General features: G+C 43.6%; 203 protein-coding genes, 8 tRNA genes, 1 rRNA gene, 1 other RNA gene, 1 pseudogene, 1 riboswitch and 1 other annotated feature (2 of these 216 running past the window's edge). Of the genes and pseudogenes, 42 read left to right on the top strand and 172 right to left on the bottom strand.

Features of this window, described 5'->3' with window-relative positions; all coding sequences use genetic code 11:
- Together FXV78_RS09960 and FXV78_RS09955 are read right to left on the bottom strand one after the other, a co-directional pair.
- Positions 1–108: the 5' portion of a SpoVA/SpoVAEb family sporulation membrane protein gene (locus tag FXV78_RS09960; RefSeq protein ID WP_004841666.1), read on the bottom strand. The gene continues 249 nt to the left of window position 1, outside the view; 108 of the gene's 357 nt are visible here — the first part of the coding sequence; its start codon is at positions 106–108; its stop codon lies beyond the left edge, outside the window.
- Between the two features lie 18 nt (positions 109–126).
- On the bottom strand, positions 127–1,137 hold the full coding sequence (locus FXV78_RS09955) for a stage V sporulation protein AD (protein ID WP_004841665.1): 1,011 nt from the start codon (positions 1,135–1,137) through the stop codon (positions 127–129).
- Positions 1,138–1,294: 157 nt separating this feature from the next.
- On the opposite strand from FXV78_RS09955, the gene FXV78_RS09950 reads away from it, so the two are divergent.
- Positions 1,295–1,753 (top strand): SpoVA/SpoVAEb family sporulation membrane protein, encoded by a 459-nt coding sequence (locus tag FXV78_RS09950; protein WP_004841663.1) that lies wholly within the window; start codon positions 1,295–1,297, stop codon positions 1,751–1,753.
- Between the two features lie 42 nt (positions 1,754–1,795).
- Here the strand turns inward: FXV78_RS09950 and FXV78_RS09945 are convergent, their stop codons facing one another.
- The 17 genes from FXV78_RS09945 to FXV78_RS09875 all read right to left on the bottom strand — a co-directional run bounded on the left by FXV78_RS09945 (position 1,796) and on the right by FXV78_RS09875 (position 19,712).
- Positions 1,796–2,743, bottom strand: a complete 948-nt coding sequence (locus FXV78_RS09945; protein ID WP_004841662.1) for a GTP-binding protein — start codon at positions 2,741–2,743, stop codon at positions 1,796–1,798.
- A gap of 17 nt (positions 2,744–2,760) precedes the next feature.
- Entirely contained in the window at positions 2,761–3,822 is a 1,062-nt protein-coding gene (locus tag FXV78_RS09940; protein WP_004841659.1) for an NAD(P)-dependent alcohol dehydrogenase, read from the bottom strand.
- Between the two features lie 107 nt (positions 3,823–3,929).
- On the bottom strand, positions 3,930–4,340 hold the full coding sequence (locus FXV78_RS09935) for a stage V sporulation protein AB (protein ID WP_004841658.1): 411 nt from the start codon (positions 4,338–4,340) through the stop codon (positions 3,930–3,932).
- A complete protein-coding gene (locus tag FXV78_RS09930; protein WP_004841657.1) occupies positions 4,300–4,965 on the bottom strand; it encodes a stage V sporulation protein AA in 666 nt (221 codons plus the stop codon). The genes FXV78_RS09935 and FXV78_RS09930 overlap by 41 nt, the downstream gene beginning before the upstream one ends.
- Positions 4,955–5,125, bottom strand: coding sequence for a hypothetical protein (locus FXV78_RS17920; protein WP_004841654.1), 171 nt, complete (start codon positions 5,123–5,125; stop codon positions 4,955–4,957). The genes FXV78_RS09930 and FXV78_RS17920 overlap by 11 nt, the downstream gene beginning before the upstream one ends.
- Before the next feature lie 69 nt (positions 5,126–5,194).
- On the bottom strand, positions 5,195–5,911 hold the full coding sequence (gene sigF / locus FXV78_RS09925; protein WP_004841653.1) for an RNA polymerase sporulation sigma factor SigF: 717 nt from the start codon (positions 5,909–5,911) through the stop codon (positions 5,195–5,197).
- Positions 5,890–6,345, bottom strand: a complete 456-nt coding sequence (spoIIAB, locus tag FXV78_RS09920; protein ID WP_004841651.1) for an anti-sigma F factor — start codon at positions 6,343–6,345, stop codon at positions 5,890–5,892. The genes sigF and spoIIAB overlap by 22 nt, the downstream gene beginning before the upstream one ends.
- Positions 6,342–6,656: an STAS domain-containing protein gene (locus FXV78_RS09915; RefSeq protein ID WP_024853075.1), complete on the bottom strand. Its 315-nt coding sequence runs from the start codon at positions 6,654–6,656 to the stop codon at positions 6,342–6,344. Before FXV78_RS09915 ends, spoIIAB begins: the two co-directional genes overlap by 4 nt.
- A 110-nt stretch (positions 6,657–6,766) precedes the next feature.
- Positions 6,767–8,122 (bottom strand): tetratricopeptide repeat protein, encoded by a 1,356-nt coding sequence (locus FXV78_RS09910; RefSeq protein ID WP_004841646.1) that lies wholly within the window; start codon positions 8,120–8,122, stop codon positions 6,767–6,769.
- An 18-nt stretch (positions 8,123–8,140) separates the two neighbouring features.
- The gene (locus tag FXV78_RS17915; protein WP_004841644.1) at positions 8,141–8,278 is read right to left on the bottom strand and encodes a hypothetical protein; all 138 of its coding nucleotides are present in this window, start codon (positions 8,276–8,278) and stop codon (positions 8,141–8,143) included.
- Complete coding sequence (locus FXV78_RS09905) at positions 8,278–9,570, bottom strand: bifunctional folylpolyglutamate synthase/dihydrofolate synthase (RefSeq protein ID WP_004841642.1); 1,293 nt, start codon at positions 9,568–9,570, stop codon at positions 8,278–8,280. Before FXV78_RS09905 ends, FXV78_RS17915 begins: the two co-directional genes overlap by 1 nt.
- Entirely contained in the window at positions 9,563–11,797 is a 2,235-nt protein-coding gene (locus tag FXV78_RS09900; protein ID WP_004841640.1) for an LTA synthase family protein, read from the bottom strand. The genes FXV78_RS09905 and FXV78_RS09900 overlap by 8 nt, the downstream gene beginning before the upstream one ends.
- 12 nt (positions 11,798–11,809) lie before the next feature.
- The gene (locus FXV78_RS09895) at positions 11,810–14,458 is read right to left on the bottom strand and encodes a valine--tRNA ligase (protein ID WP_004841638.1); all 2,649 of its coding nucleotides are present in this window, start codon (positions 14,456–14,458) and stop codon (positions 11,810–11,812) included.
- Positions 14,459–14,543: 85 nt separating this feature from the next.
- Positions 14,544–14,761: a binding site (T-box leader), on the bottom strand.
- A gap of 129 nt (positions 14,762–14,890) precedes the next feature.
- Complete coding sequence (locus FXV78_RS09890) at positions 14,891–15,679, bottom strand: glucosaminidase domain-containing protein (protein WP_004841636.1); 789 nt, start codon at positions 15,677–15,679, stop codon at positions 14,891–14,893.
- Positions 15,680–15,899: 220 nt separating this feature from the next.
- On the bottom strand, positions 15,900–16,346 hold the full coding sequence (locus FXV78_RS09885; RefSeq protein ID WP_009244975.1) for an RbsD/FucU family protein: 447 nt from the start codon (positions 16,344–16,346) through the stop codon (positions 15,900–15,902).
- A gap of 75 nt (positions 16,347–16,421) precedes the next feature.
- Positions 16,422–18,215: an L-fucose isomerase gene (locus FXV78_RS09880; RefSeq protein WP_004841633.1), complete on the bottom strand. Its 1,794-nt coding sequence runs from the start codon at positions 18,213–18,215 to the stop codon at positions 16,422–16,424.
- A 21-nt stretch (positions 18,216–18,236) separates the two neighbouring features.
- Positions 18,237–19,712: a rhamnulokinase gene (locus tag FXV78_RS09875; RefSeq protein WP_004841631.1), complete on the bottom strand. Its 1,476-nt coding sequence runs from the start codon at positions 19,710–19,712 to the stop codon at positions 18,237–18,239.
- 118 nt (positions 19,713–19,830) lie between these two features.
- Here FXV78_RS09875 and FXV78_RS09870 point away from each other — a divergent pair, with 118 nt between their 5' ends.
- Positions 19,831–20,679 (top strand): helix-turn-helix transcriptional regulator, encoded by an 849-nt coding sequence (locus FXV78_RS09870; RefSeq protein WP_004841628.1) that lies wholly within the window; start codon positions 19,831–19,833, stop codon positions 20,677–20,679.
- A 167-nt stretch (positions 20,680–20,846) separates the two neighbouring features.
- Here FXV78_RS09870 and FXV78_RS09865 read toward each other — a convergent pair whose 3' ends face one another.
- The 19 genes from FXV78_RS09865 to eda all read right to left on the bottom strand — a co-directional run bounded on the left by FXV78_RS09865 (position 20,847) and on the right by eda (position 44,611).
- On the bottom strand, positions 20,847–21,287 hold the full coding sequence (locus FXV78_RS09865; protein ID WP_009244976.1) for a hypothetical protein: 441 nt from the start codon (positions 21,285–21,287) through the stop codon (positions 20,847–20,849).
- A gap of 100 nt (positions 21,288–21,387) precedes the next feature.
- Positions 21,388–22,503: a substrate-binding domain-containing protein gene (locus FXV78_RS09860; protein WP_004841625.1), complete on the bottom strand. Its 1,116-nt coding sequence runs from the start codon at positions 22,501–22,503 to the stop codon at positions 21,388–21,390.
- A 133-nt stretch (positions 22,504–22,636) separates the two neighbouring features.
- Positions 22,637–23,641 carry an ABC transporter permease gene (locus FXV78_RS09855; protein ID WP_004841623.1) on the bottom strand — a complete coding sequence of 335 codons (1,005 nt, stop codon included), beginning with the start codon at positions 23,639–23,641 and terminating at the stop codon, positions 22,637–22,639.
- Between the two features lie 12 nt (positions 23,642–23,653).
- Positions 23,654–25,150, bottom strand: a complete 1,497-nt coding sequence (locus tag FXV78_RS09850) for a sugar ABC transporter ATP-binding protein (RefSeq protein ID WP_004841622.1) — start codon at positions 25,148–25,150, stop codon at positions 23,654–23,656.
- A gap of 55 nt (positions 25,151–25,205) precedes the next feature.
- Positions 25,206–26,180, bottom strand: coding sequence for an ABC transporter permease (locus FXV78_RS09845; RefSeq protein WP_023924251.1), 975 nt, complete (start codon positions 26,178–26,180; stop codon positions 25,206–25,208).
- Between the two features lie 326 nt (positions 26,181–26,506).
- Positions 26,507–27,505 (bottom strand): substrate-binding domain-containing protein, encoded by a 999-nt coding sequence (locus FXV78_RS09840; RefSeq protein ID WP_009244978.1) that lies wholly within the window; start codon positions 27,503–27,505, stop codon positions 26,507–26,509.
- Complete coding sequence (locus FXV78_RS09835) at positions 27,486–29,291, bottom strand: sensor histidine kinase (RefSeq protein WP_023924249.1); 1,806 nt, start codon at positions 29,289–29,291, stop codon at positions 27,486–27,488. Before FXV78_RS09835 ends, FXV78_RS09840 begins: the two co-directional genes overlap by 20 nt.
- Positions 29,292–29,294: 3 nt before the next feature.
- On the bottom strand, positions 29,295–30,899 hold the full coding sequence (locus tag FXV78_RS09830) for a response regulator (protein ID WP_009244981.1): 1,605 nt from the start codon (positions 30,897–30,899) through the stop codon (positions 29,295–29,297).
- 174 nt (positions 30,900–31,073) lie between these two features.
- Complete coding sequence (locus FXV78_RS09825) at positions 31,074–32,504, bottom strand: PTS transporter subunit EIIC (protein WP_022038560.1); 1,431 nt, start codon at positions 32,502–32,504, stop codon at positions 31,074–31,076.
- 16 nt (positions 32,505–32,520) lie between these two features.
- A complete protein-coding gene (locus FXV78_RS09820) occupies positions 32,521–34,827 on the bottom strand; it encodes a glycoside hydrolase family 95 protein (protein WP_009244984.1) in 2,307 nt (768 codons plus the stop codon).
- Between the two features lie 121 nt (positions 34,828–34,948).
- Positions 34,949–35,770, bottom strand: a complete 822-nt coding sequence (locus FXV78_RS09815; RefSeq protein ID WP_004841606.1) for a MurR/RpiR family transcriptional regulator — start codon at positions 35,768–35,770, stop codon at positions 34,949–34,951.
- 124 nt (positions 35,771–35,894) lie between these two features.
- Complete coding sequence (locus FXV78_RS09810) at positions 35,895–36,905, bottom strand: aldo/keto reductase (RefSeq protein ID WP_004841604.1); 1,011 nt, start codon at positions 36,903–36,905, stop codon at positions 35,895–35,897.
- Between the two features lie 19 nt (positions 36,906–36,924).
- On the bottom strand, positions 36,925–37,857 hold the full coding sequence (pfkB, locus tag FXV78_RS09805) for a 1-phosphofructokinase (protein ID WP_004841601.1): 933 nt from the start codon (positions 37,855–37,857) through the stop codon (positions 36,925–36,927).
- Between the two features lie 23 nt (positions 37,858–37,880).
- Positions 37,881–38,930, bottom strand: coding sequence for a galactitol-1-phosphate 5-dehydrogenase (locus FXV78_RS09800; RefSeq protein WP_004841599.1), 1,050 nt, complete (start codon positions 38,928–38,930; stop codon positions 37,881–37,883).
- Positions 38,927–40,453 (bottom strand): xylulokinase, encoded by a 1,527-nt coding sequence (gene xylB, locus FXV78_RS09795; RefSeq protein ID WP_009244986.1) that lies wholly within the window; start codon positions 40,451–40,453, stop codon positions 38,927–38,929. The genes FXV78_RS09800 and xylB (FXV78_RS09795) overlap by 4 nt, the downstream gene beginning before the upstream one ends.
- A gap of 61 nt (positions 40,454–40,514) precedes the next feature.
- Positions 40,515–41,525, bottom strand: coding sequence for a LacI family DNA-binding transcriptional regulator (locus FXV78_RS09790; RefSeq protein WP_004841596.1), 1,011 nt, complete (start codon positions 41,523–41,525; stop codon positions 40,515–40,517).
- A gap of 37 nt (positions 41,526–41,562) precedes the next feature.
- On the bottom strand, positions 41,563–42,414 hold the full coding sequence (locus FXV78_RS09785) for a class II fructose-bisphosphate aldolase (protein WP_009244987.1): 852 nt from the start codon (positions 42,412–42,414) through the stop codon (positions 41,563–41,565).
- Between the two features lie 188 nt (positions 42,415–42,602).
- Positions 42,603–43,628 (bottom strand): sugar kinase, encoded by a 1,026-nt coding sequence (locus FXV78_RS09780; protein WP_004841592.1) that lies wholly within the window; start codon positions 43,626–43,628, stop codon positions 42,603–42,605.
- Positions 43,629–43,651: 23 nt separating this feature from the next.
- Positions 43,652–44,611: a bifunctional 4-hydroxy-2-oxoglutarate aldolase/2-dehydro-3-deoxy-phosphogluconate aldolase gene (gene eda, locus FXV78_RS09775; RefSeq protein WP_009244988.1), complete on the bottom strand. Its 960-nt coding sequence runs from the start codon at positions 44,609–44,611 to the stop codon at positions 43,652–43,654.
- A 233-nt stretch (positions 44,612–44,844) separates the two neighbouring features.
- Here eda and FXV78_RS09770 point away from each other — a divergent pair, with 233 nt between their 5' ends.
- Positions 44,845–45,606 carry an IclR family transcriptional regulator gene (locus tag FXV78_RS09770; RefSeq protein WP_009244989.1) on the top strand — a complete coding sequence of 254 codons (762 nt, stop codon included), beginning with the start codon at positions 44,845–44,847 and terminating at the stop codon, positions 45,604–45,606.
- Positions 45,607–45,660: 54 nt separating this feature from the next.
- On the opposite strand, the gene uxaC is transcribed toward FXV78_RS09770, so the two are convergent.
- From uxaC to uxuA, 3 genes are read right to left on the bottom strand one after another with little or no spacing between them, the layout of a single operon-like run.
- On the bottom strand, positions 45,661–47,067 hold the full coding sequence (gene uxaC, locus FXV78_RS09765) for a glucuronate isomerase (protein WP_004841587.1): 1,407 nt from the start codon (positions 47,065–47,067) through the stop codon (positions 45,661–45,663).
- An 11-nt stretch (positions 47,068–47,078) separates the two neighbouring features.
- Positions 47,079–48,689, bottom strand: a complete 1,611-nt coding sequence (locus FXV78_RS09760) for a mannitol dehydrogenase family protein (protein ID WP_004841585.1) — start codon at positions 48,687–48,689, stop codon at positions 47,079–47,081.
- Positions 48,690–48,691: 2 nt separating this feature from the next.
- On the bottom strand, positions 48,692–49,759 hold the full coding sequence (gene uxuA, locus FXV78_RS09755) for a mannonate dehydratase (protein ID WP_009244990.1): 1,068 nt from the start codon (positions 49,757–49,759) through the stop codon (positions 48,692–48,694).
- Between the two features lie 175 nt (positions 49,760–49,934).
- Here uxuA and FXV78_RS09750 point away from each other — a divergent pair, with 175 nt between their 5' ends.
- Complete coding sequence (locus tag FXV78_RS09750; protein ID WP_022038547.1) at positions 49,935–50,810, top strand: AraC family transcriptional regulator; 876 nt, start codon at positions 49,935–49,937, stop codon at positions 50,808–50,810.
- Here FXV78_RS09750 and rhaM read toward each other — a convergent pair whose 3' ends face one another.
- From rhaM to FXV78_RS09720, 6 genes are all read right to left on the bottom strand, one after another.
- Positions 50,811–51,125: an L-rhamnose mutarotase gene (rhaM, locus tag FXV78_RS09745; protein ID WP_004841578.1), complete on the bottom strand. Its 315-nt coding sequence runs from the start codon at positions 51,123–51,125 to the stop codon at positions 50,811–50,813.
- Between the two features lie 119 nt (positions 51,126–51,244).
- Positions 51,245–52,759, bottom strand: coding sequence for an FGGY-family carbohydrate kinase (locus FXV78_RS09740; protein ID WP_009244992.1), 1,515 nt, complete (start codon positions 52,757–52,759; stop codon positions 51,245–51,247).
- Positions 52,760–52,846: 87 nt separating this feature from the next.
- The gene (locus FXV78_RS09735) at positions 52,847–54,034 is read right to left on the bottom strand and encodes a substrate-binding domain-containing protein (protein ID WP_004841574.1); all 1,188 of its coding nucleotides are present in this window, start codon (positions 54,032–54,034) and stop codon (positions 52,847–52,849) included.
- A gap of 53 nt (positions 54,035–54,087) precedes the next feature.
- Positions 54,088–55,362 (bottom strand): ABC transporter permease subunit, encoded by a 1,275-nt coding sequence (locus FXV78_RS09730; protein WP_004841573.1) that lies wholly within the window; start codon positions 55,360–55,362, stop codon positions 54,088–54,090.
- Positions 55,362–56,369 carry an ABC transporter permease gene (locus FXV78_RS09725; protein WP_004841571.1) on the bottom strand — a complete coding sequence of 336 codons (1,008 nt, stop codon included), beginning with the start codon at positions 56,367–56,369 and terminating at the stop codon, positions 55,362–55,364. The genes FXV78_RS09730 and FXV78_RS09725 overlap by 1 nt, the downstream gene beginning before the upstream one ends.
- Positions 56,369–57,877: a sugar ABC transporter ATP-binding protein gene (locus tag FXV78_RS09720; protein ID WP_009244993.1), complete on the bottom strand. Its 1,509-nt coding sequence runs from the start codon at positions 57,875–57,877 to the stop codon at positions 56,369–56,371. The genes FXV78_RS09725 and FXV78_RS09720 overlap by 1 nt, the downstream gene beginning before the upstream one ends.
- 220 nt (positions 57,878–58,097) lie before the next feature.
- On the opposite strand from FXV78_RS09720, the gene FXV78_RS09715 reads away from it, so the two are divergent.
- Positions 58,098–58,967 (top strand): helix-turn-helix transcriptional regulator, encoded by an 870-nt coding sequence (locus FXV78_RS09715; protein ID WP_004841567.1) that lies wholly within the window; start codon positions 58,098–58,100, stop codon positions 58,965–58,967.
- Positions 58,968–59,194: 227 nt separating this feature from the next.
- Here FXV78_RS09715 and FXV78_RS09710 read toward each other — a convergent pair whose 3' ends face one another.
- The 17 genes from FXV78_RS09710 to FXV78_RS09630 form a co-directional block, all read right to left on the bottom strand.
- Positions 59,195–60,088, bottom strand: a complete 894-nt coding sequence (locus FXV78_RS09710; RefSeq protein ID WP_081448181.1) for a transposase — start codon at positions 60,086–60,088, stop codon at positions 59,195–59,197.
- A gap of 334 nt (positions 60,089–60,422) precedes the next feature.
- Positions 60,423–61,568, bottom strand: coding sequence for a 1-propanol dehydrogenase PduQ (locus FXV78_RS09705; RefSeq protein WP_004841562.1), 1,146 nt, complete (start codon positions 61,566–61,568; stop codon positions 60,423–60,425).
- Between the two features lie 12 nt (positions 61,569–61,580).
- Positions 61,581–62,345, bottom strand: coding sequence for a DeoR/GlpR family DNA-binding transcription regulator (locus FXV78_RS09700; protein ID WP_004841561.1), 765 nt, complete (start codon positions 62,343–62,345; stop codon positions 61,581–61,583).
- Positions 62,346–62,470: 125 nt separating this feature from the next.
- Positions 62,471–63,019, bottom strand: coding sequence for a BMC domain-containing protein (locus tag FXV78_RS09695; RefSeq protein ID WP_004841559.1), 549 nt, complete (start codon positions 63,017–63,019; stop codon positions 62,471–62,473).
- Entirely contained in the window at positions 63,012–64,358 is a 1,347-nt protein-coding gene (locus FXV78_RS09690; RefSeq protein ID WP_009244995.1) for a 4Fe-4S dicluster domain-containing protein, read from the bottom strand. The genes FXV78_RS09695 and FXV78_RS09690 overlap by 8 nt, the downstream gene beginning before the upstream one ends.
- 7 nt (positions 64,359–64,365) lie before the next feature.
- Positions 64,366–64,632 carry a EutN/CcmL family microcompartment protein gene (locus FXV78_RS09685; protein WP_004841556.1) on the bottom strand — a complete coding sequence of 89 codons (267 nt, stop codon included), beginning with the start codon at positions 64,630–64,632 and terminating at the stop codon, positions 64,366–64,368.
- 40 nt (positions 64,633–64,672) lie between these two features.
- Entirely contained in the window at positions 64,673–65,323 is a 651-nt protein-coding gene (pduL, locus tag FXV78_RS09680; RefSeq protein WP_009244996.1) for a phosphate propanoyltransferase, read from the bottom strand.
- A gap of 144 nt (positions 65,324–65,467) precedes the next feature.
- Entirely contained in the window at positions 65,468–65,746 is a 279-nt protein-coding gene (locus FXV78_RS09675; protein ID WP_024853107.1) for a BMC domain-containing protein, read from the bottom strand.
- 189 nt (positions 65,747–65,935) lie between these two features.
- Complete coding sequence (locus tag FXV78_RS09670; protein WP_004841551.1) at positions 65,936–66,220, bottom strand: BMC domain-containing protein; 285 nt, start codon at positions 66,218–66,220, stop codon at positions 65,936–65,938.
- A 32-nt stretch (positions 66,221–66,252) separates the two neighbouring features.
- Entirely contained in the window at positions 66,253–66,528 is a 276-nt protein-coding gene (locus FXV78_RS09665; RefSeq protein WP_024853108.1) for a BMC domain-containing protein, read from the bottom strand.
- An 18-nt stretch (positions 66,529–66,546) separates the two neighbouring features.
- Positions 66,547–66,900 (bottom strand): BMC domain-containing protein, encoded by a 354-nt coding sequence (locus FXV78_RS09660; protein WP_009244998.1) that lies wholly within the window; start codon positions 66,898–66,900, stop codon positions 66,547–66,549.
- A gap of 30 nt (positions 66,901–66,930) precedes the next feature.
- A complete protein-coding gene (locus FXV78_RS09655) occupies positions 66,931–68,151 on the bottom strand; it encodes a zinc-dependent alcohol dehydrogenase (RefSeq protein WP_004841546.1) in 1,221 nt (406 codons plus the stop codon).
- Positions 68,152–68,199: 48 nt separating this feature from the next.
- Positions 68,200–69,588, bottom strand: coding sequence for an aldehyde dehydrogenase family protein (locus FXV78_RS09650; RefSeq protein ID WP_004841545.1), 1,389 nt, complete (start codon positions 69,586–69,588; stop codon positions 68,200–68,202).
- Positions 69,579–70,100 (bottom strand): GlcG/HbpS family heme-binding protein, encoded by a 522-nt coding sequence (locus FXV78_RS09645; RefSeq protein ID WP_004841543.1) that lies wholly within the window; start codon positions 70,098–70,100, stop codon positions 69,579–69,581. Before FXV78_RS09645 ends, FXV78_RS09650 begins: the two co-directional genes overlap by 10 nt.
- Before the next feature lie 19 nt (positions 70,101–70,119).
- Complete coding sequence (locus FXV78_RS09640; protein WP_004841541.1) at positions 70,120–70,929, bottom strand: class II aldolase/adducin family protein; 810 nt, start codon at positions 70,927–70,929, stop codon at positions 70,120–70,122.
- Positions 70,930–71,050: 121 nt separating this feature from the next.
- A complete protein-coding gene (locus FXV78_RS09635; protein ID WP_009245001.1) occupies positions 71,051–71,845 on the bottom strand; it encodes a glycyl-radical enzyme activating protein in 795 nt (264 codons plus the stop codon).
- Positions 71,846–71,869: 24 nt separating this feature from the next.
- Positions 71,870–74,401 (bottom strand): glycyl radical protein, encoded by a 2,532-nt coding sequence (locus FXV78_RS09630; RefSeq protein WP_004841537.1) that lies wholly within the window; start codon positions 74,399–74,401, stop codon positions 71,870–71,872.
- A 267-nt stretch (positions 74,402–74,668) separates the two neighbouring features.
- Between FXV78_RS09630 and FXV78_RS09625 the strand changes: the two genes are divergently transcribed.
- Together FXV78_RS09625 and FXV78_RS09620 are read left to right on the top strand one after the other, a co-directional pair.
- Positions 74,669–75,406 carry a phosphatase gene (locus tag FXV78_RS09625; protein ID WP_004841535.1) on the top strand — a complete coding sequence of 246 codons (738 nt, stop codon included), beginning with the start codon at positions 74,669–74,671 and terminating at the stop codon, positions 75,404–75,406.
- A 17-nt stretch (positions 75,407–75,423) separates the two neighbouring features.
- Positions 75,424–75,684, top strand: a complete 261-nt coding sequence (locus FXV78_RS09620) for a hypothetical protein (protein ID WP_009245002.1) — start codon at positions 75,424–75,426, stop codon at positions 75,682–75,684.
- Between the two features lie 125 nt (positions 75,685–75,809).
- Here FXV78_RS09620 and FXV78_RS09615 read toward each other — a convergent pair whose 3' ends face one another.
- The 5 genes from FXV78_RS09615 to FXV78_RS09595 all read right to left on the bottom strand — a co-directional run bounded on the left by FXV78_RS09615 (position 75,810) and on the right by FXV78_RS09595 (position 83,750).
- Positions 75,810–78,326 carry a glycoside hydrolase family 31 protein gene (locus FXV78_RS09615; protein WP_039959453.1) on the bottom strand — a complete coding sequence of 839 codons (2,517 nt, stop codon included), beginning with the start codon at positions 78,324–78,326 and terminating at the stop codon, positions 75,810–75,812.
- 62 nt (positions 78,327–78,388) lie between these two features.
- Positions 78,389–79,690: a TRAP transporter large permease gene (locus FXV78_RS09610; RefSeq protein WP_004841529.1), complete on the bottom strand. Its 1,302-nt coding sequence runs from the start codon at positions 79,688–79,690 to the stop codon at positions 78,389–78,391.
- Positions 79,690–80,193: a TRAP transporter small permease gene (locus FXV78_RS09605; RefSeq protein ID WP_004841528.1), complete on the bottom strand. Its 504-nt coding sequence runs from the start codon at positions 80,191–80,193 to the stop codon at positions 79,690–79,692. Before FXV78_RS09605 ends, FXV78_RS09610 begins: the two co-directional genes overlap by 1 nt.
- A 12-nt stretch (positions 80,194–80,205) precedes the next feature.
- Positions 80,206–81,228, bottom strand: a complete 1,023-nt coding sequence (locus FXV78_RS09600) for a TRAP transporter substrate-binding protein (RefSeq protein WP_004841526.1) — start codon at positions 81,226–81,228, stop codon at positions 80,206–80,208.
- A 20-nt stretch (positions 81,229–81,248) separates the two neighbouring features.
- Complete coding sequence (locus FXV78_RS09595; RefSeq protein WP_004841524.1) at positions 81,249–83,750, bottom strand: glycoside hydrolase family 31 protein; 2,502 nt, start codon at positions 83,748–83,750, stop codon at positions 81,249–81,251.
- Between the two features lie 256 nt (positions 83,751–84,006).
- On the opposite strand from FXV78_RS09595, the gene FXV78_RS09590 reads away from it, so the two are divergent.
- A complete protein-coding gene (locus tag FXV78_RS09590; RefSeq protein WP_004841523.1) occupies positions 84,007–84,819 on the top strand; it encodes a helix-turn-helix transcriptional regulator in 813 nt (270 codons plus the stop codon).
- A gap of 62 nt (positions 84,820–84,881) precedes the next feature.
- Here FXV78_RS09590 and FXV78_RS09585 read toward each other — a convergent pair whose 3' ends face one another.
- From FXV78_RS09585 to FXV78_RS09575, 3 genes are all read right to left on the bottom strand, one after another.
- A complete protein-coding gene (locus tag FXV78_RS09585) occupies positions 84,882–86,135 on the bottom strand; it encodes an L-rhamnose isomerase (protein ID WP_009245008.1) in 1,254 nt (417 codons plus the stop codon).
- Positions 86,136–86,139: 4 nt separating this feature from the next.
- Complete coding sequence (rhaB, locus tag FXV78_RS09580) at positions 86,140–87,564, bottom strand: rhamnulokinase (RefSeq protein ID WP_004841518.1); 1,425 nt, start codon at positions 87,562–87,564, stop codon at positions 86,140–86,142.
- 100 nt (positions 87,565–87,664) lie between these two features.
- Positions 87,665–88,804: a glycoside hydrolase family 88/105 protein gene (locus tag FXV78_RS09575; protein ID WP_004841517.1), complete on the bottom strand. Its 1,140-nt coding sequence runs from the start codon at positions 88,802–88,804 to the stop codon at positions 87,665–87,667.
- A gap of 93 nt (positions 88,805–88,897) precedes the next feature.
- On the opposite strand from FXV78_RS09575, the gene FXV78_RS09570 reads away from it, so the two are divergent.
- Positions 88,898–89,803, top strand: coding sequence for an AraC family transcriptional regulator (locus FXV78_RS09570; RefSeq protein WP_004841514.1), 906 nt, complete (start codon positions 88,898–88,900; stop codon positions 89,801–89,803).
- On the opposite strand, the gene FXV78_RS09565 is transcribed toward FXV78_RS09570, so the two are convergent.
- From FXV78_RS09565 to kduI, 6 genes are all read right to left on the bottom strand, one after another.
- Positions 89,778–91,085 (bottom strand): TRAP transporter large permease, encoded by a 1,308-nt coding sequence (locus FXV78_RS09565; RefSeq protein ID WP_004841513.1) that lies wholly within the window; start codon positions 91,083–91,085, stop codon positions 89,778–89,780. The genes FXV78_RS09570 and FXV78_RS09565 overlap by 26 nt on opposite strands.
- Positions 91,086–91,553 carry a TRAP transporter small permease gene (locus FXV78_RS09560; protein WP_004841511.1) on the bottom strand — a complete coding sequence of 156 codons (468 nt, stop codon included), beginning with the start codon at positions 91,551–91,553 and terminating at the stop codon, positions 91,086–91,088.
- Positions 91,553–92,593, bottom strand: coding sequence for a TRAP transporter substrate-binding protein DctP (dctP, locus tag FXV78_RS09555; RefSeq protein WP_039959449.1), 1,041 nt, complete (start codon positions 92,591–92,593; stop codon positions 91,553–91,555). Before dctP ends, FXV78_RS09560 begins: the two co-directional genes overlap by 1 nt.
- 436 nt (positions 92,594–93,029) lie before the next feature.
- Positions 93,030–93,851, bottom strand: coding sequence for a sugar phosphate isomerase/epimerase family protein (locus FXV78_RS09550; RefSeq protein ID WP_004841505.1), 822 nt, complete (start codon positions 93,849–93,851; stop codon positions 93,030–93,032).
- 35 nt (positions 93,852–93,886) lie between these two features.
- Positions 93,887–94,678: a gluconate 5-dehydrogenase gene (locus FXV78_RS09545; RefSeq protein WP_004841503.1), complete on the bottom strand. Its 792-nt coding sequence runs from the start codon at positions 94,676–94,678 to the stop codon at positions 93,887–93,889.
- Positions 94,679–94,714: 36 nt separating this feature from the next.
- Positions 94,715–95,578, bottom strand: coding sequence for a 5-dehydro-4-deoxy-D-glucuronate isomerase (gene kduI, locus FXV78_RS09540; protein ID WP_004841502.1), 864 nt, complete (start codon positions 95,576–95,578; stop codon positions 94,715–94,717).
- A 191-nt stretch (positions 95,579–95,769) separates the two neighbouring features.
- Between kduI and FXV78_RS09535 the strand changes: the two genes are divergently transcribed.
- The 5 genes from FXV78_RS09535 (at position 95,770) to FXV78_RS09520 (ending at position 97,917) form a co-directional block, all read left to right on the top strand.
- The gene (locus tag FXV78_RS09535) at positions 95,770–96,633 is read left to right on the top strand and encodes an AraC family transcriptional regulator (RefSeq protein WP_009245011.1); all 864 of its coding nucleotides are present in this window, start codon (positions 95,770–95,772) and stop codon (positions 96,631–96,633) included.
- 20 nt (positions 96,634–96,653) lie between these two features.
- The gene (locus FXV78_RS09530; RefSeq protein ID WP_004841497.1) at positions 96,654–96,854 is read left to right on the top strand and encodes a PDDEXK family nuclease; all 201 of its coding nucleotides are present in this window, start codon (positions 96,654–96,656) and stop codon (positions 96,852–96,854) included.
- 18 nt (positions 96,855–96,872) lie between these two features.
- Positions 96,873–97,046 carry a hypothetical protein gene (locus FXV78_RS18845; protein WP_004841496.1) on the top strand — a complete coding sequence of 58 codons (174 nt, stop codon included), beginning with the start codon at positions 96,873–96,875 and terminating at the stop codon, positions 97,044–97,046.
- Between the two features lie 186 nt (positions 97,047–97,232).
- On the top strand, positions 97,233–97,697 hold the full coding sequence (locus tag FXV78_RS09525) for a helix-turn-helix domain-containing protein (RefSeq protein ID WP_004841495.1): 465 nt from the start codon (positions 97,233–97,235) through the stop codon (positions 97,695–97,697).
- The gene (locus FXV78_RS09520) at positions 97,687–97,917 is read left to right on the top strand and encodes a hypothetical protein (RefSeq protein WP_004841493.1); all 231 of its coding nucleotides are present in this window, start codon (positions 97,687–97,689) and stop codon (positions 97,915–97,917) included. Before FXV78_RS09525 ends, FXV78_RS09520 begins: the two co-directional genes overlap by 11 nt.
- 59 nt (positions 97,918–97,976) lie before the next feature.
- Here the strand turns inward: FXV78_RS09520 and FXV78_RS09515 are convergent, their stop codons facing one another.
- The 3 genes from FXV78_RS09515 to FXV78_RS09505 are packed head-to-tail and all read right to left on the bottom strand — an operon-like array spanning position 97,977 to position 100,294.
- Complete coding sequence (locus FXV78_RS09515) at positions 97,977–98,936, bottom strand: AraC family transcriptional regulator (protein WP_004841490.1); 960 nt, start codon at positions 98,934–98,936, stop codon at positions 97,977–97,979.
- A gap of 7 nt (positions 98,937–98,943) precedes the next feature.
- Positions 98,944–99,729 (bottom strand): ParA family protein, encoded by a 786-nt coding sequence (locus FXV78_RS09510; protein WP_004841489.1) that lies wholly within the window; start codon positions 99,727–99,729, stop codon positions 98,944–98,946.
- Positions 99,695–100,294 (bottom strand): HD domain-containing protein, encoded by a 600-nt coding sequence (locus tag FXV78_RS09505; protein WP_004841486.1) that lies wholly within the window; start codon positions 100,292–100,294, stop codon positions 99,695–99,697. The genes FXV78_RS09510 and FXV78_RS09505 overlap by 35 nt, the downstream gene beginning before the upstream one ends.
- Before the next feature lie 210 nt (positions 100,295–100,504).
- On the opposite strand from FXV78_RS09505, the gene ymfI reads away from it, so the two are divergent.
- The 3 genes from ymfI to FXV78_RS09490 all read left to right on the top strand — a co-directional run bounded on the left by ymfI (position 100,505) and on the right by FXV78_RS09490 (position 103,251).
- On the top strand, positions 100,505–101,236 hold the full coding sequence (gene ymfI, locus FXV78_RS09500; RefSeq protein WP_009245014.1) for an elongation factor P 5-aminopentanone reductase: 732 nt from the start codon (positions 100,505–100,507) through the stop codon (positions 101,234–101,236).
- A gap of 31 nt (positions 101,237–101,267) precedes the next feature.
- Positions 101,268–101,993, top strand: a complete 726-nt coding sequence (gene pduB, locus FXV78_RS09495; protein WP_004841482.1) for a microcompartment protein PduB — start codon at positions 101,268–101,270, stop codon at positions 101,991–101,993.
- 142 nt (positions 101,994–102,135) lie between these two features.
- Positions 102,136–103,251: a 5-methyltetrahydropteroyltriglutamate--homocysteine S-methyltransferase gene (locus FXV78_RS09490; protein WP_004841480.1), complete on the top strand. Its 1,116-nt coding sequence runs from the start codon at positions 102,136–102,138 to the stop codon at positions 103,249–103,251.
- Positions 103,252–103,435: 184 nt separating this feature from the next.
- On the opposite strand, the gene FXV78_RS09485 is transcribed toward FXV78_RS09490, so the two are convergent.
- Complete coding sequence (locus FXV78_RS09485) at positions 103,436–103,660, bottom strand: hypothetical protein (protein ID WP_009245017.1); 225 nt, start codon at positions 103,658–103,660, stop codon at positions 103,436–103,438.
- An 87-nt stretch (positions 103,661–103,747) separates the two neighbouring features.
- On the opposite strand from FXV78_RS09485, the gene FXV78_RS09480 reads away from it, so the two are divergent.
- On the top strand, positions 103,748–104,068 hold the full coding sequence (locus tag FXV78_RS09480) for a winged helix-turn-helix transcriptional regulator (RefSeq protein WP_004841477.1): 321 nt from the start codon (positions 103,748–103,750) through the stop codon (positions 104,066–104,068).
- A 57-nt stretch (positions 104,069–104,125) separates the two neighbouring features.
- Here FXV78_RS09480 and hflX read toward each other — a convergent pair whose 3' ends face one another.
- The 11 genes from hflX to FXV78_RS09425 form a co-directional block, all read right to left on the bottom strand.
- The gene (hflX, locus tag FXV78_RS09475) at positions 104,126–105,367 is read right to left on the bottom strand and encodes a GTPase HflX (protein WP_004841474.1); all 1,242 of its coding nucleotides are present in this window, start codon (positions 105,365–105,367) and stop codon (positions 104,126–104,128) included.
- Between the two features lie 10 nt (positions 105,368–105,377).
- Positions 105,378–106,604 (bottom strand): cytochrome c biogenesis protein/redoxin, encoded by a 1,227-nt coding sequence (locus FXV78_RS09470; protein ID WP_004841473.1) that lies wholly within the window; start codon positions 106,602–106,604, stop codon positions 105,378–105,380.
- The gene (gene mnmM, locus FXV78_RS09465; RefSeq protein ID WP_009245019.1) at positions 106,605–107,183 is read right to left on the bottom strand and encodes a tRNA 5-(aminomethyl)-2-thiouridylate-methyltransferase MnmM; all 579 of its coding nucleotides are present in this window, start codon (positions 107,181–107,183) and stop codon (positions 106,605–106,607) included.
- Positions 107,184–107,272: 89 nt separating this feature from the next.
- Entirely contained in the window at positions 107,273–107,821 is a 549-nt protein-coding gene (locus FXV78_RS09460) for a tetratricopeptide repeat protein (RefSeq protein WP_004841469.1), read from the bottom strand.
- 12 nt (positions 107,822–107,833) lie between these two features.
- Complete coding sequence (locus tag FXV78_RS09455; RefSeq protein WP_004841467.1) at positions 107,834–109,693, bottom strand: heavy metal translocating P-type ATPase; 1,860 nt, start codon at positions 109,691–109,693, stop codon at positions 107,834–107,836.
- Positions 109,694–109,695: 2 nt separating this feature from the next.
- Positions 109,696–110,055 carry an ArsR/SmtB family transcription factor gene (locus tag FXV78_RS09450; RefSeq protein ID WP_004841464.1) on the bottom strand — a complete coding sequence of 120 codons (360 nt, stop codon included), beginning with the start codon at positions 110,053–110,055 and terminating at the stop codon, positions 109,696–109,698.
- A 182-nt stretch (positions 110,056–110,237) separates the two neighbouring features.
- Positions 110,238–112,538, bottom strand: a complete 2,301-nt coding sequence (locus FXV78_RS09445) for a heavy metal translocating P-type ATPase (RefSeq protein ID WP_050785326.1) — start codon at positions 112,536–112,538, stop codon at positions 110,238–110,240.
- A 430-nt stretch (positions 112,539–112,968) separates the two neighbouring features.
- The gene (locus FXV78_RS09440) at positions 112,969–114,243 is read right to left on the bottom strand and encodes a sensor histidine kinase (RefSeq protein ID WP_004841456.1); all 1,275 of its coding nucleotides are present in this window, start codon (positions 114,241–114,243) and stop codon (positions 112,969–112,971) included.
- Entirely contained in the window at positions 114,215–114,922 is a 708-nt protein-coding gene (locus tag FXV78_RS09435; protein WP_004841454.1) for a response regulator transcription factor, read from the bottom strand. The genes FXV78_RS09440 and FXV78_RS09435 overlap by 29 nt, the downstream gene beginning before the upstream one ends.
- 187 nt (positions 114,923–115,109) lie before the next feature.
- Complete coding sequence (locus tag FXV78_RS09430; RefSeq protein WP_004841453.1) at positions 115,110–116,504, bottom strand: MFS transporter; 1,395 nt, start codon at positions 116,502–116,504, stop codon at positions 115,110–115,112.
- A 23-nt stretch (positions 116,505–116,527) separates the two neighbouring features.
- Positions 116,528–118,795 carry a glycoside hydrolase family 2 protein gene (locus tag FXV78_RS09425; protein WP_023924208.1) on the bottom strand — a complete coding sequence of 756 codons (2,268 nt, stop codon included), beginning with the start codon at positions 118,793–118,795 and terminating at the stop codon, positions 116,528–116,530.
- Between the two features lie 140 nt (positions 118,796–118,935).
- On the opposite strand from FXV78_RS09425, the gene FXV78_RS09420 reads away from it, so the two are divergent.
- The gene (locus FXV78_RS09420) at positions 118,936–120,177 is read left to right on the top strand and encodes an AraC family transcriptional regulator (protein WP_004841449.1); all 1,242 of its coding nucleotides are present in this window, start codon (positions 118,936–118,938) and stop codon (positions 120,175–120,177) included.
- Between the two features lie 57 nt (positions 120,178–120,234).
- On the opposite strand, the gene FXV78_RS09415 is transcribed toward FXV78_RS09420, so the two are convergent.
- The 10 genes from FXV78_RS09415 to FXV78_RS09370 form a co-directional block, all read right to left on the bottom strand.
- Entirely contained in the window at positions 120,235–120,681 is a 447-nt protein-coding gene (locus FXV78_RS09415; RefSeq protein ID WP_023924205.1) for a GNAT family N-acetyltransferase, read from the bottom strand.
- A 16-nt stretch (positions 120,682–120,697) separates the two neighbouring features.
- Positions 120,698–121,480, bottom strand: coding sequence for a DUF7402 domain-containing protein (locus tag FXV78_RS09410; protein WP_004841444.1), 783 nt, complete (start codon positions 121,478–121,480; stop codon positions 120,698–120,700).
- A gap of 17 nt (positions 121,481–121,497) precedes the next feature.
- Positions 121,498–122,505, bottom strand: coding sequence for a LacI family DNA-binding transcriptional regulator (locus tag FXV78_RS09405; RefSeq protein ID WP_004841443.1), 1,008 nt, complete (start codon positions 122,503–122,505; stop codon positions 121,498–121,500).
- Between the two features lie 24 nt (positions 122,506–122,529).
- Positions 122,530–124,518, bottom strand: coding sequence for a heparinase II/III family protein (locus FXV78_RS09400; RefSeq protein ID WP_004841442.1), 1,989 nt, complete (start codon positions 124,516–124,518; stop codon positions 122,530–122,532).
- Positions 124,519–124,600: 82 nt separating this feature from the next.
- Positions 124,601–125,407, bottom strand: a complete 807-nt coding sequence (locus FXV78_RS09395) for a PTS system mannose/fructose/sorbose family transporter subunit IID (RefSeq protein WP_004841440.1) — start codon at positions 125,405–125,407, stop codon at positions 124,601–124,603.
- Positions 125,397–126,191, bottom strand: a complete 795-nt coding sequence (locus FXV78_RS09390; protein ID WP_004841436.1) for a PTS mannose/fructose/sorbose/N-acetylgalactosamine transporter subunit IIC — start codon at positions 126,189–126,191, stop codon at positions 125,397–125,399. The genes FXV78_RS09395 and FXV78_RS09390 overlap by 11 nt, the downstream gene beginning before the upstream one ends.
- Positions 126,192–126,219: 28 nt before the next feature.
- Positions 126,220–126,714, bottom strand: coding sequence for a PTS sugar transporter subunit IIB (locus tag FXV78_RS09385; protein ID WP_004841433.1), 495 nt, complete (start codon positions 126,712–126,714; stop codon positions 126,220–126,222).
- Positions 126,715–126,748: 34 nt separating this feature from the next.
- Positions 126,749–127,966: a glycoside hydrolase family 88 protein gene (locus FXV78_RS09380; protein ID WP_004841431.1), complete on the bottom strand. Its 1,218-nt coding sequence runs from the start codon at positions 127,964–127,966 to the stop codon at positions 126,749–126,751.
- Positions 127,967–127,983: 17 nt separating this feature from the next.
- Positions 127,984–128,412 (bottom strand): PTS sugar transporter subunit IIA, encoded by a 429-nt coding sequence (locus FXV78_RS09375; protein ID WP_004841429.1) that lies wholly within the window; start codon positions 128,410–128,412, stop codon positions 127,984–127,986.
- A gap of 284 nt (positions 128,413–128,696) precedes the next feature.
- On the bottom strand, positions 128,697–129,593 hold the full coding sequence (locus tag FXV78_RS09370) for an AraC family transcriptional regulator (RefSeq protein WP_004841427.1): 897 nt from the start codon (positions 129,591–129,593) through the stop codon (positions 128,697–128,699).
- 117 nt (positions 129,594–129,710) lie between these two features.
- On the opposite strand from FXV78_RS09370, the gene FXV78_RS09365 reads away from it, so the two are divergent.
- Positions 129,711–130,892: an MFS transporter gene (locus tag FXV78_RS09365; RefSeq protein ID WP_023924202.1), complete on the top strand. Its 1,182-nt coding sequence runs from the start codon at positions 129,711–129,713 to the stop codon at positions 130,890–130,892.
- Between the two features lie 36 nt (positions 130,893–130,928).
- Here FXV78_RS09365 and FXV78_RS09360 read toward each other — a convergent pair whose 3' ends face one another.
- The 10 genes from FXV78_RS09360 to FXV78_RS09315 all read right to left on the bottom strand — a co-directional run bounded on the left by FXV78_RS09360 (position 130,929) and on the right by FXV78_RS09315 (position 146,032).
- Complete coding sequence (locus tag FXV78_RS09360; protein WP_004841423.1) at positions 130,929–131,660, bottom strand: GTP pyrophosphokinase; 732 nt, start codon at positions 131,658–131,660, stop codon at positions 130,929–130,931.
- Positions 131,661–131,802: 142 nt separating this feature from the next.
- Positions 131,803–133,008, bottom strand: coding sequence for an LL-diaminopimelate aminotransferase (locus FXV78_RS09355; protein WP_004841421.1), 1,206 nt, complete (start codon positions 133,006–133,008; stop codon positions 131,803–131,805).
- Between the two features lie 24 nt (positions 133,009–133,032).
- Positions 133,033–133,584, bottom strand: a complete 552-nt coding sequence (locus FXV78_RS09350; RefSeq protein ID WP_004841420.1) for an ANTAR domain-containing response regulator — start codon at positions 133,582–133,584, stop codon at positions 133,033–133,035.
- Between the two features lie 21 nt (positions 133,585–133,605).
- Positions 133,606–134,931, bottom strand: coding sequence for a glutamine synthetase family protein (locus FXV78_RS09345; RefSeq protein WP_004841418.1), 1,326 nt, complete (start codon positions 134,929–134,931; stop codon positions 133,606–133,608).
- Positions 134,932–134,977: 46 nt separating this feature from the next.
- Complete coding sequence (locus FXV78_RS09340) at positions 134,978–136,462, bottom strand: glutamate synthase subunit beta (protein ID WP_004841416.1); 1,485 nt, start codon at positions 136,460–136,462, stop codon at positions 134,978–134,980.
- A gap of 5 nt (positions 136,463–136,467) precedes the next feature.
- A complete protein-coding gene (gene gltB / locus FXV78_RS09335) occupies positions 136,468–141,018 on the bottom strand; it encodes a glutamate synthase large subunit (RefSeq protein ID WP_004841413.1) in 4,551 nt (1,516 codons plus the stop codon).
- Between the two features lie 41 nt (positions 141,019–141,059).
- Positions 141,060–142,640: an asparagine synthase B gene (asnB, locus tag FXV78_RS09330; RefSeq protein ID WP_004841411.1), complete on the bottom strand. Its 1,581-nt coding sequence runs from the start codon at positions 142,638–142,640 to the stop codon at positions 141,060–141,062.
- A 194-nt stretch (positions 142,641–142,834) separates the two neighbouring features.
- Complete coding sequence (locus FXV78_RS09325) at positions 142,835–143,980, bottom strand: ABC transporter permease (protein ID WP_004841410.1); 1,146 nt, start codon at positions 143,978–143,980, stop codon at positions 142,835–142,837.
- Complete coding sequence (locus FXV78_RS09320) at positions 143,967–145,088, bottom strand: ABC transporter permease (protein WP_004841409.1); 1,122 nt, start codon at positions 145,086–145,088, stop codon at positions 143,967–143,969. Before FXV78_RS09320 ends, FXV78_RS09325 begins: the two co-directional genes overlap by 14 nt.
- A 14-nt stretch (positions 145,089–145,102) precedes the next feature.
- Complete coding sequence (locus FXV78_RS09315) at positions 145,103–146,032, bottom strand: ABC transporter ATP-binding protein (RefSeq protein ID WP_039959465.1); 930 nt, start codon at positions 146,030–146,032, stop codon at positions 145,103–145,105.
- A gap of 662 nt (positions 146,033–146,694) precedes the next feature.
- Here FXV78_RS09315 and FXV78_RS09310 point away from each other — a divergent pair.
- Both FXV78_RS09310 and FXV78_RS09305 read left to right on the top strand, forming a co-directional pair.
- Positions 146,695–147,399, top strand: coding sequence for a sensor histidine kinase (locus FXV78_RS09310; protein WP_105084847.1), 705 nt, complete (start codon positions 146,695–146,697; stop codon positions 147,397–147,399).
- Between the two features lie 4 nt (positions 147,400–147,403).
- Positions 147,404–148,024, top strand: a complete 621-nt coding sequence (locus FXV78_RS09305; protein WP_004841403.1) for a response regulator transcription factor — start codon at positions 147,404–147,406, stop codon at positions 148,022–148,024.
- 15 nt (positions 148,025–148,039) lie between these two features.
- Here FXV78_RS09305 and FXV78_RS09300 read toward each other — a convergent pair whose 3' ends face one another.
- The 5 genes from FXV78_RS09300 to FXV78_RS09280 form a co-directional block, all read right to left on the bottom strand.
- Positions 148,040–149,089 (bottom strand): acyltransferase family protein, encoded by a 1,050-nt coding sequence (locus FXV78_RS09300; RefSeq protein WP_004841401.1) that lies wholly within the window; start codon positions 149,087–149,089, stop codon positions 148,040–148,042.
- A 3-nt stretch (positions 149,090–149,092) separates the two neighbouring features.
- On the bottom strand, positions 149,093–149,356 hold the full coding sequence (locus tag FXV78_RS09295) for a hypothetical protein (RefSeq protein WP_009245041.1): 264 nt from the start codon (positions 149,354–149,356) through the stop codon (positions 149,093–149,095).
- Positions 149,357–149,559: 203 nt separating this feature from the next.
- The gene (locus tag FXV78_RS09290; protein WP_039959442.1) at positions 149,560–150,978 is read right to left on the bottom strand and encodes an ABC transporter permease; all 1,419 of its coding nucleotides are present in this window, start codon (positions 150,976–150,978) and stop codon (positions 149,560–149,562) included.
- Positions 150,947–152,464, bottom strand: a complete 1,518-nt coding sequence (locus tag FXV78_RS09285) for a COG1361 S-layer family protein (RefSeq protein WP_004841396.1) — start codon at positions 152,462–152,464, stop codon at positions 150,947–150,949. Before FXV78_RS09285 ends, FXV78_RS09290 begins: the two co-directional genes overlap by 32 nt.
- The gene (locus FXV78_RS09280; protein ID WP_004841393.1) at positions 152,461–153,192 is read right to left on the bottom strand and encodes an ABC transporter ATP-binding protein; all 732 of its coding nucleotides are present in this window, start codon (positions 153,190–153,192) and stop codon (positions 152,461–152,463) included. Before FXV78_RS09280 ends, FXV78_RS09285 begins: the two co-directional genes overlap by 4 nt.
- Before the next feature lie 116 nt (positions 153,193–153,308).
- Here FXV78_RS09280 and FXV78_RS18970 point away from each other — a divergent pair, with 116 nt between their 5' ends.
- Entirely contained in the window at positions 153,309–153,380 is a 72-nt protein-coding gene (locus tag FXV78_RS18970) for a hypothetical protein (RefSeq protein ID WP_114149219.1), read from the top strand.
- A gap of 5 nt (positions 153,381–153,385) precedes the next feature.
- On the opposite strand, the gene FXV78_RS09270 is transcribed toward FXV78_RS18970, so the two are convergent.
- From FXV78_RS09270 to FXV78_RS09230, 9 genes are all read right to left on the bottom strand, one after another.
- Positions 153,386–154,054, bottom strand: a complete 669-nt coding sequence (locus FXV78_RS09270) for a uracil-DNA glycosylase (RefSeq protein ID WP_004841392.1) — start codon at positions 154,052–154,054, stop codon at positions 153,386–153,388.
- 24 nt (positions 154,055–154,078) lie between these two features.
- Positions 154,079–154,843, bottom strand: a complete 765-nt coding sequence (hisF, locus tag FXV78_RS09265) for an imidazole glycerol phosphate synthase subunit HisF (RefSeq protein WP_004841390.1) — start codon at positions 154,841–154,843, stop codon at positions 154,079–154,081.
- A 13-nt stretch (positions 154,844–154,856) separates the two neighbouring features.
- On the bottom strand, positions 154,857–155,462 hold the full coding sequence (gene hisH, locus FXV78_RS09260) for an imidazole glycerol phosphate synthase subunit HisH (protein WP_004841388.1): 606 nt from the start codon (positions 155,460–155,462) through the stop codon (positions 154,857–154,859).
- A gap of 98 nt (positions 155,463–155,560) precedes the next feature.
- Positions 155,561–157,045 carry a sensor histidine kinase gene (locus FXV78_RS09255; RefSeq protein ID WP_004841387.1) on the bottom strand — a complete coding sequence of 495 codons (1,485 nt, stop codon included), beginning with the start codon at positions 157,043–157,045 and terminating at the stop codon, positions 155,561–155,563.
- Positions 157,045–157,722: a response regulator transcription factor gene (locus tag FXV78_RS09250; protein WP_009245046.1), complete on the bottom strand. Its 678-nt coding sequence runs from the start codon at positions 157,720–157,722 to the stop codon at positions 157,045–157,047. The genes FXV78_RS09255 and FXV78_RS09250 overlap by 1 nt, the downstream gene beginning before the upstream one ends.
- 105 nt (positions 157,723–157,827) lie before the next feature.
- Positions 157,828–160,395, bottom strand: a complete 2,568-nt coding sequence (locus tag FXV78_RS09245; protein WP_004841384.1) for an ABC transporter permease — start codon at positions 160,393–160,395, stop codon at positions 157,828–157,830.
- A 9-nt stretch (positions 160,396–160,404) separates the two neighbouring features.
- Positions 160,405–161,109 (bottom strand): ABC transporter ATP-binding protein, encoded by a 705-nt coding sequence (locus FXV78_RS09240; protein WP_004841382.1) that lies wholly within the window; start codon positions 161,107–161,109, stop codon positions 160,405–160,407.
- Positions 161,110–161,190: 81 nt separating this feature from the next.
- Positions 161,191–162,507 carry a hypothetical protein gene (locus FXV78_RS09235; RefSeq protein WP_004841381.1) on the bottom strand — a complete coding sequence of 439 codons (1,317 nt, stop codon included), beginning with the start codon at positions 162,505–162,507 and terminating at the stop codon, positions 161,191–161,193.
- On the bottom strand, positions 162,504–163,325 hold the full coding sequence (locus FXV78_RS09230) for a zinc dependent phospholipase C family protein (protein WP_039959464.1): 822 nt from the start codon (positions 163,323–163,325) through the stop codon (positions 162,504–162,506). Before FXV78_RS09230 ends, FXV78_RS09235 begins: the two co-directional genes overlap by 4 nt.
- A gap of 181 nt (positions 163,326–163,506) precedes the next feature.
- Between FXV78_RS09230 and ssrA the strand changes: the two genes are divergently transcribed.
- Positions 163,507–163,849, top strand: a transfer-messenger RNA (tmRNA) gene (gene ssrA, locus FXV78_RS09225).
- A gap of 73 nt (positions 163,850–163,922) precedes the next feature.
- Here ssrA and FXV78_RS09220 read toward each other — a convergent pair.
- Together FXV78_RS09220 and FXV78_RS09215 are read right to left on the bottom strand one after the other, a co-directional pair.
- Positions 163,923–164,639 carry an ATP-binding cassette domain-containing protein gene (locus tag FXV78_RS09220; RefSeq protein ID WP_004841377.1) on the bottom strand — a complete coding sequence of 239 codons (717 nt, stop codon included), beginning with the start codon at positions 164,637–164,639 and terminating at the stop codon, positions 163,923–163,925.
- Between the two features lie 26 nt (positions 164,640–164,665).
- Positions 164,666–165,568: a glycine betaine ABC transporter substrate-binding protein gene (locus FXV78_RS09215; protein WP_004841374.1), complete on the bottom strand. Its 903-nt coding sequence runs from the start codon at positions 165,566–165,568 to the stop codon at positions 164,666–164,668.
- 382 nt (positions 165,569–165,950) lie between these two features.
- Here FXV78_RS09215 and FXV78_RS09205 point away from each other — a divergent pair, with 382 nt between their 5' ends.
- Together FXV78_RS09205 and FXV78_RS09200 are read left to right on the top strand one after the other, a co-directional pair.
- Positions 165,951–166,802 (top strand): tyrosine-type recombinase/integrase, encoded by an 852-nt coding sequence (locus FXV78_RS09205; protein ID WP_039959762.1) that lies wholly within the window; start codon positions 165,951–165,953, stop codon positions 166,800–166,802.
- Positions 166,795–167,946: an IS91 family transposase gene (locus FXV78_RS09200; RefSeq protein ID WP_004843169.1), complete on the top strand. Its 1,152-nt coding sequence runs from the start codon at positions 166,795–166,797 to the stop codon at positions 167,944–167,946. The genes FXV78_RS09205 and FXV78_RS09200 overlap by 8 nt, the downstream gene beginning before the upstream one ends.
- Positions 167,947–168,354: 408 nt before the next feature.
- Here the strand turns inward: FXV78_RS09200 and FXV78_RS09195 are convergent, their stop codons facing one another.
- Together FXV78_RS09195 and FXV78_RS09190 are read right to left on the bottom strand one after the other, a co-directional pair.
- The gene (locus FXV78_RS09195) at positions 168,355–169,650 is read right to left on the bottom strand and encodes a tyrosine-type recombinase/integrase (protein ID WP_004841158.1); all 1,296 of its coding nucleotides are present in this window, start codon (positions 169,648–169,650) and stop codon (positions 168,355–168,357) included.
- An 86-nt stretch (positions 169,651–169,736) separates the two neighbouring features.
- On the bottom strand, positions 169,737–170,366 hold the full coding sequence (locus tag FXV78_RS09190) for a helix-turn-helix domain-containing protein (RefSeq protein WP_004841162.1): 630 nt from the start codon (positions 170,364–170,366) through the stop codon (positions 169,737–169,739).
- Between the two features lie 175 nt (positions 170,367–170,541).
- On the opposite strand from FXV78_RS09190, the gene FXV78_RS09185 reads away from it, so the two are divergent.
- The 6 genes and pseudogenes from FXV78_RS09185 (at position 170,542) to FXV78_RS09170 (ending at position 173,958) form a co-directional block, all read left to right on the top strand.
- On the top strand, positions 170,542–170,772 hold the full coding sequence (locus FXV78_RS09185) for a helix-turn-helix domain-containing protein (protein WP_002578307.1): 231 nt from the start codon (positions 170,542–170,544) through the stop codon (positions 170,770–170,772).
- 146 nt (positions 170,773–170,918) lie between these two features.
- On the top strand, positions 170,919–171,233 hold the full coding sequence (locus FXV78_RS09180) for a hypothetical protein (protein WP_009243674.1): 315 nt from the start codon (positions 170,919–170,921) through the stop codon (positions 171,231–171,233).
- 164 nt (positions 171,234–171,397) lie between these two features.
- Positions 171,398–172,207, top strand: a complete 810-nt coding sequence (locus FXV78_RS19045) for a MobA/MobL family protein (RefSeq protein ID WP_004841172.1) — start codon at positions 171,398–171,400, stop codon at positions 172,205–172,207.
- A pseudogene (locus FXV78_RS19040) lies at positions 172,170–172,430 on the top strand (MobA/MobL family protein); the annotation flags it as partial. The gene FXV78_RS19045 and the pseudogene FXV78_RS19040, both read left to right, overlap by 38 nt.
- Positions 172,431–172,632: 202 nt before the next feature.
- Complete coding sequence (locus FXV78_RS19035) at positions 172,633–172,971, top strand: hypothetical protein (protein WP_165480282.1); 339 nt, start codon at positions 172,633–172,635, stop codon at positions 172,969–172,971.
- Between the two features lie 18 nt (positions 172,972–172,989).
- Entirely contained in the window at positions 172,990–173,958 is a 969-nt protein-coding gene (locus tag FXV78_RS09170; RefSeq protein ID WP_456299312.1) for a DUF6040 family protein, read from the top strand.
- A 957-nt stretch (positions 173,959–174,915) separates the two neighbouring features.
- Here the strand turns inward: FXV78_RS09170 and FXV78_RS09165 are convergent.
- The 7 genes from FXV78_RS09165 to FXV78_RS09130 all read right to left on the bottom strand — a co-directional run bounded on the left by FXV78_RS09165 (position 174,916) and on the right by FXV78_RS09130 (position 183,329).
- The gene (locus FXV78_RS09165) at positions 174,916–175,152 is read right to left on the bottom strand and encodes a DUF6061 family protein (protein ID WP_004841179.1); all 237 of its coding nucleotides are present in this window, start codon (positions 175,150–175,152) and stop codon (positions 174,916–174,918) included.
- A 234-nt stretch (positions 175,153–175,386) separates the two neighbouring features.
- Positions 175,387–175,968: an ABC transporter permease gene (locus FXV78_RS09155; RefSeq protein WP_004841181.1), complete on the bottom strand. Its 582-nt coding sequence runs from the start codon at positions 175,966–175,968 to the stop codon at positions 175,387–175,389.
- Positions 175,969–176,227: 259 nt separating this feature from the next.
- Positions 176,228–177,001 (bottom strand): Cof-type HAD-IIB family hydrolase, encoded by a 774-nt coding sequence (locus FXV78_RS09150; protein ID WP_004841183.1) that lies wholly within the window; start codon positions 176,999–177,001, stop codon positions 176,228–176,230.
- Between the two features lie 5 nt (positions 177,002–177,006).
- Positions 177,007–178,401 (bottom strand): BglG family transcription antiterminator, encoded by a 1,395-nt coding sequence (locus FXV78_RS09145; RefSeq protein WP_159308435.1) that lies wholly within the window; start codon positions 178,399–178,401, stop codon positions 177,007–177,009.
- Between the two features lie 86 nt (positions 178,402–178,487).
- Positions 178,488–180,629 (bottom strand): glycoside hydrolase family 3 N-terminal domain-containing protein, encoded by a 2,142-nt coding sequence (locus FXV78_RS09140; protein ID WP_039959391.1) that lies wholly within the window; start codon positions 180,627–180,629, stop codon positions 178,488–178,490.
- Between the two features lies 1 nt (position 180,630).
- Complete coding sequence (locus FXV78_RS09135; protein ID WP_039959395.1) at positions 180,631–182,025, bottom strand: sucrose-specific PTS transporter subunit IIBC; 1,395 nt, start codon at positions 182,023–182,025, stop codon at positions 180,631–180,633.
- Positions 182,026–182,027: 2 nt separating this feature from the next.
- The gene (locus tag FXV78_RS09130; protein WP_004841190.1) at positions 182,028–183,329 is read right to left on the bottom strand and encodes a glycoside hydrolase family 32 protein; all 1,302 of its coding nucleotides are present in this window, start codon (positions 183,327–183,329) and stop codon (positions 182,028–182,030) included.
- 193 nt (positions 183,330–183,522) lie between these two features.
- Between FXV78_RS09130 and FXV78_RS09125 the strand changes: the two genes are divergently transcribed.
- Positions 183,523–185,553, top strand: coding sequence for a beta-galactosidase (locus tag FXV78_RS09125; RefSeq protein WP_004841192.1), 2,031 nt, complete (start codon positions 183,523–183,525; stop codon positions 185,551–185,553).
- Positions 185,554–185,723: 170 nt separating this feature from the next.
- Here FXV78_RS09125 and xylB (FXV78_RS09120) read toward each other — a convergent pair whose 3' ends face one another.
- The 5 genes from xylB (FXV78_RS09120) to FXV78_RS09100 form a co-directional block, all read right to left on the bottom strand.
- Positions 185,724–187,181 carry a xylulokinase gene (gene xylB, locus FXV78_RS09120; RefSeq protein WP_004841193.1) on the bottom strand — a complete coding sequence of 486 codons (1,458 nt, stop codon included), beginning with the start codon at positions 187,179–187,181 and terminating at the stop codon, positions 185,724–185,726.
- Positions 187,182–187,196: 15 nt separating this feature from the next.
- Complete coding sequence (locus FXV78_RS09115) at positions 187,197–188,684, bottom strand: L-fucose/L-arabinose isomerase family protein (RefSeq protein ID WP_004841195.1); 1,488 nt, start codon at positions 188,682–188,684, stop codon at positions 187,197–187,199.
- 33 nt (positions 188,685–188,717) lie between these two features.
- Positions 188,718–189,332: a DUF4867 family protein gene (locus FXV78_RS09110; RefSeq protein ID WP_004841196.1), complete on the bottom strand. Its 615-nt coding sequence runs from the start codon at positions 189,330–189,332 to the stop codon at positions 188,718–188,720.
- A gap of 132 nt (positions 189,333–189,464) precedes the next feature.
- The gene (locus FXV78_RS09105) at positions 189,465–190,286 is read right to left on the bottom strand and encodes an AraC family transcriptional regulator (protein WP_004841199.1); all 822 of its coding nucleotides are present in this window, start codon (positions 190,284–190,286) and stop codon (positions 189,465–189,467) included.
- A gap of 11 nt (positions 190,287–190,297) precedes the next feature.
- On the bottom strand, positions 190,298–191,173 hold the full coding sequence (locus tag FXV78_RS09100; RefSeq protein ID WP_004841202.1) for a hypothetical protein: 876 nt from the start codon (positions 191,171–191,173) through the stop codon (positions 190,298–190,300).
- A gap of 299 nt (positions 191,174–191,472) precedes the next feature.
- Here FXV78_RS09100 and FXV78_RS09095 point away from each other — a divergent pair, with 299 nt between their 5' ends.
- Entirely contained in the window at positions 191,473–192,069 is a 597-nt protein-coding gene (locus FXV78_RS09095; RefSeq protein ID WP_009245065.1) for an HAD family hydrolase, read from the top strand.
- A 22-nt stretch (positions 192,070–192,091) separates the two neighbouring features.
- On the opposite strand, the gene smpB is transcribed toward FXV78_RS09095, so the two are convergent.
- The 11 genes from smpB to eno form a co-directional block, all read right to left on the bottom strand.
- Positions 192,092–192,556, bottom strand: a complete 465-nt coding sequence (gene smpB, locus FXV78_RS09090) for an SsrA-binding protein SmpB (RefSeq protein ID WP_004841206.1) — start codon at positions 192,554–192,556, stop codon at positions 192,092–192,094.
- Positions 192,557–192,586: 30 nt separating this feature from the next.
- Entirely contained in the window at positions 192,587–194,710 is a 2,124-nt protein-coding gene (gene rnr, locus FXV78_RS09085; RefSeq protein WP_172624262.1) for a ribonuclease R, read from the bottom strand.
- A 117-nt stretch (positions 194,711–194,827) separates the two neighbouring features.
- The gene (gene secG, locus FXV78_RS09080; RefSeq protein ID WP_004841211.1) at positions 194,828–195,070 is read right to left on the bottom strand and encodes a preprotein translocase subunit SecG; all 243 of its coding nucleotides are present in this window, start codon (positions 195,068–195,070) and stop codon (positions 194,828–194,830) included.
- A gap of 140 nt (positions 195,071–195,210) precedes the next feature.
- Complete coding sequence (locus FXV78_RS09075; RefSeq protein WP_004841212.1) at positions 195,211–201,717, bottom strand: glycosyl hydrolase family 95 catalytic domain-containing protein; 6,507 nt, start codon at positions 201,715–201,717, stop codon at positions 195,211–195,213.
- 231 nt (positions 201,718–201,948) lie between these two features.
- Positions 201,949–203,418, bottom strand: coding sequence for a glycoside hydrolase family 1 protein (locus tag FXV78_RS09070; protein ID WP_004841214.1), 1,470 nt, complete (start codon positions 203,416–203,418; stop codon positions 201,949–201,951).
- A 16-nt stretch (positions 203,419–203,434) separates the two neighbouring features.
- A complete protein-coding gene (locus FXV78_RS09065) occupies positions 203,435–205,324 on the bottom strand; it encodes a glucose PTS transporter subunit IIA (protein ID WP_022038469.1) in 1,890 nt (629 codons plus the stop codon).
- 109 nt (positions 205,325–205,433) lie between these two features.
- On the bottom strand, positions 205,434–206,279 hold the full coding sequence (gene licT, locus FXV78_RS09060; protein ID WP_004841218.1) for a BglG family transcription antiterminator LicT: 846 nt from the start codon (positions 206,277–206,279) through the stop codon (positions 205,434–205,436).
- 155 nt (positions 206,280–206,434) lie between these two features.
- Entirely contained in the window at positions 206,435–207,091 is a 657-nt protein-coding gene (locus tag FXV78_RS09055; protein WP_004841220.1) for an ABC-2 transporter permease, read from the bottom strand.
- The gene (locus FXV78_RS09050; RefSeq protein ID WP_004841222.1) at positions 207,088–207,951 is read right to left on the bottom strand and encodes an ABC transporter ATP-binding protein; all 864 of its coding nucleotides are present in this window, start codon (positions 207,949–207,951) and stop codon (positions 207,088–207,090) included. Before FXV78_RS09050 ends, FXV78_RS09055 begins: the two co-directional genes overlap by 4 nt.
- Positions 207,951–208,331, bottom strand: coding sequence for a GntR family transcriptional regulator (locus FXV78_RS09045; RefSeq protein ID WP_004841224.1), 381 nt, complete (start codon positions 208,329–208,331; stop codon positions 207,951–207,953). The genes FXV78_RS09050 and FXV78_RS09045 overlap by 1 nt, the downstream gene beginning before the upstream one ends.
- A gap of 151 nt (positions 208,332–208,482) precedes the next feature.
- Entirely contained in the window at positions 208,483–209,760 is a 1,278-nt protein-coding gene (eno, locus tag FXV78_RS09040; protein WP_004841228.1) for a phosphopyruvate hydratase, read from the bottom strand.
- Positions 209,761–209,873: 113 nt separating this feature from the next.
- Between eno and FXV78_RS09035 the strand changes: the two genes are divergently transcribed.
- Together FXV78_RS09035 and FXV78_RS09030 are read left to right on the top strand one after the other, a co-directional pair.
- Positions 209,874–210,716 (top strand): YitT family protein, encoded by an 843-nt coding sequence (locus FXV78_RS09035; RefSeq protein ID WP_023924194.1) that lies wholly within the window; start codon positions 209,874–209,876, stop codon positions 210,714–210,716.
- A 29-nt stretch (positions 210,717–210,745) separates the two neighbouring features.
- Positions 210,746–212,938: a DNA topoisomerase III gene (locus FXV78_RS09030; RefSeq protein ID WP_004841232.1), complete on the top strand. Its 2,193-nt coding sequence runs from the start codon at positions 210,746–210,748 to the stop codon at positions 212,936–212,938.
- Positions 212,939–213,060: 122 nt separating this feature from the next.
- Here FXV78_RS09030 and FXV78_RS09025 read toward each other — a convergent pair whose 3' ends face one another.
- Positions 213,061–213,705, bottom strand: a complete 645-nt coding sequence (locus FXV78_RS09025) for a cell wall hydrolase (RefSeq protein ID WP_004841233.1) — start codon at positions 213,703–213,705, stop codon at positions 213,061–213,063.
- A 279-nt stretch (positions 213,706–213,984) separates the two neighbouring features.
- On the opposite strand from FXV78_RS09025, the gene FXV78_RS09020 reads away from it, so the two are divergent.
- Together FXV78_RS09020 and FXV78_RS09015 are read left to right on the top strand one after the other, a co-directional pair.
- On the top strand, positions 213,985–214,380 hold the full coding sequence (locus FXV78_RS09020; protein WP_004841235.1) for a DUF4430 domain-containing protein: 396 nt from the start codon (positions 213,985–213,987) through the stop codon (positions 214,378–214,380).
- On the top strand, positions 214,380–214,871 hold the full coding sequence (locus tag FXV78_RS09015) for a hypothetical protein (protein WP_004841239.1): 492 nt from the start codon (positions 214,380–214,382) through the stop codon (positions 214,869–214,871). Before FXV78_RS09020 ends, FXV78_RS09015 begins: the two co-directional genes overlap by 1 nt.
- Positions 214,872–215,074: 203 nt before the next feature.
- On the opposite strand, the gene FXV78_RS09010 is transcribed toward FXV78_RS09015, so the two are convergent.
- Positions 215,075–216,202, bottom strand: a complete 1,128-nt coding sequence (locus tag FXV78_RS09010) for an IS4 family transposase (RefSeq protein WP_233447369.1) — start codon at positions 216,200–216,202, stop codon at positions 215,075–215,077.
- A gap of 9 nt (positions 216,203–216,211) precedes the next feature.
- Positions 216,212–216,379: a hypothetical protein gene (locus tag FXV78_RS18240; protein ID WP_233447368.1), complete on the bottom strand. Its 168-nt coding sequence runs from the start codon at positions 216,377–216,379 to the stop codon at positions 216,212–216,214.
- A 302-nt stretch (positions 216,380–216,681) separates the two neighbouring features.
- Here FXV78_RS18240 and FXV78_RS09005 point away from each other — a divergent pair, with 302 nt between their 5' ends.
- The gene (locus FXV78_RS09005) at positions 216,682–218,025 is read left to right on the top strand and encodes an MATE family efflux transporter (RefSeq protein ID WP_004843966.1); all 1,344 of its coding nucleotides are present in this window, start codon (positions 216,682–216,684) and stop codon (positions 218,023–218,025) included.
- Between the two features lie 5 nt (positions 218,026–218,030).
- Here the strand turns inward: FXV78_RS09005 and FXV78_RS09000 are convergent, their stop codons facing one another.
- From FXV78_RS09000 to FXV78_RS08980, 5 genes are all read right to left on the bottom strand, one after another.
- Entirely contained in the window at positions 218,031–218,657 is a 627-nt protein-coding gene (locus FXV78_RS09000; protein WP_004843967.1) for an ECF transporter S component, read from the bottom strand.
- Positions 218,658–218,782: 125 nt separating this feature from the next.
- Positions 218,783–218,928, bottom strand: a riboswitch (FMN riboswitch).
- Between the two features lie 64 nt (positions 218,929–218,992).
- Complete coding sequence (locus FXV78_RS08995; RefSeq protein WP_004843969.1) at positions 218,993–219,772, bottom strand: type III pantothenate kinase; 780 nt, start codon at positions 219,770–219,772, stop codon at positions 218,993–218,995.
- Complete coding sequence (locus FXV78_RS08990; RefSeq protein ID WP_009245080.1) at positions 219,756–220,448, bottom strand: ECF transporter S component; 693 nt, start codon at positions 220,446–220,448, stop codon at positions 219,756–219,758. Before FXV78_RS08990 ends, FXV78_RS08995 begins: the two co-directional genes overlap by 17 nt.
- 74 nt (positions 220,449–220,522) lie before the next feature.
- The gene (gene coaBC, locus FXV78_RS08985) at positions 220,523–221,716 is read right to left on the bottom strand and encodes a bifunctional phosphopantothenoylcysteine decarboxylase/phosphopantothenate--cysteine ligase CoaBC (RefSeq protein ID WP_022036988.1); all 1,194 of its coding nucleotides are present in this window, start codon (positions 221,714–221,716) and stop codon (positions 220,523–220,525) included.
- 116 nt (positions 221,717–221,832) lie between these two features.
- On the bottom strand, positions 221,833–223,986 hold the full coding sequence (locus FXV78_RS08980; protein WP_004843973.1) for a Tex family protein: 2,154 nt from the start codon (positions 223,984–223,986) through the stop codon (positions 221,833–221,835).
- 162 nt (positions 223,987–224,148) lie between these two features.
- On the opposite strand from FXV78_RS08980, the gene FXV78_RS08975 reads away from it, so the two are divergent.
- Positions 224,149–225,036 carry an RluA family pseudouridine synthase gene (locus FXV78_RS08975; RefSeq protein WP_039959966.1) on the top strand — a complete coding sequence of 296 codons (888 nt, stop codon included), beginning with the start codon at positions 224,149–224,151 and terminating at the stop codon, positions 225,034–225,036.
- A 32-nt stretch (positions 225,037–225,068) separates the two neighbouring features.
- Here FXV78_RS08975 and FXV78_RS08970 read toward each other — a convergent pair whose 3' ends face one another.
- On the bottom strand, positions 225,069–225,674 hold the full coding sequence (locus tag FXV78_RS08970) for a TetR/AcrR family transcriptional regulator (protein WP_009245083.1): 606 nt from the start codon (positions 225,672–225,674) through the stop codon (positions 225,069–225,071).
- Positions 225,675–225,880: 206 nt separating this feature from the next.
- Between FXV78_RS08970 and FXV78_RS08965 the strand changes: the two genes are divergently transcribed.
- On the top strand, positions 225,881–226,633 hold the full coding sequence (locus FXV78_RS08965; protein ID WP_004843975.1) for a hypothetical protein: 753 nt from the start codon (positions 225,881–225,883) through the stop codon (positions 226,631–226,633).
- A 49-nt stretch (positions 226,634–226,682) separates the two neighbouring features.
- Complete coding sequence (locus FXV78_RS08960; protein WP_004843976.1) at positions 226,683–226,868, top strand: hypothetical protein; 186 nt, start codon at positions 226,683–226,685, stop codon at positions 226,866–226,868.
- A 196-nt stretch (positions 226,869–227,064) separates the two neighbouring features.
- Here the strand turns inward: FXV78_RS08960 and FXV78_RS08955 are convergent.
- From FXV78_RS08955 to FXV78_RS08915, 9 genes are all read right to left on the bottom strand, one after another.
- Positions 227,065–227,151: transfer RNA gene (locus tag FXV78_RS08955), tRNA-Leu, on the bottom strand.
- A gap of 19 nt (positions 227,152–227,170) precedes the next feature.
- Positions 227,171–227,243, bottom strand: a tRNA-Val gene (locus FXV78_RS08950).
- Between the two features lie 30 nt (positions 227,244–227,273).
- A tRNA-Asp gene (locus FXV78_RS08945) sits at positions 227,274–227,347 on the bottom strand.
- Between the two features lie 16 nt (positions 227,348–227,363).
- Positions 227,364–227,437, bottom strand: a tRNA-Ile gene (locus FXV78_RS08940).
- Positions 227,438–227,467: 30 nt separating this feature from the next.
- Positions 227,468–227,540 (bottom strand) — tRNA-Thr (locus tag FXV78_RS08935).
- Between the two features lie 39 nt (positions 227,541–227,579).
- A tRNA-Glu gene (locus FXV78_RS08930) sits at positions 227,580–227,651 on the bottom strand.
- Between the two features lie 92 nt (positions 227,652–227,743).
- Positions 227,744–227,817 (bottom strand) — tRNA-Ile (locus FXV78_RS08925).
- 42 nt (positions 227,818–227,859) lie between these two features.
- Positions 227,860–227,931, bottom strand: a tRNA-Asn gene (locus FXV78_RS08920).
- Between the two features lie 66 nt (positions 227,932–227,997).
- Positions 227,998–230,686, bottom strand: a 23S ribosomal RNA gene (locus FXV78_RS08915); it runs 203 nt beyond the window's last position.

The raw sequence follows: 230,686 nt of genomic DNA, 5'->3' as shown, positions 1-230,686 counted from the left end.
TACAAGCAGCACCATGATTCTTCCCGGCATCAACTTGGTCCGGTCCATCAAAATCTGTACCGCCGCACAGATCAGACCTCCCACCCAGAATGCATGTACATATTCCATCTTAATCTCCTCCTTTTCTCAGCAATGTTCCAGCACGATCCCATGTGCAATTCCCGGAACGCTTGCCCCTTCGTTGTAACTGACCGTAGACATCAGAGCACCCGTCGGCACAAAGAGTACCCGTTTCCACTCGCCTTTCTGGATCTTTGGAAGAATGTAAGCGGAAAGCGTCACTGCCGCACAGCCGCAGCCACTTCCTCCCGCATGCGTATCCTGTTTCTCCTGATCAAAGATCTTCATTCCGCAGTCCAGGTGTCTGTCCCGCATCTGATGCCCGTTCTTACTCATAAAATCCAGTAAAATACTCTGTCCGATATACCCGAGATCTCCTGTAATGATCCGGTCATAGCTGGTCGGGCTTCTTCCGAAGTCCTTCAGATTTGTTAAAATGGTATCTGCTGCTGCCGGTGCCATACACGCTCCCATATTCTGGGAATCCTTCAGTCCATAGTCCACAATCTTCCCAACCGTCACGCCTGTGATCCTCACATGGCTTTTCTGTCTGCCTACCAGAAATGCTCCACTTCCCGTCACCGTCCAGCTGGCAGATAACGGACGCTGGGATGCATACCCCAACGGAAACCGAAATTCCTTTTCCGCGCTTCCAAAGTGGCTGGAAGTCACTGCCAGCATATATTCCCCATACCCAGCTGCCACGCTCATAGCAGAAAGAGCAAGTGCTTCTCCGGATGTGGAACAGGCTCCGTACAATCCGAACATGGGAATCTGTAATTCTTCCACTCCCATGGAAGTGGCGATTCCCTGACGCAGAAGGTCTCCGCCATACAGATAGCGCACATGCTTTGCATCCATATGTGCTTTTCCAAGTGCCAGTACACATGCTTCTTTCTGCATGGTACTCTCTGCCTCCTCCCATGTTTTTGCTCCAAAAAGATCATCCTGGTTCACCATATCAAATAGCTTTCCAAGGGGACCTTCCGCCTCTTTGCTTCCCGCTACACAAGCACTGCTGATCAAATAGGGAGCTTCCCCGAAACTGATGCTCTGACTGCCTCTGATCTGATTCATCTTCTCTCCTCTTTTCTTCCTGTTTTTGCAAATTCTTTCTGCTGTTAGTATGCATCTCACCAGATGAAATATACATCCGATTGAAAATCTTTCCGGTGACAGAATATTTTTCCGTTTTTTTCGGATACTATGAAATAAGAAAAAGGAGGCGATAGTTTTGAAGCAGACAGAAAAAGAAAAACGACAGCAGCAGTATGAAGACTATGTAAAAAAGAAAACACCGGTGCACAATGTTTATCTGAATATGGCAAAATCCTTTATCACGGGAGGAATTATCTGTGTGATCGGACAAGGTATTTATAATTATTGTGAAATGATCGGACTGAGCAAAGACCACTGCAGCAACTGGACTTCTCTTTCACTGATCTTACTGAGTATCATCCTCACCGGAGTTGGACTCTATCCAAAGATCGCAAAATGGGGAGGAGCTGGTGCATTGGTTCCCATCACCGGCTTTGCCAACTCGGTGGCAGCTCCGGCGATCGAGTATAAAAAAGAAGGGCAGGTATTCGGGATTGGCTGCAAGATCTTTACCATATCCGGACCTGTCATTCTCTATGGAATCTGCACCAGTTCTCTTCTGGGACTTTTATACTGGATCTGGATGCAGTTTTAAAAGAAGAGGTGAGACTCCTTATCCGGAATCTCACCTCCCCTTTTATACCTCGCTTCGTTTCCGCATCGGACGGATCGCCCGTTTTGATACTTCTACATATAATTCTTTTTGCAGCACTTCACGAAGCCAGTTTCTTTTTAATTGTCTTCCAATAAAAATAGCTTTTGCTTCCGGCATCGTATCAATACCGGTAACGCTGTATGTACGATCTGTCACATCAAAGCGAAGCCATCCATTTCCCGCCGGAAGATACCCTTTTGCTCTGCAGATATCTCCAAACACACCGGAAACTACTCCCTGCAAAAACAGGATCAGCTCCTGCTCCGATTGCAGGCTGGCTTCCGTCAGTCCAAGATTTTCCAGATCTAACTCCCGCTCTTCCTTCATTGGAATCTCTTTGTCAAGATACGATGTCAGCAGTGAAGCCCACCAGTCATCTCCCTGTTCTGTATAATGAGAAACACAGATCTCAGCTTCCGGATTGAGCGCTATCAGCTTCTGTTTCAAACTGCACCGTTCATTCTCTGCAGCATATTCCATCTTGGAAACCAGAATCCTGCCTGCAGACTGTATCTGATCCTCGCAGATCTCTGAAAATTCAAACATACAACGATCATACATCGTACCGTCCAGAATCGTGAGCGGCTCAAGCAGAGTGATCCTCTCATATTCAATCTTCTGGATATTCTCTATGATCTTACTGAGCATCCCCACACCGGTCGGTTCTACGATCAGATATTCCGGATCCACTGTATTTGCAATGGTCAGGATAGACGTGGCAAAGTCGTTCTGCATGGAACAGCAGATACATCCCTCTGTCAGCTCCCAGATATTTAAGTCATTCGTCTGTTCCAGAAGATCTCCGTCCACATTGACCGCCCCGTATTCATTTTCCATCACTGCAAAATCTTTTTTGGTACGTTCTGCAAGTGTCCGGATAAATGTCGTCTTTCCTGCTCCTAAAAATCCGGATACCACTAAAATCTTCATCTCTCATGCCATCCTTATTAGTCTGAAATCTTTACAACCGGTTTGATCAGATCCGCCGGTTTATCACGCATCATAAACAGTGCCTCTTCCAGATGATCCCATCCTTCAAATACATGCGAAGCCAGAGGGTGTACATCCAGTTTGCCAGCTGCTACCAGAGCGCCCAGTTTTTCCATGCGCAGACGTCCGCCAGGCATCAGACCTCCGTTGATCTGCTTGTGACCCATACCAACGCCCCATTCCACACGTGGAACAGTCACATAAGTACCGCTTCCGAGATAGTTGACATTTCCGATCTTTCCGCCCGGTTTCAGACATCTTACCGCTGATTCAAAGGTCTCACATCCGCCGCCTGCGATCACAACTTTGTCTACTCCTTTTCCATCTGTCATGGCAAGCACCTGCTCTTCGATCGTTCCATTCTTATAGCTTACAAAATCAGTTGCCCCGTACAACTTTGCTGCTTCCACGCAGTTTTTGCGGGTTCCGACTGCAATAATTCTGGAAGCACCTCTGAGTGCTGTTCCGGCTACTGACATCAATCCTACCGGGCCGATCCCGATCACAAGAACGGTATCTCCAAACTGTACATCGGCAAGCTCAACTCCGTGAAATCCTGTGGGGACCATATCAGAGAGCATACATGCATCCACTGTGGAAATATTCGATGGAAGCAGTGCCAGATTGCCATCCGCATCATTTACATGGAAGAATTCAGAGAACACACCGTCTTTAAAGTTCGAGAACTTCCATCCTGCCAGCATTCCGCCGGAATGCATCGAATATCCTGCCTGTGCCTCCAGCGAATTCCAATCCGGTGTGATCGCCGGAACAAGTACACGATCTCCCGGTTTAAAATCCTTTACCAACTCTCCGACTTCTACAACCTCTGCACAGCACTCATGTCCCAGGATCATATTGTGACGCTCCCCAATCGCGCCTTCCCAGAGAGTGTGTACATCCGAAGTACAGATTGCGACTGCAAGCGGGCGGCAGATCGCATCCAACGGACCACATACAGGTCTCTCTTTTTCAATCCATCCTGATTCCCCAATTTTCAGCATTGCATAACCTTTCATAAATTAGTAAACTCCTTTCAAATCCGTATTTTTCTCCATGTTACTATAGGATTTGTATATTTTCAACTAATTTATTGTTAATTTTTTATTAATTTTATTAACTTCTATCATTGCAAAAATCCAATACATGCTCCAAAGCCTTTTCCAAGTGCAATCCCGATGATAAACCACTTGATATAGCGTACCAGCTTGACTCTCCTGATAAAAATCGGAAATACATTCAGGATTTCTGCCAATGCCATTGCCCAGCATCCTACAAATATGCCGGACAGCACACCGAAAAAGGGAAGAATAAAGCCTGCACAAGGAATCATGATCTGAAAACAAAACACGGCATTTCCTAAAATCCCGCCAAGGGCGATAGAATCCTCATACAGCAAAAGACTTTCTGCCGTATGTGTCCGGTCAGCCAGGTCTGCCACTACTCCAAGTTCTACGATAAATGCAAATAATCCGCCTGCCACTGCAACTCCGGAGCTAAGTCCTATGAGCCCCAGGACGATTTGCTCTGTCCACATCCAGTTCTTCCTCCTTTCGTGCAGCATCCTCGATCAATGTTGTCTGGATGTCATTTTCATACAGACGCATCTGCACCTCCATCGGCGTCGGATCCACAGAAAACCGCCTCTTTCCAAAATGATTGAAGAATACCAGAATCCCGATCGTAATTCCTACAGAATAGGAGACCTCCAGTATTGTAAAGCCGCTGCTTTGTTTTCCTGTCATCCAGTAATAGATATATCCAAACAGCTTATCCACATCCACATCATTGTTAAATGCCATCATGGAAAACGCCGCTCCAAAAAATGTGATCAGTACTACCAGGATCGTTTTTGCCACATGCACCCATTTCGACGGTGTTTTCTGCATTTCATATGTGACGATCAAATCCGTTTCTCCCAGATTCTGCACTTCCAGTCCCGGATATTTCTCATGGATACACGCAATAATCTTTAAAATGGAGATCACATACCGCTTTTCTCCATTTTCCGGAATTTTCAAGACCTTCATTGTCTTCAAATGCGGCAGGATAACGCGGTTACTGCATTCCATAGAAACCAGATCTCCAAGTGTCACTTCCCGCTTTGTCACTTCTACATTTCTGTCTCCTTTTACATACAGCGTATCCTGATTAACAGCCATGGGATATCTCCTCCACCTTCCGGATCAGGTAGCCTTTTGTCTGCTGTGCCGGCGACATATTTGTCTTCACATAGTAAATTACTCCGATCGCTACTGCTGCCACTACCAGGATTGTCAGACACCACATTATTTTTCGTTTTCCATTTTCCACTTTGATCATCCTCCTACTTTTATTCTGACCTTAGTATCTGACATCCATGAAAAAATATACCCTTTACAATGCGATTTCTCAGTGCGTCATCTCTCTTAAATTTTGAATGATTTTCTTTTCCATTCTGGACACCTGAACCTGGGAAATTCCCATTTCTTTTCCCACTGCCGACTGTGTTTTTTCCGCAAAATACCGCAGATAGATCAAGGTTCTTTCCTGTCCGTCTAATTTTTCCAACAGCTGCCCAAGCAGCATTCGATCCAGAATTTTCTCTTCCCGGTGTTCTTTTTCTTCCAACTTGTCCAGAAGCGAAATCTCACTTCCTTCTTTTTGATGGATCGGACGATACAGAGATTCAACCTCTCCTGAGGCTTCCATTGCCTGCACCAGTTCTTCTTTTTCTACTCCCATCTCCTGTGACAGTTCTTCCAGCGTCGGCTCTCTTCCCAGTCCGTCTGTCATCTTCTCTCTCGTCTGAAAGATCCGATAAGAGAGTTCCTTGAGTGAACGGCTGACTTTGATCATTCCGTCATCTCTTAAAAAGCGCTTGATTTCTCCTGATATCATAGGAACGGCATAGGTTGAAAATTTCACGTCATAGGACAGATCAAATTTGTCGATTGCCTTGATAAGCCCGATACTCCCTATCTGAAAAAGATCTTCTGCCTCGATTCCCCGTCCATAAAACCGTTTTACAACACACCAGATCAGCCCGATATTTTCTTCCACCAGTTGTTCTCTCGCTTCTTTATCTCCATTGTGTGATTTTTCGATCAAAGCGATTGTGTGATCCATGTCTCCCTTTCTTTCCCAATGCTCTTTTTCATGATAACTCTGGTTCCTTCTCCGGGTTCTGAGATTACATGTACGTTATCCATAAACGCTTCCATAAAAGAAAATCCCATCCCGGAACGTTCCAGCTCCGGTTTGCTTGTATACATCGGAGTCATTGCCTGTTTGATATTTTCAATTCCCTTTCCTGTATCTCTGACTTCTACCATCAGTTCTTTTCCTCTGACACTGCATCGGATAGAGACCTTACAAATCTGATTATCATATCCGTGAATGATCGCATTTGTCACAGCTTCTGACACTGCTGTTTTGACATCTGAAACTTCTTCCACCGTCGGATTTAACTGTGTCATAAACGCTGCTACTGCTACTCTTGCAAATCCTTCATTTTCTGAACGGCTGTCAAATAAAATTTCCATTTCATTGGTATCCTTCATACCTGTTCCTCCTCATATATTTGCATGATTTTCGTGACTCCCGACATGGTCAGGATCTTTCTTATCCTGGCATTGGCATGGACTGCCCACACCTCTCCTCCGATCAGACAGATCATTCGGTATCTCCCCATGATCACGCCGATTCCCGAACTATCCATAAAATCTGTCTGTTCAAAGTCAAAAATGACATATTTGATATGCTCTTTTTCTATGATCGCATCTGCACTCTTTTTCACTTCCTCTGCATTGTGATGATCCACCTCTTTTGGAAGAAAAATCGTCAGACAATTTTCCTGTACCTGATATTCCATACTCATTGTCTCAAATCCCCTTTCGCCCGTTCGAACATGCACGTAAAAGCGCACCTAAAAAGGATATGCTTTTTTGCATATCCTTCTCTTTCGTAGCTTTTTCAACCATCTTATTCCTGCGTATCATCTGCCGTTTTGGTATCGTCTGCAGTGGTATCACCCATTGAGTTCAAATTACTTTTGGCTGTCGCCTCATTTTCTGTTCCCGGGAACAGCTCCGCCACACGATTAAAATAAGTCTTTGCATTCTCATTGTCACCGCTTCTCATATAAGCGATCCCGAGATTTAACAGGGCAGCTCCACTGTCATACTGCTCATCCATCCGCACTACTTTTCCCAGTGCATCAATCGCCGTCTCATAATTTGCAACATTGAGTGCTGCCATTCCATTCTGATATTTTGTCTCACAGGCTCCCGGAAAAATCTCTGTTGAGAGCTCATCATAGAGTGCCTGTCCGCTCTGTCCCAGTGCATCCCGGTTCACGTTCAGAAGCGTATCTGCCAGCGTCGCATCTGAATACTCTCCGCTCTCATACTGGCTGGATACCGTCATCAGATTCTCATAACTCTCCGATGTGCTGGCCGCGCTCTGCGCCTGCGCTTCTTTGTCCGAATCCTGTGCCCGGTACTCATCCAATGTCTTTGTCTGTGCACTGACCTGTGCTTCCAGTGCATTGATCCTGTTGCTGTATTCTACAACCTGCTTATTCTGCTTTGCCACCTTCGCTTCATCTACAGAAGGAACGATCAGAAACCAGACGATTGCGGCTCCGATCAGTACCCCGGCAAAAATATTGCCTGCCGTTACTTTCCCTGAAATCTGTCTGACTCTTTTTCCGTGTGCCGGCTGAATGATCGTCTCATTGCCCAGCTTGTACTCCACACTCTCTTCTCTGGATTTTTTCGTTGTCTTCTGCCCGCCGATCAGCGACAATTCATGCATATAGCGCAGCGTAATGTCATTCGTCGTATCCAGTTTTCTTGCCGTTTTTAAAATCTGCCGCGCCTTTGTATACTGTGCAGTATGAAGATACAAAAGTGCAAGAAGCTGATACGCTTTCAAAAATGTCGGGTGTGCTGCGATCACTTTTTTCAGCTGGATGATCGCCAGATCTTCTCCCTGCTGTTCACAATAAATCAGACACTGGTTATACTTCTTGACTGCCTGATTGATCTGCTCCAGTTTTTTTGCTGATTTCTGGACTTCATCAATAAAACGATCCGCCAGGTTGTCCTTAGGCTTTAAATTCTTACTGATGATCCACTCCACAAGCCCCTCTGCTACTTCTCCCCTGCCATAATACACGAGACCCAAAAGATTTCTGGCATCAATATTCGCCCTGTTGTACTGCAGACTTTTCCGAAGAGAGGTAATCGCACCGGACATATCCCTGATCTGCGCCTTCCTCAGCCCATCATTGTACCAGTAGTTTGACTGGTGCAGGATTTTCTCCGTATAGTTCATCTATTTCACCATAATCCTTTACTTTGTCTTCTGGTCCATGACCTGTTTCAAAAGATCTGTCATATCTGATAGATCTTCCTGATAAACCGCGTCTTCGATTTCTTCTACCTCCAGACTCGGTTTGAAATTTTTGAGTTCTTTTTCATAGTCCAGCATCACCCTGCCTCCTCTGTTATCGCTTTTATCATTCCTGTCAGATAAAGAGATCCGAGGCAATACACCGCCTTTCCTGCCTTTCGGGAGAATAGATATGTAAGTGCCTGGTGCAGTTCTTCTTTTACCACAACAGGTTTATCTGTATATTTCTGAAATATCTGCTTTAGTTCTTCTGTCTGTGCAGCCCGCTTATCTTCGATCAGAGTGATCACATATTCGCTGACGCTCTTCTCCTGACAGAGAATCCGGATCATCTCTTCGTAATTTTTCTCTCTGACAGCAGAAAATAACACGACCTTTTCTCGTCTGTCTCTTTGGATACTCTGCACAAACATCCTTACCGCACTCACATTGTGAGCGCCGTCTACATAAAAATCCGGCAGAATCTCTTCCATTCTGCCTTCCCACTTCACTTGCGAAAGTGCCTCTCTCCATCCAGAGACATCTCCCTGCTCTCCGAAGATCATACGCATGGCCTCCATGGCAAGCATGGCATTTTCCGGCTGATACATGGCAGTGTTCTGCAATTTCCATGTAGTATCTCCATAATACGCATTTGACGGAGAAAATGCAAGAGTTCCGTCCTGAATTTTCAGAATTTCGTACGCACTTTTCCCTATTTTTTTACAAGGACAGCCAAGCTCTCCTGCCCGCTCTTCAATAACCCGACTGCTCTCCTGCTGTGTATCTGCAAATATGACAGGAACATGCGGCTTTAAGATTCCTGCCTTTTCTGCCGCAATCTCTTCCAGCGTATTTCCCAGAATCTCGGTATGATCCAGTCCGATCGATGTGAGGATACAGGTAAGCGGACCGCTGATAGAATTTGTCGCATCCAGCCGTCCGCCCAGTCCTGTTTCCAGTATTACATATTCCACGCCTGCTTCCTCAAAGCCTGCCATCGCCATCCCGAACAGAAATTCAAAAAAGCTCGGATGAGGAAGGCCTTCGGCCTCCATTCTCCTTACGCTCTGTTGTGTCCGTAAAAACAGACGGGTAAATGTCTCGTCTGAAACCGGTTCTCCATCCATCCGGATGCGTTCATTCATCCGGATCAGATGCGGAGATGTGAAAAGCCCTGTGTGCTTTCTCTGGGCCCGAAGCATCGCATCCAGATACACGCAGACCGAACCTTTTCCGTTCGTGCCTGCTACATGGATGACCTTTTTTCCATTCTGTGGATTGCCGAGAAAAGAAAGAAACTTCTGCGTGTGCTCCAGTGTATTTTTCTTCGTAAATTTCGGCAATTCCGAAATATACGTTTCTGCTTCCTGATAAGTCACTCTACTCATCTTTACTTTCCTTCTTTACATCTTTGTCCTGATTGACAAATGCATTTCGTCCTGTTTCCACCTTATCCTCCGCATCCGGAAGTTTGGTGAGTTTTTCATCCTTATATTCGTATTGTGCCGATTCCCTGAAAATAGTCTCACTGGAACCAACCTGATTGACCTGGATCACATCACCGTCTTTTAGCTCCACATCTTTTAAATCCAGACGGGTATTGTTCAAAAAGGTGCTGGTTTGTTTCTCTCCGTTGACATAGACCTTACTCTGTTTCGTAAAGTTCTCTCCATACAGACTGTAACTTCCATCCAACTGCTCGATCACACTATCCAGTGTCACATCACTGACTCCCATCACCATATGTCCTTCTTTGATCGGAGAGCCATATTTATCATAGGCGTATTGCTTTCCGTAAAGAAGATCGTACTGAAGCAGTTCCAGATCTGCCTGATAATTTTTCGTCTGACGTCTCTGCTGGTGATAGTTGAATACAGTTCCGGAATGAATATCCAGACGGTCAAACACTTCTGCCATGATCTGATATGCTGCCAGATTCTTATCTTCCTGTTTTAATCCGATATTATCCCAGATCACATAATTTGTATTATACAAATATTTGCTCTTTAAATCCTTTGCCTCCAGTCCCATCGTCGGAAGATGGTCTCCGTAGAATACAAGTACGGTCGGTTCTCCGCGCTCTTCAATCTGACGCACCAGATTTCCTGCAAATTCATCCATCTCATGCACCATATTGACATAGTATTCCCATGCGTTTTTCTTGCCCTCATCCTCCGGTCCGGTTACTACGATCTTCGGATTTTCAATCACTTTCTCCGTCGGATACTCTCCGTGTCCCTGAACACTGACTGTAAAGACAAAATCCTGCCCTTCTGTGGTATTCATAGACTGGTCAAGGTATTTTAAAAGTACGTCATCCGTTGCCCATCCATTTGGCGTAGTCTGCAAAATATTCATAAACTCTTTGCTGGTATAATGGTCAAATCCCATATGGTTATATACCTGTGCACGGCTGTAGAAATTTCCACCGTTATTGTGCAGTGCCTCTGTACCATATCCAAGTGCACTCAGTGCAGATGCTGCACTCTCCACATATTTTGTCTTGGCATACGTCTTATACGGATACTCTCCCGGTCCGAAAAAACGCATACTCATTCCGGTCAGCACTTCAAATTCCGTATTTGCCGTACCTGCTCCTACCGACGGTGCCTTAAAATATCCGCTTGAATAATTTTGAAACATCTTCCGCAGATTCGGAATCGGATCCTCGGAAAACTGCAGCCACTCCACTTCTGTCGGATCAAAAAAGGATTCCAGCTGTACGAACATGATATTCGGCATCTCTCCTTCTTCTAATCCGGTACTGCTCTTGGAAAACTCTCCGCCATCTGTGATCTCATCCATTGTCTCTTTACTGTATCCAGAAGGCTCTGAAATTCCTGTATTAAAGACACTGGCAGCAAAACAGTACGGGAATCCGTAATCTTCATATGCAAATGCAATATTGCCAAAGTAATTGGAAACAACCCTTTTGTCAATCGCAATATTTGTCAGTCCGATATAGGCTCCGATAGAAATCACAACTCCGAAAAGAGCCCACACACGATGCATCTTTCCTGTGTACTGACCGCCTCTTCTCCACATGGAGATCACCCACAGGATCACGGCCACGATACCTACGCCAAGGAGAACAAACTCCATTGCCGAAAAATAATTCTTCGACACTGCCAGACCTTCTGACCATGCTTTCAGATCCTGTGCATTGAACGGCGTAACCCTTTTAAGCAGCATATATCCATTGCAAACTCCAAGCGCCAGCCAGAAAACACTGAGCAGGATCCGTGCAAACACACGTCTCCTGACCAGATATACAATAGAAAATGTGGCAAAGATCAAAAAGGCGTTGAAGAAAAACACCTTCGGTGTCCCTACCAGATAGTCCCATGCCTCAAACAGGGAATGCCTGGATATGATCTCGATGATGAAGTTTAAGACACATGCCAACAGGTAATGAAGTACTAATGAAAGTCGATTCATCATCCTGTACACCGGCTGCATTTTACGTGCGAATTTTCCATTGCGACGCTTTTCCAGAATCTGTCTGCGCCGCTCTTTTCTTTCCTTAAAATGCTCTTTGATATCCTGCATCTTTAAATTTCGTATTTTCTGGAAAAAGCCTTTTATATCAGGTTTCTTCATATGAATATGTTTCATTGATAACCTCACTTATTTTTTCAGTCCGGCCATTCTCTCCTGTACCTGCTGAAGCATCTGTGTATATTTTTCGAGCTTTTCACGCTCTTCCTGCACTTTTGCCTCCGGTGCTTTGCTGATAAAACGCTCATTGGAGAGCATGCCCTCTGCTCGTTTGATTTCTTTTTTCAGTTTCTCCTCTTCTTTTTGCAGGCGTTCCATCTCCTGCTCAAAATCTACCAGGTCTTCCAATGGCAGATATACGACTGCATCCGGTACCACAACAGAAACGGCATTATCTGCGATATTCTCTTTCGTCTGCTGTACCAGAATCTTTTCTGCCATCATCAGCGGCTTGATGGAATTCTCCAGTGTGCTGATTCCGTCACAGATTTCAGTATCCTCACACACGACATATACTTTTGTCTTGCGGTTGTTCGGAACATTCATCTCTGCGCGCATATTGCGGATACCACGTGTGATCTCTTTTACATGTTCCATCACATTTTCTTCTGCCGGAAAATCCCACTCCGCATGAAACTGTGGCCACTCGGACATCATCAGCGATTCTTCTTCCGGTACCAGTACGCTGTAAATCTCCTCTGTGATAAACGGCATAAACGGATGAAGTAATTTCAACGCCTGTTTCAATACTGTTTTCAATACCCAGAGTACACAGTCTGCAGCCGCTTTTTCTTCCTCTTTGTGGTAGATTCTGTATTTTGCAGTCTCTACATACCAGTCACAGAATTCATCCCAGATAAAGTCATATACTTTCTGAACTGCGATTCCAAGTTCGAATTTATCCATGTTCTCTGTCACATCTTTTGCCAGTCTGTTGACTCTGGATAAGATCCACTTATCTGCCTCGTTTAACAAAGACGCATCCGGTTCTGCAACTACATTTTCTTCCATGTTCATCATGATAAATCTGGATGCATTCCATACTTTGTTTGCAAAGTTACGGCTTGACTCTACTCTCTCATGATAAAAACGCATATCATTTCCCGGTGCATTTCCTGTCACAAGAGTCAGACGCAGTGCATCGCATCCATACTGGTCGATGACCTCCAGCGGATCGATTCCATTGCCAAGTGACTTGCTCATCTTGCGTCCCTGAGAATCTCTTACCAGACCGTGGATCAGTACTGTATGGAACGGAGATTTACCTGTATGCTCATATCCTGAGAATACCATACGGATTACCCAGAAGAAGATGATGTCATATCCTGTTACAAGAACATCCGTCGGATAGAAATAATCCAGATCTTCTGTCTTGTCCGGCCATCCAAGTGTGGAGAACGGCCACAGTGCAGAACTGAACCATGTATCCAGTGTATCCTCATCCTGTGTAAAGTGTGTGCAGCCACAGTGCGGACATGTTTCCGGCATCTCTCTTGCCACAACAAAATCTCCACATTCATCACAGTAGTATGCAGGGATTCTGTGTCCCCACCAGATCTGTCTGGAAATACACCAGTCTTTGATATTCTCCAGCCAGTGTAAATAAATCTTGTTAAAACGCTCCGGCACAAATTTCAGTTCTCCCGTCTTAAGTGCCTCGATTGCAGGTTTCGCCAGCTCTTCCATCTTTACAAACCACTGCTGTTTGATCAACGGCTCTACTGTCGTTCCGCAGCGGTCGTGAGTTCCTACATTATGAGAGTGCGGCTCGATTTCTACCAGATATCCCTGCTCTTTTAAATCTTCAACAATGGCTTTTCTCGCTTCGTAGCGATCCATTCCTGCATATTTTCCGCCTTTTTCGTTGATGGTCGCATCATCATTCATAATGTTGATCTCTTCCAGATTGTGACGCTTTCCAACCTCGAAGTCATTCGGGTCATGAGCCGGTGTGATCTTTACTGCACCGGTTCCAAACTCTTTATCTACATAGTAATCCGCCACGACCGGAATCTCTTTATTCACCAGCGGAAGCAATACATTCTTGCCTACGATATCTTTGTATCTCTCATCGTCCGGGTGTACGGCAATGGCTGTATCTCCCAGCATTGTCTCCGGACGTGTTGTTGCGATCTCCAGAAAACGATCTGTTCCTACGATCGGATATTTGATGTGCCAGAAGTTGCCTGCCTGCTCCTCATGCTCTACCTCTGCATCAGAAAGAGAGGTCTTACATTTCGGACACCAGTTGATGATTCTGGAACCTTTGTAAATATACCCTTTTTCGTATAATTTAATAAATACTTCTTCTACTGCCTTGGAACACCCCTCATCCATTGTAAAACGCTCTCTGTCCCAGTCACAGGAAATTCCCAGCTTCTTCAGCTGATTTTCAATCGTTCCCGCATACTCTTCTTTCCACTGCCAGGTTCTCTCAAGGAATCCTTCTCTTCCCAGTTCTTTCTTATCAATTCCTTCTTCCTTCAGCTGATTGGTAACCTTCACCTCTGTGGAGATTGCCGCATGATCAGTTCCCGGAATCCAGAGTGCATTGTATCCCTGCATTCTCTTATAGCGAATCAGAATATCCTGCAATGTATTGTCCAGCGCATGTCCCATATGCAGCTTTCCTGTAATATTCGGAGGAGGCATCACCGTTGTGAACGGTTTTCTGCTTCTGTCCACCTCCGCATGAAAATACTTGTTCTCACACCATCTTTCATACAATTTTTCCTCGATCGCTTTTGGATCATAGGTCTTTGCCAGTTCTTTACTCATAATTTCCTCCTCAAAATGTCCCTGTTCTGTTCCTTCCCGCTCGTCATTCTCTCAATAACAAAAAAACACCCTCCACATCAGAAATGCAAAGGGCGAATGTTCCGCGGTACCACCTTCATTATATGCGTACGCATATATCTTCTTGAGTCCTGTAACGTGAACAACTCCGGGATACCCTACTTCCTGTTCAGATATCCGGTTCAGAAGCTACCTTCCACAGTCCTTTCTTGAAATCGCCTTTCAGCCCCGGACGATTCTCTCTGCCAAGAGTAATTGTGTACTCCTCTCCCTCATAACCTTTTATTTTAACTAATTGTTAACTGTATATTAACTACCAGATAATCATATCTTTCGATATTCCATTTGTCAAGGAATTTCAAAAATCTTAAGATATTTCATAGAATTTACACAGTTTTTGTATCCTGCCCGCTTTTACGAATTTTTACCTTTTAGATGAGAGATCATCTCCACGATCGAATATCCGTAATTTTCTGCGGTCGCCCATCCCGCCCCTTGCGGGTTTTCCTTCTGACCAAGCCACTGCACATACGGAGCCGAGCCTTTCTGCACATATTCATACCGGTCATCCACACATTCCTGTGCCAGAGGATCTGCTGTCGCATAGGCCTTCAAATGCTGGATCTGCGCCCGCACCCCGGTCCGCACATCGGGATAAGAATTGCCCGGCACACCACCGCCTGTTGTCCCAAGTCCCGCAAAATTAAACTGTTCGATCGAAGCATCCCCTCCATACTGGAGAAATCCAGTCTCTTTCATAGTCTGTACAAATGCGACCTCCGGTCTCACACCCTCTGCCTGCGCTTCCTCTACATAAATCCTGCAAAATGTTTCGATACTGTCCGCCCCGCCCTTAGCCAGGCTTTCCGCCGGATATGCTTTTCCACTGGATTGAAAATAAGAAACCATCTGCTCTGTAGTCACACTGCTTTGTCCCATGATTGGGTACTGCCCGTCGGCAATCACTTCCTCCGTCTGCGTTTCTTGCTTCTTTTCTGCGTTCTCCTGCTCTTGCTCCTCCACTTTGTTCGCTTCTGCCTTTGCCCGTACAGACTCCACTTCTGAAGACTTTGCAATACCGGATCTTCCCGCCGTAATTCCTGCAACACCCAGAACAGCAATTAAAACAAAGGCAGTTGCCGCCTCCGCAAAAAATGTATTCCGTTTTCCTTTCAGCCATTTCCAGATTTCTTCCAGATTCATAAACCTTCACACCTCATACATATCCATTCAAACATCTTCCTATTATAAAGATAGATTTTTTTGTTTTACCAGTATATTTTACTTTCTCTTATAGTCTATGTCCATTGACAAAAAGACATGCATAAACAAAAAACTGAGGAAGTGTTCCGCTTTTTACAGACCCTTCCCCAGTCATCATATCTAGAAATCTATATTGCCCGAATCCGTACAATTATAATTTCTACTCTACTACAACACCCTTCTGCAGCATTACATTTGCGTAAATTGCAGATTCTCCTGTTGCAATGATCGCATATGCTGTTTTTGCTTCATCATAGAATGCAAATCTTTCAATATTTCCGATTGCAGCTTCTCCGCGGTCATCGTGTTTTTTCACGATCTCTTTGTATGTATCCCAGATCGGTGTCTCTACTTTGCCCACATCATCCGGCATCAGCTGCATCAGGTTTACCGGATTTTCTACGTACGTATCCAGTGGGAATACCTGAAGGATCGCATCCAGGATCTCCGGTACACCATGTCCGTCACAACGGATCACAATCGCATCTTTTCCCATAGATTCTGATGGAAAGTTTCCGTCCGCAATAACAATGCGATCACTATGCCCCATTTCACATAAAACTTTTAATAATTCTGGTGATAAGATTTTTGGAATTCCTTTTAACATATTGATTTCCTCCACAAACATTCTGTAATTTTATATAAGGAGCACCCGAGGGTACTCCTTGTTATTTGACTGTTCTTATTTGTATAATGGACCGTATGCTGCACAAGCTCTGTAATCAGCACCTTCTTTGTCCATACCAAATGCGTTCCAAGCTGCTGGTCTGAAGATATCTTCTTCCGGTACATTGTGCATGCAAACCGGGATTCTCAGCATAGATGCCATTGTGATCAGATCAGCACCGACATGTCCGTAAGAAATTGCACCGTGGTTAGCTCCCCAGTTGTTCATTACATCGTAAGCTGTCTTGAATGCACCTTTTCCTGTACATCTTGGTGCAAACCATGTACATGGCCATGTGTAATCTGTTCTCTTCCAAAGTTTGTCAGAAACTTCGTCTGGAAGGTTCAGAGTCCATCCTTCTGCGATCTGAAGAACCGGTCCAAGTCCTTTTACAAGGTTCAGACGGATCATAGTTGCCGGCATCTCAGCCTGTGTCAGGAAACGAGAAGAGAATCCGCCTCCACGGAAGTATCCGTTGTCAGCTGCATTCCATGTTGTTGCTTTGAGCATTGCATCCTGATCTTCTTCTGTTACATCATACCAGGCTTTCATTACATTGTTTCCGTCTGCATCTTTGGATTCTCCGTTTGCATCCAGACATGCAGCTCCTGAGTTGATCAGGTGAATGAAACCATCCGCTTCTTTTGCTTTTCCTTCGATCTCATATCCTGTTACTCTCTTCACAGCGTCTCCGCTCCAGTATGTACGAACATCAGCGAAAATCTGAGCTTTGTTTGTCAAAAGTTTCATGAACAGCATTCCAAGACCATTCAATACGTCGTTCTCTGTTGCCAGAACGTATGGCTCTCTTGCTCCGTTCCAGTCGAAGGAACTGTTCAGGATTGCTTCTGCAAAGTCTCCGTTTGGATAGAAGTCTGTCCACTGTCTCTGTCCCTGGAATCCGGCTGCGATCGCATTGTGTCCAACTGCTTCTTCTTCGCATCCTTCCGGAAGGTTTTTATTTCCATTCATCAAGTCTTTGATGATAACTGCCATCTTAACAACGAATTCGAACTGCTCTGCTTTCTTTTCTTCGCTCATCTTCAGTTCGTCAGGGTTCTTATCGAATCCGATGATACATTTTTCTTTTGCCCATGCAAGAGCTTTCTGGAATTCTGCTTCATCGTAGATTCCCTCTGTCATACGACGGATGATCTCTACCTCGTCTACAGACTCAACTCTCATACCAAGGTATGACTCGATGAAATCAGAATCGATGATAGATCCGCCGATTCCCATACAGATAGATCCGATCTGGAGGTAAGATTTTCCTCTCATGGATGCTGCTGCAACTGCCGCACGTCCGAATCTTAACAGTTTTTCTTTGATATCGTCGCCGATTTCAGAATCATCTGCATCTACAACGTCATGTCCGTAGATTCCAAATGCAGGAAGACCTTTCTGTGCATGTGTAGCCAGAACGGATGCCAGATATACAGCTCCCGGTCTCTCTGTTGCATTCAGTCCCCATACACCTTTGATCGTCATAGGATCCATATCCATTGTCTCTGATCCGTAGCACCAGCATGGTGTCACTGTCAGTGTAATGTCAACGCCTTCTTTTTTGAATTTTTCAGCACATGCTGCAGATTCTGCAACACGTCCGATTGTTGTGTCAGCGATTACTACTTTTACTGGTTCTCCATTGGAATATCTTAAATTCTCTTCAAACAATTTTTTTGCAGCTTTTGCCATTCCCATTGTCTGATCTTCCAGAGATTCACGAACTTTTAATGCTCCTCTTCTTCCGTCAATTGTTGGTCTGATACCAATTACAGGATATCCTCCGATTAATCTTGATTCTGCCATAATGACATTCCTCCTTGAAAATTATTGAATAAATGTTTTAAATTTTTCATATGCAGCATCCCATTTTTCCGCATCCTGCGGGAGATACTCATATGTAGTTTCTGAATTTGCAATAATCTGTCTTGCCTCTGCCACATCTTTAATCTCTCCAAGTGACATCAGCTGAACAGCAATGTTTCCAAGAGCTGTTGCCTCTACCGGTCCTGCAATGACTTTACGTCCGCTTGCTCCGGCTGTCATCTGACAAAGCAGTTTGCTCTGGATTCCTCCTCCGATCATATTGATCACGGAATAATGTTTGTCTGTGCAGCTTTCAATCTGCTCCAGTGCATATCTGTATTTCAGAGCCAGACTCTGGTTGATACAGCACATGATCTCACCAATCGTCTCCGGTACTTTCTGTCCGGTTCTGCGGCAGAACTCACGAATACGCTCCGGTACATTTCCTGCCGGAACGAACTCCGGTGCATCCGGATCGATAAAGCTCTGGAACGGTTCTGCTTTCTGTGCCATCTGCTCCAGCTCTCCGAATGAATATTCCTGCCCTTCACGAATCCACTGTCTTCTGCTCTCCTGAGCAAGCCACAGTCCGATAATATTCTTCAACAATGTCGTTGTATTGCCATATCCGCCTTCGTTGCTGACGTTGCACTCCAGTGACTTCTCACCGATGATTGGTCCGTCGAGTTCTGTACCGAAAAGACTCCATGTTCCGCAGCTGATAAAGATGAAATCTTTCTCCTGCGTCGGAACAGAAACAACCGCACTCTGTGTATCATGTCCTGTGATTGCAATGACTTTCGCAGGCTCTACACCAAGTTCTTCACAGATTGATGGCTGAAGTGTACCTACAACTGTACCGCTCGGAACGATCTCCGGAAGAATCTTCTTCGGAATCTGAAGTGCCTCTAAAATCCGGTCAGACCAGACTTTGTTCTTTGCATCCATCAGCTGTGTGGTCGTTGCCATGGTATACTCTGCTTTCTTTTCACCGGTCAGGAAATAATTAAATAAATCCGGTGTCAAAAGCAGCGTATCTGCTTTTTCCAGAATCCATGGTCTCTTCTGAACCAGAGAGTACAACTGGAAAATAGTATTAAAGTTTTCAAACTGATTTCCTGTTAAATTGTAGACTTCCTCCTTTGGAATGACTTTAAAAACTTCTTCCTGCATTCCAAGAGTTCTGTCATCTCTATAATGTACGGCACTCTCAAGCAGATCGCCATGCTCGTCCAAAAGTCCGAAATCAACGCCCCATGTGTCAATTCCGATACTCTCAAAGCCGCCTTTTTGTTTTGCTTTTACAATGCCTTGTTTAATCTCAAAAAAATGTCTCAGTGTGTCCCAATACATGGTTCCGTTTACGATTACCGGATCATTGGAAAAACGATGAACTTCTTCCATATGGATTTTCCCGTTTTCCAGAGTTCCCAGAATCGCACGTCCGCTTCCGCCTCCGAAATCAAACGCCAGAACTTGCTTTTTCTTATCGCTCACTGATATGCCTCCTTTCAAAGGTTCTTAACCATTACTGATTTTATTTTAGCATTGTGTGCTTCTTTTTACTTGTGCTATAATAGTAAAAAATATAACAATATTCACCTAGGAGTATCTTATGCAATATATCAACTACAGAGAAAACAGAAGAAGAGGAACTGCTGACTTTCCCCTGGAATATTATCACGTCACTGCTTCCCATCCGCAGTATGTCATGTCCTTTCACTGGCATGTAGAATTTGAGCTGATCCGCATCCTAAGTGGATCTCTGACTGTTACCATTGATGAAATTGAATTTCTTGCAGAAGCAGGAGACAGTATTTTCATCCCAGCCGGTTCGATCCATTCCGGTATTCCCGATGATTGCGTATACGAATGTCTGGTGTTCGATATGAATATGCTGATGAACAAGACGGATTCCTGCTGTCGTTTTCTTCGCCAGATCACAGATCATGAGGTTTCCGTTCAGACGCACTATCCGAAAATCTGCAATACGATCCACCGCACACTCTGGACACTTTTTGATGCGGCAGCCTCCAAAAAAGAGGGGTATCAGCTTGTAGTTTTCGGCGCCATGTATCAGTTTTTCGGCACTCTCTTCAGTGAAGGTTTCTGCAAAAACGCACCGGATGAGGAACACCGAAGCCACAAAAGGATTTTGCAGCTGAAGCAGGCACTGGAATTTATGGAATCTTCCTATAATCTTCCTCTTACATTGGAAGAAATTTCTGGAAGTGTAAATATGTCGCCCAAATATTTCTGCCGCTTTTTTCACGAGATGACGCATCGGACACCGATTGATTACCTCAATTACTATCGTATTGAACGCGCCTGTTACCAGTTGATCACAACGAATCTGTCGATCACAGAAATTGCCTACGCCTCCGGATTCAATGATCTGAGTTATTTCATCAAAACATTCAAAAAATACAAAGGAACCACTCCAAAAAAATATCTTAAAATATGAAAATATACCACTTTCTTATATTACAAAAAGTTCCCCGCAGAATAAGCCTCTCTCACTTACCTGCGGGGAATCCCCGTAATCGTCTGAAAACACTCTTATTTTACATACCTGAATTGAAACCCTCAGAATAACTCGATGTTCACCATGCTGCTCTGGCGAAACTCTTTTTAAAAAATACCAAAAATCTTTTCCCTGAATGATCCGTACAATGTATCATAATCTGTATACTGAATCTGACTCTCTTTAAACCGTTTTCCCCATGCACTGCAGATGCTGTCAGCGATCAGCTTCGCATACTCGTGCTCAGTCCCCAAAATTGTAGGAAAAACATAATAGATCATAAAGAAATTCAGATCCACCTGTGTTCTGGAATCAATTTTTCCTTTTTTCGAAGCAAACTTCTTCTCTACACGATTTATCAGTGTATCTGCAATTTCTTCTGCTGCCCGCTTTTTATCGGAAATACTGTCCACATATTCTGTCATTTCCCGGAAATAATGTCCGTAGGAATCGATAAAATCCTGTGTATTTTTTTCAAATGATTTTTTCTTTAAATGCCGAAGCATTTGGGTTGTATTATCAAAAATAGTTTCTATTCCATTGAGCATATGTGTGTTCCTCCTGAGTGTTTGTCTTTCATAAAAAGAAACCGGGAAAACCCCCGGTTTCTCCTTAGATATCACTTTTTACTGTTTGATCAGCAAAAGATTAGTCGTAAAGGTTTGGTGCGATTTCTGCATCTTCCATTGTTTCTGCATCGTACCAGTAGCAAGCTGTCTCTACGTCTTTTACTTCTTTTCCTTCGCAGATGTCATTCAGAGTCTCAATAGCGATTCTTCCCTGATCTACTGGAGCCTGTGTTACAGATCCAAGTAATGTTCCGTCTTTTACAGCTGCTTTCTGTGTTGAACCAGCATCAAATCCTACACCAAGGATCTTTCCATCTCCTGCTCCAAGTACATCCAGGTTCTGGTTTGCTGTCAGAAGACCTTCTGCTGTTACCTGGTTAGAACCGAACATAGCGATTGTATCTTTTTTGTTCATGATGTTAGAAGCTTCTGTAGCAGACAGTTCTACTGTTGTCTGTGCAGGTACAGCTACTTCGATGATGATATCAGCATCAGCTTCTTTTGCATTGTTCTCAACAAGGTTTACATAGTATTCATTTCCAACTACTGCAACTTTCTTTCCGTCAGCTTCAGCAAGTTCTTTAAATTTATTGATGAATCCCATACCACGTCCTGTGATGTTTCCGGATGTAGCATCCTGGTTTACTTCACCAATTCTTACAGCATCTTTTGCGTTTGCAAGCTGATCTTTCAGAGCTTCGTACATTTTTTCTGCTGCAATTCCACCAGCTTCTTCGTTGTTAGTAACAACTGTTGCATATACAGATCCTTCCGGAGCATCTGCTACACCTGTATCGAAGCAAACTACAGGGATTTTCTTATCCAGCGCATTCTGCAGAGATTTCAGAACAGAACTCTGGTCACAAGCTGCCAGTGCGATTCCGTCCGGAGCTTTATTGATCGCATTGTTCAGCATGTTTACCTGGTCAGCGATATCAGACTCAGCGTTTGGTCCTGTTGTGTTACATTTTACACCAAGCTCTTTTGCTGCTGTATCGATACCCTGTTTCGCTGCCTGCCAGTATGTAGACTGGAAGCTCTTTACAACAACTTCGAAGTTATATCCGCCGCTCTTTCCAGAATCCTTGCTTCCATCATCAGATGTCTTAGCGTCGTCTCCTCCGCCGCCACATCCTGCTAACAATCCTGCTACCATACATCCGCCAAGTAACACTGCTAAAACTTTCTTTTTCATAGTTCTTATCCTCCTAAGATATGTTTTCTGACTGCAAGCCGAGGTGCAGCCTCCTCTTTTCTATAGTAACAGCCGGGGGAATCCCTAGATTCCCGACGCCGGTCTGCTATCTATCTTTTCAATCTGACACAAATTAAGCTGCTTCTTTCTTTCTCTTGAAGATATCAATCAATACAGCTGCGATCAATACAAAACCTGTGATGATCTGCTGCCAGTTTGCTGTCAGTCCGATGAAAGGAAGTCCTGTCTTTAACAGACAGATTACGAATACACCTGCAAGTGTACCAGTGATGCTTCCCACACCACCTGTCATGGATACGCCACCGATGATTGCTCCACCGATCGCCTCCAGCTCAAATCCTGCTCCACTACCCGGCTGAACTGTTGCAAAGATTGCAGAGTAGGAAATTGCTGCCAGTCCTGCAAAGAATCCACAGATCACATATGCCATGATGTGGTAAAATTTAACATTAACTCCTGAGAGTCTTGTTGCCTCTTTGTTACTTCCGATTGCCAGTGTGTAACGTCCGATTCTTGTATGGTTCAATACGAATGTCATAAGGATTACAAGTAAGATGATCCATAAAAATCCGATTGGAATGTTCATACCATCTGTTTTAATCTTAAAGATATTTCTGAACCATCCTTCCGGTGATCCTGCTACCGGCCAAGGAATACCAAATCCGCCTACTACGATTGTACCAATACCTCTGGCGATCATCGATGTACATAAGGTTGCCAGGAAAGCCGGAAGATCCATGATCGCTACCAGAACACCATTGAGTACACCAATTGCAACACCCATTAAAATACTTACCAGCATACCCGCTGCTGTCGGCCATCCCTGATGTACGATCAGGTATCCGCCTACCAGTGAATAACAGATCAGTCCTGTACCGATGGAAAGGTCTACACCACCTGTCATCAGCGGAAATGCAACTCCGATTGCCATCAACGCAATGTAGTAAGAATAATCCAGAATACTTACAAATGTTGTATATTTTCTAAATCCCGGACTCATTGCACAAAAGAAGATGAACATTGCGATTACGATCAGGAAAACGATGAATTTCTGTCCTCCCATTCTGTCAATGAACGACTTGTTTGTGCCAGCCGTCTTTGTTGTCTTATTTGCCATTTTTACTTCCTCCTACTCTATCTCTCGTGTAGCCATGTTCATGATATTTTCCTGTGTAGCCTCGGAAATATCCAGCTCACCAGTTTTCTTTCCTTCACACATTACGACGATTCTGTCACTCATACGTAAGATCTCAGTCATTTCAGAGGAAATCATAATAATGGCTTTGCCCTGTTCTGCCAGCTGATTCATCAATTTATAAATTTCGTTCTTCGCTCCAACGTCGATACCTCTGGTCGGCTCATCAAAAATCAGGATGTCACAGTTTCTTGTCAGCCATTTTGCAATAACGACTTTCTGCTGGTTACCACCTGACAGATTCACAACAAGCTGATCTACATTCGGTGTCTTTGTTGCCAATGACTCTACATACTGCTGAGACACTTCTTTTTCTTTTTTCTTATCAATGAAGATGCCCTTCATAAAGTGTTCCATTGTTGCCATAGAAGTGTTCTCTGCAACAGATTTCTGAACAACGATTCCGTATCTCTTTCTGTCTTCTGAAAGATATCCGATACCATTTCTAACTGCATCTTCCGGACTCTTGATATCAACTTTCTTGCCGTTGATATAAATATCTCCGCTGTCGATCGGATCTGCACCGAACAGTGCACGTGCTGTCTCAGTACGTCCTGCACCCATCAGTCCGGAGAATCCGAGGATCTCACCTTTATGCAGCTCGAAGCTTACATCTTTTACCATCTTTCCTGCGTTCAGATGATCGACCTTTAAGACAACCGGCGCATCTTTTGGCACCATATTCTGTGTCTTCGGATCTTCGTAGATGACACGTCCAACCATCATGTTGATGATGTCATCTTTTGTACAGTCTTTTGTGATCAGAGTTCCTACATATGTACCGTCACGCATAACTGTTACACGATCTGTGATAACCTTAATCTCATCCATACGGTGAGAAATGTAAATGATACCGATTCCTTTTGCTTTCAGATCATTGATGATCTTGAACATCTCCTGAATCTCTGTCTCTGTCAGCGCTGCGGAAGGCTCGTCAAAAATGATGACCTTTGCGTCATGAGAAATCGCTTTTGCGATCTCACACATCTGCTGTTTACCGACTGTCAGTTTGTTCATTGTTTCTCTCGGATCAATGTCGATATGCATTCTGTCAAACAGTTTTTTTGCTTCTTCATTCATCTTCTTGTCATCGATGCGAATTCCCTTTTTGAACTCTCTTCCGATGAAGATGTTCTGTGCCACTGTAAGATGACCAAGCATGTTCAGCTCCTGGTGTACGATAACAATACCGTTATCCTGAGCCTCTCTTGTATTTGCAAACTCTACTTCTTTTCCTTCATATGTGATAGTTCCGGAATCTTTTTTATAAATACCTGTGAGAACCTTCATCAAGGTTGACTTTCCGGCACCGTTCTCTCCCATCAGAGCAAGGACTTCACCTTTTCTGACTTCCAGATCTACATGATCCAGTGCATGAACACCAGGGAAAGACTTGTCGATTCCTTTCATCGTTAATATAACTTCACCCATTTTATTACCCTTGCCTTTCTATTTCACTTCTTCTCTCAATTATTATGTATCACGATTAGTTCTTTCTGCGTCTTGCAACAACGTCACTGAATACTGCGACGATAACGATAAGACCTGTGATGATAAGCTGATAATCTTTTGTAAAGCCAAGAGCAAGAATACCTTCCTGAAGCAATGCGATGATGAATACACCGATTACTGTACCACTGATAGAAGCAAGTCCGCCTGCCATGGATGTACCACCCATTACACAACCTGCAATTGCCTCATTGTTGTACTGATCACCATATCCAGGCTGAACAGTTGTGTAAGCGGCTGTGTAGAAGATTGCTGAAATACCAACCAGGATTCCACAGATAATATATGCAGACATTTCCCATTTTTTTACATTTACACCAGAAAGTCTTACTGCTTCTTTGTTGCTTCCAAGACATAAGATGTAACGTCCAAGTTTTGTTTTATTTAACAGGATCGCACAGACAATTGCCACTGCAAGGAAAATGATCAGACCTACCGGAATTCCATCAATACTGATGATTTTTCTAAACCAACCACCATCCTGCATCTCCTGCGGCCAGCTGACAGACTGTGTCTTTGTGAATACAGATGCAACACCTTTTGAAATATTCATACTTGCCATAGAAGTAATGAATGAAGGTACTGACCAGTATGCTACCAGATACCCGTTAAAGATACCAAAGATCAGTCCGATCACAATGCTGAGGATCAGCGCTACCGGCATCGGCATTCCATGTGATGTGAAGCAGTAGCCTGAAATCAATGCACAACAGAACATAACCGGTCCGATGGAGAAATCAATCCCTCCTGTTGCGATTACAAAGGTAACTCCCAATGATAAGAATCCCAGAAAATATGCATAATTGAGGGTACTCAGAATACGTTCAATTCCGAAGAAACTTCCCTGTGTCAGTGCGCAGAAGAAAGCATACATCAGAAGTAATACAAAGCATAACACGATTCTGTTAAACCCTACCTTTTTTACAAAAGGATTTTGTTTAATCTTTTCCACTTTTCGTCCTCCTACTTCTTTTGTTCCGTCTGTTTTAAATACGGAATCATTTCCTATCTCGCTGTTCTGCGCCACCGCCCTGTATCTGCTTCGACTCCTTCAGGCGCCCGCTGCAATACTTGGAAAACATGAACCCCAGATTTCATACTTTTCGTAGTGTCAGAATCGAGATCAACTTTCGAACCCGTGACTTCAGAACTAAGATTTATATATAGTATAGTCTTTCTTTTTCCTGATTGAAATTGAAAATCTTCCTAAAAAAGGTTAAAAAATTACACCACCGGGTAATATTTTACACGGTAGTGTAACCTTTTCACCTTTTTCGCTTACTGTTGACCGGAAAACGAGTATAAAAGTCTTTGATTTTCCTCTTCATACATATTCTCTTTGGTGATCAGCTTACAGCCGGAATCCAGATTATATTCCATCGGATAGCCTTCAATTGCTTTTACTGCCTGTTCCACCCCCAGATATCCGATATTAAATGGTTTCTGGATCACGATCCCCTGAAAGACTCCGGCTTCCAAAAGCTGGATCTGCTCCACGGAGTTGTCAAATCCAACAACCTTCACCTGATCTTCCATCCCCATTTTTTTGACGCCGCGGGCAGCGCCGACTGCTGAATATTCATTCGTTCCAATCACAACATCAATCTCCGGCCGTTCTTTTAACATTTTTTCTGTCAGATCGCTTGCAAGATCGTAAGAAGAATTACAGTAGACAATATCCTGAATCCGATTTTGATCCTCTCCCAGACCTTCTCTGATCCCATCCTCTCTTTCTGTCGCTGTGGAGCTTCCTTTTACGTGCGCCACAACTCCGATCTTTGAATCCGGTTTTAAAATTGTTTTTGCAAACGTTCCCAGTTCTTTCCCTGCTTTAAAATTGTCGGTCGCAACCACTCCGTTGGCAATTTCTTTGTCGATCACAGAGTCCACCAGGATTACTTTGATACCGGCATTGATCGCCTCCTGCACTGCTTCTGTCGTATGAGTATAACTGCATGGCGCAATCAGAAACGCATCCGGATTCTTCTTGATACTCTCTTCAATCAGCCGGTTCTGCCCTTCATAATCATCCTCTGAATCACTTCCGACCACCTCGATCTCACAGCCAAATTCTTCTGCTCCCAGCTTTGCTCCTTCGATCAGCCCGGTCCAGAAATCATTGGATTCATCAATGGTCTTAGGAACCATGATGATCTTATAAGTCCGCTTATTTTGAGAGCTGTCCTGAAGTACACCGATCGTGATCAGAATCAGGATCAAAAGCACAAATCCGGCCGTCATTACCCCAATCAGTCTTTTACCTGCCCGTCTCTTCATTGCTTTTTCCTCCATCCAGAGGGATCGTCACGGTCGCAACCGTTCCCTCACCTTTTCTGCTGATATAAGAAATCCCATATTCCGGCCCGTAATAGAGCTGCAGCCGTTTCTGCACATTATATACCCCTACCCCATTTGACTTGGTCTTTTTCTCTTTTTTCTCCAGAATATGTTCCAATTCCGACTCTTCCATTCCGGCCCCGTCATCTGCAACGACCAGACAGACACGATTGCCTCTTCTGTAACCGCGAATATCCAGATTTCCTTTGGTCTCTTTATATTTCAGACCATGATAGATTGCGTTTTCCACCAATGGCTGAAGTACAAACTTAATGATCCGAACATCCAGGATCCGCTCTTCCACGTCAATCGTATACTCCAGCTTATCTTTATAACGCATCTTCTGGATCGTCAGATAGCTTCGCACATAATCGATTTCTTCTGCCACCGTGATCTGCTCTCTGTCGTTGCTGATACTCTGTCTGAGCAGCTTTGCCAGAGCAGATGTCATCAATACGACCTGATCATTTTCTCCTGCCTCTGACATCCAGATGATAGAATCCAGTGTATTATAAAGAAAGTGTGGATTAATCTGCGCCTGCAGGGCTTTCATCTCGCTCTTTCGTTTCTGCTTCTGCTCATAGATGTTCTGTTCCATCAATGCATGGATCTTTTGCGTCATGGCATTGAACGATTTGCTAAGACTTCCAATCTCATTTTCTGCCGTGATTTCCACACTGGCCTGTTCAAAATCCCCCTTTTCCACCAGACTCATCGAATCTCTTAAGCGTCTCAATGGTTTGGTGATCTCGCTGGAAATGAAGCTGGAAATCAGAATGACACCGATCAGAATCCCTGCTGCTGCCAGAAGATACAACATCTGTGCCTGCCGATTGTTTTTCATCAATTCCGTCACATAAGATGCCCCTACCACTGTCCATCCCGTCTTCTCAGATTTTGACATCGTATAAAGCTTACTGTCTTCACCTTCCTCTGTCTCCAGAAAATCCCCTTTTGAAGCCAGGATATCCTCGATCCGTTCTTCTTTTAATCCACCATAGATCAGCTGCTGCTGCGGATGGTAGATCATACTGCCTTTTTCATCCAGAATAAAAATATATCCCTTGCTTCCAATGGATGTATTGCTGCAAAGACTGCTGATCGCACTGTAATTTAAGTCGACAAAAAATACCCCCTCGCGTTCTCCTGTCTGCTCATTCACAATCGCACGGCTTAAGGTGATCACCCAGTGATAGCTGCCTGCGATCGCATTCTGCACATGAGAAGATGACACCGCGATCCCGGTCGGTGAATGGATCGCCGCCTGATACCAGCTCTGCTGCCGGACATCCACATACTTATTGAGACGATCCGCTCCTGAATTGATCAAAGCTTCTCCGTTATCTGCAACAGCCGCAACATTGTAAATATCAGAACGGCTTTCCAGAATCGTAGTAAACTGCGTCAGGATCCGCTCTTTCGCAGCCTCCTTTTCCTCAGGCATCTGCTCCTGATTAAATAAATAACGCGACAGATCACTTCCACTTGCCGCCACCCAGGAAATATTTTCCATATAGTCTATATAGGAATCTATATCATAATTCACCTGACTGATCAGCTGAGAAGTCGAAGTTCTGGAATTCTCGTATATTGTTTTTTTTGTGAAATTCATAGCAATCAGAAGAAAGATCAGAACCGCAACTACCACCAACACAGAAAAAGAGAGCATCATCGCGTCCCGTATACTCTTAAATCTTCCAAATATCGTCATCTCACGCTTTTTCATCACTTACTTCTCCCTGGAATACTCTTTTGGAGTCAGTCCCGTGCTCTTTTTAAATGCAATGCTGAAATAGTGCGGATCACTAAATCCTACTTTTTCTGCGATCTCATAATTTTTCAGGCTGGTCTCACGTAACAGCTGCTTTGCCCGATCCATCCTGATTCCATTTAAAGCTTCTGTAAATGTCTTTCCCGTCGCTTCTTTGAATACACTGCTGAAACGGCTTGTGCTAATGTTCAGATGTTCGCATACATCATTCAAGCTCAAAGACGGATTGCCGTAATTTTTCTTAAGATATTCAAGTGCAAGTCTTGCCCAGCGCTCTCCGCTGGACTGCCCTGCCATCTCCATTGCTTCCATGGCACGCTTAACATACGCTCTCACCTTTTCCATGGCATTGGTAAAGCTTCTGGACTCCATCACATCTCCGATATCACGCTCATCCATCTGAAAATCTTCATTGGCTCTGCGCACCACGCCGTAAATGATCATCATGATCTGCCGGAGCCATGATACAGCCTGGTTTCTTGTCACATATCCATGACTGATCCATTTTTCCACATGATCCAGAATATCCATAAGCTCTTCACTCTGCTGGTTCTTCGCTGCCTCCTCAATATCTTTAAAGTCCTGTTCCAGCTCCAGAAGATTTCCGCAGCTCATCGGAGATTCACAGTCATATACCTGTCCGCTTCCTTTTGTATACCGGTATTTTAAGGTCGCCACTGCAGACTCATAGGATTTCGGCAGTTCTTCCAGCTTTTCCACACAGAATCCGATTCCGATAGAAACGCTCAACTGCATGGCCTCCTTCACTGTCTTTTGAATCTCTCTGCAGATCACTTGAATCTCCTGCGAAAATTCTTTTGGGTTATCGCTCCATAACAGCATACAGACTCTGCTGTCCGAATCCCGATAGGCAATTCCTGCATTGTAATCACTGACGATCTCATTGCTGATATTTTCCACCACAAAAGACATGAGTGCACTCTCTTTTTTCAGTTCATCATTCGTATCATACAAACTGGAATACACATCGATATCTGTCGTCACAACACGGTAAAACGCACCTCCCAGTTCAATTCCGAATTCTTTTAATTCTTCCATACTCGTCTCAATCGCCTGCGTTCCCTGCAGCAGCCTGGACAAGGTTTTGGAAATAATCAATGCCTCATTCTTTGTATAGGTCCGATATGCTTTTTGAAGCGCATCGATCCGCTCCTCCTCCGTTCTCTCACTGTCCAGTTTTTCCCTGATCCTGGTCAGTACCTCTGTCAGCTCCTTTGCCGTCACAGGCTTCAGCAAGTACTCTGCGACTTTATACTGAATTGCCTGCTTTGCATATTCAAAATCACTGTAACCGCTGAAAATAATGATTCTTGTCTGCGGCATATTTTCATAAATATATTTACTAAGCCCCATTCCGTCCAGATATGGCATACAAATATCCGTCAACACCACATCCACAGGATTTTCCTTTAAAAATTCAATCGCTGCTTTTCCATTTTCGCAATCACCTACCAGTTCAAACCCAAGATGTCCCCATTCTATCTTCGCGCTGATTGCTTCACGGACGAGGATTTCATCATCGACCAATAACACTTTATACACTTTTGTATCCTCCCACCTATGACTCCTGTCAAAAACACAGAAATTCCTACGCCTAGTATACAACAAAGCACTGTATTGTGAAAGTAGAAATTTCGGCGGAGATTTTCTTTTATACATAGAAAAAGTCGATGCCAGATATATCTGCACCGACTCTTTCCATGCCTGAAAGAAACGCTAAATATGATCGATTCCCAGTTTTTTATCAAATATTTTCATAAGTACTACTGCTGATACAAAACTTGCTATACATGCAATAATTGCTGCAACTACTGTGGAATCAAATCCTGTCTGTGGGTTGATGACTTGTAACCATCCAAAAATTCCATTGGTTCCTGCTGAGTACTGTTTTACTCCTCCAAATCCGATAATCGCACCCCCAATACCGGAAGCCAGACAAGCAAGGATAAACGGACGCTTAAACTGCAAAGTTACCCCATAAATTGCAGGCTCTGTAATTCCAAACATTGCCGAAATAATCGCAGGGCCACATACTCCTTTTAATTTTTTATTTTTTGTTTTGAGCATGATCATCAGAACCACCCCTGCCTGTGCAAACGCAGAAGCAAGTCCTGCGATCGTAATCGCGTCATATCCGAGAGTTGCCATATTATTGACGTTCAGTGCAACAAATCCCCAGTGCACCCCAAACATCACACATACCTGAATCAATGCTCCATAAAGAAATCCACAGATTGTAGAGTTAATTTCAAAGAGAAATCCCATCAGAGCTCCCAACAAATTACTTGCGAATGTTGCAATCGGTCCCAATACCAGAAGTCCCAGAACAACACCGCCCAAAATTGTAAGCATTGGTACGACAAATGCCTTCACCAACTGTGGAATACAACGATCCAAAAATCGTTCCAGCTTTGCCGCAAAAAAGCAGACTAATACAACCGGAATCACAGAGCTTGCATAATTCATCAGAATCACTGGAATCCCCAAAAATGTAACATATACCGGTGACTCAAAAATCGTTCCTGCAAAAAGGGTATACAGTGGCTCACCTCCCATAATGACCGCAATAGACGGGTACACAAGAGCTGCACCGATAGCCATTCCAACAAACGGAGTCCCACCGAATTTTTTCATTGCCGTATATCCTAAAAAGACGGGCATAAAGTAGAAAAAGCAATCCCCTGCAATGGAAAGGATCTGATAGGTTCCTGCCGTTGCATCCATCAAACCGGTCGCAGTCATAAGTGCCAGGAAACATTTAATAATTCCAGTTGCGATCAACAGATTTAAAATCGGAGTAAAGACTCCTGAAATCGTATCGATAAACCGGCTTGAGATTTTCTTATCTTTCATTTCCTCTTTAAATTCTTTTGCATCTTTTAATCCGCTTTCTTCTTTCTGCATATCATACACAGATAGTAATTCCTGATATACATCACCCACATGACGTCCAATCACAATCTGATACTGACCCCCGCCTTTTACGACGGAAAGCACACCTTCTATGTTTTTTACTGTTTCGTCTTGAATTGTGTCCTCCTGCTTCAACTGAAACCGAAGCCTTGTTGCACAATGATATACATTGAGAATATTTTCTTTCCCACCGATTGCCTCTACAATCTCTCTGACCATTTTTTCATATTTCATCTCGATCCCTCTCTTTTCATTCGAATACAATCACTTTCTTTTCGCCTTTTTCACATCTGATTTTTCTTGATTCTAATGTTTCATTTACAATTGTAATCTGCGTTCCATGAACAGATTCTACTTCTACGCTTTTTACACGGCATCCGCTCCACTCCATGTTTAGAATAAAGCCACTTTTTGTTCGGATTCCACTAACATTTCCATCCGGCATCTCCTGCGGCAAAGCAGGTAAAAGATAAACAACATCCTGGTAGTCCTGTACGATCATTTCCAATATCCCACAGGCTCCTCCAAAATTTCCATCAATCTGAAACGGTGGATGGTTATCCAAAAGATTGTCTAAAGTTGCCTCTGCCAATAATTCTTGAAGATTTTGATATGCTTTTTCCTTCTTCCACAGTCTTGCAAAAAACAGGATAATCCACGCTTTACTCCATCCTGTATGACCTCCGCCATTTTCCAGACGTCGATCCAATGTTTTTTCTGCTGCTTGTGCCAGCTTCGGAGTCTGGTCTTTCCGGATCTGCTGTGCAGGATACAAAGCAAACAACTGTGAAATATGACGGTGTCCCACTTCCAATTCTTCGTAATCCTGATCCCACTCCTGAATCTGACCATATTTTCCAACTTTTAATTTCGGCAGATTTTCTATCCGGTCTTTTACCAGCCCTGTTAATGGTTCCTCTTTTTCCAAAATCTCTACCGTTTTCAGATAATTACTGAATAATTCTCTTACAATTTCAATATCCATGGTTGGTCCCATACAAAGACATCCATACTGATTCTTAGCCGTGATGTAAATATTTTCCGGAGAACTAGATGGTCCTGTCACCCACTTTCCATCTGAATTCTGAACCATATAATTCATAAAAAACTGTACACTGTCTTTTAAAATCGGAAAATATTCCTCCAAAAATCCCTTATCTTTTGTATACTGATAATGTTCATATATATGCAGACACAGCCAGGCTCCGCCCATCGGCCATATCGTAGAGCTGGTATGATAATCCTGTGGTGCACAATCCCCCCATATGTCAGTATTGTGATGACAGCAAAATCCCTCTACATGATACATGGATGCCGCCACCTCTTTTCCCCTTGGATGCATACGCTTCAAATGCTCCAGAAGCGGAAGGTGTAATGCCTGCAATCCTGTTTTTTCCGCCATCCAGTAATTCATCTGAATATTGATGTTTATAGTATATTTGCTTCCCCACATGGGTTCAAATTCTTCATTCCAGATTCCCTGCAAATTTGCCGGAAGGCTACCCTCTCTGCTGGAACTGATCAATAGATATCTTGCAAAATCATAATACAGATTCACCAGCCCGATATCATGATGTCCTTCCCGGATTCTTTTTAATCTTTCTGGTGTTGTGAGATTATCCAGATTCATTTCCTGTCTGAAAGTGAGACGACTGGCATTAAAGTATGTTTGATAATCCTGAATATGCTCTCTTTTTCTCTCTGCATACGTGTCCAGAGATAATGAAGCCAGATGCTCTCTGCACCATTGTTTCGGTTCTGCAGATCGAAATGTCGTTCTTCCCGTAAAACAGATCAGAACTTTTCTTGCCTTTTCTACAATAATACGGCTTCCCATCTGATATTGCCTTCCCCCACAGGAACAAACTCGAACTCCCATGGCAAATCCAATTCCTTCCCTTCCTCCGGATGATCCTTCCAGCCAGATGTACTGATTTTCCTCTGCCAGAATCCGATCACAGAAGGATACTCCGCGACCTGATCGATTGTCTTTTCTGGTTGCAGATATCTCAAGGTTAATGTCCTCTCCACTTTCTGCACAAATACTGTACATAGCCACTTTTGCCGGATTTGAGGCAAAAAATTCACGATTCCATTTTGTTCTTCCCACACAGTATTCAATCTTTCCAACTGCCTGTTCTAAATTCAATATTCTCTGATATGCTTCCACTTCTGCTGCAGATTCCTTTAAATATGGCAGTCCACTTTCATCCCGAGCCAGTTTTCGCTCTGCTTCCTGATCCATAAAACGAATCCAGATATCTCCTAACGGCTGGTACACCCGCATATTAGGACTTGTAGCATACATACTTTGTTCTGCCAGTTTCTCTGCTTCCTGAACGTTTCCTTCAAATAAACATTCTCTGATTTTTTCAAGATATCTTCCTGCATCAGGATTAACCCGATTTGAAAATCCGCCTGACCATACGGAATCCTCATTCACCTGTATCCGCTCTTTTGCAACATTTCCGAACACCATTGCTCCAAGAAATCCATTCCCAATTGGAAACGCCTGGTTCCATTCTTCCGCCTCTTTCCGGAAATAAATATTTCCCATAGACTCCTCCTTTTTCTTCTCAAATAAAGCTCTATTTGTTACTATCATTATAATAAAAAAAACAGAGATTTTTAAAAGTTCGAATTTTGGAAACTTTAAAACCCTCTGTTTTTAACCTCTTTTATTTTGTATTCATACCTTCTGAAGTACCATATAACTCTTCATAACTGTATAATAGTCGTTCTATGAACACCTGATACAGGATTGGATGATTTTGGACACAGTCTGCATATCGAAACAACACACACTCATCTACTCTTTTATCAACCAACATTTGTTCATTCGATGTAACCAGCACGATTTTGGCTTTCGTCTTATCAAAACTATACTTTGGCGGCCGCCCTTCACGATTCTGATATTCAGTGATGTATTTTCCTGAATTCGAAAAAATAAAGATCAATGTCTCCTCATCCGCTGATTCGATATAGTTTTCCTGCTGTCTGTCATTCATTGTCGTATACAAAAACTTATGGTAATAATGCATTTTATGCTGCAAATTGATCGCCGCAGATTCTGAATAACTGATTCCAAACGCTGCCAGGTGTTTGTATTCATGCAAATCCACCGCCAGACGTTTTAACTGATCTTCCTCTATTCCAAACAATACAGATCTAATATCTTCTGACAAAATTTTTTCATATTCCCATATGCCATGCCCCCGAATATAATCTGTGATATTACATTTTCCATTGCTATTATAAATTTCCTTCTTCCCCTGCCGTACTGCTTCCAGTTTAAAATCTAAATAATCTTCAAAACCAATGTCTCTGACAAACTTGGAAATCGTTGACTTTGAAACAGCACACATCTTTGCCACATCACTGATCGACATTCTTGGAAGCTCCCATAAATTCCAGATCATCATTTTGGCAATATAAAATTCTGTAGAATCCGGTTTTTTCTCATTCAATGCAGTGATGAGTCTATTATATAAAATGTACATAGTTAATCTCCTTTTTCATATGTACTTCTATTTTAACCGAATTTTTTTCTGTTTAAAATAGCAATCTGCCTTAAATAAGTAAAAAGACATACCATACAGCATGCCTTTCTACTTATTTACAGCTTTACAACGTTACAATTTTTCCTTCTTCATCCCAGAGATCGTGCCAGTCTTTTGCGCCTTCCCACAAGAATACCTGTCCTTTTACAAGACGGTTGTTTCTCTCCAGTGTTGCGATCTTCTGCATTTCTTCTTCGGTCAGCGGATCTTCTATCATCGCTTTCAGGTTACTTACATATTCTGCTTCATGAACAGAGAACGGAATCGGAATCTGTCCTCTCTGATGTGCCCATTTTAAAGCGATCAGCGCCGGATGACAGCCATGTGCCTTTGCAATTTCCTGCATCTCAGGTGTCTGCAGGTCTGCTACATCTTCCGGACACTTATCTCTCTCCGGTCTCTGTGGGGAACCAAGCGGCATGAATCCGATCGGCTGAATCTTATGTTCCGTCAGATAATCAAAGATTTCCTTCTGCTGGAAGCACACATGCATCTCGGATTCACAGGCAGACGGCATAATTTCCATAAGCGGCAGTACTGCCTCCATTTTCGGAATGGTCATATTGGAAATTCCAATGTGGCGGATTAGTCCTTTTCTCACCAGTTCTTCACACTGTCTGTATGTATTCATAAATTCTTCCACAGAGAATGGTCTGGAATCCGGATTTCTGGAATCCACATCACATCCCGGTGCATGGTAGTTCGGGAATGGCCAGTGAATAAAGAACAAATCAATGTAGTCACACTGCAGGTCCTGAATGCTTTTTCTGCAGGATTCCTCTACTCTCTCATGCATATCATTCCATACTTTTGTCATGATAAATAAATCTTTCCGTTCTACCACACCCTCTTCAAAGGCCGCATGGAATACCTCTCCAATCTGATCTTCATTTCCATAACATGCCGCACAGTCAAACATACGGTATCCGCAGCGGATTGCTCCTGCCACTGCATTTGACACCTGCTCCGGTGTAAAACGGTCAGAACCAAATGTCCCCATTCCCACACATGGGATTTCTTCTCCTGTATACAATTTTACTTTCGGCACCATTGCCGGCTGAATCATTTCTGCCATGTTTTGTCCCTCGCTTTCTTTATTTTAACTTTGTTATTTTTACCTCTTTAAAAATGCGTTCCATATCTTCTTTTACAAAAAATCCGGTTTCTTCTCGAAGTGCAGCTGCCGCTGAAATCGCGCTTGCAAGTCTTAAACTTCCTTCCACGGAAATCTTCTGACTCATTCCGACTGCAAATCCGGCAATCATGGAATCCCCGCATCCCACGGTATTGACTGCATCGATTTTCGGAACCTGCGCCTGATAAATCCCTTCTTCACACACCACAAAGGATCCCTCTGCGCCAAGCGAAACTGCTACGATCTCCACTCCGCCTTCATGAATCTGCTTTGCTGCCTCGATCATTTCCTCCAGGCTGTCACAGGACATGCCTGTCAACATCCGGATCTCATCCAGATTCGGTTTGATCATTGTCGGTTTTGCTTCAATTCCCATGGTAAGCAATGCGCCGCTTGTATCCAGAATCACATTCCGTTTTTCCTCTCTGCAGATTTCCACCAGACGCTGATACGCGCTTCCATCCAGTCCTTTTGGCACACTTCCGGACATTGCTATCACATCTGCCTGTTTTACCAGATTGCGGAATTTCTTTAAAAATCCCTGAAACTGCTCTTCTGTTACCGTAAACCCCGGTTCCAGAAATTCTGTCTGCACACGATTCGTCTCATCCCAGATATTGATGCAGGAACGGCTCTCTGCTTCCAGATGGTAAAACTCACTTTGAATTCCGAAAGGCTTTAACGCCTCCTCAATATAATTTCCCGCATGGCCTCCTACAAAACCTGTGGCAACTACTTCTTCTCCTGCGATTGCTGCAGGTTTTGAAACATTGAGTCCTTTTCCGCCCGGAGTGTATGCACACTCCTTCACACGGTTTACTTCTCCCAGACGGAAATTTTCTACAACGTAACGTTTATCGATTGCTGCGTTTAATGTCACGGTCAGTATCATCTTACAACTATCTCCCCACTCATTTACGATTCGTTTACAAGTAACACTTTTCCTTTGACCAGTCCTGGCGTCTTGAACATCTGAAATGCCTCCTGTGCCTGACTCATCGGGACTTTTTTGTAGATAAATCCCGGATCGAATTTTAACTGTCCTGTTGCAAAATAATGTGCGGTCAGCTCCCACTCTTTTCCCGGAAACGGTGCACTGTAAGACATCCAGGAACCGGTCAGGTGGAACTCTTTCCGGTTCATATTCTCCCACATTGTCGGTGTGAATGTAAGCTCTGCATGTGGTGTTCCGATAAAGCAGACATTTGCTTTATTGCCCGCAAGTTCAAATGCCATATGCATAGTCGGGATCTGTCCTGCCGTCTCGAACACATAGCCATATCCCTTTTTCCCGGTAAGTGCCATTGCTTCCTGCATATAATTTTCTTTCGTTGTATTGATGACTGCATCTGCACCCAGACGTTTTGCCAGTTCCAGACGCTCCTCGCTGATGTCAAATACCACAACTTTTCTGGAGCCGAAAATCTTTGCCCACTGCATGGTGAACATTCCGATCGTTCCACCGCCTAACACAGCAACATACTGCCCTCCCTGATACTCGTTCTGTAACAATCCGTGAAGGGCAACTGTAGAAGGCTCGAACATAGCGGCCTGCTCATAGGAGATCGAAGAATCATAGACAACTGCATTTTGTTCCGGAATCACCACATAATCTGCATTGCTTCCCTGTTCTCTGGAGCCGATAAAGCTATAATGCTTGCAGAGGGAAAAGTTTCCATTCTGGCAGTCATCACATTTCATACAAGGCTTTAACGGTGCACCGGATACTCTGTCTCCGACTTTTACCTTTGTGACACCTTCTCCGATCTCCACAACATCTCCGGAGAATTCATGTCCAAGTACGATCGGATAAAAGTGTACTCCATTGTGAAGCACTCTCGGAATATCCGAACCGCAGATTCCGGATGCCCGAACCTTAACCTTCACTTCTCCCGGTCCCGGAATCGGCTCTTCATAATCCAGATACTGTACATCTTCATTTGCACAAACTACTGCTGCTTTCATTGTTTCTTTCCTCCTGTCTTTTTCATCAGACTTTTTAATTGTTCATACAGAGCTCTGTATGTCTCATAATTCTTTTCGTGGATTTCCTTATGCTCCACATTCGGCGTATGGACTCTTCCTTTATTGACGGTCTTCTCCACCGCTTCTTCAAAGCTTTCATACATTCCTACTCCGACTCCTGCAAGAAGTGCCGCTCCCAGTGTGGTTGCAGTATCTGATGAGGGGACTTCCATGGTTTTTCCGGTCACATCGGATTTGATCTGTGTCCAGAGGTGTGAATTTGCTGCTCCTCCCATTGCTTTTAACACTTCCACTTTTGCTCCTGCTTCTTCTGCCGCTTCCAGATTGTGCTTCAGTGCATAGGCAGTTCCTTCCATCGCAGCCCGGATCAGATGCCCTTTTTTCTTGCTGAAATCCAATCCGTAGTAAACACCTTTCGCATCCGGATCCCAGATCGGAGAACGTTCTCCGGACATATACGGAAGAAATACAACTCCGTCACTACCCGCCGGAATTACTTTTGCCTCTTCGTTCATCAGATCCAGAGAGCTGACGCCCCTTCGCTTTCCTTCCTCTCGTTCCCAGTCTCCAAATTCCTTTTCCAGCCAGCGCATGACACCGCCGCCTCCTGTAGTTCCCCCCTGAAGCAGCCAGTGTCCCGGCACAACATGGGCTCCGAGGATCAGCCTCTCGTCTGCACAATAATGATCCATGCAGATACTCATCCCCCCTGCCTGCCCGCCTTGCTCCTGTGTCTCTCCATCGTGAAGTACACCGACTCCCAGTGCTGCGCAGGCTGCATCCAGACCGCCTGCCACAACCGGGATTCCCACGCAAAGTCCACTTTCTTTGGCCGCTTCTTCTGTCACGGTTCCGATCACAGCATGGCATGGATAGATTTCAGGAAGCAGATCCTTTGAAAATCCGAGCTCCTCACACATTGCAAAATCCCAAGTCATTTCCTGCATATTAAAGCAATGCAAACCATAGCCCTGAGAAACATCCTGTGTCATTTTTCCAGTCAGCTTAAATGCAATATAGCTGTTTGACTGTAAGATCTTTGCTGTTTTTGCATATACTTCCGGAAGATTTCTCTGATACCAGACAATCTTAGGCGTTGTATACGATGGCTGCAGGGAGTTTCCACACAGCTTGAAAATCCGATCTTTTCCGATTCTCTCATTCAATTCATCACAGATGTCCTGCGCTCTTGTGTCCATCCAGATCGGTGTATTTGTCAGAACGTTTCCGTTTTCATCCACTGCGATGGCTGACCAGCTCTGCCCGTCAATTCCGATTCCCGCAATCTCATCCGGTGAAATCTCAGCTTTTTGTAACATTTCCGGAAGTACCTGGCAGATTGTATTCCACCAGTCCTCCGGATTTTGCTCTGCCCATCCGGGCTTTGGATAATACACCGGATACGTTCCGCTCTGCGCGGCCAGGACTTCTCCTGCTTTATTAAATACAGCGATTTTACATCCGCTTGTTCCAATATCAATTCCTATTAAATACGTCTTCATGTTCTCCTCCAAAACATTCCGAAACGTTTCGGTTTTCGGGATAAAGAAATCGTACACCTTGTCATACAGACAAAATGTGTACGGATTTTCCTTCTACAAAACTGGTCTTTAACTTCATTTCTTTCGGAGGCATCTCCCGGGTTGGATTGTCCAGTCTGTCCAATATCAGTTCTGCTACATTTCTGCCGATTTCTTTTGTCGGCTGTGTCACAATACTTAGCTTTGGATTGCTGGCTTTCGCAAACTCGATATTATCAAATCCTATCACTGACAGATCTTCCGGAATCCGGATTCCAATCTCATTGCTTTCGATCATGGCTCCAACCGTCATCTCATAATTTGATACAAAAACTGCTGTCATCTGCGGATTCTGTTTTGCAAGCTCCTTCATCGCCCTGGCACCGCCTGCGATCGTATAATCTCCATGCACAACCAATGAATCCTGTACTTCGATTCCTGCCTTTTTGAACGCCTCTTCATATCCAAGATATCGCTCTCTTGCTGTAAATACATGCTCCGGTCCTGCAATCATTCCGATCTTTCGATGACCTGCCAGAAAAAGTCTCTCTACTGCCGCCTGCGCAGCTCCCCGGTTGTCCACAAGTACACTGTCACATGGAACATCTTCCAGATTACGATCGATCAGCACAACTGGTTTTCCCACATGTAAAAATCTCTCCAGATGCTTTCCTGATTTGCCGGACGGCATCAAGATCAGTCCGTCCACCCTGCGTCGAAACAAAAACTCTACCGCTTCCGCTTCCCGTGCCGCATCTGTTCTACAGTCACAGATCATCGTTGCATATCCATGATTTCGAAGCACATCTTCCACTTCTGTAATAATCTCTGCACAGAAAATGTTGTTCAGCTCCGGAATGATGATCCCAATCGTCTTTGTCCGGTTTGTCTTTAAACCTCTCGCTACCTCGTTTACCTCGAAATCCAATTCGTCAATTGCCGCCTCAATTTTGATCCGGTTTTTCTCCCGGACATTTCCCCCATTTAAATAAGAAGAAATCGTTGCCAGTCCCAGTCCTGTCACTCTCGCGATGTCTTTCATCGTCGCTCCCATTGATGCTTTCCGCCTTCCTTACTACATCTATGTGGAACTACTGTACCTTTCCTGTACATCCACACATCTTCATTCGCAGTATGGTCTGTTCTTTTACGGCTTTCATTGCTGCAATTCCCAGTTTTTTCGGATCAAAGGTCTCCGGATTCTCTTTCAGCAACTGTTTTTCAGCATCTGTGTATGCTACACGCAATTCTGTCGCAAAATTCACTTTACACATCCCGCGCTGTACACATTCTACCACATCTTCTTCGCTGAGTCCACTTGCACCGTGAAGTACCAGTGGTACAGAAACAACCTTTTTACAATCTGAAACCCTTTCTTTATCCAACACTGGAGTTCCCGCATAAAATCCATGAGCTGTACCGATCGCGATCGCCAGAGAAGAAACACCCGTTCTTTCCACAAATTCTTTTGCCTCTTCAGGATCTGTATTATGATCCGCTTCTGCCTCCAGATCATCTTCTTTCCCGCCTACTTTTCCAAGCTCCGCTTCCACCGGAACTCCATAGGCATTGGCTACCTCAACCACTTTTTTTGTCAGTGCCACATTTTCTTCAAATGTTTCATGGGATCCATCGATCATCACAGAAGTATATCCGGCTTTCATCGCCTGTACAGCCAGCTCAAAGCTGTTGCCGTGATCCAGATGAAGACAGACCGGAATATCGGTCTTAGAAGCCTCTGCTTTTACAATTGCTGCAAATGTTTCCAAAGATCCATACTTGACCGTAGATGGAGTAGTCTGCAGCATAACCGGCGAGCGCATCTCTTCTGCCGCCGCGATCACAGCTTTTGCCATCTCCATATTTTCTACATTGAATGCTCCCACTGCATACCCACCTTTTTGTGCGTCTGAAAGCATTTTTTCCGACGTTACTAATGGCATATCTCTTTCCTCCTTTTCCTTAACCGAAACGTTTCGGTTTTGTGAGATAATAGTACTATACAAAAAGAATATTGTCAATCTCTTCTGTAAGGAAAACTGAAAAACCGGGACAGAAAAATCTGTCCCGGCGTATATTGGCAACAAAATAGTCGATTATGGCTTATTTATTTATATTCTTCCAAAAGTGCTTAGCGCTGTACACGTCCGGAAGCATCTCCTCCTGCCAGTTTGGCAACTTCATCCATAGAAACCATGTTGAAGTCACCTTCGATGGAGTGTTTCAGGCAGGATGCTGCTACTGCAAATTCAATGGTAGCCTGTGAATCATATCCGCTCAGTGTTGCAGCGATCAATCCGCCGCCGAAGCTATCTCCGCCACCTACACGGTCTACGATATGCATCTTATATTTTTTACTGAAGAAATAGTCTGTTCCGTCATATAACATAGCAGACCAGTTATTGTCATTTGCTGAAATAGATTCACGAAGTGTAATTGCAACTTTCTCAAATCCGAAACGGTCAGCAAGCTGTTTTGCTACATCTTTATATCCTTCGTGATTTACTTCTCCTGCAGTTACATCTGTGTTTGCTGCATGAATACCGAATACATCTGCTGCATCTTCTTCGTTTGCAATACATACATCCACATATTTGCAAAGTTCACCCATTACTTCTCCTGCTTTTGCTTTGCTCCACAGTTTATTTCTGTAGTTTAAGTCACAGGAAATCTTCACATTCATCTCTTTGGCTGCTTTACAAGCTTCCAGACAGATTTCTGCTACATTGTCATTGAGTGCTGGTGTGATTCCTGTAAAGTGGAACCATTCTGCTCCTTCAAAGATTTCTTTCCAGTTGAAATCTTCTTTGGATGCTGTATAGATAGAAGAACCTGCACGGTCATAAATTACTTTAGATGGTCTCTGAGAAGCACCTTTCTCCAGGAAGTAGATACCTACTCTGTCTCCTCCACGTGCGATCTTGGATGTATCCACACCGTATTTTCTCAAAGAATTTACTGCTGCCTGTCCGATCTCATGTGTCGGAAGTTTTGTTACGAAAGAAGCATCAAATCCATAATTTGCCAGAGAAACTGCTACGTTTGCTTCTCCACCGCCGTATGTTGCTCCAAATGTATCTGCCTGCACAAAACGATAATATCCTTCTGGTGCAAGTCTTAACATAATTTCTCCAAATGTAACTACTTTTTTACTCATTATTATTCTCCTTTAATAATTTTTTATTTCTGTACAAGATGTACTGCAAATCCGGCAACTTCTTCTTTTAAGTAAATTGCTGTAAGTTTTCCGTCTTTGTATTTTGCACTGTCCATATTGAACTCTACGCCCTGAGACTCCAGATAATTTACTGCACGATCTACGCTGTTTGTTCCTACTGCAATGTGTCCTTTTGCTCCAAGGTATGGGCTCTTCATTGCTTCTACAGCACTTCCTGCAAATACAGAACTGTTTCCGCTCTTCTTCTCAAATCCGAATAAAGAAGCGAATGTTCCTGCTGTTTTCTCAGCCTCTTCTTCATTTTCACAGTTGATTCCGATGTGTTTCAGTTCAAATCCAAGCATTGTCATCACTGCTTCTTTTGTCAGCTCTGTAATCTTATCAAATTCTCCTGCTGCAACAAGATCTCCTTTTACCATCCAGCTTCCGCCACATGCCAGGATCTTAGGGAATGCAAGGTAGCTGTTGATGTTCTTTGCATTGATTCCGCCTGTCGGCATAAATTTCATATTTGTGTAAGGTGCTGCCATGGACTTGATCATATTCAGTCCGCCGGCTGCTTCTGCCGGGAAGAATTTCACAACTTCCAATCCAAGCTCGATTGCCTGCTCTACATCACTTGGATTTGCTGTTCCCGGTGTCACCGGAACTCCTTTTTCAATACAGTATTTTACAACCTTTGGATTTAATCCTGGACTTACGATGAATTTTGCTCCTGCTGCAACTGCACGGTCTACCTGCTCTGTTGTCAGAACAGTACCTGCCCCTACCAGCATCTGTGGGAACTGCTCTGCCATAATGCGGATAGACTCTTCTGCTGCTTCTGTACGGAATGTCACTTCTGCACATGGAAGTCCGCCGTCACAGAGTGCCTTTGCCAAAGGTGCTGCGTCTTTCGCATCATTTAATACAACAACCGGAACAATCCCGATTTTCTGAATCTTTTCTAATACTTCGTTCATGGTCATTCTCCTTATCACTGAATCACGTTGTTTGTTTCACATTATGGAACTATGTTTCGTAATATGAACTCTTTAATTTTGATTATACTCACTTTCTATGGATTGTCAAGCCATTCTTTGCATTTTTTTACTTTACTATTTTTTTATTTACTCTTCTTCCCAAACTGTGCTACAATAACCACTGAATGATACTCGGCGCTCTTTTGAGCACCGGACTTTACAGGAGTGATCTTATGGAAGAAAAAAACCCAATACAGGTATCGGAACGTATTTTCCATACCATAGAATGCCTTGCCCGTACCGGTCCGATCGGACTTCTGGAACTGAGCAAGGAATTAAATCTCAATAAAAGTACCGTCCACCGTATCTTAAACTCCCTGATCTGTATGGAATATGCAAAGCAGGATGCGGAGACACTGAAATACAGTCTGACATTTAAATTCTGTGGAATCGCCAACCAGATTCTGGCCCAGAATAATATCATCGATCTGATCCGCCCTTACATTAAAGAACTTGCAGAACAGACCAATGAAACGGTCCACCTGGTCCAGCTGGATGGTCTGAATGCAGTATATATTGATAAAGTAGAGGCTTCCCACAATTCCGTGCGGTTAATCTCTATGGTCGGAAAATCAATTCCTTTGTACTGCTCCGGAGTTGGAAAAGCGCTGCTGGCAGATATGAAAGATGAAAAAGTAAAAGAAATCTGGGATCACAGCGAAATTCGAAAGCTCACCGATTACACCGTTGTCGATTTCGTCAAATTTCAAAATCTGATCGCAGATGTCCGCAAAAACGGCTATGCCATGGATAACGAAGAAAATGAACTGGGTGTGCGCTGTATCGCCGTCTCATTGAAAGGCCTTCACAGAAAACCCTCGTATGCCATCAGCGTATCTGCACCGAAAGACCGGATGGATGACGCACGGATGGAACAGTTTACCCATCTAATCCTGGATACCAAACAACGGATTCAGAATGAACTGGGAAATTAATTTAAAAATGAGGAAAGAACCTGTTTTTGATTCTTTCCTCATTTTTCTTTTTATTTATACCTCAAATCCAAAATATCTCACTGCGTTGTTGTAAGAGATATCCTGCACAATTCTTCCAAGAATCTCTTCATCTGCCGGATACTCTCCGTTTTCTACCCATCCGCCGATGAGATTGCAGAGAATCCGTCTGAAATACTCATGTCTTGTATAAGACAAAAAGCTTCTGGAATCTGTCAGCATTCCCACAAAATTACTGAGAAGTCCCAGGTTGGCAAGGGATGTCATCTGATCGATCATCCCCTGCTTGTGGTCATTGAACCACCATGCGCTTCCCTGCTGGATCTTTCCTACGACACCGGCATCCTGGAAACATCCGATGATCGTTCCGATGGCTGCATTATCGTTTGGATTCAGACTGTACAGAATCGTCTTTGGCAGCTCGTCTGTTACATTCAGTGCATTGAGCAGATCTGCCAGCTGTGCAGATGGCGTATAAGTGTCAATACAGTCAAATCCCGTATCCGGTCCAAGCTTGCGGAAACGTTTTACGTCATTGTCACGTTTACATCCGTAATGAAGCTGCATTGCCCATCCCAGACGATGATATTCTCTTCCTGCATAAAGCATAAATGCAGTCTTATATTTTAATTCTTCTTCTTTGCTGATCGGCTCTCCTGCCATTCCTTTTTCAAAGATGGCTTCGATTTCTTCCTCGGAAGCAGGCACATACATGGCATAGCCCAGTCCATGATCCGATGCGCGGCATCCCATCTCATCAAAGAATTCCATCCGTTTTGTCAAGGCATCTTTCATATCTGCAAACGAATGAATCTCCATGCCTGCTGCCTCACCCAGTTTTTTCAGGTATGCGGCAAATCCCAGCTTTTCAATCTTCATCGCCAGATCCGGTCTCCATGCAGGAAGTACTTGCACTTCAAAAGAATCATCCTCTTTTAACTGTTTGTGCCATCTTAAGTCATCTGCCGGATCATCTGTGGTGCAGATCAATGTCACATTGGACTGACGGATCAGATTTCTGGCGCTCATCTGCGGACTCTGCAGTTTTTCATTGCAGAGATTCCATACTTCTTCTGCAGTCTTCGCATTCAACGCGCCGTGATATCCGAAATAACGCTGCAGTTCCAGATGACTCCAGTGATACAGCGGATTTCCGATGGCGCGCTCCAGAGTCTCCGCCCATTTCTGGAATTTCTCCCTGTCGGACGCATCTCCTGTAATATAGCGCTCTTCGATTCCATTCGAACGCATCTGACGCCATTTGTAATGGTCGCCTCCCAGCCATACCTGGGTAATATTTTCAAACTGTCTGTCTTCTGCGATTTCCTGCGGACTGATATGACAGTGGTAATCCAAAACCGGCATCTTTGCTGCATACTCATGATACAGCATCTTCGCAGTTTCCGTCTCCAGAAGGAAATCCTGATCCATAAATGCTTTCATACCGCTTCCTCCTACACGTATTTTTTGAGTGTTTCACGAACAGCTCCCGGTGCTTTTGTCATTTCTTTCAAGTATCCACATACAAGTTCTGCAAGTCCTGCTTCATATAAATCCACACCGAAAATCTGTTTCATCTTCAACACTTCTGATACTGCGCTCTCTACGTCCTGTCCTTCTTCCAACTTCAGGTCTGCAACATATGGGCAGACAGTTGTAAGCAGCGGATCCGGACTTAAATCAAATGCTTTTCCGCTGTCATCTACGCCCATCAGATAACGCAGCCATCCCGCAAATACAAGCGGAATCAGCTTCAGGTCTTTGACATCCAGTTCGTCGGATGCTGCATATGCTTTGATCGTCTCTCCAAAACGGATTGCCAGTTTCTGAGAAGTATCTGTTGCAATACGCTGCGGAGTATCCGGCATAAATGGATTCGGAACACGAACCTGAAGAACTGTATCAATAAACTCTTTCGGATCCAGTACTCCCGGATTGACTACAACCGGAAGACCTTCTTTGTATCCGATTGTCTCCACTAATTTTTTGAGTTCCTCATCTTTCATTTCGTCCGAGATTTTTTCATATCCAAGCAGACATCCGAATACTGCCAGCGCTGTATGCAGAGGATTTAAGCAGGTGCAGACTTTCATCTTCTCCACTTTGTCTACTGTCTCACGCTCTGTAAACATCAGGCCGCCTTTTTCCAGTTCTGGTCTTCCGTTCGGAAATGCATCTTCGATGACAAGATATTCGCACTCTTCTGCATTTACAAATGGCGCCACATACGTATTCTTGGATGTGATCACCGGATCCAGCTCTTCAATTCCATCCTTTTTCAGAAGTTCTTCTACTGAAGCATCCGGACGTGGTGTAATCTTGTCGATCATGGTCCATGGGAATGTCACTTTTTCTTTACAGTTTACATATGCTCTGAATCCTGCATCTGTAAGTTTGTTCTCTTCCCATTTCTCTGCAAATGTATTGATCGCTGCATACAGTTTATCTCCGTTGTGGGAACAGTTGTCCATGCTGACCATTGCCACCGGCTTTTCTCCTGCCTGATATCTCGCATAAAGGAGCGCTGCCACTTTTCCGATGTAACTCTTCGGAGCTTCCGGTCCGCTTACAAAGTCTGCCTCTACATCCGGAAGCAGTTCCCCTTTTCCGTTTACAAGGCTGTATCCCTTTTCTGTAATCGTAAATGTCACCATCTGCAGGGAGTCTTTGGCAAAGATCTCCTTCAGACGTGCAAAATCAGATGCATTTTCTGTGTTGACAGTCAAAGACTCTACCACACTTCCGACTACTGTTTTCTCAATGTTTCCATCTGCTTTGAGTGTCACAAGAATTGTGTAATCATCATGAGGATGGTTCATTTTTTCCACGATCTCATAGTCAAATCCCTCTGCAACGATCAGACCGCGATCCAGAATGCCGTCATTCAACAGGTTCTGTACCACATTTGCCTGAAATGCACGGAAAATATTTCCCGCACCGAAATGGATCCAGAACGGATTTTCTTTTGTCGCTTCTGTCACTTTCTCTCTGTCAAATTTTGGAAGGGCGTATCCCGCCTCTTCCCATTTTGCTCTGTCTTTCAGTCCTTCTGCACTTAATCTCATGATTATCTGGCTCCTTTCTCGATTGCTTCCCACAGGCCGTTTAAGTAAGTTGCCCCCAGTGCACGGTCATAAAGTCCGTATCCCGGCATTGCCACTTCATCCCAGATCATACGTCCGTGATCCGGGCGGATCGGTCCGTCAAATCCGATTTCGTAAAGAGCCTTCATGATCTCATACATATCAAATGTTCCGTCAGAAGACAGGTGTGCTGCCTCTTCAAAGTCTGTCGGAGAGTTGAATTTCAGGTTACGCACGTGTGCAAAATGGATTCTTCCTTTCAGGGAACGAATCATATCCGGAAGATCGTTCTCCAGATTTGTTCCGTAAGAACCAGAACAGAATGTCACACCATTGTGCGGGTTGTCTACCATTTCCATCATACGGAGAATGTTCTTCTTGTTGATGATGATACGAGGCAGTCCGAATACGCTCCATGCCGGATCATCCGGATGAATTGCCATGTTAATGTCATATTTGTCACAAACCGGCATAATTCTCTCCAGGAAATATTTCAGGTTTTCAAACAGTTTCTCATCATCGATCTCTTTGTACATCTCAAACAGTTCTTTGACATGCTCCATTCTTTCCGGCTCCCATCCCGGCATCACCGTTCCGTTCATATCACCTGCGATAGAATCAAACATTTTTTCCGGATCCAGTGCATCTACTGCTTCCTGTGTATAAGCAAGTACTGTCGATCCATCCGGACGCATTCTTGCCAGCTCTGTTCTTGTCCAGTCAAATACAGGCATGAAATTGTAGCACACCAGGTGAATGTCTTCTTTTCCCAGGTTTTCCAGTGTCTCGATGTAGTTATCGATATACTGATCTCTCTCAGGTGCGCCTGTTTTGATTGCATCGTGCACATTTACACTTTCAATTCCCGCTACATGAAGTCCTGCTGCCTCTACTTCTTCTTTCATTGCACGAATACGTTCGCGGCTCCACACTTCTCCCGGTGCTGTATCATACAGTGTTGTGATCACTCCTGTTACTCCCGGAATCTGGCGAATCTGCTTCAGAGTCACTGTGTCAAATTTAGCTCCATACCATCTGAGTGTCATTTCCATAGTTATCATACCTTCCTTTTCTGAAATCGTGTTGTTACATTCATTATAAAAAATACTGTCTAAAATACCATTGACTTAGTTGTTGTATACATTGCAAATCTTGTTGTTTCATGCTACTCTAAAAAAAGAAATTCATGTGCTGCAAAAATCAGCACATACTTTTAAAGGAGTTTTTATGAAAAAAAATCTGCAGACAGCATTTATTACAAGACAGCATATGCTGTCACGAGATTTCGAACTTTACTATTATAATGACCACAATCTGTCCAAAGTAGACCTGCATTCCCACAATTATTATGAATTTTATTTTTTTATGGAAGGTGATGTCAGCATTCAGATCGGAACCGAAGTTTACCCGATCCATTTCGGAGATATCATGCTGGTCCCGCCACATATCCCACATCGCCCGATCATTCACAGCACGGCCTCTCCCTACCGGCGTTTTGTGTTCTGGATCAGTCAGGAATACTGCAACCATCTGCTGCAGATTTCCAAAGATTACGCTTATTTAATGCAGCATGTGCAGGTCAGTCAGAATTACTTTTTTCCAACAGACAGGATCACATTCAATGCTATCCAGTCAAAGCTGCTGCGTCTGATCGAAGAAGTGCGTTCTGACCGTTTTGGACGGGATGCCCAGATTCCGCTTTACGTCAATGATCTGCTTTTATATCTGAACCGTCTCGTCTACGAACGGCTTCATCCACAAAAAAGCCGGACCGAGGAATCCCTGTATCAGAATGTTGCTGCATACATTGAGGAACATCTTGACGAAGATCTCTCCCTTGAAAAGCTTGCCGGAGAATTTTTTGTCAGCAAATACCACATTGCCCATGTATTCAAGGATAATCTGGGATTGTCGATTCACCAGTACATTACAAAAAAACGGCTTGCCCTTTGCAGGGAAGCCATTCTCGGACAAATGAGTATCACCGAAGCCTATCAGACCTTCGGCTTCGGTGACTACTCCAGTTTTTACCGGGCATTCAAAAAAGAATACGGGATTTCTCCCAAAGATTTCCGAGACATGCAAAAAGATCTGCTCGTGTGATCAGTCTAAATGGAAGACTTCATGGAGATCTGTACACACCGGGCTGTTGTCCGGGTTCGTCTCCATGATATCAGCCATAAAATCCCACCATTTGCGATTGATTGCTGTATCTGCGCTCTCGTCCCATTTTTTCAAATCCTCAACTTCAATATATCCATACAGAACATTGGTTTCACGATCCAGAAAAATCGTATAATTGCGTCCGCCGTACTCGTGGATCATCTCTTTCATTTCCGGCCAGAGTTCATTATGACGTTTTTCATACTCCTCTGCCATATCCGGATATAACTTCATCTTAAATCCTTTTCTTACCATGCTGTGCTCCTCCTGTATTCATATGATTGTGTTTACTATAGCACAATTATATTTGAAAAAGTTGAGTAAAATTGCGGTTTTTATGGGATTTCGGATGGTTCTTGCGGTGTTGTATTACATCAATTCCGAAATTCATCCCATACAGAATCCAAAGCCTCTATTACCTTCTGATACTGCCTGTATTTTTGCTCATAAATCTCCGCATACTCACTTCTTGGATATACCGTTTTCTTTATTCGTACTGTTCTTTTGATCGCCTCTCCATAATCTTGGTATACTCCAGCCGCAATTCCAGCTGTAATTGCAGCCCCCATCGCCCCCAGTTCTTTATCTTCCATTACTTCTACCGGTATTTGCAAAACATCTGCAAAAATCTGCACCCACACATCAGAATTGGCTGCTCCTCCTGAAAGCTGTACTGCTTTCGGTTTTTCTCTATTTAACAACAGTTTTCTAACATGTGTATAATGAGAAAAGACAACGCCTTCATATACCGCACGAAGCATATGCTCTTTCCCATGATATGCAGTCAGTCCTACAAATGATCCCTTTGCCAGCGGTGCCACATTCGATCCATTTAAAAAGGGCAGAAAAATCAATTGATTATTTTCCGGTTCAATCTGTTCCACCCATTTATTTGTAATATCATAAATTGATCTTCCCGACTGCTGCGCATCTGTTTTTTCATAAGACATTAAATTCCGAATAAACCACTCCATATTTCCTGCAGAGGTAGGACTGCTTTCTTCCACCAGGTAATACCCCGGAATACAGAACATAGAATTTAAGCTGACTGTTCCATTGATAATCGGATGTTTGCAGATAAATTCATTGATACTCCACGTTCCCGCAATCATACATAACTTTTCTTCCCGATCCAGTCCGGATGCAATTCCACACGCATTCACATCAAACATCCCTGCTGCAACAGGCGTTCCTTCTATAAGTCCTGTAAGATCAGCTGCCTCCTTGGTGATGTATCCGCAAATATCAGCAGACTCTTTCAATGGAGGAAACTTGTCATAAAGCGTGCCGATTCCAAAACACTCTAACAACTCTTTATCATAGCTTTTTGTATTCAAATTAATCAGATTGCCTCCTGAAAAATCTGTATACTCTGCACAGGCCTCTTGTGTTAATCGGAATCGAATATAATCTTTTACTGAAAAAATATACTGCACTTTGGAAAGTATTTCCGGCTTCTCCTGCTGAAACCACGCCAAAATACTGACCGGCTGACAGACAAGAATGTCCTGAAAAGTTTTCTCATAAACTTTTTCTTTTGTTCCATCCTTTTCCCATTTCTTTACAAACTTCCATGCTCTTGTATCTGTAGATAAAATACCATTGTATACAGGCTTTCCTGCTTTATCTACCATATAAAGACCTTTTCCGTGCCCGGAAAAAGAAACACCTGCAATTTTATCTGCGGACACTTTGCTTCTTATTACTACCTCTCTGATAACCTGCACATTAGCCTGCCAAAGTGTTTCCATATCTCTTTCTGTATATCCGGACTTTGGAGTAATTACAGGCACAAAGATGCTGGCTACCGCTATCTGATTTCCATTTTCATCAAACAACGCAGCCTTGGAAAATGTTCCACCATTATCAATCCCCATAAAATATCTCATCTTATCCCCTCCGTTCATTTTGAATATCTGGCAGGAACAGGGATTGTACACATGCACAATCCCTGTTCCTCTCCTGTTTTTAATCCACTATAACTGCTTAATCCATTCTGCCATATTGGACTTATCAAATACAAACGGATCTCCTGCCAGAACTGCTGTTCCATCTCCGCTCCTATATGCTTCATATGTAGTGGCTTCATAATCTCTAAAAGCATCCATTTCAAAAGAGGAACCTTCTGTCCCGTCAAATGTCCCCTCTACTGCTGCATATGTGGCTGCACCTGATACAGCACCCAAATGAATCACATCCCAGAGCATCATATAAGGACACACATAATCAAACGCATCTTCATCCGCTGATTTTGGCATAAAAGACTGCATTTCTGATGGAATTCCAAGACCTGTCAGCTTAATTTCACTGTTGGAAGATTTCAGAGCCTGTCCTGCCGCTGCAATACCGACTGTTGTTGGTGAAATAATGCAGTCTACAGAATTTTCCGCAATAAATGCCTGTGCCTGTGTCGTAGATTCTGTCAAATCGTCATTTCCATATTTTTTATCCAGCTCCTTACTTACTTTTCCTGCATAAAAATCTTTGGATAATTCATCTTCCATTGCTGCAATCCATGAATTTTGTACCGGTGTATCAATTGAAGCAGACAATACACCTAATTTAATCTCATCGCCCTTATAGCTCTTAAGTTCACTTTGTACAGTCTCTTCCATTTTTCCATCTCCCGGATAGTCAACTCCCAAAGTGATCAATACTGCTGCCTGTACCAGATACGACCCGATATCTGCTGTTTCTGCCTGATTCACATGGCATACTCGATAATCCGGGCTTGCTTCTGAGTCCACGGATACAATCGGTATTCCGGCCTCTTTTGCTTTCTTAAACACTTCGTCATACCCGGCGTCCCCATTTGTGGAAATCGTAATAGAAGCAACCTTTTGTGTAATCAATTCATCCAACATCTGTACCTGTGCAGCAACTGTTGTTTCTGCCGGACTCTTATAAACTGTCTTCTGCCCCTTACCTGACAGATATTCTTCAAATCCTTCATACATTAGATCTCCAAATGAATTTCCTGTAGATTTGAACATAAATACATGTGCACCTTCCAGTGATTCTTTTCCTGATCCTCCGGTATTTTCTGCTGCCTGATTTTTCCCGCTTTCCGGATCTGTTTTTGATGTTGTGGTACTGCACCCTGCCAGTGATGCAAGCATCATTGCGCTTAACCCCAATGCTGTCAGTCGTTTCCAATTCTTCATATGTTCTTCCTCCTTCTTTATGTATAAGCACTTCTCCTATGCTTATATTCTGTCTATTTTGCTGCAAATCGTGCCTTTGCCCGCTTTTCATCTTCCTGTTGCTCTTTGATCCATATATCCGTTTGCTCTTTGCATTTCTTTTGCAGATTCGTAATATTCTTCTCGATTTTTTCCATTTTCGCTGCTTTCTCTGCCTGCTCCAGAGAAGTATCTTGTTTCAGACTTTCCAAATTTCGTTTCAATACTTTGATTTCTTCTGCAGTTCGGATATTCAATGCCTCTACATTCTTATTTCCTTTATAAATAAATTTTAATTTTAAACTTGCAAGCAACTCCCGATTCAAGCTCGGAATCAATACCGCAATAATCAAAATCAAACCTGTTACAATTTTCCTTGTATTGGCATCTACATCCAAAAGCCCAAGCGTATATGTCAAAAATGCCATAATCAATGTCGCAATCACAGGTCCGTATACTTTTCCTTTTCCACCATTGGTAGAAACTCCACCAAGCACACAGATCGCAATTGCCGTCATCTCATATCCCGTTCCCATAGTGGAAGAAACACTGCCGCCCATACGCCCTACAAAGAAAATGGATGCAATTCCGCACATGACTCCCATCAAAATAAAGACTGTCATTTTTGTTTTCTTTACATCAATTCCGGAATACTGTGCACATGTGGGATTATTTCCGATAATATACAATTTCCTTCCGAATTTTGATTTATGAAGAACAAATACAAATACTGATGCCATTGCGAAAAACAATAACAGTGCAATTGGAATTCCCAGAATATTTGTCCACGCCACAGACGTGTAAAAGCTTGGAAACTCTTTCAATACATTTACATCCAGAATGATTTTTACAATTCCCCGGAACAACATAGACGACGCTATCGTTACAATTACTGCCGGCATTCCTACATATGCTATCAGAAATCCATTGAATGCTCCGCACAATGCACCTGCTGCAATCCCTGCAATCACTCCTGCAAATGCCGGAAGCCCTGCCGAACAACACAGTCCTGTAGCCATCGAAGAAAAAATCATGATTGACGCTACCGATACATCAATGTCTCCTAACATCAGGATAAAGATCATCCCAAGTACCAGTGGGCATACATCCATACCTGACTGAATGATCGACTGTATTGTGCCCTGAGAAAAGTACAGATTCGTTCTGCTAATCATTAAGACCAGATTGATCAGAATCAAAATATATACCAGTACCATTTCCCAGCTTACTAAGAATCTGGATATTTTAAATCCCTGTTTTACTGACAAATCCCTGACAGGGGCTGCTTTCTTTGTATTTTTTTCACTCATCAGATTAATGCCCCCCTTTCTTTCAGTGCTCTTTTCTTGGCAGAATGCTCTGTAAAGATATTTAAAGCTACTGCTGCAATAATAATCGCACCCTGAATTGCATCCGACCATACACTCAGTCCCGGCAACAAACTAATGAAATATGTGATTACTGACATCATCAAAAATCCAATGATCACACCATCAACCTTTCCTTTTCCTCCAGTAATACTGACACCACCGAGGATACAAATTGCAATTGCCGTCATCTCATAAGAATCTCCAATCATGTAACTGCACGTCGCATAATTTGCTGTATACAGCATACCTGATAATCCGGCAAACATCCCACAAATCGTCATTGCCAGAAATATCACTCTCTGCTCTTTAATTCCTGCAATCTGCGCAGACTCTCGATTCGTTCCTATCGCATAAATTCTTCTCCCCCTTGATGTATACCCCAAAAACAAAACTGCAAGAATAAAGGCAAGCACCAAAATCCACAAAATACTCGGAACTCCTGCAATTTTTTTAATCGCAAACGCCTGATATCCTTCTGTAAACTGATGTGGAAACCACCATTCTCCATCACTCAAAAGGAACGAAAGACCCCTGAAAATATACATCGTTCCCAGTGTTGCGATCATTGGCACCATTTTCAGATATCCAACCAAAATTCCATTGATTGCTCCGCACAATGCACCGACAAGCATTGCGACAACTACCCATACAACTGCTGGAATCTCCGGATTTTCAGCCATAAATCTGCAGCACACGACTCCGGCAAGAGACAAACTTGCTCCAATGGAAATATCAATTCCGGCTGTAATGATCACGACCATTTCCCCCAATGCCAGAAGTCCAAACACTGCATTATTCTGCAGCATACTGAGAATGGAATTCAAAGAATACATAGACGGTGTCACGATAGCTGCTATGATTAATAATACAGCTAAGCCAAGGAGCAGACCAAAATTTCTGTTTTCTGTAATTCTGGAAATGATTGTTTTATTCCGTTTTCCCTGCATTATCCTTCCCTCCTGTCGCTTTCATGCTTCAACGATGCCTCTAGGATCATCTCCTGAGTCGTTCCTTGTGTATCAAACTGTCCAACTACTCTTCCACTTCTCATCACTACGATCCGGTCTGCCATTCCCAATACTTCCGGCATTTCCGAAGATACCATAATGATCGCATAACCATTTGCTGTCAGTTCATTCATAATCTCATAAATGGAATATTTTGCACCTACGTCAATTCCTTTCGTCGGTTCATCCAAAATCAGCACCTTCAGATCACAGTTTAAAAGCTTGGCAAACACAACCTTTTGCTGATTCCCTCCAGATAAAGAGGATGGAGGTGCACTGATATCTTTTGCTTTCAACTGAATCTTCTGACATAATTCAATCGCTTTTTGTTCTTCTGCATTTACATCCAATTTCCCAGCTTTTATGAACGAGTTCATATTTGCTGATGATACATTCTGGTAGATTGGCAGTTCATTGATCAGTCCCTGTGTCTGCCTGTCTTCCGGCAAAAGTCCAATTCCCAATTGTAAAGCATCTATTGGATTTTTGATCGAAACTTGTTTTCCTTCCAGCTCAATGGTTCCACTATCCGGAGTCATAATTCCGAAGATACTCTGGCATACCTCTGTACGCCCAGCCCCCACCAAACCTGTAAGACCTAAAATCTCACCTTTTTTTACATCAAACGAAACCTGTTTAAAATATCCTTCCTTCGAAATATTGTTAATACGAAGAACTGTGTCTCCTATTCGGGCTTTCTTAGAAGGGTACATCTGCGTCAGCTCTCTTCCCACCATTGCTCCGATGAGTTTTTGATTCGAAATTTTATCTACATCCCAACATCCGATATATTTGGAATCCCGAAATACCGTTACCCTAGTTGCCAACCTGTACATATCCTCAAATTTGTGTGTAATAAAAATAATTGAAACGCCTTCATCTCTAAGATGCTCTGTGATTTGATATAACTCTTCGCATTCTCGTTTTGAAAGAGAAGCTGTAGGTTCATCCATGATCAGAATTCGTGCATCTCTGGACAATGCCTTCGCAATTTCCACAAGCTGTTGTTGTGCCACTGATAACATACTCATAGGTTTCGATACATCAATGTTTTTACTCAGCGGTTCGATTAACTCTTTTGCTCTTTTGGTCATCAATTTCCAGTTATAAATCCCCAGTTTTGTTTTAATCTCCTGTCCCATGAAAATGTTTTCCGTAACAGAAAGATCCGGAAATGCCGTAACGTGCTGATAAATTGCTGCGATTCCAAGTTTGGCGGAATCTTCTGTAGATCGAAGTGTTATTTTCTCCCCTTCCAGAAGCATCAGACCACTGTCGGGTTGATGAACCCCTGTTATCACTTTAATAAAAGTTGACTTTCCTGCGCCATTTTCTCCCATGAGTGCATGTATTTCTCCCCGTTTTAACTGAAACTGTACACCGTCTAAAGCTGTCACTCCACCAAATGTTTTTACTACATCTTTCAGTTCCAGAATAAATTCGCTCATCGACCTTTTCTCCTTTCCCATCTTGTAATATTTTTTTCGTGTCCTCCTTGTCCATGCCACAATCATATCTTTTTTTCCTGTTTAAGCAATATCAAAAAAAGTTTTTTTAGTATACTTTTTCGTCTTTTTCATATATTTGCCATTTTTTTACTCTTATGATAGAATATTTTTAGCATTTTTTCGATTATTTCCATTTTTTAATATACTTTAAGGAGAATTTATGATACTTCCAAAAAGAATCTTTCCCGAAACATTCAACAAGAAAGAGTTTTCGTCTACTCCATTTGCAGAATCCCTTCCGTTTCATATTAAAGAGTGCGGATATATCAGAGAACGAAAACTGATCTTTGGTAAAAAAAATAACTTCAACGACTATCTTCTTGTTTATACATTAGATGGTGTAGCTTCCTATACCAAAAATCAATACACACAGTTGATACAGCCTCACTCTATTGTCGTTACTGCCTGCAATACCACAAGTACGTTTTCGCGAAATTCCAAAGACTGGACTGCCTACTATTTTATTGTCAGCGGCAGCCACGCCAGACTTTTTTACAATCTGGTCCGCACACAAAACAATATTATTCTGAATAATCCTTTCACCAATATTCTGGATCTGTTTATGGAACTTTATGAAAACTGTATTTCCGAGCACGATACAAATGATTTTACTTACCAGTCAATCAATTCATCGCTCCTGATCCATCACATTTTTACAGCACTTTATGAACAGACTTCTGAAATCAACACAATTAAAGGATTGACTCCTGTTCAACAAAATGTCGTTTCTACTGCTTTAAAATTTATTCAGGAAAACTACAGCACTACTTTAGATATCGATACGATCTGTAGTGAAATCAGTTTTTCAAAACATTATTTTTGCAAACTGTTTAAAAAACAAATGGGGATTACCGTGCATCAATACGTAAACGAATATCGTATTTCTAAATCCAAAGAATTACTTTCTTACTCGAAGCTTTCTATCAATTCGATTGCTACTCAGGTAGGATTTAGAAATACACTTACATTTTTAAGAGCATTTGAAAAATCCATGCATATGACGCCGAGTGAATATCGGAATTATTACTAAGCTATAAATGAGCAAATTTGAAAAATTGCACAAAACTACACTGCGAATTTCATAAATGAATCAAAATCATTACTTTCCTTTGCGCATTGAAAAAGATAACGATACTTTTCCAGCTGAATGGTATCACAGATTTCGTGATATCCAGTTTCAAACGAGCAGAACCTACCAGTACCCACTGCACACATGAAATGTGCCAGTGACATAAGCAGCCAGTACCTTTTGATTCCCTATGCAGAGCGTATCTGATAGCCGTCCAGTGCCAGTTTCTCCTTACACTGGCGGAAAAACACTTCAATCGGCCATCGACACACATACCAGGAAAGAATCTCCTGTGTAGATAGGGCTGCGTTTGTACTGATGAAAGCACGCAATGCTTTGGGATTACCAAATGCTTTTTCCGGATAACTCAAAAGAACTACCGCATTTTCTATGCCGTTGAGGTTTCCCTCGTACCGGTACACATAATCGTTTCGTTTTTTGACTGTCACAAGGTCAAATTCACGATGTGTAACAGACAATTCGGCGGCCAGTTCACGAAGTTTCTTTTTCATTCCCGATGGATACAGCAAACGGTTTGTTTTCAAAGCACCGATGGTATGGAACCCTCTCTGTGCAAAGGTATTGATTATCTTTTCAGAAACATACCAGCAGTCACAAAGAAAATAGGACATTACCGGTGGAACAGGCAGCTCCTTTGCAATGCTTTGTACAATGTCAATCTTGGAAATGGAGTTATTGTACATTACAAAAGCATAGTTCAGAACAATGCCATTGCAGGAAAGCATAACAGCAACTGCCTGATGCCCGTAATCCTGTTTTCCCTTTAAATGGGATTGGTGAAAATACGCATCTTCAATCGGATGTAAAGCCTGTGACGAAGGCTTTGTCTTTGAAGCGATCGTATCGTCCACAATACAGAAAACAGGCTTTCCGGTGCGTGCTGCTTCTGAATAAATAATCTCAATGACAGAGCATTTTAACGTATCTGAAAGTAAGGAATCATCCCATTTTCTGGAATTGAGAAAATGGGCAATCGTCATTCTGTGGCAGGAACTGTTTTTAGCAAAGTCCGTGGTTTTTCCATGATATCCTGAAATAAATATGCTAATCAGGATGCTCATGAGGTGGTTCATCACTCGATTTGAATAAAATTTGCATAAATTTAATTTCTTAAACTGGTTGTATATGAATGAGGAATGATGTATAGTATTTGCGAGGGACACCTTCTTTCGTAAATGTTGCAAATGTTTGTTTTGGCACTTTCATTATACAACACACGGAATCGAGGTGTCTTTCTTTTATGCAAAATCACGAACTTACTCATTTATAGTTAAAATATAAAAACAGTTTACTTTACGTAAAACACAAATTAGCACTAAATAAAACGAGCAGAAAGAAAGTTATCCACTTTCCTCTGCTCGTTTTATGCTTTTATTCACATGATTCTCTCTGTTTTTACCACAGACTTTCATAAATCTTCATGACATCTGCCTTGCTTGGCACTCTCGGATTCGTTGCTGTACATCCATCCGCCAGCGCTGCTTCTGCCATACGCTCAATCTCTGCAAAATATTCTTCTTTGGAAATCTTGCCCATCTGCGAAACAGACAACGGAATATCCATTTCCTTCAACATAAACTGTACCCAGTTCACAAGGTTTCTGACTGTCATAATCGTGTTATAACTGCTCAGCCCTAAAATTCTGGCTACTGTTTTATATCGTTCCACAGCAGGCAGATATTTTGCCTGACTCTTGCTATGCTTGTTGATATCACTGTTGAACTCAATGATATGCGGCAGCAGCATCGCATTTGCGCGTCCGTGCGGAATATGGAATGTTGCTCCAAGCTGGTGTGCCATTCCGTGGTTCAGTCCCAGAGACGCAGAATTGAATGCAAGACCTGCCAGACAGGATGCAGAATGCATCTTTTGTCTTGCATGAGTATCACTTCCGTCCAGATATGCTCTCAGCAGGAAAACTCCGCAGATTTCAATTGCTTTTTCTGCCAGTGCCGTTGCAAAATCATTTCTGTCTGTACTTACACATGCCTCAAGCGCATGGGTAAATACATCCATTCCGGTATCTGCTGTAACCGCAGGCGGTACACTCTTTACAAGTTCTGCATCCAGGATTGCCTCATCCGGTGTCAGATCTCTGGATACCAGCGGATATTTTCTCTGCTCTGCCGGATCCGATACAACTGCAAAAGAGGTCACCTCTGACCCCGTACCGCTTGTCGTCGGAATCGCGATCAACCCTACATCACCGTAGTGCTCAATCCGCACTGCAAATTCCCGGATTGATTTGGAAGAATCAATGGCAGAACCCCCACCCACTGCGATAATTGCTTCCGGTTTATACGCCAGTAATTTTTTTACGCCTTCACTGATCTTTTCAATCGGCGGATCCGGCACAACATCCTGAAAAATGTCATACTCAATATGCCCTTTTTTCAATGGATCTGTGATCAGATTGATCATACTGCTCTGTGCCAGAAACGGGTCTGTAATAACCAGTACTTTTTTATATGGGATCTCTGAAAGACGGTCTAATGCATTGTCCCCAAAGTATACTTTTGTTTTTATATCAAAGCTCTTCATAGCGTCCTTCCTCTATTCTGGATAGATACACTCTATCCCCAACTTTTTGAATTCTTTCAGCCACTTCATCTCGGGCTTTTCATCCGTTACGATCATTGTAATATCTTTCAATCTTCCGACCGTCATAAAGGCTGTTGCCCCAAACTTACTGCTGTCAATTGCAAGAATACGCTCCTTAGCATTTTCCAGCATTGTTCGTTTGTTATCTGCAAGAAGTTCATCAGAATCTGTAAGTCCTGCTGCCATATCCAGGCCTTTGCACGAAATAATTGCTTTGTCTGCATGATACGACTGGAGCATCCGGTTCGTCTGGGTTCCCACAAGAGCAAACGATCCCTCTCTTGATACTCCGCCTGTAGATAATACCCTCCAATCTGACATATCCAAAAGCTCGATCACAATTTCCATTGAATTGGTGATCAGCGTCAGATTCTTTTTATCTTTCAGTCCTTTTGCAATATAAACTGCGGTAGAACTCGCATCCAGCATAATGCTGTCTCCATCCTGTACGATCTTTGCCACCAGCTCTGCAATCCGTTGTTTTCCGATCACATTGCGGTTCTTTCTGATATTGAAAGGCAGATCTATATTCATATTCTCATTGATCACAGCACCGCCGTAGCTCTTGATTGCGTAGCCATCATTCACAAGCTTATCCAGATCTCTTCGAATCGTCTCTTCTGACACTTCATAAATCTGGCTTAACTCACTCACGACTACCCTTCGGTCGGTCTGCAGTTTTTCCAGAATTTCATTACGTCTTTCAATTGCCAGCATCGTGTTGCCTCCTGATAAATTCTGTCTCAAAACCTTTGTTATTGCCGTATACAAATATCAGAAAACAGGATCCTCTGATCTGGACGTCCTCTGTTTTCTGATACTTGTCATGGCTGAATTCTTAATTATAAAATTGCGTCGCGGATCTGTGCATCCGGATGTGCGATCACTGCAGAATCCAGATACATACCATCGTCAGATACTGCTTCTTTTGCTCTGTCGATCGCAGCTTCTACAGCAGCAACCTCACCTGTCAGCATCAGATAAGATTTTCCGCACATACCTCTTGCAAGGCGTACTTCGATCAGATCAACGATTGCTGTTTTTGCAGCTTCATCCGCTGCCACGATGATCGAAGATGCATCATAGGACTCAATGATACCCAGTGCTGATACATCCTTGATTTCTGCAGCTCCATAAATTGCAGGGAAAATGGATTCATGCGGATTACCAAGTACAAAACTGTTGATCAGATGTTTTCCATGCATTGTTTTTGCATTGTCAACAGCAGAAGTTACTGCACTTAAATCTCCTGTAATAATTACAATGTATTTTCCCGGACATACGGTCTGCGCTTCGATAATGCTTACTTCAGAAGTTTTTACCATAGAATCTGCCGCTACGACACCTGCTGAAGTAGTCTTATATTCTACCATTCCAATTGCCTTACTCATTATCTGCACGTCCTTCCTGTGTCTCTATGACTACATATTTCTCATTTACTTCGCTTACCAGACCATTGACGGAAGCGTGGATTCCAACACTTAAGCCCTTTGCCGGTTCTGCGATCATCTGTCCTTTGACTACCATATCTCCCGGTTTTACAACACAGGAAGCAGGCGCTCCGATATGCTGGCTCAACATGATCTTCACTCGTTTTACAGGGATCACGGATTCATCCAGCGGAGCTTCTTTGTTATATTTTGTCAAGTCCAGTCTTGACATCAGACGTTCCATCGGAACTCTTCTGTAAGATCTTTCTTCTCCTACCGGTACTGCTGTCACTTCCGGCGCACGAAGTCCGTTCGCACGAAGTCCGTTTTTGTATTCCAGCATCAGTGTTCTAGGAGAAAGCTCCTGCGGACAGGAATATAACTCACAGACACCACATGAACAGCAGAAGAATGTATTGATAAAGATATTCGGCTGCTGAACGTCTTTGCATGTTGCCGCACGCATAAACAAGTGTGGCTGAATCGGGTGTCCAAGCAGATGTCTTGGACATAAATCTGTACACATTGAACACTGACAGCAGCATGCAGCCGCACGTTTCATGTCAATGGAAGATTTGCTTCTTTTTCTCTTTACGAGATAATGATCCTGCGGCAATACCAGTACCGCGTTGGTTGTTTTCGTAACCGGCTGCGAACCGCTTCCGATGAATCCCATCATCGGTCCTCCGATAAAATATACCGGATCTTTTACAGTTGTTCCGCCTGCAAGTGCCACGACTTCCTCGATTGTAGTTCCGATCGGTACACGAACTGTCACCGGATGCTCTACCTCGGCAACAACGGATACCAGTTTATCTACAACAGGAGTCTGCTGATTCATAGCGCGCCATACGTTGTAGATCGTCTCAACGTTGAATACCGCAACGCCGCTCTCGATCGGAAGTCCTCCCGGACGTACGACCTTTCCTGTCACTTCGTAAATCAGAACAACCTCATCACCTGCCGGATATACTTCATCCAGCAGTCCCAGTCTGACTTCCGGATATTCTCCGATTACACTCTCGACTGCCTCAATTGTCTGCTTATATGCTTTTTTGATTCCGATAATGACTTCTTTTGCGCCTACAGCCTGGCCTACCAGGTGAAATGTATCCACAATCTCACGCGCATATTTTTCCAATAACTGTCTATGTAATCTCAGTAGTGGCTCACATTCTGCACAGTTCAGGATAATTGTTTCTGCACGCTGATCCAGTTTCGCATAAGTCGGGAATCCTGCACCACCTGCACCAACAATTCCGTTTTGCTGCAATATGCTGCTTAATTCTTTCATATCCATAATTTCACTACTCCAGTCCTGTTCCATCGTCAATAATTCCAACGATCGCTGCATCAATAGGAGCATCGCTCATGCCGCAGCCAATCCGTGCCGCACTGCCCTGTGCCACCAGCACATACTCTCCTATTCCCGCTCCGATCTTGTCAATCGCAATGAGTTGTTTTCCAGATGTCTGCATATGATCCAGCACATCCACTATCATGAATTTATTGCCGACCAAATTTTCACATTTCCGTGTCGAGATAACACTTCCTACTACTTTTCCTGCTATCATACTTTCCTCACTTCCTCTTGCGATTTTCTAATGTAAGTATCTATTTTATAATTCTTACAGTCTGTCCAGTCGCAATCTTCGCTGCATTCGCTTCATCAGTATCGATATGCATCTCCAGCGTAAAGCTGTCATCCACACGGATCTGTACATGATTGAAAACAGTGCCTCTTTCATTCTCCGCCTGCACGGATACCACATCCCCGTCATGCACTCCGGCTGCCATTGCGTCTTTCGGCGGCATATGAATATGTCGTTTTGCAATGATACATCCTTCATTCAGATAAATCGCACCTTTTGGTCCGACAACTGCGATCGGTGCACTTCCTGCAACATTACCGGATTCCCGAATCGGAGCCTTCACTCCAAGTTTAATTGCATCTGTAGCAGAAACCTCAACCTGAGATTTGCTTCTTACAGGTCCCAGAATTCTTACATTTTCGATTGCTCTGAGCTTCAGACCGACAATTGTAACTGTCTCATTGGAGGCAAACTGTCCGCCCATCAGTTCTTTTTTCTTCGTCAGCTGATATCCTGGTCCGAATAATGCTTCCACATGCTCCTGTGTCAGATGAATGTGTCTTGCAGATACCCCTACCGGAACCAGATATCCCGGTTCTTTTTCGGAAGATTTCTGTTTTTCTACAGCTTCCAGAACCATCTTTGTAATCAAAGCTACATTATTATTGTCCATATTAATTCTCCTCATCAATGCATGCCCGCCCTTAAATCCGGCTGTAGCACAAGAACATATGCGAGCTGATCCGCTCGCATATGCTCTCATTTACAACCGTTACCGCTGACTGAAATGATTCGGGCATTTTTTTGAAACCAAAACTTATTTGATTGCCGGAAGAATTTTTTCTACGTCTGTGTGTGGTCTTGGGATTACGTGTGTTGCCACTAATTCACCAAGTCTTCCTGCTGCTTCTGCACCTGATTCTACTGCAGATTTTACAGCTCCAACGTCTCCACGAACCATTACTGTTACCAGTCCGGAACCGATTTTTTCTGTTCCGACTAAAACTACGTTTGCAGCTTTTAACATTGTATCTGCTGCTTCAATAGATGCTACAAGACCTCTAGTTTCAACCATTCCTAATGCTTCCTGTGCCATTCTTCGTTCCTCCTTCAATTCTACTTTTGTTTCCGCCTGCTCTGCCTTCTTAGCGCTCTTCCTTACTCTCTGTACGGTTTTGGCCGGCGCTTTGGCTGCAGTTGTTTTCTTTCTTGCGGCAGGCTTTGCAGTTGTCTTTGCACTTTCCTGCTCTGCCGGTTTCTTTTCCTCTGCCATAAGGGCTGCCTCCTAACGTATCCGATTGACGCTCTTATTAATCAATTTGATGATCTCTTCATGGGGACTCGGAATCACCGTATAACATACCGGCTCTTTGATTCCATTCGCTGCGGCAGCTTCAATGGCTTGTGTTACAGCGGATACATCGCCACGGATAATGATCGTCACAAGACGTCCGCCGAGTTTTTTCTCCCAGGTGATCATCTCAACATCTGCGGTTTTACACATAATATCGACAGCATCGATAGCCGCTGTTACACTCGGGATTTCAAAAAATCCATAACACTGTCCCATGAGACTTCTCCTTTACTTTCTGTAGTCCTTAATTATACAGTTGGAAGGATTTTTTCTACGTCGTTGTGTGGTCTTGGGATTACGTGTGTTGCTACTAATTCTCCAAGTCTTCCTGCTGCATCTGCTCCTGTCTCAACAGCTGCTTTAACAGCTCCAACATCTCCACGAACCATAACTGTCACAAGTCCGGATCCGATTTTCTCTGTTCCAACTAATGTTACCTCAGCTGCTTTTGTCATTGCATCTGCTGCTTCGATTGCTGCTGTAAGTCCTCTTGTTTCTACCATTCCTAATGCCTGCTGTGCCATTGCCATTTTTAAATCCTCCTAAATCTCTTCAATCTCTTCTTTGTTTATTTTGTGTGGTGTTCCTTTGTCGAACGCGCTGATCTTCAACATCTTTTCCGTATCCTCTGTCGGTCTTGCGATCTCATATTCATTCACAACACCTGCCAGCTGCTCTGCTTTGGCTTTTGCCGCCTCCAGCGCTGCCTGCACGTCAGAGACACTTCCTCGAAACTTGATCATCACGATCAGCGGTACCGGTAATTCATCTGCATTACCCGGTTTGTTTTTATCAAAATTCTCCAGCCAGACGTTTCCTGCCTTGCATCCTGCATCCGCTGCTGCAAAGGCGGTCGCCAGACCGAAAACTTCAAGCATGCCTACTGCTTCTGCCATATCCATTCTCCTTCTCTGGAATGGCCGTCACTATTTGTTGATAATAGCGATCTTCAGACCTTCCATTGCAAGATTTGTTCTGTGAGCTTCGTTGATCTCCTCTAACGGGAATTCGTGAGTGATCAGCTCATCCATCGGAAGTCCAATTCCTTTTGCTCTCTTTAAGAAATCAAATGTTGTAGCATAATCTCTTAAAGTATATACCCAGGATCCTACCAGTGTGATCTCTTTTGAACACAGGTCGAAGTGTGGGTTGATCGTTGCATCTCCACCATTGATGAAGAATCCGAGTTCACAGAGTCCTCCACCGTTTCTGATGAATTTGTAGATATTTGCATGTGCCACAGGAGATCCTGTACACTGGAATGCAAAGTCTGCTGCGTATCCGCCGAATGCATCTTTTACACCCTGTGCGAGTGCATCGATTCCCTGGAAATCTTTGAAGTTTACAGATTTCTCTGCGCCCATCTTCTTCGCAAAGTCAAGTCTCTTCTGCTCTCCGTCAACTGCTACGATATTCTCGATACCCATCGTACGGAGAACTGCGATACAGATCAGACCGATCGGTCCGCATCCCTGAACAACAACTCTGCTGTTGAATCTTAAGATACCTGTTGTCTTTGCTCTCTCTACTGCATGTACCAGTACTGCACATGGTTCGATGAGGATTCTGGATTTCAGATCCAAATCACTTACATTAAATACTGTAGATCCCTCGCGGATCAGGATGTAATCTGAGAACCATCCGTTCAGATGAATGTCATCATCCGGAAGAAGTCCGTACACATCTGCTCCACCTACGTTTTTCTTGTTCAGGTCGAACATCTCGATATCCGGATCATCTTTAAAAATCATACAGGTAACAACCTTATCCCCAACCTTTAATGGTTTTCCTGCACTGTCAACTTTTACATTTTTACCCATTTTTACGATCTCACCGGTTCCCTCGTGACCAAGAGCTACCGGGATCAGTCCAAATGGATCTTTTTTAAATTCGTGTGCATCTGTTCCACAGATACCGCATCCTTCTACTTTGACAAGAATGTCTCCGTCGCCGACTTCCGGCATCGGGAATTCTTTTACTTCATAATTTTCCAGAGCTGTCAGCATTGCTACATGTGCTGTCTTTGGAATTTCATTGCTTCCTGTGTTTGCTTTTGCTACAGGTGCTTTTACTGCCGGTTTTCCTTCCAGCATGCTTTCCAGAACCTGTTTTACAACTGCTTCCACACTTGCTGAGTTCATTTCCATGTTTGTTTCCTCCTATTTATACTTCCTGACGAAACTGTCTGCATTCCATTAACGAATGCACAGGCTGTCTGTCATTACGCAACGTCTTCTCTTTGTGAATGTGCTTGCGCTTGTGAGTCCTTCGCCAGTTCTGCTTGCGATCGTAAACGTACAATATCCTTCTCCGCCGAATCCAAGGGCTGCATAAGATGGTCCGTTTTTCACAAGAATTGCTGTATCGATTGCTTTTGCATATTTTGTAATGTTATCCACATTCTTAGAGTGAATATGAGCGGAATGTCTGTTGCCGTGTTCCAGCCATACTGCCTGTTCTACCGCATCATCAAAATCTTTCGCTCTTACAACTCCAAGAATTGGCATCATCAGCTCTTCTGCAATCAGAGGATGTTCCTTCGGTCCTTCAAATGTAATGCATCTGATGTTATCCGGAACTGTGATTCCAATCATTCCAAGAAGTGTCTTTGCATCACGTCCTACACATTTTCTGTTCAAACGTCCGCCTTTTAACACAACTTCTGTCAGAGCATCCTGCTCTTCTTTGGAAATCATGTAACATCCCTGTTCACTTACCATGTAATGAAGAAGTTCATCTGCGATAGAATCTACCGCAACAATCTCTTTTTCTGCGATACATGGAAGATTGTTATCGAATGTACATCCGTTTACGATATCTTCTGCTGCTTTTCTGATATCTGCTGTCTCATCGACCAACGCCGGCGGATTTCCCGCACCTGCTCCGATTCCTCTCTTACCAGAAGAAAGAACTGCTGTCACAACTCCCGGGCCTCCGGTTGCTGCGATCAGATGGATGTCTTTATGCTTCATCATAATATCGCTTGTTTCCATTGTCGGATGCTCCACTGTCACTGCAATGTTCTCTGGTCCGCCAACTTCTACAGATGCTTCATTCAGCAGATTTACTGCATAAATAGATGTTTTGATCGCTGCCGGATGCGGATTGAATACGACTGTATTTCCTCCTGCCAGCATACCGATCGTATTGCAGAGTACTGTCTCACTCGGGTTCGTACATGGGGTGATCGCTCCGATCACACCAAATGGTCCCATCTCGATCAGCGTCAGTCCTCTGTCTCCTGACCATGCGGTTGTTGTAATATCTTCCGTTCCCGGTGTCTTCTCAGCAACCAACTGGTGTTTCAAAATTTTATGTCCTACATTTCCCATGCCTGTTTCCTCAACACCCATACGTGCAAGGATTTCTGCATTTTCTTTGATCTTCTCTCTGATCTTGGAAATGATTGCCTCTCTCTGGTCCATAGACATCTTCGCAACGATCTTCTGTGCCTTTTTCGAAGCTTCAATTGCTTCATTCATGTCAGAAAATACGCCTTTTTTTCCAGATACATCGGAAGAAATCTGCATTTTAGCTACCACTTCCTGTACGATGTCCTGTACCATTTTTTCATTTACAGACACGCCAATACCTCCTCAAAAATCTCTTTGCCATAGGCTGCTATCGCAGTGTCTTCTTCAGCACTTCCTCCGCTAACGCCCAAAGCTCCGATTATTTTGCCATCTGCTTTTAGCGGCTCTCCGCCTCCGAAGATCACAATCTTGCCCTGATTGGTAAACTGGATCCCGTACAACGACTGTCCTGGCTGGCTTAAATGACTAAGTTCTTCCGTTGACATCTTGAGGCTCGCTGAAGTAAATGTTTTATTAAGTGCTATATCAAAGCTTGCTATGTACGCATCATCCATACACTGGACTGCAACAGGGCGACCTGCCTGATCAGATACCGCAATCACAACATTGACACCCATTTCCTGTGCATATGCTTTAACTTTTTCAATCAGAGTATTTGCCAGCTTTAAGGTCATCTTGTTCTTATTGCACCGACAGACATGTCCTTCCCCGTGATGCGCATGCTGTCCATTCATTTGTCCCAGCACTGCCTCCACAGCTTTGGAAATATCCTGTTCGTTCATAGCAGTCCTCTTTCTAAAGTTAGTTCAGTCCTAACTGATCCATAACTTTCTTTGTGATAGATGCTACCAGATCTGCATCCGGTGTCTCTTCTGTTTTTGCAGCACCGCATCCGCCTCCGCATGAATGACAGCTTGGTTTTCCAGCTTTTGCATTTGGACACAGATTTGCAGGGTGTTTTCCACTCAGACCCATCTGTCTTCTGATCTCATAAAGTTTTTCAACCTGCTCTTTATTCAGCTCCTGTGGTCCACCAATCTGCATTGTCTGCCATAACAGACGAGCGTAGAACTCTACAGATTCCATCTTATGGTAAGCGTTCAGTAAGGAATCAGAATATGTCAGTGCTCCGTGGTTCTCAAGCAGAACTGCATCGAAATACTGCAGGTGCTCAGATACTGCATCCGGAATCTCTACTGTAGAAGGTGTACCGTATTTTGCGATCGGAACACATCCAAGAGCGATAACTGCTTCCGGCATGATTGGCTGTGTCAGAGGAATACCAGCGATTGCAAATGTTGTAGCATACAGCGGATGCGCATGTACTACTGATTTTACGTCCGGTCTCTCTTTGTATACACGTAAGTGCATTTTAATTTCAGAAGAAGGTCTGAATCCTTTGTTTGCCTGAAGTACGTTTCCGTCCAGGTCTACTTTACAAATATAATCAGGTGTCATAAAACCTTTGCTGACCCCTGTTGGTGTACATAATACTTCGTTCTCGCTGATTCTTACGGAGAAGTTTCCGTCGTTTGCAGCAACCATCCCACGATTATAAACTCTTTTCCCAATTTCACACATCTCTTTTTTGATTTCGTATTCGTTTTGCATCCTTTTTTCCTCCTTGGATTCTTAAAACAAACCTTTTGATTCTTGTTGGTTCTTGTCTTATATTACCACACAAACCCACAACAGTCAACTTTTTAAGGTGTTGTTTTTGTTGTTTTTCTGTTTATCCTCCGATCTGACACTCAACCCCTGAAAACTCTTCTGCCACTTTTAGGAGCATCTGCATTTTCTCATTGGCCGGCGGCTTAACCTCACCCATAAGATAAGGTCTGTTCAGACCGTCATATTTGTCCTGTCCCAACCTGTGATAAGGGAGCAGGTGCAGTCGTTTTACATGACCAAGCTCTCTCGTAAATACTGCAATATCCCTGATTTCTTCCGGTGTATCATTGAATCCCGGAATGACCGGAATCCGGATACTGAGCTCTGTCATCCCGGAAGCGGCAATTTTTTTTGCATTTTCCAGCATCAGTTCATTGCCGCGTCCTGTAAATTCTTCATGCTTTTTCGAATTCATATGCTTGATATCCAGCAGATACTGATCCAGATATGGAAGAATCTCCTCGATCACACTGTAATCTGCACATCCCATACTTTCCATCGCTGTCGTGATCCCGGCCTCATGAGCAGCCCGCAGCATATCTCTTGCAAATTTCGGCTGACAAAGGCTCTCTCCTCCGGACAGAGTCAGCCCCCCGCCGGTTCTTCTGTAGTATGTTCTGTCCTTTTCCACCGTCTTCATCACTTCGCCGACTGTGGTATCCTCTCCGATGATCTTCGGCTCTCCCTGTACCATCATAGTCTCGATTTCATATGACTGAGATTCCGGATTACAGCACCATCTGCAGTGAAGCACACAGCCTTTTAAAAAGACGATCGTACGGATTCCGTTACCATCATGGATCGAATATCTCTGGATATCGAAAATCCGTCCTTTTGTTTTTAAGTAATCTTCCATGTCGCACACCTTTCTGCCTGTATCCTAAAATCCCTGCTCTGTTCTGCGGATGATGTCATCCTGCAGTGACTTGGACAGTGTTGTGAACAATGCGCTGTAGCCTGCCACACGTACGACCAGGTGCTTGTACTGTTCCGGATGTTTCTGCGCATCCAGAAGTGTCTCTCTGCTGACAACATTAAACTGCATATGGCTTCCCTTCTGATCAAAGTAAGAACGGATCAGCCCTACAAAGTTCTCCAGTCCATTTCTTCCGCTGAGTGCAGAAGGATGGAATTTCTGATTAAATAAGGTACCGTTTGATGCAATGTAATGATCCAGTCTGGAAACAGAGTTCGCAGCCGCTGTCGGACCATTGACATCTTTTCCTGCAGACGGAGACACACCATCGGCCACCGGCTGATATGCCAGACGTCCATCCGGAGTCGCTCCCGTCTGTGCACCGAGCGGTACATTGGCGGATACCGGATAAAGCCCCGCCTGGAAGGAACCGCCTCTCGGATTTTTGTAATTCTGAAGAGGTTCTGTATAGGTGTAGGCAACATCTCTTGCAAATGCATCTACTTCCGGAATATCATTTCCGAATTTCGGCACTTCTTCGATCAGCTTCAGGATTCTTTCCCCGTTTGCCTTTACTTCCGGTGCTTCGGATGCCGCAACTACAGTATTTAAAATTGCAGCGACCTCTTTTTCACCGATCGTCTTTCCGGCTTCTTTAAGCTCATTCGCAATCTTAGCCGTCATGGCGGCCACATCTTCCGCTCCAAGTCCCTTGCCATAATTTGTTGCAAGCGCTTCTTTGAGTTCTCCCATCGTGATCTTCTTCTCATCATAGACAAGTGTTTTTACCGAATAGAGGGAATCTGCCATATTGGCAACCCCAAATCCCTGCGGACCGGTAAAGTTGTAGACAGCTCCACCTTCCTGCACTGTCTTTCCGACTTTCATACAGTCATCCACCATGGACGACAAAAACGGAAGCGGACATCGCTCTGCATGCGCCATATCTATGGCATTATCAGCATTGACCAAAAGCTGGATCGCATAATCCATCTGCTTTTTATATGCATCATAGAACTGTTCAAATGTCGTCATGTCCTCCACATTACCTGTTGCCGGACCGATGCGGACACCTTTGTCCATTCCATTAGAAAATACCAGCTCCAGCGGACGGCACATATTGAAAAACGCCGCATCATGCCATCCTTCTGTCTTACCGGACTTCTGTGGTTCCACACATCCAATGATGTTATAATCTCTTGCATCCCGCAGAGTCAGTCCTCTGCTCATCAGAGACGGTATGATCACTTCATCATTGTAATATGCCGGAAGTCCGATTCCGGTTCTTGTCAACTCTGCTGCCCTGATCAGGAATTCGTGTGGTGTTCCGTTCCATACCCGCACAGAAAGTGACGGCTGCGGAAGAAATACATGCATGGATGCCTGAATGCTCATAAAGGAAAGGTCATTCGTCACATCAATTCCTTCTTCATTCTGTCCTCCGGCAATCAGGTTCTGGAACAGACTGTAACCTGCAAACCCTTCCGCTGACGCTGCATCTCTGCACTTGTTCAGATCATTGAGTTTTACCCAGATACAATCCATCAGTTCCTGCGCAAACTCTCTTGTGATCTTGCCGCTCTCCATGTCCTTCTGATAATAAGGATACATGTACTGGTCAAATCTTCCCGGTGAGATCGAATGTCCGCTGGACTCAATCTGCAGAAGCTGCTGCACAAACCAGAAAGACTGGCAGGCTTCATAAAATCCTGTGGCACCTTTTTCCGGAACATTTGCACAATTCTGAGCAATCTGAAGCAATTCTCTTTTCCGAACAGGATCTGTGCATTCTTCTGCTTCTTTCAAAGCCAGTCTTGCATATCTTCTGGCATATTCGATGGCTGCATCACAGCTGATCATCACTGCCTCCAGAAAACGGGACTTCTTTTGATAATCTCCATCTGCCAGACACAGCTTATCAAGCTCTGCCTGTGCTTTTGCCTTGATTCCGGAAAATCCGATTGCAAGCACCTCGCCGTATTTTACGGTCACATGTCCCACACCATTGTAGAAATAATTTCCGGGGGTGAAGATATTGTGTTCCATTGCCAGCAGTGTCTCCGGTTCCATGTAAGAAGTGGCCAGTTCGCTGGTCGTTTTTCCTTTCCAGTAAGCATTGGCTTCTTTTAACTCCTGCTTTGTCTTTTCTGAAATATAGAACGGATCCGCACTTCTTGTCTCCACAGTATCAAACTCTGCTTCCAGCCATTCATAAGAAAATTCCGGATAGGTCTGACATCCTCTCGGTGCGATTGTTGTGCTTCCCACAATCAGTTCCAGGTCACGGATGACGATCGGAATATTCTCAAGAATGTGTGCAAATGCTTTTGCTCTGCGGATCACCATCGGCTCATTCTCTGTTTGTCTGTAAGATTCCGTGATCAAAATTGCTCTTGCAGACTCAATCTCAGGCATCTTTGCATACAGATTTTCTACCAGCTTCGGAATTCTGTCTGACTTTGGAATCTCAGTGCTGTCATAATTATACAATCCCATCTGCCTTGTTGCTCCTTTCTCATATTCGTATTAACTTTCTAAAGAAACCCTCTCTCTATCCAGTTAACGTCATTATACTTTACACAACAGCAGAAGTCAACAAAACTACAATATCATTTCCCGTCTTTATCCTTTAAATCAAAATAAATCAGAATTTATTTTATGTGGTTTTTGTTGTTTTTATTAAAAAACCACACCTCAGCGCATTGACAAAACTGCAGAAATCCATCATACTGGAAACAGAAATCTGGAAAGGTGGGACTTTTCATGTCACATTTTGAATTTGATATCCATACTCATACAATCGCCAGCGGACATGGTTCAGCTGCCACGATCACAGATATGGTCAAAACTGCACGTACACAGCATTTAAATATGCTCGGAATTTCGGACCATGGTCCTGCCACACTTGGCGGCGGAAAACCTGCATATTTCCGAAATCTTACTTATGCACCTAAAAACCGGATGGGAATCCGCATGCTGTACGGTGCCGAGGTCAGTATTTTAGACAATCACGGAAAACTGGATCTTGAGGATGAAATTTTAAAGCACCTGGATTATGTGATCGCCAGCCTGCACCGCCCTGCTAAGCGCCCCGGATCAAAGGAAGAAAATACACGTTCTTATATAGAAGCAATGAAAAAACCATATGTACGAATCATCGGACATTGTGATGATGTAAAATTCCCAGTAGACTACCTTGCACTGGTAGAAGCTGCAATGGAATATCATGTCATTCTGGAACTCAATGACAGCTCACTGCGCCCGGACGGCTACCGGGGCGATACCCGTTTTAACGATATGATGCTGCTCAACCTGTGCAAACATTTCCACTATCCAATCCTGTTGTCCAGTGACAGTCACGGAACCGGACATATCGGAAATTTTGATCATGCAATGGAACTGATCCGCATCGCTGAATTTCCGGAGGAACTGATCTTAAACCGCTCGTCCGGCGAATTTTTGAGCTGGCTTGAAAAATGGAACACTTTACAGATCAAATAAAACGGAGGGATTTTGATATGTTATTTGACAGCTTTGAAGCATATGATGTACAAGAAACACGGAGGATAAGTAAAGAAGAAGGATCCACGCTGCGGTTAATCACTCAGGTCTGTAAAAAAATACAAAAACAGATTCCCTTAGCTGAAATTGCAGAAATGTTGGAGGAGGATATCTCTGTCATTCAGCCGGTCTACAACATTGCAGTTCAATCTGCACCTGATTACAATGAGGATGCCATTTTTGCAAAATTACATCCAGAACTAAAAGAATCTGAATAAGTTTTGATACACCAAGACAAAAGAATCCGTCTAAATTTTCTTCATATATAAACAGGGCATCGCTCGATCCCCAAGTTAAATGATCAAGCGATACCCTCATCTTATGCAACTTTAAGCAGCATTACTTATATTTCATTTTCCATTCCAATCAGGTCAAACTTCTCGCAGCTTACGACAATTTCAAAATCATCCTTCTGCGGCTTTTTACACTTCACTTTGACAATCCGGTCTGACATATCATAATACCAGCCTGTCTCTGCTTCATCAAAGGCATCACGGATCAAGAAGCGCGGAATCTTCTCTCCGTCCACACTTACCCAGTAAGCGCCTTTTTCCTTACTTACCACATTTAAATTCAAATTCTCCCAGCTTTCCTGATAAAAACCATTCTTATGAAAATGGATCTGCTTTCTGTCGCCTGCCTTGACACTTATCTTTGTCTCTGCAAAATTGCCTTCCTCGTACTCTTTTGACCATCCATCATCATCATAATATGTAAATTCTGCATCCTCTTCGCAGCTTACGAACAAATCCAGTGCTTTCATCGTATCTTTTGCGATATGATGGATATCTTCCGTTGTCATATAGACAGCGGAACCTCTTAAGAACATCGGAATTGAGCTTAAATCTACCGGAAGTTCAATTGTCTGACCTCCTTCGTATGCTTTGAAGTTGTCATTCATATCATACCATGTCGTTCCCTTTGGCAGATAAATCGTCCTTGTAATCGCGCCTTTTTCAACCACATTTGCAACCAGCACAGACGGTCCAAACATAAAGGTCAGATTCTGATCACGATAACACTTCACATCCTCTGGAAACTCCAGGAACAACGGACGCATCACCGGCATTCCATTCTCATGAGACTCTCTCATTACGGAATAAAGATACGGAATCATACGATAACGCTGTGCATATGCAGCCTGTACATACGGCAGATTTTCTTCATACATCCACGGCTGGGTTACGGTATTGTCATTGTTGGCAGAATTAATACAGAACCTAGGCTGGAAGATACCGTTCTGGATCCAGCGAAGCAATAATTCCCCTCCCGGCGCCGGTCCTGCAAACCCACCGATATCACATCCTGCATTGGACATTCCGGACAATCCCATGCCCATAATGGTAGCAATGTTGAATTTCACGGTTCTCCAGTCTGTTAAGTTGTCTCCTGCCCAAACTTGCGCGTAACGCTGGATTCCGGCATAACCGGCACGATTGATAATGTAAGGTCTCGCTTTTGGATATACTTCTTTTAATGCCTCTTTTCCGGTATATGCCATCATATTAGACTGAATGATCTTCAATTCCGCCATAGTACCGCCCATACCTTCATGATCGCAGTAGGCATTTCTGTCTTCTACTCCATCATACTCACAGTTATCGTTCCAGACAGTCCGCATTCCTTTCGCCATCAGATTCTTCTTCAGCAATTCTTTCCAGGCATCACGTCCGGCTTTCTTCGTGAAGTCTACAAATCGTCCTTCACCACCCCACCATCGTCCTACATAATCTTCCGCTTTGTCTGGGGTCTTCACAAATGCATCATACTGTTCAAACACTTTTCTGTAAGGATGGTTTTTCAGGATCCCCGGCTTCATGTTCGGAATCACATTGATGCCCATCTCCTGCTCCATCTTCTCAAAGAATCCTTCCGGGTCCGGGAATCTCTTCTTATTCCAGTTAAATACGTAACGCAGGTTGTCTTCTTCTCCTGAAGAGTATCCGCTTGCCAGCCAGAAATTATCAATATAAATCTTCTCATCAAAATGTTTCTGAATGACTTTGTAAATCTCTTCGTCACAATTCTGTTCCAACTCTGCGTAATACATCGTAGAAGCTGTGTATCCGAGAGACTGCTTCGTCGGCATTGCCTGCCGCCCGGTCAGATAGGTATAACGTTCCAAAACGGAAGCCATCTTCGGACCGTTGATCAGAAACAAGTCGATATCTCCGCCATCCGCCTGATAATAACAGTAACTGTCCCAATATCCGCTTCGCTCATTTCCCATATCAAATACAGCGTCATAGGAATTATTGTAAAACAATCCCAGCGCATGAAGATTTTCTTCATTGACACGAATATAAAATGGAACATGTTTGTACAACGGCTCCCCAAATTCCGGATCTGCCCCAATGGCATCCTTCGGTGACATTCTCAAATGACGTCCTTTCTTATCCAGATGCCCAGTCTTTTCTCCGAATCCATAGAAATGATCTGTGTCCGCATGAATCTCTGAATAATGTGTCACCCTTCCAAGCTGATCCTGATCAAATGCGCGCTCCTTCAGATCATTATAGATCAGCTTTCCTTCCACATCATACAAAAGAAACTGAATCGGCTGCTTTTTCATAACAAGTTTCAATGCAGTTGTATGAAATATCAGCGCATCTTCCTTTTCTTCGCATACAACATCTTTCGCCTGAATCCGGGTGCGTTCCTCTTGAAACAGTTCATCCAGCTCATCCTCCCACGCAGTTGTAACAAGTGCATAAGAAGCCTCCTTGAATTTGCGATCAAAAGATACCCGGATCCGGATGATATCATCGGTCATAAATACCAACTTGATATCCCCTGCATCTCCATGAATCAAATATCCGTTATCTGTTTTCTCTATTCCGCAAAATTTTCTCAGTAACATAATTTCACTCCTTTCACTTTTAAAAAAGCCCGATTGGTAATCAGGCTTTTTCACTCATCAGTTTATACAAGTCCCAGTAAGGTCGGAATTCCCATTGACAATGCCGGAACATACGTCACTGCCAGCAGGATTCCAAGCAATACTGCAAAATACGGAAGCAACGTCTTCGTCACCTGCTCAATGGTAATCTTACTAATACCACAAGATACGAACAATACCGAACCTACCGGCGGTGTCATACTTCCCATACACATGTTGAATATCAACATTACGCCGAACTGGATAGAGGACATCCCAAGACTCTCTGCAATCGGCAAAAAGATTGGTGTAAAAATCAGGATTGCCGGTGTGATGTCCATAAACATACCAACAATTAACAAAATGATATTCATTAAAAGAAGAAGTATGTATTTATTGTCGGTAATGGACATTAAACCACTGCTGATCGCTGCCGGAATTCCAGAGTATGCCATGACCCATGACATTGCAGAAGAAGCAGAGATCAGGAACAGGATGATACCGCTTGTCGCAGCGCTGTTCAGCAAAATCTTCATAAACAACTTCATATCAATGCTTTTATAGATAATAGACAGAATCAAACAGTACAGTACGCAGACACCGGCTCCTTCTGTTGCAGTAAAGATCCCGCCTACAATACCTCCGATTACAATCACAATCAGAAGCAGACTTGGAATTGCTTCAAATGTCACCTTTAATGCTTCTTTCATCGGTACAAATCCCGTTGTCGGATATTTGTGTTTCTTAGCATAAATAAAGGCAACAATCATTGTTCCCAGCCCCATCAGAATTCCCGGAATATAACCAGCCATAAACAGAGCGGAAATGGATACACCCCCCGCTACGGTTGAATATACGATAAATGCACTTGTCGGCGGAATGAGAAGCCCTGTCGGTGCAGAAGCAATATTGACTGCCGTTGCAAATGCCGGATCATAACCTTCTTCTTTCTGAATTGGGTAGATACATCCTCCCATTGCAGAAGAAGCTGCTACTGCGGAACCAGAAAGAGCTCCGAACAGCATGTTTCCAAGTACATTTGCCTGGGCAAGAGATCCTGGTATCCATCCGCAGAATAATTTTGCAAAGTTTACAAGTCTGCGTGCAATACCACCATTGTTCATAATATTTCCTGCCAAAATAAACAGCGGTACAGCCAACAGTGAGAAACTCTCCACTCCTCCGTTCATTTTCTGCATGGTGATAAATGTAATCTGATCCCACGACAGAGAAGACAAGGCCGTTACAATTGATGAAACTACGATACTGACAGAAATTGGACATCCCACGAACAAAAGAATTCCAAATACAGCGAACAAAAGTATAGTCGTTACGGCAATATCCATTACTCTACTCCTCCTTCTTCAATCACGTTTCCGGTAACATCTTCATAGATGTTAATAATCTGCGCGAGAATGATGAACACTCCAGAAATCGGAGCCATACTGTATACAAGCCCTCTGGAAATTCCCAGAAGTGCAGAATATTCTTTCACCGCGCTCAGCGCCAGTTTAGTTCCTCCAATAATAATAACAAACAATGCAAATACAAGAATCAATACATCAATCGCTGTCATCAGTACTTTCTTTCGATTTGGAGACAACCTGTCTCTTACAAGTACCAATGCCATATGCTGTCTTGTACTGAACGCATAAGCTGCACCGATAAATCCAGTCCAGATCAACAGATACCTCACGATTTCCTCGGTAAATGCCGCCGGGCTGTTCAGCACATAACGGGTAAATACCTGATACAATACCAGAAGCGTCATGGCAGACAAAAGCACTGCCGCAATTCTGGATAACAGAAAATTCATTCCTTTTTTTATCTTTGTCAACGTTGCCTGCATGGTTTCCCCTCCTTACTTTACAGACTCAATGATATCCAGAAGCTCTGCAACACCCGGATAGCGCTCGCAATAATCTTCTATCATTCCTTTGGTCGCTTCACGGAATGCATCCTTATCTACATCCTCTACAAATTCCACACCCATTTCGTTCTTCGCTTCCTCGACCGCATCATTAATCGCTTCTTCCCATAATATCTTATGGCTGTCTGTAGACTCCTGTGCCGCTTCCAAAATAATCTGCTGATCCTCCGGGCTGATGGTATTCCATATCTTTGCGCTCATCACCATAACATCTGGAATCATCGCATGTTCATCTTTGGAATATACTTTACAGATCTCTCCATGTTTTCCCGTTGTCAGCGCCGTCTCATTGTTCTCTGTTCCATCAATGATCCCCGTCTGAAGAGAGGTATACACATCACCATAAGACATTGCAACCGGCGTTCCCCCCATAACATCCAACATATCTGTCTGGGACTCCATATCCTGTACACGGATTTTTAATCCTTTTAAATCTTCCGGTGTACGGATTGCTTTGTCTTTTGTATAAAAAGAACGTGCTCCAGATGTATAATACGTCAGTGTCACAAATCCCTCATCCTCTGTAGAAAGGAAGAAATCATGCATCTCATCAGAATCCATTACATGATAGAAGTCCTCGGTATCGTCAAAAATATACGGAAGTCCGAATGTATTATACCCTTCTTCATAAGTTGCCAAAATCGGAGACGCAACCTTTGTCATGGCAATGACACCTGCTGTCAGTTGTTCCATAGATTCTGTCTCACTTCCCAACTGGGCGTTCGGAAAAATTTCCACTTTGATTCTGCCGTCTGTACGTTCTTCTACTTTTTCTGCAAATTCTTCCATTGCAATATGTACCGTATGAGTCTCACTCAATCCATGTGACAGTGTCAGTACCATCGGATTCTCTGCCGTTGCTTCTTCACTGCCTGACACACTCTTAGCTCCGCATCCTGCCAGAAGGCCTGCGCTCAATCCCATTACAAGCAGCATCGAAATTGCTTTTTTCATCTCGTCTCATTCCTTTCTTTTTACATTCCGATCATGTCAAACTGTTCAAATGACACAATCACTTCATAATCCTTCTTCGGATTCTTATATTTGATCTGCACAGATTTCAGACTCTGGCTGTAATACCAACCTTCTTGTGCTGCTTCAAATTTCTTTCTGTGCAGGAAATGAGGAAGTTCATGTCCGTCTGCCTTTACCCAGTACGGAGCTTTTTCCCGATGAATGACATCCAGATAAATATCCTCGACCGCAGTCTCATACTCCCCTTCATTCCGGAAGCTAAGTACCGTCTGCTCTCCTGCCTTGATATCCAGAACAGTTTTTAAATACCCGCCGTTTGCATAGTCCATTGTCTCTCCGTCATCCTCATAGATCACGAAAGAACTGTCTTTATCCGGTGCACAAAGGATCTTCAATCCTGTTGCTTCCTGCGTCATCAGATTATTCATCTGATTCAACGCCATCGGCACGATTGCTCCACTTCTGACAAAAAGTGGGATACTGCTCAAATCAACCGAGAATTCGATTGTCTGTCCGCCTTCATAACGCGCTCTTGTGTAGAAATCGTAAAATACTTCTCCATCCGGCAGATATACCTTGCGGGTTTTTGCTCCCTTTTCTACCACGTTTGCCACTAGAAGCGCATCTCCAAACATAAAATCCACACCTTCATCATAACATTTCTCATCATTCTGAAATGCACTGCAAAGAGGTTCCATGATCGGCAGCCCTGTTTCATGAGCACGCTCCATCAAAGAATACAGATATGGGATCAACTGATAACGGAATTCAATCGCTTTCTTGATATATTCTTTGCAGCCGCTGTACATCCATGGTTCTGTTACCGTATTATCCGTATTTGTGGAATGAATGGAAAATCTTGGCTGAAATATCCCGTTCTGGATCCATCTCACCAGTAGTTCCGCCTCAGGAGCCGGACCATAAAATCCTCCGATATCACATCCCTGGTTTGCGACTCCGGAAAGTCCCATTCCCAGAATTGTTGCAATATTATATTTTAATGCTTCCCAACATGTCAGATTGTCACCAGCCCATGTTTGTGCATATTTCTGGATTCCACAATGACCGGAACGACAAACAATATATGGTCTTTGATTTTCAAATATCTCATGCACAGCTTCATCTGTGATGTGACACATAATATTCGACATCACAGACTTCAGCTGACCAATCGTTGCTCCCTTTCCTTCAAAATCACAACGACAGTCTTTATCGATCATGCTGTCATATTCGCAGTTGTCATTCCATACAGAACTGGTCCCATACTCCAGAACATTCTCTTTTAACATAGCTTTCCAGTTATCTCGCGTTTCCTGCTTTGTAAAATCAACAAAAACACCTTTTCCGCCCCACCATGTTCCAATTCCCGGCTCCTCTGATCTGCTTGCTCTTACAAACATTCCTTTCGCCTGCATCTCTTCCTTCTTTGGATGCAACAGCAAGATTCCCGGTTTCACATTTGGTGATACGCAAATCCCACGGTCTTTCATCTGTTTGAAAAAATCTTTTGGATCTTTGAAACGTTTTTTATTCCATGTAAAAACGCAGCGTTTGATTCCTTCTTCTGTCTCAATCGCACAATATCCTGAGGAAAGCTGGAAGCCATCCACTGGAATTTCTTCTTCTTTCGTTGTGTCAATAAATTCCAGGATTGCATCATCACAATCTTTCTCTAACTCCGGATAGTACATAGACGATCCCAGATAGCCCAATGCGTAACGCGGAAGCAATGCGGATTTCCCTGTCAAATCAGTATAACGCTCTACCACATCCCGCACCTGTGGTCCTGTGATCAGAAAGAGGTCAATATCTCCTCCATCTACACGATACGTGCTGTGAGGCTTCCAATAATTACTTTTCTCACGTCCCATATTGAAATCACACTCATACGTATTGTGATAAAAATATCCCACTGCCTTCTTGGTTTTCTTATTCAGTTTGATATAAAATGGAATATGCTTATAAAGAGAATCTGTCTCCTTCGGATTATATCCCATAGCGTCTTTCGGGCTCATGTTCATAAATTTCTGAGCTTTGTTAAACACTCCGCTTTTCTCACCAAATCCATAAAAACAATCATCTTCTGTAATCTCACTTGTGTGAATGCGACGGTTATTGCTGTCCTCCATGTAGGCTAAATCTACAATATCCGCATGGATCTGTGTATTCTCTGCATCATAAACACAAATACGAAATGGATTTTTTTCCACTTCTACTCTCAAAACTTTTCCCTGGATTACCGCTTTTTCTAACCCATCTGTCAACTGGGCTTCTGCTGTCTGAATCCGTTTCCGATAATGTTTCATAAACATATCCATACGATCTTCCCATGCAGTTGTCACCAGACTGTAAGATTCTTCCACAAAATCTCCGTCAAAACCTGCACGAATCCGAACAACAGAATCCGTTAAAAACCAGATACGAATCTCCACGCCATCCGTAGATATCGAAAAATAATTTTCTATCTGTTTTACAGCTCCTGCCTGTAAACATATCTTCATCCCTTTTCTCCTCCTGTTTTCTTTTCCCGGAAATCATTTTCCTTTCAATTTCTAAAAATATTATAAAAAAACAGAGTACCTAAAGGTAGACACATTTTGTGATATTCCAGCCATTATTTTACCTTTCTTGCTATTTTCCTTCTTGCCCATCTTTCTTTTTTATGCTAATCTTCTTCTTATAGGATTTATATATTTTGCTTTTTGTTAGATATGCACAATTTTTACATCTCTATTTTGTGCAGAAAGGAGATGGATTATGTTAGATACTGCTGCGATTATTATTTCGCAAGGAAAAAAAATTGCTTACGCTTATGCTGAAGGAGTGAATGATAATATGACCCAGTCCCATTTTCACGACTTTTTCGAGTTATACTATCTTCTGGAAGGTGAGCGGATGCATATGATAGAAGGTGAAATTTATCATCTTACTGCGAATGATTTTGTTTTGTTTCCCCCTCATATCATGCATCACTCCTATGGTGAAAAGGACATGCCTTTTAAACGAATCGTGTTATATTTTTCTCCTGACCTGATCGCAAATGACACCATTTGTCAACTGCTTTCAGAAAAAGAACTTCTTTTTGTGAACGAAGGATATATTCCAAACCAGATTCTTTCTCTTCTTTTGTCTCTCACTCATGAAATAGATGTTCCAGGCAAATACCACGATGCCTATATCTGTAATCAACTGAACGGACTCCTGTTAAATATGCTGCGTCTGGATTTTGAAGCCGTAAAAAGCATCCCAAAAACTCGTTCTGCAAAAGCTGTAGACTATATTCACAATCACTACATGGAAGATATCTCTGTGAATCAACTGGCAGAAATACTCTATGTAAGTCCCTACCATCTGTGCCATGAATTCAAGAATGCAACCGGGAAAACGATTATTCAGTATTTGAATACCACACGCATTCTCCATGCACAGAGGCTGATGTTAGAAACCGACTATAATATCACTCAAATCAGTAGAGAAGTAGGATTTTCCAACCTGACTCATTTCAATCGGACTTTCAAAAAAATTACAGGTGTCGCTCCTCGTGAAAAAAAGAAATTATATCAAAAATAAAAAAGATGGAACTGCCGCTTCACGATCTGATCGTAAAAAACGATAGTTCCATCCTTTTTCATTTATGCTCTTTTTACGAGCACTTCTGTCTCATATTTTTCGATTTCTTCAAACCAGCTTTCTGCCGGAACATTGCATCTTCTGCAGTACTCCTCCCAGATATCTCCGATTGGAAGTGTCTTGCACTCTTCCATTACCACCATTTTCTTTGACATCTGATTGGTATCCTGAAGTTCTTTTAAGAGCGCACTTGGTGTACAAAGTGCATTCAGCAGCGCTTTCTGGAAACTTCGAAATCCTGTTACCCATGCAGAGATACGGTTAATGGATGCATCGAAATAATCCAAGGCAATATAAGTGCGGTCAAGACCGCCTTCGCAGCGAACGATTTCCTGTGCGATTTCCTTTGTCTCATCATCAAACAGAACTACATGGTCAGAATCCCAACGAATCGGACGTGTCACATGCAGTGCGATTTCCGGGAAGAAGGTCAAAAGCGCCGGGATCTTATCGGAAACAACTTCTGTCGGATGATAATGTCCGTTATCCATCAGCGGCAGGCATTTCTCTTTGTTCATTGCCGCATAGCTCAGCGCAAATTCTGCAGAACCAACTGTGTATGCCTCAACTCCGATTCCGAATACCTTAGATTCTACACAAGGTTTTACCATCTTCGGATCATATGGCTCAGAAAGGATCTCATCGATGGATTCTTTGTAGCGAACTCTTGGTCCCATACGGTCTGCAGGCACATCTTTGAATCCGTCTCCTGTCCAGATATTCATCACACATGGGATTCCTGTCTGCTCTGCAAAATACTTGGAAATACGGATACATGCTTTTCCATGCTCAATCCAGAATTTCCTTGTCTCTTCGTCCGGGCTTGAAAGTGTCAGTCCGTCTTTTACTTTCTCATGAGAGAAGAATGTTGGATTGAAGTCCAGTCCCATTCCTCTTTCTTTTGCAAAATCTACCCATTTCTGGAAGTGTTTAGGCTCCAGTTTATCACGGTCAACAAATTCTCCCTCTTCAAAAATTGCGTAGCACGCATGCACATTGATCTTCTTTGCTCCCGGCATCAGGCTCATTGCCTTGTCCATATCCGCCATCAATTCTTCCGGTGTTCTTGCTTTTCCAGGATAGTTTCCTGTTGTCTGGATTCCACCTGTCAGAGGGCCATCGTGATCAAATCCTGTCACATCGTCTCCCTGCCAGCAGTGCAGAGAAACAGGTACCTGCATACATTTTTCAATTGCCGCGTCTGTGTCTACTCCTAATTTTGCATAGATTTCTTTTGCTGATTCATATCTTGTCATCGCTTTATACCTCCTGATTTTCATTTCCGTTTTCATCATAGTGACGGATGTCAAATGACTTGCCGATGCAGGTTCTTGCCTCAGGCAATGATGTAAACACTCCATCATGAAGCATCTGAACCGTGATATTTCCAATTGCAGTCGCCTCTGTCGGTCCTGCCGACACTTTTTTCTTTGTATATTTTGCAGTCAGTTCGTTGAGATAACCTGCGTTCGCACCACCACCGACTACATAAATCGTATCGTATGTATTCCCTGTAATTTCCTCGATCTCCCGAATCGTCTCTCCATAACATTTTGCAAGACTGTTGTAGATCACTGCCGCAATCTCCCCGATTGTCTCCGGAATCTGCTGATTACTCTCTCTGCAAAACGTCTGTACTGCTTCTATCATGCTCTTTGGAGCAAGGAAACAATCATCATTGCAGTCCACTAAAGAAGTAATCTCCTCTTTGGATGCCTGTTCACATATCTGCGCAAAGGAAAGCTCTTCTTTCCATTCTTTCTTGACAGACTGGATCATCCACAGCCCCATGATGTTCTTCAGAAAACGGAAGCGGTAATCATATCCTCCCTCATTTGTGAAGTTTGCCCGCATACTTTCCATGGAACAATCCGCATCTTTTCTCTCAATTCCCATCAAAGACCAGGTACCGGAACTGATGTAGATCGCATTGTCATCATTCGTCGGAACTGCAAGCACTGCAGATCCGGTATCATGCGTTGCCGGAAGTACAACCGTACAGTCAAATCCAACTTCCTCCTGAATTTCTTTTGTAAAGTTTCCTACAACCGTTCCCGGCATGGAAATCGCTTTGAAAATCTTCCTGTTAAACCCAAGCAGATCGATCAGTTCGTAATCCCAGTCTTTTGTCTGAGGACTTACAAGCTGGGTCGTTGTCGCATTGGTGTATTCCATCTTCTTGACTCCGGTCAACAAAAACTGGAAGTAATCCGGGATCATCAGCATGGATTCTGCCTGTTCCAGCTGCTCCGGATAATTTTCCTTTACCGCCATCAGCTGATAGATCGTGTTGAAAATCTGTTTCTGGATTCCGGTTCTTGCATACAGAGCTCCCAGTGGAATCTTTTCATACACCTTCTCATCCATTCCATTTGTCCGGCTGTCTCTGTAACCTGCTGTATCCCCCAGAATCTTGTCATTTTCATCCAGCAGTACATAGTCTACCGCCCAGGTATCAATTGCCATGGATACTGGAATTTTCCCCAACTCTTTACATACTTTCAATCCGTTTTTGATTTCTGTAAACAGACGCTCTACATCCCAGCAGAGAGTCCCGTTTTTTTCTGTCATTCCATTCGGGAAACGGTATACCTCTTCCAGCTGCATTTTCCCGTCTTTCATACTTGCCAGCATATGACGGCCACTGGATGCGCCAATGTCAACAGCCAAATAATATTTATCCATTTTCTGCCTCCCTTTCGCACTTTATTTAACTCTATTATATGAAATAAAAAAGTGTAAAAAAAGGACGCTATTTATATAAAACAGCGTCCTTATTTGCACTCTACTCCGCCAGCTGCAGTGCTTCTACCAGCGCCAGAATTGTCAAAGACTGACCATACGCCATCGGCGCGATCAGAATGTTTTTGTAATGATCTGCATCATATCCCATACCTGTTCCACCGGATACGTTTAATACCGTTCCGTCTTTATCGATATTTTTCAGAATCGCCTGCACACCCTTCCATGCACATTCCAGATATGAATCGTCCAGGATCCCCATTTTGATTCCTTTGAGAATTCCTGCCACGATGGCCGCAGAACCGGAAACTTCTTCGTAGCTGTCCGGGTCTGTCAGAACTGTATGCCACAATCCGCTCTTACTCTGCAGTTCCTTCAGCTTTCTCACCTGTGCTTTGTATGTATCCACAATGATGGTTTTCACACCTGCATTGAGTGTTCCTTTGAACATATCCACATAGTCCAGAATTCCCAGTGTGAACCAGCTGTTTCCTCTGCACCAGAAAATACCACCGAAGTTATCCATACGGTTAAAGGACCATCCGTGATAGAATAATCCGGTATGTGTATCATACAGATATTTGATATGCATCAGCACCTGATGGATGGACTCGTCGATCCACTCCTGTTTCTGATATTTCTGCCCCATTTTATTCAAAAATAATACGGTCATGAACAGAGTATCGATCCACATCTCGCTTTCATTTAAGCGTACACCCTGTCTGTCACCGTTGGCACTTGTGACATGCTGGAATCCGCCCTCTTTTGTTCTCGGAATGCAGTTCATCAGCCAGGAAGCCCAGTCCAGACACAGATTTTCAAATTCTTTATCCTGATATTGTTCATTTAACTCTGCCAGTGTCAGAAGCGGGGTTGTTGTATTGATATTTCTGGACGGAAGTCCATCTGCGATATTTCCTTTGAACCACTGGTGCAGAAATGTTTTATAATCATCATTTCCCTGTATTTTCATCATTTTGAGAAGTCCGTACAGCCCCACTCCCTGCGGCCAGTCCCACTCTGCAATCCCAAAGTCACGCTTAAAAAAGCCGATTGCCTCTCCGCCGTCTTTTAATTCAGCTTCATTTTCCGGACCGCCAAGGTTCATTAGTTTTTCTACGACCAGATTCAGTTTTTGTTCGATCAATTCTCTTTTTATATTCTTCATTTTCTTTTCCGGCATTTTATGCCAATCCTTTCATATAGCTTTTTTACGGTTTCTATCTTATAATAGTTTTAACAAAGCACACGCTGCTCACAACAAAGGAGATACTGTATGGATACTATCATTTATTATTCAGAAATGGAAGGAATTTCTCTGGAACATTTAAAACGTTCCAGTGGTTATGATATGCGTTCCAATCATTTTCATAATGAATACGAGATTTACTTTCTCACAGAAGGAGAGCGCCTCTTTTTCTTCAACAACCGTGCCTATCAGGTGAAAAAAGGCAGCCTGATCCTGGTGGATACAAATCTGATCCATATGACACATGCTCCGGAGGATGACACAACCGGATACACGCGAATCATTCTGTATATTGATAAATTCAAAATGCAGCAGTTTGATGAAAAATTTCCGCACCTCAATCTTGTTCCTTTTTTTCGCGAACACTATGGAGTTTATAATCTGACGCAGAAGCAGCAGGAAAAATTTTTACATATGTATGAAGTACTAAAGACTGAATTTTCCAACCGCAGCCGCAGCTACAAAGCCTTGATCGAGATGGAAATCATCCACTATTTTATTGACTTTATCAGAGACAACCCGGAGCTGACTCCGATCAAAGATGAAACTGCCATTCATAAGAGCAGCAAGTATCAGACAATCTATAACATTGCCGACTACATTTCTGATCACTACGCAGAATCCATCTCTTTAGACGGCCTCGCCGGAGTCTTCTATCTGAGCAAGTTCTATTTAAGCCGCTCATTTAAAGAAGTCACCGGCTACGGCGTCAACGAGTATGTCAATATCCTGCGTACAAAGAGAGCCAAACAGCTCCTTGAGGAGACCACTCTTAGCGTCTCCGAGATTGCCGGTACGGTCGGCTATGAAAGTATTACTTATTTTGAAAAAGTATTCAAAACCTACATGAGTATTTCACCGTTAAAGTATCGCAAAACCCTAAACGGAATTACTTACAAAAACAAGATTACTCCAGAAGCCCCAAAACAGTAGGGAGCCATTCGCTGAGTGCCGGAATGTAGGTTACCATCATCAATGCTGCAAAGATTGCCACAAAGAGCGGGATCAAATGTTTCATAACCTGCTCAACCCGCAGTTTTGCCACACTGCATCCCACAAACAGTACGTTTCCAACCGGCGGTGTGATCGTTCCTACAGAAAGGTTCATAACCATCATGACACCAAAGTGGATCGGGCTCATTCCAAAGCTCTGTACGATTGGAAGGAAGATCGGTGTGAAGATCAAAAGTGCCGGCGCCATATCCATAAATGTTCCCACGATCAGAAGGAAAATATTGAGGATCAGCAGGATCACATATTTATTACTTGAAATTCCAAGAACCAGTTTACTGATTGCTGCCGGCAGCCCTGTAAAGGACATTACAAATGACAATACAGAAGATGCTCCGATGATCAGCATAACGATTGTTGTCATAACTGCTGCATCCACCAGCAGCTTCGGAATTTCACTCAGTTTGATCGTTCTGTAAATAAACACGGAGAGGATAAAGGCGTATGCAACCGCAACACCGGATGCCTCTGTCGGCGTAAATTTTCCAGATAAAATACCACCGATGATAATCACGACCAGAAATAAACTCGGGATTGCATCCCATATTGTCTTCCCTACGATTTTTGCAGTCAGTTTGTCTCTTTTAATTACATATCCCTGCTTTCTTGCATAGAAGAATGCAACTACCATGCAACATGCAGCCCACAGAAGTCCCGGAATCCATCCAGCCATAAACAGTGCCGCTACCGAAGCACCACCACCTGCTGCCGAGAATACGATAAACGCTGTTGTCGGAGGAATCAGCTGTCCAACGGGAGCCGTTGCGATATTGACTGCTGCCGCAAATCCCTCATCATACTTCTGCTCTTTTTCCAACGGGAGCATAACTCCACCGATTGCAGTTGCCGCTGCAATACCGGAACCGGAAATTGAACCGAACATCGCATTTCCCGCAATGTTTGTCAGTGCCAAAGATCCCGGTACTTTTCCAAGAACCAACAGTGCGAGATTGATCAATCTCTTGGCAATACCACCGCTGTTCATCAAAAGACCTGCCAGAATAAAAAATGGTACTGCGATCAGGGAAAAGCTGTCAATTCCACTGACCATCTTCTGCGCAGAAACAAACACACCAAATCCAGGTGTCAAAAATGCAACGATTGTTACCAACGCGGAAACAATGATGCTATACGACACCGGCACACTAAATGCCAGCATCAGGAAAAATACAATTACAAGTAAGATTGCTGCCTGAATTTCCATTTATTTTCCCTCCTTTAATTCTGTGAACCATCTTTTCAAACGCTCCAAACAATACAGCACCATCAGACATCCACTGATTGGAATACATACATAGTAAACCTGCATCGGAAGTTTCAGTGCGGCTGAAATCTGTCCTGCTGAGTTTGCAGTTACCATGATTCCACCTACAATAAATACTGCAATACTTAAGATCAATACGATGATCTCTACTGCGATCTTTGTTCGGATCTGATTCTTTGACTGAAATTTATCCACCAGCACACGAATCGACAAATGCTGATCTTTTCCATAAGCGTACGGTGCCCCAAGCATCGTCATCCAGATCAGTGCGTATCTCAAAAATTCCTCCGTCCACTGACTTGGATCATTTAACAGAAATCGTGTGATAACCTGCCAGCAACAGGCAAGAACCATGACCGCAACAAGTACGGAGATCACTGTTCCCAGAATTTTATTTATGATCTTCATTACTTCTCCTCCTCTTCTGCAACGGCATATTTTTGAATATCTTCGTAGAGGCTCTTGTAAGCGTCCCCTTTACTTTCAAACGCCTCATGCATTGGCTGAACTGCCTCGATAAATTTACTCTTATCAATATCTCTGTAAACAGTCACACCATGCTCCTGTGCTTCTTCAATGGCATCATCCATCATCTGCTGATATTTTGAAACAAAATTCTCATTCAATTTCACAAGACACTCTTTTAAATATTCCTGCTGTTCTTTGCTTAAGCTGTCCCAGACTTTCGTACTGATAATGTAAATATCCGGTGAATACTGATGCTCTGTGTATGTATAAGATTTTACAATCTCTTCATGTTTGTCAACTGTCAGTGCCAGCTCTGTATTTTCCGCACCATCTACGATGCCCTGCTGAAGAGACGTGTACGTTTCACTGGATGCCATCGGTACCGGTGAGCCGCCCATCAGTTCGATCATCTCCATGGAAGTACTGCTGACCATGGCACGTATTTTCTTTCCTTTCAGAACAGAAGGATCTGTCACTGCCTTATCTTCTTTGAGATAATAATTTCTTGCACCATTTGCATAATAACCAATTGCAATGTATCCTTTGTCCCTTGTAGATTCAAACAGTTCCTGAATTCCTTCACTGTTTGCCATTGCATTGTAATAGTGTTCCTGATCGCGGAACAAATATGGCAGTGAGAAAATAGAATATCTCTCATCAAACTGTCCCAGTGTATTGGCGCTTACTTTCGCCATATCCAATACGCCTGCCTGTACCATCTCTACCGTAGAAGGTTCTGCTCCAAGTACACCACTCGGATAAATATCCACTTCCAGATTCTTGGAACTGTCTTCTGCTGCCAGATCTGATAAATACTCGATCGTCTCTCCGATCTCAGAATCTGCCGCCTGTCCATGTGCCATTCTAAGCTGCACCTTTTCACTGCTTGTCTCGCTTTTTACTGCCACAAAGGTATAAATTCCTACTGCGATCAATGCGATCACGAGTACGATCCCTATTGTTTTTTTCATTCCCTTCATGTTTCCTCTCCTGTTCATAGATTCAGTTTTTATTTTTTCGGGCCCTTGTTTTTATGTGAAATAGTATCACATGAAGGGAGCTGATTCTCATACTATCTTGTCCGCAAACTCATTTTTTCAAATTATCTTGTTGTTTTTATCAATTTTACCAATTTCATTTTTATTCAAACAGCAAATCTGCTCATTTTATCAATTTTCCATATTATTTTTATCATTCCCAATCCTTTTGTGTATTATATACAAATTTAACACTCCATTTTTATGCATATTGCCGAATTCCATTTTGACGTTATGCTGATTGTTTTTCTGCATTTTTCTTTGTTTTTTATGAAACAAAACATATTAAACCGCAATATTTTTTCAATTTTTCTGATTCCATCAAAAAAGATGGCTGACACCAACCATCTTTTTTCTTCTTATGTTTAGATATTCTCTTTCAAACACTCTCCATCCACAACCTTCTCATATACGCAATATCCTTCTGCGCCGTCTTTGGATCCAGTTCCTCTCTGACAACGACAATATCCGGTTTGTGCTGCTTCATCCATTTTACGATTTCCCCGTATCGGATCACACCTTCACCAAGACAGACCGGACAATACTCTTTGTTCGGACCTTCTACAAAATCTTTCATATGGATTGCTTCGATCTTGTGTCCCAGTGCTCCCAGCCATTCTTTCCAGTAAGCATTCTGATCAATCTCCGGGAATTCCAACACGTTTGCCGGATCAAAGATCATTTTCAGACGATTGCTGTTCATCTTTTCAAACACTTCTACCGTTGTCTCCAGATCCTCCAACGGATGCCAGTAGACCGGTTCCAATGCCATATCAACATCAAGCCGCTCTGCCTCTTCTACCAGTCTGGCAACACTGTCCATCATATAAGGATGCCAGATCTTCTTTTCCTCCAGGCTCAGACGCGGATACGCAGTTTCTGTTCCAACAATGGACGCTCCCAGGATCTGATTGAATTTCAGACATTTTTTAAATGTATCTACGGCATTTTTCCGCACTTCATCGTCTGGATTTCCAAGATCCATATAACATCCCAAAATCTGGATTTTGATGTTTTCTTCTTCAAAATTTTTACGAATCTGTTCCACCAGCTGCGGCGTTACTTCCTCATAAGAATTGATCTCCGAAAATGCTTTTGGCAGCACAAGCTGTGCTGCCTCAATGCCTTCGGATTTCAACAGTTTTGCCAGGTGATCCACCGGCTGTTTTCCATAGTCGTGTGTTCTCGCTGCTACTAACATATTGATCTCCTCTTGATTATTTATATTTCAATTTCTTATGGCTGTTTTCCAATGTATGCCAGGATTCCACCATCTACGTACAGAATGTGTCCATTTACAAAATCAGATGCATCGGATGCAAGGAATACTGCTGGTCCCTGAAGATCTTCCGGTGTTCCCCATCTTGCAGCAGGTGTTTTGGAAATGATAAACTGATCGAATGGATGTCTGCTTCCGTCTGCCTGAATTTCACGCAGTGGTGCTGTCTGTGGTGTTGCAATGTATCCAGGTCCGATACCATTACACTGGATGTTGTACTCACCGTATTCTGAACAAATGTTCTTTGTGAGCATTTTCAGTCCACCTTTTGCAGCTGCATATGCAGATACAGTCTCACGTCCAAGTTCACTCATCATAGAGCAGATGTTGATGATCTTTCCGTGTCCTTTTTCTTTCATTCCCGGAATCACTGCTTTAGAAACGATGAACGGTGCATTCAAGTCTACATCGATGACTTTTCTGAACTCATCAGCTTCCATTTCCAGCATTGGTTTTCTCATGATGATTCCGGCATTGTTTACAAGGATGTCAATGATTCCAACTTCTTCGTTGATCTTTGCAACCATTGCTTTTACCTGTGCTTCATCTGTTACGTCACATACATATCCGTGAGCTTCGATTCCGGCCTCTTTGTATGCAGCAAGTCCTAAATCTACTTTTTCCTGTGTAATATCGTTAAAGCAGATTGTTGCTCCTGCCTCTGCGTATGCAGAAGCGATTCCAAATCCGATTCCGTAAGATGCACCTGTGACCAGTGCAATTTTACCTTCCAGTGAAAAATTTACCATAACTGTTTCTCCTTCTCTTCTAAATTCTAAAATCTATTATCTGAGATCTTTGTTTGCAATTGTGTCCATATCGCCGTAATCCTGGTTTTCTCCGCACATTCCCCAAATGAATGTATACGCTTTGGATCCACATCCGGAGTGGATAGACCAGCTTGGAGATATCACTGCTTCTTCATTGTGCATGATGATATGTCTTGTCTCCTGTGGTTCTCCCATGTAGTGCATTACGAATGAATCATCATCCATATCAAAGTACAGATATACTTCCATACGTCTGTCATGTGTATGAGATGGCATTGTATTCCATACGCTTCCCGGAAGAAGTTTTGTCAGTCCCATCGCCAGCTGACAGCTTTCTACCTGTCCTGTTACGATATATTTATTGATGATTCTGTGGTTGGAATCTTCCAGTGTTCCAAGTTCTACTTTGTTCTCATCTTTTACGATCACAACGCCTTCTTCAGCTTCTCCCTCAAGTTTGATATGTACTGTCGGGTAAGATACGTGTGCCGGTGCACTGTTCATATAGAATTTTGCCGGGCAGGAAGCATCTTTGCTTTCAAATGAAATATCTTTTGCTCCTCTTCCAACATACATTCCGTCTCTTGCATTTACTTCATAAACACGTCCATCGATTGTGATGATTCCATCTCCACCGATATTGATGATTCCAAGTTCTCTTCTCTGAAGGAAGTACTCTGCACGAAGCTCATCCCCTGCTGTCAGAACCAGTTTTTCATTGACCGGAACTGCTGCTCCTGTAATAATACGGTCAATGTGGCTGTATACCAGATTGATCTTGTCTGCCTGGAATAAATCCTGGATCAGAAATTCCTCTCTTAATCTGTCTGTTGTGTAGTGTTTCACATCTCTTGGTGATGCTGCTGTTCTTACTTCCATGATAATCCTCCTGTTTTTTGATTTCCCTTATTTTGACTGACTGATCTGTGTCATTTCTTGCACTTAGTATAGCATTCATTATTCCCCTATTTCTTGTGTTTTCTTGCTGTAAATATTGAAAATTTTGAACTTCTGAACTATAATATGAGCAAAACAGGACGATTTTGAACAAACGAAAGGAGCGATTCTTCATGAAAGAATGTATATCCTGCAAAGAATCCATGCGGCAGTGCATGGATACACACACATTTGCTTTTGCGCACTTATATAATGATGAGAAAGCGATGGATATGCATATCCATGACTGCTATGAAATCTACTACTCGATTTCCGGCGGAAAACAGTTTCTGATCGATAACTATTTTTATGATATCAGTGATGGAGACATTTTTCTGATCAACCAGTTTGAGAGCCATTATCTGACACAGATTGATCAGCAGAAACATGAACGGATCATTCTGTCCATTGATCCGGAGTATTTAAAACAAATTTCTACAGAGAAGACGGATCTGAATCACTGTTTTCAGTTCCGCGGGACCGATATGCCGCATCAGCTCCATCTCTCCGCAGAAGAACAGACCCGGTTTATCTATTTTATTCATAAACTGCGCTCCAATTCCGGATTCGGAGAAGACGTCCTGGATCGTGCCACATTTCTGGAACTGATGGTATTTCTCAACAATGCATTTGATAAACGGTGCCGCTCTTCCGCAGAAGAGGAACCAAAAACCCCCGGCTATCATGCCCAGGTAGATGAGATCCTTTCTTATATCAATACCCACATCAGTGAAAATCTGACACTGGAAGAACTCTCTGCCCATTTCTTTTTGAGCAGCTCCTACCTGTGCCGCATTTTCAAAGCCACTACCGGGACGACCATCAACAAATACATTACCGCAAAGCGCATTACGATCTCCAAGTCTCTGCTCAGTCAGGGGTACTCCGTCAATGAAGCCTGTGAAGCGTGCGGGTTTAACGATTACAGCAACTACCTGAAGGCTTTTACCAAGGCCGTGGGGATTTCTCCGAAAAAATATGCACAGTTTAATTCATAATTGAAATCGCAGAGCAAAAAATGTATACATTAGAAGATATCTATAATTTACCTGACGGACAACGAGCCGAACTGATTGATGGAGCAATTTATTTCATGGCACCTCTAAATCGAAGACATCAGGAAATTCTATTTTCACTTTCTCGTAAAATTGCAGATTACAAATCACCACCAATGGTGGCAAGGCTCTTGACAGGGCTTTTTCTTTTCTGTGGTGGGTAATCAAGAGGAAATAAGGGAATGGAATACCCGAGCAGGATTATTTCAAACCTGTTGAAAGAACAGCAAAAACTCAATTACTGCTACATAGACATAAACTGGTATGTAAAGGCTAACGATATTATCTTAAAGAATACAGGCGGTCAAACTGGCAATCCACAGAACCATGCACCACAGGGACAGCAGAAAAAGTAATCGGCAAAGCATATTTTCATTATAGGCGATACTGCATAGAGGTAGAATATTGTTTAGAACTCTTTAAAATACTTAATTTTAGCGTATGTAAAACATTTTTTGCAGGCTTATTATAGGCATGTAAAAGGCATTTGATAGCGAGAAAACATCTCATAATATAGGATAGAGGCAGGAGGAGTATTAACAGTGGACGTGGGAAAACAAATAAAAAAATTCAGACAAGATTTAAAACTTTCTCAAGAGGAATTGGCAAGCAAGATTTTTGTAACTCGACAGACAATTTCAAATTGGGAGAATGGGAAGAATTATCCAGATGTGAATAGTCTTGTCATGCTAAGTCAACTTTTCAATACTTCTCTTGATATTCTAGTAAAAGGAGATGTTATCGAAATGGAAAAACAAGTTGAACAAGATGATGTAAGGAGATTTAAGCGAGATACTGTTATTTTTACAGTTTTAATCATTTTAACTGTTGTATCAGCTGTCCCGCTGTTCCTCTATTTAGAATTGTCAGGGATTGTATTATGGCTTTTAATTGCAGGAGTTATGATATATTATGCAATGCGACTGAACAAACAAAAAAGGAACAATGATATTCAGACTTATCGAGAAATCTTAGCATTTATGGAGGATAAGGAAAATGAGCAATGAAATACAGACTGTAATTACTATTCTGATTGTATTTGCTATGGTGTTATTGGGTATAAGAACAATCAAGAACTATGGAATAAAAAGTAAAAATAGTGCGAGTATGTTTATCGGATTTATTATTGGTTCATTAGTTGGATATTATTTTCTTAATTCTGTCATATGTGCTTTTGTTGGAATGGTTTTATGTACGGGATATGCTGAAAAAGCTCTGAAAAATTAAACTAATCAATGTTATGCAAAGCAGTTAGTCTTAGGATTGACTGCTTTTTTCATCCTCTCTCAACTATCCCGATACATCTTCGGACTGACTCCATAACACTCCTTAAATTTCCGAAAAAAATAACTGGTGTTATCATATCCCACTGACTCTATAATATCTGCCACCGGAAGCCTGCTGTTCTTCAACAGATATGCTGCCTGCCGCATCCTTCTTGACTGCAGAAGCTCCTTGTACGTTTTTCCGGTCCGTTTTTTGATCTCCCTGCTTAACCAATACACATCATATCCCATAATCTCCGCTAACTCGGAAAGACTGCCGTTTTTATAATGTTCTTCGATATAGTTAAACACTGTTCCGGTCAATTCCCGGTCAAATGCTGCAGTTCCGGTCTCCATTCGATCCACATGATTTAAAAGCTGTAAAAGCAGAAGCCCCATAGTGATCTGATTACACCGCCTCTTGTTTGGCTGATCATAGAAAATGGTCCACACCATATTTTCCACCAGATTCTGGATGGGAAGGATCTCTGCCACATGAAAATAAAGATAGGAAGTATTGTCATTCTTCCCACACAGTGCACCTACCAGAAATTCTTTCAATGCATTTTCCTCTTCCATATCCATCATGGAAAATGCCGTGTCAAAAAACTCCGGAAGCACAATAAAATTGACGGCAATATCCTGCTCGCCAGCCGGCAGGATCTCCTGTTCTGCATTCTGATTCAAAAACAGAAGATCCCCCGCCTCCAGAATGACCTTACTTCCATTCAGAATGTGAGTGGTTGTTCCCTGACACATATAGATCACTTCTACATAATTGTGCTTATGCTTCGGAAAATTAACAAATCTCGTATGGGGACGCACCTGTATCAGCTTCCCCTTTTTCAACAATTTTTCGCTGTCTACGATCAGTTCCTTTTTCTCTGTATAAAGCTGTGGATCAATTCCTCTTTGTTCATCCAGTATCCGCTGCTCTTCCTCTGTAATGACAGACAAGGCGTCCAACAATTCTCTGTGCATAACGTCTTTACTCCATTCTGGCGATTTCTTTCGTCAGTTCCATATATTCCTTTGCACTGCGGCTGCTTTTTTTATATGCCATGATCGGTGCATTATTATCCTGTGACCACTCGATCCCGCTGTCCACTCGGATATAGGTATCAAATACGGGCACATCTTCCAGACTCTTTAAAGTCTCCAATGTCTGTTTGAAATAACTCTTTCTGGTATCCACCTTCGTGATCACAATTCCTCCCAGTTTCAGATCCGGTGTGATCTGCCGGACTTCCTCCAGAAATTCAAACATATTTCCCAGACCGAACAATCCCCATGGTGTAGATTCTACCGGAATGATGATCTCATCCGACGCACACAAAATGTTCATAACCCATCCGCCCAACGTCGGAGGCGCGTCGATCAGAATGTAATCATACGCTCCCGATTCTTTGATCTGTGTCAGACATTTTCGGAGAATAAACTCCCTCTGCCATTTTGTAAACAATTCATACTCTATCGAACTCATTAATGTGGAAGACGGGATCAGATCCAGCCCTTCATATTCCGAATGTACAATATAACCGGACAGATCATCCTGGCGCTTCAATCCCTCATACAGGTTCTTTTCACTCTGCGCAAACGCAAGCACCTGATCCTCATCAAACAGAGATAAAGACAAGTTCAGCTGCATGTCTCCATCAATCAGAAGCACCTTATATCCCAGCTCCCGCAGTCCGTATCCGACATTGGAACAAGTCGTGGACTTTCCGCTTCCTCCCTTATTATTCGCAAAACATATGGTCTTTGTCTTCTTCATTTTGTTCTCTCCTTTGCCAGTCTGATGTACTGCCGAAAATTTTTTCTACCAGCATCTTATATTCTTCATATGCAGGAATTCCTGCAAAATCTTCCTGCAATGCGTCTTTCACCCCAATATAATACCAGCCCATTGCAGCTTTACTCTTCATTCGAAAGCGGTTCCAGAATTCTTCTCCAACCTTCGGATACTCCCGGTCAATGTCCCGGATATTAGACAGCTTGTCCGCAAGCGCGATCATCTGCACCGCTCTCGGCGCTGTTTTCAAATGTCGAATTGTCGTACTTTTTCTCTCCACCCAGGTTTTGGACTTGTCCTCACTCTCCTGCCTGACCATCTCAAGCACACGCTCGCCGAACGCCTCTTTGATCTGCTCTTTTGTCACCTGCCTGCAGTCTTCAAGTGTATCGTGAAGCAAGGCTGCACTGATAATCTCCTCATCATCCGTCATCGTTGACACAATCTTCGCCACCTCCAGCGGATGTACAATATACGGGCGCTTCGTTCCCTTTCGAAACTGTCCCTCATGTGCTTTTTCTGCAAAGCTTCGGGCTTCCTCTACCATATCCGTTCCTCCTACTATGTGCACACACCGGTTCTCTATCAAAATAATAGCACAAGGGCCTGTGAATCACAACCGCAACCCGCTTTCCCCATTCGGATTTTCTGGAAATATGGTATACAAACGTTTCTGCTTCCTGTATAATAACTACAGAATTGAGAGCTGAAGGAGCAGCATTTTACAGCTGTTCTCCTTCTGGAAATGGAGTATGTTATGAACCAGAAATATGTACTGATCACCGGTGCATCCCGCGGGATCGGCAGAGCCTGCGCACTTGCATTTGCCAGAAATCATTTTCATGTATTTCTCAACTGCCGGCATTCTCTGGATGCCCTGCAGCAGGTAGAAAAAGAAATCCTTGACGAACACGGTTCCTGCACACTGCTCCCAGGAAATGCAGGTAATCCCGATGATGTGAGAAAGATGTTTGCCATCATCGAATCTATCTGCCCGGGGCTGGATGTGCTGGTCAACAACGCCGGGATTTCCTTTGTCGGCCTTTTGCAGGATATGAGTGATGCCCAGTGGTCCGAGATTTTAAATACCAATCTTTCTTCTGTATTTTACTGCTGCCGCAGCGCCATCAGTCACATGGTCTCTCAGAAAAGCGGAAAGATCATCAACATTTCCTCCATGTGGGGAACCGTCGGTGCCTCCTGCGAGGCTGCTTATTCTGCGACTAAGTCCGGTATGAACGGACTGACAAAGGCTCTTGCGAAAGAACTGGCACCAAGTAATGTACAAGTCAATGCCATTGCGTGCGGAGTGATCGACACTGCTATGAACGCACAGTTTTCGGAAGAAGAACGCGAAGCTTTAAGAGAAGAAATCCCCGCCGGACGCTTTGCCGACAGCGAGGAAGTGGCTGCGCTGGCGCTCACCCTTGCATCCGGTCATTCTTACCTGACCGGACAGATCATTGGCCTGGACGGCGGTTATATTTAATTTGGAAGTATGTCATAAAGGAGTTTTCATTATGTTAGATATCAACGAAATTCAAAAAATATCCATGGACTGTTCCATGACAGAATTTGTCGGGACAACCGTTCTGGATACCATCGGACTTATCATTCCGGGCGTCAATGACGCACTGCTTCAGCAGATGCAGATTGACAAGCCTTACAAAAGTCTGGGGCTGTTAAGCTCCCGTACCGGTGCAGCCGGACAGATCAATGCAGCTGACGAAGCCGTAAAATCTACCAACACCGAGATCATTTCCATCGAACTTCCGAGGGATACCAAAGGATGGGGCGGTCACGGAAACTTTATCATCATCGGCGGCTACAGTGTATCCGATGTGCGCCGTGCCGTAGAGATTGCTCTGGAATATACGGAAAAGTACGCCGGTGAGCTTTATATCAGTGAAGCAGGACATCTGGAATTCACCTATTCTGCCAGCGCTTCTCAGGCGTTGAACATGGCATTTGACGCCCCGATTGGAAAACCGTTTGGATTCTTCTGCGGTTCCCCTGCTGCAATCGGTCTTGTCATGGCAGACCTTGCGCTGAAATCTTCCCCGGTAGAGATCATCAAATACATGACCCCAAACCGCGGAACCAGTCATTCCAATGAGATCATCGCTGCCGTAACCGGAGATGCCAGTGCCGTAAAAAATGCAGTCCTTACCGCAAGAGAAGTGGGACTTCAGCTTCTGATCTCTATGGGAAGCTACCCGGAAGTTCCCGGAACCCCTTATTTATAAAACACGATTTTCATAAAATGCAACGAGCTTGCTATAGTTTAATTCTATAGCAAGCTATTTATTTCCGGTATTTTACAAAACACCTCTTCTCTTCTACAATAAATCCCATAGAATCACGAATTTACAGAACAGGAGAATTACTATGGGAAATTTTAACGCACCGTTTCGTTTTGATTATGTTGGAAGTTTTTTAAGACCTGTACACTTAAAACAGGCAAGAGCTGATTTTGAAGCCGGACAGATCACAAAAGCTGAGCTAGAATCCATTGAAAATGAAGCAATTACAAATCTGATCAAAAAGCAGAAAGCTGCCGGATACCCTGTCATCACAGACGGAGAATTCCGCAGAAGCTACTGGCATCTGGATTTTATGTGGGGACTTGAGGGAATCAAACACATTGAACTGGATCACGGCTATTTTTTCCATGGGGAAGAAACCACTCACGGCTCTGTCCACGTGACAGGAAAAATCAGCGGAAAACAGCATCCTTTTGTGGAACATTTCAAATTTGTCAAACAGTTTGAAGATGAGCATACCATTGCAAGACAGACCATTCCCGCACCTGCCCAGCTTCTTGCAGAACTCTTCCGGGAAGACAATGGAACACAGACTCTGGCCGTATATCCAGATCTGGAAGAACTGATTCAGGACATTGCACAGGCATACCGGACTGTCATCCGGGATCTCTACGATGCAGGATGCAGAAATATCCAGTTTGATGACTGTACATGGGGAATGTTCTGCGACAAAAATTACTGGGAGGCAAGACAAGAAGATTCCGTCAGTCTGGAAGAAGAAGCTGAAAAATATCTGCGGCTGAATAACCTCGCTCTGGAAAATGCACCTGAAGATCTTGTGATCACAACCCACGTATGCCGCGGAAATTATCATTCCACCTGGGCATCCTCCGGCGGATATGAACCGATCGCGCCGTTTCTTTTTGCCAATGAAAATGTATCTGCCTATTATCTGGAATTTGATGATGAACGCTCCGGAGGATTTGAACCACTCCGCTTTGTTTCCGATGATAAAAAAGTCGTACTTGGTCTTGTGACCAGCAAGTCACCGATTTTAGAAGAAAAAGAAGTGATAAAGAAAAGAATTGCAAAAGCTGCAAAATACATTCCTCTGGACCGGCTTTACTTAAGTCCGCAGTGTGGATTCGCATCCTGTGAGATTGGCAATAAACTGACGGAAGAAGAACAGTGGGCGAAGCTTGCACTGGTGAAAGAAATTGCCAAAGAAGTGTGGGGGTAAGAAAAAATATTCTTCTTTTTTATCAAAAAAACAATTCCTTATCCTGCTAGAATAAAAATAGAGACATCCACAATGGATGTCTCTATGCCAAATACATGGCCACTAGCTTTCTTTCACTAGCTTTACCATAATATTATTATACAGATATAGCTAAAAGAATGCAACTACTTTCTATTTTTGTTGACTATAATTTCAACCAATCCCCAATATTTTTTCTGCCCATCTTTGACAGGATTTTATCCGCGATTGATTTCCGTCCTTTCATACACATTTTCAAATAAAAAATAGCAATCTCTTTTTTAATATCACGAATTTCGCCAAATATTTTAAGAATTTTTAAAACATCCATATAATTCAAGACTGATTTTGATAATCCCGCATAATCCGTAATATCTTTAAAGTTATTCAATTTCCGATCTCTTTTTTTCCGAAATCGTGTAATCAACTCTAAATGTGCACATCAAAAGAAACTATTGTGAAGAAATGAGGGATTTTTATGAAAAAAGAATTACCGGCATGTCCGGTAGAGACAACTTTAATGCTCATCAGTGACCGCTGGAAAGTATTGATCATCCGGGATCTTTTAGGTGGTACAAAGCGCTTTGGAGAATTAAAAAAGTCGATCGGAACGGTATCTCAAAAGGTACTGACTTCCAATCTGCGTTCCATGGAAGAAAGCGGACTGCTCACCCGCAAAGTCTATGCCGAAGTGCCTCCCCGGGTGGAATATACGCTGACTGAGACCGGATACAGCTTAAAGACTGTTCTGGATGCAATGGCTATGTGGGGAACGGAATACAAACAAAAGACCCAATAAACAAAAGAATCCAGATTCCGGTCATCTCTCCGGCTTTCTGGATTCTTTTCTTATCTCTTACACTTTTCCCCTGATTTCTTTCGGCACATATGCCTTCACTTCAATGCCATCCGGTACATATTCCTCTGACAGCAGCTGTCCCTGGGTGCGGATCAGCTGGATCTTTCCCGCTTCTGCGAAGGAATACAATCGCTCGATATATACCTGATCTCTTCGCAGAATCTCAAGCAGCGCTTCTTTTAATTCTTCCAGCCCCTGCCCTGTCTTTGCGGAAACCGGGATTGAGTACTCTGCATGAAAATCCCGGAAATATCCCGGTGTTTCCAGTTTATCCTGTTTGTTGAATACGGTAATGACCGGTTTTCCCTCCGCACCGAGCTGACGCAGTGTCTCATAGACAACAAACATCTGGGTATCCTGATGCGGATTGGAAGCATCGACCACATGGATGATGATATCCGCGTATTTCGCTTCTTCCAGTGTGCTCTTAAATGCCTCTACCAGATGATGCGGAAGTTTCCGGATAAATCCGACCGTATCACTGAGCAGGATTTCCTGTGTATCTGCCAGTCTCAGAGAACGTGTCGTCGTATCCAGCGTGGAAAACAGCATCGCATCCTCTAAAACACCTGCTCCGGTGAGCGCATTTTCCAGGCTGCTCTTTCCTGCTGACGTATATCCCACCAGCGCCGCCACCTTCAGATTGGAGCGTTTTCTCTGAGTACGAAGCCTCTCTCTGTGTTCTTCCACTTCCCGGAGTTCTTTTTTCAGGCGGCTGATCCTCTCCCGGATCAAACGGCGGTCCATCTCCAGTTTTTTCTCTCCCGGTCCTCTTGTTCCGATTCCGCCTCCCAGACGGGAAAGAGAATTTCGAAGTCCGACAAGTCTCGCCGCACGGTATTTTAACTGTGCCAGTTCCACCTGGATCTTACCTTCTCTGCTGACTGCCCTTCCTGCAAAAATATCCAGGATCAGAAGTGTCCGATCCACGATCTTACATTCCAGCTCTTCCTCCAGATGATTCAGCTGCACGGAAGTCAGTTCATCGTCACAGATGATTCCCGTAGCGTCTGTCTCCCACAAAAGTTCCTTCAGCTCCAGGATCTTTCCTTTCCCGATATACGTCACCGGATGCATCGCCTCTCGTTTCTGGATCAGACGGCCGGCTACCTCTGCACCGGCCGTGCGTGCCAGTTCTGCCAGCTCATCCAGGGATTCTTCCTCCGGCTCCGCATCATTTTCCTGAACGCCTACTAAAATGACGCGTTCTTTCGCATCTTCCATTTCATATAACGCCATTGCTTTTCTCCTACTCTCTCTTGCCTTCCATCGTCTGCCGGATAATGCTGCGCATCATATCTTCGTTTAACTGCCCCTGCACATATCCGAACAGATTTCCGTCTTTGTCTACCATAAAAGTTGTCGGGTAAGCGCTGATTCCATACTGCATAAATACCTCTCCTGTCGTATCCATCAGCACCGGATAGGTGTATCCGTTTTCCTCAAGAAATGCCTCGATCTCCTCCTGGCTTCCTTCCTGTCCGAATCCCGGCGCGGCAATTCCCAGGATCACCAGATCACTGTCTTCTTCCTGCTGTGTTTCTTCATAAATCTTCTGAATCTCCGGCATCTCATTTCTGCACGGACCACACCAGGTTGCCCAGAAATTCAAAAAGATTGTCTTTCCCTTATAGTCTGCCAGACTGTGCTCCTTTCCATACTGATCCTGCAGCACAAAATCTGTGGCCGGGTACGTATCCTGCTTTTCTTCTTTTATTTCCTTTTTCGTTGTCTCTTTTGATGAAGTCTGTGTTCCTGCTGTTCCCGATAAATATCCGGTGATCGCGTTCATCTTGCCTGTAAACATCAGAAGTCCCATAAAGATCATCAGGATTCCTCCGATCTTCACCGTATACTTGACAACATAATTGTACTTTTTGAAAAACCCGAGCACTTTTGCCGTGAACAGTCCCACTGCAAGAAACGGCAGGATAAATCCAAGTGTATACACACCGATCAAAAGGAATCCTGTCAGCTTTGTTCCTGCACTTCCCGCCATCAAAAGCACACTCGCAAGAGCCGGTCCCACGCACGGCGTCCAGGCAAAGCTAAAGGTAAATCCAAACACAAGCGCCACAACCGGTGACATCTTCAACTTGTCGAGCTTTAACCAGAAACGGTGCTCTGTACCCAGAAGCTTTGATTTTCCAAAAATCCCAAGCTGGTACAAACCGAATAAAATCACCAGAATCCCGCCGATCCTCGATACCATTGCCTGATTCTTGTTAAGAAAACTTCCGGCTGCCGACACACCAAGTCCCATCATAAAAAATGCGGAGCTGATCCCTATCACAAAACAAATCGTATTGACAAACAGCCGCCCCCGTTTTCCGTACAGTTCTCCCTGCTCTGCGCCTCCTGAGAGATATCCCAGATAAAGCGGTACAAGCGGAAGGACACACGGTGAAAAAAAACTTAAAAGCCCCTGTAAAAACACGGTCACTACAGGAACTCCCACATCCATTGAAAATCCCATTTATTCTCCCCTTTCTTCTTTGATCCGGATCACAAACGCCGGAATCGGCGGGTGATTTTGGCGGTTATAATAAGTACTTACAATCACTAAAAATGTTCTGGAATCCAGTGTCTCAAGATAAGACAACAGTGCCTCTTTCTCTGCGAATCCACTGTCTCCTCCACTATAGATACAAAGGCTCATGATCCCGCCTTTTTTCAGCAGGCGAAGCCCTGCCTCAATTGCCTGAATGCTTGTATCAGCCTGTGTCGCGATCTGATGATCACCGCCCGGCAGATAACCGAAATTAAAGGTGATCGCTGACACGGTTTCCCGGACATAGTTCTCCATATGCTCATGCCCATCTAGAATCACCTTGGCACGCTCTGTAAGTCCCGCCTCTTCCAGACGCTTTTTGGTGTGTTCTACTGCTGCTTTTTGAATATCAAATGCGTAGACCTTTCCGTCTGCCCCTGTCAGACGACAGAGAAATTCTGTATCATTTCCATTGCCGGCCGTTGCGTCCACACAGCAGTCTCCTTCTTTGATATGCTCCTTTATCATCCGATGACAATACTCTGTAATCTGATATCCCGGCATACGCTCTCCTTTCTCATCCCCGGGAATAAAGGACGCTGACCGCAGAATCTTCTCCGCAGTCAGCGTATCCTCTTCTTCCCTTGTATTCTTTATCTGGTCTCCAGAAATTTTGCTTCTCTCTGGGCATCTGCATCGTCCGGATAGACCTGGATATATTCTGCGATCTTGGTTTTTGCATTCTCCCAGTCACCCAGCTTTTCATAACATACGATCTGATTGAACCGCATCTCCTGAAGCACTTCGCTGAAGCTTTCTGCATTTTCCATGGACGTACCGCTGTTCTGAGACAGGCTGATTCCCTGATTAAACTGCTCCAGTGCATAATTGTAATCATTCAGCTTCATCCCGCAGATTCCGAGAAGATTATAAATGACCTGATTCTTCTCTCCCCCTGCTGCCAACGCTTTTTCAAAAGCATCTTTTGCAGATGCGTAGTCTTCCTGCTCATAATACGCCATTCCCAGACCGCGGTATGCCTCCGCCGTCTTCTTGCCTTCGTCCACCGCTTTCTGAAATGCGGTCACTGCTTCTTTATAATTTCCGTCTTCCAGATACCCTGTTCCGTCTTTGAGTGCATTGGTACATCCTGTCAAAAGACAGGCAGATACTGTCAATGCAAGCAATGTTGCTCTTTTCATGTTGTACACCCCTTATTCCGGATATTTCAGCACCCAGAATGAATTCAATAAGTTGATCATCATCACTGCCATATCCGCTAAAATTGCGTTTTTCATTGTTACATAGCCAAAGGATGCCAGCACCAGAAGAAGAACTTTCATCCCAATGGCAAAGATCAGATTCTGCTTCACCGCACGAATCGTTCCTCTGGAAATCCGGATCGCATTCACGATCCTGGAAAGATCATCCTCCATCAAAATGATATCCGCTGCCTCCAGAGCTGCATCCGAGCCCAGTCCCCCCATGGCAATCCCGATATCCGCATGTGCAAGAACCGGCGCGTCATTGATTCCATCCCCTACAAACGCCAGCTTCTCATCCTCCATATGGCTTTCCATAAATTCTCTGACCTGCTCTACCTTTTCCTCCGGCATCAGGCCTGCATATACATAATCCAGCTTTAACTGCCGGGCCACATCTTCTGCCACCCGTTCATTATCTCCGGTGATCATCACCGCTTCGATCTGTTGTTTTTTCATCCATTTCAGAAGTCTGCCGGCCTCTTTTCTTACCACATCCGTGATCAGGATATAGCCCGCATACTCTCCGTCCACAGCTACGTAAACTGCTGTTCCGATATCAGCCACCCGTTGATAAAAATATCCCTGCTGGTTCATAAACTTGGAATTTCCAATCTCCAGTTGTTTTCCGTCCACAACAGCCTCAAGACCAAATCCCGGAAATTCTTTGACTGCCCCGATCCTTGCTTTGTCAATCGGCCTGCCGTAAGCCTCCCTTAAAGATCCGGAGATCGGATGACTGGAGTATGCTTCCCCATATGCTGTCAGTTCCAGAAGTTCTTCCGGTGTCATCGACTTCGGACACACTTCTTTTACCCGGAATACTCCCTCTGTCAGAGTACCGGTCTTATCAAATACAAAAGTCTCTGCCTTTGACAATGCTTCCAAAAAATTGCTTCCCTTGATGAGGACACCCTGTCTGGAAGCTGCTCCGATCCCGCCTAAGAATGCCAGCGGCACGGATACCAGAAGTCCGCACGGGCATGCTGCCACCAGCACGATCAGTCCGCGATAGATCCACGCCCCCTGCTGTGCCCCTTCAAACATCATCGGCGGAAGGATCATCACCAGGATTCCGAAAAGCGTTACAAGCGGTGTATAATACCGGGTAAATTTTTCTGCAAAATTCTCTGTCTGCGCCCGTCTGTTGTCCGCATTGGATATCATATCAATGATTCTGGATGCTGTCGAATCTGCAGACGCCTTCAATACCCGTGCTTCCAGCACACCACTTAAGTTGATACTTCCGCTGTAAATATGACTGCCGATCTTCACATGCCTCGGCTCCGATTCTCCTGTCAGCGCCTTGGTATCTAACGTACTGCTCCCCTGTGTCACGATCGCATCCACGGGGATCCTCTCCCCCGGCTTGATAATAATAACCTGCCGCGGATTCAGATCTTCCGGCGGTACCTGCATCTCCCCGCCGCTGATCTTTAAATTGGCATACTGCGGACGGATATCCATAAATTTCTCAATGGATTTTCTCGTCCTGCTCATGGAGATAAGTTCCAGCAACTTTCCAATCTGGAAAAACAGCATCGCTCCCACTGCCTCCGAATAGCGATGGACTGCAAATGCACCTGCTGTGGCAAGCAGGATCAGCAGATTCTCGTCAAACAACTTTCTTTTCTTCAGATTGTTCCAGAGCAGCCTGACCGTCGCAAAAGCCATGATCAGATACGGAAGCAGAAAAATCAGCAGACGCATCTCTCTTTCTAGCTCTGCATACGAGCTTCCCACGATCGCAACAATATACAAAACGGCAGCCGCCGCACATTCTATGGCTCTTCGCTTTACTTCTTTCTTCATATCTATTCCCTGATATGTTCCATCCCCTGATTCATGATCGTCTTAATATGACTGTCCGCCAGTGAATAAAACACCGTCTTCCCCTCTCTTCGATTGACTACCAATTTCATCTGTTTCAACAGTCGGAGCTGATGAGAAATCGCCGACTGTGTCATATCCAGTGTCTGCGCCAGATCACACACACACATCTCGGAACAGGACAGCACACACAGAATCCGGATCCTGGTGGCATCCGCAAATACCTTAAAAAAATCTGCCAGTCCTCTGATCTCCTGCTCTTCCGGAATCTTTTCCTGTATCTGTCTGACTGTATCACTATGAGAATGTATCAGATCACAATGCTCCACTTCTAATTTTCTCATATTCTTTCTCCCTTCCGGTTCCCCCAAAACCTGTAATCCCGCTCTTGTTTTTGAGGCACCGATTGACTTTTATTATACGAAAAAAACAGGTGCGGGTCAACGTCTTATCTGTTTCTATAAGAAAACAGAGCGGCAGAGCCTTTCGACTGTGCCGCCCTGCGGTAATATCATTGATTTTGGATTTAGAGTTTCTTATACAGAATGCGGATTGCATTCAGAATACAGATCACCGCCACACCGGTATCCGCAAACACAGCCATCCACATATTGGCCAGACCAAGCAGACCAAATACCATGACCAGTGCTTTGATCACCAGAGCAAATGCAACATTTTGTTTTGCAATTCTTCCCGTTGCTCTTGCAATCTTCAAAGACTGCGGGATTGCTTCCATAGAAGAGGTCATAAATACCACGTCTGCAGCTTCAATCGCTGCATCCGCTCCGCTTCCCATCGCAGCTCCCACATCTGCGCCTGCCAGAACCGGCGCATCATTGATTCCGTCTCCGACAAACATCACACTTCCCTGTTTCTGTCGGATCTTCTGTAATTCTGTTACCTTATCCTGAGGCAGAAGCTTTGCATGCACTTCATCAATTCCGATCTTCTCTGCCACTGCCTGCGCATTCTCTTTTGCATCTCCGGTCAGCATGACTGTCCGGATATTCTGTTGCTTCATGGCTGCCACTGCCTGCGATGCATCCTCTTTGACAGTGTCTGAAATCACAAGATATCCTGCATAGACACCGTCTACTGCCAGTAATACTTCTGTTCCATACGCTTTCGGCTGATATGCAGACAGATCTACCTGATTCTGCTCCAAAAGCCTTCTGTTTCCACAAAGTACAGTTCCTTCTGAGAGTTCTGCTAAAATTCCATTTCCGGAAATTTCTTTTACCTGTTTTGCATGCTCAACAGAAAGCCTTCTCTCGTTTGCCGCTGCCATAATACTGACTGCGATCGGGTGAGAAGATGCTTCTTCACAGGATGCTGCTGTCTTTAGGAGTTCATCCTGACTGTATGATCCTGCCGGAACAATCTCCTGTACGACAAAATTTCCTTTTGTAATCGTTCCCGTCTTATCCATTACAACTGCTTTTACATTCTGAAGCGCCTCGATCGCAACTCCGCCCTTAAACAGGATTCCTTTTTTAGAACCTGCTCCGATTCCTGAGAAAAATGCCAGCGGAACACTCAACACAAGCGCACATGGACAGCTGATTACCAGGAAGGTAATGGCTGTGTAAATCCAGTAGTTCCAGTCCCCGGTCAGGATCGACGGGATAATTGCTGTTGCCACTGCCAGTGCTACCACGACCGGTGTGTATACTTTTGAAAACCTTGTAATAAAACGGTCGATTTTTGGCTTGCTGGCTGCTGCATTTTCTACTGAATTCAAAATTCTTGTAACCATGGAATCTTCCAGAACCTTCTCTGCACGCATTTTCAGCACACCGGAAAGATTCACACATCCGGAAGTCACACTGCTGCCCGGTACAACGGCAACCGGAACCGGTTCCCCCGTTACCGGTGAAGTATCCAGACGGCTTTCCCCCTCCAGTACAACACCTTCCAGTGGAATCCGGTCTCCTGCACGGACGAGAAGCACATCTCCAACTTTTGCCTCCTCTGCCGGAATCTCCCGTATAGTTCCATCCTGCCCTACAAGATTCACAATCTCAGGACGCAGATCAACTGCCTCCATGATCTGACTTCTGCTTCTTGCAACTGCGATATCTTCAAATAACTCCCCTACACGATAGAAGAGCATTACCCCCACTGCTTCTTTGTAATCTCCGATTACGATCGCTGCAATTGTAGCAACTCCCATCAGGAAATTCTCATCAAATACATGGCCCTTTCCAATATTCTTTGCCGCAGTGATAAGGACATCCTTTCCAAGGATCAGATATCCTATGATCAGTGCGAAAAAGGAAATCCATCCATTCATCTCCTGTGTTGCCAACCCTAGAACAAATAGAACAGCTCCGATTCCTATCTCCCACAGATCCTTTTTATTTTCTGAAAATCTGCCTTTTGCAGACTCCCGTTTTCCGGTAGATCCTCCGTCTCTTTTTCGCACAACCACTTCACTCTCAATGGACGCACAGATTTTCTGAAACTCCTCTAACAGCTCCGCATCCGTATTCGTCACAACCTGCAGTTGTTTTGTCGCGAAGGTAATTGCAGCAAACTCTACCTGAGGCAGTGCCTGAATCTTTTCTTCCATCTTAGACGCGCAATGTGCACATCCCAGGTTTTCCAGAATATACACCTGCTTCTCTGCATGATCAAAAGTATGATCTGCCTCTTTGTGCTCCTCATGATGATGCTCGTGTCCACAGCCGCATGCATCTTCGTGATGGTGATCGTGTCCGCAGCCGCATGCATCCTCGTGGTGATGATCGTGCCCGCAGCCGCATGATTCTTCATGGTGGTGATGATCATTTTTATATCTTTCTTCTGTCAATACTTCTTTTGCCATATCCTTTCCCTCCATATATAACACATGAATAGCTGTTCATATGTTCATATAATCACAATGTAAGGGATTTGTCAAGGTATTTTTCTATTATTCGACTGTCAAACTCCCGTTTATGACCTACCTCTTCTATTGAAAAAGGCAGATATCATTTAACTTTTATTGCTATTTTATAGAGTGTGTCTTATAATTATTTTAGTAGATTTGGCAATGATTTCAGACAATGTAGGGGGTGATTCTATTGGATGTTATTATTTTAGACCTCATACTGCTTTTATTAGTATTGATCCCTATCTTATATTTCACAGTTAAAATGGCTGTAAAACATGCTATCGAAGAAATTCTTGTGTCTAAAGAAAAATTTAAGGAGAATACAGATAAATAAACACATGGGGAAAATTCCCCGTGTGCTTATTTCGTAATTCTTTGATTTTTATGTAATCGTGATTGCCGAAAGCGGCATCTCCACACAGGCCTTAAACTGATCACAGTCGATTTTAATATCAAACTCTCCGCCAAGCGCTTTTACATACGTACTTACGATCGCAAGTCCCAGTCCATTTCCCTCACTGGACCTCTGCTTATCCCCACGAAAAAACCGCTCGATAATCTCTTCCTTTGTAAAATCCATTGGATATCCTGCGGTGTTCGTGATTTCCAGACACAGATGATTTGAAGACTCTTTTTGATAAGTTTTCACGAATACTCTCGTATGTTTTGCCGAATACTTCAGCGCATTCTCAATCAGATTCTGGCAGATCCTGTAAAAATACATATTATCAGAAATGATTTCTGTATTTTCCTCTGTAAACTGTTTTACAAACTGCAGCTCACTCTCTTTCACATGATCATGCATATCTGCAAAGATCTGTTCTACCAGACGATTCAGTTCAAACTTTTCCGGATGCAGTTCGATATTGCCGCTGCTTGCTTTTGCAAGAGAAAACAAGCTGTTTATCATTTCTTTTAATTTTTCTGCTCTTTCAGACAGCACATCCACATAATCTCTGACAAGGTCGCTCAATTCTTCCTTTTTGATGAGTTCAATATAGCCCACCATAGAAGTCAGCGGCGTTTTCAGATCATGCGACACATTGGTAATCAGATCGATTCGAAGCTGGTCACTGCGTGAAACTTTTTCAAGGCTCTTTTTTTCGCTCTCCAGCGCTTCTGCAATCCGTTTTTGATTGATTTCCTCCAGTTTGCCCATCAACATTTCTCGTCTCTTCTCATCAAACCGTCGGCGCACAAACTGCCACACCATATACTGAATCAATGCTGTAAAGAGCATCACATAACCGGCAGCATAATTGTAATACCAGCTCCAGTACTCTCGAAATTTACTCTGCAGCACAAAGAAGATACTTGCTGCTGCAAATGCCAGAATACCGATCACTTGAAGAAGATGCTCCATTTTTTTCATTTCTGCTCTCCATTCCCGATAATAAGCATCTTCTTTTGGAATCCAGTTCTGATATTTTCGGTTCAGCCCCTTTTCTAACAGATATGCAGTCCCGCTTCCTAACAGAATATTCCCGAGTATCCCAAAATACAGGATTTTTTCTGTTGGATAATAGGTTCGATAGGCGATCAGAATATAAAAGGTAAAAATCCCACATCCTGCCAACATGACACTTACTAATACCTGCCAATGTTGCTTTAACAAACGTTTTCCTGTCTCAATTATATTTTTCCATTTTGTAGCCAATGCCCCACACCACCTTTACATATCTTGGTTTTTTTGTATCAATCTCAATTTTTTCCCGGATATGCCGAATGTGCACCATCACTGTATTTTCCACCGTATAATTTGCCGATTCTTTCCATACATTTTCATAAATCTGTTCTGCTGAAAACACCTGCCCCAGATGTCCCATCAGAAATTCCAGGATTTTATACTCTGTGGCGGTCAGCCGGACTTCTTTCCCGTCCACAAGTATGATACGCCTTTTTTTATCCAGCACAAGCCCTCCATTTACAACGGTGTCACTGTCTGCTTCCGGCGCTGCACCTCCCCATGCACGATACCGTCTGAGATGTGCTTTTATGCGGGCGATCAGTTCCGCCGGATTATATGGTTTTTCTACATAATCATCTGCGCCCAGAACAAGTCCGGATACTTTATCACTCTCCTCTGTTTTTGCTGACAGGATGATCACCGGAATCCGATAGTTCTCCCTTAATTTCATCAATGCAGACAACCCATTCAGCCTCGGCATCATAACATCCAATAAAATCAGATCAATGTTGTTTATCTCCAAAGCATTCAGAGCCTCCATCCCATCATATGCTTTTACCACCTGATATCCTTCATATTTCAGTAACTCACTGATCGAATAGACAATTTCTTGATTGTCGTCCACAACAAGTATCGTTTCACCGTTCATGCTGCCCTCCTGTATTCCTTTACTCTATGTAAACTATAATATCGGCGGCTTAAAAAAAACTCAATGTAAATCTTAAATTTTTCTTACATTCCGGTTTGTTATGACGTAACAAAGCAGCGACTCAGATGAATCGCTGCTTTCCCTGTTTACGACGATCTGTTTTCAGACAGTCTCTCGTACATTTTCTCTATTTTTCTCCCCTGCGTCTTGCAAGTTCCTTACTGTTTTCTTCTACTCGCTTTTTATTCAGCGGATATAGAAAAATCAATGCAAGTGCCACTGCTGTGAGCCCGATGATCGGCACAATACAGGAAATTTTGAAAATTCCTTCTGTCACTACAGGATCGAATGCTGTTGCCTGCGAATATCCGATCAGGGAAAGAAGACCTCCCACCATTCCGGACGAAAATGCCTGTCCCAGCTTTCTTGCAAAGGAATACACGGAATAAATCGTACCATCTTCCCGCACTCCGTTTTTCACTTCCGCATCATCAATCACGTCTGTGATCATTGCCCAGATTACCATGTTAAACAATCCAAGTCCGATAAATGCAAGAACATAAAATGCAATGTAGACCCACACATTATCCGGATGAATGATCAGACACAAAAGATAACTGACCGCACCGATCAGACATGCTGCAGCAGAGAGTTCTTTCTTTCCAAATCTGGCTGCCAGTTTTCCGGCCAGAGGCGCACAGATTACAAGTACCGCAATGTTGCTCAAAAGAGAAACTGCAGACTGTGCTCCCGCACTTCTGTAATAGTTCGGAAATACATATCCTGCCATCCCCTGCATTCCAAGCATTGCAAGGAGCAGAAGCAGTGCTGCCACAATAATTCCAACCAGCGCCCGGTTTGTAATCAGATTCTTTCCCAGTGCCGCCAGATCAAATTTCTGATTATTTGCCGGAACCGGAACACGCTCCCTGACCAGTTTGAAACAAAGCACATAACAGATGACTGCACATACAGAAAAAATCCCTGCAATAATCGTCATACGGCTTCCGGAAAGTACTGGATTGCCATCTACAGTCACATAAGCAACAAGAGGGGTTCCCGCTCCAATCACCAGACTTGCCAGCGTGGATCCAATCGTACGCCATGTTGAGAGCGATGCTCTGTCATTTGGCTCCGCTGAAATAGCGGAAGCCATAGAACCGTACGGAATATTGATTGCTGTGTAAAAGACAGAGCCCCATAGAAGGTATGTGATCACCATCCACGCCACCTTAAATCCATAGGACATATCTGCAAATCCTGCCTGAAAGATCAGAAAACTTGCAATTGCTACCGGACCGCACATACGCTTGATCCATGGACGGAATTTTCCATCCTTTGTAGGTTTGGAACGATCGACGATCTGCCCCATTGTCACATCTGAAAACGCATCCACAAACCGCGCCGCCATCATCAGCATACCTACGACCCCAGCGGAAAGTCCCATCACATCTGTGTAAAATTTCATCATAAACGTCGAGGACAAAATGAAGGTAAAATCATTTCCGAAGTCCCCAAACATATATCCTAATTTATCTTTCATTCCAAATGCAGGAACTGAAGATTGATTTGTTTTTGCCATGGCATTCTTCTCCTTCCAGATTGTTATGCTTTTTTAATCTGAATCAATTTCGCATTGACACTTTCCACAAATCCCTCCGGCGCCAGATCACCAGCCATCTCACTGAGTCTTTCAAAAGACATACTCTTCATCATATCCCACATGCCTTCCCCCGGTGATACGATCATATTTGCCATCAGTTTTACTGCTTTTGAAGCAATTTCCATTGCTTCCGGATTTTTTGCCAATTCTTCCATTGTATCTTTGATACTGTATCTTCCCTCCGGGAATTCCATCGGCGCTTTTAAATCCATATCTCCGACTGTCTGGAACCAGTTGGCAACACCCTCAGCACGTTCATTCACTTCCGGAAGTACATAGATTTCCGGTTCTTTTTCTACTTTTTCCAGTGTCATCGTATCCTGAACCTCACCTGCCTGTGCTGTGATGATATTAAATCCGTCTTTTAATGCCACTGTAAATACAAACACTTTGTCTGCGGAAAGTTCTTCTACTTTTTCTCCATTCAGGAATAGTATAACAGACGGCTGGTTGGAATATACACGAATCTGTGTCATTTCTCCCGCACGCTGTGCATACCGTTTTCCGCAGAGATGTACCATCGGTTTTTTATTCCAGTATGCCTGATAAATATAGTAGCTGTCTTTTTTCACTTTTCTGTCAATGGTCATAAGACCTTTATTGTTTCGTCCTGCTACGCCGCCTTCGTTTCTGGCTGCACATCCGAAATCAAACATGTTCCAGACATGGCTGGACCAGATCCATGGACGTTCTTCCAGCATTTTTGCCATATGCTCATGGTACAGCGCCTGATATTCCTCACTGTAGTCCTTGCATGCCGGGTTCGGACCGTGATACGTGATGATTCCTTCACATCCATACTCCGACAATCCAAGGCAGATTTCCGGATGAATTTTATGGAAGTTGTCCATCCACGGACCATTGTCTTCCATTTTCCCGCCATACCATCCGAAATAATGGTTGTAGCTTTCCACATCTGTAATCCCATGCATTGGTCCTTCGATCGGTGTCATGGACACATGCGCGATCGTCGTCAGACGGGTTGGATCCATTTCTTTCGCAAGAGCATTCAGTTCTTTGTGATTTTCCACTAACTGTTCTGAAATTCCTCCGATCAGAATCTCATTGGAAATACCCCAGAAACAAATTGACGGATGATTGTAATTCTGAATGATCAGCTCTTTCAACTGGATGATACAGTTCTGATGTGCATCCGGATCCTGGTTCATCACGCTGATAAACGGAATCTCTGCCCACACTACAAATCCCATCTCATCGCAGGCATCATAAAAATCCTGAGAATGCTGATAATGTGCCAGACGAATCGTGTTTGCCCCCAGCTCCTTGATGAGCCTTGCATCTTCGTAATGATCCTCTTTTGTAAGAGCATTTCCTTTATAGAGCATATCCTGATGGCGGCTCACTCCGCGCAGCGGAGTTTCTGCCCCATTGATGATAAAGCCTTTGTTCGGATCACAGGAAAAACTGCGCACACCCACACGTGCGGAAATCTCATCATACGTTTCATTTCTTCTCTGCAGCTTCGCAGTTACTGTATACAGGTACGGAGCATCAATCTCCCAGAGTTTTGCATCCGGAACATACACTGTTACTGTAGTTTCATCAGCCGGGCGGCAGGCACTTGCCACTTCATTTCCCTCTGCATCACAGATAGCGTACAATACGGTAAAGTTTTCATCTGTCTCTTTCACATAAGAAACAATCTCAAATGCAGCGCCTCCACATTCACACGGTTTTGGTGTTACCTGAATTCCCGGTCCTCCGTAATACTCCAGATCAAAATGCGCATCCGGAACACTGATCAAATTTACCCCTCTGTACAGCCCGCCATAAAATGTAAAGTCTGCAGACTGCGGATACACACTGTCTTTCATTTCATTGCTGCATGCAATGACCAAAAGATTGTCCCCTTTTTCGTGACACACATCTGTAATGTCCGCACGGAATGTAGAATATCCGCCTTCGTGATATGTCACTTCTTTTCCATTTACATACACGGTTGCCTGCTGACCTGCTGCCAGAATTTCTACATAGACCTTTCCGCCTCCCAGGGGCTGTTTTGGTGTTTCAAATGTTTTCGCATACCAGTAAGTACCTCTGTCATAACTACCGTTCCCATCATGTCCGTCTACTGCATTCCATGTATGCGGAAGATCCACCTTATGCCAGTCTGTCGGCATTTCTCCCGGAAGCCCTGCATTCTCCTGAATAAATGCCCAGTTTTTGTTTAAACTTATCACATTACGCATAACCATTCTCCTTTGTTTTCCATTTTTCTTAGCTTTTTCACATATTTGTTGTATGATTATTGTATGTAAGTTTTGAGAAAAATAACAGTGATGATTTTTGTAGTTTTTTGCACAATTTTCAGATTTAAAAAGGAGACTTTATGAAATACGAAGAATTGATCGATTTTACACAAAAGATACTGGAGGCAAATTATCTCCCGGTTTATCGCTTTGAGCTACCCTGTGAGGATCTGGATCATCTGGATCAGGGACTGCTCCGCCATATTCTGGGCGTAAAAAATACTTCCAGATTTTTCAATGATCTGTTTGAAAAACTAAAACCGGGAAAAATTTATTTCAATACAGACCTGTTCCAGTGTACCTTTGTCTTTCTGCTGCTTCCCGGCACAAAAACAGTATTTTACTGCGGTCCTGTCGTATTTGAAAAGATACAGGGAAACCGCTTTGAAGAATTGTTTTCAAGCCTTCCTTTGAAAGATACTTATCATAACTCGATTCAGGCCTATTATCAGAAACTTCCTTTTTTAGGCTCCTATGCCATGTTCGAAAGCCTGTTTCTGGAATTCGGAAAAAAGCTCTATGGGGATTCCTGTGAAGTCGTCTATTCCAATACTGATTTTTTTGATCATTGGAATAACGCCTATAAGAATTGTCTGCGGGATGAAGAACATCCGTTTTCAAATATCGATGTGATTGAAAAACGATATGAAGCAGAAAATATGCTGATCAATGCCGTCACTTCCGGCAGAGAAAGCCAGGCTCTGGAAATAACTTCAAAATTTGAATCCCGGCTTCTTCCACAACGGATCAGCAATAATTTAAGAGATATGAAAAATTATACCATCACACTGAACACATTACTTCGAAAAGCAGCCGAGCAGGCTGGTGTACATCCGATCCATATTGACGCCTATTCCAACTGCAATGTAACCATGTTGGAAAGTCTGACTTCCGCAACTCAATGCCTGCGTGCACAACAGACCATCGCACTCGGATACTGCCGGATCGTCAAAGAACATCAGCACAAGATTCATTCCTCGATCATCCGGAAAGTTGTCGCCTACCTGGAAACGGATCTGTCTGCCGATCTGACTCTGAACACGCTGGCACAGCATCTTGGTGTCAATGCAAGTTATCTGTCCACATTGTTCACCAAAGAAATGGGAACTTCTCTGACAGACTATGTCAATCATTACCGCATCGACCATGCCAAAACACTGCTTGCCAATACCGATGTTCCGATCAAAGATATCGCACTGCGCTGCGGAATCGGAGACGTCCACTACTTTACCCGACTGTTCAAGCGAATCAGTGGCATGACTCCAAAAGCGTGGCGGGAATCTGCCTCTGGTCTGCACAGAGAGGGGAAGAAAAAATTATAGATTCCAAAATGAGAAGATGTTTGTTTTACAGAAGATACGCGTATCCTTTTTGAGAAATTAAAGAAATTGTTTTAAATACACCATATCCACCAACTGTTTTCCACACTCTATGATCGGATGGTCGTAGTTATCCACAAAAAATCCGGGGATCCGATGTGATTGTGTGAATCCGCATCTCTCATAAAAAGGCAGGGTTGCCGGGCTGTCCCCGGTCCCTACCTGCAGAATTGCTTTCTTTCCTCTGTATTTTTCACAGAGAAACTGGATCATTTTTCTGCCATATCCTCTACGCTGGCATTGCGGTTTCACAGCCAGGTTTTTCAATTCCAAAATCTGGTCATTTTCTTGGGTAACAACGCAGACAGCCCGAACCTCACCTGCATCATACAAGACATACATCTCACCTCGCTCAAGATAGCGATCGATCATACTTTCCTGTTCATCGGCAAGAAGCAAAAGCTCCAGATATTCTTTTTTGTTTTCATTTATCTCACGGATCTCCATTTTTGCTTCTCCCAGATCAGCACTCTGTTCCGAATACTTCAATCTGAGTCAGCGCCGGGAACGGTGACGGATCATCTGCTTTGATCAGATCCTTCAATACGAGCCAGCTGATCTTCTTCTCTGAAAATGTAAATTCCTGTGCTCCGTCTGTTTTTTCCAGATCCAGCACCATGCTGCTTCCATCTGAAAATTCTACGGTCCCTTTTACCCACCAGTTGTCATGCGGAAAATCTGCTCTTATATGAAGCACAATCCGGTCTGTGCTGATTTCACGACCAAATTCCAGTTTTATCTCGGCATCGTCTCTCTGATTGATCCCCCAGGAAGCAAACGGCCATTTTCCGTGATCGTGATTTGCCGTCACTCCGTCAATTGCATTCTTTGCTGCAAATACTGCCTCTCCTCTTGTCTCTACATTGGCAGATGCATGCGGATAACAGTTCACATCTCCATGCTGATCGTTGACATTTTCTGCCAGATTGCGATAAATATTGATCTCATAAGGTCTTGCCTTGCGAAGGCAAAGCAACTGTTTTTCTCCAGTAAATGCCTTTGGTGAAAGATTGAACTTCTTTTCTTCAAACGGAATCTCATAAGTCTGATCGCCTGTCAGATACACCAGTGATTTTCCAAGCACATCATCCACCTGCATCCAATAATGTCCTGTCTCTCCACCAATTTCAAATACAATGGTGTCGCCCTCCTGATACTCTCTTCTCAGCGTCAGGTTCACTTCCTCCTGCCCACCATTTTCTGCAACAATATTTTTTTCTGCATCTAATACTTTGATCTGTATCATTCTATAATATCCTCCTGCTACAGCGTACTGTCTCTCCAGCGCACTGCATTTTTTATAATTACTTTTTTATTCGAAATACTGTTTTTACTCTCGATCATTTCAATCAGTTTTCGGGAGGCAATCTGACCTTCCTGATAAGCAGGGATCATGATTGCTGAGATTTCCGGTACTGCGATCTTTGTCCATCCGGTCACATCAAATCCGATCAGCCCCAGACGCTCTGGAAACAATGACTGAAAATCCGGAAATAACTTAATCCCAAGATACACTTTTCGAAGCGCCTCCACATCTGAAGCATACACCAGTGTTTTCTTATACTCGCTGATATTCTGTTCCAGATAATCATGAATCTCTTCTCTTGTTGTCTCCGCTTCTATAAAATAGGTCTTAAATGAAACTCCGGCATCGTTTGCCGCATCCTTGAAGCCTCGCAGGTTATCCATTCCGGTATACTCCGATTCATTGGCATCCGAAACAACCAGAAGCTGATCATATCCTCTCTCAATGCATTGACTGATTGCATCATATACGCATTGATAATTGTCTCCCAAAACTCTTACTCCCTGTGAATCATAAGGTGGAATATCCAGATATACGACCTTTTTATTCTTTTTTTCCAATTCCATTGCCAAAATTCCAAACCTGTATGTTGCCTGTATGATAAAACCGGACACTCCCATTTTCAGCATATGCTCAACATATTCTTTTTCTTTGGCAAATGACATCTCGTTACTTCCCACGATCACCTGATATCCGGCCTCATGTGCTTCTTCTTCAATTCCTTTCAGTGCCTTTGCCGCAAATGGTTTGGACACATCTCCAAGAATCACGCCGATACAGTCATCGCTTGCCTTTACTGTTCTGGTCGCAGCGCTTGGCGTGTAACCGGTCTCTTCAATGACCTGCTGGATCTTTTTCTGTGTCTCATCTGACATTTTATTCGTTTTTCCGTTCAAATAAAAAGAAATCGTTGTCTTCGAAACTCCTACCATTTCTGCAATTTCATTAATGGTCAGTTTTTTCATCTTGTTTCCCACCTTATTTTCGTTCTACGCCCGGAAGCGGAGTACTTCAAACCCTTCTTCTGTTTTCTTCAATATAACTACTTTACCATAAAAGCCACAATTCTGGTATAGGAAAACTTTCCGACCACGGTAATTTTCATGCGTACGCATAATAACCACATAGGACAGTTCACCTGAAATCCACACTTCCTTTGCCACCACAGATGTAGCCACCTGTTTCCCTTCTGCCTGTATGATCACCGTATCTTTTAATTCTGCATTCTCCGGGTGCATCCATGCTGTACATACTCCTTCATTTTCCCAGTTGGTTTTTGCCTGAAAAACTGTATGCTCCTCATTTTCGTTATAAATTCTGGACAAAATCTCCTGCCTTTGCTCCAAAGGATACTCTGCTCCAAGGATCAGCCTGACATCTTCATTTTCAAGAAGAACTTCCCGCTCTTTTTGTTCCTTTACAATCACCTCCGGTGCCAGATGGAAATACATGGTACTTTCCTGCGTTCCCGCCATACGAAGGTCATCACTGAGCAGCCAGATTCCCTCCGGAAAGATTAGAATCCTTCTGCAGCAGTATGCAGGCTCTTTTTGTTTATTTTGCATCACATACGGCATCTCTGCATAGTGGATCCCCTCAATCGTTTTGCAGTAATTGTTCAGACTGTCTGCAAAATATGCGTAACTCCAGGAACCGTCCGGCACTCCCATCGGACAGCCTTTAATCACAGAAACATTATGTGCCTCCGGAGATTTCAAACGGTTTCTCAGTTCTCCTTCTATATAAGAATATCGGCCGCTGTCTGTCAGAAACGCTTTTCCTTTGTAATAATTACATATATGTGTCAATTCCGAATGTCCATGGGAGCTTCCAAGCGGCCCATTATGAAGATACGTATAGTTGCTGTCTATCTCCCAACCGCTTCTGTAATAAAAGTTTCCGCTGTCTGTATAAAGACCGTTCAATGTTTCCGGCTGTTTTGATTTCAGTTTCAGATACTGCTCTTTCTGCTCCATTCCAAAACACCATATGCTCTCCAGATCCGGCTCCTCATATCCCGCATATTTAAATGCGCTCTCTTCAAACAGCATGGCGCCTCTTGTCATCACATCCCGGATGTCCGTCACATCACTGTCTCCCTGCGCAATCTGAAAATGATCCGGCCCCGCCGCATGCATCACATAATCGTACATTCCATACAGGATTTCCTCAATTCTTTTCGAAGTCTCCACACCCGCTCTTTTTCTGAACACCAGCATTGTCGTTACGGAATTAAGCACTTCAATATGGTACATCATGGACTGCTCCCAATGAGAGCCGTCCCCATAAATCTGAGATTCCAGCTGATAAAGCAGCTCATCCTTTGCCCACTCTGCGATCCGTTTCATCTCTTCCAGACAGAAACATTCTCCAAACCATGCCGCATTCTGCAGAATCGAAGTCGTCTGTAAAACACCCCAGTTGCTCTGCCGGTATTTCGGCACATAGCTTTGGTACAGATATAAAAACTGCTGTTCCATACTTTCTAAAATTTCAAACAGTTCCTCTTCTTTGATGTGCTCCTTGGCAAGAAGATGCAGAAGCAATGGTGTCCAGGATGCGCACCGGATTCCGGTGTCGATCGTCCTTGTCATCAGAGAGCCGAATGTTTCCTTCGTGTTTTGCCTTACCCAGTGCAGAATATACTGCTTCATCCCTTCCACATACCGCTCCTGTCCGGTGTACCAGTATGCCATAAGCATTTTTTTCAGATACTCTTGCCTGTTGAGCATATATATCCATTCCGGATCTCCGTTCGGGCAGGCATCCCAGGAAAACGGTGAAACTTCATATACCGTACTGCATGGCTCCATATCCCAACGGTCACAAAAGCAAAATTTTTGTTCCATCAGCCAGTCTGCCTGGCGCAGAATTTCTTCCATTTCTCCTTTGTGTACACTCCGCTTTACTTCTTTTTCATGATATGCTTTTGCATATTCCTTCGCTCTATTTTTTAATTGTTCTATCTGTGAACCCATATCTATATCTCCCGTTTCGTAAAACCAGTTATGGGATGTTTATTTCCGCTAAACATCCCACATCCTCAATACATTTTCTATTTTATCCAAGTATACCGATCACAGAAAGAAGGATTCCCACGATAATCGTAAAGATAACCAGTTTGTATGTACTCCATTTTTTCTTTTTGATCAGATAGAACATCAAGCCGGTATACAATACAGCAAGCATATTAGGAAGCATCGCATCCAACATCTCCTGCAGAGAAATGATTTTCTCTTCTGTCTCCGAAACCTGTGCCACATACTGCAGCTTCGTAGAAATCTTCACAAAATTAACTGCCAGACCGGAGATTACCGTAACACCGATCATTCCTGCGATTGTGGAAATCTGTTCCATATAGCTGCTCAGCTTTTCAATGATACTTGCCCCAAGCTTATGTCCCCAGTTACCCATCAATAATTTGATGATCAGAAGCGTGATATTCATTCCAAGGAAGAAAATCGCCGGTCCCAGGATCAGTCCATCCTGTGCAAGCGACGCACCGATTGTCGCAAACAGCGGTGCCAGACAGAACTGAGACAATGAATCTCCGATTCCTGCCATTGGTCCCATCAATGCCATTTTAATGGATTTTACTTCTTTTGCATTGGCTCCGCCATCAAGCATCGCAAGATGAAGGTTTCCGATGAATGGTACCATACTTGGGTTTGTATTGAAGAATTCCACATTTTCTTTCAGTGCATCTCTTAACTGATCATCATCGTCATAAATCTTGCGCAGTCCCGGATACAGCATGTTGGCATATCCAAGTCCCTGATAGTTACTGTAGTTCATACCATTCTGAAGGAAGTATGCTCTCAGCGATGCTCTTGTATAATCTTTTTTCTGTAATTTATTAGATGCCATCTTCAAATTCAACCTCCACTTCTTCTGTTTCTGTACCTGATTTGTTTCCTTTTCCTGTATAGAAATGAACCAAAAGTGCAACTGTTGTTCCAAGGATCGCAACACCGATGATCGGCAGCTTAAAGTATGCGATCGCACAATATCCAAGCAGTACAAATGGGATCAGTTCTTTCTTTGCCATTACATTTAAGATCATGGCAAATCCAATTGCCGGAAGCATTGCTCCTGCTACACTCAGCCCCGTATTCAGCCATGTTGGAATCAGACTGATCACTTTCTCCAGACCTTCTGCACTCATTGCACCTGCAAATCCGATCACAAAGCCAAGCACGAGGAAAACCCAAACGGTGAGATTGCAGCAGAGTCTGAATTTTTTAAACTGTTTGTTTTCCAGCGCTTTTGTCGCTGTGGCGCTGACACCTGCCATTGCTGTGTAAACAAGTGTGATTACAAACTGGAATGCAACCGCAAACGGGAACGATAATGCAAGGGCTGTCGCAACATCTACTCCTGCGCCTTTCATTGTGATCGCCATAATACTTCCTATGATTCCAGGCCCCATCGGGTTCGGCGGTACACTTCCTCCCTGAGATACTCCGAATCCCATAAATGCCAGCTCTCCGACTGCCCCCATTGCCAGTCCTGTCGGCAGATCTCCTAAAATCAAACCTACTCCGGTAGCCATGATCAGACAACGGTTCGTGTAAATTCCCAAAAGCATACCACTAAGGCAGACACCTGTCCAAAGTCCGATCAAAACGGCCTGTACAATTGTAATTTCCATTTCTCTTCCTCCTTATAGATATTCGTTCCTATAAATATTTTGTAATATCAACATTGGATGCTGTATCCGCACCCGTTGGTGTTGATTTTGTATTGAATGTAACGTTGTATTTCTCTTTCAGAGTTCGGAGCGCATCCCTGTCTTCTTCCCCAAGTGCAATGTATGGGCTGATCTCCTGTTTTCCCGGTGCTCTGTGGATATTTCCCACATTGATCTCTGTCACCGGAACACCTCCCTCTACCAGCTTCAGTGCATCTTCTGCCGACTTACAGATGATGAACATGACCTGTTTCGGAGAAGCCTTATAAATCACATCACAGGTATGCTGAACTGTGAAAAATCTCATTGCAATCGTTTTCGGAATTACTGTTTTCATCAGTGTCTGCTGAATCGGATCATTTGCCGCCTCGTCATTCGCAACGATCACAGTGTTGACTCCTAATGTTTTGATCCAGAGCTGTCCCTGTCCGTGGACAAGACGCTCATCAATACGCAGCGCTGCGATATTTGGTTTGTCTGTCATCTTTCTTTTCCTCCCATAAATAAAAATCGGTATTTTACCACCATACCTTCCAGTCTTTCAAAAACCGTACCAGAGCTTCTACATAATAATAGTCTCCCCAGATATTTCCTACATCGATCCCTTTGCCGGAATGCCAGGAATAGACTCCATGTAAAAGAAGCGCCTCTCCCGGTTTATGAGAATGGTTGGCATAATTTTCAATCAGCGAACGCAGGATCGTATGCATTGCATACTTATAAACCTCCTTATCCTCATCTGTCTCCGGCAGATATTTACACATCTCCTGCATTCCGCATACTGCGACTGCCGCTGCCGAAGAATCCCTGGACTGTCCGGAACCGTCTCCGAAAATCAAATCCCAGTAGCATACATTATCCTGTGGAAGTCGGTTGAGGAAATAATTTGTCATTCCCTTGAACAGATCAAACGCTTCCCCAATATTGGAATTTCTGTAGTTCAATGCGATTCCGTAGATTCCCCACGCCTGACCTCTTGCCCATGCCGAATCATCAGAATATCCCTGACGTGTGACTCCTTTAACAGGTTCTCCTGTCTCCGGATCAAAATAAAATGTGTGATAAGCGGATGCATCATCCCTCACTACATTGTTACAGGAGGTAATAAAATGTTCTCTTGCCGCCTTTTCATACCGCTCATCCCCTGTCACTCTGCTCTTCCAGTATAACAGTGGAATGTTCAGCATACAGTCAATGATCAGACGGTAGTCCTTCGGATCTCCTACATTTCCCCATGCCTGAATGAAATGTCCGTTTTCCCGGTAACGCTCCATCAGAATATCCGCTGCCTGAAGCGCTGCCTGCTTTCCTTCCTCGGACTGGCAGAGCTGATATGCTGCCACACAGGATGGAGAGTACAGAAATCCAAGATCATGATGGTTCAGATCGATCCGTTTTTCTACACGTTCTTTAAACGATCTTACATCTGCCATTCCGAGTTCTTTAAAACATTCCTCCCTGCTCCAGTCATACATCAGCCAGATTAGTCCTGTCCAGAATCCCGTCGTCCACTCTACATTTTCTGTAATCGGGTACATTCCGTCCCGTTCTGATGGAAACGGCTCAGAATTATAGGCTGCTGAAAACGGAAACTTTCCATTCAGATACTCCATGTTTCTTTTTACAGAAGCCTTTGCCTCTTCCAGCGCATATTCTACCTCTTTGCGTGTTAACAGTTTACCGTACAAAAACTCTTCTCGTTTTTTAATCTCTTCAATATTTATCTTCTTAATCATGATTTCCCTCTTTGCGATCAGACACCGTCTTCAAATATCATCTCATCATCATTTCCAAGACTGTCAAAGTCCTCCACACCATCTTTTGCGCTCTGCCTGATAATTTCTGCCAGTTCTTCCAATCCCATCAGCTCTCTAGAAAAGATTGCTTCCACTGCCATAGCCAGGTTCGTTCCTGCCAGCACTTTGATACTTTTTCCACTCTCTGTTTTGATGCCGGATGCCACATTAAACGGGGTTCCTCCCAACAGATCTGTCATGACCAGGATCTCAGAAGTCCCCAGCGCCTCCATCTGCTCTTCTAACTTCTGTTTTAATTCCTGTGAGGACATTCCCTTCACAAAATCTACCGCCTTTATATGCTCAGGATTTCCTGCAATGAGGCTTACTGCGCTCATGATCCCTGTCGGAAAATTTCCATGTCCCGCAACGATAATTCCTATCATTTGCCTTTCTCCTTTTCCTTCCTTTTTCTTCTGTCTTACTCATCTCGCTTTTAGTAACCGGTTAACTATAACTTGATTATAAACCAGTTTTACCTAAAGTCAAATATTTCTTGTACACTTTTCTTGTTTTTGTAATTTATTAACGAATTATTGATATATTTTTTGTGTATTATGCATATAAAAGCGGGTTCTAAAACCCACTTCATAAATATTATATATAGTTTACTTTTTACCTCAGTTTACCAAAATGTATTTTTAATTTTAGTAAACCATATTTTTGTTTACTAATCATTTTCTTTTTTCCGATACTCTCTCGGCGTACACTTATAAAACCGTTTGAATATCTTAGAAAAATTACTGGGACTTTCAAAACCACAGGCAGTTGCTATTTCAGAAATGCTGTTTTCCGGATTATGCAAAAGCATTTCCGCTCCCCGTATGATCCTGTACTTCAAAACATACTGGATGGGCGAAAGCTGTATTGTCTTCTGAAAACAGCGCAAACATTCTCTTTCTCCGATGTCTGCCGCCTTCGCAATATCCGCCAGCTTAATATCATCAAAATAATATCTCTGGATATACTCCAACATTTTTCGTATCCGCAAATTGTCCTGACTTTGAAGTGTCTCCGGTACCTCCAGCTCATCTTTAAATTTTTCTGTCAGGAAAAAACAAACTCTAGATAAATTCTCCCTAACGACAAATTCAAATCCCGGAGGTTCCTGTACGATCGCGTCAAACGCACTGCAAAACCACTGAATCACATGTGCATTCTCAAACCGGGAAACCGCACAGCCGGAAAATGCGTGACAGGATACGAGCGGACGTACATACTTTTTTGCAAAAACCGAATCTTCATTTCCTAAAATAAGCGTAGGATGAAACACCAGAGAATGTAGTTTACAATAATCCGCAGCGATCGCATAGTGGAGCACATTGGAATTGATTACAAACGCATCTCCTGTTTCAACATAAAACGATTCCGATGGTATTTTTAATTCCAACCTGCCTTCTGCAACATATACCATCTCAATCTCTTCATGCCAGTGCCACGGAATGCTGTCCTCCTGCCGCCCTGTATAGTATGAAGAATACCCCGCACATGGAAATTCCAGCGTTCCATGCGGCCGGAGTTCTTTTAATTTCTGATTCAGATTCAATCTGCACTCCTGCAGTGCCATATTCACATCTCCTTTTCAAACTTGGCGTTTTTTTTATATTATATGTCGGAAATTAAGTTGTATCAAGCTTGCTATGTCGATATTATTACACAAGAACATTCAAGCAGGAGGTTATATATGTTTCAACTATTGTTAGCTGTTATTTATCTGGCATTTATTAGTCTTGGATTGCCGGATTCTCTTTTAGGCTCAGCCTGGCCCACGATGTATCGTGAATTTTCTGTACCTGTTTCCTATGCCGGCGGGATTTCCATGATCATTGCAGTCGGAACCATCATCTCCAGCCTGCTAAGCGACCGTCTGACTAAACGTTTCGGTGCAGGAAAGATCACCGCTGTCAGTGTTTTCATGACTGCAGCTGCACTATTCGGATTTTCCACAAGCCATACATTTATCGCGCTTTGTCTGTGGGCCGTTCCTTATGGTCTCGGTGCCGGATGCGTAGATGCGGCACTCAACAATTATGTTGCGCTTCATTATACAAGCCGCCATATGAGCTGGCTGCATTGTATGTGGGGAGTCGGAGCTTCCCTTGGTCCCTATATTATGGGATACGCATTATCAAACGGACACAGCTGGAATATGGGATACCGCTATATTTCCATTCTTCAGATCCTGCTGACGGCCGTACTGCTGTTCAGCCTACCCCTTTGGAAAAAGCCAACTGTTCCTACCAAAAGCAGTCATACTGCTGCGTCATATCACGAACAGGCGCTTTCTCTCTCTCAGATTGTTCGGATTTCAGGTGCAAAAGAAATTATGATCACGTTTTTCTGTTACTGTGCTCTGGAACAGACAACCGGACTTTGGGGCAGCAGCTATCTGGTTTTACACTGGGGGCTGACTTCTGAAACTGCCGCCGGATTTGCCAGCCTGTTTTTCATTGGAATCACTGCAGGAAGGGCACTCAGCGGATTTTTAACCCTAAAACTCAATGACACTCAGATGATACGGCTGGGACAATGTGTGATATTATCAGGTATCATATTGTTGCTATTACCGATCGGAGAAGTAACTGCCCTTTTAGGACTGCTTTTTATCGGACTTGGATGCGCCCCGGTTTATCCGTGCATCATCCACTCCACACCGGAGCATTTCGGTGCACATCGATCCCAGGCAATGATCGGCGTACAAATGGCGTCTGCCTATATCGGAACCTGCCTTATGCCGCCTGTATTCGGATGGATCGTAAATACGATCAGCCCAGCCTTATTCCCGGTATATCTGCTTTTCATCTTGGTTCTTATGTTCGTAATGCACGAAAAAATCTTAAAGCAGACTCAAAAAAAACAGCCGTAGCTGCCACTTTTCATGGCAGCCACGGCTGTTTTTCTATCACGATTCTTTTCCCAAAATATGCTCTACGATATCTTCCTGCTTCTTCTCCTGTTCCTGATTCTCCTTTACCAGCTCAACAGGTACCGGCGTATTCTCCACTTCCAGACATGCCTGTATTGCCTCATTCAGAGAGAGCATCTTATCATCCAGCTCGGACACCATCTGCGCACACTCCTGCAGCTCACGACTGATATAATCCGGTGCGTCACCTTCAAACTTATAATAGATCTTGTGCTCAAGACTGGCCCAGAAATCCATCGCAATGGTGCGGATCTGAATCTCTACCTTGGTATCTACCACACTGTCCGACAGAAAGATCGGCACGGAAACCAGCATATGGTAACTCTTATATCCGCTCTCTTTCGGCTTTTTGATGTAATCCTTAATTGCCAGCACTTTTAAGTCACTTTGATTCCCGATCATCTCCGCCAGGCGGTAAATATCGGAAGTAAATGAACAGATCAGCCGTACGCCTGCAATGTCATTGATATAGCGGAGCATATTCTCAATTGAAGTCTCATAGCCGTATCGTTTGAGCTTTTTTACGATACTCTCCGGCGTCTTGATCCTTGTCTTGATATGCTCAATCGGGTTATATTTATGTACGTGCTGAAACTCATCATTGAGGATTTCCAGCTTCGTCCCTACCTCTTTCATTGCTGCATTATATAAGAAAATGACGGTCTTCCAACTGTCCACGTCTTCATAATTCTTGATCGCGTCTTCCATCTGGTGTTCTCCTCTCAACTTGGAAAATCTCCCTTCTCACTTAGTCTCTATTAGTATACCATATTTGGCTCTTACTGTCATAAACTTCATGTTTTTTTAAGAAAGAAAACTTTTCCTATCAGAGAATACTAACTTCCGTTTTTTATTTTGTTTCCAGAAGATCCTGGAAGCGCGTCATTGCCTCTACTGTATTCTCGTAAGTACCAAATGAAGTCAGACGGAAATAGCGTTTTCCATTCTCTCCAAATCCGGCTCCGGGCGTTCCGACTACCTGGATCTCATGCAGCAGATAGTCAAAAAACGTCCAGGAATCCATGTCCTTCGGGCATTCAAACCAGACATACGGGGAATGTACCCCTCCATAAAACCGGATGCCAAGATCTGAAAGTGTATCTGTAATGACACGCGCATTCTCCCTGTAGTATTCCAGATTCTCCTGACACTGATGGATACCTTCCTCACTGAACACTGCCGCTGCCGCTTTCTGTACAATATAGGAAGTACCATTGTATTTTGTGCACTGACGTCTGTTCCACATGGCATTGAGCGACATCTCTTCTCCTGCGGACGCTGTAAATACCAGTTCCTGCGGAACGATCGTATATCCACATCTGGTTCCGGTAAATCCCGCTGTTTTGGAAAGTGAACAGAACTCAATCGCGCACTGTTTTGCCCCTTCTACGGCATAGATACTTCTCGGAAGTTCCGGATCAGACACAAACGCCTCATAAGCCGCATCAAAAAGGATCACTGCCTGATTCTTCAGCGCATAATCCACCCACTCTTTTAACTGGCTTTTGTTATAGCATGCGCCGGTCGGATTGTTTGGCGAACAGATATAAATGATATCCGCATGCTGATCCCAGTCCGGCATCGGAAGGAAGTCATTGTCTGCATTTCCCTCAATATACTCCACTTTATTTCCGCACATAACATTGGAGTCCACATAGACAGGATAAACCGGTGTCGGGATCAGGATCACATTGTCGTGTGCAAACAGATCCGTGATATTTCCTGTATCACTCTTTGCCCCGTCTGACACAAATACGGCAGACGCATCGATCTCTACACCACTTCTTTTGTAATAGTCCACAATGGCTTTTCTGATATCTTCATACCCTTGCTCCGGGCCATATCCTTTAAACGTATCCGCAGACATCATCTCTTTTGCCCCTTCAAGAAGTGCCTCTCCGGCACACTGACACAGAGGACGTGTGACATCTCCGATTCCCAGACGTATCACATTTTTTTCCGGATGCTGCTTCGTATACGCAGCAACACGGTGTGCAATCTCCGAAAAAAGATAATTTTCCTGCAGTTTCAAATAATTTTCATTTAAATTCGGCATTCTATTTTCCTCACTATTTTCCAGTTATGTCTCATCAAACAGCAGCGTCAGGATCATCTGTGCTGTCTCCACCATATTGGTTCCATTATCCATACTGCATTTCTGCAGATATTTGTGAGCTTCCTCCTCTGTCAGATAGTTTCTCTCCATCAACAGAAATTTTGCATTACGGATATAATTCTGTTCCTTCTCACTCCGTTTTTTGGGTGTCCGGGTTTTCTTTTTGATCCGCCGCTCCAGCTGACGAAGCACCATATCTGCGGTATTGACCAGATCATAGGCTTTGATCGGCATGGTCAGGGATAAAATCCCTGCACCGACTTGTGCCACCGTCTCCTCGGATCCTAACAGAATGGATTCAAAATCCCGCGGCAGGCAATCTACCAGATCCAGATAATACATATCCGGCATCCGGTACCCGCTGATGACAAGACCATACGAATATTCACCAACCATCTGAAGAGCCGAAGAAGCAGAAGAACACGCAAACACCGTCTGAAATCCGTGTTCAAGCAGTATTTTCTTCACTTTTTTCGCATTCTCAAGCTTTGGTAATACGACAACGATGACTCCCATCTGCGGCCTCCATTGATTTTCTTAAACCAGATACAGATACTGCTCCAGTTCCCACTTTGTTACCTGTTCCAGATAGTTTTTCCATTCTCGGCGTTTCATTTTCTGATATTCCGCAACATAGGATTCTCCAAGCACTTCCCGCACCAACAGATCCTGCCCCATTGCATCCAGTGCCACTCCCAGATTTTCCGGAAGGCTCTGAATTTTTCGTTGCTTTTTCTCCTCATCGGACAGTCTGCAGATATCTTCTGTCAGTTCCTTTGGCGCTTTCTGCTGTTTCCTGATTCCATCCAGTCCTGCTTCCAGACAAAGTGCCAGAAGCAGATATGGATTTGCCGCACAATCCGGACTTCTCAGTTCCAGATCCACGCCTTCTCCTCTGCGTTTTCTGACATGGAGCAGCGCATTTCTCTGTGTTCTGGACCAGGTCACATCGGAAGGTGCCTCAAATCCCGGAACCAGACGCTTATAAGAATTGACCAATGGATTAAACACTGCTGTCATCCCCACAACATGTCCCAGAATTCCCGCCAGAAATGCTTCGCCGTCTGTGCTCAATTCACCGTTTTCACCGGTAAACACATTTCTGCCGTTCTTAAGAAGCCGCATGTGCAGATGCAGACCGGAACCATTTACATCCTGCCGTGGTTTCGGCATAAATGTGGCATGAAGACCGTAGCGCTTTGCAATCGTACGGACTGCCATTTTAAATGTCATCACCTTATCTGCAGTGGAAAGCGCATCTTCAAACGCAAAGTCGATCTCATGCTGTGCCGGCGCAATCTCATGATGAGAAGATGTAATCTGATATCCCATCTCCTCCAGTGTCAGAATAATGTCCCTTCTTGTATTCTCGCCCAGATCGATCGGCGACGTATCCAGATACCCTGCTCTTTCGTGCGAAACGGTAGTCGGCATTCCATCGTCATCTGTATGGAACAGGAAAAATTCACACTCCGGATTCACTTCCAGTGTATAGCCCTGTTTTTCTGCTTTTTCCAGTGCCCGTTTCAGGATCAGCCGCGGGCTCAGTTCGTATTCGCTGCCATCCTCTGTGCATACATCACACAGAAAACGGGCAACTTTTCCATTCTGAGGACGCCATGGCAGTATGGTAAACGTAGAAAAATCCGGCTTGAGATACAACTCTGTCTCCTCTTCTTTTGCAAATCCGTTCAAAGAAGCCAGGTCGATCGTGCAGCGGTCATCCATTGCTTTTTCCAGGCAGCTGACCGGAACTGCGACATTTTTCAAGGTTCCGAACATATCCGTAAACTGCAGACGGATAAACTCAACGCCTTCTTCCTCCACGATCTGCAGAATTTCTGTTTTTCTATACTTCTCCATAACATCCTCTCCTTGTCTTACACTATGATCCTATTATATTTCTCTCTTACAGATTTGTATACCCCATCAAAGAATAATCGACTGCTTTTGCAGCCTGTTTTCCTTCCTGGATCGCCCATACGACCAGCGACTGACCTCTGCGCACATCTCCTGCTGCAAATACCCCCGGTACATTGGTCTCATACGTTTCTTCTTTTGTCGCTACATTTGTTCTTGCATCTACAGATACCCCAAATGCATCTGTTACATATTTCTGGCTGCCCGTAAACCCTGCGGCGATCAGTACCAGATTAGCATCCACCACTTTTTCACTGCCCGGAACGGGAACCATCTGCATTCTGCCTGTCTTTTTATCTTTTTGAGGCTCCAGGCTGACCAGAACTGCTTTTTTGACATTTCCGTTTTTGTCCTTCTGGAATTCCTTTACCGTTGTCTGATACATTCTCGGATCTTTTCCAAAGACTGCAATGGCCTCTTCCTGACCATAGTCCGTCTTCTCCGTGCGCGGCCACTGCGGCCATGGATTGGACTTTGTTCTCTCTTTGGAAGGCTTGGGCATCATCTCCAGCTGTGTAACCGATTTGGCCCCCAGTCGGATCGCGGTCCCCACGCAGTCATTTCCTGTATCACCGCCTCCAATCACCAGCACATGTTTCCCTTTTGCCGGGATAAAAGTGCCCTCTTTCAGATCCTGATCCAGGAGACTCTTTGTTACCGAAGACAGGAAATCCACAGCAAAATAAATATTTTTACTGTCTCTTCCCGGCACCTCGATATCTCTCGGATTCGATGCTCCGCAGGCTAAGATCACCCGGTCGAACTGTTTTTGAAGCTCTGCTGCAGTCACATCTTTTCCTACATTCACTCCGGTTTTAAAAAGAACGCCTTCTTCTTTCATCAGCCGGACTCTTCTCTCTACAATGTCTTTTTCCAGTTTCATATTCGGAATTCCATAGCACAGAAGTCCTCCGATTCTGTCGCTTCGCTCAAATACAGTCACCTGATGCCCTCTTCGGTTGAGCAGTAATGCCGCAGCAAGACCTGCCGGTCCACTTCCGATCACTGCCACCGTCTTTCCGGTACGCACCTTCGGCGGCTGTGCTGTCACCCATCCGTTCTGGAATGCATGTTCAATGATCATTTTCTCGTTGTCCTTAATTGCCACCGGATCTCCGTTCAAGGCACAGGTACATGCCGCCTCACAGAGCGCCGGGCAGACTCTTCCGGTAAATTCCGGAAAACAATGTGTCTTTTCGAGACGCTCATATGCCTGTTTCCAGTTCCCGCGATAGATCAGATCATTGGTCTCCGGCACCAGATTGTGAAGCGGACATCCGGATGTCATGCCTGCGAGCAGGCTGCCGTTCTGGCAGAACGGCACGCCGCAGTCCATGCAGCGTCCGCCCTGTTTCTGTTGTTCTTTTACAGGCAGTGAAGTTTTAAACTCATGAAAATGACGGATTCTCTGAAGCGGTGTTTCTGCCTTTGTATTTTTTCTTTCGTAATCTAAAAATCCTGTTGGTTTTCCCATTGTTTCTATACCTCACTTTCTTTCATCTGAAAACTCTCATTAAAGGCTTCCATCTGTGCCTGTTCGCTGCTCATTCCCCGTTCTTCCCACTTGGAAGCCAGTGCGATCATCTTCTTATAATCATGAGGAATAATCTTTTTAAATTTCTGCAGATACGCATCAAAGTCGGCAAGAATCTCTTTTCCGCGCGCAGAACCTGTATTTTCCACATGCTCCTCGATCATTGCGCGAAGCTCCTGGATGTCATATTTGTTCTCCACTTTTTCAATTGCGATCATGGCCTTGTTCAGATTGCGGTAAAGATGACTGTTTTCATCCAGAACGTAGGCGATTCCTCCGCTCATTCCCGCAGCAAAGTTCTTTCCTGTTTTTCCAAGCACTGCCACACGTCCGCCGGTCATATATTCACATCCGTGCTCACCTACCCCTTCTACAACGGCATACGCTCCGGAATTGCGGACTGCGAAACGCTCTCCTGCAACACCGTTGATGAACACTTTTCCTGCCGTTGCACCGTAAAGCGCCACGTTTCCGACAATGATATTTTCCTCGGCTTTATATCCTCTGTTCTTCGGCGGATATACAACCAGTTTTCCACCGGAAAGTCCTTTTCCATAATAGTCGTTGGTATCTCCGCAGAGTGTCATGGTCAGTCCCTTCGGAATAAATGCTCCGAAGCTCTGTCCGCCGACTCCCTTGCAGTTTACAACAATGGTATCTTCCGGCAGTCCTTCTTTGTGGAAACGGGTAATCTCCGCGCCGAGGATCGTACCTGCAGAACGGTCGATATTTTTCACCTCTGTTTCCAGAACTGCTTTGTTTCCTTTTTCTACCGCAGTTTTCAGTTTCTTTAACAGAACTCTCTCATCCAGTGTTTTTTCCAGCTGGAAGTCATAGGCTTTTCCTTCTTTAAATGTCACATTTTCTTTTGCCGGATGATACAGAATCTCACCCAGATCCATCTTGTCTGCCATCCGGGAATGCTTCGTTTCATTTCTCTTTAAGAGGTCTGTTCTTCCTACCATCTCATCTACCGTACGAACTCCGAGTTTCGCCATATATTCTCTGAGCTCCTGGGCAACAAACCGCATGAAGTTCTCTACATACTCCGGTTTTCCCTGGAAACGTTTGCGAAGTTCCGGATTCTGTGTAGCAATTCCCACCGGACAGGTATCCAAATTACATACGCGCATCATCACACAGCCAAGCGTTACAAGCGGAGCTGTCGCAAATCCGAATTCTTCCGCTCCCAGAAGTGCCGCGATCGCCACATCTCTTCCGCTCATCAGTTTTCCGTCTGTTTCGATCTTCACACGTTCACGCAGTCCGTTCTGGATCAGTGTCTGATGAGTCTCAGCCAGACCAAGTTCCCACGGAAGTCCCGCATTGTGGATGGAACTTTCCGGAGCAGCACCGGTACCGCCGTCGTAACCGGAAATCAGAATTACCTGTGCTCCTGCTTTTGCCACACCTGCTGCTACGGTTCCGACGCCTGCTTCTGATACCAGTTTCACAGAGATTCTGGAGTATTTATTTGCATTTTTCAAATCATAGATCAACTGTGCCAGATCTTCGATCGAATAAATGTCGTGATGCGGCGGCGGAGAAATCAGACTCACTCCCGGTGTGGAATGTCTTGTCTTTGCCACCCACGGATACACCTTTTTCCCCGGCAGATGACCTCCTTCACCCGGTTTCGCGCCCTGTGCCAGTTTAATCTGGATTTCCTTTGCGCTGACCAGATAACGGCTTGTCACACCAAATCTTCCGGATGCAACCTGTTTGATGGCAGAACATCTGTCTGTTTCTGTATTTGCGGAATCCAGGCGCTCGTCACTCTCTCCGCCTTCTCCGGAGTTGGATTTTCCATGCAGATGATTCATCGCGATTGCCAGTGTCTCATGCGCTTCCTGTGAAATGGATCCGTAGGACATGGCTCCTGTCTTAAATCGCTTCACAATATCTTCCACACTCTCCACTTCATCCAGCGGAATCTCTTTTTCTGCATAGGCAAAATCCATGAGGCTTCTCAGATATCCCGTCTCCTCTGCATCGATCTTTTTCGTATACTCTTTAAACAATTCATAATTCCCGGTCCAGGTCGCCTGCTGCAGCAAATGGATCGTCTCCGGATTATAGCGGTGTTCTTCACCATCTGCACGTCTCTTGTGTTTTCCCATACTCTCCAGCGCCAGATTCGTTGTCAGTCCCAGCGGATCAAATGCTTTTGTATGGTATTCATCTACCTGCTTCTCGATATCCTCCATGGTGATACCGCCCACACGGCTGACTGTACCTGCGAAATATTTGTCTGTCACTTCTTTTGAAATTCCAATCGCTTCAAAGATCTTCGCTCCCTGATAAGACTGGATCGTGGAAATTCCCATCTTGGATGAAATCTTCACGATTCCGTGCAGGATCGCCAGTGTATAATCCTCCACTGCCGCATAGTAGTCCTTGTCCAGCATCTCCTCTTCGATCAGCTCATGGATCGTATCCAATGCAAGATACGGATTCACTGCGCACGCTCCATATCCGAGCAGTGTCGCAAAGTGATGAACCTCCCTTGGTTCTCCCGACTCCAGGATCAGAGAAAGTGAGGTCTGTTTCTTCGTTGCCACCAGATGCTGATGCACTGCAGAAACTGCCAGAAGAGACGGGATCGCCATATGGTTTTCATCCACATCCCGGTCAGACAGTACCAGAATGTCTGCTCCGTCTTTATATGCCTTGTCAACTTCCACGAACAGGCGCTCCAGAGCTCTCTCCAGCTTCGTGCTTTTATAATAAGTAATCGGAACAACTGCAACCCGGAATCCTTCTTTTTTCATTTTTTTGATCTTCAACATATCTGTATTTGTCAGGATCGGATTGTTGATCTTTAATACCCGGCAGTTTTCTTCTTTTTCTTCCAGAAGATTTCCCTGTTTTCCTGCATAGACAGTCGTACAGGTCACGATTTCCTCACGGATCGCATCGATCGGCGGATTGGTCACCTGCGCAAAGAGCTGTTTAAAATAATCAAACAGCGGACGTCTCTTATCAGAAAGCACTGCAAGCGGTGTGTCCACACCCATTGCCGCAATGGATTCGCCTCCGTTTAATGCCATGTTCCGAATTGAATTGCGATATTCTTCGTATGTGTATCCAAATGCTTTCTGAAGCTGTTTTCTCTTTACCGGCTCGTACTCTTCTACACGCATATTCGGAATTTTCAAGTCTTTGAGTTCCACCAGATTGCTGTCCAGCCATTCTCCGTAAGGCTGCTTTGCTGTATACATTTCCTTCAGCTCTTCGTCCTGATATATTTTGCCTTTTACTGTATCGACCAACAGCATTTTTCCCGGATGGAGACGTTCTTTTAACACGACCTCTTCCTCCGGCACATCCAGAACTCCGACTTCGGAAGCCAGGATCAAATCTCCGTTTTTCATCACATAATAACGGGACGGACGCAGACCGTTTCGATCCAGAACCGCTCCCATGATATCTCCGTCTGAGAACACGATGGAAGCAGGACCGTCCCATGGCTCCATCATAGTCGCATAGTACTGATAAAAATCCCTGACATCCTGAGAAAGTGTGGCATTTTTGCTCCATGGCTCCGGAATTGCGATCATCATCGCCAGCGGAAGCTCCATTCCGCTCATCACCAGGAATTCCAGCGTGTTATCCAGCATGGAAGAGTCAGATCCTCTGGTATCTACAACCGGAAGAATCTTGTGAAGCTCTCCTTTCAAGGCACCGGATTCCATAGTTTCCTCTCTTGCCAGCATCTTGTCTGCATTTCCGCGGATCGTATTGATCTCTCCATTGTGTACCATAAAACGGTTCGGATGCGCTCTCTCCCAGCTTGGATTTGTATTCGTACTGAAACGGGAATGTACCAGTGCGATCGCAGACTCATAATCCGAATCCTGAAGATCCGCAAAAAATGTCCGAAGCTGTCCCACTAAAAACATTCCTTTGTATACGATCGTTCTGCTGGACATGGATACCACATAGGTGTTGTCATTACTCTGCTCAAACACCCGGCGGGCAATATAAAGCTTCCTCTCGAACTCCAGTCCTTTCTCCACATGCTCCGGCTTTTTGATGAATGCCTGAACAATGTGCGGCATACAACTTCTTGCCTTTTCTCCCAGCACCTCCGGATGCACCGGAACCTCACGAAATCCAAGAAGTTCCAGCCCTTCTTTTTCTACAATGATCTCAAACATCTTCTTTGCCTGATTGCGCTGTAATTCTTCCTGCGGGAAGAAAAACTGCGCGATCCCGTACTCTCTTTCTTCTCCCAGGCTGATCCCCAGCTCTTTACAGACCTTCTGAAAAAACTTATGAGAGATCTGAAGCAGAATTCCGACACCATCTCCGGTTTTCCCTTCGGCATCCTTTCCCGCTCTGTGTTCCAGGTTTTCTACAATCTTCAGCGCGTTTTCCACGGTTTTGTGGCTTTTGATCCCTTTGCTGTTTACTACCGCGCCGATTCCACAGTTATCATGCTCAAATTGTTCCCGATACAGACTTTTTGTCTCTTGTTCCATGTAATTTTTCATTCTATCCTATTCCTCTCTGTTTATTTTTCTGTTCACACCTTTTACTCTCCGCTGGCGCCATAGTTCGCCAGTACGCGTGCAGATGGATCTGTCACATCACAGCCCTCCCACTCCTGATTCGGCATCCAGAAGCCTGCGATCATTTCCGCCTGTCCCGGATAATATTTTTCAAAAATCTCCCGATACAAAAGAGACTCTTTTGTAAACGGTTGTGCATAAGTATATTTTTGACGTTCCTTTTCAAACGCTTCCTCTGTGTAACATGTATCAGCGTACTCTTTCAGGTCGTCTACCATAGAATGTCCCACCGCATCCGAAAATGCTGCCTTTTCTCTCCAGAGAATATGTTCCGGCAGATAGTCCCCTTTCTCAAACGCATGGCGGAGCAAATATTTTCCTTTCCGATACACATTCTGCTTTTTCTCCGGATCGATTGCCATCACATACCGGACAAAGTCCAGATCTCCAAATGGCACTCTGGCTTCCAGAGAATTTACGGAAATACACCGGTCTGCCCGAAGGACATCGTACATATGCAGCTCTCTGACCCGCTTTTCTGATTCTTTCTGAAATGCCTGCGCCGACGGTGCAAAATCCGTATATTTGTATCCAAACAGTTCATCTGAAATTTCTCCGGTCAGAAGAACCCGGATATCCGTCTGCTCATGAATGGCTTTGCAGACAAGATACATCCCTATGCTGGCACGGATCGTTGTAATATCGAACGTTCCCAAAAGTCCGATCACATCCTCCAGTGCCGAGAGCACATCCTCTTTTGTAATGATTACTTCTGTATGCTCACTTCCGATGTAATCTGCCACCTCTTTTGCGTATTTCAAATCGATGGCATCTTTTTGCATCCCAATTGCAAATGTACGGATCGGAGTTTTACTCTTTCTCGCTGCCACTGCGCACACAAGCGACGAATCCAGCCCTCCGGAGAGAAGAAATCCGACTTTCGCATCTGCCACCAGCCGCTTTTCGATCCCTATCACCAGTTTTTCCCGAATATTGGCGCACACCTGCTCCAGATCATCCTGACAGATCTCATCCACCTTTGTAATCTCGCAGTAGCAGACAAATTCTCCGTCTTTATAATAATGCCCCGGCGGGAACGGATGGATTTTTTCACACAGCCCGATCAGATTTTTGGCTTCACTTGCAAATACGATGGTTCCCTTCTTATCATATCCATAATAGAGCGGGCGGATACCGATCGGATCTCTTGCCGCAATATATTCCTGTGTTTTTCCGTCATAGATGATGCAGGCAAACTCCGCATCCAGAATACGAAACATTTCTGTACCATATGTCTCATAGAGCGGCAGAAGCACTTCGCAGTCCGAATCACTCTGAAACGTATATCTGTCGGAAAGGCTTTCTCTCAAACGCTCAAATCCGAAAATCTCTCCATTGCATACCACATAACTGCCACCCAGTGAAAACGGCTGCATCCCGGATGCCGTAAGCCCCATGATCGCAAGTCTGTGGAATCCAAGCAGACCATTTCCGGTATCTACAATCCTGCTGTCATCCGGTCCTCTGGAAATCGTTTTATCAAATCCTTTCTGAAACTCATCCAGATCATCGCAAATACCGCAATATCCTATAATTGAACACATAATCAAGCCCCTCCTGTAATCAGATTCTCTTATCACAACAAAAAAAGGCCCCCTTCACGTAAAAATATACGTAAAAGACGCCTTTGTCTGATATGTTTTGCATTTTACACTGACAATTCCTGTTTGTCAAGTTGGTTTTTTCCTAATTCTCCACTTCCCGCAGTCGCTCCACCACAGTCACAGTCCGCATCCTGCTATGAATCCACTCTTTTATATTTTTCAACCACCAGTACCAGGCAGACAAATGCTGCTGCGAAAACAAGCTGTATCATAATCGCCTGCAAGAACTGTCCTTTTGCAGAAGCTGTCAGATGTCCGAAATCAGCAAGAATATCATTTGCTTTCTCATACCAGTATACCGGAAGGAACTGACTCACAGCTTTTACATCATTTCCCATGAACTCAAGAGGCACAAACGCACCTCCCAGAAAGCACATTCCCAGAGAAATGATATTCGCAATTCCGGTCAACGCGTCTCTGTTCGGTGCAATTGTTCCCATCAGATATGCCAGCGCAATCGCTACGAAAAGCATGAATACCGAATTCAACAGGTAATATGCAAAATTTCCTGATGTATAAAAATCTTTTCCAAAAAATACAATCGCAATTACAATTACAAAGATCCACAGCGCAATCCCTGCCAGGCTCATGCACAAAATCCCCTCCAGACTTTGTCTTCTTCCGGAAACAGGAGATGCCGCCATCCTTTTTTTCAGATCTGGATTATGAAAAACAATCAGAATATTACCCATCACAAATCCAGATAATGCCAGAAACAGATACGGCATATACCGAAAATAATATACATACGGAGCATCTTCTGTGTTTTTCCCATCCTTTAAAAAGGTTACCTTCACGCTTTGTGTCCTCTCAAGAGCACTCGCTGCTTCCGCCTCCGTAAATCCTGCTGCCTGATACGTTCTGGCATTATTCAGAAAGCTGTTGATCTGCTGATCCACATAACTGCCCGAATATGTATCCGGAATTTTTGTCACAGAAAGTTTTTCGTCTCCCTTGATACATTTCTCATAAAAATTCTCCGGAATTCTGACCACATAATACACTTCTCTGTAATACAGCTTTTCCTGTATCTCAGAAACGTCATTTTCTACAGGAATCAGATGATGCAGATTTCCAAGATACTCTGTCAGAGACTCTGCAAGACTTCCTCCATCCTCATCGACAATTCCAATATTCAGCTTTTCCGCCTGATAACTTGTTTCTGACTTTCCCGCTGTGGACTGAAACAGAAGCGTACATCCGAAAAAAATAGCAACATATAGCAGTATCAACATTCTGTTCTGACCGATAATCTTCATGTATCCTTTAAATACTGTCATAACGTTCCCTCCTGACAACCACAAATGAAACTGCAAGAATTACTGCGCACATGATAAATAGTGTAAGAATGTCATTTCTGAACCGTACCGGATCGTCATACACATTAATACAGTAAAAAGCATCTGAGATTACTGCCGCCGGATTCAGTTTGTTTACAAGGGGCAATGCACGGTCAACGGCATGTTTTATCTGTACATTCACAAGACCAGCCAGCACACTGGTTGTCATAGAAATCCCAAGCATGATTCCAACCTTGATCCCCTCGCTGAACTTGCCGATACTGCACACCAGAATTCCCATACTCACTCCGATTACACAGCCTGCCGCCACAATCAGCAGCATTTTTCCCATACTTCCCTGAAATTCCATCTGAAGTACATATTTGCAGTAAACAATTAAAATCACCACATTTAAAAAATGAAGTATAAAAGAAGAGATCAGCTCCGTAAGTATCATCTTCAGTCTGTGTACCGGAGATACACATTGTCTCGCAGCCAAAGTACTCAGGTTTGCCTGCAGCCACATCGCAGAACCAAGACCGATAAAACAGCCGTACATGCACGCCATCGCAGCCAGCGCATAAAAGAATCCCATGTTCCCGTTGGTCGTTCTGCCGCCTGCGGAAACATTCTCTACCAGTTCCTGATAGTCCGACATCGCGGCAACCGCCTTTTTCATATTTTCAGGATGTACATCTGCCACTGTTTCCAGCGTATCCTTTCCATTTAGATAGCTCTCCAGAAGACTTTGCATAATACTCTGAGCAAGTCCGTTTTTTCCCACCTTCAGATAAGGCGTTTCTGTTCCATAAAAAATTCCGGAGATTTTCTGATCCTCAAGCTTCTGCAACGCTTCTTTTTCTGTCATTGTTTCCACATGGATCAAAGTTTCTTCTTTGCTGACTTCTTCCAGGAATGACGGAAATACTGAATCTCCCGGATTCTCTTCCACAAAAGCAGCCTGAACAGTTTCAAAATCTGACTCTGAAATGTTCCCGAATGCAAAATAAAACAGCGTTCCGAGAATCAGCGGAAACATGCAGGGCCAAAATAACATACTGAAATTCTTTACTTTTCTGATCACACTGTATTTTATCAAATGAAACATCTCTCTCCCCCCCTCTAATCGCGAAGCTGCTTTCCTGTAATCTCAAGAAATACATCATTCAGAGTCGGCAGCTCTGAGTAGACTCTTCCAAAAGCAGTCCCCTGCTCCTCCAGACAGTGAAGGATCCGCACAAGGTTATGTCTGGCTTTTGTACACTGTACAGTAAGAATGTCATTTTGATAATCAACAGCGAATACATGCGGCAGCTCTCTGATTCCTGCAAGCTGCTCCTCACTTAGTACGACCGCCTCGATCGTCACCTTTTCCCCTGTTTTGATCATCCCGGTAAGCTGTTCTTTGGTGCCAACAGCAATACTCCTTCCATGATCCATGATCGCAATCCTGCTGCAGATCTGCTCCACCTCTTCCATATAATGAGAGGTATAAACAATGGTTGCTCCCTGTCTGTTCAGCTCCTGAATTCCTTCCAGAATCCGGTTTCTGCTCTGCGGATCCACAGCCACTGTAGGTTCATCCAGAATAATCAATCTGGGCTTGTGTGCAATGCCACAGGCAATATTTAGCCTTCTTAAGAGTCCGCCGGAGAGCTTCTTTGGTCTTGTCTTTTGGTAGTCCTCCAGCCCTACAAAAGCAATCGCCTCTTTTACAAGACTTTTTCTTTTTTCTTTCTCTTTTACATAAAGTCCGCAGAAATAATCAATATTCTCATATACTGTCAGTTCATCAAAAACCGCCACATTCTGAAGTATGATCCCTATCTGCTTTTTCACCTCATAATGATCCGGTGCCATCTCCTGACCGAATATCCGTATACTGCCTTTATCATATTTCAAAAGTGCCAGCATACAGTTGATCACCGTTGTTTTACCCGATCCGTTTGGTCCCAGAAGTCCGAAAATTTCCCCTTCCCGAACATTCAGATTCAAATGATCCAGGGCAACAAAAGAACCGTATCTTTTTACAAGATTTTCTATCTGTATGATTCCATTTTCCTGAAAACGCTCTGTTCCACCCATATATGTCTCCTCCTTGTTTGATCGAACGCTGTTCTTTTCCTACAGCTGATACCCAAATTATAAACTGCCCGCTTTCCATCCGGTAGTGAACGCTGTCATTTCCCCACATGACAAATGTCACTTTCCGTCTTTCCTTTTGCCTTTTCCTTTGCCCGGATCCTGATTTTGTATTATACTGAGGATATCCAAAGATAAATCTGTTTACCGGGAGGAATTGTACGATGCGCCATCTTGAAAATACTGGATTATTCATATTGTCCGGCTTCTTTTTCCTTTTTTTCAGAAAACTGGATTATTTTTTTGTATGCGCCTTTCTCCTGTGCCTGTGTTTGTGCTGTACCAGTTATTTTGCACAGTCAAAAAGGCTTCACCTGGTTCTGTGTACCGCTTTTATAGCGGCCGCTTTTCTGATCCCGGAGCTGTTTCTGTTTTTCCCCGCAGTATTTTATGTACTCCTTCTGGATCAATATCATGTTCCGGCTCTTGTATGCAGCGTTCTTTACTTTTACGGCATCTGGTCAGAAGGAAAACAAATTCCTCTTTTTTCCTTCTGGGGAATCTTCTTGTTTCTCCTGGCTTTTTGTCTGCAAAACCGCACAGAAGCCGCAGAATGTCTGGAACAAAGTCTCATGAAACTAAGAGACGACAGTACCGAAAAAAATCTCCTTCTGGAAGAAAAAAACAGGATGCTTGCGGAAAAACAGGATTACGAAATTTATGCGGCCACACTGAAAGAGCGAAACCGGATTGCCAGAGAAATTCATGACAATGTGGGACATCTGCTCTCCCGCTCCATCCTGATAACAGGCGCCGCCAAGGCCATCAATGCTTCCGATGCACTCTCACCGGTTCTGGATGATCTGGATCATTCTCTGAATCAGGCAATGACCAGCATCCGCACCAGTGTCCACGATCTTCATGACGAATCACTGAATCTGAAAGAAGCAGCCGAAAGCCTGACCTCGGATTTTACGTTCTGTCCTGTAACCCTGAACTATGACATGGGATTTGAAGTTCCGCGGGAAATCAAATATTGTTTTATCAGCATTGTAAAAGAAGCGCTTTCCAACGTGGCCAGACACAGCAATGCCACTCTGGTACAGATCACCATGCGGGAACACCCTGCACTGTATCAGCTTTGTATCGAAGACAATGGCACCCTGGAAGAAGGGCTTTCCCTCTCAGAAAACAACCGGGAAGCATTATTCTCAAGCAGAGGGATCGGTCTTTCCAATATGAACGACCGGCTCAAAATCCTGAACGGAAACCTGCAGATCACAATACAAAAAGGCTTCCGCCTTTTTATCACTATCCCAAAAGAACAGGAGTATTAAGGTTATGAATATTGTAATTATTGATGATGATATTTTTGTCTCCGGCGCACTGAAAACCATTCTGGAAGCCAGCGGTGATATTACCGTTTCCGCCACAGGCACGGACGGAAAAGACGCAGTAAGATTATTCAGAACATACAGACCTGATGTACTTCTTATGGACATCAGAATGAAAGAACTCAGCGGACTTGACGCATCCGCTGAGATATTAAAAGAATTTCCCGATGCGAAAATTCTTCTTCTCACCACGTTCTCCGATGATGAGTATATTGTAAGGGCATTAAAACTTGGTGCGAAAGGCTATCTCCTCAAACAGGATTACGAAAGCCTCATCCCGGCACTGCACGCGGTTCACTCCGGACAGACTGTTTTCGGAAATGAAATCATTTCCAAGATTCCCGAGCTTCTTCAAACCGGTCCGACATTCCACCTGGAAGACTACGACATCAGCGAACGGGAGCTTGAGATCATACGCCTGATCGCTGACGGTCTCAGTAACAAAGAAATTGCTTCTCGCCTGTTTCTCAGTGAAGGAACCGTCCGGAATTACCTGAGTTCCATCCTCGATAAACTGGATCTGCGTGACAGAACACAGGTCGCTGTATTTTATTACCGGCATAAGTAATCAGTTTTCCACACTCTATCGGTTTCCGGACAACATTTTCCACACGAAGGACTGGCCTTTTCCACAAATCCGCCAAAACAGTGATGTCAGCGCAAAGCAAAGCACCGGAAGCAGGAAAAACAAAAGGATTCCCGGCCACATAGATGCGGAAAGATACTTACTCACCAACACGTTCATCCCACGCACGATCAGAAAATGCGTCATGTATACAATAAATGTATGCTTCTGCCAGTTTGCCGCCATCGGAAGCGGCAGCTTGCAGACAAGGCACCACAAGGCAGCCGCAAACAACAGAAGATACATCAGATTGGTGAACATACTCGGCGAATATTTGAAAAAATAATACGCCAGAACCGCAAGAATCACGCTCGCCAAAAGCAGCAGCCAGCTTGTGTTTTTACTTTCTACTGCACCACTTCCATGAATTCCGATATATCCCCCGGTCATATAAATAAACAGCCAGTTGCAAAATGCCTGCGCCTGTACACTTCCGAATGCCAGATCTCCACAGATACCGGTACTGTCAATGACAAGCACCAGAACGATCGCCACGATCCCCATATATTTATTGCTGATCAGCAGATAAATAAGAGGGGAGAGCACCACAAGCAGGATCAGAAACTGTAAAAACCATAAAAATGCGCAGTATCTGTAATTGAGTACCGCATCCACGATCCCCTTCCAGGTTACTGTGATCGGTGGTTCATTGAACACAGCCCGCAAAGGTGTGATATAGGACACCCCTACATGAATGAAATAGTAAAGCAGTGTCCAGATCACATACGGGATAAACAGCCCCACAAACCGCGTCTTATATTTTTCCAGCACTTTCCCCCAGGAATAATTTCTGTAAAACAGGTATCCGGAACACAGAAAAAATCCTGCCACACCGACCACTGCGATATCCGAAACGATCGTCTGCTCAATCTGATTAAACAACGGCTTTCCCTCTATCATTACCACTTCTGTAAACAGATCCGTATTCTGTGCATGAATCCAAACAACAAAAATACAGAGTATAAAATTGTACCATGTTACCCGATTGCTGAATGTATTCTTATTCATATGCTACTCCTCAATGATCTGGATCTCCAGATAATCAAAATCAATGGAATCCACAAAATTATCCTGATAAAATCTTGCCTTTGCATGCTTCTTAAATTCTGCAATCGTCACATCCAACCAGATCGGCTTGCTGAGATCAAACTCATAGCAGATTTCCTCCAGCGCATTGAAAATTTTATGTGTGCGTGTCTCATCCGAATCATCGCAGATCACCGTGTCCCGCAGCATCCGGTTGTCTTTAAATTCTTTTGCCCATAATCGAAACATTGTTTTTCTCCTTTTTGCAAATTTATAAAATAGAAATTCCACCGTAATTATCAGCCTTACAGAGTTTTAGTATAACACTAAACCACTGGTTTTTAAATAGTACCAAACCACTTTCATACAATCAATTTTTCTCACAAAAAAGTCTGCCCGCAGAAAGTATTCCGCTTTCTGTGGACAGACTTTTTATTATAGATACTTTTCCTTTATTCGTTATGGATTGCTGCTAATGGGCTCAGCCGCATTGCCCGAAGTGCCGGGAAATATCCTGCCGCCATCCCCACAAATACTGCAAAAATCATGGATGCCGCTGCCAGCCAGATCGGAATATAGGAAATATTTCCTTCCACTCCCATTGCCCCGCTGCTGGCCACGATCGCATTGATCACAAAAGAGATCAAAAAACTTAAGATATTTCCGACCAGTCCGCCGATAAATCCGATAAACGCTGCCTCTAACAGAAACATCTGCTTGATATTGCGCAGGCTGCATCCCAATACCTTGATCACACCGATTTCTTTTGTTCTCTCATAAATGGACATCATCATTGTATTGGCAATTCCGATCGCCGCTACAAACAGTGACACGGCACCGATTCCACCAAGAACCGCCTGCACCATTGCAAACTGTTTTTTCATGCTGTCCATATACTCCACATTTGTAGTCACCTGGAATCCCATATTTCGGATTTCTGTGGACAGTGCGTCTACATTGTCAATGTCATCTGCCTTGACTTTCAGTGAGGAATATACAAAATCCTTATATGGTTTTCCGGATTTTGTAGTCGGCTGTCCCGGAATCGCTCTGCCGCTGAACTCCTTTTTCAGCATACTTTTCAATGTCTCGAGGTTACAATACACAGAATAGGAATTTGCATTGTATGTATCCACATCCCCTTCCACCATGCCGCTTGCCCGCACGACATACTTTTTCGGCGGCTTTGTGCTCTTCTGTGTCTTGCCGTCTCCGCTGCTCTCCGCTGTTGTCCCTCCCGTAGAAGGCGACTGACTCGAATTATATCCCTCCTGATCCAGGATCAAAAACAATGAATCATGAGCCAGATCTATATCCGGAAGCACTCCTGTCTCCCAATACATCTTTCCTGTTGATTCTTCTGAAAAGTTTGTAATGACATTATTTCCGATAACCAGATCCAGTTCCGCACTGTCTGCTTTCGGAAGGCTTCCGCCCGGTGCCAGTTTGATATTCAGATCTTTCAGCCCTTCCTCTGTCATACCTGTCAGAGAACAGTATCCGATATATCCGTTTTTCTTTAAAAGTGCATCAATTGACAAAACCGGCTGCACGTCTGCCACATGATCCAGCTTTTTAATCTGTTCGATCACATCATCTGTTGTATATTTGTTCGCTTCCTCTTCTTTGTTGGTATCCCCCATATAGAAACCGCCCATCTGGGAAGAACCTTTTCCTGTCACTGTCAGACTTGTAACACCTCCGGATTGCTCAATTTCCTGATACATCGATTCCTGAAGTCCAAGACCCAGCGAGATCATGACTACGATAGATGCAGTACCAATGACGACACCCAGCACTGTCAAAAACGTCCGAAGCTTTCTTCGTTTCAGACTGTTGCTACTCATCCTCAGTAAATCGATCCACCTCATTCAGCAAGTCCTCCTCTTCCAAAGCCGCCATTTTTTTCTTCTTATGTCTGAGCAGCAGCACAACTGTAACAATTCCTGCCACCACAACAACCGCGATCACGATCGGAACAACCGGAAGTCCTTTTTCCGGTGCTTCTGCCTCCACCGGCATCATATCCGCAGGATTCTGTGCAGGTGTTACTGTCAGAGGAAATTCTTTCTCCATACTCGCACTCTTTCCGGCTTCATCTTCATAAGAAATCACGACTTTACACTTTTTCGTCTCATCCATCTCCTGATTTGCTGTTACGATTCCGTCAATAGAACCTGTTGCCCCCGGCTCTATATTTCCTACAAATACTTCTTTTCCTGTCAGACCTTCCCCTTCAAATTTGGCTTTTACATTGTAAAGCTTGATTCGTCCGGTATTGTAAAGACTGCAGGTAATATTTGCTTCTTCTCCAACAGCAACGGATTCCGGTGCCACTTCAATGTCACTCAATTCAAATCTGGCTGCCTGCTTTACCGGGATTGCCAGACTGGAAGCACTTTCAAACTGTGTGGCATTGCCGTCCTCATATTTCATGGACATCGCAATACTGTATGGTTTCTGCACAAGATCTGCTCTTGCATTCAGATCAATGGAAATATCTTTTGTCCCTCCTGCCGGGATTCCATCCAGATAAATCGAGCTGGAACCGGATGCAGGCAAAAATGCCGGCGCCTCTGCTGCTGCGTCTGTTCCGGAAGCCGGTGCCTGAAGATCAAACAGCATATTGGAAACCGCTGTCGTGGAAGATGTATTCTTCAAATGAATGATCAGTTTAAAGTTGCTTCCCGCATTGACATCGCCCGGATCTGTATTAAACCCTGCCACGATCACTCGCGGTACTGAAGCAGTAGAAGTTCCACCGCCACTTCCTCCTCCGGAGATGATCGGATCCGTGTTTGTCACTCCACCAGCCAGACTTTCCCCGCCGCCCTGTGGCTCCTGCGGTGTTTCCGGCTGTGCATTGTTATTGTTATTATTGTCATCTGGTTTTTCCTCCGGCTTTGCCGTTGTCTTCGCAAAGATGTACGGTGTACTCTGGAATTGGTTCTCACCATCATCATAAGTCACTGTAAACGCCAGTTTGTATGATTTTGTCTCCACATCATCGCGTACCTTTAAATCTTTCCAGACTGCTTCTGCGTACTGTCCCGCCGGGATTGTTCCCAGCTCCAGTTCGTTGTTCATATCGGCGATTTCAAACGGCCAGCTCGCCCCATCATCAAGTACCGGAGAAATCTTTACATTCCCCGCATCCTGTGTTCCCTTGTTCCAGACCCGAATCAACAGTTCACTTGTCTCTCCTGCTGCATACTGTGGTGTTGTCTGTCCGTTTCCGAGTGTCAGTCGTATCGTGGGAATCGCCTGCTCTCTTGCCAGTGCACTCATCGGAAGCAGCATTGCCGCCACCAGTGCAAAACTTACGATCACTCCCATTGCCTGTTTCCATCGTCTCATTGCTCATTTCCTCCCTGCTCTGCATGTTCCCCTGCTTTTTTTCTATTGTCTTCTACTTTGACGATTTTCCCGTCTATAATATGGAAGATGCGATCTGCATATCCCGCAAGATGATCATCATGGGTTACCATGACCAGTGTTTTCTTCTGCTCTCTGACCACCTGCTGCATCAGCGCCATGACTTCCCGGGATGTACGGGAATCCAGATTTCCTGTCGGCTCATCTGCAAAAATGATCTTCGGATCTACCACCAGTGCTCTTGCCACACCGACTCTCTGCTGCTGTCCTCCGGACATCTGGTTTGGCAGATGCTTTTTATGCTTTTTCAGCTTGACCAGATCCAGCATCTTATCCGCTTTTTTCAGGCGTTGGGCTTTCGGCACACCGCGGAAACTCAAAGGAAGCGCCACATTTTCCAGCGCATTCATACTGCCTAAAAGCTGAAAAGACTGAAAGATAAATCCTACTTTTTCTCTCCTGAATCTGACAAGCTGATCTTCTTTTAAATTCTCAATATGCTGTCCGTCTATAATGACTTCTCCTTTTGTGGGTTTTTCCAGACCTGCCAGCATATTCAGCATCGTCGATTTTCCTGAGCCGGAAGTACCTACAATGGCACAGAATTCACCCTCATAAATCTCCAGACTGACTCCGTTGAGTGCTCGCACTGCAGAATCTCCAAGCTTATACAGTTTGTATAAATTCTTTACTTCAATGATCTTTTTCACACCATACCTCCTCCCAATGCACTACATTATATAAAAGAATTTAAAAATTTCTGCTTGGTAAATTATTAAAATTTTCTTAAGATTGTAATAAAAAAGAACCCACTTACCAGAGTGATCTGGCAAAAAGGCTCTCCTTGACAACTGCAACCATTTCGCATCATATGAATCAGCTATATCTGAATTCCTGACAGCCCTACTCAATCTGCCAGTCGATTGGTGTAACGCCATGTTCTTCCAGAAAATGATTGGTCTGGCTAAACGGCCTGCTTCCGAAAAATCCCCGGTATGCAGACAACGGGCTTGGATGCGGCGCTTCAAGTATCAAATGCTTCGAATTATTGAGCATTCGTTTTTTCCGCTGTGCCGGCGCTCCCCATAAGATGAATACGACCGGACGGTCCTGTGCGTTGACTGCCATGATCGCTGCATCTGTAAACTCCTCCCAGCCGATTCCTCTGTGAGAATTCGCCTGATGCGCCCGTACAGTCAGCACCGTGTTGAGCATCAGTACTCCCTGCTCGGCCCATTTTGTCAAACACCCGTGGTTCGGAATGGTACAGCCCAGATCATCCTGCAGCTCTTTATAAATATTAACCAGAGACGGAGGCACCTGCACTCCCTTTTTCACCGAGAAGCACAGCCCGTGCGCCTGATTGAAATTGTGGTACGGGTCCTGCCCCAGAATCACTACCTTCACATCTTTTAAAGGTGTCAGATGAAACGCATTGAAAATATCATTCGCCGGCGGAAAAATCTGTCTGGTCCGATACTCCTCATTGACCGTATTAAATAATGTTTTATAATAAGGTTTCTTAAATTCCCCCTTTAATGCTTCATACCAGTCTCCATTGATTCCAGACATGATGTTCACTTCCTCTCTTTTGTTCTATATTAGTCTGACGGAAATCCCCTGATCTCTCAAATATTCTTTGACCTGCCGGATCTCCAGTTCCTTATAGTGAAACAATGATGCCGCCAGTGCTGCGTCTGCGCCGCCGTCTGTCAGCGCCTCTTTGAAATGCTCCACGGTCCCCGCACCGCCGGATGCAATCACCGGAATGGACACGCTCTCTGCCACCGCTTTGGTCAGCTCCAAATCGTATCCTGCTTTTGTCCCGTCACAGTCCATACTTGTAAGAAGAATTTCTCCTGCGCCCAGACTTTCCACCTTTTTCGCCCATTCAATGGCATCGATCCCGACATCCACGCGTCCGCCGTTCTTATAAATATTCCAGCCGCTTCTATCCTCTCTCTTTCTGGCATCGATCGCCACCACTACACACTGGCTGCCAAATTTATCCGCTGCATCCCGGATCAGCTGCGGATTGGCGATCGCAGAAGAATTAATGGAAATCTTGTCTGCCCCCTCGCGAAGCAGTGCTTTAAAATCTTCCACTGTGCGGATTCCCCCGCCGACTGTAAACGGAATAAACACACACTTTGCCACTTCCCGTACCATATCGATCACTGTCCCGCGCCCGTCAGAAGATGCGGTAATATCCAGAAACACAAGTTCATCTGCACCTGCCGCGTCATACGCTTTCGCAATCTCTACCGGATCCCCGGCATCCTTTAAATCCACAAAATTCACGCCTTTTACAACTCGTCCGTTATTTACATCCAGACATGGGATAATTCTCTTCGTAAACATCGCCTCTTCCCCCTTACAGTTCTGTAAAATTTTTCAGGATCTTCAGACCTGTCTCACCGCTTTTTTCCGGATGAAACTGACAGGCAAATACATTTTCTTTTTCCACGGAAGCATGGATATGTACCCCATATTCGGCAGAAGCTTTCACGATCGACTCTTCTTCTGCTTCCAGGTAATAAGAGTGCACAAAATAAACATATGCGCCCTCTTCGATTCCCTGAAACAGCTTTCCATTATGCGCAAAATGCAGAGAATTCCATCCCATATGAGGAATCTTCAATCCTTTTTTTGCCGGAATCTTCTTCACTTCCCCTTTTAAAACCCCAAGGCCTTTCACTCCCAAAGCTTCATCACTCTTTTCAAACAAGAGCTGAAGACCAAGACAGATTCCAAGAAACGGGATTTTTCTTCTTACAGCTTCGCGGATCACTTCATCCAGTCCGGTTTTTTCAAGCTGTGCCATCGCGTTGCCAAACGCGCCGACACCGGGAAGTATGATCCTTTCGGCATTTAAAATCGTATCTGCATCATCTGTGATCACGACCTCCTGTCCGAGAGAGAGCAGTGCTTTTTCTACACTTTTGATATTTCCTGCGCCATAATCGATAATTACTGTCATGTATGTGCTCCTTTCATCTGAACGTTCTTTCCTATGAGAAAAGGCATACAAAACACCTCCTGTTTCCAGTTGGCACGTTGTATGCCTGCATTTGCAGATTATTTTATCGCATTTTGTTCTTCATGTAAAGCTGATTTCCCGTCCAGCTCAAACCAGAATTCCACACCATTGTCAAAGTTTCTGACCCCGTATTTCTGATGGAAGGACTCCATGATTGCTTTGACGATCGACAGTCCGATTCCGTTACCGCCATACTCTCTGGTATGTGCTTTGTCTACTTTGTAGAACTTGTCCCACAACTTTGCAAGATCCTCCTGAGGGATCGGATGACCACTGTTGAACACCGTCACCCGAACAATGTCATCTTTTGACAGGACACGGACTTCGATTCTGCGCTCATTGTCCACATGGTGGATCGCATTGGTGAGATAATTGCGGATCACCTGCTCTGTTTTGAACTCATCTGCCCACACATAGACCGGACTCTCACCGATAAAATCAATCTTCGCATCGGCCTGCTGGATCAGGATCTCACAGCTCTGGATCACACCCTGGATCAGTTTGGAGACATCAAAACGTTCGAATATAACTTCATCATTTCCAAACTCAAGCTGATTCAGCGTCAGAAGATTCTTGACCATGAGATTCATCTTGGAAGCTTCATCCATAATCACATCACAATAAAACTCCCGGCTTTCCGGATCATCACTGACGCCTTCTTTCAATCCTTCTGCATATCCCTGGATTAAAGCGATCGGCGTTTTTAACTCATGGGAAACATTGCCCAGAAATTCATTCCGCATATCTTCCATTTTTTCTTTCTTCTCAATATCCTTCATCAACTCATTATTGGCGCGCTTCAGTTCCGAAACTGTCTTCTCCAGACGCTCGGACATAATATTGAAATTATTCCCGAGCGTTCCGATCTCATCCTCTCCACCTCCGGTGTACCTTGCGTCAAAATCCAGCTCTGACATCCGTCTGGAAAGGGAAGCAAGCTGTGTGATCGGCTCTGTAATCTTTCTCGCAAACAAAGATACCAGAATTCCTCCCAGCACCAGTGCCGCAATTCCGACATAGACCAGCAGCTTGTTTGCAAGCGCCGTGCTCTCCCAGATACTGTCCAATGGACTCCTCAGAATAAAGATCGCTCCTTTAGAATAGGTTCCCCACATTTCCAGATAGTCAATTCCTGCTACCGGATCTCTGATCTTTCGTATTTCATAGTTGTCCGTACTTTTCAGAAGCTCTCCTTCATCCTGATTCTGATTAAATACATATCCGCGCAGCTGGCTGACAAGCTGTTCCTGATCTCCTCTCGGCGAGAAAATCACCTGATTATCCTGTAAGACAAGCATGGATATATTCGTACGCTCCATCACTTTCCACGCGCGCTCATCTTCCTTATTTCCCTGTGCCAGTGCCGTTCCTACTGTCTTATGCACTTCCAGAAGGTCCCTCTCCTTATGCATGATGTAGTATGTCTCCAGACACTTGGAATATACGAGAAACATCATGACCAGAATAAAAATGATCAGTCCGCTGAATACTACGGTCATCTGCCTTTTGATCGAATGTTTCATTACTCTACCTCAAACTTATAGCCCATCCCCCAGATGGTCTTGATATATTCTCCCTTGTCCCCCAGCTTGCTCCTGAGTTTTTTGACATGGGTATCAATCGTTCTGGCATCCCCGAAATAGTCGTAATTCCACACATTATTCAGAATCTTTTCTCTGGAAAGTGCAATTCCCTGATTCTCGATAAAATATGTCAAAAGCTCGAACTCTTTAAAACTCAGATCTACCGGTGATCCATCACTCATCACTGTATGTGCCGCTTTGTCCACCACGATTCCGCCGGCTGAAATCTCATCTGTGTTTCCGCTTCCCTGCGTCCTTCGAAGGATTGCTTCTACTCTGGCTACCAGGATTTTCGGACTGAACGGCTTGGAAATATATTCGTCCACTCCCAGATCAAATCCCTGCAGCTCATCCCGCTCTTCCGATCTTGCCGTCAGCATGATGATCGGCACCTTTGAATGCATACGGATCTCCCGACAAACCTGCCATCCATCCATCTTCGGCATCATCACATCTAAAATGATCAGCGCAATATCTTTATCCTCATAAAAATAGTCCATTGCCTCCATGCCGTCTGCGGCCTCTAACACGGTATATCCCTGCCTCACAAGAAAATCCTTTACCAGCTTTCTCATCCTGCTCTCATCATCTACTACTAAAATTTTCGTCTTATCCATCTTTTCCTCACTCCTCATCTTGCCACTCTTTGTTACTGTGAACAGCAACCACTCTTTAGCTTCATCATATCAAAGATTTATGTCCGTACTGTGAAATTTCTGAATTTATTCTACACTCTTTAATGACTCCACCATATCAATCTTTTTGAGTTTAAAATACATGACAAGATTTACAAATACAGAAAATGCAAGTGTAATCAGAAAACTGTATCCATAACTGGACATTTCAATACTGCGTCCGAACATCGCAGAATCTACTTCTACTGTCACGATCACAAACCGGTGCAGAATACTTCCGAGAATAATACCGGCAACGCCGCCGATTACAGTCAGTATCATATTTTCCCTGTATACATATGCCGATACTTCATTATCATAAAATCCAAGTACCTTCAATGTTGCCAGTTCTCTTCTTCTCTCTGTAATGTTGATACTGTTGAGGTTATACAATACGACAAATGCCAAAAGCCCTGCCGAAATAGCCAGCACTGCCATTACAATATCCAGACTTCCAAGCATGTCATCCAGCTGATCTTCAATGGAATCTGTATAGCTGATATTCAGTGCTCCTTCTCCTTTCAAGATATCCTCTCCCAAAATCTCCAGCTGATCTTCATATCCTTTTTTCATCTGGAAATACACACTGTTATACTGCGGCTCTTCCCCATACAAAGACTGGTATATTTCAGGACTCATATACAGATAGTGCCCGATATAATTTTCGCAGATCTTTCCGACCTTTACTTTGACATCTTCTTTTCCTGTCTGGCAGAGCGTGATCGTATCCCCTTCCTTTACTTCCAGAAGTTTCGCTGTCTTCTCTGTAAGGATTACCCCTTCCGTCTCCAGATCATACTGTGTATAAGATCTGCGATCACGAAATACTACCATTTCTTCAAAGTCCTGCAGATCTTCCGGAACATTCAGATATACTTCCTGTTCTTCGTTCCCATGTTTTACCTTCATCTGACCAAGATATCCCACCGCAGTCTTATCTACCTGATCATTCCAGTACAACTCCTGTTCCACATTATTCTGCTCCTGCTTACTGGCGCTGGTATTTAAAATAATATTGGCATCATAGAGCTGAAGTTCATGATACTGAAGCTTCGCAATATCAACAATAGAATCCCGCAGGCCAAATCCCACTAAAAGCAGAGCCATACACCCGCCAATTCCAAACACTGTCATAAAAAACCGCTTCTTATAACGCAGCAGATTCCGGATTGTTGCCTTCCAGATAAAATTGAACTGGCTCCACAAGGATGGAATCTTCTCCAGAAATACTCGTTTTCCTTTTTTCGGGGCAGGCGGACGCATCAATTCCGCAGCCTGTTCTCTCAATTCTTTATAGCAAGAGAACAATGTAGCTCCCATCGTACACAACAGAGCCGTCAGTGACGCTGAAACTCCATAGTAAAGGTTATATGGAATCACAGCCGTATTCATATGAGGATACATAATTCCATAAGCTGTCACAATAATATAAGGAAGGATTTTTTCTCCAACCAGCACACCGGACACACAGCCTCCCACTGTCGCCCAGAATGCATATCCCAAATATTTTCCGGCAATGGAACGTCTGGAATATCCCAGCGCTTTGAGTGTTCCGATCTGAGTCCTCTGCTCTTCCACCATACGCGTCATAGAAGTCAGACTGATCAACGCCGCAACTAAAAAGAATAAAACAGGAAATGCTCTCCCGATGGCCCGCATTCGGTCGGCATTCTCTCCGTAGCCACTGTACTCTGTCAGATCTTCCCTGTCATTTACATACCACTTTCCCTGTTCCAGGCTTGTCTTTTGCTGCTCAATCTGCTGTTGGATCTGAGGTGCTGCAATTTCCATCGCCTCCGATGGAACTTCTGCCAGTAATTCTGCCTGCTTTTGGTCCATCTGCTGCATCAGCTCTTCCCGACGGATATCCTCACGCTCCGACTGGATCGCTTCCACCTGCTTTTTCGTCTCATCCACCAGGTTATCATACTCTTTTGTAAAAGCAGTCTCTTCTTTTGCGCCTTTCACCTGAATTGAAATTTCTGTATACGCATCCATCTGAAAGCTTTCCGGAAGTACCGATATAAAACCACTGACACTTCCGTTTCCGATCATACTGCTTCCTCTGGAAAAGGAAATGTACTCCGGACTGCTCACACTTCCCACGATCTGAAAGGTGCTCTGTGTCAGTTCTTCTGTCACTTCCGTATCCTCATCCTTCAGAAATGTGATCTTATCTCCGATCTGATATCCGCTGGATGCCAGAAAATCTGCATCTGCCACGCACTCGTCCGCTTTCTCGGGTATACGCCCCTTTTCTACCTTCAGCTCATTTATCCCATCCTGAGAGGAAAAAATATGTACGACCTTCTGACTGCCGTCCACATCACATAAGGCATCCATGGAATAGACAGGCTGTGCCTGTTCCACTCCCTTGACCTCCCGTATCGCCTGCAAGTCATCCGCTGTCAGCCCCATCGTACTGACTACCTGCAGATCCATCAGCTTACTTTTGTCAAAATACGCGTCTCCCGATAAGCGCATATCCGGTTCCGCTGCCCGGATTCCCGAAAAAAACGCAGTTCCTATGGCAACAATGAAAAAAATGGAGAGAAATCTTCCGAAGCTCTTTCGTATTTCCATATAAAAATCTTTTCGCAGTGCTTTTTTTCTCATCTCATCCCCCTACCACTCAATCTCATCTATGGATATCGGATTCTCGTTTACTTTCATACTGGATACTTTTCCGTTTTTGATCTTGATCAGACGGTCGGCCATCGGTGCCAATGCCGAGTTGTGTGTGATCACGATCACGGTCATTCCCTTTTCCCTGCACATCTCCTGCAAAAGCTTCAGGATCGCCTTTCCGGTATTATAATCCAGTGCTCCGGTCGGCTCATCACATAAAAGAAGCTTTGGATTTTTAGCCAGAGCTCTTGCGATAGAAACTCTCTGCTGCTCTCCCCCGGAAAGCTGTGCCGGGAAATTATCCATTCGCTCCCCCAGTCCGACTTCTTTTAATACTGCTCTTGCATCCAGCGGATTTCGGCAGATCTGAAGCGCCATCTCTACATTCTCCAGAGCAGTCAGATTCGGGATCAGATTATAAAACTGAAACACAAACCCGATATCGTCCCGCCGATATCCCGTCAGCTGCCTCTCACTGTACTTTGTAATATCCTGACCGTCCACTGTGATCCGACCGCCACTGGCAGTATCCATCCCGCCAAGTATATTCAAAACCGTCGTCTTTCCTGCCCCACTTGGGCCTACAATCACTACAAATTCACCTTTTTGTATCGAGAAATCGATTCCGTCTACTGCCCGGATCTCCACTTCTCCCATATGATAAATCTTTGTAATATTTTCCAACTTTACAAATGTGTCCATACATTACCCATCCTTTCCGCTTTATTATAGCATGAGGCAAAAAAAGAAACAGTTCTTTTTTTATGAACTGTTTCTGAAAATTCAATAAATTTCGTCGATATTCCACTCGTCGTTGTGCCATTTGATCCGCGCTCTGCGGCGTTTTTCCGCTTCCAGTTTGCGCCTGCGGATCCGCCGTATCTGCAGGACTCTTAAGTAAAAGACAAAGCCCGCTGACAAAAGTACCACTCCGACACAAACAGGCAGTATGATCTTCCACATTGCGAGTTTCTTTTCATAAACGATAGAAATCGTATGTGCCCCCTGTACGGATTTCAAAGTATATTTGCTTTGATACTTTTCCAGATCGATCTCTTTTTTATCAATCTTGACTGAAGCGATTCTGTATCCTTCTTTCTCCGGATAATCTGCCTCAAATGCTTCTCCGCGCAGCACTGTTTTCCTGGAAACTGACGGCTTGTCCTCCCCAACCTGAACCTTTACTTCAACCTCATACTGGTAAGGCACTTCCGTCCTGTACAATCTGACCTTCTTTGTCCCGTCAGATAATGTGACATTCACAACCGCCAGAAAGACTCCCGGATCTAACTCGCAGATTGATTCCGGCTCATCACTGGTGACATGATCCTCAAACTGAAAATCCAGCTTTTCATAATACAGCAGTTTCTTTTCAGAAAGAGAGTATACATTCAGAAAATCACCATTTCCCGAGAACAGTGTCAGAGGAAAATTCAAAACATAATCTTCTGTCACGCACAGATCCTGATAATTTCCATCCCCTGCATAACCGCCCAGATCTCCCAGATCTTCTGTGACCTGAAACTCATTATTTAAAATCTTAAACTGATATCCTCCATCTGCATTTGTCTGGATCACATACCTGTCATTTGCCGAATCATAACCGATTCCCAGGATATTATAGGAATCTGTCACTTTCACCTTGCGCTTGAATTTCAGTGTATCTGCATCCATGATAAAAAGACATCCTCTGTTTTCCTTCTGATAACTGGTATAAAGACTGACCGCGATCTCATTGGTATTCGGATTATATGCCATTCCATTGGCATGTTCATAATCTGTCTCCTGTACCTGCATTGCAAGGGAATACTGCTCGACCGGATTGCCGTTTTTATCCTTGTCATTGCGATAGTATGCCTTTACAATATCCGGCTGTCCACTTCCATCCAGCACGTTTTCCAGACAAACGATGTAATCATCTGTCGCACATATGGACTGTACTACTCCATGTTCTGTTTCGATCGATTCTTCCTTCACCATCTTCCAGGACAGATTTTGAAACGCCTGCGGTGATGCAATCTGAGCTTGTACTGTAAACGGGCAGAGCACAGACAACAGCAGTCCTGTCAGAATGCCAAACGTCCATGCCTTCTTTCTCACAGCACCAGTTCCTCCCACTTGTCACCTGCCCCGAACGTGCAGTGAAACCGTTTCGGAAGATCACCGGTTCCAAGCAGATAATTCTGATACTTCATGATCAAATCTACTGCCACAGGGATTGCCCCCTCATACAATTTATTCAATAACAGACAGTATTCCCTACATTTTGGATTCGGTTCTTCACTCATCACCAGCCCATGGAACTTGTCATACTGTCCGGCTGTCTTCATTGCTCCAAACAACAGGTTTCTCTTTGTTTTTCCCGGTGCATACAACGCTTTATGGCACAACTGCATCCCTTTCAGTGCTTTTCTCGCCTGCTGGGCAGTCACATGATCAAAAAACGGCGCGACTACCTTTGCATTTTTCTCAGTAGCATGGATATGCTCCGTCTGCCTGTAAGTCAAAGGATCAAATTTGTCCTCTATCAGCAGATAACGATCAAACTCCATCTCAATCTCTGAATGACCGATTCCACTTTTCTGAATCATCTTTTCTACGTAAGGATGACACTCACTGTCCAGCGCAAAATGGCAGATAAAGCCATAGATATAAGCCCTGCTCATGGTTTTGTCATCTGCATCGGCGATTACCTTTTTCGCCCTTTCAAAGAACAAATCCGCCATCTGCTTATGCATTCCATATCCCTGTCCGCTCACAGAATTGGGAATCAGTGCTCTATAATAAAACAAAATATCCGGTCCGTGCAGACCGATATCAAATAATTCTCTGTTTGTCTCCATTGCCGTCTGGATTCTTCTCGGAAGTGCATCCAGAACATCTTTTCCAAATCGATAATGTGTATACGTTGTCGGCATATGCTCTCCCCTTTCTTCAATCAAAACTCCCGCTGCTTTTGTTTTTTCAAAACCTATTTTATATCTTATCACAATTTTCCAGAAAATAAACGAAAAATCCAAATCTGTTACAAGTTTCCCCTTGACTTTTTATCAGATTCTCCTATATTATAAGTAGAACGGTGATAAACCGTATGATTCAGGGCTTGTACTGGTTTCGACAGGGGTCTTGAAGATGGAGAAGCTATCCGCAGGCAGATGCGTCAAATCGCAAACTTAAAATTAAACGCAGACGAAAATTACGCGTTAGCAGCCTAGTTGCTGCTTGTCAGCCTCAGGGCACTCACACCTTGAGAATCTGGCATCGACTTTTGTGAGAAACGATGGCAGTTAAGCTTTGCGCTGTCAGGCGTATCATGAAGCTACCGAAGCTGTAAGGATGTCCGTTTTCGTGCAGCCGGGGGAATCAAAAAGAACTGACTATGATAGTAGAAGTACATGGGATAGGCTTTTGGACGCGGGTTCGACTCCCGCCAGGTCCATTGAAAAGGGAACGGCGAAATATCGCACGTTCCCTTTTTACTATTTATTCATACTTTTCTTAACCACAATTTTTTATCACCACTGTGTCAGTTCTCTTACAAAATCATCGGCCGGATGCTCCTGTATTTCCCGGGGTGTACCAAGCTGTGCGATCCGCCCCTTTTCCATTACAAGCACGCGATCTCCCAATTTCATCGCTTCTTGAATATCGTGTGTAATAAATACGATTGTCATATGAAGCTGCTTTTGCAAAGACAGCATTTCATTTTGCATTGCCCGTTTTGTGATTTCATCCAAAGCTCTAAAGGGCTCATCCATTAATAAAATCTTTGCGTCTGCCGCAAGTGCTCTTGCAATGCCCACTCTCTGCTGCTGTCCTCCGGAAAGCTCCAACGGATAGCGATCTGCCATCTCTTCCGGAAGCCCTACTGTCTTTAGCAGACGCACCGCAAGTCTTCTGTTTTCGAGCTTGTCTTTCTTTCCGCTGATCACCGGAACATATGTAATATTCTCTGACACAGTCATATGCGGGAACAATCCTTTGTTCTGGATCACATATCCGATACTTCTGCGAAGAGCGATCAAGTCTGTCTCTGCCACATTCTTTTCTTGCACCAGTACCCTTCCGGAATCTGGAGTGTGAAGGCCGTTGATCATACGAAGCATGGTTGTCTTTCCACATCCGGAACAACCGATCACCGTCAAAAACTCCCCTTCCGGTATTTCCAGATTAAAATCTATAAGCACCTGTTCGTTTCCAAAACTTTTGTTTACATGTTCAAATCGAATCATTTCTATTCTTATCCTCTGTCTTGACTCTATTTCTTTAACAGTCCTTCTGCAAGCAGAAACTCTTTTGCTACTTCTGCTTCATCTTTTCCCTCTTCTTCTACCTGATAATTCAATTCTGCCATTTTTTCATCTGTCAGAATTCCATCCATCAGCTCAAGAGTTTCTTCCAGTTTTGGATATTTTTCCAAAGCATCTTTTCTGACCACTGTAGAACAATAGTAGTTGGTCTGATAATTCTTATCATCTTTTAATACCTTTACATCGTCCCTGCTGATCTGTGCATCTGTAGTATACCCGTTTGTCACGTCAATATCTCCCTTTTTCAGGGCTTCATATTTTAATCCAATATCAATATCCTTTACGGCTTTAAAATTCAAACCATACGCTTTGGAAAGTCCCGGGAATCCGTCTGCACGTTCAATATAATCCGGATTACCGCCGAATACCAATTGATCTGACACTTTTGCAAGATCGGAACAGGTCTCCAACTGATACTGATCCGCAGCTTCCTTTGTTGTCACCACTGCATAGGTATTGTTAAATCCGTATAGACCAATCCATGTCATATCAAACTCTTTTTCATACTCTTCCTGAAGCTTGCTTAACATTTCTTCATCACTGACTTCTCCCGCTTCATGTCCAAGTACCATGATCCACCCACTGGAGGTATATTCCGGATACAGATCAAACTCTCCCTTTTCCATCGCCGGCTGGATATTGCTTGTACCACCACCGATTCCCTTGGTAAGCTCCACTTCATACCCTGTCTGTTCCTCGATCAGCTGTGTCAGCATCTCTCCTAAGATATACTGCTCTGTCATCGGTTTTGTCGCAATTTTAATCGGTTCTTCTTTCTCTTTTGCGCATCCCGCAATCCCAACTACCATGGCACCTGCCAATAAAACTGCTGCTATCTTTTTTACTTTCATATACTGTTTCCTTTCTTCATTCGTTTTTCTAATATACCCAGTAAAAAATCACAGATCAACGCGATCAATGCAATCAGAAAACTGCCGCAAAACGTCATTGCTGTATCATAAATCGTAATTGAACAAAATCGCTACGCGATGGCCTGCCGAGGCTGTGGCATAGCGATTTTCTGTTTTCTATAACAAAACAGTGGAAAGCAAGTCCTAAAAGTAGTATTGTTAAATCACCACAAAATAACAATCAAACAGGATCGACCTCTCCACTGCCTATGAAAAGAATACCACCCTTCCACTTGGTTGGCAAGCGGTTTTATGACCCCAATGCTCCTCCGTATAAAGCAGTGTTTCTGATAACTACTGATTTTATATGGAGGATTTTATTATGTATGAAAAATATTTAGAACAGCTTGAGGAAGCCGGGAAAATCCGTAACCTCAAAGATCGTTCCATCAGTTGCTATAAAAACTATGTTTCTTACTTTCTGAAATATCAGAATAAGAATCCCAAAGAACTTACCTGTCAGGATGTCAGGGTTTTTTTGCTTGCGAAAAAAGAGGAAGGACTGAAAGCCACAACTCTGAATCTTTACAATTCTGCCATCCGTTTTTTCTATCGAAATGTCCTGCATATCCTTTGGGATGACATCACAGTTCCACGTATGATCCTAGAACATAAGCTTCCTACTGTACTGACTGCCTCTGAGATTGACCGCCTGTTAGATGCTGTTGATGATATCAAATATAAGGCTATGTTCGCAGTCATGTATTCCTCAGGTATGAGAGTTTCTGAAGTGATCCATCTTCATTATGACGATATCTCCCGTTCAAATATGCAGATCCATGTCCGGGATACCAAGAATAGAATGGACCGTTATACCATTCTCTCCAAACGTTGTCTGGATATCCTTACACAATACTGGTTTGAGAAAGGTCGTCCCCGTGGCATCCTGTTTCCGAATAAATTTACCGGTAATTATCTAACAGTCAGTACTCTGGAACAGGTAATGCGACGGGCAGTAGCTGATACAGAACTTCCAAAGGCAGCAACCCCTCACTGTCTCCGCCATAGCTTTGCAACCCATCTGATGGAACAGGGCATAGAACGGCATAACATTCAAGCACTGCTTGGACACCGTGATCCGAAATCTACGGAAGTTTATCTTCATGTCAGCAACAAATCCCTCATGGGCATTCAAAGCCCTTTTGACAGGAAAGATGGTGCTGACCATGAATAAACCCACTGTCCAGGATATTTTTCGACATTTTTATACAGCATACCTTGAAAAGTATTCTCCATCCCCGGAACAGGCAAAAACTGCCCGGAACATCTTGAACTGTAAAACAGGAGCTTATGGTGCAAATATCAGTGTATGTGAAGACTGTGGTGCTGTCCAGATCCATTATAATTCCTGCCGTAACCGCTGTTGTCCCATGTGTCAGGCAGTCCCAAAGGAAATGTGGATGGATGCCCGCAGGGAAGATGTACTTGATGCACCTTATTTCCATCTGGTGTTTACAGTCCCTGATATTCTGAACCCAGTCATTTACAGTAATCAGAAACTGTTATATGACACGCTCTATCATGCAGCCTCTGCTACCATTCAAGAACTTACATCAGACCCAAAGCACCTTGGAGCTTCCGTTGGTTATATCTGCATCCTTCATACATGGGGCTCTGAAATGAACTTCCACCCTCACATTCATATGATACTGCTCGGCGGTGGACTGACACCGAAAAATGAGTGGAAAGATAATGGTACGGAGTTTTTTCTCCCTATATGGGCTATCTCCAAAGTATTTCGTGGGAAATATATGGATGAACTGAAAAATCTCTGGAATACAGATCAGCTTGAGTTTCATGGAACAGCAGAAAAATACCGTAATCATTATGAATTCAAAGAACTTATAGATTCCTGTTACGACACAGAATGGGTTCCTTACTGTAAGAAAACTTTTAACGGTGCACAATCTGTGATTGATTACCTTGGAAAGTATACCCATAGGATCGCTATCAGCAATCACCGCATCATCCATATGGATGATGAAAATGTTACTTTTTCTGTTAAGGATTACCGGAAAGAAGGACAATGGAAGGAACTGACCATTTCCGGCATTGAATTTATACGGCGTTTTCTGATGCATGTGCCCCCCAGACGTTTTGTCAGGATCCGGCATTATGGACTTCTATGTTCCCGCAGCAAACACAAAAAACTCACTTTATGCCGGAATCTTCTCGGATGCAAAAAATATCTTTCAAAGCTCAGGGATAAGGAAATGCCGGAAATACTGAAACAGCTATACAGGATAAACATCTGTGTATGTAAATCCTGCGGTGGACATCTTGGAAAACCACAACTGAGAATACCGCAAAGGTGTTAAAATCCAAATCTTTTATATGTTTTTTAAGCCTCAAAATCCTGAGGTTTTATTGTTGTATCTATTTATCTGAAAATCCTTGATTTCTGTAGCGTCTGCATAGGAAATCCTGTATAATCATGGATAAGAACAAAAGATTAAAAGTCCATAGGTAGTATCTACTCGGACGCTCACTTTGTTCAATTAGGTCAAATCGAAAATGGAGTAAACGAAGGGGCAGTTCACTGAAATGTCAAAACTGCTTTTTCGTTTACCCCATCATCGATTCTAACCTAAAGAATTTGTGGAGAGATTTCCTGAGTTTTCCTTATTTTACAGGCTTTTTAGCCCCTTAGATAGTGAAATGATATGTATTTTCCCTTATTTTTACCCTTGTGAGGAATCCGCAAGGGAAATAAGGGAAATTTTTATTTAAGCGTTGCTCGCTACTTTATCAAGAAGTCTTGCGGAATCCCGCTTTGCTTTTCTTGTTGAGTGAGCGTAAATGTTCATTGTGGTACTGACATCGGAATGTCCTAACAGTTCCTGTACATCTTTCGGAGCAGCTCCATTCGAGAGCAGGTTGCTGGTGTAGGTATGTCGTAACTGGTGAAAGTGAAAATCTTCAAATCCTTCCAGCTTTTTTGATACTGACCTGCAAGCAATGCCGAGTGTACTCGGCAGTTCCAGACTGCCATCCGGTCTGAGGCAGACAAAGGATATTTCTTTATAATCTGCCGGGACTTCCTGTGTTCCGTCAAGGTGATAGTATTCATAATACACCCTGTTTTTCACATGCACCTCTTTGTAGTAGTTGCGGTGGTAAAGTTCCCCGTACTGCATCCGGCTTTTCAGTTGTTCCCGTCTTGCTGCTTTCAATATTTCAGTCAGCGTATCTCCAAAATCAACAATCCTTACTTTCTTTCGCTTGGTCGTTCCAATCACATTTTTATGCTTTGCACCGTCGTAACGGATACTTCTTTTAATGGTCAGGCATTGATCTTCAAGGTTGATGTCCTGCCATGTAAGACCACAGGTTTCACCGATGCGAAGTCCTGCATAATATGCAATCTGAATCGGCAGGATCGCAGGTGGATTTTTCTTTTCCAGATACTTGATAAGTCGCTCATAATCCTCATGTGAAATCGGCTGTGTGCCATCTTCGACTTCATCATCGGAAAAGAGGTCAACTTCCTCTGCCTGTTTTTTCAGCTTAATATACTGCATCGGATTGAAACTGATTAACTGTTTTGGAAATACTGCAAAACGGAATGACTGCTGCAACACTGCGGAAAAAGAATGGATATAATCTTTACTGTATCCTTTTCTCACTTTTCCGTCTGGAAATTCGCCACCGAATGTAAGCAGATCAAGAAATGCCTGTAAATGTTCGGCAGTAACTGTTTTCAGTTTACGGTCTGCAATCGGGTGTTTCTTAGTGCAACGGATTGCACTGAGATAATTTTCCACTGTGCCATTACTGAGTGTTCCGGTTTTCAGTTCTTCTTCTGCCCACATGTCCAGAAGTTCACCTACGGTAAGGTTATCTGCTTTTGCAACAAATTTCTTATCTTCGTAATCTTCCAGTGCCTTGCGGAGAAGTTTTTCTGTCTCACTTTTGCTTTCGGTTCCGGCATATTCTTTCTGAACCATTTTGCCGCTTGCGTCCTCTACATAGAAGCGGTAGTACCATTTCTTTCCTTTCTTTCTAACAGATCCTTTTGCCATAATCGTATGTCTCCTTTCGATATCAGACAATCGGAACTGCTGAAATGCTTCTTGCGTGTAAGTATATCATAACTCCGATTATCTTACTATACCGATTCAGAATCCTCGTACATAACTTCGGATAAAAGATTTGCAAGCCGTTGTTCTGCTGTTTCCGGTTTCTTGGAATAGAGCCTTACAATATCTGCCATGTCATTCAATGCGTTGACAGTATGGGTGATCTCCCTGAGAAACATGATCTCGTTATATTCATCATTCGATTCAAACCCCATTACTTTTGCAATGTCCGCTTCTTTGGTATTGCCTTTGTAATTCTTGCAGGCGAACTGGAACGAATCCAAAAACAGTTCATATTGTTTCAACATTAACAGCAGTAGGTCTTTGGAAAAAGCATCTTCTGTTTTCGTAAGGTCAAGAGGTAACTGTTTGAGAATATCCGTCATGGCATCACGAATCTGTAATTCTCTTTTATCCGTAATGTCGGTTTCATATTCGTCCGTTTCCCCTCTGAGCCATTCCACAGATACATGGAGAGCTTCTGAAAGACCTTCCAGCACCATTTTCTTTGTATTGTCAATCGTTCCGGCTTCATATCTCTGAATCGTAGATGCAGTCACACCCATCTTTTCAGCGATATAAGGCTGTGTCAGATTCAATTCTGTACGGCGCTGTTTTGCCCTGCTACCGATCAGCTTGCGTAATTCTTTATCTTTCATGCTGATGTGCCTCCTTTTTCGGTATGTCATTACTATACCACATAACAAACAATATTGCAATATGCAATTAAACAATAAACAATATAATTTCGTAATGCTTGACAAGATGATATAAACACGCTATACTGACAGCACAAAAGAAATTGCATAATGCAATTTATAAGGAGGTGGTCACATGACGCAAAGAAAGATTGCCTTATCTATTGAGGAAGCTGCGGATTATACGGGAATCGGCAGGAACACCCTGAGAAAACTGGTGGAGTGGAAGAAACTTCCGGTATTAAAGGTCGGGAGGAAAGTCCTGATTAAAACGGATATGCTGGAACTTTTCATGGAAGCCAATGAGGGCAGGGACTTAAGGGATAAAGGAAATGTGAAAGCCGTCACAAGAAACGGTTCCACTTAAAAAGGCGGTTCCCGAAGAAACCGCCAAAGGTTTTATCAGACCGAAGCCATGATATACCTACACGCAAGCAGATTATACCATGTACTTCGTCTGACAGACAACAGGAAACTTATGTTTGGTAGAAAAAAGAAAGGACGATGATATTTATGGCAAGATCAACAAAGAGTTATGAGGAGCGTCTGCTCCAGTTGGAAAAAAGAGAACAGGAAAGCCTTGAAAAAGCGAAACAGTACGCAGCACAGAAACGGGAACTGAAGAAACGTCAGAAAGATGTGGAAACAAAAAAACGAACCCACAGGCTCTGTCAGATTGGCGGTGCGGTGGAATCAGTGATTGGTTCTGCGATTGAGGAAGAAGATATTCCGAAGCTGGTCGGCTTCTTAAAAAGGCAGGAAGCAAATGGGAAATTCTTCTCAAAGGCAATGCAAAAAGAGCCAGTTGCGAATACGGAGGAAGTGTAATGCCGGAGGGAGTGGAGTTTCCATTCCCTTCATTGCTTTTTTATGAAGGGCGCACTTATGGACAACCAGAGGTCGTCCGTATAAGTTTGCCACAGGTGGCAACCGGTCTGCGCTAACGCTTGCCGGGCTCGTTCCGTCGGCGGGCATTTCATGCAGACCTGCTCATGTCGCAGGAGGCACTCTTCGCCAGAGGGGCGCATTCCATGCAGGCTGTTATGCACAGAGCACTCTTACGCAGAGGGCGTTCCGGCAGATACCATTCTCTTTTACAGGAAATGTTAACTGCCGGAAATCAATGCCGGGTACGGCAGAAAGGGGGGAAACGGATCATGGCGATCTTTCATTATACGGTAAAGATTGTCGGACGCAGCAAAGGGAAATCCATCATATCAGCGTCTGCCTATCTCAATGGTGATGTAATGAAAAATGAAGAAACAGGCAGGATCAGTTACTACACTTCCAAAAGAGAAGTTGTTTATACCAGTTTGATGATGTGTGAAAATGCACCGCAGGAATGGCAGAATGTACCTGCCGAAAATATCAAACGGTTTCAGAAATCTGTCCGGTATAAAAGGGCAGACAACAAAGAAGTTGTACTGGAGAAATTCAAACTTACTTTTCAGAAACAGTGCTTATGGAATGAAGTTTTGAAGATTGAGAAAAGTTCAGACGCACAGCTTGGCAGATCGTTTGAGTTCTCACTTCCAAAAGAATGGAATCGACAGGAACAAATTGAATATACAACAGATTATATTCAGAAAAACTTTGTGGACAAAGGCATGTGTGCAGATTGGAGCATTCACGATAAGGGCGACGGAAACCCGCATGTGCATTTACTTGTAACCATGCGTCCCTTTAATCCCGACCACTCATGGGGAAACAAAGAAGTCAAAGACTGGGAGTTTGTCAGAGATACTGACGGAAATATTGTGGTTGATGAATCCCACCCGGACTGGTGGCAGGTGGCAGGATAAAAAGAATCCTGACCGTCATGGAATCCGAATTCCGGTATTGGACGAAAACGGTAATCAGAAAGTTGGTGCAAGGAACCGTAAACAATGGAAACGGGTGCTGACCGATGCTACCGGATGGAACAATCCAAAGAATTGTGAATTATGGCGGAGCGAATGGGCGAAAGTCTGTAATGACCATTTATCAGTAGAACAACAGATTGACCACCGTTCCTATGCAAGACAGGGAAAATTAGAAATCCCTACAATCCATGAGGGTGCTGATGCAAGAAAGATTGATGAGAAATTCCAGAGTGGACAGGTGCAGACAGCTTCATGGAAAGTAGAGGAAAACCAGATCATAAAAAGACAAAATGCACTGCTGAAAAAGATACAGACCAGTTTCGGAAAAGTATCTGGTGCATTATCACAGTGGAAGGAGTGGTTAAATGACCTTAGAAGAAAGCCGGGAAGTCATTCCCATGATGGAGTCAATGATAAACCAGATCGAGGAACAGCAGAACCTTATGGCAGAGATGGTACAGGAATTACAGGAACGGGACAGACAGCTTCTGTCCTTTCAGGAGCAGAACCAGAGTTTGCAGATCTTAAACAGCGAGTTATCCGGGCTTCTGAATCTTTTGCCAGATACAGAAGAACTGCTCTCCCAGATCGAACAGCAAAAAGTCAGAATCGAACAGTTGGAAAACGAGAATCAGCAATGGCAGGAATTAACGCAGAAGCTGAACAACGAGAACAGCTTATTACTGACATTAAACAGCAGATAGAGAAAGCGAGGGATATTGATGAACGAATGCGTAAACTTAGAGAACGTCGGGCGGGTGGAAGAACTCCTGGCAATGACGGAACAGATGCAGGACGAACTGGATCAGAAAGACCAGACAATTCTGGAACTGAACAGGCAGCTAAACAGATCGCTGACCTTGAACGAGAAATTGAACAGCGAAAACAGAGCCGAGAATATCGAAGCATTGCGGACAAAATTAAAGCAAACAGAGGAACAATTAACCAGCGAGACAGACAGCAGGAAAAGAGCCGACGCAGAAGTCGTGGCATGGAAATTTAAGTACGAAAAAGCGGAGCAGGCAAAACGCTATGCACAGACACACCAAAAGACGGTAGAGGTGCCTGTCGAGAAAAAAGTGCCTTATGAGAAATGCGATAACTGTGACCGTACTGCTTATCAGAAAGCAAAAGAAAAATGCGATAATCGAAAAATTCAGTTGGAGAAAAAATATAAACAAATGACAACAGGTTATGAAAGCCTTATGTTCCTGTTGGCATGGTACAGCATAGCAACTACACTGTTCACAGCTATCCTTTCTCCGGTTTTTCTTAACGACTGTATCACCTTTTTCGGTACGATTGGTAAAGGAATCATAAACCTGTTTCGAGAATTTGTTACAGGAGCAGATTCTTTCGGACAGTTAAGCAATGGAATCTCAAACAGTATCGTTTCCGGGATTGTGTACTGGCTGATCGCGGCTATTGTTATGGGAATTTTATTCATTATAACGGGATTCCTGATAATTGGGATTGGCTATCAGGTGGGAAAAATCTACCGGAAATATTGTTGGGATATCATCAGCATTATGGTGGCAATAATGAGTACAGCTATCGTAATCTACTTTGGCGAATGGATAAAATCTGTCATTCCGATAAACCTCATTGTACTGTTACTACTTGTATATGTGGTCTATATTGGAATTCGATGTTATGTAAAAGACTGGCGAGAAGAGCGGGGATATTATTAAGAAAAACACAGGGAGATGTCTTTATCTTCCTGTGTTAAAAATGAAGCATTGATTATTTTTATATGAGAGGGATTATCGGACAGACCTATATCGTGTTACAAAGTGTTGTAAAGCCTGCAATTTCGTGATTTTTAAAATTGACCGTTTTATAGGATAGTATAAAAGTTTGTTAGAGAATCTTAAAAATAAACATTAAAATTATATAAATCACCACTATTATAGGATACTATAAAAAATAATTCAAAACAAGTCTTTTATTTTTTTAAAGAGTGATATATATTAAGTGTATACAAAAGCATGCGCATTCTTTTAAAGTCGTCTATAAATCTTAAATTCCTCAAGAAAAGAGGAAAATCATGAAAAAAATTAAACGTTGTATAGCAATTATTTTGTCAATGGTTTTAGGATTTTCGATGTCAACAGTATCTTTTGCTAGTGAAAGGTATAATCAAAATGACAATTCGAAGGGGAAAATTGCATGAAAAGAAAGTATTGGGCGTTATTAGTTTTTGCGTTAATAATAGTATTGCAGTGGATTGGATTAGGATTTCATGGTCAAATAAGGTTTATTTTTTTGATAATTATATTAGTTCTAATTGTTTTATTTGCAATATTATTGCGAAAATAGCAAAAGTGATTTGTGAATAGTGAGGTAAAGGAACAAGGTGAAGCCGATACACTTAGGGCAGTCCTTTACGGAACGGACACAGCCAGTACCGCAATGATACATAAGAGGGCTTGAAAGAAGGTCACAAACCTTGCAAGTCCTCTTGTTTATTCTATGTGTCGAGCCCGTCTATGTGTCAGATTGCATTTTCTGATAGACTGTTTCTTTTCGTGACTTATCAAAGAAAGTTCTCCTGTCGGGTATGTTCCAATTGTTTATTTCGGATATAAGCGTCTAATTCACAATTATATTCGTAGAGGCGAAAGACTACTTTGTTCTAAAAGGTATTTCTATATCTCTAATGAATCTTCCGCGTTCACCCACATCTGCAAATTTCCATCAAGATATAATCTTGCATATTCAAGTGGTTCATCAACTGCAAGTGAAGTTAATGCACAGTCTGATCCGGGAGTGGTTTTTAAATTCTTTTCTGCTTCCCAACAATCAATGCGAAGCATATAGCCAGCACTGGTATAAACATCAATACTGTTTCTGTGTGGATTGTATTCTGCAAATATCGTTCTCATCGTATCCTATCTCCTTATCATTCAATCAATCATCAGATACAAAAATCAGAAGCATTTCAATCAGTTCACCATGTCACTTTTATTTTGTGTTATACTGTTTTATATGATTTTCTTGCCCTTGTATTTGCCCTTATCAGAATTCGTAAACACTGATGGGACGATATAACACAAGGGAAAGAATAAGGGAAAGCTCATCTGCGATAAATCCAGTGTTTTCAAGGGTTGGCAGAGAATTTAATAACAAGATATAACAGTTATCAAATCTCTTAAAACAGGTGAAATCTCAATCGGAATTCCTCTGTAAATCGCAACCCCCAGACCACCGGCTCCGATAAACGATGCGATGGCCGCAACAGAAATTGTCATTACGACCATATTTCTGACACCTGCTATGATCACGCCCATTGCCAACGGCAGTTTGATCTTCCACATGATCTGCATCCTGGTACTTCCCATCGCCTCTGCTGCCAGAATGATTTCTTCACTGACCCCTTTGATTCCTGCATAGGTATTTCTCACCATAGGCATGATCCCGTAAATCGTCAACGCTGCAACCGCCGTTGTATTTCCGATTCCCAAAAACGGAATCAGCATTCCCAAAAGCGAAATCGAAGGTATGGTATAAAATACATTGGCAACTCCCAGAACCGGCCCCGCTGCTTTTTCATGCTCTGAAATCCAGATACCAAGCAGCAGCCCAATGCTGCCCGCACACAGAATTGCTACCAGTGACAATCCAATATGCGCTGCGATCAACTCTAAAAACCAGTCTTTTCTTTCCACATACAACTGGATAACTTCTTTCAAAAAACTCACTTGTGCTTCTCCTTTGTATTATTTCTCTCGGCAGATAGATATTGCTATTATAAAGCAGGACCCGGAATTTTTCCCAAAATAATTTTGGCACAGGAAAATCCTGTGCCAAAATCACCTCACATCTTTTATTAAATATCTTTTGCAATCTCATATGCTGCCCAAATTGCATCCATCACATTGGTCGGCCGTTTTGCATCTCCGATCAGATAAACATGATCTCATGTTTCATTTCCATTCCCTGCCGTCCGGAATTTCACCACTACGCCTTAAGAATCTTTTCTAGTGTTTTTGCAACTCCGTCTTCATCATTTGAATATTCTGTTACTCGATACGCAAGTTCTTTTAAAGCATCAACCCCATTTATCATTGCATAAGAACATGGAAATTCCTGAAACATAGATATATCATTTTCACCATCTCCAAACACGACTACTTCTTCTGGTAAAAATCCAAAATGCTTCATCGCTTGCTTCAACATAATTCCTTTTTTTGCTTTTTGAGAGGTCACTTCCATATTATTTTCAAAAGAGGAAAGAACAGACAAGCCACTAGCGTCATAAATTTGTTGCTTTATTCTTCTGATTTTGGGAATATCATCGCAGAAAACCAATATTTTACGAATATTATGTTTTTCTTCAAATAATTTCTCGTATCCATCCTCCAAATAATCCGAATACTCTGCTAATTCCATCGTAGTTGTATAATCTCCCCGATCTGTATTGATTTCAAATCCAAGATTTTCACGATGAAGCTTTTCACATACAAACCTTGCTAAATCCGTATCTATATTTTCAGACTTAATCAAATTTCCATTTGTATCTCGAAATTCAGCCCCGTTCATTAATATATAATCGCAGCTAAGACCGTAATTCTCCATAATTGGTCGGGCACCTCTATCTGATCTTCCTGTTACAGTCACCCAACGTATTCCGCTGGCCTGTGCTTCTTTTATAATTTTAATCGTATATTCTGAGATAGACCAATCCTTTCGCAATAGTGTTCCATCCAGATCACTTGCAATCATTCGAATCATCTTCTTTACTCCTTCTGCATATCCTGTAGCAAATACTCTTGGATGTCCTTTAAATTTTCCTCATTCATTAGGTAATCCACATATATTACTTTTGTTTTTTTCGATAAATTTACATTATAAACACGAGCAGTAGAAATTAATAAATCCACTGGAAGTGGATTTAATCTATACTCTGCCAGCGACATTTTATTCAGAATCTCAATCCTATCTCCGCAATAATCATTGATACGACGTATCATATTGTCTGCAATACTTTCTCCGATATCACACAAAACAACTGCTTTCAATCGTCTTTCATAATATGCACGCAGGTAAATTGCAATGTAACATAGTTCATGAATGTTTGCCTTTATATGATATTGTTCTTCCAGTATTTTATTTAATTCATCTGCCGCTTCAACGTCCCTTTCATAAGAATTCAGAATATCTTCCAGCACTGGATTTGTTTCAAAATATCCCTGTTGAATACGCTTTATCATCTTCATGATATGTACAGATAACCTTGATATTAATTCTGAATTATTCCGATAATTCGTATGAAATCTTCTATCTACTCTGTCTAAAAATTGATTTGTAATCAAAAGATATTCCTCTGGTATATCATACTCTTTTCCTAACACATATAACACTCTTTTTGCACTGAGACATTCTTTCAGAAACAATTGATCCCAGCCCCCTATATGATATCCCATTTCGCAAAGAACCGCACATATCGATTCAACACATGCATTCTCACAGCTGATATCATCCATCTGTTCTTCAAGAACAAACTGTTTTTCAGTTCTCATCAAACTGATAAAAATATCAAGAGCAAATCCTTCTATTGCTTTATCAATCAATCGATACCCGTGTTCTGCAAGAATTCCTGGTAATTGACGATATAGTGAAATATAATCCTCATACTTCTCACTACCGAATAAAAATGTAATCACACGCTCCATTAGGATTGAACCATAAGTTCGATAATTTAAAATTTCTGCCAGGGCATGTCTCTTAATTCTTTCATTTCCACTAATCCACATTCCTTTTTTCCCGGACTCTAGAAAAAGTCCATGATACCACCTGATCGTATCTTGAATCTGTTTCTTTGTCTGCAGCATTGCCGTTTTTGATACATAAAGCTTTTCTGCCAATTTTTGAATAGATACCGGTTCGTTTAAAAAGAAAAGCCAGGAAATTCCAAACAAAAATCTTTCATCCGGTGTTTCTGGAAAGATCACTCTTTTGCTTTCTTCAATGATCGCATCCAGAACTTTCTGAACTTGAGCACGATCTTCTTGCTTCACATAATATCCTCCTGTGCTGGATGAATGAATGAAAACATTTTCTCGTTGAAGAAACTTATTTGCCTCTTTTATTTCTGCTCTTAGTGTTCTTTGACTGATTTTCAATTTATCCATCAGTTCTACCGAAGACATTTTTTCATGTCCTACGAGCGTCCTTATAATTTTAATCGTTCTGTTGTACATTTTGTTCTCCATCATGTCTACTCGACAATCAGATCACATTCCTCCACATACTGACTGTCCGTTCCTACCATGATTTTATAGTGTCCAGCATCTTTTGTCCACCCAATATTTGGAATCCAATAATCCCAGCTTTTCTTTTCTAAAGGAATATTTATACTCACGCTTTCTCCTGCACGGATCATCACCTTTTGATATGCAGCCAATTCTTTGACCGGTCTTGCCACTTTGGATTTCATTTTGTGAATGTATACCTGGATTACTGCTTTTCCTGCCCTATTTCCTGTGTTTGTCACTTTAATCGGCACGGAATATGCTCCATCATCTAATTTCTGTATTTCTCCATCAAATACTACAACAAAGTTCGTGTAACTAAGCCCATATCCAAATTGATACAAGGGTTCATTTGGAATATTCAGATACTGAGATTTATATCTTGGCTCCTGCTCCAGCAGTTCCTTCGGACGCCCAGTATTTCCCATATTATAATATACCGGAATCTGCCCACTTCCATATGGAAAACTCATTGTCAAATGTCCCGATGGATTCACTTTTCCAAACAGCAAATCTGCTGCCGCATTTCCTCCCTCTGTTCCTGGAAACCACATTTCAATAATTGCGTCTGAATAGGGCACAATTGACCGCAAATCTAATGGACGTCCATTGAATAGTAATACAACCGTCTTAATTTTGTTTTCAAATAGTTCTTTTACTAATCTGCATTGTGATTCCGGAAGCGTAATCTCGGATCTGCATCCAGCTTCTCCCGACCATAATTCTGGTTCTCCCAGTGCAAGGATTGTTACATCTGCTTTTTTTGAATCTTCAAGAATATGTTCCATTTCTTGTTTTGATATTTTTTCAAAAGGAAGTGGAATTATGCTTTTTAAACATCCCCCTCTATTACGGAGTCCCTGAGCTACACTAACAGCATCTTCAACAACCCCGTCTACAGACCATGGTCCAAGTATCTCTTGCGATTCTGCATATGGACCTGCCAAAACAATGGATGTATCCTTCTGTAACGGCAGCACAGCATGATTTTCTAATAAAACACATGACTCTAATGCCATTTCTAGTGCTGCCTGTCTATTCTTGGCACAACGTAATTGATTTTTTTCACGCAGTGCATTCACTCCACGATATGGATCCTCGAACAAACCAAGCTCTTTCTTTAATAGAAGGATGCTTTCAACGGCTCTATCCAATAATATTTCTATATTGGGATCAAGATTTACATATTCGTCTATATTTTTCATGATAGTTGTCGTTGCCATTTCAATCTGAATACCGGCCCGCAAGGCTTCTTCTCCAGCATCAGTATCGTTTTCTGCTACACCATGCCGAATCAATTCCATAACGGCGCCCCAATCTGATATAACCGTCCCCTGAAATTCCATTTCACTTCGAAGGATATCATTTAAAAGCCATCTGTTCGCAGTTGCCGGAACACCATTCAAAGCTTGAAATGCAGCCATAACTAATTTTGTTCCCGCATCTATACACGCTTTAAATGGTGGCAAATATTGATTCCTTAGTGAATATTCAGAAACATCTGCTGTATTATAATCTCTTCCACCTTGTACAGCACCATATGCCGCAAAGTGTTTGACACATGCAGCCATGCTCTCTGGATGTTTTAAATCTTCTCCTTGATATCCACGAACCATAGCACTTCCAAAATCTGCATTTAATCTTTTATCTTCGCCAAAACTTTCCATGACACGTCCCCAACGCGGATCTCTTACAACATCTACCATCGGGGAAAACGTAACCTGATATCCAGCAGCGCTCCCTTCTTTTGCAGACACAGCTGCACTCTTTTCCACTAATTCTGGATTAAATGAACAACTCATTGCAAGTGGTACCGGGAAAATCGTCTGATATCCATGAATGATATCTGTCATAAACATCATTGGAATCTTGAGGCGGCTCCGTTTCATATTCTCTGCCTGTATATTGCGCATAGACTCTGCATCCATTTTCCCTAAAATGCTTCCTGCCTGCCATTTTTCGCACTCTGTTATTCCTAACTTGTTTTCCGTTCCGGTCAATTGACTCCCTTTAATCTGAAAATACCGGGAAGGCAACTGTGTTACCTGCCCGGCTTTTTCTTTGAGAGTCATTTGCCGAACCAGATTCTTTATCTGATTCTTGTCCATATTACTCCTGTACATCACCTTTCATTCCAAAAACATAAGTCAATGCAAATGCTGCACCAAATGCAACCACATTTACCAATATGTACAATGGAAACTGCTCATTTAAATATAATAACATTCCCGGGATACCAGTAATTGACATCCCTGTTCCTTTTAATCCCAGAATTGCTGCTAACCAGCCTCCGATTCCTCCTCCTAAGCAACCGCATACAAAAGGACTGACCAATCTTAAGTTTACACCAAATACGGCCGGTTCTGTAATTCCTAACAAAGCAGATACAGAAGACGGATATGCAAGTGATTTCATTTTCACTGATTTAGATTTTACAGCTACAGCCATTGCAGCTCCTGCCTGTGCAACATTACCACATGATCCTACTGGATTTACTGGATTCCAATTTGTTTTTGCAAGCATTTCAATTTCCACGAGGTTCAATGCATGATGAACTCCTGTTACAACAATTACCTGACATAATGCTCCCCAAATAAATCCTCCAATCCCAAATGGAAGTTCAAACAATGCACTTACAACACCAACCAAACCTACTTCAACCGTATGGAAAATCGGTCCTACAAGGAACAACCCAAGGCAAAGAGATGCTAATACTGTAACAAACGGTGTAATAATCAAATCTAATGCATTCGGTACATGATCATGCAGCCACTGTTCTATTTTGGATCCTAGAAATCCAATAATAAATGCTGGAAGAACAGAACTCTGATATCCATTCACTTTAATGAACCCAAAGAAAATCATTGGCTCTGCATTTCCCTGAGCTACATCCCAGGAAGTTGGGAGAATATTACTTACAAGCATCAAACCGATAACAATACCAAGTACTGGAGATCCGCCAAATTTTTTAAATGCCGACCAGCAAACAAGTACTGGCAAAAATCCGAAGGCTGTATCTGTCAGAATCTGAGTAAACTGAAGGAATTGCTGTGGAATTGCATCCGAAGATGTCCCAAAGAATGCAAGCAGAGCATCCTGTGTCAGAAGTCCTCTTAATCCCATGAACAAACCTGTGGCTACCATTACCGGAATAATTGGAACAAAAATATCCGCAAAAATACGAATCAATCGCTGCAATGCATTTCCATTCTGAGCTGCCGTAGCTGCCTGTTCATTTTTGGAAGTGCCTGAAATACCCAGTTTCATTACTTCTTCGTATACTTTGTTCACGATACCTGTTCCAAGAATTATCTGATACTGCCCCGCCGTAAAGAAACATCCCTTTACAATGTCAATTGCCTCAATTTTTTTATCATCAATAAGTTCTTTGTCCTTTACGATCAAACGCAATCTTGTTGCACAATGCGCTGCTGAAATAATATTTTCAGCACCTCCGACAATCTCGATAATCTCTTTCGCAATTGCTTTATAATTTGTTGCCATTTCTATGCCTCCATCCTCCATATTTTAATTCTAATTGTTTTTTCGGATTCAACTTCAACCCATTTATCATCCGTAAAGAAAGATTTAAATGTAAATACTTTTTCTCCATTATTCACAAAAATTTCCGCAGTAGACTGATCTAAAAACACCCTGATATTTTTAATCACAGAAATCTCTGCCCGTACTTCGTCATATTCCTCGCTGCTCCAATGCTTTCTTTGAATAACCATGCTGTTATTAGCAAAACTAATTTTCAGCACATTTCCAAAATTAAAAGAAAATTTTTGATCAGATATCTGCTCTGCCAGTAATTCTGCGCTCCATGTTTCCTGATTAATGAAAGTGTGTCCTTCTGCTTCGATTACACGCTCATGTCTTCTGATACTTTCTAATTCCTTAACCGGTTGCTGATGAAGCTTTCCGTTCTGTACAAACAACTCTCTCGGAATTGTCAGTGAATGTAACCAACCCTCTTTCACTGTAGGCTGACTCATCTGATAATCCAGCTTACCTGCTCCAAGCCATCCCAGTAGAATGCACCGTCCCGATTCATCTACAAAACTCTGTGGCGCATAGAAATCGAATCCTGCATCCAGCAAATTGCCCACATCGTCTAATTGAAATTTTGCTTCGATGTAGTCCATCTTTCCACTGAAAACAATTCCTTTACACCCAGTTTCTTTTTGACAACTGACTATTAAAAATTGTTGTCCGTCTATATCCACTATATCCGGACATTCGCACATATATCCCCAGTCCATTGACGGATCTAGCAGATTTCCCCGGTAATCCCATTTTTTCAAGTTATTCGACTCAAACAATGCCACATTACCTTGCAATTCTTTTGTCTGTGCTCCTACAACCATCCACCAGCTGTTATTTTTCTTCCATACTTTCGGATCTCGAAAATGTGCAGTATATCCATCAGGCAGATAGATCACAGGACCTTCTTTCTGAAAAGACTTCCCATCGTCAGATACAGCAACACATTGATATGTTTCTCTCCCCCCTTCAGCATCCCTTACATTACCTGTATAGAACAGAAAATACTTATCTTCTGTTGTAATACCTGAGCCTGAATAGCAACCATTTTTTTCATACCACTCATCAGGCTGTAGTGCGCTCCCTTCGTCCGTCCAATGCACCAGATCATTTGAAATGCAATGTCGCCATTGTTTACTCCCCTGTGGAACAACATCTGGCAGCCACTGGTAAAACACATGATACTTTCCACGAAATTGTGCCAGACCATTTGGATCATTCAAAAAACCTTGTTCCGGTGAAATATGATACTTGGGTCTCATCCTTACTCTCCTTCCTCTTTCTCATGCCCTCATTCTACACCAACTTGTGAATTTTAAAAATTCATTTTTTTGCCAGTTCGCTGTGCAAAAATGTAACCGCCTAATTTTATATTTATTATTGCGTAAATTTAGGAAAACTTTTAAACTGCATTTTATAACAAATTTATTACTACTGATAGAAGGGATAAGAAGAATGATCCAAAATGATTTAAATATTGATAAATTTATCTATGGGGGTGATTATAATCCAGAACAGTGGTTGGATAGACCCGATATCCTAAAACAGGATTTACTTCTTATGAAAAAGGCACACATAAATACTGTAACACTGGGTGTTTTCTCCTGGTCTACTTTAGAACCAATAAAAGATTGTTTTAATTTCACCTGGCTGATTGACATAATTGACAAACTCTACGACAACGGCATCCAGGTCATACTTGCCACACCATCTGGAGCCCGTCCGCGTTGGTTGGCAGAAACATACCCCGAAGTTCTCCGTGTCCGTGAAGATCGTACACGCCAACTATACGGGGAGCGGCATAATCATTGCTACACCTCACCTGCTTACAGAGAACGTGTTCGAATCATCAACCAAAAGTTGGCTAAAACATTTCGAAATCATCCGGGAGTAATCCTGTGGCATATTTCCAATGAATACAGAGGTGAATGCCACTGTCCATTATGTCAAGAAGCTTTTCGCAACTGGTTAAAAAACAAATATAAAGATATTAACAGCTTGAACCGGGCATGGTGGACAACCTTTTGGAGCCATACCTATAATTCATTCCATCAAATTGAAAGTCCATCTTCCATAGGAGACCACGGACTACACGGCCTCAATCTTGATTGGAAACGATTTGTAACAGATCAGACAGTTGATTTTATGTGCGAAGAGATACATGCTCTGCGAGATGGTGGTGCAACTCAGCCCGTTACAACTAATTTTATGGATGATTATAAGGGCTTAAACTACTACAATCTGGCAAAGCACATCGATTATGTATCTTGGGACAGCTATCCTGCATGGAATAAAGAAGACGAAATTCGTACAGCATACAATACAGCACTGCAGCATGACCTCATGCGGAGTATGAAACAGAAGCCATTTCTTTTAATGGAATCCTGCCCCTCCAGTCCAAACTGGCAAGCAATAAGTAAACTAAAAAAACCGGGATTGTTACAATCTGCTTCTCTACAAGCAATTGCACATGGTTCGGACAGCGTACAATATTTCCAGATCAGACAAAGTCGTGGAAGTTTCGAAAAATTCCATGGAGCGGTCATTGATCATTATGGTGGATCTGATACACGCGTTTTCAACGAAGTAACTGAAACTGGTGCATCCCTCATAGAATTAAAACAAGTTATTGGAAGCAAAGTAGATTCATCCGCTGCTATTATTTATGACATGGAAAACAGATGGGCAATGGAAGACGCGAAAGGTCCCCGAAATGAAGGACTTTTTTACCATGAAAGTGTCTTAAAATCCTACCAGGCGCTTCGAAAAGCAGCACTCAATGTGGATATCATTAACATGGAGCAATCCCTTGATTCTTATAAACTTGTGGTTGCACCAATGTTATATATGTTTCGATCTGGTATCGAAACAAAATTGCGTACTTTCGTTGAAAATGGTGGGATACTAATCATGACATACTGGAGTGGAATCGTAAATGAAACGGATCTGTGCTACCTTGAGGGAACTCCACATAGCTTACTCGATGTATTTGGACTTAGAAGCAAAGAAATTGATGGACTCTATGAATGGGAAGAGAATTCGCTTATTCCAATCCCTGAAAACTCTTTGCAACTGCATACTTCCTATAAATGCAAAAATCTTTGTGATTTAGTTCAACTCAATGGTGCCACACCACTCATGAATTATGGAAGTGATTTTTATCAAGGCACACCTGCACTGACCGTCAATCAGTATGGTAAGGGATATGCTTACTACATCTGTACCGACGCAGAAGAACTTTTTTACCATGATTTTTATGCCAAAATTTTAGCTAAACATCATATTCATTCTATTCTAAATACAATTCCTGATGGGATTGAGGTAACAAGTCGGACAGATGATGAATACGAATATATCTTTATACAAAATTTCTCATACCGCAATATCAACATAGTACTGCCAAAAAAGGGGGATATCATCTACGGAAATAAGAACGGTAATATTCGCCAATATGAAACCATTGTTTTTCGGAAAAAACTTTTTTAAAAACTCCTGCAAGATATTTCTGAATGATTAAGAATTTTCTCGTAAGATAGCAGTTGTTATCTATCTTTTTCTTTTTATAGAAAAATTACAGGGGCAAAGCGACTCGCATGAGTCATACTTGCCCCTGTTTAGAACTATCCACTTTCTAGCATGTACCATTTTCTTCACAATTAAAACAATCCTTTTAATGCCGGATAGTATTTTTTGAATTTCTGGTAGCGTTCTTCATACTTTTCCACAAGCTCTGCTTCCGGCTCCACAGTTTCCACCACATGGATCAGTTTATCCACAGCGCTTTCCACATTTTCAAATTCTCCGCATCCGACTGCTGCCAGAATCGCAGCACCGTATCCGGGACCTTCCTCACTTTCGATCACATCGACTTTCAGATTCATCACATTTGCAATGATCTTTTTCCAGAGCAGACTCTTTGCTCCGCCTCCGCAGATCTTCGTGCGTTCAATCTGAATTCCAAGATTTCTCGCCACTTCCAGAGAATCACGAAGTCCAAATGCAACGCCTTCCAGAACTGCCTGCGTCATCTCTTCACGTGTGGTGTCCATGGACATCCCGATAAATGCAGCTCTTGCAGACGGATCATTATGAGGGGATCGCTCTCCCATAAGATAAGGCAGATAGAACACCTGATTTTCACCCAGCTTTACAATCTCTTCCTGCTCTTTTGCATACTCTTTTGTCTTTAAAATTTCATCCATCCACCATTTATTGCAGGATGCCGCACTGAGCATACATCCCATCAGATGATAATTGCCGTCTGCATGTGCAAATGAATGCAGCGCATTGTACTGATCCACACCGAACGTCTTGCTTGATATAAAGATTGTACCGGAAGTTCCAAGAGAAATATTGCACTGACCGTCTCCTACTGTTCCGGTTCCCACTGCCGCAGCCGCATTGTCCCCGGCGCCTGCAATGACTTTTACATCTGTGCCAAGTCCCAGTTCTTCTGCAATTTCCGGTTTCAGATTGCCAACCACTTCATAACTTTCATAAAGCTTTGGCAGCTGCTCTTCCCTGATTCCGCAGATATCCAACATCTCTTTTGACCAGCATTTATTCTGTACATCTAAAAGCAGCATCCCCGATGCGTCCGAATATTCGGTACAAAAAGTACCGGACAGCTTATATGCCAGATAATCTTTTGGCAGCATGATCTTTGCGATCTTTTCATACAACTCCGGTTCATGATTTTTCATCCACAGGATCTTTGGAGCCGTGAACCCGGCAAATGCAATATTGGCTGTATATTTGGACAGTGTTTCCTTGCCGATCACCTGATTTAAATAATCCGTCTCTTCCTCTGTTCGTCCGTCATTCCAGAGGATTGCCGGACGAAGCACATGGTCCGCCTCATCGAGTACCACCAGACCATGCATCTGACCGCCAAAACTGATTCCTCTGACCTGACTTTTGTCACACTCTGCTGTCAGTTCACGGATTCCTTCCATACTCTGGGCAAACCAGTCCTCAGGTTTCTGTTCTGACCAGCCCGGATGTGGGAAATACAGCGGATACTCTCTGGATACAATTTTGTGAATATTGCCGTTCTCATCCATCAGCAGCAATTTCACTGCTGATGTTCCAAGATCCACACCTATGTATAACATACGCTTCCTCCCACTCTACTCATTCCAAGGATTTTCCGTTGGATATCTGACACCTTTTGGCTGATTATATCCGATCTCACTGACATCCACTCCGATATATTTGAATACTTCAAACAATGCCTTGCCCCATTTTCCAAATGCAACTGCTCCGTGATGCGGATAATTGCCTTCGATCAGAACATGACGGTAAAATCTTCCCATCTCCGGAATTGCGAAAATTCCAATGGATCCAAAGGAGCGTGTCGGCACCGGAAGTACTTCTCCCTGTGCAATATAAGCGCGCAGCTTGCAGTCTGCCGTACTCTGCAGACGGAAGAATGTAATATCTCCAGGGATGATGTCTCCTTCCAGAGTTCCCTGTGTCACCTCTTCCGGAAGCGCTCTCGCCATGATCATCTGGTATTTCATCTCACAGAATGACAGCTTGGAGGACGCTGTGTTTCCACAGTGGAATCCCATAAATGTATCTTTCTGTGTATATGGGAACTTGCCTTCGATATCTTCTTTGTACATGTCATTCGGTACTGTATTGTTGATATCCAGAAGTGTCACAGTATCTTCACTGACAACTGTTCCGATAAATTCGCTCAGTGCACCGTAGATATCTACTTCACAGGATACCGGAATTCCCTGTGCTGTCAGACGGCTGTTGACATAACATGGAACAAATCCGAACTGTGTCTGGAACGCCGGCCAGCATTTTCCTGCGATTGCTACATATTTTCTGTATCCTCTGTGCTCTTCTACCCAGTCTTTCAAGGTCAGTTCATACTGTGCCAGTTTCGCGAGGATCTCAGGTTTCTTATTGCCCGCTCCCAGTTCTTCTTCCATCTCTTTTACGATTTCCGGAATTCTTTCATCTCCATCATGTTTATGGAATGCCTCAAATAAATCCAGCTCTGAGTTTTCTTCGATCTCAACTCCCAGATTGTACAACTGCTGGATCGGTGCATTACATGCGAGGAAATTTAACGGACGCGGTCCAAAGCTGATGATCTTTAAGCTGTTCAGTCCGATGACAGCTCTTGCGATCGGACGAAACTCTGCGATCATGTCCGCACATTCCTCTGCATTTCCTACCGGATACTCCGGAATGTAGGCCTTTACATTTCTAAGTTTCAGATTATAGCTTGCATTGAGCATACCACAGTAAGCATCGCCTCTTCCCTGAACCAGGTTGTCTCCGCGCTCTTCTGCTGCTGCGATAAACATCTTCGGTCCGTCAAAATGTTTTGCAAGCAATGTCTCTGCGATCTCCGGTCCGAAGTTTCCAAGATACACAACAAGTGCATTACATCCTGCATTTTTAATGTCCTCCAGTGCCTGCACCATGTGGATCTCACTTTCCACGATACAGATCGGACACTCATAAATATCCGCCTCTCCATATTTTTCTTTATATGCTTTGATCAGATTTTCCCTTCTTGTCACGGAAAGACTCTCCGGAAAACAATCTCTGCTCACTGCAACGACTCCGATTTTTAATTCTGGCATGTTACTCATACTGTTACCATCCTTTCTATTTGCTTTTTATTTTTACACAATTGTAATATTTTCACCTTTTAAGCCGTTCACCGCACCCTCAATCTCTGCGTCTTCGTGCGCGATCAGCCACTTGTTCACTGCTGTCAAAAGTCTGCTCTCGCCCTTTGCTTCCGGTGCAAACGGAAGTGCCTCATTCGTTCCCTTCGGAAGTACGACCACACATCGGAAACCGCCTGCTTTTGCATTACATGGTGCATAATGTAACGTAGTCGCATACAATTCCACTGCCGTTCCTGCCGGTACGAAAAACGCCTCCACGAGAGCTGTATCATAGGTATCTTCTTTGATGTCCTGCTGACATCCAAGCAGCAGGATCAAATCTGTCACTGCGATATCAATCTCTGAGGATCTGTGATACTCCAGTGCATTCAACTTCACATTTCTCCCATTACAATACCCAATCTGAATCGGCAGCCCTCCAAATCCTTTTTCTCTGACTGCCACCGCATCCGGAAGTACTTCCAGCGCTTCCACAGACGGAACATAAATCACATCTTCCGGAAGCGGCGTGTGTTCCATCTCTTTTAAGATCCGCTCTACCGGAATATCTGACATCACTTTTCCATATTTGGCAAATGCGGTATCTGTAACTTTCTGAATTTCCATAAAAAATGACCTCCAATCAAAAACCTGTCTCCAAGTTTCCCATTGAGGTCATTTTATCAACTTTTTTTCGCTTCTGCGACCTATTATTTATCTATTTTATGTCAATTTCTTGCTCTTTGTTATTGTGAACAGTCACTTCTCTCTTTTTCGATATTCGCTTGGAAGCATCCCGTATTTTTTCTGAAATGATCTGGCGAGCGCCTTGCTGTTTGGAAAACCATTCTCCATAGCGATCTCACTTAAGGTCTTATCACTGTCTTTGACTTCCTTCCATGCATATCTCAACCGGATATCCTGCAGATAGGCTTTAAAATTTACCCCCGCATATTTCTGAAACATCCTTGAAAGATAGGTCGGAGAATATCCAAAAATCTTCGCCAGACTCTCCAGTGTCATTTCTGATGCATAATTTTCTTTAATATAGGATGTAATCGTAGAAAGACGGTTCAGATTTTTATTGTCCCGAAGCTGCGCCTCGGTCACATCAATCCGCTGATACTCAGATACCAGCAAATGCATCACAAGATAAAACAGACCTTTCACTTCCATTTCATAGCCACGCTCTTTTTTTATGTACACCTCATACATCTGGCGGATCAACTCCATCAGCCGTTCATCCCGATCCACCGGATTGTGTGTAAACCAGATGAATCCTTCTCCCGTAAAATAATTCTCAAACAACCGGATCGGTATCTGCAATACAATCGTCTGGTTCGGCTTTGGAGAATGCACGGAATGAACTTCGTTGGAATTCACGATCATAAATTCTCCCTGCACAAGAGGATACGGCTTCTCTTTGATATAGAAACAAAGTTCCCCCTCACAGACCGCAAAAATCTCCACAGAACGATGCCAGTGCATCTCACGCTTATAATTGCCATCCTTGCCCTCAAAAATAAACATCTTGAAGGGCAGCCCCTCATCCGGCACGATCAGCTCATGATTGTACTTCATTTTTCTCTCCTCTACAGACCAAATTCCTCGAATAATTTCTGCTGATAATCATGATCCTCTGCTGCCTTTATAATATCAGCTATCCGGTCTGCCTTAGAAAGCGCCAGATTCAGAGCATTGATTCGTTTTTCTACTGCTTCAGAGCTCTCCTTTTTAGTTATTTCCAAGCGCTTGTTCACTTCCGCATCAATCTCATCTTTCATCAATTCCCGCAGTGCATCACACATTCCTTTTACCTCCTCAAACTTCTGTTTGTTGGCCCGCACGATCAATTCCATGACGGAGCGATACAGTGCATTTGCCTGATTTTTTGAATATTCTTCCAATAATTTTTCTGCGGTCTCATTCTGTTCCAGTTCGTTGGTCAGACTTTTCAGCCACAGATTTTCAGCTTCTGTCAGTTCTTTTGTTACAATAATCTGAATCGGAATTTTATCTCCCGTCACATAATAAATCCCGCTTTCAGCTTTTTTTACTTGATATCTCAGTGTTGTTTTCAAGTGGTGCATCAATTTTCGTGGATATTTTCCTGTTACCAGAGTAATCGTAAGTTCTTCTATCGGAATGCTGTCCATCTGACTGGTATCGGATTTGTAAAAACAGGTATACCCATACACCTTATAAAAATCATCGATACTCAGATAATCCAGGGGACTTTTATATTCCACGATATTATGTTGTCGGAAAATCCGCCCGATATTCTTTCGGATTACCCGACCCTTGTCCTTTTTGATGATCAGAACATCGATTTCTTTTGGTTTGGTTCCCAGCTGATGCTCATTCTCAAAAATCAGATGTTCGGCATCTTCCTGCAGTTCGATCTGTATCTCTGCGAAAAATGCAGGATGCCACTGAAGCATTTTGGCTTCTTCTTTTTGCATTTCCATACAAAACCTCCTTCTTTTTTTCTTTCAGGAGATTTCGCCTTCCGAAAACTCCTGCCTGCTTGATTTGAAAAGCATGAATTTTCTGAAAGGACAGGCGTTTGCCTGTTTTTGAAATGAATAAGATATTCCACATTACACATGTGGAATCAAATGAATGTTAGAAAAATATGCTTTTATCCATTTTACCACATTTTTCTCAAAAGCACACTTCCTTTCTCATAAGATCCATAGATGAATTTTCTCCTGTTCTGTGCTATGATAAACAGAGTTTCAAATACGCTTCAGAAAGGATTTTACTTATGAATTATAAACATATTATCTTTGATTTCGGAAATGTCCTTGCTACCTTTCAATCAGATGACTTATTGCGCTCCTACTGCAATCGCGAAGATCTTCCCATTCTGAAAAATGCCATCTACCACAACTGGCAGGCATTGGATGAGGGAAGTATTCCCTATGAAGAATACCAGGAGGAAACACTTCACCTGCTGCCGGACTGCCTTCATGACACTGCCCGCAAATGCTTTGCCACCTGGTATCAACACATGATCCCGATTCAGCCGGTGTGGGATATGATCCACAGATTAAAAGAACAGCACACAGGGCTTTACATTCTTTCCAACGCTCCGATTTTCTTTGAAGAACATGCAGATTTTTTCGAGATTACCCGCTTATTTGACGGTGCAGTCTATTCCGGATCCATCAAAAAATTCAAACCAAATCCGGATATTTACCAGCATCTGTTTGATACCTTTTCACTGAATCCGTCCGACTGCTTTTTTATGGATGACAAACCCGAAAACATCAAAGCTGCTCAGAAGCTCGGGATGAATGGAATGGTCTTTACTGGAGAGAATCTCTCAGAAATCAAACATGCCATCGGACTGGAAGAATAACTTCCGCCCGATGGCATATTTCTTACAGATTTCTGATTTTAAATTCTCTCTGCGCTTCTCTTTTCTGGTCTTTTTTCGCGATATCATCCCGCTTATCGTACAATTTCTTACCTTTTGCAAGTCCAACTTCCACTTTTACAAGGCTTCCGTTGAAGTACACCTGGAGCGGAACCACTGTATTTCCCTTTTCCTTCATCTTGCCGAAAATCTTGTCAATCTCCTTTTTATGGAGCAGAAGCTTTCTCGGTCTCAGCGGATCCTTATTAAAGATATTTCCCTTTTCATAAGGAGAAACATGCATTCCATAAATAAACATCTCACCGTTTTCGATCCGGATAAACGCTTCCTTGATACTGCACTGTCCCATGCGGAGGGATTTGACCTCTGTTCCATGCAGTACGATTCCCGCCTCATATTTTTCCAGAATAAAATAATCGTGATATGCTTTTTTATTGTTGGCGATCAATTTGCCTTCTTTTTTTGCCATCGCACTTTCCTCTCTTCTTCCCGTTAAACTCTACTCGTTTTCTTCGCAAAACTCAAAATCAATCGTTCTCTGCAGCCGGTCTGCACCAAGGACACGCACACGGACTCTCTGTCCCAGTTTATAGACATTACGGAAATGCTCTCCCACCAGTTCATACTGCTCTTCCCGGTACTCATAGTGGTCGTCCTTCATATTCACCACATGTACAAGACCTTCTATCGTATTCGGCAGTTCCACGTATGCTCCCCATTTTGTAATACCGGAGATCACACCTTCGAATTCCTCTCCGATCCGATCCTGCATATATTCTACTTTCTTTAATTTTACGGTCTCACGTTCAGCCTCTTCTGCTCTGCGCTCCATCTCACTGGACTGTGTTGCCACCTCCTGCAGAATCTTTTCATAATGTGCCATTCTGTCATCACTTAGTCTGCCGCGCAGATTCTCCTTAATGATCCTGTGGATTTGCAGATCCGGATACCGCCGGATCGGAGACGTAAAATGTGTATAATACTGCGCCGCCAGACCGAAGTGCCCTGCATTTTCCGGTGTATAGCGCGCCTGCTTCATGGAACGCAGCGCCAGTCTGCTGATCAGAGCCTCCTGTGGAGTTCCCTCCACTTTTTCCAGCAGCTTCTGGATTTCTTTCGGGCGGATTTCATTTCCCATATGGATGTGATATCCGAAATTATTGATAAACGTACTCAGTTTTTTTACCTTATCTTCTTCTGGCGCCTCATGGGTACGATATAAAAACGGAATCTCTCTCCAGAAATACTCTTCTGCCACTGTTTCATTTGCCGCAAGCATAAAGTCCTCGATCATCTTCGTTGCCACATTTCGCTCATATGGTTTCAATTCCACTGGTCTTCCCTGTTCATCCAGAATCATCTTCGTCTCAGGAAAATCAAAGTCGATTGCGCCTCTCTTTTTCCTGCGTTCCCGAAGCAGCCCTGAAACTTCTGCCATCTGTTCAAACATCGGAACCAGCTTTTCGTATTTTTGTCTCTCCTGCTCATCCTGCGCTTCCAGAATTTTTGCAACACTCGTATAAGACATTCTCTGGTCCACCCGGATCACCGTCTCTGCGATCACATGATCCACAATCTCACCTTTTTTGTCAACAGTCATAATACAGCTTAGCGCAAGCCTGTTCTCTCCTGCGTTTAAAGAACAGATTCCATTCGAAAGCTTATGGGGCAGCATCGGAATCACCCGGTCTGCCAGATACACACTGGTCCCGCGTTTCAGCGCCTCCCGATCCAATGCACTTTTTTCCTGCACATAGTTGGTCACATCTGCAATATGCACTCCCAGCTTCCATCCGTTCTCCACTTCTGTCAGAGAAACAGCGTCATCCAGATCCTTTGCATCCTCTCCGTCAATGGTCACCATCTGCCAGTCTCTTAAATCCATGCGCCCTGCCATATCCGCTTCACTTACATCTTTTCCGACACGTTCCGCCTGATTTAGCACCTTCTCCGGAAATTCCACCGGCATATCATAACCTTTCACAATAGACATGATATCGGTTCCCGGATCATTGATATGCCCGATGATCTCCACGACTTTTCCCTCCGGCTTCATATTTTCCCCGCCGTAGGACGTCAGTTCTACCACTACCTTGTGTCCGGTCATCGCACCTTTTTCTTTGCCTGCCGGAATATAAATATCTTTTAAAAATCTCTGATTATCCGGTCGTACAAATCCAAAACTTTTGCTCTTCTCATACAGACCAATCACTTTTGTCGTTCCATGAGATACCACACGCACGATCTTTCCTTCTTTTCGTCTGCCCTCCGGTGACTTGGTAATCAGAAATTCCACCTCATCTCCCTGAAATGCACCGTTGATATTCTCTTCCGGAATAAAAACATCCTCTTCATCCTCTCTGAGCACAAATCCGAATCCGCGAAGATTCGCCTGAAATATTCCTTTTAAATACTGAGGCTGTCCTTTGACATATTTCCCTTTCTTTGAGACGTAAATCTTGCCATCCGCCTCCAGGGCTTCCAATACTTCCTTTAATTCGTTTCTCTGTTCTCTCGGAATCTGCAGAAGCATCGCAATCTCCTTCAGCTTCATCGGTACATAAAGATCGTCACAGATCAAATCATAAATCACCTTTTTTCGTTTCTCAAATGTATGTTCCATTCGTTCACCTTCTTTCATACTTAGTAGTTCCTTTTTTGTATCCTCTATTCGACTTCCGTCAATTTTTCATAAAAGAAAAACACCCTATTTTTGCATAGAGTGTTTTATCGCTTTCTCTTAGTTAAATACTTTCAGATTCAGCACTGCTGCAAGTACTAAAAATAAAATAGCAAGAAACTTGGTAGACTTCACAAGAGCGCCTTCCATAGAACGGCCTTTATTCTGTCCCCAATAAGAATCTGCCGCACCGCTGATCGTTCCAAGTCCTGCGGACTTTCCTTCCTGAAGAAGAATAATTGCTGACAACGCAATACAATCTATTACAAAAATAATCATTAACACAATTTTTAAAATATCCATACGTTCACACCTCCTGTGGATAACCTTTTATAGTCTAACACAAAATCTGCAATTCTGCAATAGATTTACGTGATAAAAATGGCGGATGAAACCAATTATTTCATCCACCATCTCATTTTTTCAGGCTTTTACAATCCTGTTTATTTTTTCTTTCTTCTGATAATCACTACTGCGCCGACAACTGCTACTGCTGCCACCAGAAGTACTGCCCACATGATCACATTGGCATTGTCTCCTGTCTGCACACTCTGAGAGTGGGAACCGGATGTACTTCCATTGTTATGACTTCCGCTGTTGCTGCTTCCACCGTTGTTTCCTGTATTGTTGTTTCCACCATTGTTATCATTTCCGTTGTGATCGTCGTCCGGACCCGGGTCTGGATTCGGATTTGGATCTGGATTTGGATCGGCTTTTTCTCCTCTGACCAAAACCTTCACATCAGCTTTGGCTGTTGCTCCGTTTGTATCCGTTACCTGAATGGTCACGATCACATCCGTATCATTTTCCGGTGTTGTTACCTTTCCATCCAGTCCGATGATTCCTTCCGGATTTACTGCCACGATCTCGATCTTACTTCCTTCCGGAACTTCCGGCAGAACCAGTCTTTCTGTTCCCGCTTTCACTTCTGATGGAATCTTATGGTTTGCCAGAATGTCATCTAAGATTTCCTGTGCACTCGGAATATGCGGCACTTCCACGGCTTTGAATTCTCCGGTCAGCTCGATGTTCTTTGTCACTTTAAACTGATATTCTGCATCCTTCGATACATATTCGGTCTGTCCTTTTTCTTTCCAGCCCACAAATTCAAATCTTTCTTTGGCTTCTGCCTTCACAGATGCTGTCGCACCCTCTTTGTATGTGCCATCCTCTTTATCCATGGAAACCCTTCCCATGTTCTCATCATTGGACTGTACCACAACACGGTAGTATGTTTCCGGAACCGGAGCCAGTCTAAACTCGGCACGCAGTACACGGTCTGACTCTGCATGAAATTTGTATTCTGCCTGAGCGCCTTCTACTGGTGTCAGAACTTCTTCTCCATCTGCTTCTGTCACTTCCAGCCACTGGGTAAACTCATATCCATCCTTCGGCTCTGCTTTCACCGTGATCTCTGTTCCCTCTTTGTAGATGTTTCCTTCATTTGCAGGATCCATTGTGACCGTTCCCATCTGCGGATCCGGTGACTCTACATAGATCAGGTAGGAATGCTCTACTTCTTTAAAGTTTGCAGTCAGTTCCATATTTTCCTGGATCTGGAATACGTACGGATTCTCCTTGCTGACAATCTCCTGGGTTCCTTTCTTTGTGAATCCTACGAATTCATAATCCTCGGATGCCGGCACTGCACTCACCTTGATCTCGGTTCCTGCCTCATAGGTATCCTGCTGCGGTTCTACTGCAACGCTTCCCATCTTCTCATCATTTGCTGCAACAGAGAATGTATATTTTTCTGCAGGGATCTTTTCAAAGTTTGCAGTCAGATCCAGATCCTTTGTCACCTCAAATACATATGGATTGGACTCACTGATCACGTTTCCTTCTGCATCGGTCCAGTTTACAAAACGGAATCCTTCGTTTGCCACTGCGATAACTTCTGCTTTTTCTCCTTTTTTGTAGCTTCCGTCTGCTGAATCAATGGTTACAGTTCCCATTGTATTGTCATTGGCTTTGATCGTTACATGGAAGATTTCTTCTGGCACTTCTTCTTTCACAAAGTTTGCAGTCAGATCTGTATTTTCTGTGATTGCAAACTTGTATGCTGCTTCTGTGCTGACTTCTTCCTCTGTTCCGGTCTTTGTCCAGTTTACAAAGCGGAATCCTTCCTTCGCTTCTGCTTTGACTGTTACCTCAGTTCCTGCTTCATAGGAATCCTGCTGTGGTTCTACACTCACGATTCCCATTTCTTCTGCATTCGCTGCTGCCTTCAATGTGAAGTTCTCTTTTTCCGGCTCTGTAAATGTAAACTTAAATGGAGCTGGAATTGATTCATTTCCTGCGTTATCTACTGCTGTAATACGTACCTCATAAACAGTTCCGACTTCCAGTTTATCCATTGTAAATTCTGTGTTCTTACTGTCCCCGATCTTCACACCATTCTGATAAATATTATAGCTTGCCACGTCTGTGTCAGCCGGTGCTGTCCATGTCAGCTTTGCTGAATCCTCATCAACAGGTGTTGCTTTGATTTCTGTAACGACTCCCGGTTTTACCACATCTGTTGTTGTAATTCCGTGAATTTCAATCGCATTTTCAGACGGCACATCTTTTGTATTCAGCGCAAAAATGTTAAAGTCATAAGTCACACCCGATTCCAATCCTTCAATCCGGATCCGCGTATCTGAGGTCTTGACTTCCTGATCATTCCATTTTACAAGATAAGATGCTGCACCCTTTACCTGACCCCATTCCAGAATCACAGCTGAACTTTCAACATGTACTGCTTCTCCTTGTACTTCTCCGATTTCCGGAACATTTGGATCTCCAAGTGCTTCCATCGCCGCATTCAGAGCTGCTGCTGCTTTTTCAACCGCATCCTGATCTGCATCCGCATTATTCATTACTTCTACTGCCACTTTGTATGCTTCCTTAAATGCTTCCCATTTGTCCGCATCATATGCGCCCTCTATGAGTCCGGCCCCGCTTTCGATGGCTGTCTGAAGATCCGCTTTATTCACCTCCGCTGCCTGTACCGGTGCGAAGATTTTTAAGTAGTCAAGGTTTGCCTGTGTTTTTCCGTCACGAGCTACAATTGTGCATCTGATTGTATGCTGTTTGTTCTCAAGATTTTTTGCTTCAAAAATCTTCTGCTGTGGATCTCCTCCACCGGATCCCGCTAATGATACATTTTCAGCTTTTCCACCATCAATGCTTACATCATAACTTGCAAAGTTTGCATGTTTCTGTGCATAAACTTCAATTCCAGTTCCTGTAAACGTATATTCAAAATATTTACCTGCCTGGTTTCCAGTTGAAGGAACTTCTGTCTTTGTCTTTCCATGATGTTTCTCCGGCTCTCCAGCCCATGTAGACCATTCAGAGCCGCTCCAGCTAATCGCATCATTTCTCTTTCCATCCTCAGATGCATCTTCTACGATCGTCTCTCCGGAACCAAGGTCTCCAAAGAGTGCCACAGTCAGTTTACAGCTTCCGCTCACTTCAGAATCGGCATTTGCTGTTGCTGTGATCGTCACTTCTCCGTTTTTCTTGTGAACTGTCACCAGTCCGTTTTCATCTACGGATGCGATGCTTGTATCAAAAGAAGTCCATGTAACACTCTTGTCTTTTGTATCTCCCGGTGTTACTTTTGCCTGCATCTGTACAGTGCCTTCTTTTCCGATCGTTGTAATTCCGGAAACTGTAGATACTTCTACTTTCTCCGGCAGTGTGATCGTATTATCCAGAATATTCAGAGCATCCAGTTCTACTTTTGTACCAGAACTTGCATCTACTTTTTCATTGAGCACTTTCAGCTCTAATGTATGTGTACCATGCTTCAGATCATCCTTTTTAAATACAACCTGCTGACGTTTTGTAGTAGAACTGTATGTATCTACCTTTCCGCAAGACTCTCCGTCAATAAATACTTCGTATTTTCCACGGTCTGTATTTGTACAAGTAATCACTTCGATGCCTGTTCCCACAAACTCCAGTTCTACAGTCTCTTTTCCTGTCGGTTTGTTCAGATACTTGATCGTATCCTTGTAGTTGCCTTCGTTTGCTGTGTCCCAGTCACCCCATGCACCTGTATACACAATATGCGGATCCTTATTATCAATCTTTCCTGCTCCAAGCGGCTCTGTCAGCTCTACTTTTTCACTGAGCTTTGTCTCTTTGCCATCGACTACTGCTGATACCTGATATCGGATCGTACCCAATGCCTTATCTGCATTTTTATCAATGTATTCTGTTTTTTCTACACCGCCTGCAATTTTCTGTACGTCTCCGGACTCAATCTGACGATATACATTGTAAGTAATGTCTTTGTCTTTTTTCGTCTTGACTTCATCCCATGTCAGTTTTCCTGTATTATCATCTGTACGTTTTGCAGATAATCCTGTCGGTGCCTCCCCTTTCACAGGAACATCTTTGACATAATACGTCTGTCCGGCCTGTGTCTCAAAGGAAACTCTGTCCTGAGATTCTACTTTTACATCTACAACATTTCCATTTGCATCTGTAATTGTTGCAAAGGAAGCATTTGGAACCTGAACAGTTGCTGTTCCTCCGTTATTTGAAAGAATCTCTGCGCTTGTCAGATGTTTGTTCTTCCAGTTCATGGATACTTCAAAGTTTCCGCGTGCAACCAGTCCGCTGACACTTCCTGATGCCCATGCATCCGGCAGTGCAGGAAGCATATTGATATATCCCATGTTGCTCTGCAGAAGCATCTCTGCAACACCTGATGTCATCCCAAAGTTTCCGTCGATCTGGAATGGCGGATGCGTATCCCAGAGATTGGTCATAATTCCGTTTTTAAACAGATCTGTGATCAGCTTATATGCACGGTTTCCATCTGCCAGTCTTGCCCATGTATTGATTCGCTGTCCCATTCCCCAGCCGGTACTTTCATCTGTACGGTTGTTCATGGACACTCTTGCTGCCTCAAAGTACTCCGGTGTATCAGATGAGATCAGATCTCCCGGGAAAAGTCCCAGCATATGGGAAATATGTCTGTGCCCGTATCCCTGTCCCATACTGTTTACAGTCGTTTCTTCATACCACTCTTTGATCTGTCCGCTATCGCCAATCTCGATCGGTCCTTTTAACCTGGACTGATGATCTTTCCATGTTGCCACCAGATCCGCATCAACACCAAGAGTTTCTGCTGCTTTGATAGTATCCTCATATAACTGCCAGATCAGTGTCTGCTCATAAGTATTACCTGCCGTTCTTGGTCCATGCTCCGGTGAATAACTTGGTGAAGATACCAGATGTCCGGTTCCATCATCTATCAAAATATTATCGTAGAAAATTGCCTCTTCCTTCATCATTGGATAGATGTAATTTTGCATATAGGATACATCACCTGTAAATTCATAGTATTCCCAGCAATTCTGAAGAATCCACGGTACCGCTGCCGGTGACCATCCCCAGTCAAATGACCATCCCGGACAAGTCCATCCAAACGGATTGTTCTGGGTATGTGCCATAAATCCCTGATCCACACCTGCATAAATTTTTGCAGTAACACGTCCTGGTTCTCTTAAAGAATCTACGTACGAAATCAACGGCTGCGCACACTCTGCCATATTCGTAGAATAGGTCGGCCAGTAGTTCATCTGCAGATTAACATTCATATGATAGTCAGAATGCCATGCTGAGCTGTTCGCTCCAACCCAGATTCCCTGAAGGTTAGACGGAAGTGTCGCTCTGGACGGATCATCTTCCGGTGTCTCTCTGGAAGACTCAATTGTCAGATAACGGCCGTACTGGAACAGCATCACTTCCAGGTAGCGTCTCTCCTGCTCGCTTGCTGAACCATCATTATAAGCTTTCAACAGTTTATCTGTTGTCTTCTCAGAAGGAACCTGTCCAAGATCCAGATTGACACGGCCAAAGATAGAAGAGTAATCATCCACATGTGCCTGTTTCAAAGTATCATAAGAATCATTTACTACAGTATCTGCTGCTTTATCTACATAAGCACGCACTCTGGAAGCGACCTGCTCCTGGCTTTCCCCTGTGCGATATACCGGATAATCATTCTTGTAATCTGTTCCAATCGATGTAATAATCGTAACAGCCTTTGCATCCTTGACTGTGACCTTTTCGTCTCCGTCTTCTGTTGTTCCGCCTTCTGTCAGAACCTTTGTCTGAGAGCTGAATCTCATCTGATTGTCTTTCAGCTGTCCGTCGATGGAAATCAGCGCATCCTTAACTGTTGTTTCCCACTCTCTCTGGTAAGACTGCGCCTGTATTGTATTTTTGTTGCTTCCACCGCCTGCTTCATTATCCGGCTCCACTCTGACATCCAGATTCAGCTTATCGCCACCTTCCGCAGTCAGTCGTGTCACAAGTACATTGTCCGGATAACTTACAAAGTTCTCACGAGTATAATGTGTATCCCCGTTATCATACTCAACTCCGGCAATTGCCGTATTCAGATCCAGTGTTCTCTCGTAATTTTCAACGTCTTTGTCCGAGATACCTTTAAAATCCAGATACATATTTCCGTAACTCAGATAATATCCGTATCCGTTTACTCCTGCATCATCACTTAAACCTACCAGTTCTCCACACTTACTGCTTGCTGCATCATTGTCCCCATTAGCAAACAGTTGCTGAATCTCTTTTACTGTCTGTCCGTTTCTTCCTTTTTCTTCCAGGTTTCCTCCGTTATAATCCGGACGGCTTTCGCTTGGTCCGCCGGACCAGAGTGACTTCTCATTCAACTGAATACGCTCTGTCTGCACACCACCAAATACACTTGCCCCGATTCCACTGTTTCCGATTGGAAGAGACCATTTTTCCCATCCATCATAACTATCCGGTGCTGCGCTTGTATATCTCAGCTTTAATTCGCTCCTGTCCTGAGATTCTTCTGCATGAACGACTGAATTGGAAACCGGAACTGCAGATGCTGCAACCACTGCTGCCAGTGCACTGGCCAGAACACGTTTTGTCTGTTTCTTTCTCCTTGTTTTCATGTATACCCTTTTTCCTCTCAAAATTTAAAATAAAATCTTACTGACTATACCTCTCTTAACCTCCTTCTTCACCTTAAACTGAAGATTTGTAATGGTTATAACATAATCAATTCGGAAAGTAAATTTACAAAACTACTACTTTATGTCATTATTTTACTGTTTCAGAAAAATGTGGCAGATTTTTAACCTTTTACACAAAAGGGACTACTCTTTCGAATAGTCCCCTGTCTCTTATTCTAATTCTTCTCCGTTGGATGCAATGACCTTCTTATACCAGTAGAAAGAATCTTTTCTGCTTCTTTCCATAGATCCGTTTCCGTCATCATCCATATCTACATAGATAAAGCCATATCGTTTTCTCATCTCTCCGGTAGATGCGCTGACAAGGTCAATACATCCCCACGGTGTAAATGCGATCAGTTCTACTCCGTCATCGATTGCCTCTGACATTGCTCTGACATGATCCTTCAAATATGCGATACGATAGTCATCATGGATGCTTCCATCCGCTTCTACAGTATCAATCGCACCGAGTCCGTTTTCTACAATCATAATCGGCACCTGATAACGTCCATAGATCTCATTCAGAATGTATCGCAGTCCGTCCGCATCCATACCCCATCCCCAGTCAGAATACTGGATGTATGGGTTTTTATATCCGAGTACCAGATTGCCTGCCCCGTCTTTTGGTGCATCTGTATGTGTCGTCTCACAGCTTGTGCTGTAGTAGGAAAAACTGAAGAAATCGGCTCTTCCTTCTTTTAAAATCTCCAAATCCTCTTCCGGGACTTCAAATGACACGCCGTCTTCTCTCCACATTCTCTTCGCAAATACCGGATAATGTCCGCGGATCATCACGTCCCCGCTGTAATAGAAATCTTCCTGCATCTTATGCTGTGCACGCAGAACATCCTGCGGATCACAAGTCAGCGGATATGTCGTCATACCTGCGATCATGCATCCTACCACATATTCCGGATACTGCTCATGAGCAAGCTTTACCGCTCTGGCGCTTGCCACAAACTGATTGTGAAGTCCTGCATACGCATTTTCCAGCATCTGTTTCGGAGCATTCGGAACGAAATTCTTCATCATCAGCTGACTGTTGATCTCATTGAATGTAAGCCAGTATCTGACCAGTCCTTTATATTCTTCAAAGATCACTTTTGCATATTTTTCAAACGCATCCACCAACTGACGGTTCGTCCATCCGCCTAACACTTCCTCCAGATACAGTGGTGTATCATAATGGCACATCGTCACAAGCGGCTCGATGTCGTATTTTCTCAGTTCTGTAAATACATTCCGGTAAAATTCGATTCCCTCACGGTTGGGCTCCTCTTCAATTCCCTTCGGGAAAATCCGGGACCAGGAAATCGACATACGGAACATCTTAAATCCCATTTCTGCAAATAATGCAATGTCTTCTTTATAATGATGATAAAAATCAATCGCCTTGTGGTTCGGATAATAATATCCGTCCAGCACTGCATAGGATGCACCTTCCGGTATCCGGGAAAATCCGCCCACCATGCCTTCTGTTCCGTCCGGCATGCGGTACGTGATCCCTCTTGATTTCTTTGCGGAACCACCTGTTGTCACATCTGTTTTGGCCGGTCCTCTTCCACCTTCGTTCCAGCCGCCTTCACACTGGTTCGCGGCTGTAGCGCCGCCCCAGTAAAAATTCTTTGGAAAACTCATTGCTCTTTTACTCCTTTCATCGAATCACATGCAGCATGTCCTCACCATGTACATGGCGGTCATGATCTTTTTCTACAATATCCAAATACTCATCCGTGTTTGTTATGATCACAGGAATCTCACAGCTGTAACCTTCCTGTTCGATTTTTTCTTTCTCAAAGGATACAAGAAGCTGCCCTTTTTTCACGCAGTCTCCCTGCTGTACATGAGTTTCGAAATATTTTCCATCCAGATTCACCGTATTGATTCCGATGTGGATGAGCGCTTCACATCCACCCTCACTGGCAAGCCCGATCGCATGTTTTGTCGGGAACAGCACACGTACAGTACCGTCAAACGGTGCATATACATTTCCATTTTCCGGGATTACAAGACAACCCTTTCCAAGCGCTTCATTCGCAAATGCCTCATCTGCCGCTTCGGAAAGTGGCTTGATCATACCGTCTGCCGGCATTGCGAGCATCTCTTTTTCTTTTAAAAGCGCCGGAGCAGCTTCTTTTTTCTCTTCCGTCTTCTCTTCTTTTGACACTGACTTGATGTCTGTTTCTACTACATCATTCAAATATTCATAATCGGAATCTTTGTAAACCAGCATACCAAGAACAAAAGATACCACAAACGGAACGATCGCAGATAATGCGATTCCGATAAAGTTCGGTCCGTCCGGATTGACAAATCCAAGAAGACCGATGATTCCCATTCCCGCATAGCTGTACATCGCCAGGTTGCTGAGTGCAACTACAACACCACTTGCAGCACCACCGATACAGCAGATGGCAAACATCTTCTTACGAGGAAGTGTCACACCGTAAGTTCCCGGCTCTGTCACTCCGAAGATTGCAGAAATAAAGGACGGCAGTGCCACTTCTTTGAGTTTTGCATCTTTTGTCTTTAAGATGATTGAGAGCAGAACTCCGCATGTAGCAAAGGATGCACCGTAGGAAAATGCCAGCAGCTGGCTTGGATTTCCTGCGAGCAGATCCATAAACGCAAAAATTGTAAGAACACCATGGATACCGAACAATACAAAAATCTGCCAGCATCCGCCCAGAATCAGTCCTGCAAGCAGCGGTGAGAATTCACAGATACTTGTGAGAACAACATTAAGTCCCGCACCGATCATATTTGCCAGAGGTCCGATCACAATAAAGGTCAGCGGGAAAATAATGATCAATGTAAGCATCGGTGTCATAAAACCTTTGATCATCTTCGGAAGCACTTTGTCAAACCACTTATACAGCGGAACTGCTGCCAGAAGACCAAATAAAATCGGCAGGAATGTAGAAGTATAGGTCGTATTTACGACATATCCCCATAAATTGATGTCTACATTCTGAATTGCCGGATAACACATTGCAGCTGCCAGGATCAGTCCGAAGAATGGATCGATCTGGAATTTTTTTGCAAAGTTAAATCCAAGAATCAGCGGCAGGAAATAGAAGAAACAGTCTCCTGCTGCATTCATCAGCATATAAATTCCATCTGTCGGTTTGATTCCGACAAATGTCAGAAGGACTAACAGCCCTTTGATAATACCGCAGGCACAGAGCAGATGAAGAGTCGGTCCCATACCACCCATGATTGTTCCCAGAACTTTCTCGAGGGGACTCTTCTTTTTCGCATTTTTCTGTTCTTTGTTCTCTGCCTGCATGGCGTCTAAGCCAAGCTGGCTGCATACTTCATCGTATACATCCGCCACGTGCTCCCCGATGACTACCATGTATTCTCCCATGGCTTTCATCACGGTCACCACACCGTCCATATTTTTGATGACCTCATCATTTGCGATGGATTCATCAATCAGACGGAATCTTAATCTTGTAACGCAGTGTCTTAAACTTTCAACATTTTCTTTTCCACCGACATTTTTAATAATGTCTGCGGCTAAACTTGAGTATTTACCCATGTCATCCTCCTTATATACAGTTTTCATTGTATAAAGGTGTAGCCAACTTAATGTTACCATCCTGACAAAGCAGAAACACTCCTCATCTGTGCGCGCTTCCGATGATTCGCTAATCTCTGCTCTTATATATAACGCGTTCAATATGAATGGTCAGATATAATTTTTCTTCATCTGAAAGTTCCTTTTCATATTTACGCGATATAAACTCTGCGATTTTTTCCACACACTTATAAGAAGTGCGGTACTTTTGCCGAATTGTATTGAAAAGTTCGTTGTCCTGATCGTCTTCATACTCTTTATCTGTCAGAAGACGCTGTGCAAAGAACTTCAAATGGGTAATAAAACGATAATAATAAACCGATTCTGTATTAAACTCTACGGAAAAATAATAACGGACAATATTGGAAATCTCCTGCATCAGCTTTGTGACTTCCATCGTCTGCTTTAAGTTCTCATTGTCCATCTCTGCATTGACAATGTGCAGGGTAATAAAACCAATCTCATCTTCCGGTAATTCTACCTTGAACGTCTGATTGATCATCTTCCAGACCTTCTTCGCCGCCTGATATTCTTTCTCATAAAAACGCTTGATATCCCACAGCATGGAATTCTTCACCACAACACCGTCCAGATATCTGGTGATTGCCATATAAATATGGTCGCTTAATGAAATATAGATTGCTTCATTTAGTTTTCTTTCCAGTGTTTGTGTGAGCATCTCCACAATCTCTGTCGTGATCTGAATATATTCCACAGGAATCTCAGAGATAATCTCCTGAAAATGCTGTTTCTGAGCAGTGTCCTTCAAAACAAACACTTTGTTGATCAGCTTTTCTGATAAAAGGTCTCCCGCCTTTTTCTTGTAGGCGATTCCTTTTCCGCAGACAACCTGCTCTTCTCCATTCTCATCTTTTATGATCACGACATTGTTGTTCAATATCCTGTCTATCCGCATCTTTTCCCCTTCTTAATACATAATAAAAACCTATCTGCACGAAAAACCAGTCCTGTCTCTGCTGCAAATAGGTTTTGTTCTTATTTATTCTATTATTTATATTGTTTACATGTCAACATTTCTTCTGCATAAATATTTTGTGCAAAATAACTATTTCAAGAATGTTTTTTTGTGTATATTTTCAGAGATAGAAAGTAGCTGATCACCATCAACACTGCTGCCATCACCAGACAACCAATGATCCAAATACTTTTTTCCACCTGCATGATTTCCTCCAGCCCGATATTAAACACGCTGAGCAAAAACGCAATTACAAGTCCTACCATCGCAAGAAATGTAAAAATCACACCTTTCAAATTACCAAGCCAGAAATATGCTACATAGCTCACTGCAAAGTAAATCACACCTCCGACTACACCGATTCCCCATGTCGGAAGTGCGTCTTCCAGGGTGATCGTCCGATATCCATACACATAGATCAATACAAACACAAATGAATAAAGTGTCATACCTCCCTGTACGATCAGACCGCCCAGATATTTGGACAGAACAATCTCGCTTTTGCTCAGCGGATAGGTGAGCTGAATCCGGTCAAATTCTGCCTTTTCATCCTGTTCCACCGTCATCTGAAGCAGCGTACTTCCCATCACAGGAAATAGGAGTACTACAATCAGCAAAAATCCATAGGCACCTCTCATAAATTCACTGATCGCTGTCAGCGCAGACGTAAATATCATAGAAGCCAGCCAGTTGATCAGATTCTTCTTAATACAGAATCCCTCATATAAATCTTTTAAAATAATCCCTCTCATGCCACTTTCTCTCCTCTCACGCAGTACAGCATCACGTCTTCGATCGTTGCCTGTTCAATCTCCAGATCTGAAAATACCTTCCGGATTCCCTGCTTATTGTTGACCAGAACCCGATATCCATAGGAATCCTTTCTGTATGCCTCAATATCCTCCCGGTTCAGTGCGTCAAAGATCCGCTGTCCACAGTTTAAGACGCCGTAATTTTCCTGAAGCTCATCATAGGTCTTTGTAAACAACAACTCCCCATCATGAATAAATGCGATATAATCCGAAATCTTATCCAGATCACTGGTAATATGAGAGGACATCAGAATCGTATGTTCTTCATCCTCGGTGTACTCTCTGAGAATATCCAGAATCTCGTCCCGGAATACCGGATCCAGACCGCTTGTCGCCTCATCCAGAATAAGAAGCTTGGGATCGTGGCTTAGGGCTGCGGCAAATTCCATTTTCATCTTCATTCCCTTGGAAAATTCTTTTAATTTCTTTTTCTTCGGCAGTTCAAACCGATCCAGATACATATGATATTTTTCCATATCCCAGTTGGAATACACATTACTCAATATCTTTCCGATAAACAGCGGTGTAAAATTCAGATCATAACAGGTCTTGTCAAAGATCACCGCAATCTCTTCTTTGATCTGCTTTTCATTTCCTGCATACTCTTGTCCAAAAATCCTTAAAGACTCATAGTCGCATTCAATCAGCCCGAGAATCGCATTAATCAGGGTAGATTTTCCGGCGCCATTCTCTCCGATCAGCCCGAGCACACAGCCCTTGGGCAATTTCATCGAAATATTTTTTAATCCAAATTCTTTGTATGTTTTACGCAGTCCTTTGACTTCCAGTGCAAATTCCATCACACATCCTCCTCTTGATACAATACGTCTAATGTCGTTCTCAATTCCTCAAGTTCAATTCCGTTTTCCTTTGCCAGTTCTACCGCATCTGTTAAAAGCAGTTCTACCCGTCTTCTGTTCTCCTCCCGGATAAAGTCCTGGTTCTGTGCAGATACAAAGGTTCCTTTTGCCGGAACTGTCACGATAAATCCGTCCTTTTGCAGATCATCATAAGCTCTCTGTGTCGTGATCACACTGACGTGAAGCTCCTTTGCAAGCTTTCGCATGGACGGCATCGGGTCTCCTGCCTTCAGCTCTCCGTTCATGATCATGGCTTTTATCTGGGAAGTGATCTGCTCATAGATTGGTTTCGGACTGGCATTACTTAAAATAATTTCCACTTCATCACTCCTTCTGTCATATCTGTACTCGCCTTGTAAGTACAGTATATCTCAAATTGTAATTACTGTCAATATCAAATATGTACAGTTTGTAAAATAAAATGACCACTCCGGAAAAAGATCTCTCACTCTCTCCGGAATGGTCCTCTCATCACATGGATTTCCACAATGTTTCTTCAATTCGAAGCAACTGATTATATTTTGCCACACGTTCCGAGCGGCACGGTGCACCGGTTTTGATCTGTCCGGTATGAAATGCCACCGCCAGATCCGCGATCGTGGTATCTTCCGTTTCACCAGATCGGTGAGACATAATCGTCCGATACCCTGCCTGATGCGCCAGTTCCACCGCTCTTGCCGCCTCTGTCAGTGTCCCGATCTGATTCACCTTGATCAGCACCGAATTAGCTGCTTTTTTTGCTATCCCCAATGCGACTCTCTCCGGATTGGTCACAAACAGATCGTCTCCTACAAGCTGTACTTTCTCCCCAATTTTTGCTGTCAGTCTGCTCCAGCCATCCCAATCCTCCTCATCCAACGGATCCTCAATGGAATAGATTGGATAATCCAGAATCAATCTTTCATAGTATTCCATCATCTCATCCGATGTTCTCGCGATCTTTTTCCCGCTCTTTTTGCTTTCCCCCACAAAATAATACCGCTGTTCTTTTGCCCGGTAAATTTCTGAAGCCGCCACATCTAAAGCAATCCCTACATCTTTTCCCGGCTGATATCCCGCCTGATGTGCTGCCTCGATCAGAAATTCAATCGCCTCTCTGGAATCTCTCAATTCCGGTGCAAATCCGCCCTCGTCCCCGACAGCTGTAGTCAATCCTTTTTGCTTCAAAAGTGTTCGCAGTACGTGATAAATTTCTGTCCCCATGCGCAATCTTTCTTTAAAGCTGTCCGGTCCATAAGGAACCAGCATAAACTCCTGAATATCCAGATTATTGTCCGCATGAGCACCGCCGTTTAACACATTCATCATAGGAATAGGCATTACCTTTTCTCCTACATTTCCAAGATAGTCATACAGCGGAATCCTAAGTGCAGCCGCAGCGGTCTTTGCCGCAGCCAGCGAGACACCTAAGATTGCATTTGCCCCCAGATTATGCTTGTCAATGCTGCCGTCGAGTTCCTTTAAAATATGATCGATCTCCGTTTGTGCCAACACATTTTTTCCAATCAGAGCCTCGGCGATTTCTTCATTGACGTGACGCACCGCCTGCTCTACCCCTTTTCCTCCATACCGCTTCTCCCGGTCACGAAGCTCTACTGCTTCAAATTTTCCCGTTGATGCGCCGGATGGAACCGCTGCTCTTCCCACGATTTTCTCCCCGGCAAGTATCTCCACTTCTACCGTCGGATTGCCCCGGGAGTCTAAAATTTCTCTTGCGTAAATATCCTGAATCGGTAAATCCTGATACATCTTTTTTCACCCTCCTTGTTGAAAGTTAGTATTTCCAATAATCCGACGATAATTCATTGACTTTTGAGAAAGCACAAGCTACAATTTTCTTATCTTATTCGGGGGTATTCGACATGAAAAGTAAACTACGACATTTTTTCCTGCTGACCTTCAGTACACTGGTGATGGCGGCAGGCACTTATTTTTTCAAATTTCCAAATCATTTTACATTTGGAGGAATCACCGGTCTTGCGGTTCTCGTTGCCAAAACCGGCGTGATGTCCGCAGGAGATTTCAACTTTATCACTAACATGATTCTGCTGATCATCGGATTTTTTATTCTCGGCAAAAAATTTGCCGCAAAGACTGCCTACTGCAGCATTCTGTTGTCAGTTGCGCTCTCCGCACTGGAGCGGATCTATCCGATGAGTGCACCACTGACAAATCAGCCGATGCTGGAGCTTTGTTTTGCCATCGCGCTTCCGTCTCTTGGTTCCGCGATCCTGTTTAACATCGGCTCTTCCAGCGGCGGTACGGATATCATTGCCATGATCCTGAAAAAATATTCCAGCGTAGATATCGGACATGCTCTTTTGATCACAGATGTGCTGATCACCGTTGCTGGTTGCTTCATGTTCGACATTGCAACAGGGCTGTATTCATTCCTTGGACTTGCAATCCGCTCGTTTATGATCGATACTTTTATTGAAAGTTTCAATCTTTCCAAATACTTTAACGTAGTATGTGACAATCCAAAGCCGATCTGCGACTTTATTGTACAGGAATTAAACCGAAGCGCTACTGTCTGCCATGCACAGGGCGCGTTTTCCGGAAAAGACAAATACGTCATCTTCACGGCACTGAACCGCCCGCAGGCTGTCCGGCTCCGTAATTTTATCAAAGACGAAGAACCTTCCGCATTTATTCTCATCTCCAATACAAGTGAGATCATCGGAAAAGGCTTCCATAACGTCTGAATATTTTAAACAGAAGAAGGAGAAACACTATGAAGCATCTCGTCATTGCAGAAAAACCTTCCGTGGGCAGGGACATCGCCCGGGTTTTACACTGCAATAAAAAAACAAATACTTATATAGAAGGAACAGACTATATCGTCACATGGGCGCTGGGTCACCTTGTCACACTGGCTGATCCGGAGCAATACGACGAACAGTACAAGACCTGGAACATGGATACGCTTCCCATGCTCCCAGAGCACTGGAAGCTGGTAGTCATCAAACAGACCGGCCGCCAGTTCCACGCTGTCAAAGAGCTGATTTTCCGGAAAGATGTCTCTGATATCATCATTGCAACCGATGCCGGCAGAGAAGGGGAACTTGTGGCACGCTGGATCCTTGACAAAGCCGGAAATCAGAAGCCGCTGAAGCGACTCTGGATCTCCTCCGTTACAGACAAAGCCATCCGGGAAGGTTTTCAGAATCTGCGCCCCGGCAAATCCTACGAGCCACTGTACCGCGCTGCTGTTGCCCGTGCACAGTCCGACTGGGTGGTCGGGATCAATGCCACCAGAGCGCTGACCTGCAAATACAATGCACAGCTCTCCTGCGGACGTGTCCAGACCCCGACACTCGCTATGATCGCTGCCAGAGAAGAAGAGATCCGCACCTTCAAGCCGGTTCCTTATTACGGACTCAAAGCTGCGGTTGGCGGAATCACATTTACATGGACAGATGCCAGATCCGGCTCTTCCCGCTCCTTTGATAAAGACCGCATCCAGGCGATCAAACAGGCCTCCGCTCCGTCACTGCTTGTAACGGATGTACGCAAAAAGCTGAAAAAAACATTCGCACCTGCACTGTATGACCTGACTGCACTTCAACGGGAAGCCAACCAGAAATTCGGATTTTCCGCAAAACAGACCCTCAATATCATGCAAAGACTTTACGAGAATCACAAAGTACTCACCTACCCTCGTACCGATTCCCGTTACCTCACTACCGATATCGTGCCGACTTTAAAGGAACGCTTAAAAGCCTGCGCAGTAGGTCCTTACAGCAAGATTGCCGGACGGCTTTCCATGCAAAAACTTCAGGCAAATAAATCCTTTGTCAATGACAGCAAAGTGTCTGATCACCATGCAATCATCCCGACCGAACAGTTTGTGCAGCTTGACCACATGAGCAATGAAGAGCGCAAAATTTACGATTTGGTCGTGCGCCGGTTTCTGGCGGTTCTCTCTCCTGCCTGCGAGTATGAAGAGACTTCCATCAGCGGCACCATCGGCGAAGAACGCTTTAGCGCGAAAGGCAATTTTATCAAATCTGCCGGCTGGAGAGAAGTTTATGAGTCGGGCTATACTGACGGCGAAGACGAGGACGAAGAACAAACCACATTCTCCCAGATTTCCCTGCCGGATGTGCAAAAAGGCGAGACACTTCCTGTCACCGCACTGACGATCACAGAAGGCAAGACCAAACCGCCAGCCTGCTTCACCGAAGGTACTCTGATCGCCGCCATGGAGAATCCGGTCAAGTATCTCAAACATAAGGATAAGGATGTCGTAAAAACGCTGGGAGAGACCGGAGGACTCGGTACAGTCGCCACCAGAGCAGATATCATCGAAAAATTATTCAACAGTTTTCTGATGGAGAAAAAGGGAAATGAGATTCACATCACCTCCAAAGGAAAACAGCTTCTCTCCCTCGTTCCTTCTGATTTAAAAAGTCCGGAACTGACTGCTTCCTGGGAAATGCGCCTGCAGGCAATCGCAAAAGGAAAAGAATCCGATAAAGCCTTTATGAAAGAAATCGAACATTACACCAAAGCACTCATTCAAGAGATTAAATCTGCGGACGGTACCTTCCGCCACGATAACATGACCCGCACCAAATGTCCGGAATGTGGCAAATTCATGCTGGAAGTCAACGGTAAGCACGGGAAAATGCTTGTCTGCCAGGATCGGGAGTGCGGACACAAAGAAACCATCTCCCGCCATACCAATGCCCGTTGCCCGGTATGCCATAAGAAAATGGACCTTGTAGGAAAAGGGGACGGACAACGATTTATCTGCGTCTGCGGACACAAAGAAAAACTGAGTTCTTTTGAGGAACGAAAGAAAAAAGAAGGAAAGGGCGCAAGCAAAAAAGACGTGAATCATTATTTACGAAAACAGGCAAAAGAAGCGAACGAACCGATCAACAATGCCTTTGCAGAAGCATTTTCGAAGATACAGTTATAGGGTCTGCTTTGGCAAATGAAGTTGATATCCAACTGGGCAGACGCCCCCCCCCCACGAGGTTGCAACTCGTGGGGGCGTCTATTCCGTAAAGCGACTTATTCTTTTCTATCTTTATTCAATTTTTAATGGAAGAAATGATCTCCAATCTGAATTCCATAATTTCCATTTCCAAAATACAGACAGTCTCCGATCGGATTGACTCCCGCCATCGCATCTGCCGCTGCCTGCATAGCAGTCTGCGTATATCCTTCCGAGCTGCGGACAGTATCCAGCCATCCTGTCATCGCCGGGCCAAACTGCCCTGACTGATAGATTACTTCGGAAATACTGTTCGGATACACACCACTTCTGACACGGTTCATGATCACTGCTCCGACCGCAACCTGTCCTTCATAAGGCTGATTTCCTGCCTCACAGAAGATGATCGATGCCAGAAGTTTCTGATCTTCTGCAGCGATCTGTGCCCGTGCAGCTTCTTCTGCCGCTTTTCTCGCAGCTTCTTCCTCCGCTTTTCGTTTTGCTTCTGCTTCTGCCTGCTCTCTGGCTTCCTGCGCTTTCTGCGCCTCGGCTTTGGTAAGTTCTACTGCCTCTGCCGGAATACTCTCCATCGCAGCAGCAATCGCCCCTGCCCCTGTTGTATATTTGCTATTTTTTTCCTGAATCATCTTGGAACTGGAAACGGATGCCTGACTCGTGAAACCTGCTGCAAATAACAACGCTATTGTCCATACAGTAAGTACTGCCATCCATCGTTTTCTCTGTTTCATAAATAAATAACCTCCTGATTATTGCAATATTATTACGTAGTTCTTGTAAATTATATGAACTAAATTTCGTAAATATTACAAATATTACAAAAATGTTACGTTTGGTATTCTAATATAAAACAGAAAAACTGTCAACCGGAAATTTTTCCCGTAAAATTCTCATATTTTTCTCTATGGATTAAAACCGGTTTGTTTCTGTAAGATGTATATTCCTTGACAAAATCAGGATGTACCTTTATGATTTCAAATGAAAAATAAGAATGCAGAAAGGATAAAAACATGAAGAAAAAAAGCGGACTGATTGCAGGAATTGTCATCTTAATCCTGCTGTGCATTGGAGCCGGGGTTTTATATCAGAACATGAAGCCTGCAGCCAGTGAAGGAGAAAAACATATTACGGTGACCGTCATCCACGGAGACCAGACAGAGAATGTCTTCGAATTTGACACAGATGCAAAATATCTTGGAGAAGTTTTAGAAAGCGAGAATCTCGTGGACGGTGAGTCTGGAGAATATGGTCTGTTTATTACAACTGTGGATGAAGAAACAGCGGATGATTCCAAACAACAATGGTGGTGTATCACAAAAGGCGGAGAACAGGTCAACACTTCCGCAGATCAGACACCAGTTTCTGACGGAGATGCATTTGAGCTTACATTGAAAGAAGGATATTGATGAAAACACGGGAAATTGTAATATACGGTATCCTGAGCGCAGTCCTTCTGGCTGCTCAGGTTTCCCTTGGTTTCCTGCCCAATATTGAGATCGTCACCCTTTTGATCCTTGTGTATACACTTGTGTTTCGAAAGAAAGTATTCTTTATCATTTACATCTTTGTTTTTCTGGAAGGTCTGATCTATGGATTTGGACTCTGGTGGATAAACTACCTGTATGTCTGGAGCATACAGGCACTCATCACTCTCCTTTTCCGGAAAAATGATTCCGTATGGTTCTGGAGTATCCTCTCCGGGATCTATGGTATTACATTCGGAGCACTCTGTACCATCCCCTACTTTGCAATCGGCGGGATTTCCGGTGCATTTGCATATTGGACGTCAGGACTTCTATTCGATATCATACACTGTATCAGCAATTTCATTGTATGTCTCGTATTGTTCAAACCGATCCGCTATGTTTTGGAGAAATGTATACAGCAGATCAAATAATATTTCACACATAACACAAGAGAGCAGCTGTGAGCCCAATGTCATTTAGTTAAGACATTAAGCAGATGTATTCCTATCAGGCAGAGGTAGAAAATTCACTATCTTTGCCTGATTTTTCTTTTATAAAAACTTGCTCTTATATTTATGCAGCACAAAAAGACAGATTGCTATCTGCCTAAATTAACGATATACTTTTATCGATGTTATGCAACTCGATACAGAAAACTTACTGCTGACTTAGGCTTGACTTTGCGAGGGTCGGAACGCCCGGGTCTTACAGGTAAAAGATTCTTCTGTATCAGCGTCTCAACGTCAGGTGGGGAAATGTCATTTCGCAGGAAATAACGACATATATGAATTGCTATTGTGTAATTCATTTGATAAACATGTTTTGTACCTTTTTGTTGGATTATTACATGCATTGTAATGAGCTCACAATAATTGTAAAGGATTAAACGTGCGTATATTTCTTGCATGATATACTCCATCTTTTTTGAATGAAAGCAACATAATCCGATAGCATATTTCAATTCCCTGAACGATGTTTCGATGCCCCATCGCATTGCATAAACCTTCTTTATTTCTTCTACTGGAAAATCTTCCTTTGGAAGATTGGTAATTATACTTTCATACGAATCTTCTGAAATGGCAAACCTTACTACTCTAAAATTCAACGTATAAAATTTTTTGTCATATAAATCCAGATAGTCAAATGGACTGGATTTTGCAATAAATTTAAATTTTTTGGGTTTAGCTTTCACATCTTTTGTCTGTTTTCGGGTTAATATAAGTTGCATGTCGTGGTCAAACTCATTTTCATCAGGAAGGTCAAAACTTCCTGTCATGCTTCCCCCACCGCCATCCTTTACACGAATCAGATAATACATTCCTTTTTCTTGGACATGCGCAAAAATATTATATGTTTCATATCCTCTGTCTGCGATAAAAATTGTTTTTTTCTCTCCTTTATAACGGTCAATCATTTGTGTCATTGCCAATGATTCGTTTTCTAGCCTTGCAGGTTGTATCACAAGATCAATATATCGCTTCTCGCACAGGTCGAAAAGAGCATTCAGATGAATCTGATGAAATCCCCGATCAGTTGGTTGAGACTGAAAATAAGTGCCTGCATCATTTGGATTACGGGCAATGTTCAAATCTGAGCCATCACAAGCTAATAGTTGATAATCCTTATACTTTTTTTCGAATGAGAAACAAGAATTAAATTCATAAAACAAAAACTGGAATGCCTCCAGAAGTAGTTTGTTTCTCTGTTGACAGAACGCTGAAGCAGACGGGGTATCGACAGAGAACTGGAAATAATCCAGCAATTCTTTTTTTTAGCTTCCACTTTCCATAGAAAGAAGAAATTGAATTGTAGATACAAAATCAAGTTTTCTGTTCCGTGAAAAATCAACTTCTGGATTTTTTGAAAACAACCATGGGGCGATCGCCATTTTATGGATTAAAGATGACAATTTGTTTTTTACATGTTCCGCAAATATCATAAGCGTTACCTCCAAAATGTAATACATTTAAGTGGCTTCGCCGCAAATTTTTCTATATTTGTCAAGGATTTTTTACAAAAAAGAGCAGGGTATATATTTTTATATACCTTGCTCTGCAAGAGGCTGCCGACTCAATGTCTTAACTAAATGACATTGCCTTTCTTTCTGCCTCTTTTTATTTTGCCTTCTTCTATTTTATCCCAGAACTTCTATTTTTCTCTGTTAAACGTTTGTAAAATCTGATATTCTTTACATAAGAGAGAGTTTATCAACTTGATTATTTTAAGAGTAAGGGGATTATTATGACACAAAAACAACCGATAAATCAGATTACCGAGGGTGTGATCTGGAAACAACTTCTATTGTTCTTCTTTCCGATTTTGCTCGGAACCTTTTTTCAACAACTATACAACACCATTGATACTGTCATTGTCGGACAATTTGTCGGAAAAGCAGCACTTGCCAGTGTGGGCGGTTCCTCTGCACAGATCGTGGCTCTGATCGTGGGCTTTTTTACCGGTCTGTCTTCGGGTGCTTCTGTTTTGATCGCCCAGTACTTCGGTGCGAGAAATGAACATGCTGCCAGTGACGGACTTCACAATGCCTATGCAATCTCCATCGTGGGAGGAATCCTGCTCGGAATCATCGGATTTTTCGCTACACCATCTATGCTCCGACTGATGAACACCCCCGATGAGATCATGCAGGACTCCGTGATCTATCTCCGGATTTATTTTGCAGGTATTATTTTTGTTTTCCTATATAATATGGGTTCCAGTATTCTGCGCGCCGTGGGAGATTCCAAACGTCCGCTTTATTATCTGATTGCCTGCTGCCTGCTGAACATCATACTTGATGTATTGTTTGTAGTCGCTTTCCACATGGGCGTGCTGGGAGTCGCCGTTGCAACCTTGATCTCCCAGGCATTCAGCGCCCTGCTCGTGACACGCAAGCTTCTTCGTTCGGAGGGAATGTTAAAGCTTTCCTTCTCCCGCATCCGGTTCCACGGATCGGTCCTGAAAAATCAGTTGAAGCTTGGACTTCCTACCGGATTCGAAGCAATCCTGTTTGCCATTACCAATATCGCCATTCAATCCGCAGTCAACACCTTTGGAACAGATACTTCTGCCGCCTGGTCTGCCTACGGAAAACTGGATGCGATCTTCTGGATGGTAAGCACTGCCTTTGGAATCTCCATCACTACTTTTGTGGGTCAGAACTACGGCGCCGGAAAACTGGACCGGATCCGCAAGAGTACCCGTGTCTGCCTGATCATGGACGCACTGATATCCGCTGTATTGGTTATTTTCCTGATCGCAGCCAGAAAAATTTTGTTCAGCCTGTTTACAAATGATGAGACCGTCATCCAGATCGGATGTGAGATGCTTGTCCTGATCACTCCCTGGTACATTGTATATGTATTCATCGAAGTACTTGCCGGTGCACTGCGCGGAGTCGGTGATGTCATCGTGCCGGTGATCATCACGCTGCTTGGTATCTGCGTGATGCGAATCGCCTGGCTGATCGGCGTGCTGAAGATTTCTCCGACAATTTCTGCGATCATCTTCAGCTATCCGGTCACCTGGCTTTTGACAGCACTGTTTTTTATTGGGTATTATCTGTATAAACAGAAAAAGTTTTCCTGATTTTTCTACTTCATCCGAAAAATCGGACTGATCTTCTTATAGATTAAAAATACGATCAATGACACCAGCACACCTTTCAGAAGATTAAACGGTGTCACTGCAAACAGGATCAGTGTTGAGACACTTGTAATCTTTGCATTGATCGCTGTTCCCATCTCTACCAGAGCATTCAGCGGCATTCCAAATGCTTTGGCATACACCGGAAGCAATACATATGCATTCATCAGTCCTCCGATCACCGTCATCAATACCGTGCCTGATGCCATACCGATCAACGCACCTGTTCTTGTATGCTTTTTATGGTAGATCAATCCTGCCGGCACAATAAATGCACATCCGATCAGAAAGTTGGCTACCTCTCCAACTCCCGCTGTCTGAGTTCCGCTGATAACAATATGCAGCAGATTTTTGATCAGCTCAATTCCCACACCCGCAAGCGGTCCCATTGTAAAACATCCAATCAGAACCGGTACTTCACTGAAATCAATCTTGTAAAATGTGGGTGCAAACGGAAGCGGAATGTCGAATGTCATCAACACCACTGCAACTGCGGAAAGCATTCCGACAAGCGCCAGTGTTCTTGCACCTATTTTCTGTGTACTCTTCTCTGCTGTGTTTGTTTGTGTACTCATGTTTTTTCTCTCCTTCAAAATACATCAAAATTTTGATAAAGAAAGAAAACCTTCCGGATTGTGTGCCAAGACAAAAACAGACCCCGGATCAAAAAATCCAGGGTCTCTCTCTTGCCTTTTTGCACATACATCTTCTTTCATCCAGACTTTACTGTTGGTACCGGAATTTCTGATCTGCAGATCACCGGTTCAGCCATCCTCCACTCTTAGCAGAAAACAGGTCGCGGACTTTACCGCCAGTTGGGACTTACACCCGACCCCGAAGATTTATTTCTTATCTGCACCCCATTATAGTGCTTTCTGGCATGCAATTCAAGTAATTTCTGTAAATTTGATTATTTTCTGTTCGTACTCACGTTTTTATCGTATATGATCGCCAGCCCTTTTAACAGAAGGTCATCATCCAATGTAATTTCCCGTTTACAATGAGGTACTATTTTTTTCGCAAGTCCACCGGTTGCCACTACAGTTGCTTTTTCTCCGAGAGCTTCTTCCATACGATCAATAATGCCATCCATTGCCGATGCACTACTGTAGATTACGCCGCTCTTCATACAGTCTACCGTATTTTTCCCGATGATCTGTTTCGGTGCTTCCAGACTGATCCCGCTCAACTGAGATGCATTTGCAGTCAGAGAATCCACGGACACCTGAATTCCCGGATAGATCATCCCGCCGATATAGTCTTTGTTTTTATCGATCACACAAACTGTATTGGCCGTACCCAGATCAAAAATGATCAACGGTACCGGATACTGTGCCACACCTGCAACAGCTCCCACAATCAGATCGCTTCCCACTGAAGAAGGGTTGTCCATCCGGATATTCAGTCCGGTCTTTACTCCGGCTCCCACGACCATTACATTTTTTTTCAAAATTTTTTCCAGCGCCAGTTTCGCTGCATTGGTCACCTGTGGTACAACCGAGGAAATAATTCCCCCCTCGATCTGCTCCACATCAATATGATAAATATCCAGAACTGTCTTAATGTCGATCGCATACTCGATTTCTGTTTTCTGATGAACGGTTGAGAGCCTTTCTACAAACAGACACTCCTTGTTCTGAATACATCCGATCACTATATTTGTATTTCCGATATCAATCGCTAAAACCATGTGTAAATCCCAGTCTTTCTTTCATATTTTTCTTCATCAGCGTTCTTCCGATCAATGCCGTGAGCACTCCTGCAACAATCGCCTCCGGAACTCCGTTGATTCCGATGATCGACAGAATAAATCCATAAACCGCTTTCACCGCAACTCCATTTGCCGCCGCATACGTATCCTTAAAAAACAGATAAATCAAATTCATAACCAACAATGTATTTGTCAGTGAACCGCCTACTCCCGCCAAAATCAGTCCGATTTTGGAAACACCTGTTGATTTGCTGCATTTTTTCACCAATTTGTAAATATAATGCGGAACGACTCCTGTCAGAATACGCGGAACAAAACAGATGATCACGCTGCCGATCCCTCCGCTGAATTCTCCCATACTGTAAAATGGGGTAAATACAAAAGAAGTCACGGTCGGATTCACTGTATTATTAATAAAGCTGGTCAGTCCAAACAGCAGTCCCAGCAGAGCTCCCGTCTTTGGTCCCATCAAAAGAGATGCCAGAATCACCGGAATATGGATAATCGTTGCTCTTGTAAATCCCAGCGGGATATATCCGAGAAAAGGGGTGAACGCCATGATTACAATAATAACTCCAAAAATTGCCGTCTGTACCATATGCCGTGTGCGCACACTGCTGCCTGTTGTCTGTGTTTTGTTTGTTGTCTGATTCATAAATTGCCTCCTTGTTATCATTCTCTTTCGAGATACAATACTGATTTGCACAGAATTTTTATTCTGTCTCCATATTAATTTGTTGCTTTTAAAATTTCGTCCAGGATCCTTAAGGCTGTCTCCTCTTTCGTCATTTTTCCGAGTGAAACTTCCTCCTGCCCGGTAATGATCGTCACCACATTGGTATCTCCGGCAAATCCTGCCCCTTCTACCTTCAGATTGTTTGCCACGATCATGTCAAGATGCTTCTTTTCCAGTTTTTTTCTGGAATTCTCCAGCATATTCTCCGTCTCCATGGAAAAACCGCATAAAAACTGATGCTCTTTTTTATGCTCTCCCAGAAACTTCAGGATATCATCTGTACGCTCCATTGGAATCGCCAGATCATCGTCCTTCTTTTTCATCTTTTCACTGCTCACTGATTTTGGCCGGTAATCTGCCACTGCAGCTGCTTTGATGATAATGTCCTGATCTTTGGCCCTCTTTGTGACCTCTTCGTACATCTCTTTTGCTGTTACCACGTCCACCACGTGAACAAATTCCGGTTTTGCAATGGATGTCGGACCACTTACCAGCGTCACTTCTGCTCCGCGCAGCATACACATTTTTGCAATCGCATATCCCATCTTTCCGGTGGAATGATTGGTAATAAATCTGACCGGATCGATCGATTCCTGTGTCGGACCTGCCGTCACCAGCACCCGTTTACCCTGCATATCTTTTTCATATGCGATTTCTCTTAAAATGTACTGTAACAGCAGCTCCGGCTCGGGCATCTTCCCGGCTCCGGTATCCCCGCATGCGAGGTATCCCACTGCCGGACTGATCACCTCATATCCATAGTGTTCCAGAATTTTAAGATTGTCCTGCAGGATCGGATTATCGAACATGTTTGTGTTCATTGCCGGTGCAATGATCTTTTTACACTTACATGCCATAACTGTCGTCGTCAGCATATCATCTGCGATCCCGTGCGCGATCTTTCCGATCACATTGGCACTGGCCGGTGCCACTAAAACCACATCCGCCTGCTTGGCAAGTGCCACGTGCTCTACACTGTACTGAAAATTCCGGTCAAACGTATCCACCAGACATTTGTTCCCTGTCAAAGACTCAAATGTGATCGGATTGATAAAATTAACCGCGTTTTTGGTCATCAGTACCTGCACATTGGCATGCAGCTTTTTCAGTGCACTGGCAAGCGATGCGATCTTGTACGCAGCAATACTTCCGGACACCGCAAGTACTACTGTTTTGCCTTTCAGCATAAAAATCCCCCTTTTCCTGTTTTGTAGCATCCCGAGATTCGGGTATACTCAGTTTCTGTTCCATTATATGGGATTATTCTGCAAATTGCAATTCTTAAACGTCAACTCCCGCCTTTTTAAGAAATTCCACGCATGGTCAGCTGAATTCGTTTCTTCTTCAGATCCACACTCATCACTTTCACATCAACGATATCTCCCACACTGACAGCCTCCAGCGGATGCTTGATATACTTGTCTGTAATCTGGGAAATGTGTACCAGTCCATCCTGATGTACCCCGATGTCCACAAAGACTCCAAAATCAATGACATTTCGAACAGTTCCTTTTAGGATCATCCCTTCTTTCAGATCTTTCATATCCAGCACATCCGTACGAAGGATCGGTTTTGGCATCTCATCTCTCGGATCTCTTGCAGGTTTTTCCAGCTCTTTTACAATATCACGGAGTGTGATTTCTCCGATTTCCAGCTCTTGAGACAGCTTTTTGTAATCTTTAACTGTTTTGGACAAACCGGACAGATTCCCTCCTGCCACATCCTCCAGCGTAAATCCCTGTCTCTCCAGTAGTTTTTCTGTCGCTCCATAAGACTCCGGATGAACCCCTGTGGCATCCAGCGGATTTTTCCCGCCCTGAATGCGCATGAATCCGGCACATTGTTCAAATGCTTTCGGCCCCAGCTTTGCGACCTTCAACAGATCTTTACGATCCTGGAACTTTCCGTTTTCCTCCCGATATGCCACAATGTTTTTGGCGATTGCACCGGAAATCCCGGAAATATAGGAAAGCAGAGGCGCTGATGCGGTATTCAGATCAACACCTACCTTATTTACACAGTCTTCCACAACTCCGCTCAGTGATTCACCCAGCTTTTTCTGATTCATATCATGCTGATACTGTCCCACGCCGATGGACTGTGGCTCGATCTTCACCAGTTCCGCAAGCGGATCCTGCAGCCTTCTTGCAATGGATGCCGCACTTCTCTGTCCCACATCAAACTTCGGAAATTCTTCGCTTGCCAGTTTGCTGGCTGAATACACGGATGCTCCAGCCTCATTGACGATCACATACTGCACTTTCTCCGGAATCTCTTTTAACAGCTCCACAATAAACTGCTCGGACTCCCTGGATGCTGTTCCGTTTCCAAGCGAAATCAACGTAATATGATATTTCGGAATGATCTTTTTCAATAAATCTTTCGATGCTTTGATCTTTGCAGGAGTCGTCGGGGCAGTCGGATAAATGACAGTCGTTCCCAATACTTTTCCGGTCGGATCTACCACAGCAAGCTTACATCCTGTACGGAATGCCGGGTCCCATCCAAGTACTACCTGGCCTGTGATCGGCGGCTGCATCAAAAGCTGATGCAGATTTTTCCCAAATACTTCGATTGCTCCATTTTCTGCTTTTTCTGTCAGATCACTGCGGATTTCTCTTTCAATCGCCGGACCGATCAGACGCTTATAGCTGTCTTCCACCGCTTCTTTGAGTGCCTGCTCTGTATCTAGATTCTTTCCGTGAAATATCTGTTTTTCCAGATAGCCAAGAATCTCTTCCTCCGGTGCCTCAATCTTCACTGTCAGGATCTTTTCTTTTTCTCCCCTGTTCAGCGCAAGAATGCGGTGTCCTGCCAGCTTTGACAATGGTTCTTCGAATTCATAATACATTTCATAAACCGACTCTGCTTCCGGATCTTTTGCCGTGGAGATCAATTTTCCTTTTTTCATGGTGATCTTTCGAATCCAGCTTCTGTAGTCTGCCTCATCCGAAATTGATTCTGCAATGATATCTTTTGCTCCGGCAATTGCATCTTCTGCGCAGACCACACCCTTTTCTTCCGATACATATTTTTCAGCTTCTTCTAAAAGCGGCATTTTCAGCTTCTGGAGGATAATCACTGCCGCCAAAGGCTCCAGGCCTTTTTCTTTTGCGATCGTTGCCCGTGTTCTTCTCTTCGGACGATACGGACGATACAGATCTTCCACCACGACAAGTGTCCCTGCTTCCAGGATCTGACTTTTCAATTCCTCTGTCAGTTTTCCCTGTTCTTCAATGCTGGAAAGTACCTGCTCTTTTTTCTCTTCCAGATTTCTCAAATACACAAGACGCTCGTGCAATTTCCGCAGCTGTTCATCATTGAGAGATCCTGTTGCTTCTTTTCGATATCTTGAAATAAACGGGATCGTATTCCCTTCATCAATCAATTTTACAGCTGCATCTACTTGCCAGCGCTTTACTTCCAGTTCTTCTGTCAATTTTTGATTAATATCCATGTTGTTTTCCTCACTTTTGTTATTATTTTTTCCCTTGCCCTCATGAAAAATCGAATAACTGGTGCTATTATAACACAGGTTTCTGTTTTGAAACTACAAAAAAGATTTACGCTCCTTCGATTCTTTGCTATCATAAAAAGAAAAAGGAACTGTACATATTCTATGAACCGAACGATCACATATTTGATTTCCGACAAAGATGCCGGATTTACCATTGAGCAAAACTTAAGACACCGCGGATATTCCGCCAAAAACATTACCCATTTAAAAAAGACACCAGAAAGTGTCCTGTTAAATGGTATATGGGTTCACATGACACACCACCTGACATCCGGAGATGAACTGGTGATCCGGATTGTAGAAGAGCAATCTTCAGAACGGGTTCCTCCGGTAGAACATCCCATCCATATTGTCTATGAGGATGAAGATATTCTCGTCATCGACAAGCAGGCCGGGATGCCGATCCACCCCTCTTTGAACAACTACTACAATTCTCTGGCAAATGCACTCGCCTGGTATTTTGAGCAGCAGAAGAAACCCTTTATCTTCCGCTGTGTGAACCGGCTGGACCGTGATACTTCAGGACTGACCATCATTGCCAAACATGTAGTCAGCGCCGCGATCCTGTCCTCCATGAATGCAAGACGGGAAATTCACCGGGAGTACCGTGCCATCGTGCGCGGACATCTCACTCCGGAATCCGGTGTCATTACCGCTCCGCTTGGCAGAAAAGACAGTTCCATCATTGAGCGAACCGTAGATTTTGACCACGGAGAAAAAGCAGTCACCTACTATCAGTTTCTGGAAGAAAAAAACGGCCACAGCCTTGTCTCACTCCGGCTGGGAACCGGACGCACCCATCAGATCCGGATTCATATGAAATACATCGGTTTTCCTCTGGTCGGAGACTATCTGTACAACCCTGATATGGAATACATCACCCGACAGGCTCTGCACTCCTATCGTCTGACGTTTCTCCATCCCATCACCGGGCAGAAAATGGATTTTACTGCTCCTCTTCCCGATGATATGAAAAAGATCCTGAACTGACTGCAGGATCTTTCTTTATATCTGTTGTTCTGTTATGCTTCTTCTGTAAATGCAATTAAAAGCTGATGTAAAATCCGGTGCAGATGCGGCAGATATTCCTGCATCGTGACCGGCTGCTTATAAAGAATACAGTTATAACTTGTAGAACCGAGCAGCTCTATAATCGTAAACAACAACAACTCCGGCTCTTCACATTTCACATTAAATTTGTTTAATGCCTCCAGATAATGTTCGTAAAATCCCTGTGCCTCCGGAAACTCTGTGCTGGAAAACGCGTTTTTAAAAATGCCCCAGGACAGGTTCTTTGCAATAAATTGCATCAGCGAATGCTGTTTTTCAAATCTTCCAATAATGTAATCTGTCAAAAACAGAACCTCTTCCTCAAAGCTGTTGATTTCCTTCTTGTCCAGTTCTTTATGTGCATCTTCAAACAGCTTTCCTGCCTGATATGCAATCAGCCTGTCCCGCAGATCGTACTTGTCCTTGAAATATAAATAGAATGTTCCTTTTGCAAGACCTGCCTTATTTACAATATCGGATATGGTTGTCTTTGCAAAACCTTTATCCGTAAACAATTCATACGCCGTCTGAAACAGTGCATTCTTCTTTCGTTTCTTATTGGTTTCTGCCTTTCCCATTTTCATTCCCCCTGGTATTTCTTGACTTTTGCAGTATCCCTGCAACTGTATCCTTAATTATCAGGCAAATTTTTTAGAAAGTCAATAAAAATGACCTTTTTTCATTTTTTGTTCGCAGATTATTGACTATTAGTCATTTTGCACTGCAATGTGAAGTATAGAAAAAAGATAGGGGATGATATCATTGGTCAAAACTGGCAAATGGATTGCCAGGCACAGAATTCCAGGCAAATGCTTCCGGTAACACAGAACTTGCCTCTCAGCTTCAGGCTTCCATCACAGCACTGGTAGCAGCGCAAGCTCAGGCAGGAAATTTGAGCAGCTCTCTGCAGCCTCTTGCCTCTGTTACAAACGAAGGCAGTGTCCAACTTCCAACACTGGATACCAATGCACTGACGCAGACAATAACACAGATTTCCACTGCTTATGAAAGCATTGAATCCTCTTTTGCAAAACTATCAACAAAGCTTCCGGAAATTCAAAAACAACTGGATCAACTCTCTAACATCAAACTTCCGGAAAACGCAATGTCTCAGTTAAAAGACAATGTGGACAAAATCAATGCTGGTATGAAAGTTCTGGATCAAGGACTGACCACCGTATCCAAAAACATGGGACTTCTGGACAAATCCACAGATTCTCTCTCAACTGCAGCAGACGGCATTAACACCTTACTCGGCGGCTTTAAACAACTGAACGGCTACAATCAGACATTACTCGACGGAGCATCCAAATTGAAAGCAAACAGTCCTTCTCTCGTTGCCGGTATCAATACTCTGGCGGGCGGTACAGACGAACTTGCTTCCGGACTCAACACACTCGGCTCCCAATTATGCAGCGGATCGGAACACTCGCAGCAAACAGTGCTGCACTTCGAGACGGTGCTTCCACACTCCTTTCCGGAACAACAGAGCTTTCCAAAGGCGGAACCATATTGCAAAATGGAAGTAAGCAGGTAAAGACGGAATCACACAACTCCAGGATGGCGCCCGCACATTAAAAGACGGAATGCAGGAATTTAATGAGCAAGGTACCCGTAAACTGAAAGATACTGTTGAAAAGGAATTAGGCAATATTCTCGACCGATTAGAATCCCTGACCTCTGATCAGTGCAGCTATGACACCTTCAGTGGAAAGGCAAAAGATATGGAAGGAAATGTAAAATTCGTCATTGAAACAGATGCGATTAAATAAGATGAACAACACACATTGATAAGAGCATCCCTGTCAAGATACTGGATCTTCATAACTCAAAAACCTTGACGGGAATTTATTGTTGCAAAATAAGTTATCCTTACTATATAAAAGATCATTTCTTATAAACAAAAATATCGCAAAACTGTTTATTACAACAATTCTACGATATCATCTTCTCTCATAAAGTCAGTAATGCCGGCGACCGGAATCGAACCGGTACGGGAGTATAAGTCCCGCAGGATTTTAAGTCCTGTGCGTCTGCCAGTTCCGCCACGCCGGCATTACTGGCTTTATGAAAATGGGACCTACAGGGCTCGAACCTGTGACCCTCTGCTTGTAAGGCAGATGCTCTCCCAGCTGAGCTAAGATCCCAGAATAACAATTTTCTTTTTTCTTTTAAAACGACCCAGAAGAGACTCGAACTCTCGACCTCCGCCGTGACAGGGCGGCGCTCTAACCAACTGAGCCACTGGGCCATATTCATTATTTAAGTGGACCTTCAGGGACTTGAACCCGGGACCGATCGGTTATGAGCCGATTGCTCTAACCAGCTGAGCTAAAGGTCCACACTCTATAATGTCCCGCTAAAGGAACAAAGCCGATGATCGGACTCGAACCGATAACCTGCTGATTACAAATCAGCTGCTCTGCCAATTGAGCCACATCGGCATAATGCCTTAACCTATATCAAATCAAATCGACTTGAAATGACTCCAACGGGAATCGAACCCGTGTTACCGCCGTGAAAGGGCGATGTCTTAACCGCTTGACCATGGAGCCTCATTACATCGCATTTAGTAGCGACTCAACATAAGAATAATATCATATGTCTTTCATTTTTGCAAGTATTTTTTTACTTTTTTTCAAAAGTATGGGCTTAAGTGGACTCGAACCACCGACCTCACGCTTATCAGGCGTGCGCTCTAACCGGCTGAGCTATAAGCCCTCATACCAGTCATTAAAAAAGAGCCTCTCTTGAAGCTCTTAGCTCCCCGAGTTGGGTTCGAACCAACGACCCTTCGGTTAACAGCCGAATGCTCTACCACTGAGCTATCGAGGAATATTAAACATTGAAGTATACCTTCAAAACTGCATACAAAGAATCATCCATTTTCTATCACCTTGCTTGGTTATGCCCTCGACCTATTAGTAACAGTCAGCTCCATGCGTTACCGCACTTCCACCTCTGCCCTATCTACCTCGTCGTCTTCAAGGGGTCTTACTAACTTGACGTTATGGGATATCTCATCTTGAGGGGGGCTTCACGCTTAGATGCCTTCAGCGTTTATCCCGTCCCGGCTTGGCTACTCTGCTATGCATTTGGTAATACAACAGATCCACCAGCGGCCAGTCCACCCCGGTCCTCTCGTACTAAGGGCAGCTCCTCTCAAATATCCTACGCCCACGCCGGATAGGGACCGAACTGTCTCACGACGTTCTGAACCCAGCTCGCGTACCGCTTTAATGGGCGAACAGCCCAACCCTTGGGACCTACTTCAGCCCCAGGATGCGATGAGCCGACATCGAGGTGCCAAACCACTCCGTCGATGTGTACTCTTGGGAGTGATAAGCCTGTTATCCCCAGGGTAGCTTTTATCCGTTGAGCGATGGCAATCCCACTTTATACCACCGGATCACTAAGTCCTACTTTCGTACCTGCTCCACCCGTCGGTGTCGCAGTCAAGCTCCCTTCTGCCTTTGCACTCTTCGAATGGTTTCCAACCATTCTGAGGGAACCTTTGAGCGCCTCCGATACCCTTTCGGAGGCGACCGCCCCAGTCAAACTCCCCACCTGACATTGTCCCCCAGCCGGTTCACGGCTGCTGGTTAGAAATCCAATACTACAAGGGTGGTATCCCAACAGTGACTCCCTGACAACTGGCGTCATCAGTTCTCAGTCTCCCACCTATCCTGTACATGCAATATCGAATCCCAGTATCAAGCTGGAGTAAAGCTCCATGGGGTCTTTCCGTCCTGGCGCAGGTAACCAGCATCTTCACTGGTATTTCAATTTCACCGGGTGCATTGTTGAGACAGTGCCCAAATCATTACGCCTTTCGTGCGGGTCGGAACTTACCCGACAAGGAATTTCGCTACCTTAGGACCGTTATAGTTACGGCCGCCGTTTACTGGGGCTTAAGTTCAAAGCTTCGCCTTACGACTAACCTCTCCCCTTAACCTTCCAGCACCGGGCAGGCGTCAGCCCATATACCTCACCTTTCGGTTTTGCATAGACCTGTGTTTTTGCTAAACAGTTGCTTGGGCCAATTCTCTGCGGCCACTTTTACATGGCACTCCTTCTCCCGAAGTTACGGAGTCATTTTGCCGAGTTCCTTAACAATGCTTCTCCCGTCGGCCTTAGGATTCTCTCCTCATCCACCTGTGTCGGTTTACGGTACGGGTATATCATAAACAATAGCGGCTTTTCTTGGCAGCCAGCTCACATACTTCCGGCTTTACGCCCCACATCACGTCTTCAGATTGTGCACCGGATTTGCCTGATGCACTCCTACCTCGCTTGTACCGGTTTTTCCATTCCCGGCTTATGCTCTCTGTCTGCGTCCCCACAGTTCTGTTATGATATAGTACAGGAATCTTTACCTGTTATCCATCGACTACGTCTTTCGACCTCGCCTTAGGCCCCGACTTACCCAGAGCAGATCAGCTTTACTCTGGAAACCTTAGATATTCGGCCGGAAGGATTCTCACCTTCCTCTCGCTACTCATTCCGGCATTCTCTCTTCTTAACAGTCCACTGCTCCTTCCGGTACAGCTTCGCCCCGTTAAGAATGCTCCTCTACCAATTAACATTCGTCAATTCCCAAGCTTCGGTAGTGTGTTTCAGCCCCGGACATTTTCGGCGCAGGACCTCTCGACTAGTGAGCTATTACGCACTCTTTTAATGGATGGCTGCTTCTAAGCCAACATCCTAGTTGTCTTCGAAATCCCACATCCTTTTCCACTTAACACACATTTTGGGACCTTAGCTGTAGGTCTGGGCTCTTTCCCTTTTGACTACCCAACTTATCTCGGATAGTCTGACTCCCATGCACCATCTACACGGCATTCGGAGTTTGATATCCCTTGGTAAGCTTTGACGCCCCCTTAGGAATTCAGTGCTCTACCTCCGTAAGACTTGCATGAGGCTAGCCCTAAAGCTATTTCGAGGAGAACCAGCTATCTCCGGGTTCGATTGGAATTTCTCCCCTATCCACACCTCATCCCCACCCTTTTCAACGGATGTGGGTTCGGTCCTCCATTGCCTTTTACGGCAACTTCAACCTGGACATGGATAGATCACCCGGTTTCGGGTCTACTCCGACTGACTATTTCGCCCTGTTCAGACTCGGTTTCCCTTCGGCTCCAGGCCTTCAGCCCTTAACCTCGCCAGCCAGCGTAACTCGCCGGACCGTTCTACAAAAAGTACGCGGTTCATCATATAAAGATGTTCCACAGCTTGTAAACATATGGTTTCAGGTTCTCTTTCACTCCCCTCCCGGGGTCCTTTTCACCTTTCCTTCACAGTACTATGCGCTATCGGTCACTAAGGAGTATTTAGCCTTACGGGGTGGTCCCCGCTCATTCCCACAAGGTTTCACGTGTCTCGTGGTACTCTGGATCCTGCCATGCTCGCTCGCCTTTCGTGTACGGGGCTTTCACCCTCTCTGGCTGGCTTTCCCAAAACCATTCTACTAGGCTCACTCGTCAATCCTGCAGTCCGAACCCCGGAGTGCACGCACTCCGGTTTGGGCTCTTCCGCGTTCGCTCGCCGCTACTTACGGAATCACATGTTGTTTTCTCTTCCTCCGGCTACT

Origin of the sequence: Mediterraneibacter gnavus ATCC 29149, assembly GCF_008121495.1 — a bacterium.
GTDB lineage: Bacteria > Bacillota > Clostridia > Lachnospirales > Lachnospiraceae > Mediterraneibacter > Mediterraneibacter gnavus.
This window is presented reverse-complemented; position numbering and strand designations above follow the sequence as displayed.

Bases quoted from the DNA above. Each gene is read 5' to 3' on its own strand.
- FXV78_RS09370 (WP_004841427.1), bottom strand. From the start codon at position 129,593: ATGGCACTGCAGGAGTGCAGATTGAATCTGAATCAGAAATTAAAAGAA.
- FXV78_RS09790 (WP_004841596.1), bottom strand. From the start codon at position 41,525: ATGGGAGCGACGATGAAAGACATCGCGAGAGTGACAGGACTGGGACTG.
- FXV78_RS09430 (WP_004841453.1), bottom strand. From the start codon at position 116,504: ATGGCAAAAACAAATCAATCTTCAGTTCCTGCATTTGGAATGAAAGAT.
- FXV78_RS09005 (WP_004843966.1), top strand. From the start codon at position 216,682: ATGACACAAAAACAACCGATAAATCAGATTACCGAGGGTGTGATCTGG.
- FXV78_RS09470 (WP_004841473.1), bottom strand. From the start codon at position 106,604: ATGGGATTTTCAATGGATGTGGGAGTTCCTGTAGTGACCGTGTTTTTA.
- FXV78_RS08975 (WP_039959966.1), top strand. From the start codon at position 224,149: ATGAACCGAACGATCACATATTTGATTTCCGACAAAGATGCCGGATTT.
- xylB (WP_004841193.1), bottom strand. From the start codon at position 187,181: ATGTTATACATAGGTGTGGATCTTGGAACATCAGCAGTGAAATTGCTG.
- FXV78_RS09820 (WP_009244984.1), bottom strand. From the start codon at position 34,827: ATGGGAAATATTTATTTCCGGAAAGAGGCGGAAGAATGGAACCAGGCG.
- FXV78_RS09550 (WP_004841505.1), bottom strand. From the start codon at position 93,851: ATGTTAGTAGCAGCGAGAACACACGACTATGGAAAACAGCCGGTGGAT.
- FXV78_RS09895 (WP_004841638.1), bottom strand. From the start codon at position 14,458: ATGAGTAAAGAACTGGCAAAGACCTATGATCCAAAAGCGATCGAGGAA.
- FXV78_RS09585 (WP_009245008.1), bottom strand. From the start codon at position 86,135: ATGACAAGATATGAATCAGCAAAAGAAATCTATGCAAAATTAGGAGTA.
- FXV78_RS09600 (WP_004841526.1), bottom strand. From the start codon at position 81,228: ATGAAAAAAGCAATTTCGATGCTGCTTGTAATGGGATTGAGCGCAGGC.
- FXV78_RS09855 (WP_004841623.1), bottom strand. From the start codon at position 23,641: ATGGCAAATAAGACAACAAAGACGGCTGGCACAAACAAGTCGTTCATT.
- FXV78_RS08980 (WP_004843973.1), bottom strand. From the start codon at position 223,986: ATGGATATTAATCAAAAATTGACAGAAGAACTGGAAGTAAAGCGCTGG.
- FXV78_RS09380 (WP_004841431.1), bottom strand. From the start codon at position 127,966: ATGATTAAGAAGATAAATATTGAAGAGATTAAAAAACGAGAAGAGTTT.
- ymfI (WP_009245014.1), top strand. From the start codon at position 100,505: ATGAACCAGAAATATGTACTGATCACCGGTGCATCCCGCGGGATCGGC.
- FXV78_RS09450 (WP_004841464.1), bottom strand. From the start codon at position 110,055: ATGAGAAAATTAGAAGTGGAGCATTGTGATCTGATACATTCTCATAGT.
- FXV78_RS09200 (WP_004843169.1), top strand. From the start codon at position 166,795: ATGAATAAACCCACTGTCCAGGATATTTTTCGACATTTTTATACAGCA.
- rnr (WP_172624262.1), bottom strand. From the start codon at position 194,710: ATGGAACATACATTTGAGAAACGAAAAAAGGTGATTTATGATTTGATC.
- eda (WP_009244988.1), bottom strand. From the start codon at position 44,611: ATGAACGAAGTATTAGAAAAGATTCAGAAAATCGGGATTGTTCCGGTT.
- FXV78_RS19035 (WP_165480282.1), top strand. From the start codon at position 172,633: ATGACCTTAGAAGAAAGCCGGGAAGTCATTCCCATGATGGAGTCAATG.
- spoIIAB (WP_004841651.1), bottom strand. From the start codon at position 6,345: ATGAAGGATACCAATGAAATGGAAATTTTATTTGACAGCCGTTCAGAA.
- FXV78_RS09700 (WP_004841561.1), bottom strand. From the start codon at position 62,345: ATGCTGGCAATTGAAAGACGTAATGAAATTCTGGAAAAACTGCAGACC.
- FXV78_RS09405 (WP_004841443.1), bottom strand. From the start codon at position 122,505: ATGAAAAAACTGACCATTAATGAAATTGCAGAAATGGTAGGAGTTTCG.
- FXV78_RS09105 (WP_004841199.1), bottom strand. From the start codon at position 190,286: ATGAAGTACAATCATGAGCTGATCGTGCCGGATGAGGGGCTGCCCTTC.
- rhaM (WP_004841578.1), bottom strand. From the start codon at position 51,125: ATGGTAAGAAAAGGATTTAAGATGAAGTTATATCCGGATATGGCAGAG.
- FXV78_RS09930 (WP_004841657.1), bottom strand. From the start codon at position 4,965: ATGGCTGTTAATCAGGATACGCTGTATGTAAAAGGAGACAGAAATGTA.
- FXV78_RS09810 (WP_004841604.1), bottom strand. From the start codon at position 36,905: ATGGCAGAAATGATTCAGCCGGCAATGGTGCCGAAAGTAAAATTGTAT.
- FXV78_RS09595 (WP_004841524.1), bottom strand. From the start codon at position 83,750: ATGAAGATATGTTTACAGGCAGGAGCTGTAAAACAGATAGAAAATTAT.
- FXV78_RS09615 (WP_039959453.1), bottom strand. From the start codon at position 78,326: ATGTTACTGAGAAAATTTTGCGGAATAGAGAAAACAGATAACGGATAT.
- hflX (WP_004841474.1), bottom strand. From the start codon at position 105,367: ATGGCGTTATATGAAATGGAAGATGCGAAAGAACGCGTCATTTTAGTA.
- FXV78_RS09740 (WP_009244992.1), bottom strand. From the start codon at position 52,759: ATGAGATATTTTATGGGGATTGATAATGGTGGAACATTTTCCAAGGCT.
- FXV78_RS09880 (WP_004841633.1), bottom strand. From the start codon at position 18,215: ATGGCAGAATCAAGATTAATCGGAGGATATCCTGTAATTGGTATCAGA.
- asnB (WP_004841411.1), bottom strand. From the start codon at position 142,640: ATGTGTTCAATTATAGGATATTGCGGTATTTGCGATGATCTGGATGAG.
- FXV78_RS08970 (WP_009245083.1), bottom strand. From the start codon at position 225,674: ATGGGAAAGGCAGAAACCAATAAGAAACGAAAGAAGAATGCACTGTTT.
- FXV78_RS09195 (WP_004841158.1), bottom strand. From the start codon at position 169,650: ATGGCAAAAGGATCTGTTAGAAAGAAAGGAAAGAAATGGTACTACCGC.
- FXV78_RS09635 (WP_009245001.1), bottom strand. From the start codon at position 71,845: ATGGAAGATTACTTAAAAACAAAAGGACGGATTTTCGATATCCAGAGA.
- FXV78_RS09075 (WP_004841212.1), bottom strand. From the start codon at position 201,717: ATGAAAACAAGGAGAAAGAAACAGACAAAACGTGTTCTGGCCAGTGCA.
- FXV78_RS09425 (WP_023924208.1), bottom strand. From the start codon at position 118,795: ATGCGTAATGTGATAAGTTTAAACAAAAACTGGGCATTTATTCAGGAG.
- pfkB (WP_004841601.1), bottom strand. From the start codon at position 37,857: ATGATACTGACCGTGACATTAAACGCAGCAATCGATAAACGTTACGTT.
- FXV78_RS09910 (WP_004841646.1), bottom strand. From the start codon at position 8,122: ATGAACTATACGGAGAAAATCCTGCACCAGTCAAACTACTGGTACAAT.
- gltB (WP_004841413.1), bottom strand. From the start codon at position 141,018: ATGAAAAATTACATGGAACAAGAGACAAAAAGTCTGTATCGGGAACAA.
- FXV78_RS09100 (WP_004841202.1), bottom strand. From the start codon at position 191,173: ATGGAAATGCAAAAAGAAGAAGCCAAAATGCTTCAGTGGCATCCTGCA.
- FXV78_RS09365 (WP_023924202.1), top strand. From the start codon at position 129,711: ATGTTTCAACTATTGTTAGCTGTTATTTATCTGGCATTTATTAGTCTT.
- FXV78_RS09835 (WP_023924249.1), bottom strand. From the start codon at position 29,291: ATGAAAAAGCGTGAGATGACGATATTTGGAAGATTTAAGAGTATACGG.
- FXV78_RS09295 (WP_009245041.1), bottom strand. From the start codon at position 149,356: ATGTTTCGATTATGGGCAAAAGAATTTAAAGACAACCGGATGCTGCGG.
- FXV78_RS09530 (WP_004841497.1), top strand. From the start codon at position 96,654: ATGTATACATTAGAAGATATCTATAATTTACCTGACGGACAACGAGCC.
- FXV78_RS09135 (WP_039959395.1), bottom strand. From the start codon at position 182,025: ATGGCAACAAATTATAAAGCAATTGCGAAAGAGATTATCGAGATTGTC.
- FXV78_RS09900 (WP_004841640.1), bottom strand. From the start codon at position 11,797: ATGAAACATATTCATATGAAGAAACCTGATATAAAAGGCTTTTTCCAG.
- FXV78_RS09410 (WP_004841444.1), bottom strand. From the start codon at position 121,480: ATGATACAGATCAAAGTATTAGATGCAGAAAAAAATATTGTTGCAGAA.
- FXV78_RS18240 (WP_233447368.1), bottom strand. From the start codon at position 216,379: ATGATATTTGCGGAACATGTAAAAAACAAATTGTCATCTTTAATCCAT.
- FXV78_RS09890 (WP_004841636.1), bottom strand. From the start codon at position 15,679: ATGAATCTGGAAGAAATCTGGAAATGGCTGAAAGGAAAACGGAATACA.
- FXV78_RS09565 (WP_004841513.1), bottom strand. From the start codon at position 91,085: ATGGAAATTCAGGCAGCAATCTTACTTGTAATTGTATTTTTCCTGATG.
- FXV78_RS09660 (WP_009244998.1), bottom strand. From the start codon at position 66,900: ATGGCAGAAGCAGTAGGCATGCTTGAAGTTTTCGGTCTGGCGACCGCC.
- FXV78_RS09750 (WP_022038547.1), top strand. From the start codon at position 49,935: ATGAAAAAAAATCTGCAGACAGCATTTATTACAAGACAGCATATGCTG.
- FXV78_RS09205 (WP_039959762.1), top strand. From the start codon at position 165,951: ATGTATGAAAAATATTTAGAACAGCTTGAGGAAGCCGGGAAAATCCGT.
- FXV78_RS09255 (WP_004841387.1), bottom strand. From the start codon at position 157,045: ATGAAACATTCGATCAAAAGGCAGATGACCGTAGTATTCAGCGGACTG.
- FXV78_RS09520 (WP_004841493.1), top strand. From the start codon at position 97,687: ATGAGCAATGAAATACAGACTGTAATTACTATTCTGATTGTATTTGCT.
- FXV78_RS09945 (WP_004841662.1), bottom strand. From the start codon at position 2,743: ATGAAGATTTTAGTGGTATCCGGATTTTTAGGAGCAGGAAAGACGACA.
- FXV78_RS09625 (WP_004841535.1), top strand. From the start codon at position 74,669: ATGTCACATTTTGAATTTGATATCCATACTCATACAATCGCCAGCGGA.
- FXV78_RS09840 (WP_009244978.1), bottom strand. From the start codon at position 27,505: ATGAAGAGACGGGCAGGTAAAAGACTGATTGGGGTAATGACGGCCGGA.
- FXV78_RS09050 (WP_004841222.1), bottom strand. From the start codon at position 207,951: ATGGAATTTGCACTGGAAGTCAAAGGACTGCGTAAAACATACAAAGAA.
- FXV78_RS09305 (WP_004841403.1), top strand. From the start codon at position 147,404: ATGAATATTGTAATTATTGATGATGATATTTTTGTCTCCGGCGCACTG.
- uxuA (WP_009244990.1), bottom strand. From the start codon at position 49,759: ATGGAAATGACACTCAGATGGTATGGAGCTAAATTTGACACAGTGACT.
- FXV78_RS09695 (WP_004841559.1), bottom strand. From the start codon at position 63,019: ATGAGTAAGGCAATTGGAATGGTAGAATATAAGACTACTTCAGCAGGT.
- FXV78_RS09885 (WP_009244975.1), bottom strand. From the start codon at position 16,346: ATGTTAAAAGGAATTCCAAAAATCTTATCACCAGAATTATTAAAAGTT.
- FXV78_RS09705 (WP_004841562.1), bottom strand. From the start codon at position 61,568: ATGAAGAGCTTTGATATAAAAACAAAAGTATACTTTGGGGACAATGCA.
- FXV78_RS09720 (WP_009244993.1), bottom strand. From the start codon at position 57,877: ATGAGCGAATTTATTCTGGAACTGAAAGATGTAGTAAAAACATTTGGT.
- FXV78_RS09385 (WP_004841433.1), bottom strand. From the start codon at position 126,714: ATGACAGACAAACCAAATATCGCAGCGCTGCGTATTGATGAGCGTCTT.
- FXV78_RS09415 (WP_023924205.1), bottom strand. From the start codon at position 120,681: ATGGAGATCCGTGAGATAAATGAAAACAAAAAAGAATATCTGGAGCTT.
- FXV78_RS09445 (WP_050785326.1), bottom strand. From the start codon at position 112,538: ATGGCAAAAGAAGTATTGACAGAAGAAAGATATAAAAATGATCATCAC.
- FXV78_RS09510 (WP_004841489.1), bottom strand. From the start codon at position 99,729: ATGAAGAAGACAAAGACCATATGTTTTGCGAATAATAAGGGAGGAAGC.
- FXV78_RS09420 (WP_004841449.1), top strand. From the start codon at position 118,936: ATGAAATACGAAGAATTGATCGATTTTACACAAAAGATACTGGAGGCA.
- FXV78_RS09675 (WP_024853107.1), bottom strand. From the start codon at position 65,746: ATGGCACAGGAAGCATTAGGAATGGTTGAAACTAGAGGTCTTGTAGCA.
- FXV78_RS09015 (WP_004841239.1), top strand. From the start codon at position 214,380: ATGAAAACACGGGAAATTGTAATATACGGTATCCTGAGCGCAGTCCTT.
- FXV78_RS09140 (WP_039959391.1), bottom strand. From the start codon at position 180,629: ATGGACAAGAATCAGATAAAGAATCTGGTTCGGCAAATGACTCTCAAA.
- FXV78_RS09940 (WP_004841659.1), bottom strand. From the start codon at position 3,822: ATGAAAGGTTATGCAATGCTGAAAATTGGGGAATCAGGATGGATTGAA.
- FXV78_RS09390 (WP_004841436.1), bottom strand. From the start codon at position 126,191: ATGGAAATTACAATTGTACAGGCCGTTTTGATCGGACTTTGGACAGGT.
- FXV78_RS09640 (WP_004841541.1), bottom strand. From the start codon at position 70,929: ATGCAAAACGAATACGAAATCAAAAAAGAGATGTGTGAAATTGGGAAA.
- FXV78_RS17920 (WP_004841654.1), bottom strand. From the start codon at position 5,125: ATGATCAAAGTGGAAAATGGAAAACGAAAAATAATGTGGTGTCTGACA.
- pduB (WP_004841482.1), top strand. From the start codon at position 101,268: ATGTTAGATATCAACGAAATTCAAAAAATATCCATGGACTGTTCCATG.
- FXV78_RS09245 (WP_004841384.1), bottom strand. From the start codon at position 160,395: ATGAGAAAAAAAGCACTGCGAAAAGATTTTTATATGGAAATACGAAAG.
- FXV78_RS09395 (WP_004841440.1), bottom strand. From the start codon at position 125,407: ATGGCATCTAATAAATTACAGAAAAAAGATTATACAAGAGCATCGCTG.
- FXV78_RS09170 (WP_456299312.1), top strand. From the start codon at position 172,990: ATGAACGAATGCGTAAACTTAGAGAACGTCGGGCGGGTGGAAGAACTC.
- FXV78_RS09630 (WP_004841537.1), bottom strand. From the start codon at position 74,401: ATGGGATTGTATAATTATGACAGCACTGAGATTCCAAAGTCAGACAGA.
- FXV78_RS09815 (WP_004841606.1), bottom strand. From the start codon at position 35,770: ATGTACATTTTATATAATAGACTCATCACTGCATTGAATGAGAAAAAA.
- rhaB (WP_004841518.1), bottom strand. From the start codon at position 87,564: ATGGATAAATATTATTTGGCTGTTGACATTGGCGCATCCAGTGGCCGT.
- FXV78_RS09575 (WP_004841517.1), bottom strand. From the start codon at position 88,804: ATGCCGGAAAAGAAAATGAAGAATATAAAAAGAGAATTGATCGAACAA.
- FXV78_RS09300 (WP_004841401.1), bottom strand. From the start codon at position 149,089: ATGAATAAGAATACATTCAGCAATCGGGTAACATGGTACAATTTTATA.
- FXV78_RS09025 (WP_004841233.1), bottom strand. From the start codon at position 213,705: ATGAAACAGAGAAAACGATGGATGGCAGTACTTACTGTATGGACAATA.
- FXV78_RS09915 (WP_024853075.1), bottom strand. From the start codon at position 6,656: ATGGAATATCAGGTACAGGAAAATTGTCTGACGATTTTTCTTCCAAAA.
- FXV78_RS09645 (WP_004841543.1), bottom strand. From the start codon at position 70,100: ATGAACGAACAGGATATTTCCAAAGCTGTGGAGGCAGTGCTGGGACAA.
- FXV78_RS08995 (WP_004843969.1), bottom strand. From the start codon at position 219,772: ATGGTTTTAGCGATTGATATCGGAAATACAAATATAGTGATCGGATGT.
- dctP (WP_039959449.1), bottom strand. From the start codon at position 92,593: ATGAAGGGAATGAAAAAAACAATAGGGATCGTACTCGTGATCGCATTG.
- FXV78_RS09180 (WP_009243674.1), top strand. From the start codon at position 170,919: ATGGCAAGATCAACAAAGAGTTATGAGGAGCGTCTGCTCCAGTTGGAA.
- FXV78_RS09435 (WP_004841454.1), bottom strand. From the start codon at position 114,922: ATGAACGGTGAAACGATACTTGTTGTGGACGACAATCAAGAAATTGTC.
- FXV78_RS09065 (WP_022038469.1), bottom strand. From the start codon at position 205,324: ATGGGTAAATACTCAAGTTTAGCCGCAGACATTATTAAAAATGTCGGT.
- FXV78_RS09665 (WP_024853108.1), bottom strand. From the start codon at position 66,528: ATGGCACAGCAGGCATTAGGAATGGTAGAAACAAGAGGACTTACAGCA.
- FXV78_RS09125 (WP_004841192.1), top strand. From the start codon at position 183,523: ATGATCCAAAATGATTTAAATATTGATAAATTTATCTATGGGGGTGAT.
- FXV78_RS09490 (WP_004841480.1), top strand. From the start codon at position 102,136: ATGGGAAATTTTAACGCACCGTTTCGTTTTGATTATGTTGGAAGTTTT.
- FXV78_RS09715 (WP_004841567.1), top strand. From the start codon at position 58,098: ATGATACTTCCAAAAAGAATCTTTCCCGAAACATTCAACAAGAAAGAG.
- xylB (WP_009244986.1), bottom strand. From the start codon at position 40,453: ATGAAGACGTATTTAATAGGAATTGATATTGGAACAAGCGGATGTAAA.
- coaBC (WP_022036988.1), bottom strand. From the start codon at position 221,716: ATGCTGAAAGGCAAAACAGTAGTACTTGCGGTGTCCGGAAGTATTGCT.
- FXV78_RS09620 (WP_009245002.1), top strand. From the start codon at position 75,424: ATGTTATTTGACAGCTTTGAAGCATATGATGTACAAGAAACACGGAGG.
- FXV78_RS09110 (WP_004841196.1), bottom strand. From the start codon at position 189,332: ATGGAAATTCAGAAAGTTACAGATACCGCATTTGCCAAATATGGAAAA.
- FXV78_RS08960 (WP_004843976.1), top strand. From the start codon at position 226,683: ATGCAGGAATTTAATGAGCAAGGTACCCGTAAACTGAAAGATACTGTT.
- FXV78_RS09230 (WP_039959464.1), bottom strand. From the start codon at position 163,325: ATGCCGACAACGTATACACATTATCGATTTGGAAAAGATGTTCTGGAT.
- kduI (WP_004841502.1), bottom strand. From the start codon at position 95,578: ATGGAAGTAAGAACAGCAGCATCACCAAGAGATGTGAAACACTACACA.
- FXV78_RS09150 (WP_004841183.1), bottom strand. From the start codon at position 177,001: ATGATTCGAATGATTGCAAGTGATCTGGATGGAACACTATTGCGAAAG.
- FXV78_RS09850 (WP_004841622.1), bottom strand. From the start codon at position 25,150: ATGGGTGAAGTTATATTAACGATGAAAGGAATCGACAAGTCTTTCCCT.
- FXV78_RS09935 (WP_004841658.1), bottom strand. From the start codon at position 4,340: ATGTGGACAGAGCAAATCGTCCTGGGGCTCATAGGACTTAGCTCCGGA.
- FXV78_RS09310 (WP_105084847.1), top strand. From the start codon at position 146,695: ATGAAACTAAGAGACGACAGTACCGAAAAAAATCTCCTTCTGGAAGAA.
- FXV78_RS09870 (WP_004841628.1), top strand. From the start codon at position 19,831: ATGCAATATATCAACTACAGAGAAAACAGAAGAAGAGGAACTGCTGAC.
- licT (WP_004841218.1), bottom strand. From the start codon at position 206,279: ATGCGGATAGACAGGATATTGAACAACAATGTCGTGATCATAAAAGAT.
- secG (WP_004841211.1), bottom strand. From the start codon at position 195,070: ATGGATATTTTAAAAATTGTGTTAATGATTATTTTTGTAATAGATTGT.
- FXV78_RS19045 (WP_004841172.1), top strand. From the start codon at position 171,398: ATGTCGCAGGAGGCACTCTTCGCCAGAGGGGCGCATTCCATGCAGGCT.
- FXV78_RS09070 (WP_004841214.1), bottom strand. From the start codon at position 203,418: ATGAGTTTTCCAAAGAATTTTTACTGGGGCGGCGCTACAGCCGCGAAC.
- FXV78_RS09590 (WP_004841523.1), top strand. From the start codon at position 84,007: ATGTTAGATACTGCTGCGATTATTATTTCGCAAGGAAAAAAAATTGCT.
- FXV78_RS09670 (WP_004841551.1), bottom strand. From the start codon at position 66,220: ATGGGACAGTGTTATGGATTTTTTGAAATCCCGAGTGTAACAGCGGCT.
- uxaC (WP_004841587.1), bottom strand. From the start codon at position 47,067: ATGAAAGCATTTATGGATCAGGATTTCCTTCTGGAGACGGAAACTGCG.
- FXV78_RS09400 (WP_004841442.1), bottom strand. From the start codon at position 124,518: ATGGGTTCACAGATAGAACAATTAAAAAATAGAGCGAAGGAATATGCA.
- FXV78_RS09290 (WP_039959442.1), bottom strand. From the start codon at position 150,978: ATGAGGTGGATCGATTTACTGAGGATGAGTAGCAACAGTCTGAAACGA.
- FXV78_RS09250 (WP_009245046.1), bottom strand. From the start codon at position 157,722: ATGGATAAGACGAAAATTTTAGTAGTAGATGATGAGAGCAGGATGAGA.
- FXV78_RS09095 (WP_009245065.1), top strand. From the start codon at position 191,473: ATGAATTATAAACATATTATCTTTGATTTCGGAAATGTCCTTGCTACC.
- FXV78_RS09560 (WP_004841511.1), bottom strand. From the start codon at position 91,553: ATGAAGATCATAAATAAAATTCTGGGAACAGTGATCTCCGTACTTGTT.
- FXV78_RS09240 (WP_004841382.1), bottom strand. From the start codon at position 161,109: ATGGACACATTTGTAAAGTTGGAAAATATTACAAAGATTTATCATATG.
- FXV78_RS09320 (WP_004841409.1), bottom strand. From the start codon at position 145,088: ATGTTTCATTTGATAAAATACAGTGTGATCAGAAAAGTAAAGAATTTC.
- sigF (WP_004841653.1), bottom strand. From the start codon at position 5,911: ATGGATCACACAATCGCTTTGATCGAAAAATCACACAATGGAGATAAA.
- FXV78_RS09710 (WP_081448181.1), bottom strand. From the start codon at position 60,088: ATGAGCATCCTGATTAGCATATTTATTTCAGGATATCATGGAAAAACC.
- FXV78_RS09860 (WP_004841625.1), bottom strand. From the start codon at position 22,503: ATGAAAAAGAAAGTTTTAGCAGTGTTACTTGGCGGATGTATGGTAGCA.
- FXV78_RS09375 (WP_004841429.1), bottom strand. From the start codon at position 128,412: ATGATAGGAATTATCGTTGCGGGACATGGAAATTTTCCGACAGGGATC.
- mnmM (WP_009245019.1), bottom strand. From the start codon at position 107,183: ATGCCGGGATATCAGATTACAGAGTATTGTCATCGGATGATAAAGGAG.
- FXV78_RS09190 (WP_004841162.1), bottom strand. From the start codon at position 170,366: ATGAAAGATAAAGAATTACGCAAGCTGATCGGTAGCAGGGCAAAACAG.
- FXV78_RS09165 (WP_004841179.1), bottom strand. From the start codon at position 175,152: ATGAGAACGATATTTGCAGAATACAATCCACACAGAAACAGTATTGAT.
- FXV78_RS09185 (WP_002578307.1), top strand. From the start codon at position 170,542: ATGACGCAAAGAAAGATTGCCTTATCTATTGAGGAAGCTGCGGATTAT.
- FXV78_RS09460 (WP_004841469.1), bottom strand. From the start codon at position 107,821: ATGAAAAGAGCAACATTGCTTGCATTGACAGTATCTGCCTGTCTTTTG.
- FXV78_RS09570 (WP_004841514.1), top strand. From the start codon at position 88,898: ATGGATACTATCATTTATTATTCAGAAATGGAAGGAATTTCTCTGGAA.
- FXV78_RS09730 (WP_004841573.1), bottom strand. From the start codon at position 55,362: ATGAGTGAAAAAAATACAAAGAAAGCAGCCCCTGTCAGGGATTTGTCA.
- FXV78_RS09220 (WP_004841377.1), bottom strand. From the start codon at position 164,639: ATGATTCGATTTGAACATGTAAACAAAAGTTTTGGAAACGAACAGGTG.
- FXV78_RS09655 (WP_004841546.1), bottom strand. From the start codon at position 68,151: ATGGAAATGAACTCAGCAAGTGTGGAAGCAGTTGTAAAACAGGTTCTG.
- FXV78_RS09605 (WP_004841528.1), bottom strand. From the start codon at position 80,193: ATGCAGGCAACGTTGACAAAGATAAAAAAAGGAATGAATTTTCTGTTA.
- FXV78_RS09215 (WP_004841374.1), bottom strand. From the start codon at position 165,568: ATGAAAGTAAAAAAGATAGCAGCAGTTTTATTGGCAGGTGCCATGGTA.
- FXV78_RS09770 (WP_009244989.1), top strand. From the start codon at position 44,845: ATGGAAGAAAAAAACCCAATACAGGTATCGGAACGTATTTTCCATACC.
- FXV78_RS09270 (WP_004841392.1), bottom strand. From the start codon at position 154,054: ATGTCTGGAATCAATGGAGACTGGTATGAAGCATTAAAGGGGGAATTT.
- FXV78_RS09035 (WP_023924194.1), top strand. From the start codon at position 209,874: ATGAAAAGTAAACTACGACATTTTTTCCTGCTGACCTTCAGTACACTG.
- FXV78_RS09780 (WP_004841592.1), bottom strand. From the start codon at position 43,628: ATGAGTAAAAAAGTAGTTACATTTGGAGAAATTATGTTAAGACTTGCA.
- FXV78_RS09055 (WP_004841220.1), bottom strand. From the start codon at position 207,091: ATGAGAGGGATTATTTTAAAAGATTTATATGAGGGATTCTGTATTAAG.
- FXV78_RS09785 (WP_009244987.1), bottom strand. From the start codon at position 42,414: ATGCCATTAGTAACGTCGGAAAAAATGCTTTCAGACGCACAAAAAGGT.
- eno (WP_004841228.1), bottom strand. From the start codon at position 209,760: ATGTATCAGGATTTACCGATTCAGGATATTTACGCAAGAGAAATTTTA.
- FXV78_RS09285 (WP_004841396.1), bottom strand. From the start codon at position 152,464: ATGAGACGATGGAAACAGGCAATGGGAGTGATCGTAAGTTTTGCACTG.
- FXV78_RS09690 (WP_009244995.1), bottom strand. From the start codon at position 64,358: ATGGATATGAAAGAATTAAGCAGCATATTGCAGCAAAACGGAATTGTT.
- FXV78_RS09685 (WP_004841556.1), bottom strand. From the start codon at position 64,632: ATGATAGCAGGAAAAGTAGTAGGAAGTGTTATCTCGACACGGAAATGT.
- FXV78_RS18845 (WP_004841496.1), top strand. From the start codon at position 96,873: ATGGAATACCCGAGCAGGATTATTTCAAACCTGTTGAAAGAACAGCAA.
- FXV78_RS09905 (WP_004841642.1), bottom strand. From the start codon at position 9,570: ATGAGTAGAGTGACTTATCAGGAAGCAGAAACGTATATTTCGGAATTG.
- FXV78_RS09355 (WP_004841421.1), bottom strand. From the start codon at position 133,008: ATGCCGAATTTAAATGAAAATTATTTGAAACTGCAGGAAAATTATCTT.
- FXV78_RS09545 (WP_004841503.1), bottom strand. From the start codon at position 94,678: ATGGTAAATTTTTCACTGGAAGGTAAAATTGCACTGGTCACAGGTGCA.
- FXV78_RS09455 (WP_004841467.1), bottom strand. From the start codon at position 109,693: ATGAAGAAAGAAGTAAAGCGAAGAGCCATAGAATGTGCGGCGGCTGCC.
- FXV78_RS09515 (WP_004841490.1), bottom strand. From the start codon at position 98,936: ATGCACAGAGAATTGTTGGACGCCTTGTCTGTCATTACAGAGGAAGAG.
- FXV78_RS09325 (WP_004841410.1), bottom strand. From the start codon at position 143,980: ATGACAGTATTTAAAGGATACATGAAGATTATCGGTCAGAACAGAATG.
- FXV78_RS09725 (WP_004841571.1), bottom strand. From the start codon at position 56,369: ATGCAGGGAAAACGGAATAAAACAATCATTTCCAGAATTACAGAAAAC.
- FXV78_RS09115 (WP_004841195.1), bottom strand. From the start codon at position 188,684: ATGAGTAACATGCCAGAATTAAAAATCGGAGTCGTTGCAGTGAGCAGA.
- FXV78_RS09760 (WP_004841585.1), bottom strand. From the start codon at position 48,689: ATGAGATTAAGTGCAGAAGGACTGAAAGACAGAGCAAAATGGGAAGAG.
- FXV78_RS09020 (WP_004841235.1), top strand. From the start codon at position 213,985: ATGAAGAAAAAAAGCGGACTGATTGCAGGAATTGTCATCTTAATCCTG.
- FXV78_RS09800 (WP_004841599.1), bottom strand. From the start codon at position 38,930: ATGAAAGCAGCAGTAGTTTGTGCAAATGAAGATGTACAGTATCTGGAT.
- FXV78_RS09610 (WP_004841529.1), bottom strand. From the start codon at position 79,690: ATGGATATTGCCGTAACGACTATACTTTTGTTCGCTGTATTTGGAATT.
- FXV78_RS09350 (WP_004841420.1), bottom strand. From the start codon at position 133,584: ATGGGAGTCATCGTTGTCGTATTACCAAAGCTTGAGAATGCGAAAAAA.
- FXV78_RS17915 (WP_004841644.1), bottom strand. From the start codon at position 8,278: ATGCTGGACTATGAAAAAGAACTCAAAAATTTCAAACCGAGTCTGGAG.
- FXV78_RS09735 (WP_004841574.1), bottom strand. From the start codon at position 54,034: ATGAAGAATTGGAAACGACTGACAGCATTGGGGTTAAGCGCAATGATG.
- FXV78_RS09360 (WP_004841423.1), bottom strand. From the start codon at position 131,660: ATGGAAGACGCGATCAAGAATTATGAAGACGTGGACAGTTGGAAGACC.
- FXV78_RS09955 (WP_004841665.1), bottom strand. From the start codon at position 1,137: ATGAATCAGATCAGAGGCAGTCAGAGCATCAGTTTCGGGGAAGCTCCC.
- pduL (WP_009244996.1), bottom strand. From the start codon at position 65,323: ATGGACAATAATAATGTAGCTTTGATTACAAAGATGGTTCTGGAAGCT.
- FXV78_RS09480 (WP_004841477.1), top strand. From the start codon at position 103,748: ATGAAAAAAGAATTACCGGCATGTCCGGTAGAGACAACTTTAATGCTC.
- smpB (WP_004841206.1), bottom strand. From the start codon at position 192,556: ATGGCAAAAAAAGAAGGCAAATTGATCGCCAACAATAAAAAAGCATAT.
- hisH (WP_004841388.1), bottom strand. From the start codon at position 155,462: ATGACAGTAATTATCGATTATGGCGCAGGAAATATCAAAAGTGTAGAA.
- FXV78_RS09825 (WP_022038560.1), bottom strand. From the start codon at position 32,504: ATGAAATATGAAAAAATGGTCAGAGAGATTGTAGAGGCAATCGGTGGG.
- FXV78_RS09340 (WP_004841416.1), bottom strand. From the start codon at position 136,462: ATGGGAAAACCAACAGGATTTTTAGATTACGAAAGAAAAAATACAAAG.
- hisF (WP_004841390.1), bottom strand. From the start codon at position 154,843: ATGTTTACGAAGAGAATTATCCCATGTCTGGATGTAAATAACGGACGA.
- FXV78_RS09535 (WP_009245011.1), top strand. From the start codon at position 95,770: ATGAAAGAATGTATATCCTGCAAAGAATCCATGCGGCAGTGCATGGAT.
- FXV78_RS09000 (WP_004843967.1), bottom strand. From the start codon at position 218,657: ATGAGTACACAAACAAACACAGCAGAGAAGAGTACACAGAAAATAGGT.
- FXV78_RS08990 (WP_009245080.1), bottom strand. From the start codon at position 220,448: ATGAATCAGACAACAAACAAAACACAGACAACAGGCAGCAGTGTGCGC.
- FXV78_RS09130 (WP_004841190.1), bottom strand. From the start codon at position 183,329: ATGAGACCCAAGTATCATATTTCACCGGAACAAGGTTTTTTGAATGAT.
- FXV78_RS09345 (WP_004841418.1), bottom strand. From the start codon at position 134,931: ATGGAGAAGTATAGAAAAACAGAAATTCTGCAGATCGTGGAGGAAGAA.
- FXV78_RS09505 (WP_004841486.1), bottom strand. From the start codon at position 100,294: ATGGTAGAGGAAGCCCGAAGCTTTGCAGAAAAAGCACATGAGGGACAG.
- FXV78_RS09145 (WP_159308435.1), bottom strand. From the start codon at position 178,401: ATGGATAAATTGAAAATCAGTCAAAGAACACTAAGAGCAGAAATAAAA.
- FXV78_RS09030 (WP_004841232.1), top strand. From the start codon at position 210,746: ATGAAGCATCTCGTCATTGCAGAAAAACCTTCCGTGGGCAGGGACATC.
- FXV78_RS09865 (WP_009244976.1), bottom strand. From the start codon at position 21,287: ATGCTCAATGGAATAGAAACTATTTTTGATAATACAACCCAAATGCTT.